The 222543-nt window shown below is 64.6% G+C and carries 228 protein-coding genes, 5 tRNA genes and 1 other RNA gene (1 of these 234 only partly in view); 99 read left to right on the forward strand and 135 right to left on the reverse strand.

Annotation, left to right across the window (positions count from 1 at the left end):
• Together AvAM_RS17420 and ppa are read right to left on the reverse strand one after the other, a co-directional pair.
• Nucleotides 1-1011 (reverse strand): MCP four helix bundle domain-containing protein (locus AvAM_RS17420; protein WP_137748247.1); only part of this gene is annotated, 1011 nt, incomplete at its 3' end.
• A gap of 222 nt (nucleotides 1012-1233) precedes the next feature.
• Nucleotides 1234-1770 (reverse strand): inorganic diphosphatase, encoded by a 537-nt coding sequence (gene ppa, locus AvAM_RS17425; RefSeq protein ID WP_063459579.1) that lies wholly within the window; start codon nucleotides 1768-1770, stop codon nucleotides 1234-1236.
• 285 nt (nucleotides 1771-2055) lie between these two features.
• On the opposite strand from ppa, the gene AvAM_RS17430 reads away from it, so the two are divergent.
• Entirely contained in the window at nucleotides 2056-4137 is a 2082-nt protein-coding gene (locus AvAM_RS17430; protein WP_137748248.1) for a sodium-translocating pyrophosphatase, read from the forward strand.
• A gap of 84 nt (nucleotides 4138-4221) precedes the next feature.
• On the forward strand, nucleotides 4222-6621 hold the full coding sequence (locus AvAM_RS17435; protein WP_137748249.1) for a DUF1631 family protein: 2400 nt from the start codon (nucleotides 4222-4224) through the stop codon (nucleotides 6619-6621).
• Nucleotides 6622-6758: 137 nt separating this feature from the next.
• On the opposite strand, the gene AvAM_RS17440 is transcribed toward AvAM_RS17435, so the two are convergent.
• From AvAM_RS17440 to AvAM_RS17450, 3 genes are read right to left on the reverse strand one after another with little or no spacing between them, the layout of a single operon-like run.
• Nucleotides 6759-8240, reverse strand: coding sequence for a sensor histidine kinase (locus AvAM_RS17440; RefSeq protein ID WP_171012300.1), 1482 nt, complete (start codon nucleotides 8238-8240; stop codon nucleotides 6759-6761).
• Nucleotides 8237-8938 (reverse strand): response regulator transcription factor, encoded by a 702-nt coding sequence (locus AvAM_RS17445; protein WP_137748250.1) that lies wholly within the window; start codon nucleotides 8936-8938, stop codon nucleotides 8237-8239. The genes AvAM_RS17440 and AvAM_RS17445 overlap by 4 nt, the downstream gene beginning before the upstream one ends.
• Before the next feature lie 24 nt (nucleotides 8939-8962).
• Complete coding sequence (locus AvAM_RS17450; protein ID WP_249368208.1) at nucleotides 8963-9349, reverse strand: PepSY domain-containing protein; 387 nt, start codon at nucleotides 9347-9349, stop codon at nucleotides 8963-8965.
• A gap of 113 nt (nucleotides 9350-9462) precedes the next feature.
• Here AvAM_RS17450 and AvAM_RS17455 point away from each other — a divergent pair, with 113 nt between their 5' ends.
• The 6 genes from AvAM_RS17455 to AvAM_RS17480 all read left to right on the forward strand — a co-directional run bounded on the left by AvAM_RS17455 (nucleotide 9463) and on the right by AvAM_RS17480 (nucleotide 14559).
• The gene (locus AvAM_RS17455; protein ID WP_137748251.1) at nucleotides 9463-9867 is read left to right on the forward strand and encodes a DUF1924 domain-containing protein; all 405 of its coding nucleotides are present in this window, start codon (nucleotides 9463-9465) and stop codon (nucleotides 9865-9867) included.
• 10 nt (nucleotides 9868-9877) lie between these two features.
• Complete coding sequence (locus AvAM_RS17460) at nucleotides 9878-10402, forward strand: diheme cytochrome c (RefSeq protein WP_137748252.1); 525 nt, start codon at nucleotides 9878-9880, stop codon at nucleotides 10400-10402.
• A 156-nt stretch (nucleotides 10403-10558) separates the two neighbouring features.
• Nucleotides 10559-11326, forward strand: a complete 768-nt coding sequence (locus AvAM_RS17465) for a cytochrome b/b6 domain-containing protein (RefSeq protein ID WP_137748253.1) — start codon at nucleotides 10559-10561, stop codon at nucleotides 11324-11326.
• A 30-nt stretch (nucleotides 11327-11356) separates the two neighbouring features.
• Nucleotides 11357-11521 carry a rubredoxin gene (locus AvAM_RS17470; protein WP_108625798.1) on the forward strand — a complete coding sequence of 55 codons (165 nt, stop codon included), beginning with the start codon at nucleotides 11357-11359 and terminating at the stop codon, nucleotides 11519-11521.
• Between the two features lie 103 nt (nucleotides 11522-11624).
• Nucleotides 11625-14156, forward strand: coding sequence for a cation-translocating P-type ATPase (locus AvAM_RS17475; RefSeq protein WP_137748254.1), 2532 nt, complete (start codon nucleotides 11625-11627; stop codon nucleotides 14154-14156).
• A gap of 16 nt (nucleotides 14157-14172) precedes the next feature.
• The gene (locus AvAM_RS17480; RefSeq protein WP_137748255.1) at nucleotides 14173-14559 is read left to right on the forward strand and encodes a VOC family protein; all 387 of its coding nucleotides are present in this window, start codon (nucleotides 14173-14175) and stop codon (nucleotides 14557-14559) included.
• Nucleotides 14560-14601: 42 nt separating this feature from the next.
• On the opposite strand, the gene AvAM_RS17485 is transcribed toward AvAM_RS17480, so the two are convergent.
• On the reverse strand, nucleotides 14602-15207 hold the full coding sequence (locus tag AvAM_RS17485; RefSeq protein ID WP_137748256.1) for a TetR/AcrR family transcriptional regulator: 606 nt from the start codon (nucleotides 15205-15207) through the stop codon (nucleotides 14602-14604).
• A gap of 123 nt (nucleotides 15208-15330) precedes the next feature.
• Here AvAM_RS17485 and AvAM_RS17490 point away from each other — a divergent pair, with 123 nt between their 5' ends.
• Genes AvAM_RS17490 through AvAM_RS17510 form a run of 5 tightly spaced genes read left to right on the forward strand, consistent with a single transcriptional unit; the run spans nucleotide 15331 to nucleotide 21000 of the window.
• Complete coding sequence (locus AvAM_RS17490; protein ID WP_137748257.1) at nucleotides 15331-16152, forward strand: metal-dependent hydrolase; 822 nt, start codon at nucleotides 15331-15333, stop codon at nucleotides 16150-16152.
• An 18-nt stretch (nucleotides 16153-16170) separates the two neighbouring features.
• Entirely contained in the window at nucleotides 16171-17604 is a 1434-nt protein-coding gene (locus AvAM_RS17495) for a TolC family protein (protein WP_137748258.1), read from the forward strand.
• 5 nt (nucleotides 17605-17609) lie between these two features.
• Nucleotides 17610-18608, forward strand: coding sequence for an HlyD family secretion protein (locus tag AvAM_RS17500; RefSeq protein WP_137748259.1), 999 nt, complete (start codon nucleotides 17610-17612; stop codon nucleotides 18606-18608).
• 51 nt (nucleotides 18609-18659) lie between these two features.
• On the forward strand, nucleotides 18660-19832 hold the full coding sequence (locus AvAM_RS17505) for an ABC transporter permease (RefSeq protein WP_137748260.1): 1173 nt from the start codon (nucleotides 18660-18662) through the stop codon (nucleotides 19830-19832).
• A 13-nt stretch (nucleotides 19833-19845) separates the two neighbouring features.
• On the forward strand, nucleotides 19846-21000 hold the full coding sequence (locus AvAM_RS17510) for an ABC transporter permease (RefSeq protein ID WP_249368210.1): 1155 nt from the start codon (nucleotides 19846-19848) through the stop codon (nucleotides 20998-21000).
• An 8-nt stretch (nucleotides 21001-21008) separates the two neighbouring features.
• Here AvAM_RS17510 and AvAM_RS17515 read toward each other — a convergent pair whose 3' ends face one another.
• Nucleotides 21009-21887: a bile acid:sodium symporter family protein gene (locus tag AvAM_RS17515; RefSeq protein WP_137748262.1), complete on the reverse strand. Its 879-nt coding sequence runs from the start codon at nucleotides 21885-21887 to the stop codon at nucleotides 21009-21011.
• A 146-nt stretch (nucleotides 21888-22033) separates the two neighbouring features.
• Nucleotides 22034-22558, reverse strand: coding sequence for a DUF962 domain-containing protein (locus AvAM_RS17520; protein ID WP_137748263.1), 525 nt, complete (start codon nucleotides 22556-22558; stop codon nucleotides 22034-22036).
• A gap of 154 nt (nucleotides 22559-22712) precedes the next feature.
• Here AvAM_RS17520 and AvAM_RS17525 point away from each other — a divergent pair, with 154 nt between their 5' ends.
• The 6 genes from AvAM_RS17525 (at nucleotide 22713) to AvAM_RS17550 (ending at nucleotide 28521) form a co-directional block, all read left to right on the forward strand.
• A complete protein-coding gene (locus AvAM_RS17525; protein ID WP_137748264.1) occupies nucleotides 22713-23417 on the forward strand; it encodes a Crp/Fnr family transcriptional regulator in 705 nt (234 codons plus the stop codon).
• 105 nt (nucleotides 23418-23522) lie between these two features.
• On the forward strand, nucleotides 23523-24956 hold the full coding sequence (locus AvAM_RS17530) for an aldehyde dehydrogenase family protein (RefSeq protein WP_137748265.1): 1434 nt from the start codon (nucleotides 23523-23525) through the stop codon (nucleotides 24954-24956).
• A gap of 91 nt (nucleotides 24957-25047) precedes the next feature.
• Nucleotides 25048-25656, forward strand: a complete 609-nt coding sequence (locus AvAM_RS17535) for a DUF2889 domain-containing protein (RefSeq protein WP_137748266.1) — start codon at nucleotides 25048-25050, stop codon at nucleotides 25654-25656.
• 62 nt (nucleotides 25657-25718) lie between these two features.
• Nucleotides 25719-26480 (forward strand): SDR family oxidoreductase, encoded by a 762-nt coding sequence (locus tag AvAM_RS17540; RefSeq protein ID WP_137748267.1) that lies wholly within the window; start codon nucleotides 25719-25721, stop codon nucleotides 26478-26480.
• A gap of 359 nt (nucleotides 26481-26839) precedes the next feature.
• Nucleotides 26840-27841 carry a hypothetical protein gene (locus tag AvAM_RS17545; RefSeq protein ID WP_137748268.1) on the forward strand — a complete coding sequence of 334 codons (1002 nt, stop codon included), beginning with the start codon at nucleotides 26840-26842 and terminating at the stop codon, nucleotides 27839-27841.
• Complete coding sequence (locus tag AvAM_RS17550) at nucleotides 27838-28521, forward strand: hypothetical protein (protein WP_137748269.1); 684 nt, start codon at nucleotides 27838-27840, stop codon at nucleotides 28519-28521. The genes AvAM_RS17545 and AvAM_RS17550 overlap by 4 nt, the downstream gene beginning before the upstream one ends.
• A gap of 30 nt (nucleotides 28522-28551) precedes the next feature.
• Here the strand turns inward: AvAM_RS17550 and AvAM_RS17555 are convergent, their stop codons facing one another.
• Nucleotides 28552-29406 carry a type IV pili methyl-accepting chemotaxis transducer N-terminal domain-containing protein gene (locus AvAM_RS17555; RefSeq protein ID WP_249368212.1) on the reverse strand — a complete coding sequence of 285 codons (855 nt, stop codon included), beginning with the start codon at nucleotides 29404-29406 and terminating at the stop codon, nucleotides 28552-28554.
• Nucleotides 29407-29575: 169 nt separating this feature from the next.
• Between AvAM_RS17555 and moaA the strand changes: the two genes are divergently transcribed.
• From moaA to AvAM_RS17580, 5 genes are all read left to right on the forward strand, one after another.
• A complete protein-coding gene (gene moaA / locus AvAM_RS17560) occupies nucleotides 29576-30712 on the forward strand; it encodes a GTP 3',8-cyclase MoaA (protein ID WP_137748270.1) in 1137 nt (378 codons plus the stop codon).
• A gap of 177 nt (nucleotides 30713-30889) precedes the next feature.
• Complete coding sequence (mobA, locus tag AvAM_RS17565) at nucleotides 30890-31528, forward strand: molybdenum cofactor guanylyltransferase MobA (RefSeq protein WP_137748271.1); 639 nt, start codon at nucleotides 30890-30892, stop codon at nucleotides 31526-31528.
• Nucleotides 31529-31557: 29 nt separating this feature from the next.
• Entirely contained in the window at nucleotides 31558-32157 is a 600-nt protein-coding gene (locus AvAM_RS17570) for a GNAT family N-acetyltransferase (RefSeq protein ID WP_137748272.1), read from the forward strand.
• A 42-nt stretch (nucleotides 32158-32199) separates the two neighbouring features.
• Complete coding sequence (locus tag AvAM_RS17575; protein WP_137748273.1) at nucleotides 32200-33567, forward strand: molybdopterin molybdotransferase MoeA; 1368 nt, start codon at nucleotides 32200-32202, stop codon at nucleotides 33565-33567.
• Between the two features lie 112 nt (nucleotides 33568-33679).
• On the forward strand, nucleotides 33680-34012 hold the full coding sequence (locus AvAM_RS17580; protein WP_137748274.1) for a thioredoxin family protein: 333 nt from the start codon (nucleotides 33680-33682) through the stop codon (nucleotides 34010-34012).
• Between the two features lie 75 nt (nucleotides 34013-34087).
• Here AvAM_RS17580 and AvAM_RS17585 read toward each other — a convergent pair whose 3' ends face one another.
• From AvAM_RS17585 to AvAM_RS17600, 4 genes are all read right to left on the reverse strand, one after another.
• Entirely contained in the window at nucleotides 34088-37249 is a 3162-nt protein-coding gene (locus AvAM_RS17585) for an efflux RND transporter permease subunit (protein WP_137748275.1), read from the reverse strand.
• A 52-nt stretch (nucleotides 37250-37301) separates the two neighbouring features.
• The gene (locus tag AvAM_RS17590; protein ID WP_137748276.1) at nucleotides 37302-38726 is read right to left on the reverse strand and encodes an efflux RND transporter periplasmic adaptor subunit; all 1425 of its coding nucleotides are present in this window, start codon (nucleotides 38724-38726) and stop codon (nucleotides 37302-37304) included.
• Nucleotides 38727-38934: 208 nt separating this feature from the next.
• Nucleotides 38935-39384 (reverse strand): ribonuclease HI, encoded by a 450-nt coding sequence (gene rnhA / locus AvAM_RS17595; protein WP_137748277.1) that lies wholly within the window; start codon nucleotides 39382-39384, stop codon nucleotides 38935-38937.
• Between the two features lie 81 nt (nucleotides 39385-39465).
• A complete protein-coding gene (locus tag AvAM_RS17600) occupies nucleotides 39466-40335 on the reverse strand; it encodes a class I SAM-dependent methyltransferase (RefSeq protein WP_137748278.1) in 870 nt (289 codons plus the stop codon).
• Here AvAM_RS17600 and gloB point away from each other — a divergent pair.
• Nucleotides 40334-41119, forward strand: coding sequence for a hydroxyacylglutathione hydrolase (gloB, locus tag AvAM_RS17605; RefSeq protein ID WP_137748279.1), 786 nt, complete (start codon nucleotides 40334-40336; stop codon nucleotides 41117-41119). The two genes, AvAM_RS17600 and gloB, sit on opposite strands and share 2 nt — an antisense overlap.
• Nucleotides 41116-42630, forward strand: coding sequence for a transglycosylase SLT domain-containing protein (locus tag AvAM_RS17610; protein ID WP_137748280.1), 1515 nt, complete (start codon nucleotides 41116-41118; stop codon nucleotides 42628-42630). The genes gloB and AvAM_RS17610 overlap by 4 nt, the downstream gene beginning before the upstream one ends.
• A 52-nt stretch (nucleotides 42631-42682) precedes the next feature.
• Here AvAM_RS17610 and AvAM_RS17615 read toward each other — a convergent pair whose 3' ends face one another.
• From AvAM_RS17615 to dnaX, 6 genes are all read right to left on the reverse strand, one after another.
• Complete coding sequence (locus tag AvAM_RS17615; RefSeq protein WP_015013605.1) at nucleotides 42683-42835, reverse strand: DUF3096 domain-containing protein; 153 nt, start codon at nucleotides 42833-42835, stop codon at nucleotides 42683-42685.
• Nucleotides 42836-43040: 205 nt separating this feature from the next.
• Nucleotides 43041-44096 carry an ABC transporter substrate-binding protein gene (locus AvAM_RS17620; protein ID WP_137748281.1) on the reverse strand — a complete coding sequence of 352 codons (1056 nt, stop codon included), beginning with the start codon at nucleotides 44094-44096 and terminating at the stop codon, nucleotides 43041-43043.
• A 180-nt stretch (nucleotides 44097-44276) separates the two neighbouring features.
• Nucleotides 44277-44702 (reverse strand): MAPEG family protein, encoded by a 426-nt coding sequence (locus tag AvAM_RS17625; RefSeq protein ID WP_137748282.1) that lies wholly within the window; start codon nucleotides 44700-44702, stop codon nucleotides 44277-44279.
• A 95-nt stretch (nucleotides 44703-44797) separates the two neighbouring features.
• Nucleotides 44798-45388 carry a recombination mediator RecR gene (gene recR / locus AvAM_RS17630; RefSeq protein ID WP_137748283.1) on the reverse strand — a complete coding sequence of 197 codons (591 nt, stop codon included), beginning with the start codon at nucleotides 45386-45388 and terminating at the stop codon, nucleotides 44798-44800.
• Nucleotides 45389-45636: 248 nt separating this feature from the next.
• On the reverse strand, nucleotides 45637-45969 hold the full coding sequence (locus AvAM_RS17635) for a YbaB/EbfC family nucleoid-associated protein (protein WP_055398201.1): 333 nt from the start codon (nucleotides 45967-45969) through the stop codon (nucleotides 45637-45639).
• Nucleotides 45970-46021: 52 nt separating this feature from the next.
• Entirely contained in the window at nucleotides 46022-48088 is a 2067-nt protein-coding gene (gene dnaX, locus AvAM_RS17640) for a DNA polymerase III subunit gamma/tau (RefSeq protein ID WP_137748284.1), read from the reverse strand.
• Nucleotides 48089-48186: 98 nt separating this feature from the next.
• Between dnaX and ffs the strand changes: the two genes are divergently transcribed.
• Nucleotides 48187-48283: signal recognition particle sRNA small type (gene ffs, locus AvAM_RS17645), an RNA gene on the forward strand.
• A gap of 107 nt (nucleotides 48284-48390) precedes the next feature.
• Here the strand turns inward: ffs and AvAM_RS17650 are convergent.
• Genes AvAM_RS17650 through AvAM_RS17660 form a run of 3 tightly spaced genes read right to left on the reverse strand, consistent with a single transcriptional unit; the run spans nucleotide 48391 to nucleotide 55910 of the window.
• Nucleotides 48391-49758 (reverse strand): TIGR03862 family flavoprotein, encoded by a 1368-nt coding sequence (locus tag AvAM_RS17650; protein WP_171012302.1) that lies wholly within the window; start codon nucleotides 49756-49758, stop codon nucleotides 48391-48393.
• Nucleotides 49759-49815: 57 nt separating this feature from the next.
• Nucleotides 49816-53316: an exodeoxyribonuclease V subunit beta gene (locus AvAM_RS17655; protein WP_137748285.1), complete on the reverse strand. Its 3501-nt coding sequence runs from the start codon at nucleotides 53314-53316 to the stop codon at nucleotides 49816-49818.
• Nucleotides 53313-55910: a PD-(D/E)XK nuclease family protein gene (locus AvAM_RS17660; protein ID WP_137748286.1), complete on the reverse strand. Its 2598-nt coding sequence runs from the start codon at nucleotides 55908-55910 to the stop codon at nucleotides 53313-53315. Before AvAM_RS17660 ends, AvAM_RS17655 begins: the two co-directional genes overlap by 4 nt.
• A gap of 110 nt (nucleotides 55911-56020) precedes the next feature.
• On the opposite strand from AvAM_RS17660, the gene trxA reads away from it, so the two are divergent.
• From trxA to AvAM_RS17685, 5 genes are all read left to right on the forward strand, one after another.
• Nucleotides 56021-56353, forward strand: coding sequence for a thioredoxin TrxA (gene trxA, locus AvAM_RS17665; RefSeq protein WP_008906761.1), 333 nt, complete (start codon nucleotides 56021-56023; stop codon nucleotides 56351-56353).
• A 278-nt stretch (nucleotides 56354-56631) separates the two neighbouring features.
• Nucleotides 56632-57894, forward strand: a complete 1263-nt coding sequence (gene rho / locus AvAM_RS17670; protein WP_137748287.1) for a transcription termination factor Rho — start codon at nucleotides 56632-56634, stop codon at nucleotides 57892-57894.
• A gap of 92 nt (nucleotides 57895-57986) precedes the next feature.
• Complete coding sequence (locus tag AvAM_RS17675) at nucleotides 57987-58241, forward strand: type B 50S ribosomal protein L31 (RefSeq protein ID WP_056163725.1); 255 nt, start codon at nucleotides 57987-57989, stop codon at nucleotides 58239-58241.
• Between the two features lie 107 nt (nucleotides 58242-58348).
• Entirely contained in the window at nucleotides 58349-60049 is a 1701-nt protein-coding gene (locus AvAM_RS17680; protein WP_137748288.1) for a glycosyltransferase family 39 protein, read from the forward strand.
• Entirely contained in the window at nucleotides 60049-61416 is a 1368-nt protein-coding gene (locus AvAM_RS17685) for an MATE family efflux transporter (protein WP_137748289.1), read from the forward strand. The genes AvAM_RS17680 and AvAM_RS17685 overlap by 1 nt, the downstream gene beginning before the upstream one ends.
• Here the strand turns inward: AvAM_RS17685 and phoR are convergent.
• The 7 genes from phoR to pstS all read right to left on the reverse strand — a co-directional run bounded on the left by phoR (nucleotide 61370) and on the right by pstS (nucleotide 68093).
• Entirely contained in the window at nucleotides 61370-62713 is a 1344-nt protein-coding gene (gene phoR, locus AvAM_RS17690; RefSeq protein WP_137748290.1) for a phosphate regulon sensor histidine kinase PhoR, read from the reverse strand. The two genes, AvAM_RS17685 and phoR, sit on opposite strands and share 47 nt — an antisense overlap.
• An 87-nt stretch (nucleotides 62714-62800) precedes the next feature.
• The gene (phoB, locus tag AvAM_RS17695; protein WP_137748291.1) at nucleotides 62801-63508 is read right to left on the reverse strand and encodes a phosphate regulon transcriptional regulator PhoB; all 708 of its coding nucleotides are present in this window, start codon (nucleotides 63506-63508) and stop codon (nucleotides 62801-62803) included.
• Nucleotides 63509-63528: 20 nt separating this feature from the next.
• Complete coding sequence (phoU, locus tag AvAM_RS17700; RefSeq protein ID WP_055398209.1) at nucleotides 63529-64230, reverse strand: phosphate signaling complex protein PhoU; 702 nt, start codon at nucleotides 64228-64230, stop codon at nucleotides 63529-63531.
• Between the two features lie 12 nt (nucleotides 64231-64242).
• On the reverse strand, nucleotides 64243-65025 hold the full coding sequence (gene pstB, locus AvAM_RS17705; protein ID WP_137748292.1) for a phosphate ABC transporter ATP-binding protein PstB: 783 nt from the start codon (nucleotides 65023-65025) through the stop codon (nucleotides 64243-64245).
• Between the two features lie 57 nt (nucleotides 65026-65082).
• Nucleotides 65083-65937: a phosphate ABC transporter permease PstA gene (pstA, locus tag AvAM_RS17710; RefSeq protein WP_137748293.1), complete on the reverse strand. Its 855-nt coding sequence runs from the start codon at nucleotides 65935-65937 to the stop codon at nucleotides 65083-65085.
• Between the two features lie 34 nt (nucleotides 65938-65971).
• Entirely contained in the window at nucleotides 65972-66961 is a 990-nt protein-coding gene (pstC, locus tag AvAM_RS17715; RefSeq protein WP_375708162.1) for a phosphate ABC transporter permease subunit PstC, read from the reverse strand.
• Between the two features lie 109 nt (nucleotides 66962-67070).
• Nucleotides 67071-68093 (reverse strand): phosphate ABC transporter substrate-binding protein PstS, encoded by a 1023-nt coding sequence (pstS, locus tag AvAM_RS17720; protein ID WP_137748295.1) that lies wholly within the window; start codon nucleotides 68091-68093, stop codon nucleotides 67071-67073.
• 265 nt (nucleotides 68094-68358) lie between these two features.
• On the opposite strand from pstS, the gene AvAM_RS17725 reads away from it, so the two are divergent.
• Together AvAM_RS17725 and AvAM_RS17730 are read left to right on the forward strand one after the other, a co-directional pair.
• Nucleotides 68359-69837, forward strand: a complete 1479-nt coding sequence (locus AvAM_RS17725) for a Ppx/GppA phosphatase family protein (RefSeq protein WP_137748296.1) — start codon at nucleotides 68359-68361, stop codon at nucleotides 69835-69837.
• 51 nt (nucleotides 69838-69888) lie between these two features.
• The gene (locus AvAM_RS17730; protein ID WP_137748297.1) at nucleotides 69889-70386 is read left to right on the forward strand and encodes a hypothetical protein; all 498 of its coding nucleotides are present in this window, start codon (nucleotides 69889-69891) and stop codon (nucleotides 70384-70386) included.
• A gap of 81 nt (nucleotides 70387-70467) precedes the next feature.
• Here AvAM_RS17730 and sixA read toward each other — a convergent pair whose 3' ends face one another.
• From sixA to AvAM_RS17755, 5 genes are all read right to left on the reverse strand, one after another.
• Nucleotides 70468-70932, reverse strand: coding sequence for a phosphohistidine phosphatase SixA (gene sixA / locus AvAM_RS17735; RefSeq protein WP_137748298.1), 465 nt, complete (start codon nucleotides 70930-70932; stop codon nucleotides 70468-70470).
• Nucleotides 70929-72989: a polyphosphate kinase 1 gene (gene ppk1, locus AvAM_RS17740; RefSeq protein ID WP_137748299.1), complete on the reverse strand. Its 2061-nt coding sequence runs from the start codon at nucleotides 72987-72989 to the stop codon at nucleotides 70929-70931. The genes sixA and ppk1 overlap by 4 nt, the downstream gene beginning before the upstream one ends.
• Before the next feature lie 174 nt (nucleotides 72990-73163).
• Nucleotides 73164-74255: a glycosyltransferase family 1 protein gene (locus AvAM_RS17745; RefSeq protein ID WP_137748300.1), complete on the reverse strand. Its 1092-nt coding sequence runs from the start codon at nucleotides 74253-74255 to the stop codon at nucleotides 73164-73166.
• Nucleotides 74252-75121 carry a UDP-2,3-diacylglucosamine diphosphatase gene (locus AvAM_RS17750; RefSeq protein WP_137748301.1) on the reverse strand — a complete coding sequence of 290 codons (870 nt, stop codon included), beginning with the start codon at nucleotides 75119-75121 and terminating at the stop codon, nucleotides 74252-74254. The genes AvAM_RS17745 and AvAM_RS17750 overlap by 4 nt, the downstream gene beginning before the upstream one ends.
• Nucleotides 75121-75957 carry a GNAT family N-acetyltransferase gene (locus AvAM_RS17755; RefSeq protein WP_137748302.1) on the reverse strand — a complete coding sequence of 279 codons (837 nt, stop codon included), beginning with the start codon at nucleotides 75955-75957 and terminating at the stop codon, nucleotides 75121-75123. Before AvAM_RS17755 ends, AvAM_RS17750 begins: the two co-directional genes overlap by 1 nt.
• A gap of 199 nt (nucleotides 75958-76156) precedes the next feature.
• On the opposite strand from AvAM_RS17755, the gene AvAM_RS17760 reads away from it, so the two are divergent.
• Both AvAM_RS17760 and AvAM_RS17765 read left to right on the forward strand, forming a co-directional pair.
• Nucleotides 76157-79108 (forward strand): EAL domain-containing protein, encoded by a 2952-nt coding sequence (locus AvAM_RS17760; RefSeq protein WP_137748303.1) that lies wholly within the window; start codon nucleotides 76157-76159, stop codon nucleotides 79106-79108.
• A gap of 124 nt (nucleotides 79109-79232) precedes the next feature.
• Nucleotides 79233-81485 carry a bifunctional diguanylate cyclase/phosphodiesterase gene (locus tag AvAM_RS17765; protein WP_137748304.1) on the forward strand — a complete coding sequence of 751 codons (2253 nt, stop codon included), beginning with the start codon at nucleotides 79233-79235 and terminating at the stop codon, nucleotides 81483-81485.
• Between the two features lie 43 nt (nucleotides 81486-81528).
• On the opposite strand, the gene AvAM_RS17770 is transcribed toward AvAM_RS17765, so the two are convergent.
• The 5 genes from AvAM_RS17770 to AvAM_RS17790 form a co-directional block, all read right to left on the reverse strand.
• Nucleotides 81529-82074, reverse strand: a complete 546-nt coding sequence (locus AvAM_RS17770; protein ID WP_249368214.1) for a GNAT family N-acetyltransferase — start codon at nucleotides 82072-82074, stop codon at nucleotides 81529-81531.
• Between the two features lie 70 nt (nucleotides 82075-82144).
• Nucleotides 82145-83479 carry a phosphoglucosamine mutase gene (glmM, locus tag AvAM_RS17775; RefSeq protein WP_137748305.1) on the reverse strand — a complete coding sequence of 445 codons (1335 nt, stop codon included), beginning with the start codon at nucleotides 83477-83479 and terminating at the stop codon, nucleotides 82145-82147.
• Nucleotides 83480-83581: 102 nt separating this feature from the next.
• Complete coding sequence (gene folP, locus AvAM_RS17780) at nucleotides 83582-84412, reverse strand: dihydropteroate synthase (RefSeq protein WP_137748306.1); 831 nt, start codon at nucleotides 84410-84412, stop codon at nucleotides 83582-83584.
• Nucleotides 84413-84555: 143 nt separating this feature from the next.
• Entirely contained in the window at nucleotides 84556-86475 is a 1920-nt protein-coding gene (ftsH, locus tag AvAM_RS17785) for an ATP-dependent zinc metalloprotease FtsH (RefSeq protein WP_137748307.1), read from the reverse strand.
• 173 nt (nucleotides 86476-86648) lie between these two features.
• Complete coding sequence (locus tag AvAM_RS17790; protein ID WP_137748308.1) at nucleotides 86649-87311, reverse strand: RlmE family RNA methyltransferase; 663 nt, start codon at nucleotides 87309-87311, stop codon at nucleotides 86649-86651.
• Nucleotides 87312-87344: 33 nt separating this feature from the next.
• Here AvAM_RS17790 and AvAM_RS17795 point away from each other — a divergent pair, with 33 nt between their 5' ends.
• Complete coding sequence (locus AvAM_RS17795) at nucleotides 87345-87818, forward strand: YhbY family RNA-binding protein (RefSeq protein ID WP_137748309.1); 474 nt, start codon at nucleotides 87345-87347, stop codon at nucleotides 87816-87818.
• Nucleotides 87818-88585 carry a glycosyltransferase gene (locus AvAM_RS17800; RefSeq protein WP_137748310.1) on the forward strand — a complete coding sequence of 256 codons (768 nt, stop codon included), beginning with the start codon at nucleotides 87818-87820 and terminating at the stop codon, nucleotides 88583-88585. Before AvAM_RS17795 ends, AvAM_RS17800 begins: the two co-directional genes overlap by 1 nt.
• 60 nt (nucleotides 88586-88645) lie before the next feature.
• Here the strand turns inward: AvAM_RS17800 and AvAM_RS17805 are convergent, their stop codons facing one another.
• From AvAM_RS17805 to carA, 4 genes are all read right to left on the reverse strand, one after another.
• Nucleotides 88646-89080: a DUF4149 domain-containing protein gene (locus AvAM_RS17805; protein WP_137748640.1), complete on the reverse strand. Its 435-nt coding sequence runs from the start codon at nucleotides 89078-89080 to the stop codon at nucleotides 88646-88648.
• Nucleotides 89081-89100: 20 nt separating this feature from the next.
• A complete protein-coding gene (gene greA / locus AvAM_RS17810; RefSeq protein ID WP_137748311.1) occupies nucleotides 89101-89577 on the reverse strand; it encodes a transcription elongation factor GreA in 477 nt (158 codons plus the stop codon).
• 200 nt (nucleotides 89578-89777) lie between these two features.
• Complete coding sequence (gene carB / locus AvAM_RS17815; RefSeq protein ID WP_137748312.1) at nucleotides 89778-93023, reverse strand: carbamoyl-phosphate synthase large subunit; 3246 nt, start codon at nucleotides 93021-93023, stop codon at nucleotides 89778-89780.
• On the reverse strand, nucleotides 93023-94186 hold the full coding sequence (gene carA, locus AvAM_RS17820; protein WP_108625829.1) for a glutamine-hydrolyzing carbamoyl-phosphate synthase small subunit: 1164 nt from the start codon (nucleotides 94184-94186) through the stop codon (nucleotides 93023-93025). Before carA ends, carB begins: the two co-directional genes overlap by 1 nt.
• 281 nt (nucleotides 94187-94467) lie before the next feature.
• Here carA and AvAM_RS17825 point away from each other — a divergent pair, with 281 nt between their 5' ends.
• The gene (locus AvAM_RS17825; RefSeq protein ID WP_137748313.1) at nucleotides 94468-95283 is read left to right on the forward strand and encodes a hypothetical protein; all 816 of its coding nucleotides are present in this window, start codon (nucleotides 94468-94470) and stop codon (nucleotides 95281-95283) included.
• Between the two features lie 82 nt (nucleotides 95284-95365).
• Here AvAM_RS17825 and AvAM_RS17830 read toward each other — a convergent pair whose 3' ends face one another.
• The 16 genes from AvAM_RS17830 to rpsB form a co-directional block, all read right to left on the reverse strand.
• Nucleotides 95366-96139 carry an RNA methyltransferase gene (locus tag AvAM_RS17830; RefSeq protein WP_137748314.1) on the reverse strand — a complete coding sequence of 258 codons (774 nt, stop codon included), beginning with the start codon at nucleotides 96137-96139 and terminating at the stop codon, nucleotides 95366-95368.
• 21 nt (nucleotides 96140-96160) lie between these two features.
• Nucleotides 96161-96787, reverse strand: a complete 627-nt coding sequence (gene rnhB / locus AvAM_RS17835; protein ID WP_137748315.1) for a ribonuclease HII — start codon at nucleotides 96785-96787, stop codon at nucleotides 96161-96163.
• The gene (gene lpxB / locus AvAM_RS17840) at nucleotides 96753-97916 is read right to left on the reverse strand and encodes a lipid-A-disaccharide synthase (RefSeq protein WP_137748316.1); all 1164 of its coding nucleotides are present in this window, start codon (nucleotides 97914-97916) and stop codon (nucleotides 96753-96755) included. The genes rnhB and lpxB overlap by 35 nt, the downstream gene beginning before the upstream one ends.
• A gap of 9 nt (nucleotides 97917-97925) precedes the next feature.
• Complete coding sequence (lpxA, locus tag AvAM_RS17845; RefSeq protein ID WP_137748317.1) at nucleotides 97926-98714, reverse strand: acyl-ACP--UDP-N-acetylglucosamine O-acyltransferase; 789 nt, start codon at nucleotides 98712-98714, stop codon at nucleotides 97926-97928.
• A gap of 20 nt (nucleotides 98715-98734) precedes the next feature.
• Nucleotides 98735-99175 (reverse strand): 3-hydroxyacyl-ACP dehydratase FabZ, encoded by a 441-nt coding sequence (gene fabZ / locus AvAM_RS17850; protein WP_056163632.1) that lies wholly within the window; start codon nucleotides 99173-99175, stop codon nucleotides 98735-98737.
• 16 nt (nucleotides 99176-99191) lie between these two features.
• Nucleotides 99192-100175 carry a UDP-3-O-(3-hydroxymyristoyl)glucosamine N-acyltransferase gene (gene lpxD / locus AvAM_RS17855; RefSeq protein WP_137748318.1) on the reverse strand — a complete coding sequence of 328 codons (984 nt, stop codon included), beginning with the start codon at nucleotides 100173-100175 and terminating at the stop codon, nucleotides 99192-99194.
• Nucleotides 100176-100199: 24 nt separating this feature from the next.
• On the reverse strand, nucleotides 100200-100721 hold the full coding sequence (locus AvAM_RS17860; protein WP_063459514.1) for an OmpH family outer membrane protein: 522 nt from the start codon (nucleotides 100719-100721) through the stop codon (nucleotides 100200-100202).
• A complete protein-coding gene (gene bamA, locus AvAM_RS17865; RefSeq protein ID WP_137748319.1) occupies nucleotides 100721-103018 on the reverse strand; it encodes an outer membrane protein assembly factor BamA in 2298 nt (765 codons plus the stop codon). Before bamA ends, AvAM_RS17860 begins: the two co-directional genes overlap by 1 nt.
• Nucleotides 103019-103063: 45 nt before the next feature.
• Nucleotides 103064-104428, reverse strand: a complete 1365-nt coding sequence (gene rseP / locus AvAM_RS17870; protein ID WP_137748320.1) for an RIP metalloprotease RseP — start codon at nucleotides 104426-104428, stop codon at nucleotides 103064-103066.
• 26 nt (nucleotides 104429-104454) lie between these two features.
• Nucleotides 104455-105633 (reverse strand): 1-deoxy-D-xylulose-5-phosphate reductoisomerase, encoded by a 1179-nt coding sequence (ispC, locus tag AvAM_RS17875; protein ID WP_137748641.1) that lies wholly within the window; start codon nucleotides 105631-105633, stop codon nucleotides 104455-104457.
• Nucleotides 105633-106487 (reverse strand): phosphatidate cytidylyltransferase, encoded by an 855-nt coding sequence (locus tag AvAM_RS17880; RefSeq protein ID WP_137748321.1) that lies wholly within the window; start codon nucleotides 106485-106487, stop codon nucleotides 105633-105635. Before AvAM_RS17880 ends, ispC begins: the two co-directional genes overlap by 1 nt.
• Before the next feature lie 27 nt (nucleotides 106488-106514).
• Entirely contained in the window at nucleotides 106515-107246 is a 732-nt protein-coding gene (uppS, locus tag AvAM_RS17885; RefSeq protein ID WP_137748322.1) for a polyprenyl diphosphate synthase, read from the reverse strand.
• 23 nt (nucleotides 107247-107269) lie between these two features.
• Complete coding sequence (frr, locus tag AvAM_RS17890) at nucleotides 107270-107830, reverse strand: ribosome recycling factor (protein WP_137748323.1); 561 nt, start codon at nucleotides 107828-107830, stop codon at nucleotides 107270-107272.
• Between the two features lie 50 nt (nucleotides 107831-107880).
• Complete coding sequence (gene pyrH / locus AvAM_RS17895; protein WP_026436856.1) at nucleotides 107881-108603, reverse strand: UMP kinase; 723 nt, start codon at nucleotides 108601-108603, stop codon at nucleotides 107881-107883.
• Nucleotides 108604-108669: 66 nt separating this feature from the next.
• Nucleotides 108670-109599: a translation elongation factor Ts gene (gene tsf / locus AvAM_RS17900; RefSeq protein WP_137748324.1), complete on the reverse strand. Its 930-nt coding sequence runs from the start codon at nucleotides 109597-109599 to the stop codon at nucleotides 108670-108672.
• A 104-nt stretch (nucleotides 109600-109703) separates the two neighbouring features.
• On the reverse strand, nucleotides 109704-110456 hold the full coding sequence (gene rpsB / locus AvAM_RS17905) for a 30S ribosomal protein S2 (RefSeq protein WP_063459507.1): 753 nt from the start codon (nucleotides 110454-110456) through the stop codon (nucleotides 109704-109706).
• 186 nt (nucleotides 110457-110642) lie between these two features.
• On the opposite strand from rpsB, the gene AvAM_RS17910 reads away from it, so the two are divergent.
• The 3 genes from AvAM_RS17910 to AvAM_RS17920 all read left to right on the forward strand — a co-directional run bounded on the left by AvAM_RS17910 (nucleotide 110643) and on the right by AvAM_RS17920 (nucleotide 114899).
• Complete coding sequence (locus tag AvAM_RS17910; RefSeq protein WP_137748325.1) at nucleotides 110643-111998, forward strand: amidase; 1356 nt, start codon at nucleotides 110643-110645, stop codon at nucleotides 111996-111998.
• A gap of 55 nt (nucleotides 111999-112053) precedes the next feature.
• Nucleotides 112054-113286 (forward strand): FAD-dependent oxidoreductase, encoded by a 1233-nt coding sequence (locus tag AvAM_RS17915; RefSeq protein ID WP_137748326.1) that lies wholly within the window; start codon nucleotides 112054-112056, stop codon nucleotides 113284-113286.
• Between the two features lie 83 nt (nucleotides 113287-113369).
• Nucleotides 113370-114899 carry an NAD(P)H-hydrate dehydratase gene (locus tag AvAM_RS17920; RefSeq protein ID WP_137748327.1) on the forward strand — a complete coding sequence of 510 codons (1530 nt, stop codon included), beginning with the start codon at nucleotides 113370-113372 and terminating at the stop codon, nucleotides 114897-114899.
• Between the two features lie 6 nt (nucleotides 114900-114905).
• Here AvAM_RS17920 and AvAM_RS17925 read toward each other — a convergent pair whose 3' ends face one another.
• Complete coding sequence (locus tag AvAM_RS17925; protein WP_137748328.1) at nucleotides 114906-115655, reverse strand: AraC family transcriptional regulator; 750 nt, start codon at nucleotides 115653-115655, stop codon at nucleotides 114906-114908.
• A gap of 104 nt (nucleotides 115656-115759) precedes the next feature.
• On the opposite strand from AvAM_RS17925, the gene AvAM_RS17930 reads away from it, so the two are divergent.
• Nucleotides 115760-116755 carry an alpha/beta fold hydrolase gene (locus tag AvAM_RS17930; RefSeq protein ID WP_137748329.1) on the forward strand — a complete coding sequence of 332 codons (996 nt, stop codon included), beginning with the start codon at nucleotides 115760-115762 and terminating at the stop codon, nucleotides 116753-116755.
• Between the two features lie 93 nt (nucleotides 116756-116848).
• Here AvAM_RS17930 and rnr read toward each other — a convergent pair whose 3' ends face one another.
• Complete coding sequence (rnr, locus tag AvAM_RS17935; protein ID WP_137748330.1) at nucleotides 116849-119182, reverse strand: ribonuclease R; 2334 nt, start codon at nucleotides 119180-119182, stop codon at nucleotides 116849-116851.
• 19 nt (nucleotides 119183-119201) lie between these two features.
• Between rnr and AvAM_RS17940 the strand changes: the two genes are divergently transcribed.
• From AvAM_RS17940 to AvAM_RS17955, 5 genes are all read left to right on the forward strand, one after another.
• Nucleotides 119202-119286 (forward strand) — tRNA-Leu (locus AvAM_RS17940).
• 122 nt (nucleotides 119287-119408) lie between these two features.
• Nucleotides 119409-119552 carry a hypothetical protein gene (locus tag AvAM_RS25725; RefSeq protein ID WP_171012304.1) on the forward strand — a complete coding sequence of 48 codons (144 nt, stop codon included), beginning with the start codon at nucleotides 119409-119411 and terminating at the stop codon, nucleotides 119550-119552.
• A gap of 2 nt (nucleotides 119553-119554) precedes the next feature.
• Nucleotides 119555-119639 (forward strand) — tRNA-Leu (locus AvAM_RS17945).
• A 369-nt stretch (nucleotides 119640-120008) separates the two neighbouring features.
• Entirely contained in the window at nucleotides 120009-120194 is a 186-nt protein-coding gene (locus tag AvAM_RS17950) for a hypothetical protein (protein ID WP_137748331.1), read from the forward strand.
• 153 nt (nucleotides 120195-120347) lie between these two features.
• A complete protein-coding gene (locus AvAM_RS17955; RefSeq protein WP_249368216.1) occupies nucleotides 120348-120725 on the forward strand; it encodes a hypothetical protein in 378 nt (125 codons plus the stop codon).
• Between the two features lie 10 nt (nucleotides 120726-120735).
• Here AvAM_RS17955 and AvAM_RS17960 read toward each other — a convergent pair whose 3' ends face one another.
• From AvAM_RS17960 to AvAM_RS17975, 4 genes are all read right to left on the reverse strand, one after another.
• A complete protein-coding gene (locus AvAM_RS17960) occupies nucleotides 120736-121425 on the reverse strand; it encodes a hypothetical protein (protein ID WP_137748332.1) in 690 nt (229 codons plus the stop codon).
• Complete coding sequence (locus AvAM_RS17965; RefSeq protein WP_137748333.1) at nucleotides 121422-122450, reverse strand: MlaD family protein; 1029 nt, start codon at nucleotides 122448-122450, stop codon at nucleotides 121422-121424. The genes AvAM_RS17960 and AvAM_RS17965 overlap by 4 nt, the downstream gene beginning before the upstream one ends.
• A 39-nt stretch (nucleotides 122451-122489) precedes the next feature.
• On the reverse strand, nucleotides 122490-123290 hold the full coding sequence (locus AvAM_RS17970) for an ABC transporter permease (RefSeq protein ID WP_137748643.1): 801 nt from the start codon (nucleotides 123288-123290) through the stop codon (nucleotides 122490-122492).
• A 146-nt stretch (nucleotides 123291-123436) separates the two neighbouring features.
• Nucleotides 123437-123901 carry a Cd(II)/Pb(II)-responsive transcriptional regulator gene (locus tag AvAM_RS17975; RefSeq protein ID WP_137748334.1) on the reverse strand — a complete coding sequence of 155 codons (465 nt, stop codon included), beginning with the start codon at nucleotides 123899-123901 and terminating at the stop codon, nucleotides 123437-123439.
• Between the two features lie 74 nt (nucleotides 123902-123975).
• Here AvAM_RS17975 and AvAM_RS17980 point away from each other — a divergent pair, with 74 nt between their 5' ends.
• The 3 genes from AvAM_RS17980 to AvAM_RS17990 all read left to right on the forward strand — a co-directional run bounded on the left by AvAM_RS17980 (nucleotide 123976) and on the right by AvAM_RS17990 (nucleotide 126358).
• Nucleotides 123976-124647 (forward strand): cation transporter, encoded by a 672-nt coding sequence (locus tag AvAM_RS17980; protein ID WP_171012306.1) that lies wholly within the window; start codon nucleotides 123976-123978, stop codon nucleotides 124645-124647.
• A gap of 3 nt (nucleotides 124648-124650) precedes the next feature.
• Entirely contained in the window at nucleotides 124651-125562 is a 912-nt protein-coding gene (locus tag AvAM_RS25925; RefSeq protein ID WP_249368218.1) for a DUF3703 domain-containing protein, read from the forward strand.
• A 139-nt stretch (nucleotides 125563-125701) separates the two neighbouring features.
• On the forward strand, nucleotides 125702-126358 hold the full coding sequence (locus AvAM_RS17990; protein WP_171012308.1) for a YitT family protein: 657 nt from the start codon (nucleotides 125702-125704) through the stop codon (nucleotides 126356-126358).
• 26 nt (nucleotides 126359-126384) lie between these two features.
• On the opposite strand, the gene AvAM_RS17995 is transcribed toward AvAM_RS17990, so the two are convergent.
• Entirely contained in the window at nucleotides 126385-129942 is a 3558-nt protein-coding gene (locus tag AvAM_RS17995) for an EAL domain-containing protein (protein WP_249368220.1), read from the reverse strand.
• Between the two features lie 240 nt (nucleotides 129943-130182).
• Here AvAM_RS17995 and AvAM_RS18000 point away from each other — a divergent pair, with 240 nt between their 5' ends.
• The 8 genes from AvAM_RS18000 to AvAM_RS18035 all read left to right on the forward strand — a co-directional run bounded on the left by AvAM_RS18000 (nucleotide 130183) and on the right by AvAM_RS18035 (nucleotide 136601).
• Nucleotides 130183-130704, forward strand: coding sequence for a hypothetical protein (locus AvAM_RS18000; protein WP_171012310.1), 522 nt, complete (start codon nucleotides 130183-130185; stop codon nucleotides 130702-130704).
• Nucleotides 130705-130801: 97 nt separating this feature from the next.
• Entirely contained in the window at nucleotides 130802-131251 is a 450-nt protein-coding gene (locus tag AvAM_RS18005) for a hypothetical protein (protein WP_137748336.1), read from the forward strand.
• Complete coding sequence (locus tag AvAM_RS18010; RefSeq protein WP_137748337.1) at nucleotides 131248-132681, forward strand: TolC family protein; 1434 nt, start codon at nucleotides 131248-131250, stop codon at nucleotides 132679-132681. The genes AvAM_RS18005 and AvAM_RS18010 overlap by 4 nt, the downstream gene beginning before the upstream one ends.
• A 1-nt stretch (nucleotide 132682) precedes the next feature.
• The gene (locus tag AvAM_RS18015; RefSeq protein WP_137748338.1) at nucleotides 132683-134065 is read left to right on the forward strand and encodes a multicopper oxidase family protein; all 1383 of its coding nucleotides are present in this window, start codon (nucleotides 132683-132685) and stop codon (nucleotides 134063-134065) included.
• 14 nt (nucleotides 134066-134079) lie between these two features.
• The gene (locus AvAM_RS18020) at nucleotides 134080-134577 is read left to right on the forward strand and encodes a cupredoxin domain-containing protein (RefSeq protein WP_137748339.1); all 498 of its coding nucleotides are present in this window, start codon (nucleotides 134080-134082) and stop codon (nucleotides 134575-134577) included.
• Nucleotides 134578-134608: 31 nt separating this feature from the next.
• On the forward strand, nucleotides 134609-135148 hold the full coding sequence (locus tag AvAM_RS18025) for a DUF411 domain-containing protein (RefSeq protein ID WP_137748340.1): 540 nt from the start codon (nucleotides 134609-134611) through the stop codon (nucleotides 135146-135148).
• Nucleotides 135145-135516: a copper-binding protein gene (locus AvAM_RS18030; protein ID WP_137748341.1), complete on the forward strand. Its 372-nt coding sequence runs from the start codon at nucleotides 135145-135147 to the stop codon at nucleotides 135514-135516. The genes AvAM_RS18025 and AvAM_RS18030 overlap by 4 nt, the downstream gene beginning before the upstream one ends.
• A 77-nt stretch (nucleotides 135517-135593) precedes the next feature.
• Nucleotides 135594-136601, forward strand: coding sequence for a P1 family peptidase (locus AvAM_RS18035; protein WP_137748342.1), 1008 nt, complete (start codon nucleotides 135594-135596; stop codon nucleotides 136599-136601).
• A gap of 135 nt (nucleotides 136602-136736) precedes the next feature.
• On the opposite strand, the gene AvAM_RS18040 is transcribed toward AvAM_RS18035, so the two are convergent.
• A complete protein-coding gene (locus AvAM_RS18040) occupies nucleotides 136737-137117 on the reverse strand; it encodes a tautomerase family protein (protein ID WP_137748343.1) in 381 nt (126 codons plus the stop codon).
• A gap of 82 nt (nucleotides 137118-137199) precedes the next feature.
• Here AvAM_RS18040 and AvAM_RS18045 point away from each other — a divergent pair, with 82 nt between their 5' ends.
• Entirely contained in the window at nucleotides 137200-138057 is an 858-nt protein-coding gene (locus tag AvAM_RS18045) for a LysR family transcriptional regulator (RefSeq protein WP_137748648.1), read from the forward strand.
• A gap of 300 nt (nucleotides 138058-138357) precedes the next feature.
• Nucleotides 138358-139947, forward strand: coding sequence for a methyl-accepting chemotaxis protein (locus AvAM_RS26055; RefSeq protein WP_171012311.1), 1590 nt, complete (start codon nucleotides 138358-138360; stop codon nucleotides 139945-139947).
• Between the two features lie 52 nt (nucleotides 139948-139999).
• Here AvAM_RS26055 and AvAM_RS18055 read toward each other — a convergent pair whose 3' ends face one another.
• The gene (locus tag AvAM_RS18055) at nucleotides 140000-141568 is read right to left on the reverse strand and encodes an EAL domain-containing protein (protein WP_137748345.1); all 1569 of its coding nucleotides are present in this window, start codon (nucleotides 141566-141568) and stop codon (nucleotides 140000-140002) included.
• A gap of 230 nt (nucleotides 141569-141798) precedes the next feature.
• On the opposite strand from AvAM_RS18055, the gene AvAM_RS18060 reads away from it, so the two are divergent.
• The 3 genes from AvAM_RS18060 (at nucleotide 141799) to AvAM_RS18070 (ending at nucleotide 144827) form a co-directional block, all read left to right on the forward strand.
• Entirely contained in the window at nucleotides 141799-142599 is an 801-nt protein-coding gene (locus AvAM_RS18060; protein ID WP_137748346.1) for a lectin, read from the forward strand.
• 53 nt (nucleotides 142600-142652) lie between these two features.
• Nucleotides 142653-143216, forward strand: coding sequence for an EF-hand domain-containing protein (locus AvAM_RS18065; RefSeq protein WP_171012313.1), 564 nt, complete (start codon nucleotides 142653-142655; stop codon nucleotides 143214-143216).
• Nucleotides 143217-143459: 243 nt separating this feature from the next.
• Nucleotides 143460-144827 (forward strand): TAXI family TRAP transporter solute-binding subunit, encoded by a 1368-nt coding sequence (locus AvAM_RS18070; protein WP_137748347.1) that lies wholly within the window; start codon nucleotides 143460-143462, stop codon nucleotides 144825-144827.
• Between the two features lie 92 nt (nucleotides 144828-144919).
• Here AvAM_RS18070 and AvAM_RS18075 read toward each other — a convergent pair whose 3' ends face one another.
• Nucleotides 144920-147448, reverse strand: a complete 2529-nt coding sequence (locus AvAM_RS18075; RefSeq protein ID WP_137748348.1) for a DUF1631 family protein — start codon at nucleotides 147446-147448, stop codon at nucleotides 144920-144922.
• 89 nt (nucleotides 147449-147537) lie between these two features.
• Entirely contained in the window at nucleotides 147538-149199 is a 1662-nt protein-coding gene (gene ettA, locus AvAM_RS18080; RefSeq protein WP_137748349.1) for an energy-dependent translational throttle protein EttA, read from the reverse strand.
• A gap of 255 nt (nucleotides 149200-149454) precedes the next feature.
• Between ettA and AvAM_RS18085 the strand changes: the two genes are divergently transcribed.
• The 4 genes from AvAM_RS18085 to AvAM_RS18100 all read left to right on the forward strand — a co-directional run bounded on the left by AvAM_RS18085 (nucleotide 149455) and on the right by AvAM_RS18100 (nucleotide 155004).
• Nucleotides 149455-151266 (forward strand): DEAD/DEAH box helicase, encoded by a 1812-nt coding sequence (locus AvAM_RS18085; RefSeq protein ID WP_137748350.1) that lies wholly within the window; start codon nucleotides 149455-149457, stop codon nucleotides 151264-151266.
• Nucleotides 151267-151321: 55 nt separating this feature from the next.
• A complete protein-coding gene (locus tag AvAM_RS18090) occupies nucleotides 151322-151888 on the forward strand; it encodes a nucleoside-diphosphate sugar epimerase (protein ID WP_307722882.1) in 567 nt (188 codons plus the stop codon).
• 34 nt (nucleotides 151889-151922) lie between these two features.
• Nucleotides 151923-152981, forward strand: coding sequence for an endonuclease/exonuclease/phosphatase family protein (locus tag AvAM_RS18095; RefSeq protein WP_137748352.1), 1059 nt, complete (start codon nucleotides 151923-151925; stop codon nucleotides 152979-152981).
• Nucleotides 152982-153111: 130 nt separating this feature from the next.
• Nucleotides 153112-155004 (forward strand): M14 family zinc carboxypeptidase, encoded by a 1893-nt coding sequence (locus tag AvAM_RS18100; RefSeq protein ID WP_137748353.1) that lies wholly within the window; start codon nucleotides 153112-153114, stop codon nucleotides 155002-155004.
• Between the two features lie 163 nt (nucleotides 155005-155167).
• On the opposite strand, the gene ybaL is transcribed toward AvAM_RS18100, so the two are convergent.
• From ybaL to AvAM_RS18365, 53 genes are all read right to left on the reverse strand, one after another.
• Complete coding sequence (ybaL, locus tag AvAM_RS18105) at nucleotides 155168-156907, reverse strand: YbaL family putative K(+) efflux transporter (RefSeq protein WP_137748354.1); 1740 nt, start codon at nucleotides 156905-156907, stop codon at nucleotides 155168-155170.
• A 452-nt stretch (nucleotides 156908-157359) separates the two neighbouring features.
• Nucleotides 157360-157584 carry a hypothetical protein gene (locus AvAM_RS18110; RefSeq protein ID WP_137748355.1) on the reverse strand — a complete coding sequence of 75 codons (225 nt, stop codon included), beginning with the start codon at nucleotides 157582-157584 and terminating at the stop codon, nucleotides 157360-157362.
• A 36-nt stretch (nucleotides 157585-157620) separates the two neighbouring features.
• The gene (locus tag AvAM_RS18115; RefSeq protein WP_137748356.1) at nucleotides 157621-157923 is read right to left on the reverse strand and encodes a hypothetical protein; all 303 of its coding nucleotides are present in this window, start codon (nucleotides 157921-157923) and stop codon (nucleotides 157621-157623) included.
• A gap of 71 nt (nucleotides 157924-157994) precedes the next feature.
• Entirely contained in the window at nucleotides 157995-158360 is a 366-nt protein-coding gene (locus AvAM_RS18120) for a hypothetical protein (RefSeq protein WP_137748357.1), read from the reverse strand.
• Nucleotides 158357-158827 (reverse strand): lysozyme, encoded by a 471-nt coding sequence (locus AvAM_RS18125; protein WP_137748358.1) that lies wholly within the window; start codon nucleotides 158825-158827, stop codon nucleotides 158357-158359. The genes AvAM_RS18120 and AvAM_RS18125 overlap by 4 nt, the downstream gene beginning before the upstream one ends.
• Nucleotides 158824-159144, reverse strand: a complete 321-nt coding sequence (locus AvAM_RS18130) for a hypothetical protein (RefSeq protein WP_137748359.1) — start codon at nucleotides 159142-159144, stop codon at nucleotides 158824-158826. Before AvAM_RS18130 ends, AvAM_RS18125 begins: the two co-directional genes overlap by 4 nt.
• 64 nt (nucleotides 159145-159208) lie before the next feature.
• Nucleotides 159209-159994 (reverse strand): hypothetical protein, encoded by a 786-nt coding sequence (locus tag AvAM_RS18135; RefSeq protein ID WP_137748360.1) that lies wholly within the window; start codon nucleotides 159992-159994, stop codon nucleotides 159209-159211.
• A 5-nt stretch (nucleotides 159995-159999) separates the two neighbouring features.
• Nucleotides 160000-160827 (reverse strand): hypothetical protein, encoded by an 828-nt coding sequence (locus AvAM_RS18140; RefSeq protein ID WP_137748361.1) that lies wholly within the window; start codon nucleotides 160825-160827, stop codon nucleotides 160000-160002.
• Complete coding sequence (locus AvAM_RS18145) at nucleotides 160824-161480, reverse strand: hypothetical protein (RefSeq protein WP_137748362.1); 657 nt, start codon at nucleotides 161478-161480, stop codon at nucleotides 160824-160826. The genes AvAM_RS18140 and AvAM_RS18145 overlap by 4 nt, the downstream gene beginning before the upstream one ends.
• Complete coding sequence (locus tag AvAM_RS18150) at nucleotides 161477-162433, reverse strand: hypothetical protein (protein WP_137748363.1); 957 nt, start codon at nucleotides 162431-162433, stop codon at nucleotides 161477-161479. The genes AvAM_RS18145 and AvAM_RS18150 overlap by 4 nt, the downstream gene beginning before the upstream one ends.
• The gene (locus tag AvAM_RS18155) at nucleotides 162430-167037 is read right to left on the reverse strand and encodes a tape measure protein (RefSeq protein WP_137748364.1); all 4608 of its coding nucleotides are present in this window, start codon (nucleotides 167035-167037) and stop codon (nucleotides 162430-162432) included. The genes AvAM_RS18150 and AvAM_RS18155 overlap by 4 nt, the downstream gene beginning before the upstream one ends.
• A gap of 467 nt (nucleotides 167038-167504) precedes the next feature.
• A complete protein-coding gene (locus tag AvAM_RS18160) occupies nucleotides 167505-168032 on the reverse strand; it encodes a hypothetical protein (RefSeq protein WP_137748365.1) in 528 nt (175 codons plus the stop codon).
• Between the two features lie 36 nt (nucleotides 168033-168068).
• Complete coding sequence (locus AvAM_RS18165; RefSeq protein WP_137748366.1) at nucleotides 168069-168962, reverse strand: hypothetical protein; 894 nt, start codon at nucleotides 168960-168962, stop codon at nucleotides 168069-168071.
• A gap of 52 nt (nucleotides 168963-169014) precedes the next feature.
• Nucleotides 169015-169284, reverse strand: a complete 270-nt coding sequence (locus tag AvAM_RS18170; RefSeq protein WP_137748367.1) for a DUF1799 domain-containing protein — start codon at nucleotides 169282-169284, stop codon at nucleotides 169015-169017.
• A gap of 65 nt (nucleotides 169285-169349) precedes the next feature.
• On the reverse strand, nucleotides 169350-169871 hold the full coding sequence (locus AvAM_RS18175) for a phage tail assembly chaperone (protein WP_137748368.1): 522 nt from the start codon (nucleotides 169869-169871) through the stop codon (nucleotides 169350-169352).
• 115 nt (nucleotides 169872-169986) lie between these two features.
• Nucleotides 169987-170637: a phage tail tube protein gene (locus tag AvAM_RS18180; protein ID WP_137748369.1), complete on the reverse strand. Its 651-nt coding sequence runs from the start codon at nucleotides 170635-170637 to the stop codon at nucleotides 169987-169989.
• Nucleotides 170638-170775: 138 nt separating this feature from the next.
• Nucleotides 170776-171273 carry a Rha family transcriptional regulator gene (locus tag AvAM_RS18185; RefSeq protein WP_137748370.1) on the reverse strand — a complete coding sequence of 166 codons (498 nt, stop codon included), beginning with the start codon at nucleotides 171271-171273 and terminating at the stop codon, nucleotides 170776-170778.
• Nucleotides 171274-171345: 72 nt separating this feature from the next.
• Nucleotides 171346-171753 (reverse strand): phage tail terminator-like protein, encoded by a 408-nt coding sequence (locus tag AvAM_RS18190; protein WP_137748371.1) that lies wholly within the window; start codon nucleotides 171751-171753, stop codon nucleotides 171346-171348.
• Nucleotides 171750-172151, reverse strand: coding sequence for an HK97 gp10 family phage protein (locus AvAM_RS18195; RefSeq protein WP_137748372.1), 402 nt, complete (start codon nucleotides 172149-172151; stop codon nucleotides 171750-171752). Before AvAM_RS18195 ends, AvAM_RS18190 begins: the two co-directional genes overlap by 4 nt.
• Nucleotides 172120-172587: a hypothetical protein gene (locus tag AvAM_RS18200; RefSeq protein ID WP_137748373.1), complete on the reverse strand. Its 468-nt coding sequence runs from the start codon at nucleotides 172585-172587 to the stop codon at nucleotides 172120-172122. Before AvAM_RS18200 ends, AvAM_RS18195 begins: the two co-directional genes overlap by 32 nt.
• Before the next feature lie 427 nt (nucleotides 172588-173014).
• Nucleotides 173015-173374: a hypothetical protein gene (locus AvAM_RS18205; protein ID WP_137748374.1), complete on the reverse strand. Its 360-nt coding sequence runs from the start codon at nucleotides 173372-173374 to the stop codon at nucleotides 173015-173017.
• Entirely contained in the window at nucleotides 173371-173751 is a 381-nt protein-coding gene (locus AvAM_RS18210) for a hypothetical protein (RefSeq protein ID WP_137748375.1), read from the reverse strand. The genes AvAM_RS18205 and AvAM_RS18210 overlap by 4 nt, the downstream gene beginning before the upstream one ends.
• On the reverse strand, nucleotides 173748-173990 hold the full coding sequence (locus tag AvAM_RS18215) for a hypothetical protein (protein WP_137748376.1): 243 nt from the start codon (nucleotides 173988-173990) through the stop codon (nucleotides 173748-173750). The genes AvAM_RS18210 and AvAM_RS18215 overlap by 4 nt, the downstream gene beginning before the upstream one ends.
• The gene (locus tag AvAM_RS18220; protein WP_137748377.1) at nucleotides 173987-174472 is read right to left on the reverse strand and encodes a DnaT-like ssDNA-binding protein; all 486 of its coding nucleotides are present in this window, start codon (nucleotides 174470-174472) and stop codon (nucleotides 173987-173989) included. The genes AvAM_RS18215 and AvAM_RS18220 overlap by 4 nt, the downstream gene beginning before the upstream one ends.
• Nucleotides 174473-174475: 3 nt before the next feature.
• Nucleotides 174476-174796, reverse strand: coding sequence for a HeH/LEM domain-containing protein (locus tag AvAM_RS18225; RefSeq protein WP_137748378.1), 321 nt, complete (start codon nucleotides 174794-174796; stop codon nucleotides 174476-174478).
• A gap of 39 nt (nucleotides 174797-174835) precedes the next feature.
• A complete protein-coding gene (locus AvAM_RS18230; RefSeq protein ID WP_137748379.1) occupies nucleotides 174836-175456 on the reverse strand; it encodes a hypothetical protein in 621 nt (206 codons plus the stop codon).
• Between the two features lie 292 nt (nucleotides 175457-175748).
• A complete protein-coding gene (locus AvAM_RS18235) occupies nucleotides 175749-177053 on the reverse strand; it encodes a P22 phage major capsid protein family protein (RefSeq protein ID WP_137748380.1) in 1305 nt (434 codons plus the stop codon).
• Between the two features lie 65 nt (nucleotides 177054-177118).
• Nucleotides 177119-177898 (reverse strand): DUF6651 domain-containing protein, encoded by a 780-nt coding sequence (locus tag AvAM_RS18240; protein ID WP_137748381.1) that lies wholly within the window; start codon nucleotides 177896-177898, stop codon nucleotides 177119-177121.
• Nucleotides 177899-178052: 154 nt separating this feature from the next.
• On the reverse strand, nucleotides 178053-178307 hold the full coding sequence (locus AvAM_RS18245) for a hypothetical protein (protein WP_137748382.1): 255 nt from the start codon (nucleotides 178305-178307) through the stop codon (nucleotides 178053-178055).
• Between the two features lie 61 nt (nucleotides 178308-178368).
• The gene (locus tag AvAM_RS18250) at nucleotides 178369-178677 is read right to left on the reverse strand and encodes a hypothetical protein (RefSeq protein WP_137748383.1); all 309 of its coding nucleotides are present in this window, start codon (nucleotides 178675-178677) and stop codon (nucleotides 178369-178371) included.
• Between the two features lie 7 nt (nucleotides 178678-178684).
• On the reverse strand, nucleotides 178685-179791 hold the full coding sequence (locus tag AvAM_RS18255) for a phage minor head protein (protein ID WP_137748384.1): 1107 nt from the start codon (nucleotides 179789-179791) through the stop codon (nucleotides 178685-178687).
• Nucleotides 179791-181185 carry a DUF4055 domain-containing protein gene (locus AvAM_RS18260; protein ID WP_137748385.1) on the reverse strand — a complete coding sequence of 465 codons (1395 nt, stop codon included), beginning with the start codon at nucleotides 181183-181185 and terminating at the stop codon, nucleotides 179791-179793. The genes AvAM_RS18255 and AvAM_RS18260 overlap by 1 nt, the downstream gene beginning before the upstream one ends.
• An 8-nt stretch (nucleotides 181186-181193) precedes the next feature.
• A complete protein-coding gene (locus AvAM_RS18265; RefSeq protein ID WP_137748386.1) occupies nucleotides 181194-182480 on the reverse strand; it encodes a terminase large subunit domain-containing protein in 1287 nt (428 codons plus the stop codon).
• Nucleotides 182464-182928 (reverse strand): DUF2280 domain-containing protein, encoded by a 465-nt coding sequence (locus AvAM_RS18270; RefSeq protein ID WP_137748387.1) that lies wholly within the window; start codon nucleotides 182926-182928, stop codon nucleotides 182464-182466. The genes AvAM_RS18265 and AvAM_RS18270 overlap by 17 nt, the downstream gene beginning before the upstream one ends.
• 28 nt (nucleotides 182929-182956) lie before the next feature.
• A complete protein-coding gene (locus AvAM_RS18275) occupies nucleotides 182957-183547 on the reverse strand; it encodes a putative metallopeptidase (protein WP_137748388.1) in 591 nt (196 codons plus the stop codon).
• Nucleotides 183548-183563: 16 nt separating this feature from the next.
• Entirely contained in the window at nucleotides 183564-183785 is a 222-nt protein-coding gene (locus AvAM_RS18280) for a hypothetical protein (RefSeq protein WP_137748389.1), read from the reverse strand.
• A gap of 2 nt (nucleotides 183786-183787) precedes the next feature.
• Nucleotides 183788-184060 (reverse strand): hypothetical protein, encoded by a 273-nt coding sequence (locus AvAM_RS18285; protein WP_137748390.1) that lies wholly within the window; start codon nucleotides 184058-184060, stop codon nucleotides 183788-183790.
• Nucleotides 184061-184062: 2 nt separating this feature from the next.
• Nucleotides 184063-184299, reverse strand: a complete 237-nt coding sequence (locus AvAM_RS18290) for a hypothetical protein (RefSeq protein WP_137748391.1) — start codon at nucleotides 184297-184299, stop codon at nucleotides 184063-184065.
• Between the two features lies 1 nt (nucleotide 184300).
• Nucleotides 184301-184579, reverse strand: coding sequence for a hypothetical protein (locus AvAM_RS18295; protein ID WP_137748392.1), 279 nt, complete (start codon nucleotides 184577-184579; stop codon nucleotides 184301-184303).
• A gap of 224 nt (nucleotides 184580-184803) precedes the next feature.
• The gene (locus AvAM_RS18300; RefSeq protein WP_137748393.1) at nucleotides 184804-184995 is read right to left on the reverse strand and encodes a hypothetical protein; all 192 of its coding nucleotides are present in this window, start codon (nucleotides 184993-184995) and stop codon (nucleotides 184804-184806) included.
• A 388-nt stretch (nucleotides 184996-185383) separates the two neighbouring features.
• Nucleotides 185384-186049 carry a hypothetical protein gene (locus AvAM_RS18305; protein ID WP_137748394.1) on the reverse strand — a complete coding sequence of 222 codons (666 nt, stop codon included), beginning with the start codon at nucleotides 186047-186049 and terminating at the stop codon, nucleotides 185384-185386.
• 10 nt (nucleotides 186050-186059) lie between these two features.
• A complete protein-coding gene (locus AvAM_RS18310) occupies nucleotides 186060-186314 on the reverse strand; it encodes a hypothetical protein (RefSeq protein WP_137748395.1) in 255 nt (84 codons plus the stop codon).
• Nucleotides 186311-186766 (reverse strand): hypothetical protein, encoded by a 456-nt coding sequence (locus tag AvAM_RS18315; RefSeq protein WP_137748396.1) that lies wholly within the window; start codon nucleotides 186764-186766, stop codon nucleotides 186311-186313. Before AvAM_RS18315 ends, AvAM_RS18310 begins: the two co-directional genes overlap by 4 nt.
• Nucleotides 186763-187263: a recombination protein NinB gene (locus AvAM_RS18320; RefSeq protein ID WP_137748397.1), complete on the reverse strand. Its 501-nt coding sequence runs from the start codon at nucleotides 187261-187263 to the stop codon at nucleotides 186763-186765. The genes AvAM_RS18315 and AvAM_RS18320 overlap by 4 nt, the downstream gene beginning before the upstream one ends.
• A complete protein-coding gene (locus AvAM_RS18325) occupies nucleotides 187256-187591 on the reverse strand; it encodes an endonuclease (protein ID WP_212742284.1) in 336 nt (111 codons plus the stop codon). Before AvAM_RS18325 ends, AvAM_RS18320 begins: the two co-directional genes overlap by 8 nt.
• Before the next feature lie 329 nt (nucleotides 187592-187920).
• Entirely contained in the window at nucleotides 187921-188799 is an 879-nt protein-coding gene (locus tag AvAM_RS18330) for a toprim domain-containing protein (protein ID WP_137748398.1), read from the reverse strand.
• Nucleotides 188796-190301 (reverse strand): DEAD/DEAH box helicase, encoded by a 1506-nt coding sequence (locus AvAM_RS18335; RefSeq protein WP_137748399.1) that lies wholly within the window; start codon nucleotides 190299-190301, stop codon nucleotides 188796-188798. Before AvAM_RS18335 ends, AvAM_RS18330 begins: the two co-directional genes overlap by 4 nt.
• A gap of 1 nt (nucleotide 190302) precedes the next feature.
• On the reverse strand, nucleotides 190303-191118 hold the full coding sequence (locus AvAM_RS18340; RefSeq protein ID WP_137748400.1) for a hypothetical protein: 816 nt from the start codon (nucleotides 191116-191118) through the stop codon (nucleotides 190303-190305).
• Between the two features lie 8 nt (nucleotides 191119-191126).
• On the reverse strand, nucleotides 191127-191378 hold the full coding sequence (locus tag AvAM_RS18345) for a hypothetical protein (protein ID WP_137748401.1): 252 nt from the start codon (nucleotides 191376-191378) through the stop codon (nucleotides 191127-191129).
• A 44-nt stretch (nucleotides 191379-191422) separates the two neighbouring features.
• On the reverse strand, nucleotides 191423-191656 hold the full coding sequence (locus tag AvAM_RS18350; RefSeq protein ID WP_137748402.1) for a hypothetical protein: 234 nt from the start codon (nucleotides 191654-191656) through the stop codon (nucleotides 191423-191425).
• Nucleotides 191653-191868: a hypothetical protein gene (locus AvAM_RS18355; RefSeq protein WP_137748403.1), complete on the reverse strand. Its 216-nt coding sequence runs from the start codon at nucleotides 191866-191868 to the stop codon at nucleotides 191653-191655. Before AvAM_RS18355 ends, AvAM_RS18350 begins: the two co-directional genes overlap by 4 nt.
• Before the next feature lie 3 nt (nucleotides 191869-191871).
• Nucleotides 191872-192426: a YdaS family helix-turn-helix protein gene (locus AvAM_RS18360; RefSeq protein WP_249368223.1), complete on the reverse strand. Its 555-nt coding sequence runs from the start codon at nucleotides 192424-192426 to the stop codon at nucleotides 191872-191874.
• Nucleotides 192423-192734: a helix-turn-helix transcriptional regulator gene (locus AvAM_RS18365; RefSeq protein ID WP_249368224.1), complete on the reverse strand. Its 312-nt coding sequence runs from the start codon at nucleotides 192732-192734 to the stop codon at nucleotides 192423-192425. The genes AvAM_RS18360 and AvAM_RS18365 overlap by 4 nt, the downstream gene beginning before the upstream one ends.
• Between AvAM_RS18365 and AvAM_RS18370 the strand changes: the two genes are divergently transcribed.
• Nucleotides 192733-193407, forward strand: coding sequence for a helix-turn-helix transcriptional regulator (locus tag AvAM_RS18370; protein ID WP_171012317.1), 675 nt, complete (start codon nucleotides 192733-192735; stop codon nucleotides 193405-193407). The two genes, AvAM_RS18365 and AvAM_RS18370, sit on opposite strands and share 2 nt — an antisense overlap.
• Before the next feature lie 9 nt (nucleotides 193408-193416).
• Nucleotides 193417-193989 carry a hypothetical protein gene (locus AvAM_RS18375; protein WP_137748406.1) on the forward strand — a complete coding sequence of 191 codons (573 nt, stop codon included), beginning with the start codon at nucleotides 193417-193419 and terminating at the stop codon, nucleotides 193987-193989.
• 4 nt (nucleotides 193990-193993) lie between these two features.
• On the opposite strand, the gene AvAM_RS25730 is transcribed toward AvAM_RS18375, so the two are convergent.
• Complete coding sequence (locus tag AvAM_RS25730) at nucleotides 193994-194422, reverse strand: hypothetical protein (protein ID WP_171012319.1); 429 nt, start codon at nucleotides 194420-194422, stop codon at nucleotides 193994-193996.
• A gap of 155 nt (nucleotides 194423-194577) precedes the next feature.
• On the opposite strand from AvAM_RS25730, the gene AvAM_RS18385 reads away from it, so the two are divergent.
• From AvAM_RS18385 to AvAM_RS18490, 26 genes are all read left to right on the forward strand, one after another.
• Nucleotides 194578-195354 (forward strand): DUF1828 domain-containing protein, encoded by a 777-nt coding sequence (locus AvAM_RS18385; RefSeq protein WP_137748408.1) that lies wholly within the window; start codon nucleotides 194578-194580, stop codon nucleotides 195352-195354.
• Nucleotides 195355-195456: 102 nt separating this feature from the next.
• Nucleotides 195457-195756, forward strand: coding sequence for a hypothetical protein (locus tag AvAM_RS18390; RefSeq protein WP_137748409.1), 300 nt, complete (start codon nucleotides 195457-195459; stop codon nucleotides 195754-195756).
• Nucleotides 195757-195888: 132 nt separating this feature from the next.
• Nucleotides 195889-196155 carry a hypothetical protein gene (locus tag AvAM_RS18395; RefSeq protein WP_137748410.1) on the forward strand — a complete coding sequence of 89 codons (267 nt, stop codon included), beginning with the start codon at nucleotides 195889-195891 and terminating at the stop codon, nucleotides 196153-196155.
• Nucleotides 196156-196726: 571 nt separating this feature from the next.
• A complete protein-coding gene (locus AvAM_RS18400; RefSeq protein WP_137748411.1) occupies nucleotides 196727-197071 on the forward strand; it encodes a hypothetical protein in 345 nt (114 codons plus the stop codon).
• 651 nt (nucleotides 197072-197722) lie between these two features.
• A complete protein-coding gene (locus tag AvAM_RS18405; protein WP_137748412.1) occupies nucleotides 197723-198370 on the forward strand; it encodes a hypothetical protein in 648 nt (215 codons plus the stop codon).
• Nucleotides 198371-198420: 50 nt separating this feature from the next.
• Nucleotides 198421-198612: a hypothetical protein gene (locus tag AvAM_RS18410; RefSeq protein WP_137748413.1), complete on the forward strand. Its 192-nt coding sequence runs from the start codon at nucleotides 198421-198423 to the stop codon at nucleotides 198610-198612.
• Nucleotides 198612-198917: a hypothetical protein gene (locus AvAM_RS18415; RefSeq protein ID WP_137748414.1), complete on the forward strand. Its 306-nt coding sequence runs from the start codon at nucleotides 198612-198614 to the stop codon at nucleotides 198915-198917. Before AvAM_RS18410 ends, AvAM_RS18415 begins: the two co-directional genes overlap by 1 nt.
• Nucleotides 198914-199087 carry a hypothetical protein gene (locus tag AvAM_RS25735; RefSeq protein ID WP_171012320.1) on the forward strand — a complete coding sequence of 58 codons (174 nt, stop codon included), beginning with the start codon at nucleotides 198914-198916 and terminating at the stop codon, nucleotides 199085-199087. Before AvAM_RS18415 ends, AvAM_RS25735 begins: the two co-directional genes overlap by 4 nt.
• Complete coding sequence (locus AvAM_RS18420; RefSeq protein WP_137748415.1) at nucleotides 199084-199617, forward strand: hypothetical protein; 534 nt, start codon at nucleotides 199084-199086, stop codon at nucleotides 199615-199617. Before AvAM_RS25735 ends, AvAM_RS18420 begins: the two co-directional genes overlap by 4 nt.
• Nucleotides 199614-199838, forward strand: a complete 225-nt coding sequence (locus AvAM_RS18425; protein WP_137748416.1) for a fatty acyl-AMP ligase — start codon at nucleotides 199614-199616, stop codon at nucleotides 199836-199838. Before AvAM_RS18420 ends, AvAM_RS18425 begins: the two co-directional genes overlap by 4 nt.
• Nucleotides 199839-199948: 110 nt before the next feature.
• Complete coding sequence (locus tag AvAM_RS26060) at nucleotides 199949-200074, forward strand: hypothetical protein (protein WP_283202043.1); 126 nt, start codon at nucleotides 199949-199951, stop codon at nucleotides 200072-200074.
• A 182-nt stretch (nucleotides 200075-200256) separates the two neighbouring features.
• Entirely contained in the window at nucleotides 200257-201144 is an 888-nt protein-coding gene (gene bet, locus AvAM_RS18430) for a phage recombination protein Bet (RefSeq protein ID WP_137748417.1), read from the forward strand.
• An 8-nt stretch (nucleotides 201145-201152) separates the two neighbouring features.
• A complete protein-coding gene (locus AvAM_RS18435; RefSeq protein WP_137748418.1) occupies nucleotides 201153-202949 on the forward strand; it encodes a YqaJ viral recombinase family protein in 1797 nt (598 codons plus the stop codon).
• 61 nt (nucleotides 202950-203010) lie between these two features.
• Nucleotides 203011-203541 carry a hypothetical protein gene (locus tag AvAM_RS18440; protein WP_137748419.1) on the forward strand — a complete coding sequence of 177 codons (531 nt, stop codon included), beginning with the start codon at nucleotides 203011-203013 and terminating at the stop codon, nucleotides 203539-203541.
• 21 nt (nucleotides 203542-203562) lie between these two features.
• A complete protein-coding gene (locus AvAM_RS18445) occupies nucleotides 203563-203745 on the forward strand; it encodes a hypothetical protein (protein WP_137748420.1) in 183 nt (60 codons plus the stop codon).
• Between the two features lie 80 nt (nucleotides 203746-203825).
• On the forward strand, nucleotides 203826-204275 hold the full coding sequence (locus AvAM_RS18450; RefSeq protein ID WP_137748421.1) for a hypothetical protein: 450 nt from the start codon (nucleotides 203826-203828) through the stop codon (nucleotides 204273-204275).
• A gap of 68 nt (nucleotides 204276-204343) precedes the next feature.
• Nucleotides 204344-204994 carry a hypothetical protein gene (locus tag AvAM_RS18455; RefSeq protein ID WP_137748422.1) on the forward strand — a complete coding sequence of 217 codons (651 nt, stop codon included), beginning with the start codon at nucleotides 204344-204346 and terminating at the stop codon, nucleotides 204992-204994.
• Nucleotides 204995-205005: 11 nt separating this feature from the next.
• The gene (locus tag AvAM_RS18460) at nucleotides 205006-205494 is read left to right on the forward strand and encodes a hypothetical protein (RefSeq protein WP_137748423.1); all 489 of its coding nucleotides are present in this window, start codon (nucleotides 205006-205008) and stop codon (nucleotides 205492-205494) included.
• Nucleotides 205491-206351, forward strand: a complete 861-nt coding sequence (locus AvAM_RS18465; RefSeq protein WP_137748424.1) for a hypothetical protein — start codon at nucleotides 205491-205493, stop codon at nucleotides 206349-206351. Before AvAM_RS18460 ends, AvAM_RS18465 begins: the two co-directional genes overlap by 4 nt.
• Entirely contained in the window at nucleotides 206348-206527 is a 180-nt protein-coding gene (locus AvAM_RS18470; protein ID WP_137748425.1) for a hypothetical protein, read from the forward strand. The genes AvAM_RS18465 and AvAM_RS18470 overlap by 4 nt, the downstream gene beginning before the upstream one ends.
• Nucleotides 206524-207075: a hypothetical protein gene (locus tag AvAM_RS25815; protein ID WP_212742285.1), complete on the forward strand. Its 552-nt coding sequence runs from the start codon at nucleotides 206524-206526 to the stop codon at nucleotides 207073-207075. The genes AvAM_RS18470 and AvAM_RS25815 overlap by 4 nt, the downstream gene beginning before the upstream one ends.
• Nucleotides 207062-207190, forward strand: a complete 129-nt coding sequence (locus AvAM_RS26065) for a hypothetical protein (RefSeq protein ID WP_283202044.1) — start codon at nucleotides 207062-207064, stop codon at nucleotides 207188-207190. The genes AvAM_RS25815 and AvAM_RS26065 overlap by 14 nt, the downstream gene beginning before the upstream one ends.
• Nucleotides 207191-207328, forward strand: a complete 138-nt coding sequence (locus AvAM_RS25740) for a hypothetical protein (RefSeq protein ID WP_171012322.1) — start codon at nucleotides 207191-207193, stop codon at nucleotides 207326-207328.
• Nucleotides 207329-207427: 99 nt separating this feature from the next.
• Nucleotides 207428-207652, forward strand: a complete 225-nt coding sequence (locus tag AvAM_RS18480) for a DUF4224 domain-containing protein (protein ID WP_137748426.1) — start codon at nucleotides 207428-207430, stop codon at nucleotides 207650-207652.
• Between the two features lie 2 nt (nucleotides 207653-207654).
• The gene (locus AvAM_RS18485) at nucleotides 207655-208662 is read left to right on the forward strand and encodes a tyrosine-type recombinase/integrase (RefSeq protein ID WP_137748427.1); all 1008 of its coding nucleotides are present in this window, start codon (nucleotides 207655-207657) and stop codon (nucleotides 208660-208662) included.
• An 88-nt stretch (nucleotides 208663-208750) separates the two neighbouring features.
• A tRNA-Arg gene (locus tag AvAM_RS18490) sits at nucleotides 208751-208827 on the forward strand.
• Nucleotides 208828-209055: 228 nt separating this feature from the next.
• On the opposite strand, the gene AvAM_RS18495 is transcribed toward AvAM_RS18490, so the two are convergent.
• The 11 genes from AvAM_RS18495 to AvAM_RS18545 all read right to left on the reverse strand — a co-directional run bounded on the left by AvAM_RS18495 (nucleotide 209056) and on the right by AvAM_RS18545 (nucleotide 220037).
• Nucleotides 209056-209131: transfer RNA gene (locus tag AvAM_RS18495), tRNA-His, on the reverse strand.
• Nucleotides 209132-209179: 48 nt separating this feature from the next.
• Nucleotides 209180-211108: a SurA N-terminal domain-containing protein gene (locus AvAM_RS18500; protein ID WP_137748428.1), complete on the reverse strand. Its 1929-nt coding sequence runs from the start codon at nucleotides 211106-211108 to the stop codon at nucleotides 209180-209182.
• Nucleotides 211109-211167: 59 nt separating this feature from the next.
• A tRNA-Val gene (locus AvAM_RS18505) sits at nucleotides 211168-211243 on the reverse strand.
• A gap of 16 nt (nucleotides 211244-211259) precedes the next feature.
• Entirely contained in the window at nucleotides 211260-211532 is a 273-nt protein-coding gene (locus AvAM_RS18510) for an HU family DNA-binding protein (protein ID WP_008906675.1), read from the reverse strand.
• 301 nt (nucleotides 211533-211833) lie between these two features.
• Nucleotides 211834-212928, reverse strand: coding sequence for a tartrate dehydrogenase (locus tag AvAM_RS18515; protein ID WP_137748429.1), 1095 nt, complete (start codon nucleotides 212926-212928; stop codon nucleotides 211834-211836).
• Nucleotides 212929-212998: 70 nt separating this feature from the next.
• Nucleotides 212999-213565 carry a CDP-diacylglycerol--glycerol-3-phosphate 3-phosphatidyltransferase gene (gene pgsA, locus AvAM_RS18520; RefSeq protein ID WP_026436902.1) on the reverse strand — a complete coding sequence of 189 codons (567 nt, stop codon included), beginning with the start codon at nucleotides 213563-213565 and terminating at the stop codon, nucleotides 212999-213001.
• 45 nt (nucleotides 213566-213610) lie between these two features.
• Nucleotides 213611-215632 (reverse strand): excinuclease ABC subunit UvrC, encoded by a 2022-nt coding sequence (gene uvrC, locus AvAM_RS18525; protein WP_137748430.1) that lies wholly within the window; start codon nucleotides 215630-215632, stop codon nucleotides 213611-213613.
• A gap of 114 nt (nucleotides 215633-215746) precedes the next feature.
• The gene (locus AvAM_RS18530) at nucleotides 215747-216727 is read right to left on the reverse strand and encodes a tripartite tricarboxylate transporter substrate binding protein (RefSeq protein WP_137748431.1); all 981 of its coding nucleotides are present in this window, start codon (nucleotides 216725-216727) and stop codon (nucleotides 215747-215749) included.
• Nucleotides 216728-216805: 78 nt separating this feature from the next.
• Nucleotides 216806-217786 carry a tripartite tricarboxylate transporter substrate binding protein gene (locus AvAM_RS18535; protein ID WP_137748432.1) on the reverse strand — a complete coding sequence of 327 codons (981 nt, stop codon included), beginning with the start codon at nucleotides 217784-217786 and terminating at the stop codon, nucleotides 216806-216808.
• 44 nt (nucleotides 217787-217830) lie between these two features.
• Complete coding sequence (locus AvAM_RS18540; protein WP_137748433.1) at nucleotides 217831-218811, reverse strand: hydroxymethylglutaryl-CoA lyase; 981 nt, start codon at nucleotides 218809-218811, stop codon at nucleotides 217831-217833.
• Nucleotides 218808-220037 (reverse strand): CaiB/BaiF CoA-transferase family protein, encoded by a 1230-nt coding sequence (locus AvAM_RS18545; RefSeq protein ID WP_137748434.1) that lies wholly within the window; start codon nucleotides 220035-220037, stop codon nucleotides 218808-218810. Before AvAM_RS18545 ends, AvAM_RS18540 begins: the two co-directional genes overlap by 4 nt.
• A 149-nt stretch (nucleotides 220038-220186) precedes the next feature.
• Here AvAM_RS18545 and AvAM_RS18550 point away from each other — a divergent pair, with 149 nt between their 5' ends.
• The 3 genes from AvAM_RS18550 to efp form a co-directional block, all read left to right on the forward strand.
• Complete coding sequence (locus tag AvAM_RS18550; RefSeq protein WP_137748435.1) at nucleotides 220187-221095, forward strand: LysR family transcriptional regulator; 909 nt, start codon at nucleotides 220187-220189, stop codon at nucleotides 221093-221095.
• The gene (earP, locus tag AvAM_RS18555; RefSeq protein WP_137748436.1) at nucleotides 221092-222249 is read left to right on the forward strand and encodes an elongation factor P maturation arginine rhamnosyltransferase EarP; all 1158 of its coding nucleotides are present in this window, start codon (nucleotides 221092-221094) and stop codon (nucleotides 222247-222249) included. Before AvAM_RS18550 ends, earP begins: the two co-directional genes overlap by 4 nt.
• A 162-nt stretch (nucleotides 222250-222411) precedes the next feature.
• Nucleotides 222412-222543, forward strand: partial view of an elongation factor P gene (gene efp / locus AvAM_RS18560; RefSeq protein ID WP_108616691.1) — the 5' portion only. Its footprint extends 423 nt past the window's final position; 132 of the gene's 555 nt are visible here — the first part of the coding sequence; it begins with the start codon at nucleotides 222412-222414; its stop codon lies off the right edge, out of view.

The following is a 222543-nucleotide window of genomic DNA, read 5'->3' on the forward strand; positions in this document are numbered from 1 at the left end:
CACGGCCAGTTGGTTGGCCTGGCGCGCGTTGTCTGCGTTCTGCCGCACGGTGGAGCCCAGTTCTTCCATCGAGGCTGCCGTTTCTTCCAGCGCAGAGGCCTGCTGTTCCGTGCGCGCGCTCAGGTCGTTGTTGCCCGAGGCTATCTGCGAGCTCGCCGAGGCTACGCCTTCGGCGTTGCTGCGAACGCCCGATACCACCCGCGCCAGGTTGGCCCGCATGTCGCCCAATGCGCTGAGCAGCTGGCCCATTTCATCCTTGCCGCCAGAAGGCACCTCTGTCGCCAGATCACCATCGGCAATGGCGCGGGCAGCCAACACCGCATGGTGGGCGGGGCGGGTGACGGCACGGGTGATGGCCACGCCCAGCACGGCGGCCAGTGCCACGCACAGCCCGAGGGTGCCCAGCACCCATGCGCGCGCCACATTGAACACCGTCTTCGCATCCTCGTTGGCCTGCAAGGCCGCGTCCGAGTTGATCTTTTGCAGCTCACCCAGCGTCTCGGCGGTGGTCACAAAGGCCGACTCCGACTCGCCCGCATACAGCATGCTCAAGGCGTCAGCGGTCAGCTCCATGGTCTCGGCCGTGCTGAAGTCCACGCCCTTGGCAATGTCTGCCAGCTTGTCCTGCAAGGCCACATACGCCGCCTTGCGGGTCTTGTAGGCGTTGAACACCTCACGTTCCTTGGGCATATCGATGAGCGACTCGTAGACCGCCTCGACCCGGCTGAGGTCCTTGTGGCGCCCGGCGACCTGCTCGGCAAACGCCTTGACCTCGGCCGCACTGCGCGCCGTGACCATGCCCGCCTCCGCTCGGCGCATGCGGTTGAGCAGCACGCGCAGCTCGCCCGTTTGCGTGACGCTGGGCAGCAGGTTGGTGGCGATCTCCTCGGCATTGGCGTGGATGCGGGACATCTGCACCAGTGAAATGGCGCCGAGCAAGGCGGTGAGCAACACCACCGCCAGGAAACCCGCCGCCAGCTTGACGCCAATGCGCAGATCAGAAATTTTCATGAATCACCTCAAAGTACCTCGAACTACCGGGACAGCCGCAGCCGTGTAACAAAATGCAGTCTATCAGCGCTCCCCGGCGCGCATGGCGCGGCTTTTCCCTACCCTGCCAGAGCGCCGCCCACAAAAAAAACACGCCACCCGGCCGGGTGGCGTGTTTTTATTTTGATAGCAGCCGGCGCATACGGCACCGGCGCCAGGGCGCTGAAAGCGCCCGAAGGGCTATCAGGCCTGCGACTTCTTGTAGCTCTCGATGCCGTCCACGACTTCCTTCTTGGCGGACTCGATGCCTTCCCAGCCCAGCACCTTGACCCACTTGCCCTTTTCCAGGTCCTTGTAGTGCTCGAAGAAGTGGGCGATGGCGTTGCGGCGCATGGCGTTCACGTCGTCGATGTCCTTCCAGTGGTCGTACATGGGCAGGATCTTGGAGGTGGGCACGGCGATGACCTTGCCATCCACGCCCGCTTCGTCTTCCATCATCAGAATGCCCAGGGGGCGGCAGGGCACCACCACGCCGGGGTGCAGCGGGTAGGGGGTGATCACCAGCACGTCCACCGGGTCGCCGTCGCCCGACAGGGTCTGCGGCACATAGCCGTAGTTGGTCGGGTAGTGCATGGCCGTCGTCATGAAACGGTCCACAAAAATCGCGCCGGATTCCTTGTCCACTTCGTACTTGATCGGGTCCGCGTTCATCGGGATCTCGATGACCACGTTGAAGGCTTCAGGAATGTTCTTGCCAGGGGTGACGTTGTTGAGGGACATGTCTTTGAATAGTGGTTTGGATAACGGCAACCCGCGATGCACAGAGCGCTGACGCAACGCAAACAAGCGCCATGAAGCGTCGGGATTAACCCTGATTTTAGGCGCAGGTCCCTTTCTACCCGCTTGCAAACCATGGTTTGGCTGTAAATTGGGCCCGTTGGCCAATCGACTCCCAGCCCTTTTCAAACGGCCCAGGAGCACGAGGAAGCAACGCAGCGGAAGCACCACCGACCTGCGTTGTGATGTTTCCTTCCGTGCAACTGCGAAGATTGAAAGGAGTGACGAATGGCTGGAACTACAGCGCTGACTGCCCCCCTGATACTGGCTCTGGTTTGCGGATTGATTGCGGTGGCCTACGGGATCTGGGCGCGGGGATGGATCCTCGCCAAAGACCCGGGCAATGCCCGCATGCAGGAAATCGCCGCAGCCATTCAGGCCGGTGCCGCTGCCTACCTCGCGCGCCAGTACAAGACCATTGCCATCGTCGGCGTGGTGCTGGCGGTCCTCATCGGTATTTTTCTGGATGGCACCACGGCGGTGGGCTTTGTGGTGGGCGCAGTCCTCTCGGGCGCCTGCGGCTTCATCGGCATGAATGTGTCGGTGCGGGCCAATGTGCGCACGGCGCAGGCCGCCACGCAGGGCATCGGCCCGGCGCTGGATGTGGCGTTTCGCGGCGGGGCCATCACCGGCATGCTGGTGGTGGGGCTGGGGCTGCTGGGCGTCACGGCGTTCTACTGGTTCCTGGCGGGCAACGGCAACCTCACGCCCAACGCCAAGCTGGCCACACTGCTCAACCCGCTGATCGGCTTTGCCTTCGGCTCGTCGCTGATCTCGATTTTTGCGCGCCTCGGTGGCGGCATCTTCACCAAGGGTGCCGACGTGGGCGCCGACCTGGTGGGCAAGGTCGAGGCGGGCATCCCTGAGGACGACCCGCGCAACCCCGCTGTGATCGCCGACAACGTGGGCGACAACGTGGGCGACTGCGCCGGCATGGCGGCCGACCTGTTCGAGACCTATGCCGTGACGCTGATCGCCACCATGGTGCTGGGCGCGCTGCTGGTGACCACCGCACCGGTCAACGCCGTGGTGTACCCGCTGGCGCTGGGGGCCGTGTCGATCATCGCGTCCATCATCGGTTGCTTCTTTGTGAAGGCCTCGCCGGGCATGAAGAACGTGATGCCCGCGCTGTACAAGGGCCTGGCGATTGCGGGTGTGCTGTCGCTCATCGCTTTCTACTTCGTGACGGTGTGGATCATGCCGGACAACGCCGTCACTGCCACGGGCAGCCAGATGCGGTTGTTCGGCGCCTGCGCCACAGGGCTGGTGCTCACCGCCGCGCTGGTGTGGATCACCGAGTTCTACACAGGCACGCAATACTCGCCCGTGCAACACATCGCGCAGGCGTCCACCACGGGCCACGGCACCAACATCATCGCGGGCCTGGGGGTATCGATGCGGTCCACGGCCTGGCCAGTGATCTTCGTCTGCCTTGCCATCCTGGCAGCCTACCAGCTGGCAGGCCTGTTTGGCATTGCCGTGGCGGCCATGTCGATGCTGTCCATGGCGGGCATCGTGGTGGCGCTGGATGCCTACGGCCCCATCACCGACAACGCAGGCGGCATCGCCGAAATGGCCGAGTTGCCCAGCAGCGTGCGCGACATCACCGACCCGCTGGACGCCGTGGGCAACACCACCAAGGCCGTCACCAAGGGCTACGCCATCGGCTCGGCGGGCCTTGCGGCGCTGGTGCTGTTTGCCGACTACACGCACAAGCTGGAAAGCTACGGCAAGGCGATCTCGTTTGATCTGTCGGACCCGCTGGTCATCATCGGGCTCTTCATCGGCGGCCTCATCCCCTACCTGTTCGGCGCCATGGCCATGGAGGCCGTGGGCCGCGCTGCGGGCGCCGTGGTGGTGGAAGTGCGCCGCCAGTTCAACACCATCCCCGGCATCATGGACGGCAGCGGCAAACCTGAATATGGCAAGGCCGTGGACATGCTCACCAGCGCCGCCATCAAGGAAATGGTGGTGCCAAGCCTGCTGCCCGTGGTCGTGCCCGTCGTGGTGGGCCTGGCCCTGGGGCCCAAGGCGCTGGGCGGTTTGCTGATGGGCACCATCGTCACCGGCCTCTTTGTAGCGATCAGCATGTGCACCGGCGGCGGCGCCTGGGACAACGCCAAGAAGTACATCGAGGACGGCCACCACGGCGGCAAGGGCAGCGAGGCGCACAAGGCGGCCGTGACCGGCGACACCGTGGGCGACCCCTACAAGGACACGGCGGGCCCGGCCATCAACCCGCTGATCAAGATCATCAACATCGTGGCGCTGCTCATCGTGCCGCTGGTGGTCAAGTTCCACGGCGGGTAAACCCGTTCTCACCACCATCAAAAAGGGGCTTCGGCCCCTTTTTTGCGGCTTACCATCCGGGGCAACGGTTTTTCTCCAGAAAAGATGGCTTTGAAACACACCGCACCGTCTGCTGCCCCCGCTCCCTCCGCGCCCCCCGCCCCGCTGTACGAGCACATCGTCGAGGACGTGATCGCTGGGGCCCGCCCGCTGATGGAGCGCATTGCCGAAGCCACGCGCATGTCCCTGCAGCAGCGCCTGGACCAGGCACGCACGCCGGGCGAGCACCACGCCATGCTCGAAGCCCGCCAGCAGCTCATGCGGCTGACCCCGGTGATGTGCGAGCGCTACCCCGAGGCACTGCGCAAGGCACTCAGTCAGCAATCTGCGCACAAGGAAGAAAAGGCCACGCGCTCGCTGTTCAGCGTGCACTTCGACGAACTGGAGCTGATGGACGAGACCCAGATCAGCGACAGCGTGGAACGCGCCCGCGCCCGCCAGGTGCTGGCCTCGGCCGTGGAGGGGCCGCTGGCCGACCTCGACGCCCTGGTGTGCGCGGCACTGGGCCTGCCGCAGGTGCGGCCCGAGCACAACCCGCTGCGCCCCGACGCGTTTCTGCAGGCGCTGCAGGCCGTGGTGTCGCAGATGCAGGTCACCGAGCAGGTGCGGCACGATTGGATGGGGCAGATGGCCCAGGCGCTGGGCAAGGAGTTGCGCGCGCTGTATGTCGCGCAGACCGAGCGGCTCCAGCAAAGTGGCGTGCAGCCCGTGGGCTACGCCATGCGCCAGGCCAACGGCCAGTACGTGTATGTGGCGCCCACCGAGGGCGGCGCGTCGCCCGGCTTTGGCTTTGAGTCAGGCCCTGCCCACGATGTGGGCCCCATCGACCCCATCAACCATACCGCCCCGGCCACCGCCGACCCCCTGCTCACGCTGGGCCGCCTGCGCCGCCTGCTGCTGGGCGAGCTGGATGAGCCCGCCGCCCCCGAGCAGCACCCGGCGGCCCCCGAGACTTTTGCGGAGCGCTTCTCCCGCGAATTCGAGCACCCGGACCAACTCCCCCACATCGACCCGCCCGCCACCGACTTCGCCATGACCGTGCCCGCCGCCTTCGAGGCGCTGCAGGAGATGAACCAGGTCGGCCAGATGATGGAGCGCCTGGGCAGCCAGCGAGCGCAGGCCACTGGCACCCCCACCGGGGATGTCCCCGCCAACCTGCCCCGCCAGCACAGTGGCGGGCTGGCGCAGGCTCTGAGCACCGAGGTGGTCGCGCTGATGGTGGACAACATCGCACGCGACAACCGGCTGCTGTGGCCCGTGCAGCAGTTCATCCGCGCTCTGGAACCCGCGCTGATGCAGCTGGCGCTGACCGACACGCGCTTCTTCAGCCACAAGGAACACGCGGCGCGGTGCCTGCTGCAGGACATCACTGACCGCAGCCTGGCGTTTGACAGCACCGAGGCCCCGGGCTTTCAGAGCTTCATGCGCTCGCTCATGAACATCGCCGGGCCGCTGTCCACCGCCACCATCGAGGGGCCGGAGGATTTCGAGCAGGTGCTGCAGCAGCTGCACGCCAAGTGGGAGCAAAAGGAGCAGGCCCGCAAGCAAGAGCGCCAGCGCGCCATCGAGGCGCTGGAACATGCCGAGCGGCGCCACCTGCTGGCAGCGCAGATCTCGCGTGAGATTTGGCTGTTGCCCGACATTGGCAAGGTGCCCGACGCCGTCTCCCGCTTTTTGCTCGGCCCCTGGGCCCAGGTGATGGCCGAGGCGCGCCTGGCCGACACCACCCACAGCACCGACCCCGGCCGCTACCACGAGCTGGTGGAGGCCCTGATCTGGAGCACCCAGCCCGAGCTGACCCGCAAGAACACCGGCCAGCTCGCGCGCCTGCTGCCCAAACTGCTGGCCAAGCTGCGCGAGGGCCTGGCCTCCATCGACTACCCCGCAGAGCGGACCGACGCGGTTTTCGAGCTGCTGATGCAGCTGCACCAGCAGGCCTTCAAACCCGGCCCGCGCCCGGCTACCCCGGCAGCGCCCACCGCAGCCCCCCGCGCCGCCGCACCCCGCACCGGGCCGCTAGCCCCTGCCGTGCCGCAGCCAGCCCCCCTGGACGATGACGACCCCTGGGTCGCGCCCTCCGAGGCCAAGGAGTCGGGCTACATGGACTCCTCCCAGGCCCCCGAGTCCGAGAGCCCGGAACCCGCGCACGCGCACCCCACCCCGGGGGAGGCCCACGCCCTGCCCCCGCTGGCCATTGGCAGCTGGGTCAACCTGCTGGTGGCCGGCCGGTGGGAGCGCACCCAGCTGTCCTGGATCGGATCACACGGCAACCTCTTCCTCTTCACCAGCGCATCGGGCCGCACCCAGTCGATGACGCTGCGTCTGGTGGACCGCCTGATCCAGCAAGGCGCTCTGCACGTGATCGCCCAGCAAACCGTGGTGGACGGCGCCCTGGACGCCGTGGCCGAGGCCGCCATGCGCAACAGCGTGGACAGCCGGATGTAGATTGCTATTTTATTGATAGCTATAAACTGAATACAGTCGCGCGCAAACGGCCATTTTTTTCTTCAATCTTGTGCCAGACCTGCGTGGTCTGCGTCTCGGGAGCAAGCATGTAGGTACGCAGGCAGGCAGCCTCGTCGTCATCGCGGCGGGGCTTGCAGGGCAGCAGGCAACGTGAGTGCGGCCCGCAGCCCCCCCAGTTCCGAAGATTGCAGGTCCAGGCTCCCTGCGTACAGGGCCGCCAGGTCCTGCACGATGGCCAAGCCCAGCCCCGTGCCCGGCACCGTTTCGTCCAGCCGCACGCCACGCCCCAGGGCAAGCGCGCGCTGCGCAGCGCCGATGCCCGGGCCATCGTCTTCCACCGTGATCACCAGCTGGGGCGGCAGCCCGTCGGCCCGCTCCATGGGCCCCTGCGCCGCCAGCCCCACGGTGGACCGGGCCCATTTGCAGGCGTTGTCCAGCAGGTTGCCCAGCATCTCCTGCAAGTCCTGCGCCTCGCCCACAAAAAACAGCGGTGTCTCGGGCAGCACAACGGCGATCTCCACACCCCGCTCGGCATGCACCTTGTTCATGACCCGCACCAGCCCCGCCGCCACCGGCGCCAAGTCGGTGCGCTGGCCGGGCAGATGCGCCGTCGCTGCGGCGCGCGAGCGGGCCAGGTGCCAGTCGATGTGCCGGCGCGCCACCTGAACCTGATCGCGCACCAGATCGGCCAGCGCAGCGCCACTATCGGAGGATGCGGGGAAGGCAGGGGGGGCGGGCGCATGGGCCGCGTTCTCCAGCACAGCCAGCGGCGTTTTCAAGGCATGGGCCAGGTTGCCTGCTTGGGTGCGCGCGCGCTCCACCACCTCGGCATTGCGGGCCAGCACGGCGTTGAAGTCATCCACCAGCGGCTGCACCTCGGCAGGAAACGCGCCTTGCAACCGGGTGGTGCGTGCCTGCTGCACATCCTGCAAGCCCCGCTGCAGCGCCTGCAAGGGTTTCAGCCCCACCGCCACCTGGGCCCAGGCGGCCGCAGTCAACAGCACCAGCAGCACCAACAGCGACAAGCCCAGCACGCGCGTGAACTGCGCAGTGGCCGCCTGCGTGGCCTGCAGATCGGCCGCCACGATCAGGCGCCAGCGCGCCGCATCCACGCCCTCGGCACGCACGGTGCGCTCCAGCACCAGCAAGGGCGCGCCCTGCGGGCCCACCACTTCGTGCACATGCACCGCCCCATCGGTCAGCGCATCCGCCTGCAAGGCCAGGCTGGTGTCCCACAAGGAGCGCGAGCGCAACGCCCCGACCCGGCTGCGCCCGTCGGGCGCCATGGCGTCCACCTGCCAGTACAGGCCCGAGTACGGCTTAAGCCAGCGCGGGTCCGACAGCGCCTGGGCTGCCACCACCGGCTGGCCCTGGGCATCAAACTCCAGCCGCGCCGTGACCTGGTCCAGCTGCTGCAACAGGGCGGCCTCGAACTGCCGCTGCACATGCTCGCGGAACAGCCCGCTCAGCACAAAACCCGCCAGCACCACAGCCACAGCCAGGCCCGCTACCGTCACGGCCAGCAGCCGCACCCGCAACGACCGGGACCAGCGCACGGGTGCGGCAGGTGGCACGCCTTGCACGCCTGGCGCACTCATGACAGCACCAGGCGGTAGCCCATGCCACGCACGGTTTCGATGCGGGCCGAAGCCGCCGGGGACGCCGACGAAGCCGAAGAGTCGGCAGAGGGCGACATCTTCTTGCGCAGGCGCCCCACAAACACCTCGATGGTGTTCGAGTCCCGGTCAAAGTCCTGCGCATAGATGTGTTCGGTCAGCTCCGCACGCGACACCAGCACGCCGGGCCGGTGCATCAGGTAGTCGAGCACCTTGTATTCGTGCGCCGTCAGCGTCACCGGCTGGCCCGCGCAGGTCACGCGGCCGCTGCGGGTGTCCAGCGACCAGTCTCCGCACTGCAGCACGGCCGACGCCTGCCCGCTGGCGCGTCGGATGAGTGCGCGAAGGCGCGCCAGCAGTTCTTCGAGGTGAAAGGGCTTGGTCAGGTAGTCATCGGCACCGGCGTCGATGCCCGCGACCTTTTCATGCCAGTTGTCGCGCGCGGTGAGGATCAGCACCGGCATGTTGCGCCCCGCGGCCCGCCAGCGCTTGAGCACCGTGAGCCCGTCCACCACCGGCAGGCCCAGATCCAGCACCACCGCATCCACCGCCTCGGTCTCACCCAGAAACTGCGCATCGCGGCCGTTGTCGGCCTCGTCCACGGTGTAGCCCGCGCCTTGCAGCGCCGTGCGCAGCTGGGCGCGCAGCAGGGTGTCGTCTTCTACCAGCAGGATGCGCATGGAAGTGTCGTGGTGGGAAAGGTGTCAGCGAGTGTCCCGGCTTCTCGGCTGATCTTCGCGCGATTCTCGTGACCGCACACGCAGCACCTCGGCCGTGCGCGCATCGAGCTTGACCTTGGTCAACTGCCCGGCAGGCGTCAGCAGCTTGATCTCGTAAATCCAGCGCTCGCGCTCCTGCTCCAACTCCACTTCCAGCACCTGGCCGGGCACTTCGCGCTGCAGGCGCTCCAGCACCGTGGGCAGCGGCAGTACCTGGCCCGCCTGCACAGCCTGCCGGGCGCGGTCATGGTCGTCCTTGCCGCTGGCCACGGCGGGTGGCATGGCCAGTGCGGCAGCGCACAACACACAAGCCGCCAGGCGCCACCGCTTCACGGGGCTGTGCGCAGACGCAGGTTGGAGAGAGAAAAACATGGGGGCATTGTCCCGTGCGAAATCTGAACAGCCGATGAACAGGCCTTTCACGCGCCGTTCAGGCAGGGATTTCAACAATGGCCCCACAAGACAAAACTCACGAGGACCCTGGCATGACTTCCCTTCGCACACTGACCTTTGCCGCGCTCTGCGCACTGGCAGCCGCTGGCACGAGCCAAGCCGCCGACACCACAGCCGCCCAACAGCTTGCCCACTGGAGCGCGCAGACCGGCAGCCCCGGCAACGCCGACAAGGGCAAAGTGTTCTTCACCACGCGCCATGGCGGCGAGTGGTCTTGCGCGTCCTGCCACGGCACACCGCCCACCGCGCAAGGCAAACATGCCAGCACCGGCAAGCCGATTGCGCCCCTGGCCCCAGCCTTCAACCCCAAGGCCTTTACCGACACCACCAAGGTGGACAAGTGGTTCCGCCGCAACTGCAACGACGTGCTGAGCCGTGAATGCACTGCGGAGGAAAAGGCCGATGTGCTGGCCTACCTCAATGCCCTCAAGCCCTGAGACCGACACCATGAAAAAACCTGCCCCCCTGCGACCTGCAGCCCTGGCCGCCGCTGCGTGCGCGCTGACGCTGCTGTCCCTCTCTAGCGCTAACGCGGACAGCGGGCGTGCCATGCCCCGCAATGTGCCCAACGCCTACACGCAGGAATGCGCCGCCTGCCACACCGCCTACCCGCCCGGCCTGCTGCCCGCAGCGTCGTGGAACCGCGTGATGACGGGCCTCGACAAGCACTACGGCACCGACGCATCGCTGGACGCGGCCACCGTGCGCCAGCTCAACCAGTGGTTGCAGGCCCACGCCGGCACCTACAAGCGCGTGAACGAAGAGCCCCCCGAGGACCGCATCACTCGCTCGGCCTGGTTTGAACGCAAGCACCGAAAGATCGAACCCGCCACCTGGAAGCTCGCCAGCGTGAAAAGCGCTGCCAACTGTGCGGCCTGCCATACGGGCGCAGACCAGGGGCAATTCGACGACCACGACCTGCGCATGCCAGCGGGGCTGGATGCCCGCTCCCGCCGCGCCTGGAACGACTGAGAGCGGTGAACAGAACTCTTCTGGCGTCGTTGCTGTGTCTTGTCGTACTGACCTACTGCCTGCGACACAGCGCCTCGCCAGAACCGCTTCGCTGAGCCCTGTTCTCCGCTCTCGATCTGCATTGAATCTGACCTGTATCCGATCAAGGAAAACATGATGAACAACACCCCCACCCTCCATCCCGCCGATGCCACGGCGCAGCCCGCCCCCGCGAAGGCCCCCAGCCGCCGGGTGACCGATGCGCCCACGCGCATGTTCCACTGGCTGTTTGCACTGTGCTTTGCCGGGGCCTACGCCACGGCCGATGGCGAGCACTGGCGGCTGCTGCACGTCACGCTGGGCTACACCATGGCGGGGCTGCTGGGCTTTCGCCTGCTGTACGGCATCTTCGGGCCCCACACCTCGGGCCTCGGCCTGCTGTGGCGCAAGCTGGCGGGGGCACCCGCATGGCTGCGCGCCCTGCCCCAGGCCTCTTCCGTCACGCAAATCAACTGGCGCCAGGGCCAGAACCTGCTGATGGCGCTGGCCATCGTGCTGCTGCTGGCGCTGGTGGTGCCCCTCACGCTCAGTGGCTACGCCACGTACAACGACTGGGGTGCTGCGCTCGGTGGTAACTGGATGGGAGAAGCGATGGAAGAAGTGCACGAGTTCTTCGGCAACGCCCTGCTGTTGGTGGTGCTGGCCCACATTGCACTGATTGCGGGCTTGAGCGTGCTGCGCCGCAAGAACCAGGCATTGCCCATGCTCACCGGCCGGGTGGAGGGCAAGGGGCCCGACCTGGTCCCCAAGAACCGCACCTGGCTCGCCGCGCTGCTGCTGATCGCCACACTGGCCTTTGGCGCCTGGCAGTGGCAGCAGTCGCCCAGCGGCTGGGTGGCCAACGGCACATCCACCGAACGCCAGCGGCACCACGATGACGACTGACGCACAGCCACACACCGAAGGAACCACCCCATGAAAATCTACATGTGTGCCGTTTGCGGCTGGATCTACGACGAGGCTGCCGGCCTGCCCGACCATGGGATCGCGCCTGGCACCCTCTGGGCCCACGTGCCCGACGACTGGCGCTGCCCCGAATGCAATGTTGGCAAGGCTGACTTTGTGATGTGCGAGGTGTGAAGGAGAGGTACCGGGTGCGGCGCACTGCGCTGCGTCAGGGCTGAAGACATCGGCGCGCGGTATAACGGTTGCGTCGTCTGAGCAACGCAGCCTCACGCCCCACATGCCACCTACCGACTCCCCCACCGGGCTCGACCCGGCCCTGGCCGCCCAGCGCCTGCGCGACGAGGGCCCCAACGAACTGGGCATCAGCCAGCGCCGCACGCTGCGCGACATGGCCTGGGACGTGGTCACCGAGCCCATGTTCCTGCTGTTGCTGGGTGCGGGTGCCATCTACCTCGCCATGGGCGATGCGCACGAGGCGCTGATCCTGCTGGGCTTTGTGGTCATCATCATGGCGATCACGGTGCTGCAGGAGCGGCGCACCGACAACGCGCTGAACGCCCTGCGCGACCTCTCCAGCCCCCGCGCGCTGGCGTTGCGCGGCGGCACCCTGGTGCGCATTGCAGGCCGCGACGTGGTACGCGAAGACCTGCTGATGATTGCCGAGGGCGACCGCATCCCGGCAGACGGCACGCTGCTGCAGGCGCACGAGCTGGCCGCCAACGAGTCGATGCTGACCGGCGAGTCCGAGCCAGTGGCCAAGCAACCCGCCGACAAGGTGTTTGCAGGCACGCTGGTGGTCAGCGGCCAGGGCCTGCTGCAGGTGACCGCCGTGGGCCGCCACACCGAGCTGGGCCGCATTGGCCAGTCGCTCGACACCATCGCCCTGCAGGCCTCGCCGCTGCGCGAGGAAATGGCGCGGCTCACCCGCAAGCTGGTGGTCATAGGCCTGTCGCTGTGCGGACTGCTGGTGGCCTTGTTCTGGGCGCTGCGGGGCGACTGGCTGCAGGCCGTGCTGGCGGGCATCACGCTGGCCATGGGGGTGCTGCCGCAAGAGTTGCCCGTGATCATGATCATCTTCCTGGCCCTGGCCGCAAGGCGGCTGGCGGCGCAGCAGGTGCTCACGCGGCGGCTCAACGCCATCGAGACGCTGGGCCAGACCACCGTGCTGTGCGTGGACAAGACCGGCACCCTCACCCAAAACCGCATGGCAGTGGCGGCGCTCTGCATTGCGGGCCAGGAGCTGGATGTGCAAAACCTGCCCGCCGCAACGGATGGCCGCGCGCTGCCCGAGGCCTTCCACGAGCTGCTCGAATACGCCGTGCTGGCCAGCGAGATCGAACCGCACGACCCCATGGAGCAGGCCTTTCACCGCATGGCGGCGGACCACCTGGTGGACACCGAGCACCTGCACCCCGCATGGTCGCTGGCACGCGAGTACGAGCTGTCGCCCCAGCTGCTGGCCATGAGCCACCTGTGGCGCAACGGCACCTCGGCACACGACACGGTGGCCACCAAGGGCGCGCCCGAAGCCGTGGCCGACCTCTGCCACCTGCCCGACGCCGAGCGCGCCGCCGTCAGCGCCCAGGCCGCACGCCTGGCCGACCGGGGCCTGCGGGTGCTGGGCGTGGCCAAGGCACGGCACCGCACGCAAGACACCTGGCCCGACGCCCAGCACGACTTTGACTTTGAATGGCTGGGCCTGGTGGCCCTGGCCGACCCGCTGCGCCCCGAGGTGCCCCAGGCCGTTGCACAGTGCCGCCAGGCGGGCATCCGCGTGGTGATGATCACGGGCGATCACCCCCGCACCGCGCGCGCCATTGCCGCCCAGGCAGGCATCGCCAACGACCGCGTGATCACCGGCGACGAGCTGACCCACATGCCGCCCCAGGTGCTGGCCGACCAGGTCCGGCAGGTCAGCGTGTTTGCCCGCATCAAGCCGCACCAGAAGCTGGCACTGGTCGAAGCCCTCAAGGCCCAGGGCGAGGTGGTGGCCATGACCGGTGACGGCGTGAACGACGCCCCGGCCCTCAAGGCCGCACACATCGGCATCGCCATGGGCCAGCGTGGCACCGACGTGGCGCGCGAGGCTGCGGCCCTGGTGCTGCTGCACGACGACTTCGCGGCCATCGTGCTGGCGATTCACCGGGGGCGGCAGACCTTTGCCAACCTGCGCCAGGCCATGGTCTACACCCTGGCGGTGCACGTGCCCGTCATTGGGTTGGCGCTGCTGCCGGTGCTGTTCGGGCTGCCGTTGGTGCTGGCGCCGCTGCACATCGCGTTTCTGGAACTGGTCATCGACCCGGCCTGCTCCATCGTGTTCGAGGCGGAAAAAGGCGCTGCAGACCTCATGCAGCAGCCGCCACGCAGGGCCGACGAGCCGCTGCTGTCCGCCCGCCACCTCCTGCTGAGCGTGCTGCAGGGCAGCGTGGTGACGGCCGCCGTGGTGGGCCTTTATGCCTGGCTGCTGAGCCAGCCCGCACATGCCGCCACCGCCAGCACGGCCGCGTTTGTGGTGCTGGTGGCCGCCAATGCCGCACTCATCCTGCCCAGCCGCAGCAGCCAGACAAGCTGGCGCAGCCTGTGGGCAGGCCTCACCCCGGTCAGCCTGTGGGTGGCGGGCGGCACGCTGGCCGCGCTGGCGGCCATCACCACCGTGCCGTGGCTGGCCAATGCTTTCCGGTTTGTGCCGCTGTCGCCCCTGCACTGGTTCATGGCCTTGCTGGCCGGGCTGCTGCTCACGGTGGTGTTTGCCGCCAACAAGTGGTGGCTGCAGCCCACAGTACCGGCGCTCCATCCTTCACCCGCCTGACCCTCTGCCCCACGCCATGCCCATCGTTCTGGACTCCATCGACCACGTCGTGCTGACCGTTGCCAGCATCGACAAAACCATTGCGTTTTATGAGCGTGTGCTGGGCATGACCGCGCGGGAGTTCAAGCCCCAGCGGTACGCGCTGCACTTCGGCGCGCAAAAGATCAACCTGCACGCTGTGGGCACGGTGGTGGACCCCAATGTGCGCCATGCGACGGCGGGCTCGGGCGACCTGTGCTTTCTCACCCAGATGCCGCTGGACGACGTCATCGCCCACCTGCAGGCCGAGGGCGTCGCCATCGTGCAGGGCCCGGTGGGCGCAACGGGCGCACGCCACCGACTGCGCTCGGTCTATATCTACGACCCGGACGACAACCTGATCGAGATTGCCAACGAGGTGTGAACGGCCCGCCGCGCGGCGGCGGCAGGTGTGCCCACAACAGGATCAGAACTCCGCCGAGATCGCCGCCCGCAGCAATGTGGAAGCGGGCTCCACCAGCTCCAGCAACTGCCCGGCCCGGTCATGCTCAATGGCCTGCAGCACCATTTCGTTGATGCCCCCCACCACCGCCATCGCCATGGTGGGCTGCAGCGGCGTCTTGCGCAGGCGTTCGCCGGGGCGGTTGTTGACCACGTCCAGCATCAGGTCGGCCAGCTGCTGGTTGGCGCGCCTGCGCGCTGCTAGGCCCGGCGCGCCCAGGCCCAGGATGTCGATGAACAAGGTGCGCAGCAGCACCGGGTTGCGCGCCAGAACGCCAAAGTAGGCGCCCATGGCCTGCTCCACCTGGGCCTGCCAGTCGCTGTGCGGGTCGATGGCGCCGCGCAACACGGCAATGGCGTTGCCGCTGGCCACTTCGTACAGCGCAATCAGGCATTCGGCCTTGTCGGCAAAGTTTTCATAAAAGGTGCGGCGCGACACGCTGGCCTCGCGCACGATGTCGGCAATCGTGGTGTCGGCATAGCCCTTGGCGGCCACGGCGCGGGCCATGCCTTCGAGCAGACGGGCGCGGTGTTCATTGCCTGGGGTGGGGGTGTCGGCAGCGGCAGTCATGGCAAAAAAATCCCTCGAAATCGGGTTAGGTACTTGACAGTACCACAGTTGACCTGCATCATACAAACCACTCGGTACTACAACGTACCAATTTTTCCCTCCTGCCCCTGACGGAGATCGCCCATGACCGAACTTGTGGTTCGCCGCCTGCTGATTGACCTGGAAACGCCGTTTGCGCGCCAATGGTGCGGCGGTGATGCGTTTCGCTCGGCGCTGTTCAACGCGCTGTCGATGAGTTTCCCCGTGGGCGAGCAGTTTTTCATCGACGCAGTGCGGGACGGCCACAAGGCCCTGCCCCCCGACAAACAGGCGCAGTTTGCCGACGAGGTGCGCGGCTTCATTGGGCAGGAGGCCACCCACCGCCGCATCCACGCGCTGTTCAACGGCCACCTCGAAAAGCAGGGCCTGGTCAACGACTGGGCCCCGCGCGCGGCAGAGCGCATGAAGCTGTTTGCCGGTGCTGACCCGCGCCACCCCCTGGCCGTGACGGCTGCAAACGAGCATTTCACCGCCCTGCTGGCCGAATGGCTGCTGGCCCACCCCGAGGTACTGCAAGGCGCCGAGCCCCGCCTGGCCACGATGTGGCAATGGCACTGCGCCGAAGAGGCCGAACACAAGAACACCGCGTTCGACCTGTACCAGGCGCTGGGCGGCAACCAGGAATGGCGCATCACCTGGTTCCGCCGCATCACCTGGGTGTTTCTGGGCGATGTGCTGCGCCAGACCGTGAACAACCTGCGCCAGGACGGCACCTTGTGGAAGTGGAGCACCTGGGCCAGCGCCGCGCGCACGCTGTTCGGCCAAGGTGGCCTGGTGCGCGAAAGCTGGAAGCCCTGGCGCCAATACCTGAAGCGCGACTTCCACCCCAACCAGCACGGCAGCGACCTCTCGGAGCGCTGGCTGGCAGAACACAGCAACGCCTACACCCCCGTGGGCGCGCGCTGACAACGACGACCTGACACCATGACGACGAACCCCACGCCCCGGCGCACCGGCCGGGCAGGCGAAGCTTTGCTGCGCCTGATTGCCTCTGCGCCGCTGGCGCTCTGCGCCCTTCCCGCCCAGGCAGAACCCCTGGCCTTTGACGCCGCGCAGCAGCAGTTGCTGCAGCGCTCGGACCAGCTCGCCGCATCACGCCACGCGGTGGAAAGCGCCCAGCTGCGCCGCGACGCGCTGCAGCGCCTGGGCGGCCCGGTGGTCCACCTCAGCGGCGCGGCCTATGCCTACAACGCCAACCTGGACGTGGACCTGAACCCGCTGAACCGCGCTCTGCCCGGCGTTTTGTCGCAACTGCCGCCGCAGCTGGCAGCGCCGCTGGCGCAGATGCCGCACCTGCCGTCCAGCTACACGCTCAACCGCAGCAAAAGCGACACGACCTCGTCCGTCTCGGCGGTGTGGCCCATCTACATGGGCGGCGCCAGCAAAGCAGCGCGCGGCCTGATGGACGCGCAGACCCAGGAGGCCCAGGCCGACGCCGCCAAGACCGGCAACGAAGCCACCACGCTGCTGGTGCAGCGCTACTTTGGCGCCCAGCTGGCCCAGCGCGCCGCCGCCTTGCGCGAGGCCGCCCTGGCCACCATCGAGCAGCACGATGCCGCTGCCCAGAAGATGCTGGATGCCGGCGTGATCGCCCGCGTCGAGCGCCTGCAGGCCCGCTCGGCCCTGGAAGAAGCCCGCCGCAACGCCCGCAAGGCCCGCGACGATGCCGAGCTGGCCACCACCGCGCTCACCCGCACGCTCAAGGCCACCGAGCAGGTCACGCCCACCAGCCCGCTGTTTGTGCTGAGCGAGCCGGTGGAACCCCTGCCCCATTTCATCGACACCGCGCTGGCCCGCCACCCCGGGCTGGACAAGGTGGCCGCCAAAAAGGAACAGGCCACCCAGCTGCACGCCGCGCAGGAGGCGCTGCGCAAGCCCCAGGTGTTCGCCTTCGGCCAGCGCCAGCTCAAGACCGGCAAGGAGGCCGACTGGGTGGCCGGTGTGGGTGTGCGCTGGACGCTGTGGGACTCCATCGACCGCAACACCCTCGCCGAGTCGTCCCTGCGCCAGATCGCGCAGGCCGAGCGCACCGGCGCCCAGGCGCAGAACGACATTGCCCTGCTGGTGGAAAAACGCTGGCTGGCCCTGGACCAGGCGCGCCGCGCCTACCTGGCGCTGCAGCCCGGCCTGGAACTGGCCGACGAAGTGCTGCGCCTGCGCACAGCGGGCCTGAAGGCGGGCACCAGCACCACGCTGGACCTGATCGACGCACAGGTGAACCAGGCCAAGGCCCAGACCGAACGTGCCCAGGCTGCACACGACTACGTGAAAGCACTGGCCGAGCTGCTGGAGAGCTGCGGCCTTTCGGAAGACTTTGGCAAATACATGGCGCGCGCCGACGCGCTGAAAGTGGAGTGAACTCGATGAGCAAGAACAACAGCAATAAGGCGGCCGTGATCGGCACCGTGGCCTTCGTGGCCGTGGCAGGCTTTGTGGGCTTTGGCCTGTGGAAGGCATCCCAGCCCGCGCCCGAGGTCTTCCAGGGCCAGATGGAAGCACAGGAAGCCGACATCGCCCCCAAGGTCACGGCCCGCATCGCGCAGATCCTGGTGAAGGAAGGCGACCAGATCGCCGTGGGCGCACCCCTGATCCGCATGGACAGCCCCGAGGTGCAGGCCAAGCTGGCCCAGGCCACCGCCGCCCAGGAGGCCGCGCAGGCCGTGGCCGCCAAGGCCGAACATGGCGCCCGCCCGCAAGAGGTGGAGATGGCCCGCCTGAACTGGCAGCGTGCCGTGGCTGCGGCCGACCTGGCCGAAAGCTCCTTCAAGCGCGTGGATGGCCTGGCGCGCGAGGGCCTGGTGGCTGCGCAGAAACGCGATGAGGCCGAAGCCAACTTCAAGGCATCCCGCGACCAGGCGCTGGCCGCCAAGGCGCAGTACGAGCTGGCCCGCGCCGGTGCCCGCACCGAAGACCGCTCAGCCGCCAGCGCCCAGGCGCGCCAGGTGGCAGGCGTCGTGGCCGAGGTGCAGGCAGCGCAGGCCGAAACCGAACTCAAGAGCCCCGTGGCAGGCGAAGTGGCCAAGGTGCTGGCCCGCACCGGCGAGCTGTCGCCCCAGGGCGTGGCCGTGGTCACGGTGGTGGACCTGAAGGACCAGTGGGTGGTGCTGAACGTGCGCGAAGACCGCCTGCAACGCTTTGCCATCGGCAATGAATTTGAAGCCACCTTGCCCGCCCTTCACGGAAAGGACGGCAACAAGGCGGTGAAGTTCAAGGTCTACCACACGGGGGCCCTGCCCGACTTCGCCACCTGGCGCGCCACGCGTGCGGGCCAGGGCTTTGATGCACGCACCTTCGAAGTACGCGCCCGCCCGGCGGCCCCCATCGAGGGTGCGCGCCCCGGCATGACGGTGCTGGTGCGCTGAAATTTTGAATAAAAAGTGCCTTCTGCGCGCGACCATAAAGCGCAAGTAGCTATGAATTCAATAGTAAACAGCTTCCGCCGCGAAGTGCGCCGCCTGCGGGCCGACCCCTGGGACCTGGCCATGGTCACCTGGGTGCCGCTGCTGGGCGTGGCGCTGTTGTGGTGGATCTTCTCGGCCGGGTTGCCGCGCCACCTGGCCGTGGGCGTGGTCGATGAAGACCACTCCAGCCTGTCGCGCCGGCTGGTGCGCATGCTGGACGCCACACCCGGCGTGCAGATCACGCAGCACTACGCCAACACCGCCGAGGCCGAGCATGCCTTGCGCACCGTGCAGGTCTACGCGGTGGTCACCATTCCCCGCGACTTTGCGCACACTGTGAAGCAGGGCCGCGCCGCCCAGGTCACGCTGCTGCACAACGCGCAACTGGGCACCCATTCGGGTCTGCTGCAGCGCGACGTGCGCACCGCCGTGGGCACGCTGTCAGCGGGTATCGAGATGGCCGCACGCAACAAGCGCGGCGAAAGTGCGCAGGCCGTGCATGTGAGCATGGAGCCCATCCACTCGCAGATGGTGGCGCTGTTCAATGTGTCCAGCAACTACGAGCAGTTCCTGGGCGCGGCGCTCATCCCCGCGCTGCTGCACATCCTGGCCATGACGGCGGGCGCCTGGACGGTGGGCCGCGAGCTGCGCGACCGCACACTGGGCGAGTGGCTGGGCGCGGGGGAGCTGCTGCGCACTGCGGGTTCGCTCATCGGCAAGCTCGCGTTGCCCTGGGCCACGCTCACCCTGGTGGGCCTGCTGGCGCTGGTGGGCATCACCTGGGGCCGGGGCTGGCACCCGCCGGGCAATCTGGCGTGGGTGGCCGGTGCGCTGGCGCTGCTGATGGCCGTGTCGCTGGCAGCGGGCGCGGCCCTGGCGGCGCTCACACGCTCGCTGCGCACCGCACTCTCGGGCGCGGGCTTTTTCGCGGCGCCCGCGTTTGCCTTCAGCGGCGTGGCGTTTCCGCTGGCAGGCATGCCCGCCAGCGCCCGCGCCTGGGCCGAGGCCATGCCCTTCACGCACTACATCCGCCTGCAGATCGAGCAATTGCAGATGGGTGCGCCGCTGGCCACCAGCGTGCCCACCATGGTGGGCCTGCTGGCGGCCACCGGCATGCTCTGGCTGGTGGCGGCCGTGGGCCTGCACCTGGCCGCCCGCCAACCTGCCACCTGGGGAAGCCGCTGATATGGACACCCACATGAAACCGGCTCCCCGCGGCCTGCTGCACGCCTGGCTGCTCGCTCTCGCCACCGTCGCCCGCGACAAGGGGGTGCTGCTGCTGTTGGTCGGCGCCCCCGTGCTTTACGGCTTCTTCTACCCATGGTTCTATGCCGACGAGGTGCTCACCCGCGTGCCTGTGGCCGTGGTGGACATGGACCGCACCAGCCTCTCGCGCCAGATCACGCGCTTTGCCGACGCCGACCCGCGCATCGAGGTGCGCCTGGTCACGGGCAGCGAACGCGAGGCGCAGCAGGCACTGTGGCGCGGCGAGATCGAGGGCTATGCGGTGATCCCCGCGAACCTCAAACGCAACGTGGTGCGCGGCGAAAACGCCGTGGTCAGCATCGAGGCCAACGGCGCCTATGCGCTGCTCAACAAGGCGGTTCAGTTCGGCTTTGCCGAGGCGGTGGGCACCGTGTCCGCCGGGGTCGAGATCAGGAAGCTGCAGGCCAGTGGCCAAAGCGCGCAGCAAGCCCACGCGAGGCGTGCCCCGGTGCAGTTGCAGATGGTGGCACTGTTCAACCCCATCGAGGGCTATGGAAGCTTTGTGGTGCCCGCCGTGGCACTCCTGATCCTGCAGCAGACACTACTCATGGGCGCAGCCCTGCTTGCGGGCACCTGGGTGGAGGCCGGGCAGCACCGCGCCAGTGCCACCACCTGGCTGGGCCGCCTGCTGGCACTGAGCACGCTGGGCTGGGCAAGCGGCCTGTTCTACTTCGGCTGGATTTTTGTGCTGCACGACTACCCGCGCGGCGGCAACCCACTGGGCGCGCTGGCCCTGCTGGCCTGCTACGTGCCCGCCATTGCCGCACTGGGCTCGCTGCTGGGCCTGTGGTTCGGCAACCGCGAACGCGCGCTGCAGGTGCTGCTGTTCACCACGCTGCCCATTGCTTTCGTCGCTGGTTTCTCCTGGCCCGTAGAGGCCCTGCCCGAGCCCCTGCAGTGGCTGCGCTGGCTGCTGCCCAGCACCTCGGGCGTGCAAGCGTCGCTGCGGCTCAACCAGCTGGGGGCACCACTGCAGGCTGCACTGCCGTATCTGTGTGCACTGGTGGCTTTGGGTGCGGTGTGCACGGCGGCGGTGCTGTACAAGGCGCGGCCCTGGCCAATACCCACAGCGGCCAGGACGGATTGATCACGGCATCACACTGATGGGGCCACTGCCACGCCAACACGCCGCAGCACCAGCGTGCCAAACAAGGTGGCCATCAGGTACATGCTGACCGAGTAGATGGCAGCAGGCAGCGCGAGCTGGAAGTTGTCCAGCACCGACAGCGCGATGAAGATGGCCAGCGTGGAGTTGTGGATGCCGATCTCGAAGCTGATGGCCGTAGCCATGGATTTGTCCAGCCCCGCCGCACGCGCAAGGTAGTAGCCCGACGCGAGGCTGATCACGTTGAACAGCAACACGGCGGGGCCGATGCCCGCGAAGGACTCGACCAGGGCCGACCATTCCTTGGCGATGGCGATCAGCGCAAAAGCGGCCAACACGACCGCGCTGAAGATCTTCATGGGCTTTTCCATGCGCGCGCTGAACGCTGGCACGCGGCGGTGCACCACCATGCCCAGCACCACGGGCACCAGCACGATGACGATCACCTCCACCACCTTGCCGAACTGCAGCGGCACCACCTGGCCCGTGTGCGCAAAGGTGTTGATCGCCCAGTTGGTGATGAGCGGCAGGCTCACGATGGAGAGCACGGTGTTGATGGCCGTGAGCGAGATGTTCATCGCCACATTGCCGCCAAACAGGTGGCTGAACAGATTGGCCGACACCCCGCCGGGCGAGGCCGCCAGCAGCATCAGCCCCACGGCATACAGCGGCGCCACACCCAGCAGCACGATGAGCGCATAGCAGGCCGCGGGCAGCACCAGCACCTGCAGCACCAGGGCCAGCACCACAGCGCGCGGGTGCTGCAGCAGGCGTGTGAAATCACCCACCGTGAGCGACAGGCCCAGGCCAAACATGACAAGGCCCAGTGCGATGAACAGCAGCGTGGGCAGGATGGACACAAAACTCATGGGACAACACACGCGGCCACGGCGGCCGCGCTCCATTCAATGGGGTAAGGACGGCGGAGCCAAGGGCTGCTGCGCGGAGAGGGACCAGGCGGCGCAGATCCGCCCCAGCGACAAGGGCAGAAAGAAGGGTGTAAGGCCCTGAGCGCTCAGGCAGCAGCCTGCCCCGTGCGCAGGCGCACCGGGCCGCTGCGCGCTTCGATGGCGACCTGCACCTCCTTGCGCAGGCCCAACGCAAACGCCCACTCGGCCACCACAAACAGCGGGCCGACGATAAGGCCCACCAGGTCGTCCACAAACGCGGGCTTGCGGCCTTCGTAGTAGTGGCCCACAAACTGGATCACCCAGCCCACGGCAAACAGGCCGATGCCCGTGGCCAGCCATACGGCCAGGGTCTGTGCGGCCACCCATTGCCCGCCCACCAGCATGGCGGCCAACAGCGCCGCCATGGCCAGGCCAAAACGCGTGTCCAGCCGGAAGTAGAAAACGCTGGCGGCCAGCGCGGCCAGCAGCGCCGGGCTCAGCGGCAGCTCGCCCACCATCCAGGTCGGGCGCGACAGCAGAATGACCACCGCAAACATGATCATCGGCACGCCCACAAAATGGGTGTGGATGTTGCGTGGATCGCGGTGGTAGTCGGCGTACTGCGCCAGATGGTCGATCAGGGTTTTCATGGGTGTCTCCGGCTATTGTTTTGAGCAGCATCAATACTCGCCCCGGGGCCCTGCCAGCGTCTGTCGTGCAGACGACAAAAAGACACACTCCCGCCTGCACGCCCGGGTGCTTCGCCCCCACGCTCGACACTTCACCTGCGCCGCTCCCCACCGCATGACCGCCCCCACTGCCTACCTGCCCGTCCTCCAATCCGGCCGCTGGTTTGCCCACCTGCCGCCCGACTTTGCCCAGCCGCTGATCGCCATGGCCCACCTGCGCCAGTTGCAGGCGGGTGAAGTGCTTTTTTTGCGCGGCGATGCGCCCTGCGGGCTGTATGCAGTGGTGCGCGGGGCGATCAGCATCTCGGGCACAGGCGGGCGGGCCCACGAGGCGCGCTCGGCACTGCTCACGCGGCTGGAGCCGCCGCACTGGTTTGGCGAGATCTCGGTGTTTGACGGCTCAGCCCGCACGCACGATGCCCATGCGGCGGAGGCCAGCACGCTGGTGCAGGTGCCCCACGAGCGGCTGCAGGCCTGGCTGCAGGCGCACCCGACACACTGGCACGCGCTGGCGCTGCTGTTGACCGACAAGCTGCGCACCGCCTTCGTGGCCATTGAGGAGCTGGCCCTGCTGCCCGCGCCGCAGCGCCTGGCGCGCCGCCTGGTGATGATGGCCGAGGGCTATGGCCAGTGGAATGCCGAAGGCCAGTCGCGGCGGGTGATCGGCATCTCGCAGGAACAGCTGTCGCTGATGCTGGCCATTTCGCGCCAGACCACCAACCAGATCCTCAAAGACCTGGAGGCGCGCCACCTGGTGCGGGTGCAGCGCGGCGAGGTCGAAATCCTGGACCTGGCGGCCCTGCGCGCGTCCTGCTACTGAAATCACTATCAAAACAATAGCTATATTCGCTTTATGGTCGCGCGGAAAAGGCACTTTTCATCCAAATACTAAGCACACATTCCATTTCCGGGCACAATCACGACCATGCAACTAAACTACATCGCCAACGCCTCGGTGCCGTCCTCTTCTGGCCGCACGATCCCCGTGATCGATCCGTCGGACGGCCAACCCTTCGACGAGATCCAGCGCAGCAACGCCGACGACATCGACGCGGCGGTGCATGCAGCCCGCCAGTGCTACAACGCGGTGTGGCAGAAGCTGGCCCCGGTGGAGCGCGGCCGCCTGCTGCAAAAGCTCTCGGCCAAGATCCTGGAGCATGCGGACGAGTTGACAGCGCTGGAGCAGCGCGACTGCGGCAAGCCCACCAAGCAGGCGCGGGCCGACGCGATCGCGCTGGCGCGCTACTTCGAGTTCTACGCCGGTGCGTGCGACAAGTTCCACGGCGAGACCATCCCCTACCCCGACGGCTACAGCGTGCTGACCTGGCGCGAGCCCCATGGCGTCACAGGCCACGTGATCCCCTGGAACTACCCCATGCAGATCTTTGGCCGCAGCGTGGGCGGCGCGCTGGCGGCGGGCAACGTCTGCGTGGTCAAACCGGCCGAAGACGCCTGCCTCTCGCTGATCCGCGTGGCGCAGCTGGCAGCCGAAGTGGGCTTCCCGTCCGGTGCGCTGAACATCGTCACCGGCTACGGCCACGAGGTGGGCGACGCGCTGGCACGCCACCCCGGCATTGACCACATCAGCTTCACCGGCAGCCCCAAAATCGGCACGCTGATCCAGCAAGTGGCCGCCGAGCGCCACTGCCCCGTGACGCTGGAACTGGGCGGCAAGAGCCCGCAGATCATCTTTGCCGACGCCGACCTGGACGCCGCCATCCCCGTGGTCATCAACGCCATCGTGCAGAACGCGGGGCAGACCTGCTCGGCCGGCTCGCGCGTGCTGATCGATTCGCTGATTTACGAACCGCTGCTGGAGCGCCTGGGCAAGGCGTTTGAAAAACTGCGTGTCGGCCCCGCCGCCATGGACTTGGATGTGGGCCCGCTGATCCGCCAGACGCAGCAGCAGCGCGTGTGGGACTTCCTCTCCGACGCACAAGTCGCTGGCATCCCCATGGTGGCCCAAGGCGTGGTGGTGGACGAAGCACCCGAGACCGGCTATTACCAGGCCCCCACACTGCTGCGCGATGTGCCTGTGCAGCACCGGCTTGCGCAGGAAGAAGTCTTTGGCCCCGTGCTGTCGGCCATGGCCTTCCAGGACGAAGACCACGCGGTGGAGCTGGCCAACGCCACGCAGTTCGGCCTGGTCGCGGGCATCTGGACGCGCGACGGCGCGCGCCAGTTCCGCATGGCCAAGCGCGTGCACAGTGGGCAGGTGTTCATCAACAACTACGGCGCGGCCGGTGGTGTGGAGCTGCCGTTTGGCGGCGTCAAGTCGAGCGGCTATGGGCGCGAAAAGGGCTTTGAGGCGCTGTACGGCTTCACCACCTTGAAGACGGTGGCCATCAAGTACGGCTGAAGAAGCATTGCAGGGTGTCTCGCCCGCGCGCGACGGCGCGGGCGGCCCCCGCTAACCTTGGCTGCTTCTGCACGACGATTTTTCTTTTGCCATGCCCCTGAGTCCCCCCGCCCCCCGCACCCTCAAACATGTCCGCCGGGTCAACTACCAGGGCTTTGAACGCGACGACGGCCTGTGGGACATCGAAGGCGAACTGCATGACAGCAAGGCCTACGACGCCACCTCCTTTGGCGACCCCAGCAAGCAGCGTCTGGCAGGCGAGGCCATCCACCACATGTGGCTGCGCGTGACCGTGAACCGCCAGCTGGTGGTGCAGGCGGTGGACGTGTCCATGGACTCGCACCCGCTCAAAGGCTGCACCGAGGCCCAGGCCGCGCTGCAGCACATGGTGGGCTGCAGCATGGCGCGCGGCTGGCGCCAGGCCATCCAGAAGCACCTGGGCGGGGTGGCCAGTTGCACCCATTTGCGCGAGCTGCTGTTCAACCTGGCGACAGCGGCCTTCCAGTCGGTGCCTGCAGTGTTTTCGTCTACCAACCCGGATGAGCCGCCGCGCCACCTGGGCCAGTGCACGGGCTGGGACTTCAACGGCAACGGCGTGAAGGAATACTTTCCGCAGTTTTATGGCCGGGAGCCCAAAGCCCCCACCCCACCGCCGGCGGCCGCTGCTGAAAATTCAGCCCCATTGGGCTCTGGCGCCTGATAGACAAGCGCTAGCAGCTATCATTTTTGACAAATCTCACCCCAACCTATCGGAGACCCCTCATGCGCGTGCAGAACAAATCCATCATCGTCACCGGCGCAGGCAACGGCATCGGCGAGGGCATTGCCAAGCGCCTGGCGGCCGAGGGCGGCCAGGTCATCGTGAACGACATCAACGAAGCCGGTGGCCAGCGCGTGGTGGCCGAGATCACCGCCGCTGGCGGCAAAGCCGCGTTCTTCAAGGCCGACGTGACGAACTCCGCCCAGGTCAAGGCGATGGTGGAAGAGGCCGTGCGCCTGTACGGCCGTCTGGACGTGGTGGTGAACAACGCGGGCTGGACGCACCGCAACCGCCCCATGCTCGAAGTGAGCGAGGAAGAGTTCGACAAGGTCTATGCCATCAACATGAAGAGCATCTACCTGAGCGCCATGCACGCCGTGCCTGCACTGCGGCAGGCGGGCGGCGGCAGCATCATCAACATCGCCTCCACCGCCGGACTGCGCCCCCGCCCGGGCCTCACCTGGTACAACGGCTCCAAGGGCGCCGTCATCATCACCAGCAAGTCCATGGCGGCCGAGCTGGGCCCCGACAACATCCGCGTGAACTGCATCAACCCCGTGTTCAACCCTGACACGGGCTTGGCTGCCGAGTTTGCAGGCGGCCCAGTGGACGATGCGCGCCGCGCCAAGTTCCTGGCCACCATTCCGCTGGGCCGCTTCTCCACCGCGCTCGACGTGGCCAACGCGGCGCTGTACCTGGCGAGCGACGAGGCATCGTTCATCAGCGGCGTATGCATCGAGGTGGATGGCGGGCGCTGCGTGTAAGTAAGCGCCCCGGCGCGCTGGCAAGCCACCACCACATCTCGTGGCGCCCCACCAATCCGCACCAGGGCAGTGCGGATTGATTTGACGGTCTTGGCCCTGCTGCATATAGTGCCGCCGATGTTTGCGAGCCAGCCCCACACCACAGCCGCCAGCGCCACCGCGCTGCTGCGCCGTGCCGCGCGCTCGCAGGCCACGCTCCAGGCCGGTGACCGCGCTCTCTGCACCCTCGCTGCAGATTCCTGAGCCCGGCGACACCCCTCCCCTCCGCATTCTTTTCGCGCACCTCCTGTCGCCGGGCCCCACTCCCAGCGCCAGCTTGCGCCTTGGTAACAGCCGGGGCGCGGACTTCAGGAGTGTCCATGCCCCCGTTCCCTTCGGGCGAGATTTCGCTCGCCCCGTGCGCGCCCGCGCACCCACTTGCTGCCCCTGCGCTCGCGCGAGAGGGTTCTGTCGATCAGGCCGTGGCCCAAGCAGCCGCCACCGCCGACATCACCCGGCAATTCATCCGTGCCAAGCAGCCCTGCGCCGACGGCTACCGCTGGTACCTGCGCCGCCAGGAGGGCGCCAGCAACTACCAGGCGCTGCTCGACGACCTGGTGCGCGAGGGCCGCGTGGAAGACGCGTGCTGGATGCTGGACCAGTTCGGCCCCACCAACGATGTGCTGGAGGTGGACCACCTGGAGGCCGACGCACTGGTGTTTGCCGGTAGCGTGCACTGCCGGGGCCATGCCGACGTAGAGGGTGTGCTGCGCACGGGCCGCAGCCTGAGCGTGCTGGGCGGCCTGCGGGTGGGCGGTGCGCTGCGCGTGGGCGAAGACCTGCGCGTGGCGGGCGCGGTGCGCTGCGAGGGCAGCGCGCGGCTGCAGGGCGATGCACGCGTGGGCTGGTCGCTGACCGTGGCGCAGCGGCTGCAATGCACGGGCAGCCTGCGCGTGGGCGGAGAGCTGGACTGCGGCGCCGCCGCCCAGATCGGCGGCCACTGCCGGGTGGCCCAGGATCTGCGGGTGGTGGGCGACCTGGGCTGCGAAGGCGGCATCAAGGTAGGCGGCCACCTGCAAGCAGACGCTGCCCTGCAGGCGGCCCGGGGCCTGTGGGTGATGGGCGATGTGGACTGCAAGGGCCACCTGCAGGTGGGCTGGGGGGTGCGGGCCGGTGGGCACATCCACGCCGGTGGCGCCATCCGAGCGGGCGAGAGCCTGTGGGCGGGCGACACGATTGCAGCGGGCGAGGCCTACGGCGTGTATGCGGGCCTGGATGTGCCCTTGCCCGACTGGCCCCACAGCGCCCAGGTCTGCGCCCGCGAACAACCCGCGCGCCTATTGAGCGGCTGCTGGGCTGGCGGCCCGGGGAACACGCCATGACGGCCAGCACCTTCTGCCTGCACCTGCCGGGCCATGCCACCGCCACCACCAAGGCAGAGGCCAGCCCAGGCCTGCTGGGCCGCTGGGCCCAGTGGCTGACCGAGCTGCGCATCGACGTGGACCTGTCAGGCCGCGACATCCAGCGCGAGTTCGATGCACTGCACGACCGCATCCGCACCAACCACCGCACGCGCGACGCCATGCAGCCGCTGCCCTTGCATCTGCACGGGCTGGTGTTTCGCCTGCGCGAGGCCGATGGCGAATATTTTGTGTACGCGATCGACCCGCAACGCAACCGCATCGTGGCCTACACCGTGTTCAACCGGCTGGTGGAGGTGGACCGGCGCACCGACCGGCACCTGCGCGCGCCCCACACCAAGGTGGCGCACGGCTACCGGCGCATGGGCATCGCGTCGGCCATCTACCGCTGGTGGCTGGACTCAGGCCATTGCCTCATGACCGGGGCGCGCCAGTCTGCCGGTGCCCACGGCCTGTGGATGGCCCTGGCGCGCGACTACGAGCTGGCCGCGGTGCGCATCGACGCACACAAGCGTGTGCAGCGCTTGCAACTGCCGCCACCGCCGGGATTTTTTGACGCGCTGGACACGCGGCTGGTGCTGGTGGGGCGCGACTGCCGTCTGGCGGACTTCACGCAGCCCGCTGGCTGCAGTGGCCACTGACCGGGAGCGAGCCCAGCCGTCCAGAGCCGCTCAGCCCAGCACCTCGCGCAGGGCGACTTCGTACAGGTTGGTGAGCTTGTCCATCACACCCAGCAGGCGCTCGCTGGTCGTTGCCACCGCGTTGAGCCCGGCGTCATCGGCCGGGCGGCGCAGGGCCGAGTCAAAAAACAGCCACTGCGAGTCGGCCAGCTCCAGCTCGCTGCGGATGGCGGGCGTGGACACGGGCGCGGCCTTGAGCGTCTGCAGCGCCTGGCGAAAATCGGCGGCGTCCGAGGCCAGCTGCGCCTGCACCACCTTGGAATCCACCTTGGCCGCGCTCAAGAAGTAGTTTTTGGCCAGGCGCTGCGACAGCATGCGCTGGCGGCCCGCCAGATTCACCAGCCGGGCGCTGGGCGCCTGCGCCAGTTTCTCGATCGATTCGGTCACGGTCTGGGCGATCAGCAGGGTGCGGTCGGCCTGGTCGGAGGCGGCCACCACCAGCGCGGTCTGGGTGGGCGGTGTGGCCGTCAGCTGGTTGAGCAAGGCAAACTGCTTTTGCACTTCTTCCAGCTGGCGCCCCACATCGGCGGGCCAGCGCCCGGTCTGCATGCCCCGGGCGAGTTCGCTGTTGCCGGTCAGCACCATCTTGCGCGCCAGCCCCAGCACGTCCACCGCCGCGCCGGGCAGCACCTGCAGGTACTGCTGGCAATAGGCCTTGGCCATGCGCTGCGACAGCGCCCGGAACCAGCCCGCGTAGTTGATGGCGCCCGACAGCCCCATCTGCGCCTGGGCCCCGGTCGCCCATGTGGCCCAGGTGGGCAACAACACCCCTGCCGCCACCCACTGAACCACCGCCCGGCGCTGGCATGGCATGGCTTCGGCAACACATTCGCGCGTCAACAGCATGGAAGTCCCCTTGAAATCGGATAGGCGAATTGTTGCAACGCAACATCCAGAACGCCCTGCGCCATGTCAAAGGTGTGCCACACCGCCGCCCCGGCAAAACTTGACCGCGATCAACTCCACGCGCAGGGGCTTGCCCCCCGTTCCGGGGCCCATGCGGCAAAATCACGCCATGGCCGAACGTGTGATTCCTCTGGTGGACCAACGCATCGCCGCTCTGGCGGCGCGGGTGCCCGCACACCCCATGGCCCCCACGGGCCAGCTCACCGACACTCGGGGCCGCCCGCTGCGCGACCTGCGCATCAGCGTGACGGACCGCTGCAACTTCCGCTGCAACTACTGCATGCCCAAGGAAGTGTTCGACAAGGACTACCCTTACCTGCCCCATGGCGCGCTCTTGAGCTTTGAGGAAATCACCCGGCTGGCCCGGCTGTTTCTGGCGCATGGGGTGCGCAAGATCCGCCTCACGGGCGGCGAGCCCCTGCTGCGCAAGAACCTGGAAGACCTGGTGGCGCAACTGGCCCAGCTGCGCACGGTGGACGGCCTGGCGCCCGACCTCACCCTGACCACCAACGGATCGCTGCTGGCGCGCAAGGCCCAGGCCCTGAAGGACGCGGGCCTGAACCGCGTGACCGTGAGCCTGGACGGCCTGGATGACGCCGTGTTCCGCCGCATGAACGATGTGGATTTTCCGGTGGCCGATGTGCTTGCGGGCATCGAGGCCGCGCACGCTGCCGGGCTGTCGCAGATCAAGGTGAACATGGTGGTCAAGCGCGGCACCAACGAACACGAAATTTTGCCCATGGCCCGCCACTTTCGCGGCACGGGCACCACGCTGCGCTTCATCGAATACATGGACGTGGGCGCCACCAACGGCTGGCGCATGGACGAGGTGCTGCCCTCGGCCGAACTGATTGAACGCCTGCGCGCCGAACTGCCGCTGGTGCAGCTCAGCCCCAGCAGCCCCGGCGAGACCGCTGAGCGCTGGGGCTACGCCAACGCAGCAGGCCAGCACGACCCCAGCCTGGGCGAGGTCGGCGTGATCAGCAGCGTGACCCAGGCCTTCTGCCACGACTGCAACCGCGCGCGGCTCTCTACCGAAGGCAAGCTCTACCTGTGCCTGTTTGCGTCCGAAGGCTACGACCTGCGCACGCTGCTGCGCGGCGGCGCCAGCGATGAGGCCATTGCCTCGGCCATCGCCCCCATCTGGCAGCAGCGCACGGATCGCTATTCCGAGCTGCGCAGCAGCCTGCCTGCGGACACGGGCCAAGGCGGACGGCGGGTGGAGATGAGCTATATCGGTGGATGAAGTGAAGTACTCCCTGAGTCACCTGCGGTGCCTTCAACCTCTCTCGCCACGCGGGAAGGCAACGCACCCGGTGGCCTGGCAAAGCCAGTTCCATGGGTGCACTCACCCAGTGCTGCACCGGTTCCGAGGCAGCAGCAAGCATGCGCCACAGCCACAGATACCCCTCGAAGCTATTACATGATTGATACCCAAGACATCACCGGCCTGGTCCTCGCCGGTGGCCGGGGCTCCCGCATGGGCGGGGTCGATAAAGGCCTGCAGAACTTTCGCGGCCTGCCGCTGGCGTTGCACACGCTGATGCGGCTGCAGATGCAGACCGGCAATGTGATGGTCAACGCCAACCGCAACCTGGCCGCCTACGAAGCCTTTGGCGCCCCCGTGTGGCCCGATGTGCTGGCCGACTACGCAGGCCCGCTGGCGGGCTTTCTGACGGGACTGGAACGCTGCGAGACACCGTGGCTACTGACGGTGCCCTGCGACACACCCCTCTTCCCGCTGGACCTGGCCCAGCGCCTGGCCGCCGCAGCCGATGCGCAAGGCGCCGACATCGCCATGGCCGCCGCCCCCGAGGACGATGGCCAGGGCCACATCCAGGTGCGCCCCCAGCCCGTGTTCTGCCTGCTGCGCGTGGACCTGCTCGAAAGCCTGGTCGCCTTCACCCAGGCCGGGGGCCGCAAGATCGACGCCTGGACGGGCCAGCACCGGTGCGCCATCGTGTCGTTTGACCAGCCGGGCGATGACCCGCAGGCCTTCTTCAACGCCAACACGCTGGCCGAACTGCATGCGCTGGAAAGCGCCAGCCCACCCCAGCCCTGAAGGCAAACCCAGGCCAGCCACACCCCTTCATGACCAACCCTCTGCCGCCCGCCACCGCCTTTGCAGCCGCTGCAGCCGCCGCCAACGCCATCCATATCCGCCCCCTGGTGGCCGCCGACGCCGTGGCCTACAAGGCCCTGCGGGATGAAGCGCTGCGCACCGCACCGGACGCCTTCACATCCGACTACGCCGCGTCGGTGGGCCGCCCGGCCAAGGAGTACGCGGTGCGTTTTGGCTCGCTGGAGTCGGGCGTGTTCTTTCTGGGCGCCTTCAATGCGGCAGGCCAGTTGCTGGGGTGCGTGGGCTGCGAGCGCGAGCAGCGCACCAAGCAGCGCCACTGCGCCACCGTGGTGGGGATGATGGTGGCGCCCACCGCGCAGCGCCGGGGCGTCGGCCAGCAGCTGGTGGCCGCCTGCGTGCAAGCCGCGCGCAATGTGCCGGGGCTCACGCAGCTGGTGCTCACGGTCACGGCCTCCAACACCCATGTGGTGCGGCTATATGAGCAGGCGGGCTTTACCGCCTGGGGCCTGCTGCCGCGCGCCGTGGTGGTGGACAACGTGGCCTACGACAAGCTGCACATGCTGCTGTTGCTCACCCCCGACCCTTTTCCTGCCTGCCGCTCCAAGTGACGCGCCACTGGCCGCGCGGCAACCCTGAATGTTGTTGACCCCATGAAAACCATTGCCCAGATCGCCGCTGAACTGCAGGGCTATGACCCCCAGGCCCTGAAAGCCGCGGATGTCAACGCCTTCCTGGACCGCCTGGTCACGCCCGTAGCCGAGACCGAGGATCTGCCTCTTTTCAGCGCCCTGGGCCGGGTGCTGGCGCAGGACGTGATCTCGCCCATTAGCGTGCCGCCACACGACAACTCGGCCATGGACGGCTATGCATTTGCGGGCGCCCAGCTGGCCCAGGGCCAGCCCCTCACGCTGCGCGTGGTGGGCACGGCGCTGGCGGGCAAGGCCTGGGCTGGCACCGTGGCAGCGGGCGAGTGCGTGAAGATCATGACCGGCGCGATCATGCCTGCGGGCCTGGACACCGTCGTGCCGCAGGAGTTCACCACCTCGACCACCTCGGATGGCGCCGAACACATCACCATCGCGGCCGACGTGCTGCAACTGGGCGACAACCGCCGCTTCAAGGGCGAAGACCTGATGGAAGGCGGCGTGGCCCTGGCGCGTGGCGAGCCGCTCACGCCCGCCGCGCTGGGCTTGGTGGCCAGCCTGGGCCTGCCCACGGTCACCGTGGTGCGCCGCCTGCGCGTGGCGTATTTCTCGACCGGCGACGAGATCCTGAGCCTGGGCGAGCCCCCCCGCGAGGGCGCCGTGTACGACAGCAACCGCTACACCGTGTTCGGCCTGCTCACACGCCTGGGCGTGGAGGTGATCGACCTGGGCGTGGTGCGCGACGAACCTGCACTGCTCGAAGCCGCCTTTCGCCAGGCGGCCCGGCAGGCTGACGCCATCATCACCAGCGGCGGCGTGAGCGTGGGCGAGGCCGACCACACCCGCACCATGATGAAAAAGCTGGGCGACGTCGCCTTCTGGCGCATCGCCATGCGCCCGGGCCGCCCCATGGCCGTGGGGCGCATTGCCGCTGCTGGATTTGAAGAAAAAACAGCCTCTCCCGCGCAACCATCAAGCGCAGATAGCTATCAAAATGGTAGCAAACCACATTCTGGCCCTGGTGCCGTGCTTTTTGGCCTGCCCGGCAACCCGGTGGCGGTGATGGTGACCTTTCTGGCCTTTGTGCGCCCGGCCCTGCTGCGCATGATGGGCAGCACCCGCACAGCGCCCCCGCTGCTGCGCGCCACCTGCACCGAGCCCCTGCGCAAAAAACCCGGCCGCACCGAATACCAGCGCGGCCTGGTCACCACCGCCGCAGACGGCACGCTGCAAGTGCGCACCACCGGCAACCAGGGCTCGGGCGTGCTCAGCTCGATGGTGCAGGCCAATGGGCTGATTGTTCTGCACCACGGGCAAGGCAATGTGGCGGTCGGTGATCTGGTTGATGTCATGGTCTTTGACGGCGTGATCTGATACAGGACCGCAATGAGCGGCTGGTCGGTGCACAGGCCAGAGCACGTAGCACCTGCCGCTGGGATCGCCTGCAACCCACTTGCTGAACCAGCTGGCCACAAACTACCCCCATATGCCCTACGCCGCCCAGCACCTAGCCCAACCCCCATCCCGTGACGATGTAGACCGCCTGACAGGCGCCACCGTGGTGGAATTCGGCACCCCCTGGTGTGGCCACTGCCAACGCGCCCAGCCGCTGATCGAGCAGGCCCTGAAAGAGCAGGCAGACTTTTCGCACATCAAGGTGGAAGACGGCCCGGGCAAGCGCCTGGGCCGCACGTTTGGCGTGAAGCTCTGGCCCACGCTGGTGTTCTTGAAAGACGGCAAGGAAGTGGCCCGGCTGGTGCGGCCCCAGGCGCTGCAGGAGATTTCAGACGCCGTGCAGGCCACTGTGGCGCAGCCCTGAGACACCAAAAAAAGGCGGCCCGGCGGGGCTTCTTTTTATTGGCACTGCCCAGGGCCCTGCGCACCAGGCCCGGGGCTACTTCGCCACATAGTCGTGCGGGTGCAGCGGATGCTCAGGCTCTTCGGCCGCCACCGCCGTGTTGGCACCCGGCACGGCCTTGCGCGCGAACAGGGTGTACATGGTGGGCACCACAAAAATCGTGAGCAAGGTGCCCAGCGACATGCCGCCCACAATCACCCAGCCGATCTGCATGCGCGTCTCGGCCCCGGCGCCCTTGGCCAGGGCCAGGGGGATGGCGCCCAGCACCATGGCGCCTGTAGTCATCAGGATGGGGCGCAGGCGCTGGGCCGAGGCCTTGACCAGCGCATCCACCATCTCCATGCCCTCTTCGCGCAGTTGGTTGGTGAACTCCACGATCAGGATCCCGTGTTTGGTGATCAGGCCCACCAGCGTAATCAGCCCGATCTGCGAATACACGTTGAGCGAACCTCCGCTCCACTTGAGTGCCAGCAGCGCGCCAATCATCGACAGCGGCACCGACACCATGATGACCAGCGGGTCGATGAAGCTCTCGAACTGCGCGGCCAGCACCAGGAAGATGAACACCAGCGCCAGCACAAACACCACGCCCAGCGCACCCTGCGAGTTCTTGAACTCGCGCGAGGTGTCGTTCAGGTCGGTGGTGTAGCCGGGCTTGAGCACCTTGGCGGCCGTCTCGTTCATGAAGGTGAGGGCCTGGCCCAGCGAATAGTCGGACGACAGGTTGGCCGTGATGGTGGCCGAGCGGCGCTGCCCGAAGTGGTTCAGCTCGCGCGGGCTCACGCTTTCGCGCACGTTGACCAGGCTGGACAGCGGGATCATCGCGTCATTGCGGCCACGCACATAGATGGTGTCGATGTTCTCGGGCGTGGTGCGGCCCCGGGCCTCGGTCTGCACGATGACGTCGTACTGCTCGGCATCGCGCTTGTAGCGCGTCACGGTGCGGCCGCCCAGCATGGTTTCGATGGCCTTGGCCACCACTTCCACGCTCACGCCCAGGTCAGCAGCACGCTCGCGGTTGACCTCGATGCGCAGCTCGGGTTTGTTCAGGCGCAGGTCCACGTCGGGGCCCACGATGCCGGGGTTCTGCGCAATCTCGGCCATGAAGGCGGCCACCACCTTGCTCAGGTTCTCGTAGCTGTCCGAGGTCTGGATCACGTAGGTGAGCGGGCGCGAACGGAAGCCCTGGCCCAGCGAGGGCGGCGTGATCAAAAAGGCGTTCACGCCCGGCAGGCCTGCCACCTTGGGCTGCAGTTCCTTGGCCAGGTCGAGCGTGGTGCGGTTGCGGCTTTCCCAGTCCACCGTGCGGTAGATGACGCTGCCCTGCGCCACCGTGGGGTTGCCGATGTTGGCAAACACGCGGTCAAACTCGGGGTAGGTGGTGCCGATCTTTTCCAGCTCCAGGGCATAGCGGTTGGTGTAGTCCAGCGTGGCACCGTCGGGTGCCGTCACGCTGGCCAGAATGGTGCCCCGGTCTTCCAGCGGCGACAGCTCCTGCCGCATGGTGGGGAACACCAGCGCCAGCGCCAGCCCGCTCAGGGCCATGACACCGATCACAATCCAGCGGGCCTGGAAGATGGCGCCACGCACGCCACCGCCCTTTGCAGCACCCTCGCCGCCGCCCCAGCGCGCCGTAACGATCCAGCGCAGCAGGCGGCCGTAGGCGTCCGACAGCGCGGTGAGCCAGCGCTCCATCGAGCGGTCGAACCAGTTGGGTTTGGGGTTGTGCTTGAGCAGCAGCGAACACATCATGGGCGAGAGCGTGAGTGCCACAAAACCCGACACCACCACCGCCCCGGCCAGCGCCAGCGCGAACTCCACAAACAAACGCCCTGTGCGCCCCGGAGTGAAGGCCAGCGGCGCATACACCGCAACGAGCGTGAGCGTCATGGCGACGATGGCAAAGCCGATTTCGCGCGCGCCCTTGATGGCGGCAGAAAACGGGTCGAGCCCCTCTTCGATGTGGCGGTAGATGTTCTCCAGCATCACGATGGCGTCATCCACCACGAGGCCGATGGCCAGCACCAGCGCCAGCAGCGTGAGCGTGTTGATGGAAAAGCCCGCCAGCGACATCAGCGCAAAACTGCCCACCAGGCTCACCGGAATGGTGACGATGGGGATGATGGAGGCGCGCAGCGTGCGCAGGAACACGAAGATGACCAGCGCCACCAGAACCACCGCTTCGATGATGGTGGAGTACACGCTCTTGATGGAGCGGTCGATGAACAGCGAGTTGTCGTTGGCCACATCGATGCCGATGTCGGCGGGAAGGTCGGCCTTGAGCAAAGGCATCATGGCGCGCACGCCCTTGGCCAGCTCCAGCGGGTTGGCGGTGGCCTGGCGGATCACGCCCACCGAGATCGCATCGCGGCCGTTCAGACGCACACGGCTGCGGTCGCTGGCGGCAGCCTCCTCCACCCGCGCCACGTCGAGGATGCGCACGGGAAAGCCGTTGACCGTGCGAATCACGATGTTGGAGAACTGCGCGGGGGTCTTCAGGTCGGTCTGCGAGGTCACGCTGAACTCGCGCTGCTGCGACTCGATGCGGCCGGCGGGCAGCTCCAGGTTGTTGCGGCGAATCGCGTCTTCCACGTCCTGCGTGGTCAGGCGGTAGCCTGCCATGCGCTCCGGGTCCAGCCACACGCGCATGGCGTATTTGCGCTCACCGTAGATGGGCACATCGGCCACGCCGGTCACGGTCTGCAGGCGGGGCTTGACGATGCGGTTGACCAGGTCGTTGATCTCCAGCGGGCTGCGCGTGTCGCTGCTGAAGGCCAGCCACATCACGGGCGAGGCGTCGGCCTCTACCTTGGCGATCACGGGTTCGTCCACGGCCGTGGGCAGGCGGTTGCGCACGCGTGCGGTGCGGTCACGCACCTCGGCGGCGGCGTTGTCGGCGTCTTTCTCCAGCCGGAATCGCACGCTGATCTGGCTTTGCTCGGCGCGGCTGATGGAGGTGATCACATCGACTGCATCGATCCCGGCAATCGAGTCTTCAAGGGGCTTGGTGACCTGCGATTCAATCACCTCGGCCGAGGCGCCCGCATAGCGCACGCTGACGGTGACCACGGGTTCGTCGATCTTGGGATATTCGCGCACCGACAGGCGCGTGAAGCTCACCGCACCAATCAGCAGCACCAGCAGCGACAGCACGGTGGCAAACACCGGCCGGCGGATGGAGATTTCAGCGAGTTGCATGGCAGTCCAGGGGCGTCAGAAAGGGGCTTTAACCAGGCAGCAGAACCCGCCCTCAGGCGGGAGACCGCTTGCTGGGAGATGTTGGCTGGCCAGGGTTGGCCGCCATCTGGCAGGGGTTGGGGCCTGGCAGCGGGGCCGCCAGTGCGCTCGCAGGGGTTGTCACGGCAACCGCTGCGGGTACAGCAGGGGCAGGTGGAGCCACCGGGGCCACGGCCACAGCAGCCGCGCCCGATGCGTTGAGCGCTGGCGCATCGGCCACACCCGCAGCATTGCCCCCCCGTGGGCCCGATGCAGGGCGTGCGGAGGAAGGCGCAGCACCCGAGCCCGGCTTGCCCAACTCGACCACACGCACCTCGGTACCGTCCTTGCGGATGCGCTGCTGGCCGGCCGTGACCACCAGGTCCCCGGCGTTCAACCCCTCCACCACCTCTACCAGGCCGGGCGCACGGGCACCCAGTTGCACGGGAACGCGGCGCGTCACACGGGTGCCGGGCTCCTTGCCCTCCACAATCTTGAGCACATAGGGGCTGTTGCCATCCGGCACGATGGCTTCTTCGGGCACCACACGCGCATCGCTGCGCTCTGCAAACACGGCGGTCACGCGCGCGAACATGCCGGGGCGCAGTTGCAGGCGGCGGTTGTCGATGCAGCCACGCACTGCAATGGCCCGGCCATCGGCATCAATCTGCGGGCTGATGGCCTGCACCACGGCGGCGTAGCGCACGCCCGGCAGCGCATCAAACGCCACCTGGGCCGTCTGCCCGGTGCGTGCCTTGCTCTGCAGCCGCTCTGGCAGGCGGAAGTCCACGTACACGGCGTCCAGGTCTTCGATGTTGACGATGTCGGCGCCGTCCTTGAGGTAGTCGCCCACGTTCACCCCCCGGATGCCCGCAATGCCATCGAAGGGCGCCACGATCTTGAGCCGCTGGGCCGTGGCCTGCGCCAGGGCCAGCTTGGCCTGCGCGACCTCCAGGTTGGCGGCACTTTCATCCACCGAACGCTGGCTGATGAAGCCCTGGGCCACCAGTTCCTGGTTGCGCTTGTGGTTGGCCTGGGCAATGGAAAGCTCCGCCTGGCTTTGCTGGATCTGCGCGCGGGGCAGCTGGTCATCAAACTGCACCAGCACCTGCCCGCGCCGCACGCGCTGGCCGTCGCTGAAGTTGAGCTGGGTGATGCGCCCGCCCACCTCGGGGCGGAGCATCACGCTCTGGCGCGAGCGCAGGCTGCCAACGGCCTCGGCATCGTCGCGCAGCGCCATCTGCCGCACGGCCACGGCCTCCACCGCCACGGGGCGGCCCGCGCCCCCTGGCGCACTGGCACCCCGCGCGGGCCCGCCCGCAGGCACGCCCCCACTGCCTCCGGCTGCAGACACATCCGTGCGCGCGGACTGCGCGGGTTTCTGGAGCCACCAGGCGGCACCCGAGGCGGCGGCAATGCCGATGACAGCGAATACGATGTATTTGTTCTTGGACGCCATGGGTCAGTGAAACCAGGTGATGTGGGGAATGCAATCAAACAATGTATCAGTGCGTGTCTTGTGCTGCAGCAAACTTTGGCAAAACCCCAAGGGCAATTGCGCCGGTTTTACGCAGGCTTTACACGCCCCAAAACAAAAAAAGCCCCCGAAGGGGCCGGTGCCAGCGTCCGCGCACGCTGTCGGTGCCAGGGCATGCGCCTGCAAGCGGTCAGTTGCGCCCCAGGGCCTTGTCCACGCCCCGGTTGGCCAGCGCATCGGCGCGCTCGTTGCCGGGGTCGCCCGAATGCCCCTTCACCCAGCGCCACTCGATGCGGTGGCCGCCAGTGCTGACCAAGGCATCCAGCCGCTGCCACAGCTCGACGTTCTTGACGGGCTGCTTGGACGCGGTGCGCCAGCCCTTGGCCTTCCAGCCGTGGATCCATTCGGTGATCCCCTTGCGCACATATTCGCTGTCCAGGAACAGTGTCACGGCGCAGGGGCGCTTGAGGGCCGACAGCGCCTCGATCACGGCCAGCAGCTCCATGCGGTTGTTGGTGGTGCCCAGCTCGCCGCCGAACAGCTCCTTCTCGACCTGCCCGGCGCGCAGCAGCACACCCCATCCGCCGGGGCCCGGGTTGCCCTTGCAGGCGCCATCTGTGTATATCTCTACCTGATTCAAACTGTGTTCCTGCTCTGGTGATTCATAGATGGCCGCCCTGGCCCGGGCAAGGGCGCTGTGGCGGCCGATGGGATGGATTGTCTACGCCGGTTCGCGCTGTGCCGGGGTGGCATGGGCCGTGGGCACCCTGGCGCCCGCGCGGTTGGCCACGGGCACGGTGGCGGCAGACCGCTGGCGCTGGTTGCGCCAGGCGGGCTCCAGCAGGCGCATGCCATGCACCCGCTTGACCGCCACCAGGAAGTAGGCCGCGCCCAGAATGGGCCACCAGCGTTCTCCCAGGGGGTCCATCCAGCCAAAGCGGTCCAGCCACTGGGCACCGCGCACCGCCGGACGATAACAGCCAAACCGAGCCGATTCGACCTCGAAGCTTAAAAGCCGCAGCCAGTCCCGCAGGCGCCGGTAGCCAATGAACTCGCCCACATCGGGCAGATACAGGGTGCCCCGCCCCAGACGCTGGTACAGCCGCGCGCGCCGCTGGCGCAGGCCCCACAGGCTGGTGGGGTTCAGCCCGCTGATGACCACGCGGCCCTCCGGCACCAGCACCCGCTCGACCTCGCGCAGCGTGGCGTGGGGGTCGATGCTCAGCTCCAGAGTGTGGGGCAGCACGATAAGGTCCAGGCTCGCATCGGCGAACGGCAGGGCCACGGACTCGGCGAGCAGGTCCACAGTGTGTGCCCGCGAGGGAATGTCGCTCCCGTCACCTCCGCCTCCCCCATCGTCCGCTTGCCCGTACGCCATGGGCCCCAGCACCGCCTCCTGCCCCAGCGCCAGCCATTGGTGCGGCATGCGGTTGGCACGCAGGCCATCGAGCAGGGGCATGCCCAGCTGCAGACTGTGGTAGCCAAAGATGTCGGCCACGGCCTCGTCGAAGCGCGCCTGCTCCCACGCCAGCAGGTACCGGCCCGGCGGGGAATCGAACCAGTGGTGCAAACCTATAATTTGATCGCTCATGAACTTGCTGCCGCTGCCCGCCTTTACCGACAACTACATCTGGATGCTGCACGACGGCCGCCAGGCGATCGTTGTGGACCCGGGCGACGCCGCACCCGTGGTGCAGGCCCTGGACGACCTCGGCCTGGGTTTGCAGGCCATTCTAGTCACGCACCACCATGCCGATCATGTCGGCGGGGTGGACGCCTTGCGCGAGGCCACCGGCGCCAGGGTCTTTGGCCCGGCGCGCGAGCGCATTCCCGAGCCCCTGGTGCGCCTGGCGCAGGGCGATGTGGTGGACGGGGCCGATGTGCTGGGCCTGCGCTTCACGGTGATTGATGTGCCCGGCCACACGGCGGGCCACATCGCCTACTACTGTGCAGACATGGACGGCGAACCGTTGCTGTTCTGCGGCGACACCCTGTTCTCGGGCGGCTGCGGCCGCCTGTTTGAAGGCACACCCGCGCAGATGCTGGACTCGCTGGACCAGCTGGCCGCCCTGCCCGGCAACACCCGCGTGTGCTGCACCCACGAGTACACCCTCTCCAACCTGAAATTTGCGCGTGCCGTGGAACCTGGCAACGCCGCCTTGCTCCACTACAGCAGCCAATGCGAGGCCCTGCGGGCGCAGCAGCGACCCACGCTGCCGTCCCGCATGGACCTGGAGCGAGACATCAACCCTTTCCTGCGCGTCAGGCATCCTGCGGTGGCTCAGGCCGCCCGGGGCCACGACGCACAGGTGCCCGAAGACGACGCCGTGGCGGTGCTGGCCGCGCTGCGTCAATGGAAGAACGAATTCCGATGAAAATTCTGCACATCGCTTGCCTGGCGGGCCTGCTCTGGCTCACGGGCTGCGCCACCACCGGGCCCACGTCCACCGACCAGGCGGCCCCAGGCGGCAAACCATCCCCCGGCACTGCCACCTCTTCCACCCACACCCCCCTCATCCCCAATGGGCCGCTCAAGCCCATCACCGCCGCCCAGGCCAGCAGTGGCGAAGTGGCCTCGCTGTCGGCCCCGGCCGACCTGTGGGACCGCATCCGGCGTGGCTTTGCCATGCCCGACCTGCAGCACGAACTGGTGCAGGACCGCGAGCAGTGGTACGCCACGCGCCCCGACTACATGCAGCGCATGACCGAGCGATCCAGCAAATACCTGTTCCACATTGTTGAAGAGCTGGAGCGGCGCGGCATGCCCACCGAGCTGGCCCTGCTGCCCTACATCGAGAGCGCGTTCAACCCCCAGGCCGTGTCCAGCGCCAAGGCCGCTGGCATGTGGCAGTTCATGCCTGCCACGGGCAACTACTTCGACCTCAAGCAAAACGCTTTCCGCGACGACCGCCGCGATGTGCTCGCGTCCACCCGTGCCGCGCTCGACTACCTGCAAAAGCTGTACGGCATGTTCGGTGACTGGCACCTGGCCCTGGCCGCCTACAACTGGGGCGAAGGCAGTGTGGGCCGGGCCATTGCCCGCAACCAGAAGCAGGGCCTGGGCACCAGCTACACCGACCTCAACATGCCGGCCGAGACCCGCATGTATGTGCCCAAGCTGCAGGCCGTGAAGAACATCGTGGCCAACCCCGATGCCTTCCGCACCGAGCTGCCGCTCATCGAGAACCACCCGTACTTCCAGACGGTGGACATCACACACGACATCGACGTGGCCCTGGTGGCCCAGCTCGCAGGCATCCGCGAAGAAGACTTCCGCGCGCTGAACCCTTCCTACAAGCGCCCCGTGATCCTGGCCGCAGGCACACCCCAGATCCTGCTGCCTTGGGACAACGCCAAGGTCTTCCTGCGCAACCTGGAGGCCCGCCGCGAGGGCCAGTACGCCAGCTGGACCGTGTGGTCTGTGCCCAGCACCATGAGCGTGGCCGAGGCCGCGCAGCGCGCGGGCATGAGCGAAGCCGATCTGCGCAGCATGAACAACATCCCGCCCCGCATGCTGATCAAGGCGGGCTCGGCCCTGATGGTGCCGCGCTCCGCCACCACGCGCCAGGATGTGTCCTCCCACCTGGCCGACAACGGACAGGTGGCACTGGCCCCCGAGATCGTCACCCGCCGCACCACGGTGCGCGCAGGCAAAGGCGAGACCGTGGCCAGCATTGCACGGCGCTACAAACTCACCGCCGCCAACGTGGCCGACTGGAACGACGTGCGCGCCAACGCCGTCTTCAAGGTGGGGCAGCAGGTGGTGGTGTACCTGCCCGTGCGGCAGGCCCAGGCCAATGCCCGGGCAGGCAGCAGCAACAACAAGCGCGCGGCCGCCCCCCCGGCCCGCAAGGGTGGCACACCCTCCAAGGTCAAGCGCCGCTGATGCCCCAGGCGGTCCCGGACGGCATGGGCCGCCGCCCCCTGGCAAAAAAAGATCAGAACCGGAGCGTGTGCATCCCCAGCAACCCCAGGATGCCCATGATGATGAGGTACAGCGCCACGATGGTGCTGAGCAGACGCGGCATCACCAGAATAAGGATGCCGGCAATCAGGGAAACAAGCGGGCCGATGCTGAGGCTCAGCGACATGGGAAAGTCCTTGGAAAAATCAAACACGGGGTAAGGGGCCGCAGCCTGCGGATGCGCCCCGGCACATTGGGCAGAAGGCCTGCACGAAAGGCAGGCGCGCCCCGCACTGTAGTCCAAACCAGCCCCTGCGCCAGACTGGCGCTCCCGGTAAAAGCCCCCACGCCACGCACCATGCCACAGTGATGCAGAGCGCAAGCCCCAGGGGTCAGACGCTGTACTTCTGGCGCGCCTTGCGCACCAGGTCGTTGGTAAAGGTGCGCGCCAGCTCCACCTTGGTCTCTGCCAATTCTGGTTGCACCCGGGCCAGCACCCGCAGCGCCGTGGCCGGGCCGTCGTCCGGCATCAGGCCATTGGGCGAAAAGGTCTCGCGCACACGGCCAAAGGCCGTGAGATACAGGCCCCGGTCGCCCATCAAGTACGCAGCAGGCACGGCCTTGACGAGGTCGGCCGGTCCGGCGGTCTGCAGCCACTTGAGTGCATGCACAACACCATTGACCAGCGCCTGGGCCTGGGCCTGCTGTTTCTGCACAAAGGCCTGCGGTGCATACAGGCTGCCAGCGGGCCAGGTGCCGCTACCCACCACTTCCTGGGCCGCCTTGAGCGAACGCAGGTCGCCCACGATGCGCGTATCGGCCTTCTGCTCCAGCAGCGTCATGATCGGGTCGGCATGGCACAGCGCATGCACCTGGCCCGAGCGCAGCGCGTTCATCGCGTTGGTGCCCGAGCCCACCCCCACAAACGCCACATCGCGGGGCGACACCCCCGCGCGCACCAGCATCAGACTGGCCGCCAGGTGGGTGGAAGAGCCGACGGATGAGACACCAACGCGCCGCCCCGCCAGATCGCCCAGGTCCTTGTAGGCTGGAAGCGAGCGCAACGACACCCCCAAAGCCAGCTGGGGCGCTCGCCCCTGCAGCACAAGCGAGCGGTAGGCCTGGCCCCGCACCTGCGCGCGCAGCACATGTTCAAACGCGCCCGAACAGACATCGGCCGTCCCCTCCTGCACGGCCTGCTGCGCCAACGCACCCGCAGCAAAGTCACGCACCACCACCTCCAGGCCTTCAGCCCGGAAGTAGCCCAAGGCATCCGCCAGCGCCAGCGGCAGGTGGTAAAGCACCCCCTGCCCGCCCACCGCCACGGTCACACGCCCCAGCATGGCTCCATCGGTTTGCGCCCGCACCAGTGCAGGCGCACACACCGCAGCCGCCGACAGGGCGGACACGGTGCCAAAGGCACGGCGGGTGAGCAAAGACAGGGGCATGGGGTCAGGAAACAAAACAATGTTGCATTGCAACAATCGTGCCCCAGAGGGGGACAGACCGCATCAGGGAGATTCCCTGCGGGTTTCTACGTAAGCACAAGGTGAGGTGGCGGGACCGCTTGCACGCGATGCACCCCATGGGTACATCGGCCTGCGGTAGCCCGCCCCGGGGCTATGCCTTTAACGGTAGCCGATGAAAAGAATCGCCACGTTGACCAGGAAACCCGCCGCCCACACAGCGCTGCGGGCCGTGGGCATATCGGAGACATACATCATCACGTAGAAGATGCGCAGCAGAACAAACAGCAGCGCCAGCATGTCGAGCACCGTCTGCCCGGCACCCAGCAGGTGCGCAATGATCACCGCACCGATAAAGAACGGCAGCGCCTCGAAGCTGTTGGCCTGCGCCGCATTGGCCCGCGCACGCCAGTCGGTCTGCCGGGCCATCCAGGCGCGCGGATCGTGGTTGTCAAAGCCGCCGTCCTTGCGCGACTTGCCCAGGTTGCCGCTCTTGGCCAGCCAGGCGCAACCCATGGGCAGCAGTGCGGCGATCAGCACGCACCAGTAGGCCACGGTAAACCGGGCAACATGCATGGTGGTATTCATAGTTTTCGACCTTTTTTGGCCGCCAGCGCCTGATGGATAAGCCCGAGCAGCTATTAAATTGTGAGTATTTTAACGGCCACGCAGGGGTGGTGCCGTCACCTGCGGTCCACCAGCGCATGCGCTATGGTGCCCAGGTCCACATATTCCAGCTCGCTGCCAACGGGCACCCCGCGCGCGAGGCGCGTCACATGCACGCCCCGGCTCTTGAGGGCCTCGCTGATCACATGGGCCGTGGCCTCGCCCTCGGCGTTGAAATTGGTGGCCAGGATCACCTCCTGCACCTCGCCGCTGGTGGCCCGCTCCATGAGCTTCTGCAGCCCGATTTCCTTGGGCCCCACCCCGTCCAGCGGGCTGAGCCGCCCCATGAGCACAAAGTACAGCCCCTTGAAGGCCCCGGTGCGCTCCATCGCCGACTGGTCCGCAGGCGTTTCAACCACACACAGCCGCGTGGCATCCCGCTCCGGGTCCAGGCAGGTGCTGCACACCTCGGCCTCGGTGAACGTATGGCAACGCGCACAGTGGTGCACCGTGCTCACCGCCTCCGAGAGCGCCCGTGAAAGTGCCAGCGCCCCTTCCCGGTCATGCTGCAGCAGATGAAACGCCATGCGCTGCGCAGACTTCACCCCCACCCCCGGCAGCCGGCGCAGCGCCTGAATCAGGACGTCGAGAGAATTGGTGGTGGACATGGACAGGCTGGAGGTAAGGCGCGTGGGTTGGTAAGGCTTGGATGAGTAAGGCGCAAACAGGGCCAACTCGAACGGATGTGAGGAAAAGCAAAGGGGATGTGCCCCCTGCCTTCACACCCCAACCTCAAGGGCGTAGCGAGCGGGATCAGCTGCTAGGCGGACGGAGCGCAGGAACCGGAACGTACTTGAAGTACGTGAGGATTCCGAGCACCGCCCAACGACGCAGATGGCCCGCTCGGTAGCCAGTATCAGAAAGGGAATTTCATGCCGCCGGGGAGGCCTGGCATGCCTTGCGTCAGCTTGCCCATCTTCTCCGACGAAGTCTCCTCGGCCTTGCGTACCGCCGCATTGAACGCTGCCGCCACCAGGTCTTCCAGCATGTCCTTGTCCTCGGCCAGCAGGCTGGGGTCGATGGTGATGCGCTTGACGTCGTGCTTGCAGGTCATGACCACCTTCACCAGGCCCGCGCCCGATTCGCCTTCCACTTCAATGAAGGCCAGTTCGTCCTGGGCCTTCTTGAGGTTGTCCTGCATGGCCTGGGCTTGCTTCATCAGGCCGGCGAGTTGTCCTTTGTTGAACATGGTGTGGTTTCCTTTTCGGTTTCTATTGAAATGAGTGAATAGTGGTCGTCGGTCACGCGGGTTTGATGCTGCCCGGCACGATTCTCGCGCCGTAGTCCCGCATCAGCGATTGCACGAAGGGGTCGTTGTGCACAATTTCCTCGGCGCGGCGCTGGCGTTCGGCAGCGGCAGCGGCGTTGCGGCGGGCGGGGCTGTCGATGACCACGCCCACCTCGACGCTGATCTGGGTGGCGTGGCCCGCAGCCTCCAGCGCCGCGCGCAGGCGCTCGCGCGCCGTGGGCTGGTTGAGTGACTCGCGCTCCACGCGCAGCAGCCAGTGGCCACCGTCACGCGCCACCAGTTGCGACTGCAGGGCCAGCTCCCGCACCAGGGCGTTGATGGCTTCAGCCGCGACCATCTGCTGCACCGTGGTGTGCCAGACATCGCCTTCTTCGGTGGGCGTGTAGCGTGCGGATGCAGGCACAGGCGCGGAATGGGGAGCCGGTTGCAAACGCACGCCGGGCTCGGGGGCTACGCGCACCGGGATTGCTACAAATTCAGGAGCTGCTTGCGCTTGATCAGCGCGCGCAGGGCTGCGATTTTGATCAAATCCTTGCACCTCGCGCACGGGCAGCGCCGTGACGGCTGCAGGCGCCACTGGCGCCGCATGTGCACCGCCTGCGGTGCCAGCATCGTCCTCCGACCCGGGCCAAGGCGGCGGCTCTGACAAAGAAGCGTCATCGCCTCCTGATGAAGGGGCATCTTCCAGCGCTGTTATGGCAGCTGCCGGGGCCGACGCTGGAGCCGACACGGCAGCTGCCACCACAGAGGCCGCAACAGGCGGCACGGGCACCGCTGGTGCGGGCTGTGGCACCGGCGCAGCCATGGCCGAAGACGCCGCAGGACGCGCCGGAGCCAACGCCGGTGGCGATGTCAGAGCTGCCGACGCAGCCGCCGAAGCCCCTGCGGGCGCGGTTTCAGCCCGCGTCAGAGTTTTTTTTTCAGCCGGTTCGCCAGAGCCCCCTGCACCGCCGGCGGGCTTGAAGGCCAGCAGGCGCAGCAGCACCATGGTGAGCGCTGCGTATTCATCGGGCGCCAGGCCCAGCTCGCCGCGCCCATGCAGGCACAGGCTGTAGAGCAATTGCGTTTCGTCGGCGGGCATCAGCGCAGACAGGCGGGCGGTTTCGGCGGCCTCGGGGTCGTCGGCATCCACCGCACCGGCCATTTGCGGCACAGCCTGGAACACGGCCATGCGCTGCAGCACGGCACTCATTTCTTCGAGCGTGGAGGCGGCCGACAGGCCGTTCATGCGCAGCGCGTCCGAGGTTTCGACCACGGTCTTGCCGTCGCCTTGGGCCAGCGCGTCAATGAGGCGGAACACATAGGAGCGGTCCACGGCACCCAGCATCTGGCGCACACCGGCTTCCTGCAACTGACCGCTGCCAAACGCGATGGCCTGGTCGGTGAGCGAGAGCGCATCGCGCATGGAGCCCCGCGCAGCGCGCGAGAGCAGACGCAAGGCCTGTGGCTCGGCGGGCACGTTCTCGGTCGCCAGCACCTGCGTGAGGTGCGAGAGCACGGTCTCAGGCGCCATGGGGCGCAGGTTGAACTGCAGGCACCGGCTCAGCACCGTGACCGGCACCTTCTGCGGGTCAGTCGTGGCGAGCACAAACTTGAGGTATTCGGGCGGCTCTTCGAGCGTCTTGAGCATGGCGTTGAACGCCGTGTTCGTGAGCATGTGCACTTCGTCGATCATGAAGACCTTGAAGCGCCCTTGGACCGGCTTGTAGACGGCCTGCTCCAGCAGGCTTTGCACCTCGTCCACACCCCGGTTGGAGGCCGCGTCCAGCTCGGTGTAGTCCACAAAGCGGCCGCTGTCGATGTCGGTACACGCCTGGCACACGCCGCAGGGCGTGGCAGTGATGCCGCCGTTGCCGTCTGCGCCCTGGCAATTGAGCGACTTGGCCAGGATGCGCGACACCGTGGTCTTGCCCACACCGCGCGTGCCGGTGAACAGGTAGGCGTGGTGCAGGCGCTGCTGGGTCAACGCGTTCGACAAGGCCTGAACCACATGCTCCTGCCCCACCATCTCGGTGAAATTGCGGGGGCGGTACTTGCGGGCGAGCACGAGGTAGGACATGCGGGCGATTCTACGGGCTGGGCCGGGCAGACCTGCAGGCATCCGGACAATGCAGCGTGTCGAAAAGTGCACCCCACATCCAGCGTACAATCGGCGGTGACGGGCCTCCTCGCATGGTGAAGCGGCCAACCGGGTCAGGTGGGGAACCAAGCAGCCCTAACTGTGGAGTCAGTGCCGGGGGTAAGGCTCGTCAACTTCTTCTTTCTTTGCGCGCTCGCGCAAAAACTCCCCACCCCAGTATTTCGGTAGCGCGCAAAGGCAAGCCTGCCAGGCTCGCCCAAAACCCTGCCCGCAGCGCCTTCTCAAGCCCCTGCGGACTCCCCCAGCCAGCGCAGCGCCCCCTCGCCTGCCACACGGCCACTGGCCATGCTGGCGGTAAGCAGATAGCCGCCGGTGGGCGCCTCCCAGTCCAGCATCTCCCCTGCGCAGAACACGCCCGGCAACGCCGAGGCCATGAGTTGCGCGTCCAGCCCCTCAAAAGCTACGCCACCCGCCGTGCTGATGGCTTCGTCCAGCGGGCGCGCAGCCACCACGGTGATGGGCAGGGCCTTGATGGCGTGGGCCAGGGCCACGGGGTCGTTCATGCCGTCCTTGCCCAGATGTTCATACAAGATGCCCGCCTTGATGCCGTCCAGGCCCAGGCGGCTCTTGAGGTGGCTGGACAGCGAGCGCGAGCCGCGCGGGTGGCGCACCTCCACCAGCACACGCTCCGGGCTGTGGTCGGGCAACAGATCGAGGTGGAACGTGGCGTGGCCGTGGGCTTGCACCTCGTCGCGCAGCAGGTGCGAAGCGGCGTAGACCAGGCTGCCCTCCACCCCCGTGGCCGTGACCACAAACTCGCCCCGGCGGCTGAAGCTGCGGCCCTGGCTGTCGGTGAAGCTGAGCGCCACGGTCTTGAAGGGCTGGCCCACAAACTTCTCTGAAAAATGTGGCGTCCAGCCCACCGTGGGCGCGGGCGTGCGGCCCAGCAGTTCTTGCAGAAAGGCACGGCGCGTCTCGCCCACCGGGGCATCGGCGCGCAGCACATCAAAGCCGCAGTTGGAGGGGCGCAACGGCTCCACAGCCACGCCGCGCTGCGCCAGCAACGGCACCCAGGCACCGTCCGACCCCAGGCGCGCCCAGCTGCCGCCGCCCAGCGCGAGCACCACGGCCTTGGCAGCCACACGCACTTCACCTGCCGGTGCGTCAAAACGCAGTGCCCCCTCCTCGGCCCAGTCCAGCCAGCGGTGGCGCATGTGGAACAGCACCCCCTGCCCACGCAGACGCTGCAGCCACGCGCGCAGCAGCGGTGCGGCCTTCATGTCGGTGGGGAACACGCGGCCTGATGTGCCCACGAAGGTCTCCACGCCCAGCCCCAGCGCCCAGGCACGCAGTTCAGGACCGCCAAAGGCGCGGACCAGCGGCTCGATCCGCTGCTCGCGCCCGGCATAACGTCCCACAAAGGGCTCGTGCGGTTCGGAGTGCGTGAGGTTGAGCCCGCCCTTGCCCGCCAGCAGAAACTTGCGCCCCACCGACGGCATGGCATCAAACACGTGCACGGCCACGCCCGCCTGGGCCAGCACCTCGGCGGCCATCAGGCCCGCCGGGCCGCCGCCGATGACGGCCACATCGCACTGCAAGGTCTCCGCAGACAGGGTGGGTGTATCGGAAGGAGAAAGGGTGTGGGACACGGAAGGGCCTTGCTAAAAGATGGGGGCGTAGCGCTGCGTTGGGGCCGGAAGGACCGGTCAGAACAAAGAGCCTTGCGGTGAATCCGCAGGCCCCGGCGCGGCGCGCCCGGGCTTTGCCGGGGCGACCGGCGCAGCGGGGGCGAGAGTATGCCCGACCCCAGTCGGTTTGGCGGTAGACGCCCTTGCGCCGCCCGGTGCGTCCCCCACCATCACCAACCGCCCATCGCCCGTGAGGAAGGCGGCATGCACGGCCTCGCCCGGCATCAGTGCCGACACGGCTTCGCGGTAGCGCTCCAACTGCGCCACCAGCGCCTGCTGGCGCTGGGGCTGGGTGGCGCTTTTGTAGTCCAGTACCCACCATCCTGCAGCAGCATCCTCGGCCTGCGCTGCGCGGCGCAACACCAGCCGGTCGATGCGCAGGCTCTGGCCCTGGTAGTGCAGCGGGGCTTCGTTGATGGCGGTTTGAATCAACGTTGGCTCCCACGCCCATGCGCCCTCGCCGGCCAGGATGCCCTGCGCCATACGGGCGGCCTGCTCGGCGGCGGCGGGAGTGATGTCGTGGTCGGCAGCCAGGCGGGCCAGGCGCGCGGCAGACCAACCGTGGGCGCGCAGGTCGGCCAGCGGGGCACCGGCCACACCGGCCTGCTCCAGCAGTTGATGCATGGCGTCGCCCTGGCGCGACAGAGGCGTAGAGTCGCCATCGCCGGGCATGGCCACGGGCGTGGGGCCGCTGGGGTCGGTGGTGGTCACCGCCCCCGGTTTGTTGCGGGCGCTTTGCAGGGCCTCGGGCAGTGGCAACAACGCGGCGATGGTGAATGTGCCGGAAGAGGCGTGCACGCCAGCAGCGGGTGCGGGTGCTATGCCCACATCGACCTCACTGACCAGTGGCGCCAGCCGGTTCCACCAACTGCCCGGTGCGGAATTGCTGGGCAATACGGACGACAGCGCCAGGCAGTGCTTGGCGCGTGTCATGGCCACGTAGAGCATGTTCAGCTCTTCGCGGCTGCGGGCCTGCTGCTCGGCAGCCAGCGCGTCCACCGCACTGGGCGGCGGGTTCGATTCGCTGGCCAAAAAGACGAAGGCCGAGGGCACAGCCTGCTCGCCCGGCCAATCCACCAGCACGCCCATGGTCTCGGCTTTTTGCGGGCGGGTGTCGGTGTCGAGCAGCAGCACACAATCGGCCTCCAGCCCCTTGGCGCCGTGCACCGTCAGCAGGCGGATGGCCTGCGCATCGGCCCGGCCGGGGGCGCGCACGCCCCCCTTTTTCATGGCCCGCACAAACGCGTAGGGGGTGAGGTAGCGCCCCCCATCGTGCTGCAACGCTGCCGACAGCAGCGCACGCAGGTTGGCCTGCACAGTCTGGCGCTGGGTGACGGGTGCGGCGGCGGCAAAGCGGGCCAGCACATCGCCGTGTTCGTAGATGGCGTGCAGCGCATCGTGTGGCGGCAGGCTGCCCACCCAGGCCTGGTATTGGGTCAAAATAGCCCCTACCGCCTGATGGTCATGCCCTGATAGCTCATTTTTTGATAGCAAATCAAACCAGCTGCTGCCTGCATGTTCGGGCTGGCGGCGCAACACGGCCAGCGCCACCAGGGCGTCATCGCCCAGACCAAACAGGGGCGACTTGAGCGCACGCGCCAGCGAGAGGTCGTGCGTGGGCGAGACCAGCACATCCAGCAGCGCCACCATGTCCTGCACCTCGGGCGCGTCGAACAGGTCGGCTTTTTCGGGCTGCACACAGGGCAGGTGCAGGGCGCGCAAAGCGTCTTGCATGCTGGCCAGGCGGTCGCGCTTGCGGGCCAGCACCAGCACCTCCTTGGGCGGGGTGCCGCTGGCGATCTGCGCGGCCACCCAGGCGGCGGCCTGGGTGCATTCGCGCATGCGCTGGGTTTCTTCGGCCTCGTGGCGGGGTTCGGTCAGGCTGTCGCGCCAGGCCAGGGGATCGCGCGCGGCGCCTGGGCTGTCGTCATCCGCATCAATGATGGCGGGCAGGCGCAGCAGCTGGCCCGTGTGTTTGGATTCGGTGGTGTGGTCGCGAAAGCCGCTGGTCTCTTGCTGCGCCTGGGCCTGGCCCATGACGGCGTTGACGGCGGCGATCACGCCCTGCGCATTGCGGCGCGTGTGGTCGCAGCTGAGTAGGTCGCCGCCCAGCCCGTCGCGCACAAAGGCCTGAGCGGCAATGAAGACTTGCGGCTCCGCCCGGCGAAAACGGTAGATGCTCTGCTTGGGGTCGCCCACGATGAACACGCTGGGCGCGGCCGAGCCGCCGCCCGAGCCCGCATAGCCTGCCAGCCAGGCATGCAGCGCCTGCCACTGCAGCGGGTTGGTGTCCTGGAACTCATCGACCAGCAGGTGGCGGATGCGGGCGTCCAGCCGCTCCTGCACCCAGCCACTGAGCACCGGGTCGGCCAGCATGACCAGCGCCGTGCGCTCCACATCGTTCATGTCCACCCAGCCGTGCTGCTGCTTGACCGCCACGAATTGCGCAATCAGGCAGCGCGCCAGCCGGGCCATGCGCTGCTGGTGTTGCCAGGCCTCGTGCTGGCGGCGGGCCACCAGCAGGCGCTGCAGTTCGGGCTCGGCCTCTTGCGCGGCGGGGAACTTCTCCAGGTTCTTCGACAGGCGGTCTTCTTTGGCCACGAACATGGCTTTGCGCAGCATGTCCAGGCGCTGGTTCAGGTCAGTGCAGGCCAGCGCGTCGATGATGGCGTCGGCCGCCTTTTGCGGGGTCTTGTTGGACTCGGCGCCCAGGGCGCTGGCGCGGTTGCGCCAACGCTGCAGGGCAGATTCGGTCTGCAGGGCCTCGGCAGGCTCCATCAGCGCAGCCAGTTCGGGGTACGCCTGCTGGAACGGCGGCACCGAGGCATCGACCACGCCCACCGCGTCGGCCAGGTCAAACTCCACGCGCTTGGCCAGGGCTGCCGCCAGCGCCTTGTGCGTTTGCGATCGGCCATGGCGGGCTACGACGGCTTCGTAATCGGAGCGCAGGCTGGCGCTGTCGGCCACGGTCTGCAAAAACGGGGGCCAGACCTCGCGCACGGCCTCGGCATCGTCTTCCAGCAGTTCAAAGTGCGCGGGCAGGCCTTGCTGCTGCAACAGCGCCAGCGGGGCCGTGCCCAGCAGCGCGGCAAACCAGCTGTGGAAGGTGCGGATCTGCACGGGGCGGCCAGCTTCGAGCAGCTGGCGGTATAAATTTTGCAGCGCCTCGCGCTTTTCCAGTGCGCCCTGGGGGCTGATTCCGCGTGCAATCAGCTCTGCCATCAGCTCCTCCAGCGGCTTGTGGCTGAACTGCTCCAGCCATTCCTGCAGGCGCTGGCGCATTTCGCCTGCGGCCTTTTTGGTGAAGGTGATGGCCAGGATTTCGTGCGGCGCACAGCCGTCCAGCAGCGCCCGCAGCATGCGCGAGACCAGCATCCAGGTCTTGCCCGCGCCCGCGCAGGCCTCCACCGCCACGCTGCGGGCGGGGTCGCAGGCGATGGCGTAGAAGGCCTCGCGCGAAACGGGGCGGCCGTTGTGTTCGTAGGCGGCCTGGGTGGCGGGGGAAATACTGGCGGTCATGGCGTCTCTGGCGCGGGCAGTGCCTGTTCGGCATCTGCCCAATAGTCTTTGCGGCACAGGCCGCGCACGGCGCAGAACTCGCACACCGAGCCCTCGCCAAGCGCAGGCAGCGGCGCACCAGCGGCGATGCGGGCCATATCGTGCTGGATGCCTTCAATCAGCACATCGCGCAGGTGCACCACCTCATCCTGTTCGTGCAGTTGCGTCTCGCCGCGCTCGCCCACGTTGACGTAGGCGGCGCGCAGCGTGTCGTGGTGCAGCAGGGCGGCGTAGAACGGCAACTGGGTGTCTTCCGCGCCGCTCTTGATGCGCTGGCGGGTGACGCTGTCGCTTTCGGTTTTGTAGTCGATCACCAGCACCGTGGGCTCGCCCGTGCTGGAGACGCCGTCGATGCGGTCGATGGTGCCGATCAGCTCCAGGTCGCCCAGGGGCTGGCGGGCCTTGACCTCGGCCTCGCGGAACATCGCGCCTTGCTGTTCGTGTCCCGCCAGCCAGTGCAGGTAGCCGTCGCGCAGCTGCGTCCAGCCTGCGGCAAAGGGCAGAAAGTCGCCTTCTTGCAGGCGCTGCTGGCGCGTGACGGCTTCGGCGGCGGCGTCCATGCGGGCGCTGCGCTCGCCCGCGTCGTCGGTGGGCTGATCGCGCAGGTCTTCATGAAAGCGCTGGAGCACCGCATGCAGCCAGTTGCCAAAGTCGCGCTTGTCTACTTCAGCGTCCAGCTCGTCGGCCTCGCGCAGGCCCAGTTGGCGCTGGGCGAAGAAGCGGTAGGGGCAGTGCCGCAGGTCCGAATACGCAGTGGACGAGAGCTGCTGCACGGGCAGGGTCTGGCCCACGGGCTGGGGACGCTGCGTGGGGGTGGCGAGCACTTCGCGTGCGGCGCGGTCGTCGGCGCCAGGTGAGGCTGCGCCATCCAACTGCAGTGCCAGCACCAGGGCACTGGCCAGCAGGGGCTCTCCGCCCTCGTCGCCCGTGCGCCACAGCACATCCACCACGGGCGTGCGCAGTGCGTGGGTCCAGGCGGCGCGCTGCGCGGCCTCCAGTGACTGGCGTGTGGGCAAACCCCAGGCCTCGCGCTGGGACTGGGACCAATCGCCTGAAGGCTCGGGGGCGGCTTGCATGCGCTTTTCGTCGCAACCCGGCAGCACAGCCGCAGCAAAGGGTCGGGCCAGCAACTGCGGCAGGGGTAGCACGACCACAGGCGCATCGGCGGCCTGCGCGGCCACGTAACGCCCGGCTTCCAGCACGTCTTTCACCCAGCGGGTGAACTCGGCCAGTGCCATGCGGCGGCCTGCGCTATCGCCCCAGGTTTCCAGCTCGCTCTGCTGGCCGTCTTGCAGGCGCAGGGCAGCCAGCACGCGCATGCCTGCGGGGTCGGCCTGCAGGCCCTGCCATTGCCCCGCTTGCTCCAGGACGGCGCGCAGAGCGGGCAGCCACTGCGCCAGAGGACGCGCAGCGCGCAAGGTGTCGCGCCAGGTCTCCACCGTGGCCACGGTGCGGGCCAGGTGGGACTGCGCGCTCAGATCACGCGCCGTGGCGGCGCCCCAGTGCTGCACCACGCCTTTGCGCAGCCATTGCTCCAGGCGGTTGACCTCTCCTGGCATCAGCGCGGGCGCGTGTTTGATCCAGTCCAGCACGTCGTTGGACGACGCATTCCAGGCCGCTGCCTGCAGCGCGGCCATGACCCGTGAGGCGGCGCGTGTGGTCGAAAGAATCCAGCCACTTTCATCACGCACCAGCACGCCACTGCTACCCAGGTGGGCGAGCACGCGGCGGATCAAGGCCCGGTCGGTGGCGGCCAGTGCCACGGGCACGCGACCATCGCGAACATGGGCCAGCACGCAGGCAGCAGCGCGTTGGGCTTCGTCTTCGGCATCGGTGGCGGCATGCAAAGCGCGCTGGGGTGGCGCGGGACTTTCATCAACCAACGAAGGCAGCGCAACGCAAATGCCTTGCTCACCCCAATGCGTCACCAGGGCCGGGGTCAGTGCATCGGATTGAAAGCCTTCGAGCACCACCAAAGCGTCCACCGATGCGCGCACTCCGGGCTCGAACAACACGTCGGTGGCGTGGCGCGAGGCCAGCACCCATTCCAGCGCCAAGCGCGCCACCAGGGCTTCATAGTGCAGGCTACTGCCCTCATCGGCGGTGGCCAGCAGTTGCCGGGCCTCGTCGCCCCAGGCGGCGCGCTGCGCCGGGGGCACGGCTGCTACGGCGGGTGCCAGTTGGGCGGCGGCTTCTTGCAATGGCGTGGCCAGCATCTCGCGCTGGGCGCCCTGCCCCACACGCTCCAGCAAGGCCCGGGCCGTGAGGGTGTCGCGCGCCACGTCGCCCGCAAAGTCGTCGGCCGATGGCTCAAAACCCTGCAGCTGGCGCGCCCAGTTGCGGGTGGTTTCAAAGCGGGGTGCAAAACCCTGCGGAAACTGCAGCGCCCAGTGGCGCTGGGCCCAGGGCATGAGCTGGGCGTAGGGCACCAGCACCACGGTACGCGCCAAATGGGCGCCATGGGCCCTCGCATGCGCGGCCACCTGGGCCAGCGCGGCCCTCCACAGAGCGGTGCCCAAGCCGGTGCCCTGATCGCTTTTCGCTATGACAGTCATAGCGTCGCAAGCCCCGGCCATACCGGTGAATGGGGGATTGGTTTCTGTCACAATGCCCTGACTTTAAACGTACACCGGTCGCAACCCGCCCAAAATCAAGGAATTCCGCCATGGCCAGCGAACTCATCAAACATGTCTCTGACGCCAGCTTCGAAGCCGACGTGCTCCAACCCGGCTCCGCCGTGCTGGTGGACTACTGGGCCGAGTGGTGCGGCCCCTGCAAGATGATTGCCCCCATCTTGGACGAAGTTGCAGGCACCTACCAGGGCAAACTGCAAATCGCGAAGATGAATGTGGACGAAAACCGCGAGATCCCCGCCAAGTTCGGCATCCGCGGTATCCCCACCCTGATGCTGTTCAAGGACGGCCAGCTGGCCGCTACCAAGGTGGGCGCGATGAGCAAGGCGCAACTGACCGCCTTCATCGACCAGCAACTGGCCTGATTGGTCCCCCGAAAGCCCCGCCGGTGTTCTGCCTGCGGGGCGTTTTTTTAGGATGCTGCGGCGCGTGCCGTGCGCCAGGGGGCAGATGCAGTGATCCCCTCCTTTGCGCGCCCCTGAAGCACCTGCTTTTTTTCCTGTCATAATTCCTCTCGATCACCGGTCTGCACGCATTGGCAGCCGGACCAAGATCCCCGGCGAGCCGGGCCTGCAAACAGCAGCCCATCCGGCATCAGCCCCCTCCCCCAAGATTCTTACCAGCTCCGCCAAGGAGTCATTCCATGCACTTAAACGAACTCAAGGCACTGCACGTGTCTGAAGTCCTGAAGCAGGCCGAAGAACTCGAAATCGAAAATACGGGCCGGATGCGCAAACAGGAATTGATGTTTGCCATCATCAAGAAGCGCGCCAAGGCGGGCGAACAGGTGTTTGCGGATGGCGTGCTGGAAATCCTGCCTGACGGCTTCGGCTTTCTGCGCAGCCCCGACACGAGCTTCACCGCCAGCACCGACGACATCTACATCAGCCCCAGCCAGGTGCGCCGCTTCAACCTGCACACCGGCGACATGATCGAAGGCGAAGTGCGCACGCCCAAGGACGGCGAACGCTACTTTGCCCTCACCAAACTGGACTCGGTCAACGGCGGTCCACCGGAGCAGAACAAGCACAAGGTGATGTTCGAAAACCTGACGCCACTGTTCCCCAAGGAACAGATGCGCCTGGAACGCGACCTCAAAGGTGACGAGAACATCACCGGCCGCATCATCGACATCATCGCCCCCATTGGCCGCGGCCAGCGCGCGCTGATCGTCGCACCGCCCAAGAGCGGCAAGACGGTGATGATGCAGCACATCGCCCACGCCATCACGGCCAACAACCCTGATGTGCACCTGATGGTGCTGCTGGTGGACGAGCGCCCTGAAGAAGTGACCGAAATGCAGCGCACGGTGAAGGGCGACATCATCGCCTCCACCTTCGACGAGCCTGCCGCCCGCCACGTGCATGTGGCCGAAATGGTGATCGAACGCGCCAAGCGCCTGGTCGAACTGAAAAAGGACGTGGTGATCCTGCTGGACTCCATCACCCGCCTGGCCCGCGCCTACAACAACGTCGTGCCCTCCAGCGGCAAGGTGCTGTCCGGCGGCGTGGATGCCGCTGCACTGCAGCGCCCCAAGCGCTTCTTTGGCGCTGCGCGCAAAGTTGAGGAAGGTGGCTCGCTCACCATCATCGCCACGGCGCTGGTCGATACCGGCAGCCGCATGGACGAAGTGATCTTTGAAGAATTCAAGGGCACAGGCAACTGTGAAATCCACCTGAACCGCCGCCTGTACGAAAAGCGCGTGTTCCCCGCCATCGAGCTCAACAAGAGCGGCACGCGCCGCGAAGAGCTGCTCCTGGCGCCCGAGATCCTGCAGAAGACCCGCATCCTGCGCCAGTTCATGTACAACATGGACGAGATCGAGTCCATGGAGCTGATGATCAAGAACATGAAGGCCACCAAGACCAATGTGGACTTCTTTGACATGATGAGGCGCGGGGGCTGATTCTCAGCCTGTGCCATAATAGAGAGCTTTTTCTTGCGGAAAGTACATCGGACTGGCCGGTGCGGCTCCCGCAGTTGACTCAAAGGAAGATCATGAAAGAAGGCATTCACCCCAACTACCGCGAAGTTCTGTTCTCGGACCTGTCCAACGGCTTCAAGTTCGTGACCCGTTCGTGCGTGAACACCAAGGAAACCGAAACCTTCGAAGGCAAGGAATACCCGCTGTTCAAGCTGGACACCTCCTCTGAATCGCACCCCTTCTACACCGGCACGCAAAAGTCCGTGGACAACATGGGTGGCCGCGTGGAGCGCTTCCGCAACCGTTTCGGCAAGACCGCAGCGAAGTAATTCGCCCCTGCGTTCTCGCAAAAAAGGCAGCCCGGGCAACCGTGCTGCCTTTTTCTTTGTTTTTGCCTTTATTCTCGGTGGCTCTTCGCCCTGCTGCCCACTGACGCGTGACCCCACCCACCCCCGCCATCGTTACCCAGAATGCCGTGAGCCCGCTTCCGCGCTGGGCACTGCTGTTGTTGTGCATTGCCTATGTGGTGCCGGGCTTTGTCGGGCGTGACCCCTGGAAGAATGCCGATGTCACGGCCTTTGGCTACATGCTGGAGCTGGCCCAGGGCCGCACTCCGTGGCTGAGACCCTTGCTGGGTGGCATGCCGCCCGAGACAGAAGGCTTGCTGCCCTACTGGCTGGGTGCCTGGGCCATGCAGATTGCGCCCTCCTGGTTGTCAGCCGAAATGGCTGTGCGCATTCCGTTTGCAGGGCTGCTGGCCCTCACGCTCGTTGCCACCTGGTACGGCGTGTACTACCTGGCCCGCAGCCCCGGCGCACAGCCGGTGGCGTTTGCGTTTGGTGGCGAAGCACCTCCACTCGACTATGCCCGCGCTATCGCCGATGGTGCCTTGCTGGCCTTGATTGCGTGCCTGGGACTGGCCCAGTTGTCGCACGAGACCACCAGTTATCTGGTGCAGCTCAGCTGCACGGCGCTGCTCTTCTTTGCCGTGGCCGCAATGCCCCACCGCACTGTTGCGCCAGCCGTGGCCTTGGTGGCGGGCCTGCTCGGGCTGACGCTGGCAGGGGCCCCCGCCCTGGCTGCGATGCTGGGCGTGGGCAGCATGGTGCTGGTGGTGCTGGCCCCCGGCAGCAGCGCCGACCGCCGCTGGCATTGGGCACTGGGTCTGCTGGCAGTCACGCTGCTGGCCGCATGGGCTGCCTGGACGCTGGATCTGTGGCGCTGGCGCATTGTGGGCGGCAACACAGGTGGCAAGGAATGGCAGAGCCTGGTGCGGCTGCTCATCTGGTTTGGCTGGCCCGCCTGGCCTTTGGCACTGTGGACTTTGTGGCGCTGGCGTAAGCAGATCGTGAGCCGCCGGGGCCACCGGCACCTGCTGCTGCCGCTGTGGTTCTCGGTGGTGTCCGTTGCCGCCACCCTCACCACCCAGCCCGCCGACCGAGCTTTGCTGCTGGGTCTGCCCGCCATGGCCGCGCTGGCCGCATTTGCATTGCCGACCCTGCGCCGCAGCGTGGGGGCACTGATCGACTGGTTCACGCTGCTGTTCTTCACGGTGTCCGCGCTGGCGATCTGGGTGATCTGGATTGCCATGCAGACCGGCGTTCCCGCCAAGCCCGCCGCCAACGTGGCCAAGCTGGCGCCGGGGTTCGTGCCGCAGTTTTCGGCGCTGGCGCTGGTGGTGGCCCTGGCCGCCACAGTGGGCTGGTGTGGCCTGGTCTGGTGGCGCGCCTCCCGCAACCGCGCCCCCATCTGGAAGAGCCTGGTACTGCCCGCTGGCGGCGCAGCCCTGGGCTGGGTGCTGCTGATGACGCTGTGGCTGCCGCTGCTGGACTATGCACGCAGCTACACCCCGCAGGTGCGCAGCGTGTTGGCAGCCATGGGACCCGAGCCCGGGTGCATCCAGACGGTGGGGCTGAGCCGCGCCCAGGTGGCCGCGCTGCAATACCACGGCCAGCTCTCGCTGCAGCGGGCCGGTTTGCAGGACGAGTGCCAGTGGCTGCTGGCAGACATTGCCTCGTGGCCCGCGTCCGAACGCATGGTCAACGCCGCCCTGTGGGAGCCCAAGGCCACCCTGCCCCGCCCCACCGACAAGAACGATCACCTTCTGCTGATGCGCCGCAAGGGTCCGGCGCGCTGATGTCCGAGCGATCCACCATCACCCGGCACGCGCTCACGGTGCTGGCGGGTCAACTGGCTGTCATGGCGTTTGGCGTGACGGACACCATCGTGGCTGGCCGATACAGCGAATCGTCGCTCGCCGCGCTGTCCGTGGGCTCAGCCATTTTCATCAGCGTCTATGTGGCACTGATTGGTGTGTTGCAGGCGCTGCTGCCCGTGTGGGCGGAGCAGCGCGGTGCGCGCGAAACCGAGGGGGTGGGCCGCTCGCTGCGCCAGGCCCTGTACCTGTGCGGTGCGGCCTCGCTGGCGGGCATGGCCATCCTGCTCTCCCCCGGGCCCATCCTGCGCTGGACCGATGTGCCCGCCGCCCTGCAGCACGACGTGGAAAACTACCTGGCCGTGCTGGCACTGGCGCTGCCCCCGGCCCTGCTGTTCCGCATCTACAGCACGCTGAACCAGGCCCTGGGCCGGCCCCAGCTGGTCACCTGGCTGCAGGTGGGCTCGCTGTTCATCAAGCTGCCGCTGTCGGTGTGGTTCACGTTTGGTGGTGTGGGCCTGCCCGCGCAGGGCGTGGTGGGCTGCGCCTGGGCCACGCTGGTCGTCAACTGCAGCATGCTGGCTGTGGCCATCTGGCTGCTGCGCACCCAGGACCTCTACGAACCCCTGGGCCTGTGGCGGTGCATGGAGCCACCCCACTGGCCCACCATCGCGGGCTTTGCGCGGTTGGGTATTCCGGCGGGTCTGGCCGTGATGGTCGAGGTGACCTCGTTCACGCTGATGGCACTGTTCATCGCGCGCCAGGGCACCACGGCATCTGCAGCCCATCAGATTGCTGCCAATCTGGCGGCCGTGCTCTACATGGTGCCGCTGTCGCTGGCCATTGCCACCAGTGCACGGGTCAGCTACTGGCTGGGTGCAGGCAACCCCGCGCAGGCCCGCAAGGTTGTTTTTATAGGTTTTATGCTCTCCGCGCCTGCTGGTATTGTCTTTGCAGCTATTTTATTGATAGCAAAAGATCATATTGGCAGCGTGTACTCTGCCAACGCCAGCGTGGTGGCCATGACCGGGAGCGTGCTGGTGTGGGTGGCCGCCTACCACGCAGCCGATGCACTGCAGACGTTGTGCGTGTTTGTGCTGCGCTGCTACCGCATCACCCTGGCTCCCCTGGCCGTGTACTGCACCTTGCTCTGGGGTGCTGGCCTGGGTGGGGGCTACTGGCTGGCCTACGCGGGCAGCGGGCCCTGGGCCCAGAGCCCGTCACCCACCCCGTTCTGGGCCGCCAGTGCCATCGCCCTGGCGGCCACAGCCGCGCTGTTTGTGGCCATGCTCTGGCGGGCCATCAGCCCTGCAGGGCAAAACCGCGCAGCCGGTTCGCCGGGAAGGTGACCGAAAACACCGAGCCCTTGCCCAGGGTGCTGGAGATGTCCAGCGTGGCGCCGTGGCGCTGCAGCACATGCTTGACGATGGCCAGGCCCAGGCCCGTGCCGCCTGTCTCGCGCGACCGGCTGCGGTCCACGCGGTAGAACCGCTCCGTCAGGCGCGGAATGTGTTCGGGGGCAATGCCGGGGCCGGTGTCCTGTACTGAAAAAACAGCACCGCCATCTTCCTTGCGCTCCCACACGACCGCAATGGAGCCACCTGCAGGCGTGTAGCGCACGGCATTGTTGACCAGGTTGGACAAGGCGCTTTGCAGCTCGGCAGGCACCCCTGCGATGTCCCCCTCGCTGCGCAAAACCTCGGCCGACGGGAAGCGGATCTCGTGCGTGCGCGGCTGGTTCTGCGTGAGCAGTGCCGACAAGGCGCGGCCCTCCTCCTCGCAGCGCTGCATCAGCGACTGCACGGGAGTCCATTCGGCCATGCCGGGCAGCGGGCTGCCCTCCAGGCGCGACAGCGTGAGCAAGTCCTGCACCACGCTTTGCATGCGCTGGGCCTGCTGCGCCATCATGCCCAGGTAGCGGGCGCGTTCGTCGGCACTCAGCGGCAGGGTCTGCAGGGTTTCGACAAACCCCGTCAGCACGGTGAGCGGTGTGCGGATCTCGTGCGACACATTGGCCACAAAGTCGCGGCGCATGGCATCGGCCTGTTCCAGCGCCGTGACATCGCGCGAAAGCAGCAAGGTGCGCCCATCGCCATAGGGGTGCAGGTGCACCGAGATGCGCACCGGCCGTGACGGCGTGCTCAAGCGCCCTTCCAGCACCACGTCGCTGGAGAAATCCTTGGCGGCAAAGTAGGCCGTGAACTCGGGGTTGCGCAGCAGGTTGCCAATGGACTGCATCACATCGCGCTGGGCATCAAAACCAAACTGGCTCGCCGCCATCTGGTTACACCACTCTATGCGGCCCTGCGCATCGAGCAGCACCACGCCATTGGGAGATGCCTGCAGCGCCGCCAGAATCTCTTGCAGCCGGTCCTGGCTGTCACGGACCAGCGCCTCCTGCTTGCGCAGCAGGCGCCGGGCACGGTCTGCCGCCTCGCCCCAGATGCCACGCATCGCGGGCACATCGGCCAGATCGCCGGTGCGCAACCAGCGCAGCACGCGCACGCCGCGCAGCAGGTCCCAGACAAACCAGGCCCAGCCCGCCAGCGCTGCCCCCAAGGCAGCACCCCAGGGGCCTGCCTCCCACCAGCCCAGTCCTCCGCCTGCAATTTGCCAGACCAGGAAATACGTTATTCGCCACAGCATGCGCTCAGCAAAGCCTTCTCAAAAAGCCAGGGGCGCAACGCGTGCGCCCCATTCAATACCCAAACACCGGGCTGGTAAGCCCTGCCCTCAAGCCTGGAGTTGCACCTGCGGCTGCGCCGTGAGCCGGTAGCCCGCACCGCGCACGGTTTCCACCATCACAGAGGCCGCCCCCAGCGCCTCGCGCAGGCGCTTGACATGCACGTCCACCGTGCGCTCCTCGATGAAGACATGGTCACCCCACACCTTGTCGAGCAGCTGCGAGCGGCTGTGCACGCGCTCGGCATGCTTCATCAAAAAGTGCAGCAGCTTGAATTCGGTCGGGCCCACCTTGAGGGGCTGTGCCTGGAACGACACACGGTAGGTCGCGGCATCCAGCACCAGCTCGCCAATGGTCACGCTGTCGCTCACCTGCTCGGGTGCGCGGCGGCGCAACACGGCCCGGATACGGGCCAGCAGCTCTTGCGTGGAAAACGGCTTGGTGATGTAGTCGTCAGCGCCCGCATCCAGGCCCGCCACCTTGTCCGGCTCGTCGCCCCGGGCGGTGAGCATGAGGATGGGGATGGGTTTGGTGCGGCTGTCCGCACGCCATTTGCGGGCCAGCGACAGGCCGCTCTGGCCAGGCAGCATCCAGTCGAGCAGGATGACATCCGGCAGCACGGCGTCCAGCTCACGCTGGGCGGAGTCGCCGTCTTCCGCCCAGAAAGGCTGGAAACCGTTGTGGCGCAGATTGACGGCAATCAGCTCGGCAATCGCGGGTTCGTCCTCCACGATGAGGACGCGTGGGAGCTTTCTCATAGGTGTGCCAAAGCCCTTTCTTACAGCACGGCCGACTCGATCTCGTCGAGGGCAGTGTGGCGCACATCCTTGCCCTTGACCAGATAGATGATCAGCTCGGCCACGTTCTTGGAATGGTCTCCGATGCGCTCGATCGCCTTGGCCAGGAACAAGAGGTCCAGGCTGGGCGAGATGGTGCGGGGGTCTTCCATCATGTAGGTGATTAGCTTGCGCACGAAGCCGTCGAACTCCTTGTCGATGAGGTCGTCTTCCTTGAGGATTGCGACGGCGGCCTTCACGTCCAGGCGCGCAAACGCGTCCAGCGTCTTGCGCAGCAGGCCCGATGCCAGCTCGGCCGCGGTGCGCAGGTCGCTAGACGGCAGCGAGCGCGGTGCGCCGCTCTCGATGATGGAGCGCACCATGCGGGCCATCTTGTTGGCCTCGTCGCCCATGCGCTCCAGGTTGGCCGTGGCCTTGGAGAAGGCCAGCAGCAGGCGCAGGTCGCGCGCGGTAGGCTGGCGGCGGGCAATGATGGAAGACAGCTCCTGGTCGATCTCGACCTCCATCGCATTGATGCGGGTCTCCATCGAGGCGACTGTCTCCACCGCCTCCAGGCTGAACTGGGACAGGGCGTAGACCGCCTGGCGGATCTGCGACTCCACGAGGCCGCCCATCTCCATGACGCGGGCGGAGACGCTGTTGAGTTCGCTGTCGAACTGCGAGGAAAGATGTTTATCGGGCATCTCGTTGTCTCCTTAGCCGAAACGGCCGGTGATGTAGTCTTCGGTTTCCTTGCGCTCGGGCTTGAAGAAGATCTGCTCGGTGGCACCGAACTCGATCATCTCCCCGAGGTACATGTAGGCGGTGTAGTCGCTGCAGCGTGCAGCCTGCTGCATGTTGTGGGTCACGATGGCAATGGTGTAGTCGTGCTTGAGCTCGTCGATCAGCTCTTCGATCTTGGCGGTAGACAATGGGTCCAGCGCCGAGGTGGGCTCGTCGAGCAGCAGCACCGAAGGCTTCACGGCCACGCTGCGGGCAATGCACAGGCGCTGCTGCTGGCCGCCGGACAGCGACAGGCCGCTCTGGTGCAGCTTGTCCTTCACCTCGGTCCAGAGCGCGGCCTTGGACAACGCCCATTCCACGCGGTCGTCCATTTCGCTCTTGCTCAGCGACTCGTAGAGCTTCACACCGAAGGCGATGTTGTCGTAGATGGACATGGGGAATGGCGTGGGCTTCTGGAACACCATGCCGATGCGGGCGCGCAGCAGGTTGATGTCCTGCTTGGCGTCCAGGATGTCCTGGCCATAGAAGTTGATGGAGCCCTCGGCACGCTGGCCGGGGTAGAGGCTGTACATGCGGTTGAGCGTGCGCAGCAGCGTGGACTTGCCGCAGCCAGAAGGGCCGATGAAGGCCGTGACCTTGTGCTCGGCGATGTCGAGGCTCACGTTGCGCAGGCCTTGGAACTTGCCGTAGAAAAAACTCAGGTTGCGCAGTTCCAGCGCGTTCTTGCTGGCAGTGGCGGTAGCAGTGGCGTTCATTGTCAAATCCTGAAAATGGAGACTGTCTGGTTGTGTCTGCGTACGTTGGCGGCCCGGTCAGGCACGGCTCTTTTCGCGCAGGAAGACCCGCGCCACGACGTTGAGAATCAGCACCGAGAGTGTGATGAGCAGTGCGCCGCCCCAGGCGAGACGCACCCAGTTTTCATAGGGGCTCAGCGCAAACTGGAAGATCACCACGGGCAGGTTGGCCATGGGCGCATTCATGTTGGTGCTGAAGAACTGGTTGTTGAGCGCCGTGAACAGCAAGGGCGCGGTCTCGCCGCTGATGCGGGCCACAGCCAGCAGCAGACCGGTCATCACGCCGCTGCGGGCCGCGCGCAGGGTGACCATGGTGGACACCTTCCAGCGCGGCGCGCCCAGGGCAAAGGCCGCTTCGCGCAGGCTGCCGGGCACCAGGCGCAGCATGTTCTCGGTGGTGCGCACGACCACGGGCACGGCGATCAGCGACAGCGCCAAGCTGCCGGCCCAGCCGGAGAAGTTGCCCACCGTGGCCACGGCGATCGCATAGACGAACAGCCCCAGCACGATGGACGGCGCCGACAGCATGATGTCGGTCACGAAGCGGGTCAGCTCTGCGGTCTTGCTCTGGCCGCTGTATTCGGCCAGGTACACACCCGCCAGCACGCCGATGGGTGTGGACACCAGCACGGTGAAACCCACCATCATCAGGCTGCCCACGATGGCGTTGGCCAGGCCACCGCCCTCGGAGCCGGGGGCCGGCGTGGACTGGGTGAACATGTTCCAGTCCAGTGCGGCGAAGCCGTTGGACAGCAGCACGCTCAGGATCCAGAGCAGCACAAACAGACCCAGCACCATGGCGCCCAGCGACAGGGTCAGACCGATGGCGTTGGAGCGCTGGCGCTTCTTGTAGAGTTGTTGATTGAATTCCATGGAGCTTGTCTCGTTGGAGGGTTTCATGGCGGGCTCAGAGGCCCTTGGCCTTCTCGGCGCGCAGCAGCATGATCTTGGCCGCCGACAGCACCACGAAGGTGATCACGAAGAGCAGGAAGCCCAGGGCGAACAGCGTGGACAAATGGAAGTCGGCAGCCTCGCCGAATTCGTTGGCCAGCGTGGAGGCGATGGACGTGCCTGGCGAGAACAGCGAGGTGGGCATGCGGTTGGCATTGCCGATCACGAACGTCACCGCCATGGTCTCGCCCAAAGCGCGCCCCAGGCCCAGCATGACGCCACCGATCACGCCCTTTTGTGTGTAGGGCAGCACCACGCGGCGCACCACTTCCCACGTCGTGCAGCCCAGCCCATAGGCCGACTCACGCAGGATGGGCGGCACGATCTCGAACACATCGCGCATCACGGCGGCCACAAAAGGCAACACCATGAAGGCCAGCACGATGCCCGCCGCCAGGATGCCAAAGCCGTTGGTGCTGCCACCGAACAGGAAGCCCACCAGCGGCATGGAGCCCAGCAGCTTTTGCACCGGCATCTGGAAGTAGTCTGCAAACAGCGGCGCGAAAACGAACAGGCCGAACATGCCGTAGATGATGGACGGCACCGCCGCCAGCAGCTCCACAGCGGTGCCGAGCGGGCGCCGCAGCCACACGGGGCAGGTTTCGGTCAGGAACAGCGCGATACCGAAGGCAAGCGGCACGGCGATCAGCAGCGCGATGCCTGCGCTGGCCAGGGTGCCCACGATGGCGATGGCTGCACCGAATTCTTCGTTGACGATGTCCCACTCCACGCGCCAGATGAACTGGGCGCCAAACTTGTGAAAAGCGGGCCAGGCGTAGATGAAAAGCGAGACGATGATGCCGAGCAACGCGGCCAGCACCAACAGGGACAGACTCTGGGTCAGCCGATGGAAAAATATGTCCTGAAGTCGCTGCCGCTTGGCAATCGACACCATCGACTTAGTGGGGGCGCCCGTCACTTTGACAGACGCGGGTTGTGAACTCATGGTGGTTCCCACGCTCATGTTGACTCCCATCTGGCTTCTGGAGGCCCCACAAACCAGCGCCCATCGGCCAGCCAGGCCGACCGATGGGCGCTATTTTGGAGCAGACTGCTTACTTCTTGATTTGCGACCACGCCTTGGAACGGATCTCAGCGGTCAGGCTGTCGGGCAGGGGCACATAGTCCAGTTCTGCGGCCATGCCCTTGCCGTTCTTGAATGCCCAGTCAAAGAACTTCAGAACTTCAGCCGATTGCGCCTTGTCGGCAGGGTCCTTGTACATGAGGATGAAAGAGGCGGTGCTGACCGGCCAGCTGTTGGCACCCTTGGCGTTCACCATCGAGATACCCATGCCAGGCACGCTGAACCAGTCGGCGCTGGCAGCAGCGGCGGCAAACGTGGCGTCATCAGGGCTCACATACTTGCCATCGGCGTTCTGCAGTTGCAGGAACGTCATGTTGTTCTTCTTGACGTAGGCGTATTCAACATAACCAACAGCGCCCTTTACGCGGGTCACGTTGGCGGCCACGCCTTCGTTGCCCTTGCCACCCACCGAAGAGGCTGCGGGCCACTTCACGGCCGCGCCCTTGCCCACTGAATCCGCCCATTCTTTACTGACAGCGGACAGGTAGTCGGTCCAGTTGAAGGTGGTGCCGGAACCATCTGCGCGGTGGACCACGGTGATGTTCTGGTCAGGCAGGGTCTTGCCGGGGTTCAGCGCGGAGAGCTTGGCATCATTCCACTTGGAAATCTTGCCGAGGAAGATTTCTGCCAGCACCGGGCCCGTTACACGCAGTTCGCCGGGCTTGAAACCGTCCAGGTTGATCACAGGCACCGTGCCACCAATGATGGCGGGAAACTGAACCATACCGTCCTTGTCCAAGTCAGCGCCGGACACTGGAGCGTCCGTGGCACCAAAAACAACGGTCTTGGCACGGATCTGGCGGATGCCGCCGGAAGATCCGATGGACTGATAGTTGAGCCCCGTGCCCGTTTCCTTCTTGTAAGCTTCTGCCCACTTGGCGTACATGGGGAACGGAAAGGTTGCGCCCGCACCGGTGATATCCGCTGCGAAGGCACTGCCGACGGCCAACGAGGCCAAGGCTACAGCAACGGTTTTGAGAAATGCGCGTTTCATTATTCAGTACCTTTTGGCTAGGGTTAACAGGAACAGGCTGAACTCTAGGCGCGCAAGATGACAATTCAGTGACACAAATACCCTTCCTGCGCTCACTGCCATACATGTGAACGCATGCCCCCAAAAGAAGTCACCCATTCGTCACAAACAGGGAACATACTTCTGAGGTTTTACGAGCCCCTCCTCCGACTGGCAGAGGGGTTGCAGCCCCAGCACCTCTGAAAGCTCGCGGTACGATGCCGCACGACGCTTTCACCAGAATCACATGCAGAACGGCACACGCCTCGCCGCGGTAGACCTCGGCTCCAACAGCTTTCGCCTGGAAATCGGGCGCTACGAGTTCGGTCACGTACAACGGGTGGAATACCTCAAGGAGACCGTGCGCCAGGGCAACGGGCTGGACGAAGATCGAAACCTGACACGGGACGCCATGGAGCGCGGCTGGGCCTGTCTGGCACGGTTTGGCGAACGGTTGGCAGGTTTCCCACGCGCCCAGGTTCGGGCAGTGGCCACCCAAACCCTGCGAGAAGCCCGCAACCGCGAAGAATTTCTGTCACGCGGCAGCGAAGTGCTGGGCTACCCCATCGACGTGGTGTCCGGCCCCGAAGAAGCCCGCCTGATCTACCAGGGCGTGGCTCGGCTTCTGCCGCAATCAGATGAAAGGCGGCTGGTCGTTGATATCGGGGGGCGCTCCACCGAGTTCATCCTGGGTCAGCAATTCACCCCACACGCGGTCGCGTCGTTTCGCGTCGGCAGCGTGGCGTGGTCACAGCGCTACTTTGCCCGCGGCGAATTCACCGCCCAGGCCTTCCTGGCAGCAGAAATTGCGGCCAAAGCGGTGCTGGACGAGGCGCTGACGACCTTCCGCCCCGATGCATGGGAGGTCGCCTATGGCTCTTCGGGCACAGCAGGCGCAGTGGGGGATGTCCTTGCAGCCGCAGGCGGCCCAGAAGGCCTCATCACGCGCGATGGCCTGAGCTGGCTCCATGACCGCATTCTGCGTGCACAAAATGCAGACCGCTTGCGCCTGGAAGGGCTCAAAGAAGAGCGACGCGCGGTCATTGGCGGCGGAATCAGTGTGTTGCGCGCCATTTTTGATTTGCTGGAAATCAACGAAATGCAGGTGGCGCAAGGCGCCCTGCGCCAAGGCGCGCTCTACGACCTGCTGGACCGCGAGCAGCCCCAAACCGATCTTCGCACCACCACCGTAAACGGGCTCATGCAGCGCTTTGGCGTAGACATGGAGCATGCGGAACGGGTGGCACGCACAGCCTGCACGCTGTTTGACCAAGCAGCCCCCCTGGACAGCGAGCGGGCATCGCGCAAACTGGACTGGGCGGCCCGACTGCACGAGATAGGCTGCCTCATTTCGCACAGCGACTCTCACCGCCACGGCGCCTACATCCTTGACAACACCGATGCCGCTGGCTTTGCCGTGCCTGAACTGCACCGGCTCGGCGTGCTGGTGCAAGGGCAACGGGGCAAGGTCCGCAAGCTGGGCGTTGAGCTGGACGACTCTACTTTTGTGCTTCAACTACTGAGCTTGCGGCTTGCCGTAGCCCTGTGCCACGCGCGCCGCGACCCAGACACAGCAGGACTGGCATTGCATCGCGATGGACAACGCTTTCACGTCCGTACGCGGTCCGGCTGGGCCACCGCCTACCCGCAGTCAGCACATCTGCTGCGCGAGGAAACACAAGCCTGGCAGAAAACGCCGTGGGAGCTGGCCCTTGACCTGCCATGAACATCAGCAATAAACTATATAAACTGTTTATACCGTTTAATTTTTATTGCCATGACCAACGCTTCCGCCGCGCCCAGCACCCCCGCCTCCCCGACGGCATCCACACCGACACCGGCCGCACCGGCAGCAAAAGCTGCCAAACCCGCAGCAACCACGGCATCCAAGCCTGCAAAAAAGATCGCAGCAAAGAAGCCAGCTGCAGCCAAAAAGCCTGCTACGCCCAAGACTGCAGCGCCAGCAGCCCCCAAGCCGGCCAAGGACGTCAAAGTCAAGAAACCCAAACTGGTGCGCGACAGCTTCACCATCCCCAAGGATGAGTACGCAGTAATCGAAACGCTCAAGCAGCGCGCAGCCACCTTGGCCCAGCCGGTCAAGAAAAGCGAGTTGCTGCGCGCAGGCCTCAAGGTACTGGCGGGCCTGTCTGACAGCGCACTGCGCAGTGCTTTGCAGGCCGTGCCCTCCATCAAGACTGGGCGTCCCAAAGCAGAGGCCGTAGTGGCTCCCACTGCGGCACCGGCAGCAAAGGCCGGCTCGAAATCACGCAAATAAGGCAAAGCCGCTAGCGGAACCGGGCGATGGAGGGCGAAGGCATGCCACCCCGCCTGCGCTCAGTTTTCCGCACCAATTGCACTACAGGAACTCCGGCGACTGCACGGTCAGCAGCACAGTCTGGCTTTGGTCCAACCTCTGGCGCTGGCGCAGCCACCACACAGCGCCCTTGCGAACGGCACATTCCGTCGCCTGAAGCTCCAGCAACTGAGCAATGGTCTGGCCCAGCACAGGCTGGTGCCCAACGATCAGCACGGCACCCTTGGAGCGGGGCCACTGGGCCAGCTCCAACAGATCCTCAACGTTCCCGCCCGGAAGCAGTTCTGCCCGCATCTTGAACTTGCGCCCCAGGGCATTGGCCGTCTGCTCGGTTCGCCGCGCCGGGCTGGCCAACACGCGCAAGCCTTCGGGCAACTGGCGGTCCAGCCATGCGGCCATGCGAGCGGCCTGCTTTTCCCCCCGTGAAGTCAGCGCCCGCGCCAGATCATCGCTGCCGTCCGCAGCCTCTTCAGCTTCCGCATGACGCCACAGGATCAGGTCCATCATGCCGTCCTTTGCTCGATCCGGGAAATGGCCGCAGCGGGCCCATAGCGCACCATCAAGGCATCCTGCGCACCCAATCCAACACCCGGTCGAGGCGCACGGTCGTAGGCGCCCCGCGCGTTCAATGTCCAGGCATCCCTGTCATCGTGCAGGTAGGCCACCAGGCATTCATCCACGATCTGCTGGCGCAGGCCAGGGTCCGTCACGGGCCAGGCCAGCTCAACGCGACGCATCATGTTTCGGTTCATCCAGTCGGCACTGGAGAGGTACAAGTCCTCCTCCCCATCCGCCCGAAAGTAGAAAACGCGTGTGTGCTCCAGAAAACGGCCGATCACCGAGCGAACACGGATGTTGTCCGTGACGCCCGGCACCTGCGCCGCCAGCATGCAGGCTCCGCGTACGATGAGGTCAATGCGCGCACCGCGCTGCCCCGCCAGAATGAGAGCGCGAATCAGCGTCTCATCGGTGAGGGCATTCATCTTGGCAACGATCCGCGCATCCTCGCCACGGCCCGCCGCCAGCCCAACCTGCTCAATCTTCTCGACCATGCGGCGGTGCAGGTGGAAGGGCGCCAGCATGAGCTTGCGCAGTTTGGGCGGGCGGTTCTGGCTGGCCAGGTGGTTGAACACGCCATCCATGTCCGCCGTGGTTTCCTCATCGGCGGTCAGGTAGCTCAGATCGGTATACAGACGGGCTGTGCGCACGTTGTAGTTGCCTGTGGAGAGATGCCCGTAGCGCCGCAACTGTCGCCCTTCCCTGCGCGTGACCAGCAGCATCTTGGCGTGCGTCTTGAGACCCACCACGCCATACACCACCTGCGCGCCAATCGACTCCAGCGCCTCAGCCCAGTTGATGTTGGCCTCTTCATCAAAACGCGCCTTGAGTTCCACAACCGCCATCACCTCTTTACCCCGACGCACGGCCTCGGACAGCAGGTCCATCAGCTCGGAGTCAGCGCCAGTGCGGTAGATGGTCTGCTTGATAACCAACACCTGAGGATCGTTCACAGCTTCGCGCAAGAAGGCCAGCAGGCCATCGAAACTCTCAAAGGGCTGATGAATCAGCACATCCCGCTGGCGCAACTGGTCCATGATGGACGCACCCGGCTGCAACTGGCGGGGCCACGATGAACTCCAAGCCGGGAACAACAATGCAGGGTCGTTGACCAGGTCCACCAGCTGCGTCAGCCGTACCAGATTCACCGGGCCGTGCACACGGTACAAGGCCGCAGCCGGAAGGCCAAACTGCTCCAGAAGGAAGTCAGACAGGAACTTCGAGCAACCAGCCGACACCTCCAACCGTACCGCTTGACCGTAGTGGCGGTGCTGCAGTCCTTGACGCAGGGCGGTGCGCAGGTTGCGCACGTCTTCCTCATCCAGTGCCAGATCAGAGTGGCGCGTGACGCGAAATTGCGAGAACTCAGTCACCTCACGGCCCGGAAAGAGGTCCTCAAGGTGCGCGCGGATGATGCTCGACAGACTGACGAAAAGCGCCTCCTTGGGTGCTACCTTGGCTGGCATGCGGATCAAACGTGGCAGCGCGCGAGGCACTTTAACGATAGCGATTTCATTCTCACGGCCAAAAGCGTCCCGCCCTTTAAGACGAACGATAAAGTTCAATGACTTGTTGGCAACCTGCGGGAACGGGTGCGCCGGATCCAGCCCCACAGGAATCAGCAAGGGACGGACTTCGCGCACAAAGTAGTCGTGCACCCAGCGCTTTTGCTCAGACGACCGATCACCATGGCCAACGATGCGGATGCCATGCTGGGCAAATGCGGGCACCAGGTCGTCGTTGTACAGGCTGTACTGGCGCTCCACCAGATCGTGGACCTTGGCAGACAGCGCCTCAAATGAGCCCACGGTATAGAGCCCCTTGGTCTCACCTTTCTTGGCCGCCGTGATGTGGGGCGCTGCGCGCACTTCGAAGAACTCGTCCAGGTTGGACGAAACGATACACAGATAACGCAGACGCTCCAGCAGGGGAACGTCCGTGCGTACCGCCCAATCGAAGACCCGTTCGTTGAAAGCCAAAATGCTGTGATCGCGGTCCAGAAACACGGATGGAGACGCACCGTGACCGACCGCCTCCGGGACATGCCCCGAATCAGGAAATGATGCCGGGGACGTGTCAACCACAGAGTCTGAACGCTCGCGCTGCACAGACACAGCGGCATTGGGAAGCAAAGGCAACATGGATACGCAGACGCGGCAAATACAGGATGCCCCCAGTATTTAACGACCAGATGTCAATGATGTGACAGACTTTGTGACAACCGAAGAACCCGTCACACCCGCACGGCGGACTGGCACAAGGTATTGCTGAAACAGTTGTGCCGCATGGGTCCAGGTGAAATCCAGCGCGCGGCTGCGCGCCTCGGAGCGCGGGATCGCCAGTGCCTGCTGACTGGCTGTCAGCAAGTTGTCGTCCAGCACACCACCACGGGCAACGCCACGCTGGTGAGCGCCAAGCACCTCCATGGGGCCGTCCACAGGAAAAGCCGCTACCGGGGTCCCGCAAGCCATCGCCTCCAGCATCACCAGTCCAAACGTTTCCGAACAACTGGGGAATACAAAAACATCAGCAGCCGCGTACACCTGCGCAAGAGCTGCGCGGTCCAGAATGCCGAGCCAACGTACCTGCGGATATTTCGCCTTGAGCCGGGCTTCCAGCGGCCCGACACCGCACACCACCTTGGTGCCGGGCATGTCCAATTGCAGGAACGCCTCGATGTTCTTTTCGTAAGAAATCCGACCGACATACAAAGATACGGGGTGAGCCAAAGCACCCGTCAGCGGGCTTGGGCAAGCCACACCATGGAAAGGAAAAGCTTGTGTGTCCACACCGTGGGTCCACTGGCGCAGGTTGCGAAAACCTCGCTGCTCCAGCATCTGCAGAACCCCATGCGTAGGCACCATCACCCCAGACGACGGCCGGTGGAAATGCTTGAACAACGCGTAACCCCACGACAAGGGGACACGCAGGGCCGCGTGGAGGATTTCTGGAAACTTAGTGTGAAAGGCTGTCGTGAAGGCCAACCTGCGCTGCAGGCAATAGCGCCGCCCCGCCCAGCCCAAAGGCCCCTCGGTGGCCAGATGAATGGCATCGGGCTGCAGGGCATCCAGCATCTTGGCCACCAATCGGCCTGGACGCACAGCCAGATCAATGCCGGCATAGCCCGGGCAGGGTCGGGTGGCGAAGTGTCCTGGATGCACCACTGTCACCTCGTGCCCCATGCCCTCCAGCTCCCGCACCAGCTCCAGCAACGTAGTGACCACCCCATTGACCTGAGGCAACCAGGCGTCTGTCAGCAAGGCGATCTTCATGCGGGCACTCCGGCTTTGACGGGGGAAGCCTGGGGTACAGGCACAGCAGGCCACTGCAGAAGCTCCAGACGGCCGTCCAGATGCTCTACCAGCGCTGTGTGGCTTTCCACCCAATCGCCGTCATTGCAATAAAGCGTGCCGCCAATTTCGCGCATCTCGGCCCGATGAATATGGCCGCACACCACCCCATCGTGGCCACGGCGGCGCGCTTCAGTAGCCACAGCTACCTCGAAATCGGTCACATAGTTGAGGGCCTTCTTCACTTTGCCTTTGAGGTAAGCCGACAACGACCAGTAAGGCAAGCCCATGCGAGCGCGCAGGGTGTTGAGGTGGCGATTGAGCTTAAGCGTGAACTCGTACAGGTTGTCCCCCAGGTATGCGAGCCACTTGGCGCACTCGATGACACCATCAAAGTGATCTCCGTGTGTCACCCAGAGGCTGCGGCCATCGGCCGTGGTGTGCACTGCATCCGCCACGACTTCGATCCCTCCAAACGAGTGGCCCACAAAGGCCCGCGCAAATTCGTCATGGTTGCCAGGTACGAACACCACCCGGCATCCCTTGCGCGCGCGGCGCAACAGCTTTTGCACCACATCGTTGTGGGCCTGCGGCCAGAACCATTTGCGCCGCAACTGCCAGCCATCCACGATGTCCCCGACAAGATAAAGATGATCGCTGGGGTGGTGCTTGAGAAAATCCAGCAAGGCAATGGCCTGGCAACCGGGTGTACCCAGGTGCAGATCAGAGATAAAGACCGCCCGGTACCGGCGCGGCCCGCCTGCGTGCATGTGGGCGTCGGGCTCGGCGTCATCAGGCCCCAGGGGCTCGTGCAGCCAGGGGCCCAATGCGTCGAACGCGGCACGCATCAAGCCCCCAGGAAGTGCTTGCGATAGCGGGGATGCAGGTCTGCCAGGCGCATCAGCATGGGGAGGTCTGCTGTGTTGAAATCAGGGTCCCAAGCCGGGGCTCCCAATACCCGCGCGCCCAAACGGAGATAGCCTTTGATCAAGGCAGGAGGCTCCACGGCGATAGAGCCATCCAGATGCTCCACGGGGAGGGGCAAGCGCGGCAACACGTGGTATTCAATGGCAGCAAGATGGGTCTTGCGCACTTGCTGCCAGATGCTGGCCGCAGCGTCACCGCTGACCACCCCGTTGTGGAGCATGGGAATGCTGGCGCAGCCGATCATGGTATCGAGCAGGTTGCGCACCATAAAGTCCGCCAGTGCACTCCACAGCGCCATGATCACACCGCCATGGCGGTGTTCGGGATGCACGCAGCTACGGCCCAGTTCCACCATGCGGGGGCGCAAAGTGCGCAGCCTCGTCAGATCGAATTCCGTATCACTGTAGGTACCACCCACCCGTTTGGCCTGCGCAGGCGTAAGCACCCGATAAGTCCCAATGACTTGCTGGCTCTGGGCATCGCGCACCAGCAGGTGCTCGCAGTAGTCGTCAAACAGGTCCACATCGTGGCCGACAATGGGGGTCGTCAATCGAGCGCCCATTTCAGCAGCGAAAACGTCGAACCGGAGACGCTGTGCCTCACGAACCTCATCCTGATGTCGTGCCCACGCCACCTGAATGGCGCCACGTTCCTGGGCTGGTTTTTCTGCGCCAGGCACAACAACCTGCCGATGTGAAGCGCCTGCGCCAACAGCATCAACAGCGGGGGACAAGGTCAGGCGGGACAAATCATTCATGGTGCAGCGTCTCTTTCTTTGAGGACGGGACCGACTGAAAGCGCCGGCCGCTCAGGGAATCCGTTTCCCTGGCCGGGAGTGTGGAATTGGTGCGTGACGCCAACGTGTCTGTGACATGTCATCGCCATGACAAACGAGCTCTTTGGAACCAGCTCCACGCGGCCTTTGGGCCTGCATAATTGGTTCAGGAAACCGCACTGTGTCCGCACTGCCCCCGCCCCCTTCCCGTCGCTCCCTGACTGCTTTTGTGGCCGTTTTTGCACTGGCGGCAGTCTGTGCGGGAACCTTGATCTGGACCATCGAGCGCCAGGAACAGGCCCAACAACGCACCCAGGCGGCAGACATTGCGGGGGATCATGTTCAGGCACTGCAAAGGGCCATAGAACTGGCGCTTTCGGCCAACAACGCACTCGTAGCGCTGGTGCGGCAAGGGCAAGGCAATGTCACCCAGTTTGAAGAGGTGGGCACGCAAATGCTGCCGTTCTATCCCGGCATCGCCGCCATGGGCCTCTCTCCCGATGGGGTTGTGCGGCAGGTCGTCCCCCGGCAAGGTAACGAAAACCTCATAGGGTTTGACCAACTCAAAGACCCCCGGCAAAGCGCCGAGTCGATCCGGGCCCGAGACACTGGCTTGCTCACGCTGGCCGGTCCGATCGAACTTGTGCAGGGGGGACTCGGGGTGGTGGGTCGCCAGCCGGTGTACCTGGACGATGACCAGGGGCGCCGCCGCTTCTGGGGATTCACTTACGTCACGATCCGTCTGCCCGATGTGTTGGCCGCTACCCGGCTGCTCCAGCTCACAGAACGCGGCTATCACTATCGCTTGTGGCGTGTACGGCCTGACACGGGAGAGGAGCAGATCATCACGGCCTCAGCGCCGCCGCCGGGAAGCGATGCAGAGGGCCGCTCGTTGACTCTCCCCAACGGGCAATGGACGCTGAGCCTTGCGCCTGCCAATGGCTGGGGTTCACCAGCTGTACTGGCACTGCGTTGCGCACTAGGTCTCCTGTTTGCGCTGCTCATGGCATACCTGGCACGCCTGCTTGTGGTGCTGAAAGCGCACGAACGCGGGCTGGCCTTCCAGGTAGCCCAGCGCACCTCCGAAATCCAGGCCACCCAGCAGCACCTGCAGGCCACCATCGACGCCATTCCCGATCCCTTGTTCGAGCTTGACCTGGATGGCCGCTATTGCAGCGTGCACAGCCAGCGTGCTGAGCTGCTGGCAGCCCCTGCTGAGCAGTTGATAGGGCGCAGCGTGACTGAGGTTTTGCCCGCATTGGCGGCGCTGTCGGTGATGGACATATTGAAGGAAGCCCAGACCCAGGGCTGGTCCACCGGACGGCAAATTGTGCTGGACCTGCAGGGTCTCGGCATCACTTGGTTCGAACTCTCGGCCGCCCGCAAACCGGGCTCGCCGGGCGCCACGCCCCACTTCATACTGCTGTCGCGGGACATCACTGAACGCAAACGGTCTCAGGAACAGCTGCAGTTGACGGCCCAAGTGTTCGACCAGAGCAGTGAAGCCATCGTGATTGCGGACGCATCCCACACCATCGTGCGCATCAACCGTGCCTTCACACGGATCACGGGTTACTCAGAATCCGAGGCCGTAGGCCAGTCCGTGCGCCTGCTCACTTCGGCCCAATCTGCCCAGGACTTCAACGCCGATGCCGTCTATGCCCGCCTCACCCAGGCGGGGCACTGGGAAGGCGAAGCATGGGGCCGCCGCAAGGACGGCTCCACCTATCCGCAATGGCTGTCCGTGAGCGGCGTACGCGATGGCAACGGCTGCATGACACATTCGATCACGCTGTTTCGAGACATCACCGTACAGCGCGAGGCGCAAGACCGCATCCAGCGCCTCGCACATTTCGACCCCTTGACCGACCTGCCCAACCGGGCCCTGTTGGCCGAACGGGCCCGGCGCCACATTGCCGACCTGCAAGCCCAGGGGGGCACGCTGGCAATGCTGTTCCTGGATCTGGATCACTTCAAGAATGTGAATGATTCGTTGGGCCATCGCGTAGGCGACATCCTGCTTGTGGCCGTAGCCCGCCGCCTGCAGTCATTGCTAGGCCCCCAGGACACCGTCTCACGCCTGGGGGGCGATGAGTTTCTGCTGTTGCTGCCCTCGGCCTCTGCAGCCCACGCGGCCGAAGTAGCCACCCGGTTGCTAACGGCGGTAGCACAACCTTTTCAGATTGACCCCTACGAACTCACCACCACCTTGTCCGTGGGCATCGCCATGTATCCGGCCGATGGCGATTCGTTTGACACGCTTTACCAGCGTGCGGATGCCGCCATGTACCGCGCCAAACAAAGTGGGCGCAACCGGTACGGTTTCTTCACTGCCGATTTGGAGGCAAGAACGGCCCGCGCGCTGCAGATCGAAAATGCGCTGCGCCGCGCCCTGGAGCGCAACCAGTTCGAACTGCACTACCAGCCCCAGGTGTCACTCACCACGCGCCAGGTGGTCGGCGCCGAAGCGTTGCTGCGCTGGCGCCACCCAGAACTGGGCATGGTGTCACCAGCAGAATTCATTCCTGTAGCCGAGAGCAGCGGCATGATCGTGGCCATTGGCGAGTGGGTGCTTCACACAGCCGTGCACGATGCCAAACGTTGGCTGGACATGCAATTGCCGTTACGGGCGCTCTCGGTCAATTTATCAGCGGTGCAGTTCCGCCACCCACAACTGCCAGAAATGGTGACACGCTGCCTGCAACAGGCCGGGTTGCCCGCACGCCGACTTGAGCTGGAACTGACGGAAGGCGCTGCGGTGGACGACCCTGCCGCCGCCCTGGCCATGATGGACCAGCTGCACGACCGCGGCGTGCGCCTGTCGATGGACGACTTTGGCACTGGCTATTCCTCCCTGAGCTATCTCAAACGCTTCCAGATCTACAAACTGAAGATCGACCAGTCATTTGTGCGTGACCTTGATGACGATGCCAATGACCGTGCCATCGTCAGCGCCATCATCCGCATGGCTCAGGCACTTGGCATGCAGACCACGGCCGAGGGCGTGGAGACCGATGGCCAACTCGAATTCCTGCGGGCCCAAGGCTGCGACGAAGGCCAGGGCTATCTCTTCAGCCGCCCTCTGCCCGCAGACGAGTTCGAAGCCTACCTGCGCCAGCATCTGGGCGGCTGACTACACCGGTCAGCGCACCCTTGCCCCTGCGGCATACCCGCAGTAGGGTTGTAAGCTGGCGCTGCTACACTTTGGCACAATTTTTTTGAGGCCATGTCTGGCCCTGCCGCCCGCACTGGTCTTTATGTCCCCGCTGTACAGCACTCCGGAATTGCAGCGTCCTGGAGTTGCCACCGATCCCCCACTGCATCGCACACTGCGTGAACAACAGATCCTGCTCGACAGCGCGGGAGTGGGTATTGTTTTCCTGCGCCAACGCAGCGTGGTCCGCTGCAATCAGCGGTATGCAGAGATTTTTGGCTATGCCAGCTCCGCACGCTTGGTAGGGATCAACACAGAGGCTTTCTACCCAGACCGGGACGCGTTCCGGGAGCTGGGGCGCATGGCCTACCCAGTGCTGGCCCAGGGGCAATCTTTTCGGGTAGAGCGTCAGCTGCGCCGCCGTGATGGCACCCTTTTCTGGGGCAGTCTCACGGGCAGGCTTATCAATCCGCACGACACTACCGAGGGGTCTATCTGGATCCTGGACGACATTGATGAGCAAAAACGTGCCCAGGCCGCACTGAGCGCTGCGGAGCGCGAGAAACAGTTGCTGTTCGACAGCGCCATGGTGGGCATTGTTTTTCTGCGTGACCGGCACCTGACCCGTTGCAACGATCACTTCGAGCAGATGTTGGGCTTTCAACCTGGCGAACTCATGGGCAGTTCCTCACGCCGCTGGTATGCCAGCGACGAGGCCTGGGAAGAAGTGGGCCACCGCTGCTATCCCTTCCTGGCCTCCGGTCAGTCCTACGAAGGCGAGGTGGAGCTTTGCCGCAAGGATGGCACCCCCGTGATCTGCGAAGTTCGCAGCAAGTCCATCGACCCGGCCGACCCATCGCAAGGATCCATCTGGATCACGATGGACATCACCGAACGCAAGCAGGCCCAGGCCGCACTGTCCCGTGCGCATGAAGAACTGGAACAGCAGGTCCAGGACCGCACACGCGAGTTGCGCGAAACGGTGGACAACCTGCACCGTGAGATCAGCGACCGCAAGGCTGACCAGGAACGCATCTACTGGCTGGCCCACTACGACGCCCTCACCGGCCTGCCCAATCGCGCGCTGCTGGCCGAGCGGGCGCAGCGGGCCATCCAGGTGGCCCAGGAGAAGGGCACGCCGCTGGCCGTGATTTTCCTGGACCTGGACCATTTCAAGCATGTGAACGATTCGCTGGGACACCGCGTGGGCGATGCCCTGCTGGTCGAAATCGCCAAAAGATTGCGGGCCGTGGTGCGTGACAAGGACACCGTGGCGCGCCTGGGCGGGGATGAGTTCATTTTGCTGCTGCCGGGCGCCAATGCCCATGGCGCAGCCCGGGTGGCAAGCAAGCTGCAAGAAGCATCACGCCAGCATTACCAAATTGATCACCACGAACTGACCATGGCCCCATCCATGGGCGTGGCATTGTTCCCGCAAGATGGCAGCGACTTCGACACGCTGACCCAGTCAGCCGACGTGGCCATGTACCGCGCCAAGCTTGACGGCCGCAACACCTTCCGCTTCTTCACCCCTGAAATGCAGGCCCAGTCGGTGCGCGCATTGCAGCTGGAAAATGCCCTGCGCCGCGCCTTGGAGCGCGACCAGTTCCGATTGCACTACCAGCCCCAGATGAGCCTGGCGACGGGCAATGTCCGCAGTGTGGAGGCCTTGCTGCGCTGGCAGCACCCACAACTGGGGCAGGTCTCGCCCGCAGAGTTCATCCCCATCGCCGAAGACAGCGGGCAAATCCTGCAGATTGGGGAGTGGGTGCTGCGCACGGCACTGGCACAACTCAAGGCTTGGCGCTCTTGCGGCTTCCCTGGGCTCACGATGGCGGTGAATCTCTCCGCCATCCAGTTCCGTCAGCCCCAGTTGCCCGAACTGGTCAGCCGCATGCTGACGGAATTCGACCTCCCACCCGACTCGCTGGAGCTGGAATTGACCGAAGGTGTGGCCGTGGATGACCCGCATGCTGCTGTGGCCACCATGGACCAGTTGCATGCCAGAGGTGTGCGCATGTCCATGGATGACTTTGGCACTGGCTACTCGTCACTGAGCCAGCTCAAGCGGTTCCAGATTTTCAAGCTCAAGATCGACCAGTCGTTCGTGCGCGATCTGGGCAACGACAGCAACGACCGCGCCATCGTGAGCGCCATTATCCGCATGGCCCAAGCGCTGGGCATCCGCACCACGGCCGAGGGGGTCGAGACGGAATGCCAGCTGGAGTTTCTGCATGAGCAAGGGTGCGATGAAGCCCAGGGCTACCACTTCAGCACGCCGCTGCCCGCCGCAGACCTGGAGGTGTTCATGCGCCAGCACCTGCACCGGGACTCCCCTGCGGACGCTCTGGCCTGAGTCCCCGGCCTCTTGCGGGCTGGGCGATGGCCCCGTCCCCCTGTCAGTCCAGCAACAGCTTCTGAAAAAACTGCGCCGACCCCATCTGGGGGGCCAGCACGTAGGCAGCAAACCCTTCGCGCTCATAGGCCTGGATTGCCGCCCGATTGCCAGACAGGACCTCCAGCGTGAGCTTGCAGGCACCGCGCTCCCGAGCCAGGGTTTCGACCTTCTGCAGCATCCGCTGCGCAATCCGGTGGCCGCGCCAAACGGGTGCCACCACCACATCGTGCACATTGACCAAGGGCTTGCAGGCAAAAGTGGAGAACCCTTCGAAGCAGTTGACCAACCCCACGGCCACCCCGGCATTGAGCGAAGAGTGCTGCCCCTCCTCTTCCATCCAGGCCATGACACTGAACGCCTGGGGTTGCCGTTGGCGCAGCGCCTGGACCAGCCCCTGCTTGACCTCAGCCTCCAGTGGCTTGCCACCGCCCGCCACGTCCCGAGCGTAGCCGTCCATCAAATCCACCAGCGCGGCGGCTTCTCGGGGATTGGCATAGTCCACCATGCGCACGGAGATGGGGAGCATGGAGTCGGTGACCGGTGTCATGAACTACTCCTGCGAATTGAAGCGGTAGAAGATCCTCTCCCGCAGAAGGCTGCATAGAGGCGCCAGAGGCTCAGCCCGCGCGGGCCGCATCGGCCAGCCGCTGAGCGCAGGAACTGGCCATTTGTGCGTCCTGGGCCTCCACCATCACGCGCAGCAAAGGCTCCGTGCCACTGGCGCGGATAAGCACGCGGCCCGAAGCACCCAGATCGCGCTCCACTGCCTGTGTCGTCTCCGCCAGCAGGCGGTTGGACTTCCAGTCCTGGCCTGGGGCCAGACGCACATTGAGCAACACTTGGGGATAGAGAGTGACGTCGCCGAGCAATTGGGCCAGGGTCTGCCCACTGCGCACGCAGGCTTGAAGCACCTGCAAAGCGCTCACCAGGCCATCGCCCGTGGTGTGGCGGTCCAATGCCAACAAGTGTCCAGAGCCTTCCCCGCCAAGCACCCAATGGTGGCGCGCCAATTCCTCAAGGACATAGCGGTCACCCACCTTGGCCCGCACAAACTTCACCCCCCGGGACTGCAGCGCCACCTCCACCGCCATGTTGGTCATCAAGGTGCCCACAACACCGGGCACATGCTCGTCACGCCCCATGCGGTCGGAAGCCATCAGGTACAGCAGCTCATCGCCGTTGTACAGGCGCCCCGTGGCATCCACGATCTGCAAGCGGTCGGCATCGCCATCCAGCGCAATGCCGTAGTCGGCCCGGTTGGCGCGCACCGCGCGTACCAGGGCATCCGGGTGGGTGGCACCCACCTCGTGGTTGATGTTCAAGCCATCAGGAGCGCACCCGATAGACAAGACCTCAGCCCCCAGTTCATGGAACACCTTGGGAGCCACCTGGTAGGCAGCGCCATGGGCAGCGTCCACCACGATCTTCAGCCCCTTCAGGGTCAGGTCCTGCGGAAAGGTGCTCTTGCAGAATTCGATATAGCGCCCCGCAGCATCGTCCAGTCGCCGCGCCTTGCCCAGGCTGGCCGAGTCGGCCCACACTGGGGGTTGAGCCAAAGCCTCCTCCACAGCGAGTTCCCAGGCGTCAGACAGCTTGGTGCCTTGCGCACTGAAAAATTTGATGCCGTTGTCAGGGTAGGGATTGTGGCTCGCACTGATGACCACTCCCAGGCTGGCCCGCTGCGCGCGGGTCAGGTAGGCCACACCGGGCGTCGGCAGCGGCCCGAGCAGCACCACATCCACGCCTGCCGAATTGAAGCCAGACTCCAACGCGCTCTCCAGCATGTAGCCAGAAATACGGGTGTCCTTGCCGATCAGAACTGTGGGACGCTCTTCTGTCCGGCGCAACACCCGACCCACAGCATGCGCCAGGCGCAGTACAAAATCCGGCGTGATAGGCGGCTGCCCCACCGTGCCACGAATGCCATCGGTTCCAAAATACTGGCGCGTCATGTGCTGCATCTCCTCGTATTGATCTCTGTATTGGCGGGATGGTTTTCCATCCCACTCTTTCTCTTAACTACCCCTAGGCCGGATACCTAACGCTGACCACTGTCAGCCTTCGCAGCGCATGGCCGACCACACGGCCAGTGCAGCAACCGTCTCCCTCACATCATGCACACGCACCACCGAAGCGCCCCGGTCCACCGCCAACACAGCAGCGGCCACACTGGGCACCATGCGCTGGTCCACCTCCAGACCGGTCACTACGCCCAAGGACGACTTGCGCGACCAGCCTGCCAGCAATGGGTAACCTGCCATCAACAGTACATCCTGCCGGGCCAGCAAGGCAAAGTTCTGCTCCAAGGTTTTACCAAAGCCAATGCCCGGGTCCAACAGAATTTGCTCTTTTTTGGCCCCTTGGGCGAGCAGGTCCTGCGCTTGATGCTCCAAAAACGATAGCACTTGTGGTACTACATCCTCCGCCATGGGCGCCACCTGCATGGTCTGCGGATCACGGTGCATGTGCATCAGACACACGCCACACTGGGGATGAGAGGCCACCACCGTCAAGGCCCCCGGCTGCCGCAAAGCCCATATGTCATTGACGATATCTGCCCCCAGGTCCAGCACAGCCTGCATCACGGCAGGCTTGTAGGTATCTACCGAGATCGGGACCCCCAGCGCCACCGCCTCACGCACCAACGGCACCACACGGGCCAGTTCCTCGTCCAGAGGCACTGCCGGGCTGCCCGGGCGGGTGGACTCACCTCCTATGTCCAGAATGTCGGCGCCATCCCTGAGCAATCGCTCGCAGTGCCGCAACGCTGCCAGCGTGGAAGCATGGCGCCCGCCATCGGAGAACGAATCAGGGGTCACATTGACGATACCCATGACTTTGGGTTGCTCCAAGTCAATGCGAAAACGAGAGGTTTGCCAAAACATGATTCGCTAAGAAGAACCCGGCGCAACAGAGGCCACGGAAATTGAAATGCCGGCGGCGGTCACACCTGCAGGAGGATCGCGCAGCAAACAACCAATATGAAAAACGGGGCACAAGGCCCCGTTGCTGGAACAGCAGTGAACGCTCAAGCTACCGTCGGTGCGGTTCCCGCAGCAACTGCTGGTGTGCCACCGCTGGAGCTGTCCCCCCCAGAAGGAGGCGTACGTGGCGTCCAGTCCTTGGGAGGACGCGGCTCCTTGCCCGCCATGATGTCGTCCAGTTGCTCCGCATCAATGGTTTCCCATTCCAGCAGCGCCTTGGCCATGGCATGCATCTTGTCGCTGTTTTCTTCGATCAGGCGACGTGCCAGGTTGTATTGCTCATCGATGATGCGACGCACTTCGCTATCGACCTTCTCCATGGTCTGTTCGCTCATGTTCGTCGTCTTGGTGACCGAACGGCCCAGAAAGACTTCACCTTCATTCTCGGCATAGACCATCGGTCCCAGGGCCGTGGTCATGCCATACCGGGTCACCATGTCCCGCGCGATGTGCGTGGCACGCTCAAAGTCGTTGCTGGCGCCAGTGGTCATCTGGTTCATGAACACTTCTTCAGCAATCCGGCCGCCGAACAGCATGCTGATTTGGTTGAGCATGTACTCGCGGTCGTAGCTGTAGCGGTCCTGCTCGGGCAGGCTCATGGTCACGCCCAGGGCACGGCCGCGGGGGATGATGGTGACCTTGTGCACCGGATCGCACTTGGGCAGCAGCTTGCCAATCAGGGCGTGGCCGGCCTCGTGATACGCCGTGTTGCGGCGCTCTTCCTCGGGCATGACCATGCTCTTGCGCTCGGGGCCCATAAGGATCTTGTCCTTGGCCTTCTCGAAGTCCTGCATCTCCACGGTGCGAGCATTGCGGCGCGCAGCCATCAGGGCGGCTTCGTTGCACAGGTTGGCCAGGTCGGCACCGCTCATGCCGGGCGTGCCGCGCGCGATGATCGCGGGGGCCACGTCCTGGCCGATCGGGATCTTGCGCATGTGCACGTTCAGGATTTGCTCACGGCCACGGATGTCGGGCAGCGTCACATAGACTTGGCGGTCGAAACGGCCGGGGCGCAGCAGGGCAGCGTCCAGAATGTCGGGGCGGTTGGTGGCAGCCACCACGATCACACCCAGGTTGGTCTCGAAACCGTCCATCTCGACCAACATCTGGTTCAGGGTCTGCTCGCGCTCGTCGTTGCCACCGCCCAGGCCGGCGCCGCGCTGGCGGCCCACGGCGTCAATTTCATCGATGAAGATGATGCAGGGGGCGTTCTTCTTGGCGTTGTCGAACATGTCGCGCACACGGGCCGCGCCCACGCCGACAAACATTTCCACGAAGTCCGAGCCCGAGATGCTGAAGAACGGAACCTTGGCTTCGCCAGCAATGGACTTGGCCAGCAGGGTCTTGCCGGTGCCGGGTGGGCCGACCAGCAACAGGCCACGCGGGATACGACCGCCGAGCTTCTGGAATTTCTGCGGGTCCTTCAGGAAGTCCACGACTTCCTTGACTTCTTCCTTGGCCTCGTCGCAGCCTGCCACATCAGCGAAGGTGACCTGGTTGTTGTTCTCGTCGAGCATGCGCGCCTTGCTTTTGCCGAAGCTGAAGGCGCCGCCCTTGCCACCGCCCTGCATCTGGCGCATGAAGTACACCCACACACCGATGAGCAGCAGCATGGGGCCCCAGCTGACCAGCAGGGTCATGAGCAAGGAACCTTCCTCGCGGGGCTTCACGTCGAACTTGACGTTGTGGTTGAGCAAATCACCCACCAAACCCCGGTCCAGCACAGAGGCGTTGGTGCGGATCTTGCGGTCATCGGTGGTGATCGCCACGATTTCACCGCCACTCAAGCCCTCGGGGATGGTCGCGCTCTTGATGCGGTTGTTCCGGACTTCGTCAAGAAATTCGGAATAGCCGATGTGCCCGGCACTGGCGCCAGTGCGGGTGTCAAACTGTTTGAACACCGTGAACAGCACCATGGCGATAACCAGCCATACGGCAATTTTTGAAAACCACTGATTGTTCAAGCGGGGCTCCAGTTGCAGGGAACAGAAAACGGACACACTGCCGTCACGGCGTATGTGTGGCCCATTTTAGGTCTTTCAAGCCGCGGGACCACTCTTATTCCCACTCACGGCCATGGAATCAGCGCGGGCTTTACTGCCATATTTCAAGCATTCTTGACCAGAGGCAAGCTCTCTCAGGCCGCCTTCCTGAGCCCCATGCCCACCAGAAAGGTTTCAGACGACTTGTCGCGCGAAGCCTTGGGTTTGAGCGGTTTGACCACCTTGAAAGTCTGCTTGAAAAGGGTCACCAGGTCACTGTAGCCACTGCCATGGAACAGCTTGACGACCAGTGCTCCTTCTGGTTTCAAATGGTTGCAAGCAAAATCCACAGCCAACTCAACCAGGTGGGCAATGCGGGCGGCATCGGCTGACTCGATGCCCGACAGATTGGGCGCCATATCAGACACCACCACATCCACCACGCGACCGTCGAGCGCCTGCTCCAGGCGTTCGAGTACCTCGGCCTCGCGAAAATCGCCGTTGAGGTAAGTTACGCCCTCAATGGGCTCCATGGGCAGGATGTCGAGTGCGATGATCGCGCCGTTGAGTTGCCCCGCCGCCGCCCCAGAGGGTGACAGGCGTCGGCGCAGGTATTGGCTCCAGGCACCCGGGGTCGAGCCCAGGTCTACCACGGTGTACCCCGGTTTGATGAGGCCCAGCTGCTCGTCAATCTCCTTGAGTTTGTAGGCTGCACGTGCGCGGTATCCCTCTTTTTGGGCCAATTTGACGTAGGTGTCGTTGACGTGGTCGTTCAACCACGCCTTGTTGACCTTCTTGCTCTGAGTTTTGACTTTCATTACTTTTTTCTTTCAGCCTCGATAATACGGCCCATGCCCCAAATTCAACTGACTCCCGCCGAGCGCCGGGAACAACGCGCCAATGCCCACCACCTGGACCCCGTGGTCCTGATCGGCGGCGATGGCCTAACTCCTGCCGTGAAGAAAGAGGTGGATGCCGCCCTCAATGCCCACGGGCTCATCAAGGTCCGCGTCTTTGGCGATGACCGCGCCGCCCGCGAGTTGATGTACCAGGAACTCGCAGCCGAACTCAATGCAGCCCCCGTGCAGCACATTGGCAAACTGCTGGTGCTCTGGCGCCCCATGCCTGCCAAAGCCAAAACCGTGGATGAAGACCGCATGCCGGGCCCACGCGATGTCAAGGTGCTCAAGTTCAGCAAACAGGGCGGCCAACGCCCAGAAATCAAGCAATTGCGCGTGCTGGGCAACCAGCGCCTGACCTCAGGGGGCCAGATCAAACGCGCCAAGCCCAAGCAGAAATCCATCAAGAAGCGCCAGGCAGACTGATGAATCCAGCGGCAGCATCTGCAGCCCCGGTCGGCTCGGCGCCTGTCCGCCACATTCTCTGCATGAAATGGGGCACGAAGTATGGCCCCGAGTACGTCAACCGGCTTTACGCCATGGTGCGGCGACATCTGAGCGGCGACTTCCGCTTTGTCTGCCTGACGGACGACGACAAAGGCATCCGCAGTGAGGTGCAATGCCTGCCCATCCCGCCGCTGGATCTGCCACCCGGCATTCCCGAGCGGGGCTGGACCAAGCTGGCGACCTTCAGCAGGGACCTGCACGGCTTGCGTGGCACGGCGCTGTTTCTCGACGTGGACGTGGTGATCACCGGATCGCTGGATGATTTTTTCACCCAGCCCGGCGAATTCCTGATCATCCATGACTACAAGCGCCCCTGGCGCATCACGGGCAACTCATCGGTGTATCGGTTCGAATTGAGCGCACACCCCGAAGTGCTGGAGCACTTTCGCGGGCATTTCGCCGAAATTCGCACGCAGTTCCGCAACGAACAAGCCTACCTGTCAGATTTTCTGCACCGGCAGGGCAAGTTGCAGTACTGGCCTGCCGCTTGGTGCCCGAGCTTCAAATACCACGGCATCCCGCCCTGGCCCACCAACTACTGGCGTGCGCCCTTTGTACCGCCTGGTGCGCGCATTGTGATTTTTCACGGGGAATGCAACCCCCCTGACGCGCTGGCCGGACGACGCAACCGCCGTTTCCGCTACATCCGACCCGCCGCCTGGGTGGCAGAGCACTGGCACGAGTAAGCGACACGCAGCCGCCCACCGGCATACGGGACTCAGCGCCAATCCCTGAATACAGCCCTCTCAGCCATCCGACTTGGGGACGGCTCCATCCGGGCGCAAGGTGTGCCACAGCACCGTCAGCGCGCAACCCCATTGCAGCAGGTACAGCAACGACCCCACGCTGTGCCACAAACGCAAATCCTGGCGGGCCACGATGCGGGGCGCGACACCATACTGGTTGAGCAAAGCCAGCAGCAGGCCTCCCAGTATGAAAAGCATAGCAGCCTGTGCCCATGGATATTGCGACACAGCGTTTTTTGGTCTGGAAATCAGCAGCAATACCAAGCAGCACGCCACTGCCACCCAGGTCTGGGCAGCAAAAAGCCGGGCTGCCATGTTGCCAGCCACAGAGGGGGACGGCAGATACGCGAACAACAGAGGCACCACCAGAAAGCCGATCGTGGTCAGGCTCCCCCACCAGAGGGCGGCCACCAAGGCGGGAAGACGGCGATGCATGCGTTGTGCGGCCTTGATGCTCACAGGTAGCTGACGGCTACCACTTCATAGCGGCGGATGCCACCAGGGGCCTGAACCTCTGCGGTATCACCCTCTTCCTTGCCGATCAACGCGCGCGCGATGGGGCTGGAGATATTGATCAGGCCTTGCTTTAGATCGGCCTCGTCCTCACCCACGATCTGGTACTTCACGGAGTCACCGGAATCCTCGTCTTCCAGCTCCACCGTGGCACCAAACACCACCTTGCCGCCGCCGTCCACAGCGCTCGGGTCGATGACCTGGGCCACGGACAGCTTGCCTTCAATCTCCTGAATGCGGCCTTCAATAAAGCCCTGGCGGTCCTTGGCCGCGTCGTAGTCGGCGTTTTCGCTCAGATCGCCCTGAGCGCGCGCTTCAGCGATGGCCGTGATCACGGCGGGCCGTTCCACAGTCTTGAGGCGGTGCAGCTCTTCCTTGAGCTTTTCAGCGCCGCGCTTGGTAATCGGAATAGTGGCCATTTTGTTGAGACTCCACAAATCAAAACGGTGAAAGCGCAAAGCACTTCCACCGGTCAGCCGCCATGCCACACCCTGGGCAAGCCAGGCCATGTGAAAAGGCAATCTACAAAAGGAAACCGCCGCACGTTGCCGCGCGGCGGTGTTGGTTCAGTTGCGATTATGCCGTGTTTGCGGCGGCAAAAGCCACCACAAAAACCCGGTCAGGCCGCCAGCTGGGCGTGCAGTTCCTGCACCGAATACACATCCAGCTTGTCCAGGTACTTCATGCCTTCCACGGCCGCCTCGGCACCGAAGATGGTGGTAAAGGTGGTCACCCGGGCCAGCAGCGACGAGGTACGGATGGCACGCGAATCAGCGATCGCATTGCGACGTTCTTCCACCGTGTTGATGACCATGACAATCTCGTTGTTCTTGATCATGTCCACGATGTGCGGACGGCCTTCCGTGACCTTGTTGACCACCACCACCGGGACACCTGCCTCGGCGATGGCTGCAGCGGTGCCCTTGGTCGCTACCAGGTCGAAGCCCAGCGCCACCAGCTGGCGGGCAATGTCCACCGCGCGGGGCTTGTCGTTGTTCTTCACGGTGAGGAACACCTTGCCAGAAGTGGGTAGCTTCGTGCCCGCGCCCAGTTGGCTCTTCACGAAGGCTTCGCCGAAGGTCTTGCCCACGCCCATCACTTCGCCGGTGGACTTCATCTCGGGGCCGAGGATGGTGTCCACGCCGGGGAACTTGACGAAGGGGAACACGGCTTCCTTCACGCTGAAGTAAGGCGGTGTGACTTCCTTCGTGATGCCCTGCGAAGCCAGCGTCTGGCCCGCCATGCAGCGAGCCGCGACCTTGGCCAGCTGAATGCCGGTGGCCTTGGAGACGAACGGCACCGTACGCGAGGCACGGGGGTTCACTTCCAGCACATAGATCACGTCCTTGCCATCCACTTCCTGGATAGCGAACTGCACGTTCATCAGACCCACCACGTTCAGGCCTTCGGCCATGGCAGCCGACTGGCGCTTGAGCTCGTCCACCGTAGCTTGCTTGAGGTAGTACGGCGGCAGCGAGCAGGCCGAGTCACCCGAGTGCACGCCGGCTTGCTCGATGTGCTCCATCACACCACCGATGAAGGTCTTGCCTTCAGGATCGCGCAAGCAGTCCACATCGCACTCGATGGCGTCGTTCAGGAAGCGGTCCAGCAGCACGGGCGAGTCGTTGCTCACCTTCACGGCCTCGCGCATGTAGCGCTCCAGGTCGCGCTGCTCGTGGACGATTTCCATCGCACGGCCGCCCAGCACGTAGCTGGGGCGCACCACCAGGGGGTAACCCAGCGTGGCCGCCTTTTCCAGGGCCTCGGCTTCGGTACGTGCAGTGGCGTTGGGCGGCTGGCGCAGGCCCAGGTCGCCCAGCAGCTTCTGGAATCGCTCGCGGTCTTCGGCCGCGTCGATCATGTCGGGGCTGGTGCCAATGATCGGCACGCCTTCGGCTTCGAGGCCCAGTGCGAGCTTCAAAGGCGTCTGGCCGCCGTACTGCACGATCACGCCGTGTGGCTTTTCCTTGTCCACGATCTCGAGCACGTCTTCCAGCGTCAGCGGCTCGAAGTACAGGCGGTCCGACGTGTCGTAGTCGGTAGAAACCGTCTCAGGGTTGCAGTTGACCATGATGGTTTCGTAGCCATCCTCGCGCATGGCGAGTGCGGCATGCACGCAGCAGTAGTCGAACTCGATGCCTTGGCCGATGCGGTTCGGGCCACCGCCCAGCACCATGATCTTCTTCTTGTCCGTGGGCGCGGCTTCGCACTCTTCCTCGTAGGTGGAGTACATGTAGGCCGTGTTGGTGGCGAACTCGGCAGCGCAGGTGTCCACGCGCTTGTAGACCGGGCGCACGTTGAGGGCCCAGCGTGCTTCGCGCACCGACTTCTCGGTGGTCTTGAGCAGCTTGGCCAGTCGGCGGTCCGAGAAGCCCTTCTTCTTGAGTGTGCGCAGCGTGTCAGCGTCCAGCGATGCCAATGCAGCGTCGCCCTTCTCTGCAGCGATCTTGTCCAGCTCCAGCTCGATCTTCACGATCTCTTCGATCTGCACCAGGAACCACTTGTCGATCTTGGTGAGGTCATACACCTCGTCCACCGACAGGCCCATGGCAAACGCGTCGCCCACGTACCAGATGCGCTCGGGACCGGGCTCGCCCAGTTCTTTTTCGAGCACTTCGCGGTCCTGGGTTTTCTCGTTCATGCCGTCCACGCCCACTTCCAGGCCGCGCAGGGCTTTCTGGAAGCTTTCCTGGAAGGTGCGGCCCATGGCCATGACCTCGCCCACGGACTTCATCTGCGTGGTAAGGCGGCTGTCGGCCGTGGGGAATTTCTCAAACGCAAAACGAGGGATCTTGGTGACCACGTAGTCGATCGAAGGCTCGAAAGAGGCAGGCGTGGCGCCGCCCGTGATTTCGTTCTTCAGCTCATCGAGCGTGTAGCCCACGGCCAGCTTGGCCGCAACCTTGGCAATCGGGAAGCCCGTGGCCTTGGAAGCGAGCGCCGACGAACGCGACACGCGCGGGTTCATCTCGATGACGATCATGCGACCGTCCTTCGGATTCACAGAGAACTGCACGTTGGAGCCACCCGTGTCCACGCCGATCTCGCGCAGCACCGCCAAAGAGGCGTTGCGCATGATCTGGTATTCCTTGTCGGTCAGCGTCTGGGCCGGGGCCACAGTGATCGAGTCGCCCGTGTGCACGCCCATCGGGTCCAGGTTCTCGATGGAGCAGATGATGATGCAGTTGTCCGCCTTGTCGCGGACCACTTCCATCTCGTATTCCTTCCAGCCGAGCAGCGATTCTTCGATCAGCAGCTCGTTGGTGGGAGAGGCTTCCAGGCCGCGCTTGCAGATGGTTTCGAACTCTTCGGGGTTGTAGGCAATGCCACCGCCCGTGCCGCCCAGCGTGAAGCTGGGGCGGATCACAGTAGGGAAGCCCACGCTCTTTTGGACCGCCCAGGCTTCGTCCATGCTGTGGGCAATGCCCGAGCGCGCGGAGCCCAGACCGATCTTGGTCATGGCGTCCTTGAACTTCAGGCGGTCTTCGGCCTTGTCGATGGCTTCGGGTGTGGCGCCGATCAGCTCGACCTTGTACTTGTCGAGCACGCCGTTGCGCCACAGATCCAGCGCGCAGTTCAGCGCCGTCTGGCCGCCCATGGTGGGCAGGATGGCATCGGGGCGCTCCTTGGCGATGATCTTCTCGACCGTCTGCCAGGTGATGGGCTCGATGTAGGTGACGTCGGCCGTGGCCGGGTCGGTCATGATCGTCGCAGGGTTGCTGTTGATCAGGATGACCTTGTAGCCTTCTTCGCGCAGGGCCTTGCAGGCCTGCACGCCGGAGTAGTCGAACTCGCAGGCCTGGCCGATGATGATCGGACCGGCGCCAATGATGAGGATCGATTTGAGGTCTGTGCGCTTTGGCATTATTTCTTCTCCATCAGCGCGGTGAAGCGGTCAAACAGGTAGGCGATGTCGTGCGGGCCGGGCGATGCCTCGGGGTGGCCCTGGAAGCAGAACGCAGGCTTGTCGGTGCGCTCCAGGCCTTGCAGCGTGCCGTCGAACAGGCTGATGTGCGTGGGGCGCAGCGTGGCGGGCAGCGAGGCCATGTCCACGGCAAAACCGTGGTTCTGGCTGGTGATGCTCACGCGGCCGTTGTCGAGATCTTTCACCGGGTGGTTGGCACCATGGTGACTGTTGTCCATCTTGAAGGTCTTGGCGCCGCTGGCCAAGGCCATGATCTGGTGGCCCAGGCAGATGCCGAAGGTGGGCACGCCCGCTTCAACGATCTGGCGGGTGGCTTCGATGGCGTAGTCGCAGGGCTCTGGGTCGCCAGGGCCATTGGACAGGAACACGCCGTCCGGCTTCATGGCCAGCACGTCGGCTGCAGGCGTCTTGGCAGGCACCACGGTGAGCTTGCAGCCACGCTCGGCCAGCATGCGCAGGATGTTCTTCTTGACGCCAAAGTCATACGCCACCACATGGAAACGCGGCGCAGCCTGTGTGCCATAGCCTTCACCCAGCTTCCACTCGGTCTGGTCCCAGGTGTAGGTCGCAGGGGTGGTCACCACCTGGGCCAGGTCCAGGCCCTTCATGCTGGGCGCAGCCTTGGCAGCCGCCAGAGCTTCGTCAATGCGGGCCTGCGTCACAGCTTCACCAGCTGCCAGGCCCAGGATGGCGCCGTTCTGCGCACCTTTGTCACGCAGCAGGCGGGTGAGCTTGCGGGTGTCGATGTTGGCAATGGCCACCGTCTTTTCGCGCACGAGGTACTGCGAAAGCGTTTCGGTGGATCGGAAGTTGCTGGCCAGAAGGGGCAGGTCTTTGATGATCAGGCCTGCAGCATGGACCTTGTCGGCCTCGATGTCTTCCGCATTGACGCCGTAATTGCCGATGTGCGGATACGTCAGGGTGACGATCTGCTGGCAGTAGCTGGGGTCGGTGAGGATTTCCTGGTAGCCGGTGATGGCGGTGTTGAACACCACTTCGCCGACCGTGGTGCCAGTGGCACCGATCGAGTTACCGATAAAGACCGTGCCGTCTGCGAGCGCCAGGATGGCGGGCGGGAAGTTTCCCTTGAGAGACAAAAGCACTGGGTTCTCCGGATGGTTACGGTCGCCCGGCGCCTGCAGACCATTCGCACACTCGAAGTGCGATGGTGCCAATGGCTGCTCTCAGATGGGTTGTTGCTTTGGGTGCGGTCGGGCGACGCTGTTGCGAGAAAAGCTCCCGATTATACCCTTGGCCCCGGCCTTCACATCAAATGCACGTCTTGCATAACCTTGTTACGTAAGCAAACGTTCCCAGTGTTGCGGGCGGTGCCACCCCACCTAGACTGCGCCGCTGATCTTCACCCAACCAAGGACACGCATCCATGCGCCCCTTCGCCCGCCTTCTGCCTGTTGCCCTTGCCTGCAGCTTTGCTGCCATGGCAGCCCACGCCATCGAATTGGCCAAGTACCCCCAGGTTTTTGTAGCTCCACAGGGGGTGGAAGTGGTGCTGGCCCCCACGGCCGATGGCAAGCAGGCGTTGGTGCGCGTGAGCGGCATCAATGACCCCATCGATCAGGTGGTGTTCTTGAGCACCCGCGAATCCCAGGGCTCGACGCGCGAGGTCTACACCACCCGCATCGACGGCCGCAGCTATGGCTTGCTGCACAAACAAAACCACGCGTACCGTGGTGGCGACCAGTATGTGGTGTATCTGCCCGGCCAGCGGGATGGGGTTTCGCTGGCTTTCAGCGACGACAAAAGCAAGGCATTCAAACTGGCCGACCTGCAAGCCAGCTACGAGCGCCAGCAAAAACAGGGGGTGCAGGAGAAGCTGGGCCGCTTTGACCGCAACAAGCGACTGGCAGGCGCCCAGACAGAACTCGCCAAGATGGATCAGGCGGCCAGCGCTTCTTGTGGCACCCCCGTGAAGACCACGGTGGACTGGACCGGCATCGATGACGAAAAGCTGCAGACCCTCAGCATCCCCAGCTTCTGCGGCGTGGTGGCCTCCGAGATCGACAGCGCCTGCCGCAACAGCCCCCAGTTCAAGCCAATGGCTGCAGGCCTGGGCCAGATCCAGTGCCACTTTGGCCCCCGGCTCAAGATCCGGGTGGAAAGCCAGCAAGTGGTCTTCAGCACCGAAAAGGACGCGCCCAACCAGGAAGAATTCGTGCGCCAGTTCCTGCGCAACCAATAACGAACGCCTGCTTCACACCAAGGCCTTTGCCTAGCGCCCGGCGGACACCCTTGAGTGGTCCGCCTGAGCGGCCGTGCAAGGCTCAGCGGCCAGCGCCGCTGGCGTGCAGGCAGATGGCCGCCGCCGCCGCCACGTTCAGCGACTCCTCACCCCCCGGCTGGGCGATGCGGATGCGCTGGGCGGCCCTCTCCTCCAAAGCGGACGAAACACCCTGCCCTTCATGCCCCATGACCCAGGCGCAGGGCCAAGGCAAAGCAGCGCGGTGCAAATAGTCGCCAGCGTGCGAGCTGGTCACCAAGAGGGGCACCTTGAGCGCCTGGACATCCTCCAGCCCCACGCCCTCGATCAAATCCAGCGCAAAGTGCGCGCCCATGCCAGCACGCAAGACCTTGGGTGACCACAGGGCCGCACTGCCCTTGATGGCCACCACCTGCCGAAACCCGAACGCCGAGGCGCTGCGCAGGATGGAACCCACATTGCCCGCGTCCTGCACCCGGTCAAGCACCACGGTCGCCGCATCAGGCCGCAACGCGGCAGAGGCTGGCAAGTCCAGAATGAAACCCATGCGCGCCGGGGACTCCAGCCCGCTGATGTCCGCAAACAGTGCGTCGGCCAATACTATTGTTTTGATAGCACTTTGGGCATACTCATCGCGCGCAAGAGGCCAAAAAGACTCTGAAAAAACTGCCACCGAGGCACGCAGCCCCCGCGCCAGCGCGGCGCGGCAGAGGTGGTCCCCCTCCAGCCACACGCGGCCCTGCTTGCGGTAGGCCGTAGTGTCCTGGGCCAGGCGGCGCAAGTCCTTGACGAAGGTGTTGTCCCGGGAGTGGATGGCAATCGCAGACGAAGAAGTCATCGGTAGTCTCTTGCAGGCCGCTCAGGACGGCAGGCTCTGGGCCACCGGTGCAAACGAGCGCCGGTGGTGAATGCAAGCGCCATGCTCGCGCAAGGCCGCCAGGTGCACGGCGGTGCCGTAGCCCTTGTGCCCCGCAAAGCCATATTGGGGAAACTCGTCATGCACCTGCACACACCAGCGGTCCCGGTGCACCTTGGCCAGAATGGACGCTGCCGAGATCGCGGGGACCAGCGCATCGCCTTTGACGATGGCTTCTGCAGGCACATCCAGCACGGGCAGCCGGTTGCCATCCACCAGCACCATCACAGGCTTGAGGCGCAAGCCCATCACGGCGCGCCGCATGGCCAGCAACGTGGCCTGCAGGATGTTGAGCCGGTCAATCTCTTCGACACTGGCTTCGGCAATACAAAAACAAAGTGCCTTGGCACGGATTTCGTCGTACAGCTTCTCGCGCCGCGCTGGCGTGAGCTTCTTGGAATCGGCCAGGCCCGCAATGGGATGCAGGTCGTCCAGGATGACAGCGGCAGCCACCACCGGCCCCGCCAGGGGGCCCCGGCCCGCTTCGTCCACACCGGCCACCAGACCAGGAGGGTGCCACGGCAGGCAAGCCTGCTCAGGCTGCGGGAGAGAGGATTTTCTGGATCGCATCGGCAGCCAGTTGGGGGGTATTGCGCTGCAGGCTTTCGTGCAACGCCACAAAGCGCTGCTCCAGCAGCGCTATTTTTTCGGGGTTGTTACGCCGCGCGTCCAGCCACTCCATCGAGGCAGCGCACAGTGCTTGTGGTGTGGCGGCATCCTGGATCAGTTCGGGCACCACAAACTCGCGGCACAGGATGTTGGGCAAGCCGACCCAGGGCTGCAGCTGCTTGCGGCGCATGAGCCACCAGCTCAGCGGGTGCATGTGGTAACCGATAACCATGGGGCGCTTGAACAGCGCGGCTTCGAGCGTGGCGGTGCCACTGGCAATCAGCGTGGCATCGCAGGCAGCCAGCACCGCGTGGGACTGCCCCGTGATGATCTGCAGAACATCGCCCACGCCACAGGCCTGGGCGATCTGCTCGATGCGGCCGCGCAGCGCCGGGACGGCGGGCACTATCAATTTAATAGCTGGCCGGGCTTGCCGAATCAGCGCAGCAGCCTCAAAAAAGGGGCGGGCGATGTACTGAATCTCCGACGACCGGCTGCCAGGCAGGATGGCCAGCACCTCGTCACCATCCTGCAGGCCCAGCTGCGCGCGGGCCGCTGCACGGTCGGGCACCATGGGGATCACCCCCGCCAGGGGATGGCCCACATAGGTGGCGGCAATGCCGTGCTGCGCGAGCAACTCCGGCTCGAAGGGGAAGATACACAGCACATGGTCTGCACTGCGGCGGATTTTTTCGACCCGATCAGCGCGCCAGGCCCAGATGGAAGGGCATACGAAGTGCACCGTCTTGACGCCAGCGGCACGCAGATCGGCCTCCAGCCCCAGGTTGAAGTCGGGGGCGTCCACGCCGATGAACACATCGGGGCGGTCCTTGAGCAGACGCTCGCGCAGCTGCTTGCGGATGCCCAGCAGTTCGCGCAGACGGCGCAGCACTTCCATGCTGTAGCCGTGCACGGCCAGTTTGTCGCTGGGCCACCAGGCAGTGAAGCCCCGGCGCACCATCTGCGGGCCACCAATCCCGCAGGACTGCAACCCTGGCCAATGGGCCTGCATGCCATCGATCAGCAGACCCGCGAGCAAATCGCCCGACGTCTCGCCCGCCACCATGGCGATGCGGGGGGAAACACTCATCACCGCCCCTCAGCGCGCAATGCCGCGCGTGGAGGCGTCGAGGAACGCCAGCACCAGTGCGACATCGGAAGCCGCCTCGGGGTGAGAGGCTGGCAAGTCGGCCATGGCAGCGCGCGCAGCCTCCAGCGTCAGCCCCTGGCGGTACAGCGCACGGTGCACCTGCTTGATGCCCGCCACACGTTCGGCCGAGAAACCCCGGCGGCGCAGCCCTTCCAGGTTCAGCCCCCGCACGGAGAGCGGGTTGCCATCGACCATCATGAACGGCGGCACATCCTGCGAGACCGCGCTGGAGAACCCGATCATGGCGTGCGCCCCCACCTTCACGAACTGGTGAATGCCTGTGAGCCCGCCCACCGTGACCCAATCTCCGATCAGCACATGACCGGCCAGTGTGGTGTTGTTGGCCATGGTCGTGTGATTGCCCACATGGCAGTCGTGTGCGATGTGGGTGTAGGCCATGATCCAGTTGTCGTCGCCGATGCTGGTCTTGCCGCCTGCGCCCGGAACGCCCCGGTTGAAAGTACAGAACTCGCGCACCGTGTTGCGGTCGCCGATGACAAGCTCGGTGTCTTCGCCCCTGTACTTCTTGTCCTGCGGATCCGCCCCCAGAGAGGCAAACTGGAAAATCCGGTTGTCCTTGCCGATGGTGGTCCGGCCCTGGATCACGCAATGAGGGCCCACGGAACTGCCAGGGCCGATCACGACCTGCGCACCGATCACCGCATAGGGCCCCACCGTGACAGAGGGGTCGATGCGGGCACCCGCCTCAACAATGGCAGTGGGATGAATGTTGCTCACGATCCGATGGTCTGAGTCGGTCAGCCCACGCTGCGCATGGTGCACATGAGTTCGGCCTCGCAGGCCACCTCGTCACCCACGCTGGCCACACCCTTGAACTTCCAGATGCCGCCGCGAACGCGGTCGATGGTGATGGTCAGGATCAGCTGGTCACCCGGCTCCACCGGGCGCTTGAAGCGTGCGCCATCGATGCCAACAAAGTAGTAGATGTTGTTTTCATCGGGCACTTTGCCCATGGCATCAAAAGCCAACAACCCGGCCGCCTGGGCCAGCGCTTCGAGGATCAGCACGCCGGGCATCACGGGGCGCCCTGGGAAATGCCCGCCGAAATAAGGCTCGTTGAAGGTGACGTTCTTGATCGCCTTGATGCGGGTGTTGCTCTCAAGCTCAATCACCTTGTCCACCAGCAGGAAGGGGTAGCGGTGCGGCAGTTGCTTGAGAATTGCGTGGATATCCATCATCGAGTTGTTCTTCCGTTCATGCTGCTTTCAATGCCTGCTCCAGCGCCTTGATGCGCTCGCGCAGACTGTGCAATTGTTTGAGTGTCGCAGCGTTCTTTTCCCAGCGCGCATTGTCGTCGATGGGAAACATGCCCGTGTACTGGCCGGGCTGGGTCAGGGAGCGGGTGACGACCGTGGCCGCCGAGATATGCACGTTGTCGGCTAGCTCCAGGTGCCCCAGCACAATCGCGCCTCCGCCCACAGTGCAATGCGCTCCGATGGTGGCGCTGCCGGCAATGCCCACACACCCGGCCATCGCAGCATGTTTGCCGATGTGCACGTTGTGCCCCACCTGGATCAGGTTGTCGAGCTTCACGCCGTCTTCGATCACGGTGTCCTGCAGCGCGCCGCGGTCGATACAGGTGTTGGCGCCGATTTCAACATCATCACCAATGCGCACCGCGCCCAGTTGCTCGATCTTGACCCATTGCCCGTTTTCGGGCGCGAAGCCAAACCCATCGGCGCCAATCACCACGCCAGAATGCACGATGCAACGCGCGCCCACGTGGCAGTCCTCGCCCACGGTGACCCGCGACTTGAGCACAGTGCCCGCCCCCACATGCGCACCGCGCTCGACCACGCACAGCGGGCCGATGCTCGCTGTGGGATGCACCTGGGCCGTGGGGTCCACCACCGCACTGGGGTGTATGCCAGCTGGCCGCGCAGGCGCATTGCGCTGCCGCCACAGCTGGGTGGCACGCGCAAAATAGACATAGGGGTTGTCTGCAACGATGCAGGCACCCCGCGCCAATGCCGCCTCACGCAGGGCAGGCGCCACAATGACACAGGCCGCCCGGGAGGCGGCCAGTTGCTGTTGGTAGCGCGGGTTGCTCAGGAAACTGAGGTCCCCCGGGCCTGCAACCTCCAGTGGCGCGATGCGGGCAATGGCGGTGTCACGCGCCCCTCCCTCCAGCGAACCACCGAGCGCATCAACAATGTGCCCGAGAAGCAAGCTGCTCACGCGCCACCTGTCCAGCGCTGCGGCTTACTTGGCGCCAGCAGCGGCATTCAGCGCCTTGATCACCTTGTCGGTGATGTCATGCTTGGGGTTGATGTAGACGGCCTCTTGCAGGATCACGTCGTACTTCTCGGCTTCTGCCACTTGCTTGACCACCTTGTTGGCACGTTCCAGCACCTGGGACAGCTCTTCGTTCTTGCGGGCGCTCAGGTCTTCCTGGAACTCGCGGCGCTTGCGCTGGAAGTCTCGGTCTTGGTCCACCAGCTGGCGCTGGCGCGTCGTGCGCTGGCTCTCGGCCATGGTGGGGGCTTCGCGTTCGAACTTGTCGGTGGCGGTCTTCAGGGTGTTGCCCAAATCAACGAGTTCTTTCTCGCGGCGGGAGAACTCCTGCTCCAGCTTGGCCTGTGCAGCCTTGGCAGTGCTGGCTTCGCGGAAGATGCGATCGGTGTTGACAAAACCGGCTTTGAATTCCTGCGCCTGCGCAGGGGCTGCGACGGCAACAACGCCAAGCAGCAGGGCCACAGAAAGATGGCGAGAAAAGGATTTCATTAGAAAGACGTTCCGATCTGGAATTGCAATTTTTGGATTTTATCGCCAGCAAACTTGCGCACCGGCTGCGCAAACGCTAAACGCAGCGGGCCGAGCGGGGAAATCCAGCTCAAACCCAGGCCCACGGAGGCACGCATGTCACTGAAGGTGACTTTCTCGTTTTCTCCGTACACATTACCCACGTCCACAAAAGTAAAGACGCGCAGGGTCCGGTCGTTACCTGCACCTGGGAAGGGAGCAATCAGCTCCGCATTCAGGGTCACTTTTTTCGGGCCACCCAGCGAAGCGCCCGTCACATCGCGCGGGCCCAGTGTGCCTTGGTCAAAGCCACGCACGGAGCCCAGGCCACCCGAGTAGAAGTTCTTGAACACGGGGAAGGGGCGGCCATTCATGCCCTTGCCAATGCCCGCTTCGCCGTTGAAGGCCACGGTAAAGCGCTTGTTGAGCGGGATGTACTGCTGGTACTGGTAATTGGCCCGCACATAACGCGCATCCCCGGCCACCGACCACTCGGAGTTCAGGCGCTGGTAGCGACCCGAATTGGGCGCCAGGGCGCTGTCCCGGTCGTCGCGCGACCAACCCACCGTCAGGGGAATGGAAGTGCTGGTGTAGCCAAACTTGTCGGCGTAGTACAGGTAGGTGGCGGGAATGTTGGTGCCCGGCTTGATCTGGGTTTGCTCCAGACCACCACCAAAAAACACCGTATCTGTTTCACTGAACGGCACGCCGAAACGCACCGAGGTCCCCGTCGTGACCAGCTGGTAGTTGCCGCCCTGGTCTTCATAGGGCTTGTCGGTACGGTAGTACACGTCCAGCGTGCGCGAGATGCCGTCGGCAGTGAAGTAGGGATTGGTCGTGCTGAACACCAGCGTGCGGCGGTACTTGCTGGTGTTGACATCAATCCCCAGGTAATTGCCGGAGCCGAAAATGTTTTCCTGCTTGATACCAAACGACAGCGATGCCTTTTCAGCGCTGGAAAAGCCCACACCCATCTGCAGCGAGCCAGTGGGCTTCTCGGCCACATTGATCACCAGATCCACCTGGTCCGGCGCGCCCGGCACTTCCTGGGTTTCGACATTCACTTCCGTGAAGAAGCCCAGGCGGTCCACGCGGTCGCGCGACAGGCGAATCTTGTCGCCGTCGTACCACGAGGCTTCGTACTGACGGAACTCACGGCGGATCACTTCGTCCCGCGTGCGGTTGTTGCCGCTCACGTTGATGCGACGCACATATGCTCGGCGCGATGGCTCGGCCTGCACCACCAGAAGGGCGCGGTTGTTTTCGCGATCGATTTCCGGCACGGCCTCGACCCGGGCGAATGCAAAACCGAAACGCGCAAAGTACTCGGAGAATGCCTTGGTGGTCTCGGTCACCTGATCGGCGTTGTAGGGCTCGCCAGGGCGGATGGTCACCAGGGACTTGAACTCGTCCTCGCGGTCCAGATAGTTGCCTTCCAGCTTCACCCCCGACACCACAAACCGCTCGCCCTCGGTGATGTTGACGGTGATGGAAATATCCTGCTTGTCGGGCGAGATCGCCACCTGCGTGGAATCCACACGGAATTCCAAGTAGCCGCGCTGCAGGTAGTACGAGCGCAGTGTTTCAAGGTCGGCATTGAGCTTGGCGCGCGAATAGCGGTCCGACTTGGTGTACCAGCTGAGCCAGCCGCCCGTGTCCTGGTCAAACAGCCCCTTGAGCGTGGATTCGCTGAAGGCCTTGTTGCCTACCAGGCGCACTTCCTTGATGCGCGCGGGCTCGCCCTCAACCACCGTGAAGGTCAGGTTCACACGGTTGCGCTCGATGGGCGTCACTGTCGTCACCACTTCGGCACCGTACAGGCTCTTATTGATGTACTGGCGCTTGAGTTCCTGCTCGGCCCGATCGGCCAGGGCCTTGTCATAAGGGCGGCCCTCTGCCAGGCCTACATCGCGCATGGCCTTCTTGAGCGCATCCTTGTCAAACTCGCGGGCCCCCGCAAAGTCCACATCGGCAATGGTGGGGCGTTCTTCGACCACCACCACCAGCACGTTGCCGTTGGCCTCCAGGCGAACGTCCTTGAACAGGCCCAGACCAAAAAGAGCACGAATGGCCGCAGCGCCCTTTTCATCGTTGTAGTCATCACCCACCCGCAGGGGCATGGAGGCAAACACCGTGCCGGGCTCCACACGCTGCAGACCTTCCACTCGGATGTCCTGCACCTTGAAAGGCTCCAGAGCCCATGCCGCATTGGCGGCAAAAACCATGGCTGCAACGGCCGATGCGGTACGCACGCCCAGGCGATTGATGTGTTTTTTCATGAATGAAGCTGGAGCCGCGATTGCAGAACAATCTGCGGCAAAAGGTTAGCCAAAGAGCCGGGTGATATCGTTGAACAGGGCTATGGACATCATGAGAAGCAGGACCGCAACGCCTCCACGTTGCAGACGCTCCATCCATGCGTCCGACACTCCCCTGCCCGTGACACCCTCCCAAAGATAATACATCAGGTGCCCACCGTCCAAGACAGGCAGCGGCAGCAGGTTCAACACCCCCAGACTCACGCTGATCAGGGCAAGAAACACCAGGTACTGGGTCAGTCCCATGCTGGCCGAACGTCCTGCGTAATCGGCAATCGTCAAGGGGCCGCTCAGATTCTTGAGAGATGCCTCTCCGATGACCATGCGCCCCATCATGCGCAAGGTCAGCACCGACACATCCCAGGTCTTGACCGCCCCAGCCCAGGCGCCTTCGAACAGACCGTATTCCACAGTCACAAACTCGGGGGGCGTGCCCACAAAGGCACCAATGCGCCCCACCGTGGCGCCCTGCTCCTGCTTGGCTTCGGGCAGCACATCCAGTGTGAGCAGCTGCCCCGCACGGTCAATGCGCCAGGCCTGCGACAGGGGCTCGTTGCCGCGCAAGGACTGGCGGATCAACTCGCGCAGTTGCTGCCCGTCCACCACATCGGCCGCCCCCAGCTTGAGCACCACATCGCCCTGGCGCAGGCCAGCGCGGGCTGCAGCGCCATCGGGCATGACCTCACCCAGTACCGGGCGTGTCCACGGGCCCAGAATCCCGATCTTGCGGAACAGCTGGGCATCGGCCTCGCGGCTGTCGATGCCCGACATGTCCAGCAGGATCTCCCGGTGTGCAGCGCCTGCTTGCGGCTTCACATCCACGCGCACGTTCTGCCCTTCGAGCGCACCACGCGTTAGCAGCCAGCGCAGGTCCTCGAACGAACGGACGGGCTCCATCTCCTCCGCACCCAGCGCCGCACGCTCCACCAGCTCGCCCCCCAGCAGGCCCGCCTTGTGCGCGACCGATCCGGCCACCGGGCTGGCCAGCAGGGCGCGAGGCTCCTCCACGCCATTCCAGTTCACGATGGAGTACAGCAGCACGGCGAGCAGCAGGTTGGCCACAGGTCCCGCCGCCACGATGGCGGCACGGGAGCGCAAAGGCTGGGTGTTGAAGGCCAGGTGGCGCTCTTCGGCGGGCACCGGCGCCTCACGCTCGTCCAGCATGCGCACATAGCCGCCCAGCGGGAATGCACCCACCACAAACTCTGTGGGAGACCCCTTGGGTTGCCAGCGCAGCAGGGGCTGGCCAAAGCCCACCGAGAAACGCAACACCTTCACACCGCACGCCACGGCCACCCGGTAGTGCCCGTACTCATGCACCGCAATCAGAAGACCGAGGGCCACGATGAAAGCAACAATGGTCAGCAGCATGGCGAAGATTCCGTAGGTCGGGGTGCTCAGGCCGCCAGTCGGCCTGCAGCATGCTCAGCGGCGCTGCGGGCCTGGGCGTCCAGATCCAGCAGGGCTTCGAGCGAATCCGGCTTGGAGGGCATCACGGCCTCCAAAGTTGCAAGGTTGACAGCATGGATATGGTCAAACCGCAAACGCCCGGACAAAAAGGCTCCCACGGCCACCTCATTCGCGGCATTCAGCACGGCGGTCGTGCCCTCGGCCGCCTTCAGCGCCTGCCAGGACAGGTGCAGGCCGGGGAAGCGGATGGGATCCGCCTCCTCGAATGCCAGCGCGCTCAATGTCGAAAAGTCCAGCTTGCTGGCGCCGCTGGCAATGCGTTCGGGCCAGGCCAGGCCACAGGCGATAGGCACACGCATGTCCGGCGTGCCCAACTGGGCAAGGATGGATGCATCCCTGAACTGCACCATGGAGTGGATGATCTGCTGCGGGTGGATCACCACCTTGATCTGGTCCGGATGCAGGTCGAACAACCAGCGCGCCTCGATCACCTCCAGCGCCTTGTTCATCATGGTGGCCGAATCGACCGATATCTTGCGGCCCATCGAGAAGTTGGGGTGGGCACAGGCCTGGGCCGGAGTAATTTCTGCCAGGGTCGCAGGATCGCGCTGGCGGAATGGGCCCCCGGATGCCGTGAGCAGGATGCTGTCCACCCGGTCGGGCCAGGTGGAAGCGTCTTCAGGCAGGCACTGGAAGATCGCGGAATGCTCGCTGTCAATGGGCAACAGCGTGGCGCCCCCCTGGTGCACCGTCTGCATGAACAAGCCGCCCCCCACCACCAGCGCCTCTTTGTTGGCCAGCAAAAGCCGCTTGCCCGCCCGGGCAGCGGCCAAGCACGGTGCCAGGCCCGCAGCCCCCACGATGGCGGCCATCACGGCATCGACATCGGGATGCGATGCTATATTTTCAATAGCATCATTCTCAATCAGGACAAGCGTAGGCAGGTTATTTTCTTTGATTTTTTCAGCCAACTGATGCGCATGGGGCGTGCTGGCCATCACCGCATAGTGGGGCCGGAACTGCGCGCACTGGGCCAGCAGCAAATCCACCTGGGTGGCCGCGCTCAGGGCAAACACCTCGAAACGATCCGGGTGGCGGGCCACCACATCGAGGGTGCTGGTGCCGATGGAGCCGGTGGAGCCGAGAACGGTGATTTTTTGTTTCATCATGGGGTCGTGAGGCGCGTGAGCATCATGGCCAGGGGCAAGGTGGGCAGCAGGGCGTCCACGCGGTCGAGCACGCCGCCGTGCCCGGGCAGCAATCCGCTGCTGTCCTTGACCCCTGCGCTGCGCTTGATGAGCGACTCCACAAGGTCGCCGGACACGCTCATGGCGACCATGAACAGCGCCGCGACCACCAGCAGCCACCAGCCCTGCTGCGCCATGCGGCTGTAGAAGCTGGGCACGGCCGCTTGCCAGTGGGCATCGGCCGCCACCCAGACAAACGCCATCACGACCACGCCTGCCAGCCCGCCCCACACGCCTTCCCAGCTCTTGCCCGGACTGATGGAAGGGGCCAGCTTGCCCTTGGTAAAGCGCAGACCAAAAGCACGGCCCGCAAAGTAGGCAAAGATGTCTGCCACCCATACCAGCAGCAGCACCGACAGCAAAAAGTTAATGCCCACATTGCGCGCCTGCACCACAGCCAGCCACGCCAGCCACAAGGCCAGCACCCCGGCGACCAGGCGCACCATTGCCGGAATACGGGGCCAGCCCGGCACCCCGGCCTGAAGCAGCCAGGCAGCAGCCAGCACCCAGAGCCCGCCGCCCACCACCCACAGCGCCGTCAGCGGGCGATCCACCCAGCCCAGCGCCCAGGAGCCTGCACACAATGCCGTGCAGACAGCCCCCACAGCCACGGCACCCGCCTGGCCCAGGCCGCTCAGGCGGCCCCACTCCCACGCGCCTGCGGCCATGAGCACAAGCACTACCAGGGTGAACGGCACGGTGGAGGGGTAAAAAAGCGCTGGCAGCAGGATGGCCAGCAGAACCAGGGCGGTGATGACACGCTGTTTGAGCATGGGGCCTTTCAGAACTTGCTGGGGTTCTCAGCCCGGCATCGGATCAGGGTGCGCGGACAGGATTTGTTCGGAGGTTTTGCCAAAGCGGCGCTCGCGGCTGCTGAAGGCGGCAATCGCCTCATCCAGTGCCGACTCATCAAAATCCGGCCACAGCCGGTCGCTGAAGACAAATTCTGCATATGCAGACTGCCACAGCAAAAAGTTGCTGATCCGCATTTCGCCACCAGTGCGGATCACCAGGTCCGGGTCGGGCACATGGGACATGCCCATCGCGCCATGCAGACTGGCTTCGGTGATGGCTTCGCCGCGCGCGGCAAGCGACGCTGCCGCCTGGGCAATGTCCCAGCGGCCGCCGTAGTTGAAACACACGTTGAGCACCAGGCGCGTGTTGTCCGCCGTGGCCGCCTCTGCATGGGCCAGGCCGTCACGCACCTTCTGAGAAAGGCCGGCGCGCTCGCCCACGAAATACAGACGGACGCCGTCTTTCTTGAGCTGCGGCACTTCGCGCCCCAGCGCCAACGCCAGCAGCTCCATGAGGCCGGACACCTCGTCCGCAGGGCGGTTCCAGTTTTCGGAAGAGAACGCAAAGACGGTCAGCACCGCCACGCCACGCTCGGCGCAGGCGCGCACACAGCGGCGCAGCGAATCCACCCCTTGCTTATGGCCTGCCAGGCGCGGCAGGAAGCGGCGCTTGGCCCAACGGCCATTGCCATCCATGACGATGGCGATGTGGTGTGGCACCACCGGAGTTACAGACATGGGAACGATCAAGCCCTGGGGGCTTAAACCGCCATGATTTCCTGCTCTTTGCCTGCCACCAGCGCATCGATCTCGGCGATGTGCTTGTCGGTGAACTTTTGCACGTCGGTTTCGGCGCGCTTCTGGTCGTCTTCGGAAGCGAGCTTGTCCTTGACCAGCTTCTTGACGGATTCGTTGGCATCACGGCGCAGGTTGCGCACGGCGATCTTGGCGCTTTCGCCCTCGTTGCGAGCGAGCTTGGTCATTTCCTTGCGGCGCTCTTCGCTCATGGGGGGCATGGGCACGCGGATCAGGTCGCCCATGGAAGCCGGGTTCAGGCCCAGATCGCTTTCGCGGATGGCCTTTTCGATCTTGGCGCCCATGCCCTTTTCCCAGGGTTGCACGCTGATGGTGCGCGAATCGATGAGGGCCACGTTGGCCACCTGGCTCAGAGGCACGAGGGAGCCGTAGTACTCGACCTGCACCGTGTCGAGCAGCGCGGGGTTGGCGCGGCCGGTGCGGATCTTCTGCAGGTTGTTCTTGAAGGCCGTGATGGACTGGTCCATCTTGGTCTCTGTGGTTTTCTTGATGTCGGCAATCGTCATGTTTTCTCCTCGGGACCGGCCTGCATCCGGTGCAGGCCCATCCATCGTCGTCAAGCGTAAACCAGCGTACCTTCGTCTTCCCCCATCACCACGCGCTTCAGGGCGCCGTGCTTGATGATGGAGAACACCTTCACCGGCAGCTTCTGATCGCGGCACAAGGCAAACGCGGTCGCATCCATGATGCCCAGATTGCGGGACATGGCCTCGTCAAAACTCAGCTTGGTGTAGCGCGTGGCTGTGGGGTCCTTCTGGGGGTCGGCAGTATAAACGCCGTCCACCTTGGTGGCCTTGAGCACCAGCTCGGCCCCGATCTCTGCACCGCGCAACGCTGCGGCGGTGTCAGTGGTGAAGAAAGGATTGCCCGTGCCAGCGGCAAACACAACGACCTTGCCCTCTTCGAGGTACTGCAAGGCCTTGGGGCGCACATAGGGCTCAACCACCTGCTCGATGGCGATGGCGGACATCACGCGGGCCACGAGGCCCTGCTTGTCCATGGCATCGGCCAGGGCCAGCGCGTTCATCACGGTGGCCAGCATGCCCATGTAGTCGGCGGTGGCGCGGTCCATACCGACCGAGCCGCCCGCGACACCACGGAAAATATTGCCCCCACCGATTACCACCGCCACCTGCACACCCAGGCGGGTGACTTCGGCAATCTCTTCCACCATGCGGACGATGGTGGCACGGTTGATGCCAAAGGCGTCATCCCCCATCAGCGCCTCACCAGACAGCTTGAGCAGGATGCGCTTGTGGGCTGGTGCAGCGTGGGACATGGGTGATTTCTCCAAAGGCAGGTACGGCGGTAAAAAATGTGGGTGACGTGGCTGCAGTGCAGCCGATCAGGCTGCAGCGGCCTTGGCAGCAGCCACTTGGGCAGCCACTTCGGCAGCGAAGTCGTCAGCCTTCTTCTCAATGCCTTCGCCCACAACGTACAAGGTGAAACCCTTCACGTTGGTGTTGGCAGCCTTGAGCATCTGGGCCACGGTTTGCTTGCCGTCGGCAGCCTTCACGAAGACCTGGTCGGCCAGCGAGACTTCCTTCAGGTACTTCTGCACGGCGCCGTCGATGCGCTTGGCCGTGATTTCGGCGCTTTGTGCAGGCTTGCCAGCAGCGACGAGTTCCTTGTTGGCTTCGTCAGCCTTGCCTTCTGCCACCGAGCGCTCTTTGGCGATCAGGTCGGCAGGCACGTCGGCGCTGGTCAGGGCCACGGGCTTCATGGCGGCCACGTGCATGGCGACATCCTTGGCAGCGGCTGCATCACCGTCGAACTCGACGACCACACCGATGCGCGAACCGTGCAGGTAGGCAGCCAGGTTGGAACCGCTGAAGCGCTTGAAGCGGCGGAACGACATGTTCTCGCCGATCTTGCCGATCAGGCCCTTGCGCACGTCTTCCAGCGTGGGGCCGAAGCTGTCTTGCTCGTAGGCCAGGGCACCCAGGGCTTCGATATCGACAGGATTATGCTCGGCCACCAGCTTGGCAGCGGCGCTGGCCATGGCGATGAAGCTGTCGTTCTTGGAGACGAAATCGGTTTCGCTGTTCACTTCGATCAAGGCACCCACGTTGCCGTTGATGAAGCTGGCGACCACGCCTTCAGCCGTCACGCGCGAGGCGGCCTTGCCAGCCTTGGTGCCCAGCTTGACGCGCAGCAGTTCTTCCGCCTTGGCCATGTCGCCGTCGGCTTCCGTCAGCGCCTTCTTGCATTCCATCATGGGGGCATCGGTCTTGCCACGCAGTTCAGCGACCATGCTTGCGGTAATTGCAGCCATCTTTATTCCTTCAGTGTTCAGTTCAATCGATTGGATTCAGCCTAAAAAAAAGGGGGCTCACCAGGGGCCCCGCTTTTCTTCGCGACGTATCGCGCAGCCGGGTATCAGGCGGCGGCTTCTTGCACTTCCACGAACTCGTCCGAGCTTTCGGACGCAGCGGCCTTGACCACTTCGTTCACGGCGTTGGCGCGGCCTTCGATGATCGCGTCAGCGATGCCACGGGCGTACAGCGTCACGGCCTTGGCCGAGTCGTCGTTGCCGGGGATCACGTAGTCGATGCCTTCGGGCGAGTGGTTGGTATCCACCACACCGATCAGCGGAATGCCCAGCTTCTTGGCTTCAGCCACGGCGATCTTGTGGAAGCCCACGTCGATGATGAAGATGGCGTCGGGCAGAGCAGCCATGTCCTGGATGCCGCCGATGTCCTTTTCGAGCTTCTCGATTTCGCGGGAGAACGTCAGTTGCTCCTTCTTGCTCAGGCTGTCCAGACCAGCTTCTTGCTGGGCCTTCATGTCCTTCAGGCGCTTGATCGAGGTCTTCACGGTCTTGAAGTTCGTCAGCATGCCGCCCAGCCAGCGCTGGTCCACGAAGGGCACGCCAGCGCGCAGGGCTTCGGTGGACAGGATTTCACGGGCTTGGCGCTTCGTGCCGACCATCAGGATCGTGCCGCGGTTGGCTGCCAGTTGCTTGGCGAACTTTTGGGCTTCCTGGAACAGTGGCAGCGACTTTTCCAGGTTGATGATGTGAATCTTGTTGCGATGGCCGAAGATGTAGGGGGCCATCTTGGGGTTCCAGAAGCGGGTTTGGTGACCGAAGTGGACACCGGCTTCCAGCATTTCGCGCATGGTAACGGACATAAAAATACTCCAAAGGTTAGGTCTAAAATCAGCCCCAATATTTGCGATGCCGTGATCCTCACGAACACCGCAACACCTTGACAGGGCTGCTTTGCGATTGATCTTGCCGCAGCGGCCACGCCGGTTGTGCAAACCTTGCACTACTGCGCTACTGCTCCCAGCAAAACCCAAAGATTCTAGCACACCATGCTTCCTGATCTGATCGCCACCCGCGAGCAACTGCGGGACGGCGCCACCACCGCGCCCGCCGAACTGGAGCGCTGCATCTCCGCCGTCCAGGCCCCCGCCAACACCCACAGCTTTGTCCGGACCCTGTTCGACACAGCGCGCACCACAGTGGTGCAATCCGATGCGGGCCGTTTGCCCCTGGCGGGGCTGGCGGTGTCGGTCAAAGACCTGTTCGACATTGCGGGTCAGGCCACGCCCGCAGGTTCCACCGTGCTGACCGACGCACCCGCCGCTGCCCAGGACTGCCCTGCGGTCGCGCGCTTGCGGGCCGCCGGGGCCAGCCTGATTGGCCGCACGAACATGGTGGAGTTCGCCTTTTCGGGCGTGGGCGTGAACCCGCACCACGGCACACCCGCAGCCTGGGATGCCCGGTTTGGCGCCCTGCCAGGTGCACCGCGCGTGCCCGGCGGCTCATCCTCCGGCGCCGGGGTGTCGGTGGCCACCGGCGCGGCGTTCATCGGGCTGGGGTCGGACACCGGTGGCTCCATCCGCATTCCTGCGGCGCTCAACGGCATTGTGGGTTTCAAGAACACGGCCCGGCTGGTGCCCACTGCCGGCGCCGTCCCGCTGTCCACCACCCTGGACACCGCCTGCGCCATGACGCGTACCGTGCGCGACGCCATCGTGGCGCACGAGGTACTGGCCGCTCGGCGCGTGACGCGCAGCCTGGCGCCGCTGTCGCAATACCGGCTGGCCGTGCCATCCACCCTCTTCCTCGACGGACTGGACACCACCGTAGCCCGCGCCTTTGAGCGCAGCGTGGAGGCCTTGCGCCAGGCAGGCGCCCACATCGACACCATCGCCCTGCCCGCCGTGCTGGAGCAACCCGCCTACGGCTTTGCCGCCCCCGAGGCCTACGCCTGGCACCGTGAGCTGCTGCAACGCACAGGCGACCGCTACGACCCTCGGGTGCGCATGCGCATTGAAAAAGGCGCCACGCTGATGGCCTGGGAATACATCGACCTGCTGCAGGCACGCCAGCAATGGATTGCGCGCATGCTCGCCGACATGGAGCCCTACGACGCCTTGTTGTCCCCCACCGTGCCCATCGTGGCACCATTTGTGGCCGATGTCGCGCCCGCAGACGGTGCGGACAAGGCGCGGGACGCCGTCCGTGACGCAGAATTCTTCCGCGTGAACAACCTGCTGCTGCGCAACACCAGCGTGGTCAATCTGCTGGACGGCTGTGCGCTGTCGCTGCCCTGCCATGTGCAGGGGGAACTCCCGGTGGGCCTGATGGTCTGGCACGGGGCCTTGCGCGATGACGCGGTGCTCAACATCAGCCTGCAGATCGAACAAACACTGCAAAAATAATAGCTACTTGCGCTTTACCAACGCGCGCAAGAGGCCAAAAAAACATCCAAATTTCATGAAGATTGCCATCGTGGGCGCCGGCATTGTCGGCGTCACCACTGCGTATGAACTGGCCCGTGACGGCCACGAGGTCACCGTGTATGACCAGCGCAGCGCCGCCGCCGAAGAGGCCAGCTTTGCCACGGCGGGCCTGCTGGCGCCCCTGCTGCTCAGCCCCTGGGCGCTGCCGGGCTTTGGGCAGACGCTGCGCCTGCTCGGCACCCAAGCCACCCTGCGCCTGGCCGGGGGCATCAACCAGAGCAACCTGGCCTGGCTGTGGCGCTGGCGCGCTGCGGGCCAAACCCACAGCGCACCGGCCGCAGCCCTGGAGCGGCTGGCGCAATACAGCCAGGCGCGAGTGCAGGCCATCGCCAGCCAGCACGACCTGGACTACGAAGCCAGCGAAGGCCGGCTGGTGCTGCTGCGCACCGAACAAGAGCGCGCCGCCCTGCAGCCCGCGCTGCAGGTGCTGAGGGACCTGGGCATGGCGGCGCACGAGATCGATGCCGACGCAGCCCGCAAGATCGAGCCCGGCCTGTCCCCCGAGGCGCCGCTGGCGGGCGCCATCCACCTGCCCGGCGCCAGTGCGGGAAACTGCCGCCTTTTTGCGCAGCTGCTGCGCCAGGGCACCCAGGGTGCGGGCGTGCACTTTGCGTTCAACACCCGCATCGACCGCATCCACAGCAGCCCCCTGGGCGTGCAAGTCCAGGGCGAGCCAGAGCCCCGCCGCTGCGATGCCGTGGTGCTGTGCGCGGGCATGGCGTCGGCTGCACTGCTGCCCGCACTGGGGCTGCGCCTGCCAATGACGGCGGTGCATGGCTACTCGGTCAGCGCGCCGCTGCGCGAAGCCACCCATGCACCGCGCGCCAGCGTGGTGGACATGGGCCAGCAGATCTCCATCACCCGCCTGGGCCAGCGCGTGCGCATTGCGGGCGGTGCCGAGCTGGCAGGCGCCAGCGCGGAGCACCATGCGCCCACGCTGCAGCGCCTGTACCGCACGCTGAACGACTGGTTCCCCGGTGGCGCCCAGCTGTCATCCAACCTGCAGATCTGGCGCGGCGCCCGCACCATGCTGCCCGATGGGGCCCCGGTGCTGGGCGCCAGCGGCGTGCCAGGCCTGTGGCTCAACACCGGCCACGGCGCAGGCGGCTGGGCCCTGGCCTGCGGCAGTGCGCGGGCGCTGGCCGACCTGATTGCGCAGCGCACACCCGAGGTGCCACTGGACGGACTGGGCATGCGCCGGTTCTAACCCGCCACACGCTTTCGCGGACACGGACGGCGACGCACAATGGCAGGCGCACGGCATGGCGCCGTGCAGCACCTGCCACCACCATGCACCGCATCACTGCCCACCAGCCCCACCCGCTGTTTCACACCGCCGCCACCCGCCGCATCGAGCAGGCAGCGGCCACCACCCTGCCTCCGCACACGCTGATGCAGCGCGCGGGCCTGGCCGTGGCACAACTGGCCCAGGCCCTGGCGCCCCACGCGCGCACGGTGTGGATCGCCTGCGGCCCAGGCAACAACGGCGGCGACGGGCTGGAGGCCGCCATGCACCTGCGGCGCCAAGGCCGCAATGTGGTGGTGACCTGGCTGGGTCACCCCGACAAAGCCCCACCGGACGCCAAGGCATCGTGGCAGCGCGCCCAGGCTGCGGGCGTGGCATGGGCCGACGCGCCCCCCGCCGACCTGGGCCCGCAAGACCTGTGCATTGACGCACTGCTGGGCATTGGCGCTTCCTCGTCGCCCCAGAGCCCCATCCGTGTGCCCGATGCACGGCTGGTGGCCTGCCTGCACGCCCTGCAGCACAGCCCGGCACCCGTGCTGGCGGTGGACCTGCCCAGCGGGCTGGATGCCGACACAGGCCAGTTCGCGGCAGGTTTTGCGCCCCCGGCCGCGCCGCACCACCATCCCCACATGCCAAGCCCTGCGCGCCACACGCTGAGCCTGCTGACCCTCAAGCCCGGCCTGTTTACCGCCGCCGGGCGCGATGCCGCAGGCCAGGTGTGGTGGAACGACCTGGGCACCGACCCCGGGCATGAGGCGCCCACGGCCTGGCTCTGTGGCCCACCGCTGCCCGCCCACCGCACCCACGCCAGCCACAAGGGCAGCTATGGCGACGTGGCCGTGGTGGGTGGCGAGGGCCTGGCAGCACGCGGCATGGGCATGGCAGGGGCTGCGCTGCTGGCTGCGTCGGCCGCCCTGCACGGCGGTGCGGGGCGGGTGCTGGTGGCCCTGCTCGACAACGGCCAGCAGCAGCTCGACCTGCAGCAGCCCGAGCTGATGTTCCGCCGGTTTGACGCCCTCGCACTCGAACAGCTCACCGTGGTCTGCGGCTGTGGCGGCGGCCAGGCCATCGCTCGCGTGCTGCCCGATGTCATCACCCGCGCAGCCCGCCTGGTGCTGGATGCCGATGCACTCAACACCATCGCCACCCAGGCCGCATTGCACGCGCTGGTGGTGGCGCGCGGCCAGCATGGGCAGCCCACGGTCATCACCCCCCACCCTCTGGAAGCCGCGCGCCTGCTGGGCCTCACCACCGCCGAAGTCCAGGCCGACCGGCTGGGCGCTGCCCAGCAGTTGGCAGCCCAGTTCAACTGCGTGGCCGTACTCAAGGGCTCGGGCACGGTGGTGGCGGCGCCCGACCGTGTGCCCGCCATCAACCCCACAGGCAACGCACGGCTGGCCACGGCGGGCACCGGCGATGTGCTGGCGGGCATGGTGGGCGCGCACCTGGCCGCTGGTGCCAGCGCATTGCGTGCAGCGAGCGAAGCGGTGTACCAGCACGGACAAGCTGCCGATGCGTGGCCAGCAGGCCAGGCCCTGACCGCCAGTGCGCTCGCTCGGCGTGTGGGCGCGTGATGCGCCTTATGCAATCAGCGTGACCTGCTTGAGCGGCTTGAGCACACTCGACGGCGTCATGCCAAAGGTCTGGCGAAACATGCGGCTGAAATGCGCCGAGTCCGCAAAGTCGCCGTGCAGCGCCGCATCCGTCAGGCGCGGGCTGACCGCCAACCCGGCCATGGCCAGCCGCACCTGCGACCACACGCGGTAGCTGCGCAGGCTCACGCCCATTTCGGCGCGGAACAAATGGTTGAAGCGCGAGGCCGACAGCTGCACCTCGGACGCCAGCCCCGCCCGCGCCAGGCGCCCCTGCTCCAGCTGCGGGCGGCGCAGGGCGTGCAGACTGCGGGCCACGCGCAGGTCCAACGGGGGCGCCGCCTGCAGCAGGTGGCGCTGAAGCAGGGTCGGTAGATCAAAGGCGCGCAGATGGCCCTCCATGGCCGCACGCGCCCCCACCGGCGCCGCCACATCCAGCAACACGCCACCCTGCTGCAGGAACACACTGCGCAGGCTGCGCGCCTCCGGCGAGTCGGGCTCCAGGTACACCAGCGCCACCACTTCACCGCAGGGGTCGAACAGATGCTCCACCCCGGCATCCACCAGCGCGCTGTGGCAGGTCTCCATCAGCCCTTCGCCCCAGTGCAGCGCAAACCGGCCCGAGAGCCCCATCAGCAGCACGGGCGACGCGTGGCAATGCCAGCCCGTGGCCGGGATTTCGCCCACGTACAGCGCGCGGTCAATGCCCAGCGTCAGGGTGTTCGTGCGCTGCGGCATAGCCCAAACCTACAAGTCTTGCGGCACGGTTCTCGGTAGCCTTGCCCGGCCCCGGCGCGCCCTCGCAGCGCCCCGCATCCCATCGTTCTTTTGGAGACTGATTCTTGAAACGCATTGCCTTCTATTCTGTTGCCGCCGCTGTGGCCCTGGGCTGCGTAGGCCTCTACTGCGGCGCTCCTTCGCTGCTGAAGGAGCCCCTGCTCCACCTCAACCGCAGCCTCTCGGGCATGGAAGAAAAAACCACCACCGCCGCGCTGCACACCATCCACTACCTGGACAGCGGTGCGCCATCCCAACCGGCGCCCGGTAACCCAGGCGCCACGCCCCTGGTGCTGCTGCACGGCATATTTGCGGAGAAGGACCATTGGGTGGATTTTGCGCGCCCCCTCACCGGCCAGTACCGGGTGATTGCCCCAGACTTCCCCGGCTTTGGCGAGAGCACCCGGCTGGAAGACCAGCCCTATGACTACGCCGCCCACACCCAGCGCCTGGGCACGCTGCTGGACGTGCTGGGCATTGAGAAGGCCCACCTCGCGGGCAACTCCATGGGCGGCACCATTGCCGCGCTGTTTGCACTGCAACACCCCGAGCGCGTGGCCAGCGTGGCTTTCATCGGCGCGCCCCATGGCATCCGCTCACCACAGCCCAGCACGATGGACCGCCTTATCGATGCCGGGCAGCGCCCGCTGGTGGCCCACGACGCCGCAGCCTTCGGCGCGATGATGGATCTTGTATTTGAGAAGCGTCCGTTCCTGCCGTATCCCATCCTGCACGCCACGGAGCAGGCAGCACTGCGCAATGCCCAATCCAACGCCCGCCTGTGGGATGCGCAGTTGAAAGACCGCTACCTGCTGGAGCAACGACTGGGCGGCCTGCAAAAGCCCCCCGTGCTCGTGTTGTGGGGCGACAAAGACCGCGTGTTTGACCGTTCGGGCCTACAGCCTTTGCAGAAGCTATTGCCCCAGGCGCAGCTGGAAGCCCTGCCCGGCATCGGCCATCTGCTCATGATGGAAGCGCCCGCCGACACGGCGCAGCGGTATGCGCGTTTTCTGGAGGGCCTTGCCCCGTCCAGCGCGCTGGCACCCCCGAAAATTCAATAAAAATAGCCGCCACCGCCCGTCCATCAAGCGGTAGCAGCTATCAATTAGTGAGCATCCTGATTCAGCAATCAGCGCCCGGGGGTTCGCAGCCGATCAGCCCCGGCGTGGTTTGCGCGCCTTGCCCTTGCTGGACTTGCCCGCCACCGCCTTCTTGACCGACGCCTTCAGCGACTGGATGGGCGAACGCGCCGCGCGCTCGCGGGTCAGGCCCGCCTTTTCCGTGGCCGACATCGCAGCACCCTTGTCTGCCTTGCGGCCACCCGCACGGCCACCAGCCTTGCGCGCACCGCCACCCGACCCGTCAGCGCCCACACCCTTGTCCTTGAGCGCACGGCCCAGCAGCTCTTCGCCTTCGCGCACCAGGCGGAAGTCGATCTTGCGGCCATCCAGGTCCACACGGCTCACCTGCACACGCACGCGGGCACCGATGGCGTAGCGGATGCCGGTGCGCTCGCCACGCAGCTCCTGGCGTGCCTCGTCGAACTTGAAGTATTCGCCGCCCAGCTCGGTGATGTGCACCAGGCCTTCGACGTACATCGCATCCAGCGTAACGAAGATGCCGAAGCTCGTCGCGGCGCTCACCACACCGCTGTATTCCTCGCCCAGGTGCTCGCGCATGTACTTGCACTTGAGCCAGGCTTCCACATCGCGGCTCGCCTCGTCGGCGCGGCGCTCGTTGGCGCTGCAGTGCAGGCCTGCGGCCTCCCAGGCCTGCGTATCGCGGCTGGGCGGCTTCACATCCTTGCGCGGTTTGGTGCCAGGTGCGGCCACACGCGCAGCCAGGCGCTTGGCCAGCTTGGCATGGGCCTCGCCCGGGGTGGGCAGCGCGGGCAGCTTGTACTGCGTCTTGTTCAGGATGGCCTTGATGACCCGGTGCACCAGCAGGTCGGGGTAGCGACGAATGGGGCTGGTGAAGTGGGTGTAGGCATCAAAGGCCAGCCCGAAGTGGCCGCTGTTGATGGGCGTGTAGATGGCCTGCTGCATGGAGCGCAGCAGCATGGTGTGGATCTGCTGCGCGTCGGGCCGCTCTTTGGTCGCTTCGGCAATCGCCTGGAAGTCACCCGGCTTGGGGTCGTCGCCAATCGTCATGCCCACGGCCATGGCCTTGAGGTAGTTACGCAGGATCTCCTGCTTCTCGGGCGTGGGGCCTTCGTGCACGCGGAACAGGCCGGGTTGGCCGCCCTGGGCAATGAAGTCGGCGCTGCACACGTTGGCGGCCAGCATGGCCTCTTCGATGAGCTTGTGGGCGTCGTTGCGGGTGCGGGGCACGATCTTCTCGATGCGGCCGTTCTCGTCGCAGACGATCTGCGTCTCGGTTGTCTCGAAGTCCACCGCGCCGCGTGCCTGCCGTGCAATCAGCAGCGCACGGTACACGTCGTGCAGGTTGAGCAGGTCCTTCACGCGGTCCTTGCGCTTGCTGGCCTCGGGGCCGCGCGTATTGGCCAGGATCGCCGCCACCTCGGTGTAGGTGAAGCGTGCGTGGCTGTGCATCACGGCCGGGTAGAACTGGTACGCGTGCACTTCACCCTTGGCCGTGACCAGCATGTCGCAGACCATGCACAGGCGCTCGACATCGGGGTTGAGCGAGCACAGGCCGTTGCTGAGCTTCTCGGGCAGCATGGGGATCACGCGGCGCGGGAAATAAACGCTGGTAGCGCGGTCATAGGCGTCGATGTCGATGGCGCTGCCGGTCTCCACATAGTGGCTCACGTCGGCAATCGCCACCAGCAGGCGCCAGCCCTTGCTGCGGCCGACCTTGGCGGGCTCACAGTACACGGCATCGTCGAAGTCGCGCGCATCTTCGCCGTCAATGGTGACCAGGGGCACGTCGGTCAGGTCCACGCGGCGCTTCTTGTCCTGGGCGCGCACCTTGTCGGGCAGCTCCTTGGCCTGGGCCAGGCAATCGGCCGAGAACTCGTGGGGCACGCCGTACTTGCGCACCGCGATCTCGATCTCCATGCCGGGGTCGTCCACTTCACCGAGCACCTCGGTGATGCGGCCCACGGGCTGGCCGAACAGTGCGGGCGGCTCGGTCAATTCGACAACGACCACCTGGCCCGGCTTGGCCGCGCCGGTGGCGCCCTTGGGGATCAATACGTCCTGGCCATAGCGCTTGTCTTCCGGCGCCACGAGCCACACACCGCTTTCCTGCAGCAGTCGGCCAATGATGGGTTGCGGCGGGCGTTCGATGATCTCAACCACGCGGCCCTCGGGACGGCCACGGCGGTCCTGGCGCACGATGCGCACGCGCACGCGGTCCTTGTGCAGCACGGCGCGCATTTCGTTGGGGGGAATAAAGATGTCGCCTTCGCCATCGTCGCGGATGACAAAACCGTGTCCATCACGGTGCCCCTGCACGCTGCCTTCGATCTCCTGAGACAAATGCGCAACGGGTTGCGCGCCGGGGGTGGTTTTTTTGTTATACAATCTGAGTCTTTCCTGAAATGCCCAGGTGGCGGAATTGGTAGACGCACTAGTTTCAGGTACTAGCGAGTAACATCGTGGAGGTTCGAGTCCTCTCCTGGGCACCAAGTTTAACGAGAACCGGCGACGGTTTTCGAAATATCAAAGCCGCTGTACACACAGCGGCTTTTTTATTTTCCAAGCGTCCCTGCGTTGGCAAGCAGAACGCGAGTCGCTGGCGGACCATGCCATGACAACCCATCGCAGCCTTTTGCATCTTGGACAACCAACCACTTTGCCGCAGGCACAAAAACGCTCTGCACACAATTTTCAAAAAAATGAGCAACTCGGCCAGAGCCCTCAAAAAACGCTCTATAATTCAAAGCTGATCTGAAAGCCCAGGTGGCGGAATTGGTAGACGCACTAGTTTCAGGTACTAGCGAGTAACATCGTGGAGGTTCGAGTCCTCTCCTGGGCACCAAATACGAAGCCTGCAAGTTGCAAAACTTGCAGGCTTTTTCTTTGCCCGTCGCGCCGCAGAAGGCACGGATGAGCCTCGGCATCGGCTAGCTCAACTCGCAAGGCACCGATCACGCAGGATCGCCGGCTCTTGAGCCATCCCGGTGACAGCCACATTGCCTGCTCCGCCCCACGGTCTCCGCCAGTCATGTCGGTTTCGCAAAGATGGCAACCAGCCGTAACAGGCTCCCTATGGACACCCAATATCGCCCTTGTCTTACAGACGGAACTGCGGCACCTTGCTGAAATCCTACGGAGTAGCCATTGAGGCTGCCTGGGCGGTCATTGCGACGCCCACCCTTTTTTGTCTCTTGATGACGAGGATCTCATCATGAAACGCCATTTCCTCCCTCCTGGAGCACGCGCTGTAGCAGCTTTTCTGGGCACCGTGGTGCTGGCATTGTTGGCGGCTGTGACCGTGCTGATGCCGGACGTGGCCGTGCAGTCGGTGGATTCGATGCTGCACCTGCCTGCCGGGCTGGACGAGATTTTGTCCAGCGGCTTTGTGAGCCACTGAGCCCGCCGAGGGCTTGATTAGCCTGGGTATCGCGCCCGACGCGCGGGCGCGTGGGTCAAAACAGCAACACCGTAGCAAAAACCATAGCATCAGAGTACCATTCGGCGCTGCACACCTTGATTTTTGGGTGGCATTCAGGAATGGAGGACGATCGTGACCCCACGTTTTCGAATCCCTGCAGACATTCTTCGCTCACTCTTCACTCCCCATGCTTGGGCAGCCCTGGCGCTGCTAGGGGGGCTGCTGGGTTGCTCCAGCCCCCGCGATGGCGCCCTGGAAGAGTTCTCGCGATGGCATGACAACGCGCATGCCCAGGCCCAGGCGGGCGCGCTCAGCTGGAGCGAGTTGTACAAACAAAGCTTTGACCGGCTCACGGCCCTGCCACCATCGCTGCAACAAGACACGCGGCTGGAAAACACGGTGCTGCTGCTGTCCATGGCGCGCAAGTTTGAAGCCAATGAGATCAGCGCCCAGCAATTTGCCGCAGAGCGCACTGACATCGAAAGCCAGCTCCAGGCGCGCCTGCGCTGAGGCGCACCGCTTACTTCACCGGGGCCGCGCCCTGCTCCACAATGCCCACGCGGCGGCGCAGTGCGGCCGCGGCTTCAGCATCCCCTGCTGCCTCGGCCCGCTGCGCCTGCAGTAGCAACCAGGCCAGCAGTGGCCTGCGCCAGCCTTGGGCGGATGCCGTGTCTGTTGCGGCGGCCATCACAGCGGGGCTGGCGCGCCCAGCCTGAAACAACACCCCGGCAGCCACCAGGCGCGAGAGCGGATCTTCGATGGCCGCCAGCGTGGCGGCGTCACCCGACGCAGCAACCTTGCGCTGTGCCTCGGGCAGCAAAGGCAGCTGTTGTGGCGACACCCGGCCTGCCAGGTAGTCGGCATACGCCCGCTCGGGCGCAGCGGCATCCGGGCGCAGCGCCTCAAACCGTTCACAGGGGCCCACCTCCAGGCTGGCCACCTGCGCTGCACAGCGCATCAGTTCCAGCCGTGCCAGCAGATCAGCACGACCGGTGCGGGCCACTTCGGCGCGGGCCCGCTCCCATTCCAGTTGCTCGACACGCGCCTTGCCAGACAGATAGGCCTCGGTAGCCTTGGTGGCGGCCGCCTGGGCATTCATCTGCCAATCAGGCACAGGGGGCTTGCTGGAGCAGGCCGCCAGCAGCAAGGCGCAACCCATGGCGGCGAGCCGCTCTGGCGCCCACAGACGAGGAAAGGCATATCGCTTCATGGCAGTTTCAGCTCCGTGTCGCGTGCAAAAGGCCATTTGCGGTTGATCTCGTTGACCAGGCTCTCCACCTTGCGCAGGTTGCTCTCCACCTCAGCGCGCAGGGCCCCTAGGTCGTTGGTGGCCTCGCGGGCGTTAGCGCCAACGGCCTGGGCTTCGACCAGCACGGCGTCCACCTTCTTGACGCTGGCACGGGTGTCGGCCAGCAGGCCGTTGAGCTGCGCCACGGTAGCGCGCACTTCGGGCACCAGCGCATCCTTGTTGCCCTCACTGCCCAGCACCTGCCGGTCGGCCCGCGCGGCCATGCCGTCCAGACGTGCCAGCAGCGTGTTGGTGCGCTCCAGCGTGGTGATGATTCTCTTAGCATCAGCCTCGTTGCCCATCAACACGCCCAGCGCGCCCCCGGGGCCATTGAGGCGGTCGGTGAGGGTTTTCACATTGGCCAGGCTGTTGCCCAGTGCAGCATCCGGGGCGGTCAGGGCATTGAGGTTGGTGAGCAGCTCGCGCGCCGTGGCCATGAGCTGCGGGATCTCTGCCGTGGCATCGCCACGCAGCACGGGGCGCACAGCGCCATCGGGCAGCGGGTCGTCGGTGAGGATGCCGGAATACGCCCGGATGTTGGTGCCGCCCACCAGCCCCCGCACCAGCGTGAACACGCTGGACGCACGCAGCCAGTGCGCGTCCTTGCGTGGCACATCGACCAGGATGCGGGCATTGCCACTGTCGGCCAGTTCGATGCGGCGCACCCGGCCGATGGGAAAGCCCGAGAAGGTCATGTCCATCCCCACCACCACGCCTTCCGAATCATCGGCCGTGAGGATCAGCGTCTGCGTGGGCTCGAACGCGCCACGTGCGTACAGCAGGTACAGGCCCGAGCCCACGATGAGCGCCAGCGTGAACAGCAGCAGCGCGGCAGCCTTCAGCTCCAGGTGGGCCACCGGGCGCAGGGTTTCGACCGGGGGGCCATCGGCCCCAGCGGGGGATACAGGCGGCGTGCCATGCGGTGGTTTGGGAGGGGTGTCGTTCATGTCGTTGGGGTGCACAGGTGGGGCGACCGGCGCGGGCCGTCAGTAGTAGTTGCCCATGAGTGAGGCCACTTCGATCAGCAGCAGCACCGCAAACATGCGGGCGAGGCCACCCAGTTCCGAGTCGGGCTGGGTGCGCTCACCGCCGTCGTACAGGCCTGCGGCCATGGGAATCAGCGCCACGGCCAGGCTGAAGAACAGGGTCTTGAGCACAAACACCATGGTCACACTGGGCGAGAACACCTGGCCAAACATGCGCGTGTAGCCGGCCAGCCCGGCCATGTTGAAACCATACACGCCCAGGTAGGCCAGCACCAGCGCCACCACGCAGGAAAGTGCGGCCAGGGTCACGCAGGCAAACACGCCCGCAATCACACGCGGCAGCAGCTCGATGCGCACGGGATCGGAGCCCTGGCTGCGCAGCGCGTCAAAGCGGCCTGTTTGCCGAAGGCGCGCCAGTTGCGAGCCGTTGGGGATGGTGCAGCGCATGGCCACAAACAGGGCCGCAGTGAGCGGGATCAGCTCCAGCACCAGCACACGGATCACCATCTCCAGCGCATAGCGCGACAGCCCATAGCTCAGCGCCGTGACCACCACGATGCGCGTGAGCACCAGACTGATGAGCGCCGCCAGCACCGTGAAGCCCAGCAGCACGGGCGCCGTGTCCAGATACAGATGGCGGGCCAGGGCCCGGCGCGTGCCCTTGCCGTAGCTGGACGGCGACAACACCAGCACCAGCACCACCGCCCCCAGGTACAGGATGCGCCACCAGGCCACCGCCCAGCGCCGCGCCGTGTTCCACACACGTTCGGGCAGGGAGAGGCCGGGCAGGCGCGAGATCATGGCCGGATCATAGCGGCGGCCTGCAGGCAGGCGCATGGCACGACTGCAGGTACAGGGATACAAGCTTTTTGGGGCTCTCCCGCCTGATGGATATGCCTTTAAAGCTATCAAAAATATAGCAATTCATACCCACAGGAAACATGCCCTCACACATGGCGCTTGCCCAGGCCTGCCGGGGTGGGCAGGGCCGCCTGCTGCGCATCAGCGCGCTCGTGCAGGGCTTCGATGATGTGGCAGGTGGCGTCCGAGCCATCGCAGCGGCTGCGCAGCGCGAGCAGATCGGATTCCAGCGCCTGCAGCTCGGCCAGGCGGGTGCGCACATGCTGCAGGTGGGCATCCAGCGTGTCGCGCGCGGCGTCGCAGTCGGCCTTGCGGCCCCAGTCCAGCGCCAGCAGGGTGCGCACCTCGTCCAGCGACATGTCCATGGCCCGGCACAGGCGGATAAAGCGCAGCTGGTGCACGTCGGCGCCGCTGTACAGGCGGTAGCTGTTGCCCTCGCGCGCACCGGGCGGCAGCAGGCCCTCTTTTTCGTAGTAGCGGATGTTGGCGGCCGACACCCCGGACTGCTGGGCGGCCTCGCCGATGCGGAACTGCGCGGCATGTTGACTCATGGGCTTGACCTTCAAGTGACTTCAAGGTTTCCAATCATGCCATCGACCTCGAAAACTGCCAGGAGAAGAAACCCATGTCTGCCCATTGCAATCACGACCACCATGATCACGGCGCCCCCGGCCACAGCCACGGCGCTCCCGCCGGGGCCGACCCGCGCTACCGCCGCATCCTGTGGATTGCGCTCCTCGTCAACGCCGCGATGTTTGTGCTGGAGCTGGGCGCGGGCGTCCGGTCGGGCTCGGCATCTCTGCTGGCCGATGCCATCGATTTTCTGGGCGATGCGGCCAACTACGGCCTGTCGCTGTGGGTGCTGGCCATGGCGCTGACCTGGCGCGCCCGTGCCGCCCTGGTCAAGGGCGCCAGCATGCTGGCCTTTGGCGTGTTTGTGATCGGCCGCGTGGCCTGGGGCGCATGGCAAGGCATCCCTCCCGAGCCCTTCACCATGGGCAGCGTGGGCCTGCTGGCGCTGGCCGCCAACCTGGGCGTGGCCGCGCTGCTGTATGCCTACCGCGAGGGCGACGCCAACATGCGCGGCGTGTGGCTGTGCACCCGCAACGATGCGTTGGGCAACCTGGCCGTGATGGGCGCGGCACTGGGCGTGCTGGGCACGGGCACCGTGTGGCCAGACCTCGTGGTGGCCGCCATCATGGCGGGCCTGGCCATCAGCGGGGGCTGGAGCGTGATACGCCACGCCCGGCAGGAGCTGGCCAGCACTGCCGCAGGTGCACAACTGCAGGGGCAATGAACCATGCGCGTGCACCTGTCCACCCCCTTGAATGCGCCGCCCGACTGGGTGGCAGCGCAGCTGCAAAGCACCGCCGTGTTCCGCCACATCACGGCGCCGCTGGTGCGCTTCAAGCGCCCCGGCGGCGCGCCCTGGCCCACCCACTGGTCCCCCGGCAACCTGCGCGTGCAGATGTGGCTGCTGGGCCTGCTGCCCATGGGCCCACAAACCGTACGCATTTCCATCGAGGCGCCTGCACAGGCCGGCGGCTGGCCCACGCTGCGCGACAACGGCGAAGGCATGCTGATGCGGCGCTGGGACCACCGCATCACCCTGCAGGCGCTGCCCGATGGCCGCACGCTGTACACCGACGACATCGAGGTCGTGGCCCGCCACCTGCCCTGGCTGATGACACCGCTCAGCGCAGCCTTTGCCTGGGTGTTCTACCGGCACCGCCAAAGGCGCTGGCGCCAGTTGGCAGCACAGCGGGGCACCGACGCCGCAGTGCAGCCCTGGCGCAAGCAGCTGGCGTTTGACCACCTGCTCGCCGCCTTCGCCCGCGACGCGGGTGCCCCACCGGCCACACGTTGGCACTGGTTGGAGGCGGCCCATGTGCTGGGGCAGACCACGCTGTCACTGCACTGGCGATCGCACACCGCCATGCTGCGCTATGCCCTGCAGCTGCGCGACCAGCGCGAGGCGGCGGGCCAGCTGCTGCGGCTGGCGCTGGTGCCGCTGGGGCATGCGCTGGCGCGGCTGCCCATGGGTAACATCGGCCGCGCGCATGTCAGCGCCTTTGCGCCCATGGCACCCCGGCCGGAGATCACCCAGCTGATCGACGAAGCGCTGGCCGCCACGGCGGGCCCTGAAACTTTGAATGGAAAATGGCCTTTGCGCCCGACCAGCATGCCCAAGCCGCTATCAAATGATGAGTAAACGCATGCCACAACACGGCCTCTATCCCACGCCAGCCAGCGCCCGGCACAGCGCCAGAACTTGACGCGCGACAAGCCAGGCATGGGGCTTGCGTGCTCCAATTCGGCGCACGCCCTCCCCCAGCCTTCCTTCGCCGAACATGTCCAGCTCCCCCGCAGCCCCTGCCCCGTCCACCCACAGCACGGCAACCGCCACGCCAGTGGTGGTGCCCCACAGCCTCACGGAAGACGCCGTGGCCATCTTCACCGGGGTGTTGCTGATTTCGGTGGGGGTGGCGTTTTTCACGAGCGCCGGGCTGCTCACCGGGGGTACGGCAGGGCTGGCGTTTTTGCTGCACTACGCCACGGGCATCGGCTTCGGCAAGATCTTCTTTGTGCTCAACCTGCCGTTTTACTGGCTGGCGCTGCGCAAGCTGGGACGGGCGTTCACCGTCAAGACCTTCATTGCGGTGCTGCTGCTGTCACTGCTGACCGAGCTGCAGTCGCAGTTCCTGCAGTTTGCGCAGTTGCAGCCGCTGTATGCGGCCATTGCGGGCGGGCTGATCACGGGAACTGGCTTCCTCGTGCTGTTCCGCCACCGCTGCAGCCTGGGCGGCGTGGGCATTGCCGCGCTGTACCTGCAAGACCGCTACGGCTGGCGCGCGGGCAAGGTGCAGATGGCTGTGGACTGCGGCATCGTGCTGCTGGCGCTGTGGACGGTGGAGCCCCTGCGCGTGGCCTGGTCCGTTGCGGGCGCGGTGGCGCTCAACCTGGTGCTGGCCATGAACCACCGGCCTGGGCGCTACATGGCGGTATGAAGCGCTACATGGCGGTGTAGCCCGAACTACGACGACACCTGCCAACCCAGCCCGCTGTGCAGCCGGTGCTCCAGCGCCTCGATGGGCACCGGGCGGCTGAACAGGTAGCCCTGCCACAGCGTGCAGCCGTGGCGCTCCAGAAATGCACGCTGCGCCTCGGTCTCCACCCCTTCGGCAATCACGTCGATGCCCAGGCTCTGCGCCATGCCGATGATGGTCTGCACGATGAGTGCGTCGGTGTGCTGGATGCCGATGTTGCGCACAAAACTCTGGTCGATCTTGAGCTGGTCCAGCGGCAGCCGCGTGAGGTACGACAGCGACGACTGGCCCGTGCCAAAGTCGTCCATCGAAAAGCGCAGGCCCAGCGCGCGCAGTGCGTTCATCTTGGCGATGGTGTCGTCCACGTTGTCCAGTGCCAGGCTCTCGGTCAGCTCCAGCTTCAGGCGGTCGGGCCGCGCCCCGGTCTGGCGCAGCACCGCCACCACCTGCTCCATGAAGTCGGCCTGGCGGAACTGGCGCGCGCTCACGTTCACCGCCAGTTGCAGGTGGGCCGTGGCCGGGTCATCCTGCCAGCGGCGCAGCTGGGTGCAGGCAGTCTGCAGCACCCACAGGCCAATGGGCAGGATCAGCCCGGTCTCTTCGGCCAGCGGGATGAACTCGAACGGCGGCACCATGCCGCGCGCCGGGTGGTTCCAGCGGATCAGCACCTCGGCCCCCACCACATGCTTGCCGCAACCCACTTGCACCTGGTAGTGCAGCGTGAACTGGCCTTGCTCCAGGGCCATGCGCAGGTCATTCTCCAGGGCTGCGCGGGCCGTCACAGCGGCCTGCATGCGGGGGTCAAAAAAGCGGATGCCGTTGCGCCCGGCGGTCTTGGCGGCATACATGGCCAGGTCGGCGTGCTTGACCACATCCTCCACCGTCTGCCCCTGGCCGCTGAACAGCACGGCGCCCACACTGGTGGTGCTGTGCACATGGTGCGACGCCAGCTGGTAAGGCTGGTTGAGCGCGGCCAGAATCTTTTCGCCCACCGTCTGCGCCTGCTCGGCCGCGTCGGTGGCCTGGGCACCCAGGTCCTCCAGCAGCACCAGAAACTCGTCGCCGCCCAGGCGTGCCACGGTGTCGCCTTCACGCACACAACGGATCAGGCGCTCGGCCACCTGCTGCAGCAGCACGTCACCCATGTCGTGGCCCAGGGTGTCGTTCAGGGTCTTGAAGTGGTCCAGGTCCAGGCACAGCAGCGCCCCTTGCAGCCCGGCGCGCGCGCTGGTGGCAAACGCCTGTTGCAGGCGGTCCATCATCAGGCGGCGGTTGGGCAGGTGGGTGAGCGGGTCGTAGAACGCAAGGTGCTCGATCTCGCGCGCTGCGGCTGCACGCTGGGTGATGTCGCTGAGCGTGGCCACGTAGTGGGTGAGCGCGCCCCGGTGGTCCGTCACGGCGGTGATGGCCATGAAATGCAGGTTCACCTCGCCGCTTTTGCAGCGGTTCCACAGCTCGCCCTTCCACTCGCCCGCACTGGCCAGACTGGCCCACATCGCATCAAAAAACGCCTTGTCATGGTGGCCCGAGGCCAGCAGGCGGGTGGGCTGGCCCACCACCTCATCGGCGCTGTAGCCGGTGATGCGGCTGAAGGCCCGGTTGGTGCGCAGGATGCGGGTGTCGGCATCGGTGACGATCATGCCCTCTTGCGACTCGAAGGCAATGGCGGCAATCCGCAGCTCGTTTTCGTCGCGCTTGCGGGCAGAGATGTCCTTGCCCACGCCCCGGTAGCCACAGAACACGCCGTCCGCGTCAAACACCGGCGTGCCGCTGATGGACACCCAGTACGAACAGCCCTGCCGGTCGTGGCGCTCGAACTCGAAGTCGCGGAACTCCTGGTGGCTCTCCAGCAGCGCGCGGTGCTCTTCCCAAAGCGCATCGCTCATGCCCGGCGCAGCCAGCTCCCAGCGCGTCTTGCCCATGTGCAGCGCGGCCTCCTGCACCAGCCGGTCATCGGCGCGGCCCTCAACATGCGTGAGGCGAAACTGCGCATCCTGCTCCCAGTACCAGTCGGACGACAGCGCCGTGAGGGTGCGAAAACGCGCCTCGTTGTCTTCCAGCTTGCGGCGCACGCGGTAGGACTCGCTCACGTCGCTGAACACCAGCACCACGCCCACGATCTGGCCCTGGGGGTTGCGGATGGGGGCGGCACTGTCGGCGATCTGGTACTCGGCCCCATGGCGTGCCAGCAAGGTGGTGTGGTTGCTCAGCGCCACCACCTGGCCCTTGTCCATCACCTGCTGCACCGGGTCCACTTGCGGTTCGCGCGTGCCGGCGTTGACGATGCGGAACACCTCGGCAAGTGGCTGGCCCAGGGCCTGCGCCAGCGGCCAACCGGTCAGGCGCTCGGCCACCGCATTCATGCGGGTGATGCGGCCCTGCGCGTCGGTAGCCACCACGGCGTCGCCGATGGAGTGCAGGGTGATGGCCAGGTTTTCTTCGCTCTGGCGCAGCTCGGCCTCGGCATTCTGGCGGGTCAGCGCCATGCGGTCGAAGCGGCGGCCCAGCTCGGTCAGCTCCTGCAGCCCCGAGGCGGGAACGCGCGACACATAGCGCCCCTCGGCCAGCTCGTCGGTGGCGTGCAGCAGGCGCTGCAGGGGGCGCATCACACCGCGCCGCACCCCCACCTGGGCCACCACCACCGACACCACCAGCCCCGCCAGCAGGAAGGCCATCTCGGTCCACATGCGCTGGTTGGCGGCGGCATACAGGCTCTCCAGCGGCACCGTCAGACTCATGGTGGCCACGGGTTTGCCGCCCGCCTCGATGAGTGGCTGGAACACCACCAGCTCGGGGGCGCCATCCGCGCGCGTGCGCAGGCGCTGGCCCTGCGGGGTCTGCAGCACCATGGCGCGGAACTCGCCATCGGCAAAAGGTGCACCCAGTTCGCTGGCCTCGGGTGGGTAGCGGGCCAGCACGCGCCCCTCGGGGTCGGACACCCGGGCCACCGCGCCATCCGGCAGGCCGAGGTCGGTGAGCCGCCGGCTCCACCATTCCAGCGACACCACGGCCACGGCCGCGCCCACCACCTCTTGCGTGCCCGCCGGGATCACCGGGTAGGCAAAGTTGACGCTGGCCACCTGGGCGGCTCGGTCCACCTGAAAACTGCCCACGGCAAAGTCCCGGCCGGTGATCGTCTGCTGGAAGTAGGGACGGTTGGCCACGTTGACGGGCGCCTTCAGCGGCCGGGCATTGCACAGCAACTCCCCATCGGCCCGGGGCACGCCGATGTTCACGTAGGTGGCGTTGAGAGACAGCACCTCGGCCAGGTAGCGGCCACACTCGGGCGCGGAAGGGTCGCGCACCTGCGGCATGGCCGCCAGTTGCTGCAGAAACTGCCGCGTGTTCTGGATCAGGCGCTGCTGGGTGCCCGCCACCGAGCGCAGTGCCTGCAGCGCGCGCTCCTCGGCGGCCGCAATCGCATCGGCGCGGTGGGCCCGGGCCTGGTAGACCACCAGCAGCACTGCGGGCAACGTGGCGCACAACACCAGCCAGCGGATCCGCGCGGGCAAGGTACTCCACATTCCTGCAACCCAGGGGGGCATACCGGCCTTTCTGTGCAAGACAAAGAAAGAAGGCTTGTGTGCATGCCCGCCACTGGCCGCAACCCGCAGGCCACCACCCACCGCAGACATGTTGGCTTGCATGTTAGCGCCCCCTGCCCCAACAGTCGCCCCTTGTTTGCGCGGGGCGCCTGCAGCCCCGGACCAGTGGAGCCGCCGCTTGGGAAGGCGAAAAACCGCTGGACAAGGGAACCATCCGTTCGCGCGCCGTATCATTGACGGATGCGTCGCGGCCTTTCTCTTTTGCTGATGGTGGTGCTGGTCCTGCGGGGCCTCACCGGCACTGCCATGGCCGCCGGGGTGCTGCCCCCGCTGCAGCCCGCAGCCGCCGCGCACAGCCACATCCAGGCCGATACTGCCCATGCAGCGCCCCACACCTCGGCTGAGGCCCACCAGACGCCCGCCACCACATCCGGCGCACAGCCCAGTGGCCCCCAGCTCCCCGAGAGCACGGCCGCAGAGCCCGAAACCGATCACGATCACCACGATCACGACCATGACCACGCCTCGGCAGCGCCTGCGGGTGTGGATGTGGCCACGTGCGATGGCAGCAGCACCGGCTGCGCCGCCCACGATCACCATGCCAGTGCCTGCTCGGCCTGCGAAATCTGCCATTCGGCCATGCTGGATGTGCCCACTGCGCTGACACCGGCGCACCAGCCCCCCGGCCCCCTGCGCGCCCTGAGCGCCGCGCCATTCGACAGTGCCCCGGCGGCACTGGCCATCAAACCACCCATCGCCTGATCTCCGACGCCCGAAGTGCGTCTGCATTGCTGGCCGCCCTCTTCCGGGGCGCGCCAGTTGCAGCGCATTGCCTGTTTTTCGCTGTCTGGAGATCGCCATGCGCGCCCCTTTTTCCCATCCCCCGGCTTCCCGCCTGGTGCAGACACGCACCCGGCTCGCCTGCCTTGCACTGCTCACACTGCTGATTGCGGTGCCCCCCGCCCTCGCCCAGAGCCCCCACACCCACTACACGGCCGATGCGGCCGAGCCCGGTGCGGCCACGGCCCCGCTGATCCATCCCGCCCCTCCGGCGCCCACGGCTTTGGTCGAGCTGCCCACGGGGCATGGCTGGCAGGACGCCCACCACGCGGTCGGCCAGTTCCCACGCGGCCATGCCGACATCGTGGCGTGGGAGAAGCAGCAGGGCGCTGCGCCCACTCCGCCCCCGCCTTCGTCACACACACACGGTGGCGGTGACAAGGCGGCTGCCGGCGTTGCGCCCAAGCACATGCACCAGCACCACCGTGGCCACCACGGCCACCACCCCATGCCCGGGAGCAAGCCATGAAGCACCGGCCCCACCTTTCCCGCCTTTCAGCACTCGCCACCGCCCTCGTCCTCGCGGGCTGCGCCAGCGTATCGCCCGATGGCCTGCGCGGCGATGTGGCGGCGCTCACCCAGGACCGCACCGGGGGCACCACCGCCGCCCTGCTCGCCGCTGACCCTACTGCGCGCGCCGCAGCGCAGCAATCCATCGAGGGCTGGCTGGCCCAGCCCCTGACGCAAGACGCGGCCGTGCGCATCGCCCTGCTCAACAACCCCGGCCTGCAAGCCCGCCTGGCCGCGCTGGGCGTGGCCGATGCCGAACGGGTGCAAGCCATCTCGCTGCCCAACCCGCACCTGACCCTGGGGCGCTTCACCAACAGCCAGGAACGCGAGATCGAGCGCACCCTGGCCTTTGGCCTGATGGACCTCATCACCCTGCCCTGGCGCACCCAGCGCCAGGCCGAGCGCCTGCAGATCGCCACGCTGCAAACCGCACAGGACGTGGTGCTGCTGGCCGCAGACACACGCCGCGCGTGGCTGCGCGCCGTGGCCGCCGAGCAGGTGGCAGCCACGCAGGGGCGCATGGTCGAAGCCGCCGAGGCCGGGGCCGAGCTGGCCCGCCGCATGGTGCAGGTGGGCAACTGGAGCCGCCTGCAGCAGGCCCGCGAGCAGGCCACGCTGCTAGAGGCCACGCGCCAGCACGCGCGCGCCCGGCTGGCTGCGGCCACCGCACGCGAAGAACTCCACCGCCGCATGGGCCTGTGGGGCGTGCAAACGCAGTACCAGCTGGCCGCCCAGTTGCCCCCCTTGCCCGCCAGCGCCCTGCCTGCAGACGGCATCGAAGCCACCGCCCTGCGCGAACGGCTGGACGTGCAGGCTGCCCGCCGCCAGCTCGACACCCAGGCCGTGCGCCAAGGCTGGAGCCGCGCGGGCGCGGTGTTTGGCGACATTGGCCTGGCCTACAGCCGGAACACAGCCACCGAGCGCGACACGGGGCACACCGATGTGAAACGCGGCTGGGAGCTGGAGCTGCCCCTGCCCCTGTTCGACTGGGGCGACGCCGCCCGCACCCGCGCGCAGGCCGAGGTAGAGCAAAGCGCTGCCCAGCTGCAGGACACCGCCGTGCGCGCCCGCAGCGAGGTGCGCGCCGCCTGGCTCACCTACCGCACCGCGCTCGACCTGGCGCGCCAGCAGCACAGCGAGGTGGTGCCGCTGCGCCAGTTCATCGCGGGCGAAACCACGCTGCGCTACAACGGCATGCTGGCCAGCGTGTGGGACCTGCTGGCCGAAGCGCGCAACAGCACGCAGGCCGTGGCCAACGCCATCGAAGCGCAGCGCGACTTCTGGCTGGCCGAGACCGACCTGCAACTTGCTTTGACGGGTACCTCGCCAGGTGCCCTGCAGGGCCTCACCTCCGGCGCTGCAGCCTCCACCACCCCACAAGGCCATTGACATGAACCGCCGCAACTTCTTCTCCGGCGCAGCCACGGCCGTGGCTGCAGCCTCCGTCAGCCGCGTGGCCCTGGCAGCACTGCCCGAGCCCGCCACGCAGTCCAGCGCCGACACAGCTCCGCCGCTGCACCCGCCCACGGGTCGGCCCTATAACCCCGTGGTTACCCTGAACGGCTGGACCGCCCCCTGGCGCATGAACGCAGGCGTCAAGGAGTTCCACCTGGTGGCCGAGCCCGTGGTGCGCGAGGTGGCACCCGGCTTCATGGTCAACCTGTGGGGCTACAACGGCCAGAGCCCCGGGCCCACCATCGAGGTGGTCGAAGGCGACCGCGTGCGCATCTTCGTCACCAACCGACTGCCCGAGCACACCACCATCCACTGGCACGGCCAGCGCCTGCCCAATGGCATGGACGGCGTGGGCGGCCTCAACCAGCCCGCGATCCCGCCCGGCAAGACCTTTGTGTACGAGTTCGTGGCGCGCAGGCCTGGCACTTTCATGTACCACCCGCATGCGGACGAGATGGTGCAGATGGCCATGGGCATGATGGGCCTGTGGATCACCCACCCCCGGGCCACACACCCGCACATCGCGCCGGTTCAGCGCGACTACGCGTTTTTGCTCAACGCCTTCGACGTGGAACCCGGCAGCATGACCCCCAAGGTCAACACCATGCTGGACCACAACATCTGGTGCTGGAACAGCCGCGTGTTTCCGGCCATCAGCCCCCTGGTGGCGCGCCAGGGCGAGCGCGTGCGCATCCGCGTGGGCAACCTCACCATGACCAACCACCCCATCCACATCCACGGGCACGAGTTCGAGGTGACCGGCACCGATGGCGGGCCCGTGCCCAAGAGCGCGCGCTGGCCCGAGGTGACCACCGATGTGGCCGTGGGCCAGATGCGCCAGGTGGAGTTCATCGCCGACGAGCCTGGGGACTGGGCCTTCCACTGCCACAAGAGCCACCACACCATGGGCGCCATGGGGCACGACGTGCCCACCATGATCGGCGTGGATCACCGGGGCCTGGTGGGCAAGATTCAGAAGATCGTGCCCGACTACATGGTGATGGGCGAGCGCGGCATGGCCGACATGGGCGCCATGGAGATGCCGCTGCCCGACAACACCTTCCCCATGATGACCGGCACCGGCCCCTATGGCCCGCTGGAGATGGGCGGCATGTTCACCACCTTCAAGGTGCGCGCCAACCAGGCGGCAGGAGACTACCGCGACCCCGGCGACTACACCCAGCCACCGGGCACGCAGGCCTACGAATGGCAGGGCGCACCGGCCAGCACACCCCGCCCCGCACGCACCGACACCCCAGGTATCGCCCCTGGCGCCGCGAACGCCCGCAAACCGGCCGCCAGCGGCCACCAGCACTGAGACAGGACCTCCCCATGAAAACTATCAAATTCATAGCTACCCTCGCTTTACTGGCGGGCGGTAACGCCTCTTTTGGGCATGAAAACATGCCCCACCACAACCGCAATGCACCGGTGGCGAAGGAACAAAAGCCCTGGGGGATTGCAGGCGACGCCCAGGCGGCGGCCCGCACCATCACCATCCGCATGACCGACGACATGCGCTTCACGCCCCGCCACATCGAAGTGCGCGAGGGCGAGACTGTGCGGCTGCGCGCCGAGAACAAAGGCCAGGTGCTGCACGAGATCGTGATCGGCACCAAGGCCGAGCTGGACGCGCACGCCGAAATGATGGCCAAACACCCCGGCATGGAACACGACGAGCCCTACATGGCCCATGTGGCCGCAGGCAAGAAAGGCGACATCGTGTGGCAGTTCAACCGCGCAGGCCAGTTCGACTTTGCCTGCCTCATCGCGGGCCACTACCAGGCAGGCATGACCGGGACCATCACCGTGCTGCCGCGCAAGCCATGAGCCGCACTCCGCCTTTTGGAGCCACAACACCATGAACACACCCCTCACACCCCGTACATCCCGCGCCCAGCCCACGCGCCGCCAATGGCTGGCCGCCGCCCTGCCCGTGGCGGGCGCAGGCCTGGCCATCGCCCTGCTGCCCACCGCCGCGCGCGCCACCCCGCACACGGCAACCGCCACGCCCCTGGAGGTCTGGAAAGACCCGAACTGCGGCTGCTGCCAGGACTGGGTGGACCACATGCAGGACCACGGCTTTGCCGTGAAGGTGCACGCCACCGGCAACAACGCCGTGCGCGCGCGCCTGGGCCTGCCGCAAAAGCTGGGCTCATGCCACACCGCGCTGGTGGGCGGCTATGTGGTCGAAGGCCATGTGCCCGCCAGCGACGTGCGCAAGCTGCTGCAGCAAAAACCCAAGGCCCTGGGCCTGGCGGTGCCCGGCATGCCCGTGGGCTCGCCGGGCATGGACGGCGCCGTGTATGGCGACCGGCGCGACCCGTACGACGTGCTGCTGGTGGCGCACGACGGCAGCACGCGCGTGTTCAACAGCTACAACAAAAAGGCATCGACATGAAAAAGCACCCCTTCTCCATCCCGCTGGCTGCCAGCCTGCTCGTCCTGGTTGTTGGGCCTGCCTTGGCGCAAGCCCCGGCCGGGGCTGCCGCAGACAACCACAGCAGCCACCACCCCACGGCCACCGCATCGCCCGCACCCCAGGCAGAACTGAGCGAAGGCGAAATCACCCGCTGGGACCCGCGCACCTTGCGCCTTACCCTCAAACACGGCGAGATCAAGAACCTGGAGATGCCCCCCATGACCATGGTGTTCCGCGTGGCGGACGCCGGCGTGGTGGGCGATCTGAAACCGGGCGACAAGGTGCGCTTTCGGGCCGAGCAGACCAACGGTGCCTACCACGTCCAGCGGATCGAGAAAGCGCCCTGAAGCAACTCCACGCGCAGCGCCAGGGCCCTGACGCTGCGCAACTGCCACACGGCCCCTGGGCACCATAATCACCGGCCATGAGTTCTCACCACGCAATGGCTGGCGACGCTGGCAGCATCACCCGCGTGGCCGGCATCGAGGTCGGCCACTTCACCGAAACCCGCCGCCCCACGGGCTGCACCGTCATCATCACCCGCGAGGGCGCTGTGGCCGGAGTGGATGTACGGGGTGCCGCGCCCGGCACACGCGAGACAGACTTGCTCCACCCCTCCAACCTGGTGGACAAGGTGCACGCCATCATGCTCGCGGGCGGCAGCGCCTGGGGACTGGACGCCGCCACGGGCGCCGTTCGCTGGCTCGAAGAACGCGGCGTGGGGTTTGACGTGGCCGTGGGCCGCCTGCCCATCGTGCCTGCTGCGGTGCTGTTCGACCTGCTGGTGGGCGACATGCGCGTGCGCCCCGACGCTGCGGCGGGCTACGCCGCGTGCGAGGCCGCCTCCACCGCCGACCCGGCCGAAGGCAATGTGGGCGCAGGCACCGGTGCAGCCCTGGGCAAGATTTTTGGTATCCAACGTGCAATGAAGGGCGGCATCGGCACCGCCTCCGTCACCGTGGACGGCGTGACGGTGGGGGCCCTCATCGCCTGCAATGCCCTGGGCGACGTGATCGACCCCGACACTGCGCAGGTCATCGCCGGGGCTCGCACCGACGACGGCCTGGCGCTGCGCGACACGCGCCGCGCCCTGCTGCGCGGCGACCCGCCCCAGCCCCTGCTGGCGGGCACCAACACCACCATCGGCGTGGTCGCCACCGATGCGGTCATCACCAAAGTGCAGGCCCACCGCCTGGCCGTGGCGGCGCACGACGGGCTGGCGCGCAGCATCAACCCGGTGCACACCATGTCGGACGGCGACACCCTCTTCAGCCTGGGCACGGGCCGCAGCGGCAAGAGCCTGGGCATGATGGTGCTGGCCACCATGGCGGCCGAGGCCACGGCCATCGCCACGGCGCGGGCCGCACGGGCTGCGCGTGCCATCACGACGGCCGAAGGGCTGTACCTGCCCTCGGCCGCCGAGCTGGGCTGAAGCGCACAACCTGCCAGCCCCACCCTAATGGAGCATGGCCCCGGTGCAGCGACAGGTGTGGTGCCTGGTCGCTGCGCGGTTTCTGCAAAAGAACCCGCTGAGCCCGCCGCATGTGGAGGCCCTGCCCTCCCGCCCTCAGGCGTATTGCGCCAAGCCGTGGCCGAAGGACCAGTTCTCCTTGGCCACTTCGACAATGTTCACGAACACGTCTTCAGGCCGCAGGCCCGGGCTTTCACCCAGCAGCTGGGCAATGCGCTGGAACAACGCCTTTTTCTGCTCCAGTGTGCGCGTGTTGTTGGCCGTGATCTGGATGAACACCACATCGTCACTGCGCGCCACCCCCAGGTAGGACGGGCTGTAGCGGAAGTTCGCAGCGTCGTGCTCGGTGATGGTCATGAACTGATCGTCCTCGGGCACATTGAAGGTTTCGCGCATGGCCCGGTACAGGGTGTCGAAAATCGCCTGCTTGTAGGCAGCAGGCTTGCCAGCACGCATGGCGATGTGGATGAGCGGCATGAAGGGTCCTTTGTGGAATGCTGGCGCCATCCTATCCATATCGTTATGCTATTGACATTTATATCAACAATAACAATTGAATATCATGGAGCGCCCTCTCGATCTGGACGCTGTCGAAGCCTTTGTCCGTGTGGCCGAACTGGGCAGCTTTACCCGCGCAGCAGAGGCCATGCAGACCACGCAGGCCGCTGTGAGCCTCAAGCTCAAGCGGCTGGAAGACCGGCTCGGCTGTCGGCTGCTGGAGCGCACGCCCCGGTATGTGGAGCTGTCGGCACAGGGCGCCGCCTTCCAGGAGCATGCCCGGGCGCTGCTGGCGGCGCATGAGCGTGCCCTGGCCGCGCTGGGCGAAGCACCGCAGCGCCTGACCATCGGCATCAGCGACCATGTGGCGGGGCCCGAACTGCCCGCGCTGATTGCACGCATGAATGCCCAAGACCCCCAGTTGTTGATCGACATCCGGATCGGCTCGTCGGGCGACCTGTTGCAAGGCTTTGACCGGCGCGAACTCGACGCCGCCGTTGTCCGCATGCACGCAGGGCGCAGCGACGGCGATGTGCTGGCAGAGGAGCGTTTTGGCTGGTTCGCCGCCCCCCACTGGCAACACCGCGCTGGCGACCCACTGCCACTGGCCACCCTGGCAGAGCCCTGCGGCGTGCGCGCGATGGCCGGGCAACTGCTGGACACAGCGGGCATGCCCTGGCGCGAGGTGTTTGTGGGCGGTGGCGTGGCAGCGGTGTCCGCAGCTGTGGTGGCGGGACTGGGAGTGGCGGCGCTGGCACCCCGCATGCTGCCCTGGGGCGCCGTGGACGTGGGTGCACGGCTGGGGCTACCCGAACTGCCGCGCCTGCCCGTGGTGCTCCACAGCCGGGCCCGGGATGGCCGTCCGCGCGATGCCATTGCAGCACTGTCTGCGGCCTTTAAAAGCGCGGTGCGCGGCTAGAGCGGGCGGTGCCTGCCCTACTGCCCGCTCCATGGCTCCCCGGCAGCCAAGATTTCGCAGGCCCGGCCCTGGATGGTCAAAAAATTCTTGACGCTGGCAGCCCGCTCCTGAAGATCGGGGTTCTGGCTCATCCTGCGCCCTATGCTGCGGCAGAGCACACCAACAGGGACACACCATGGGATGGGCCGCGCCAGCAAGACGCCGCGCTCAATGTTGCAAAAGGTTAACGGCGGTTTCCGACTGCACCTGAAAGGTCTGGAAAGGCGCATCATCTTTGTTACCAGCTGGAGGGCCCATCGCATGAATGTCCTGCAAAACCTGAGCATCAAGACACGTCTTGGTTTTGGTTATGTCGTTCTCACCTGTGCGTTGATCGTGGTGGCCATCATGGGCCTGCACGGAGAGGCGCAAACACAGGAGAGCCTGGACAATCAGGTCAGCCACTTGAACGTGGTCAAAAGCCTGGGCAACCAGGTGCTGGATGCCGCCAACGCACGCGCCATCGCAGCCCGCAACCTGATGATCGCCGGGTCGAAGGAAGATGCCGCAGCCGAACTCCGGCTCATCGGGGCAGCACACGACAGCATGGGGCGGGCCCTCAAGAGCGTGGAGGACGCGCTGCAGGCCGCCCCGCCCGAGACAGCCCCGCTGCGCAGCCTGCTGGCCCAGATCAAGGAAACAGAAGCCGCCTATGGGCCGGTTGCGCTGGAGATCACGCGGCTGGGCAGCCAGGGCGAAAAGGAGATGGCGATCCAGAAGATCAACACCGAATGCCGCCCCCTGCTGACCAAGCTGGTGGCCAACATAGGCACCTTCCTGGCCGAGAGCGACGCCATCAGCAAACGGGCCAGTGCGCAGTCGATGCGCCAGTTTGAATCGCTGCGCCTGCAACTGATCGCGCTGAGTGTGGCGGTGGTGGTGTTTGCCTGCGTGCTGGGCATAGCGACCACCCGCTCCATCGTGAGGCCGCTGAGCGAGGCCAGCCAGGCCACGCAGGCGTTTGCGCAGGGCAACCTGGCCACCCCGCTGGTGGCGCGGGGCAAGGATGAAATTGCCACAGTGGTGGCCTCGATGGAGGCCATGCGCCAAAGCCTGTCCAGCCTGGTAGCCGGAGTGCGGCAGGGGTCCGAGAGCGTCTCTACCGCCAGCGCCGAGATCGCCCAGGGCAACCACAACCTGTCGATGCGCACGGAGCAGCAGGCGAGCGCGCTGCAACAAACGGCCGCATCCATGGAGCAACTGGGCTCCACCGTGAAGCAGAACGCGGACAACGCGGTCAATGCCAACCGGCTGGCGCACTCGGCATCGGAGATCGCCCAGCAGGGCGGCGATGTGGTGGCTCTGGTGGTGGCCACCATGAAGGACATCAACGACTCCAGCCGCAAGATCAACGACATCATCAGCGTGATTGACGGGATTGCCTTCCAGACCAACATCCTCGCGCTGAATGCCGCTGTGGAGGCCGCCCGCGCCGGAGAGCAGGGCCGGGGCTTTGCCGTGGTGGCCAGCGAGGTGCGCAACCTGGCCCAGCGCAGCGCAGCGGCGGCCAAGGAAATCAAGCAGCTGATCACCGAAAGCGTAGGCCGCGTGGAGCATGGCACTGCCCTCGTGGACAAGGCGGGCCACACCATGACCGAGGTGGTGGCCAGCATCCGCAGCGTGACCCACCTCATGGGTGAGATCAGCGCAGCAAGCTCTGAACAAAGCTCGGGGGTCACGCAAGTGGGCGAGGCCGTCACACTGATGGACCAGGCCACCCAGCAGAATGCAGCGCTGGTGGAAGAGATGGCAGCCGCAGCGTCAAGCCTGCGTGGGCAGGCCGATGACCTGGTGAATGCCGTAGCGGTGTTCCGTATCCACGGAGGGGGATCGGCGCTGCTGCTCAAGTGAACGAACAGGCACGCTGAGAGGCGCTGTGCAGGCCTGGTCGATGCGGGCTGGGTTACCGCTGGCTGGAGACTTGTGTTGAGCGCAGCCCGGCCAGCAGTTCAACCACGGGCATGGCACGGGCGAACTTCCAGCCCTGGGCCTCGCGCACGCCCCGCGCAATCAGGAAGTCCACCTGGTCCTGCGTCTCGACGCCCTCTGCAATCAGCGCCAGCTTGAGCGTATGGGCCATCTCGATGATGTGGGTGGTCACCGGGCTGATGGCGGCCTGCGCACCGATGCTGGCGATAAAGATGCGGTCGATCTTGAGGGTGTCGATGTCGATGGACTCCAGCATCGACAGGCTGGAGTAGCCCGTGCCAAAGTCATCCAGCGCAATCGACGCCCCGATCTGCCGGGCCGCCTGCAGCGCGGGCCGCGCGGCCTCAATGTCCACCAGCCCGCGCTCAGTGACCTCCAGCATGAGGGCGCCCGCAGGAAGTTCCATGGCACTGAAGCGCCGCTGCAAATACTGCACGGGCCCGTCGGCCACCAGGTCCTGGGGCGAGAGGTTCAGGCTCACATGAAAACCCGGGCGGGCCTTCAGCAGCTCGGGCAGGTCAGCCAGCACCATGTCGATCACATACCGAGTGATGAAAGCGATGACCCCGGCCTTTTCAGCTTCGGCAATGAACTCGTCCGGCGGCACCAGGGTACCGTTGCGACGGCGCCAGCGCAGCAGAGCCTCGGCCCCCACCCACTGGCCTGTTTCCAGGTCCACGATGGGCTGGTAGAGGATGAAGAACTCACGCCGACGCAAGGCCGTCCGCAGCCGTACGCGCGGCGAGAGTTGCCACCGGGTGAGCACGGCCACCCCCAGCGCAAAGAGGGCACTGGCCACCAGCCCCAGCGGTGCCAGGATCAGTGCCTGGGCCTGGAGCCCGCCATAGACCAGGGCCTTGGGCGCAGCGGCAATGGCCGCAATGTTGTTGTCCTTCGATGCCCGGAAGACGATGTAATGGGTGTCGTTTTGGGCCTGGCTGCTGGCATGGGGGGTGTACAAACCCAGCCATTGGGCATCGAGCGGGCCCTTGGAACGTATCAGCGCCTGCGGCGTGCTGATCAGCAGCCCCAGCGAGACATCGGCATGAAGCACTGGCATGTCGATCACGATGCCAGGATGGATGATCACCGCATGGCCATTGCGGGCGTAGATGTTGAAGGGCTGATCGGGGGCAAAGGGCAGGCGGGCGCCGATCCAGCTGGAAATCCCCGTGGAAGTGACCATGTGGTTGCCAGTGAGCGGCACCAGATCGCTGCCCTGGGTGAGTGTGCTGCAGACCAGCGTGCCATCCATCACCGAGCCCATGCCCTGCAGGTAGAACGAGGTACCCACCAGCTGCTGCATGCGTGTGAGACTGGCCTGGCTGCAGGGTGGGTGCGGATCCTTGTCCAGTTCATTGAGCGCAGCCACCAGTTGCTGGCGCGAGGCCACGCCACGCCGCAGAACCTCGTCCGCCAGCGAGGTCAGGTAGGTGATCTGGTCATCCTTGGCCTTGCGGTGGGCCACCCACAACGACGCGGCAATGGGAATCAGCGCCGCCAGCAGCAGTGGGATGGAGACAACGACATAGAAGCGTTTCATCGGGCACGGCAGTGGTTGGGGTGACACAGGCAGACACAGGCCTGCCCCGACGCGGTGCCATCATGCACGAACAGGCACTGCCCGGCCAACGGGATTTCAACCAATGCCGAGGCTACCTGGCCTGCGCAAGCAGGACCGACCACCCTATGATGCAGACAAAAAGGTGGCGCCTATGCCCATGGACCTGTAGAACACGTGCAATATCTTTTCGCAGCGAGGAGAAAGAACCCATGAAAAACCCGGCCTCTCGCCAAAAACACGCGTGGCTGCTGTGCCTGCCATTGCTCATGAGCGTCCAGGCGGCGCAAGCGCAGGAACAGCTGGTGGACTTGCAATCCAACGGGGGCTATACCTCCTACCGCCTCGCGGACGATGTGACCCAGGTGGACCTGCAGGAGCAGACACAGGGCGCCTGCCGCTTCAACCGCACCTGGGGCTATGACCTTACCAACCGGGAGCTGTGGACCAATGGCGGCTGCGGCGGGCGCTTCAAGGTCACGCGCAGCTACGCCCCGGGTAACAACAGTGGTAGCAGCTCCAACGCCGGTGCAGCCGTGGCCGCAGTGGCCGCCATCGCTGGCATCGCGCTGCTGGCCAACCACAACCGCCACGACGACGACCGCCGCCCCGAGTACCCCGACTATGGCTATGGCGACCGGGGCGGTGAGATTCGTGCGGGTGGCGGCCTGTGCCTGGATGTGCGGGGCGGCAAGTTCCAGCCCGGCACCACGCTGCAGGTGTATGAGTGCAATGGCACGGCGTCGCAGCGTTTCAGCGTGGGGCGCGGTGGCGAGATCCGCGTGCGCGACCTGTGCGTGGATGTGGACCGAGGCGACCCGCGCGATGGCGCCCGGGTGGTGCTGTGGTCTTGTTCAGGCTCGCGCAGCCAGAGCTGGAGCACCCGGGGCGGGCAAATCGTGAGCCAGCTCAACGGCAAGTGCCTGGACGTGGAAGAAGGCCGCCTGCGCCAGGGTGCCCACACCATGCTCTGGTCCTGCAACCGCGGCCCCAGCCAGCGCTGGTGGTGGTAACTGGCCTGGAGGCCTGCAGCATGTCCCACCAACCCTTGTTCATGAGGACGACGATGAAGACCACCACCCCCACCCACCCGACACAACGCGCCTTCCGCCAGATCGGCCTGGCAGCCAGCGCCCTGGTGCTGCCCTTGGTCTTGGGGGTGACCGCGGCCCACGCTGCCGATGCCCCCGTGGCCTCGCCCGCCGTGCCACCCCGCCCTGCCGCCGCCACAGCCACGGGCCGTGCGCACGGGCATGGTGCTCGGCCCGCAGGGCAGCGGCTGCAGGCGATCTGCTCTGCCGCCGACCTGAACCACGACGGTGCCGTGTCGCTGGACGAGTTCCACCAGGACATAGTGCAAAGCTGGCACAGCCTGGGCCCCGATGCCACGGGCCATGTCTCGCTTGCCGACCTGGCCCAGGTGCCGCGCATGGGCAAGGGCCGCATGAAGCGGCTGGCGGCCAGTGACAAGGACGGTGATGGCAAGCTCTCCTTCAAGGAGGTGGTCGAAACCCGCATGGCCTACTTCGAGGCGGCCGACACGGACCAGAACGACCAGCTCTCCATCGATGAGTGTGTGGCCTACGAGCGGCAGCGGCGCGCCCAGAACGGTAAGGCCGCAGGCAAGTAAGCCAGCGCCTGGCGGTCATGCGAGCCGATGGAGGGGCCCCACGGGCCTGCTGCATCCGCAGATGGGTTGTGCACACCAGCCCGCAGGCCGTCCCTTGCTGAAGCACAGATAATCGACGGGCCGCGCTTAGCCGGGCCCTGAACAAGCCTCACAGCGCACAGCCAGGCCTTCTTTTGTGCCAGCCCGGCATCTGATCTCGCCAGCGTTCCCCTTGCCCCTACAGCTACCCGTTTCACGCTCGCCATGCCCCAGGCTTTTCGCAATACCTTTCTCACCCTGCGCGACCTGATCGTTTCAGCCGGTCCGCTCGCTTTCCTGGCCGTGGGCCTGCTGGTGCTGGCGTACTGGTGGCTCAACCCCAACCCACCCAAAAAGGTCACGCTGGCCACAGGCCCGGCACAAAGCGCTTATGAGGAGTTTGGCAAGCGCTACCAGAAAGCGCTGGCCGTGGATGGCATCGAGGTGGTGCTGCGGCCCAGCGACGGTTCATCGCACAACCTGCAGCTGCTGCGCGACGGCGAGGCCGATGTGGCCTTCGTGCAGGGCGGCACGGCCGAGTTGCTGCCGGACGACGCAGACAACCTGATCTCGCTGGGCAGCCTGTTCGTAGAACCCGTGTGGCTTTTCTACCGTACCGACGCCGCCGAGCGCGCCTACAACGTGTCCCGACTCGATGGCCTGCGTCAGTTGCGCGGCTGGCGCGTGAACGTGGGTTCGGAGGGCAGCGGCGTGCCCAAGCTCATGGAGCGGCTGCTGGAGGCCAACAAGGTCGAGCCCGGCGCCGTGAAGATGTCGCGCCTGGAGCAGACCCCTGCCACGGTGGACTTCCTCGCTGGCAAACTGGATGCGCTGGTGTTCGCCTCGGCGCCCGAGTCGCTGATGGTGCAGATGTTGCTGCAGACGCCGGGCGTGCAGTTGCTGGACTTTGCACAGCACGAGGCCTATGCACGACGCTTCCCCTTCCTCACCCCCGTGACCCTGCCACGCGGCGTGGTGGACCTGGCGGCCAACGTGCCCACGCGCGATGTGCGCCTGGTGGCCTCCACCACCTCGCTGCTGGCGCGCGATGGCACGCACCCTGCCCTGCTCACGCTCTTCGCGCAGAACGCGCAGAAGCTGCATGGTGGGTCGGGCTGGTTCAATCGCGCACGCGAATTCCCCAACTCCCGTGCGAGCGAGCTGCCGATTGCCAAGGAAGGCGACCGCGCCATGAACGAGCCGGTGCCCGTGCTGCAGCGCTACCTGCCCTTCTGGATTGCCAACCTGATCGAGCGCATGTGGCTGGTGCTGGGGATTCTGCTGGCGGTGATGCTGCCGCTGTCACGCATCGTGCCGCCGCTTTACCAGTTCCGCGTGCGCTCACGCGTTTTCCGCTGGTATGGCCGCCTGCGCGAGGTCGAAAACGACCTGGAAGCCGGGAAAACCGACTCGGCCGAGTTGCTGAAAGCCTTGAGCGCCCTGGAGGCACAGGCCGAAAAGGTGAGTGTGCCCTTGTCCTATGCCGATGAGCTGTACGCCCTGCGCAACCATATTCATCTGGTGCGCAAGAAGCTCCTTAGGGCTTCTGAGGGCGCAGAGTCCAGACCCACGCCCGACACAAACCACCCCTGAAGGGTGGCGACGCGGGCGCTGCAGCAAGAAAATCGCCAAGAGGCCAACAACCGCAGGGCGACAGGCCCAGCGCTTGAGACCTCATCCGTCCATCAGCGGCTTTTGGAAGATTTGGAACCGGACGAGGACGACAGCGGCGCCGACTTGGACAGTGGGGCCATCTTGGAGCTGGACGATGATCGCGCACCGGACGCCCGGGCGTCGGTAGATTTGCGCTCTGTGCCCAAGGCAACCGAAGCACCAGAAGCATCTGCAGCCGCTCGCCCCGCTTTGGCCTGGTGTGCGGGCACCACACGCAAGGCCCCCTCCTGCGCCAGCTTGTCCCGCATGCGCCGCGTCATGGACTGTGTGCTGGCATCGGGTGCAGTGAACAGAAACAGCGTGCCATGGGGGCTGGCCCATGTCAGCTGCGTACGGACCACACGCCCGTTGGTCACCAGCTCCACCCACGCACCGATCACAAAGTCTGCATAGGGATCAGGCACCTCCACGGCCGGCGTGCTGCTGACCTCGGCCTCTTCGGGTGCTGGAGGCGACACCTCGGCAGCATCGGGGGCGGCTTCAACCACCACGGGCTCTGCCACTGCCACGGGTGCCGGCTTTTCGAAGGCTTCTTGGTGCAAGCCCACCAAGCGTTGCAGCAGGGCACTGGTCTGGACAGCCGGGTAGTTAACGGTCTTGAGGCCCTTGCGCAGTTTGGCCAGCAAGCCGGGAATGGCCTGGTTAAGCCGGTCGGGCTCTTGCCGGGTCAAAGCTGGCTGGGCACTCCAGAGCAACACGGGCACCAGGGCCAGGTAGCCCCCCGGATCATCTTTGCCACCATCGCTGTTCATGACCTGTGCCAGCGCAATCACATCGGCCCAGGGGCCTGCGGCGAAATCAAGAATGTCGGCGGGCACCTGCTCCAGGTCAGGCAGCTTGCGGATGTCGGCGGCCACTTTTTCGGCCAGCAGTTCCCGTTGCTCGGCATGCAGGCGGGCTTTTTCCTCGGCCTCCTGCGCTGCCTTGATTTTTTGCTCCTGCTTGTCCCAGGCCGACTGCAGCGCCTTGAGCACGGTATCGAAAGGGCCTGCGTCTTTGATCTCGTTGGTGGACAAATGCTCGACGGCCCCTGTCACCAGACGCATGAAGCTGCTGAACCCCTGGTCCGTCTCGGCAGTAAAGGCCAGGCTGCGCTGAGTCAGCTCATCCAGCAGCCGGCGTGCGGGATGGGTACCATCCGTGAAAAAGCGACCATCGTGGTGCACCAGTTGCTTGAGCGCAGGCTCCAGGCTCTTGATCGCCAATTGCACAGGGGGCAGCAAACGCGCATCCTGCGTAATGTTGGCCATCATTCGGCCCACCACCTCCACCGCCATGGCGGTGGACTGCGTCGCGGCCTCCATGGGCATGGCGGCATACACCACAGGAGCCACCCCGGGCCCCCGCCGCCCCGATAGCGGCACAGGCAAGGATCCAGCCTGGCTCGCACTGACGCCCCCGGCCAGTCGCCCAACCAACCGCTCCAGTTGGGCCATGTCTTCAATGGCCTCTGCAGCCGCCCCGGATGGGAAATACGCTCCGGAAAGTGAAGATTGCGCACTGGCCGTGCCCGCGCGGGGATCCACCCAGCCAGGTTGTCCTGCAACGGGTTGCGGCACCATGGGCTGCACCGCCACTGCGCCATAGCCAGGCGGCGCAAACGGATCGCCACCGGCCAGCATCTGGCGCAGGATGCCCACGGTCAGCAATGCCTCTTCAGCCGCATCGACCGCTGCCGACATGGGGGCCTGCTGAGAGTCGCCGCTCCAACCGGTGGATGGCCCCATGCCCCGGCCGTAGCCGGTGTTGCCATAGTCGCCCATGGGGGCATTCATCGAATGGCCGTAGCCGGAATACCCGGTGCCATAGCCGGTTCCGGGGCCGCCGTAGCCTTGCCCGTAACCTGTGCCCGGGCCACTGTTGCGCCCGCCGCCGCCCGAGGGAGTGCCCAGCACGGCGTAGCCCACGGGCTGAACCCCATGCTCGCGCAGGCTCTTGGCGGTGTTTTTGTATTCCTCTACGAGGAGCTTGCCCAGCAAGTCCCGCATGTGCTGCATCCAGAGCTGCCGGACTTCGGGCGACACCCCCGTGTCGCCCACCACCTGCTGCAGCGCCCGGATGTAGCTTTCGGGGCGCAGCGGGTTGCGCTCAGGCTGCACGCTGCGCAGGCCTTGGGCGGCGCTGACCAACGTGTTGAGTTCGGCCAACACGGCATCGGTGGCATGCAAGGCCGCCTGCTGGGCCTTGGAGAGTTCCACCTGAGCCAGCATCTCGTTTTCGTCCATGAGCGACAGCTCACCGAAATCCATGCCAGTGTCGTCGGCCGAGCTGCGCCCCTTGGCAGGAGCAGGCCCCTCCGCAAAGATCTCCAGCAGGGCCATGGGGTAGCCCTTGACCAGTGCTGCCTCATGCTGGTTGAGGTAGCGCAGGCTGTCACTGATCAGATTGCGCTGCTGGATCCCGACGCTGCCCGTCTCTTCCTCCGCCAAGGCCCCTTGCGTGACCTTGACCAGCTGCTGCATCAATGCCTCGCCCCCGCGCACGGCGTTGACGACACAAGCACGAAACACGGTTCTCGTACGAGACGCAGGCTGGGACATGGTGGGGAGGAATCGGCGGACAGGTTTCCAGTTGCAATCCTACTTGACCTGAGGTCTTGTTTCAGGTCTTCGAACCGCCTCCTGGTGGCTTATTTCAGTGCTTTGTAACGCATCCGCTTGGGTTTGGCGCCCTCTTCACCCAGGCGCTTCTTCTTGTCAGCCTCGTACTCCTGGTAATTGCCGTCAAAGAACGTCCACTGGCTGTCACCTTCGGCGGCCAGGATGTGGGTGGCGATGCGGTCCAGGAACCAGCGATCGTGGCTGATTACCAACACTGTGCCGGCGTACTCCAGCAGAGCGTCTTCGAGGGCACGCAGGGTTTCCACATCCAAGTCGTTCGACGGCTCATCCAGCAGCAGCACGTTGCCACCGGCGATGAGGGTCTTGGCCAGGTGCAAGCGGCCACGCTCACCACCGGAGAGCATGCCCACCTTCTTCTGCTGGTCGCCGCCGTTGAAGTTGAAGCGGCCACAATAGGCGCGGCTGGCCATCTGGAACTTGCCAATGTTGATCATGTCCAGCCCGCCGGACACGTCTTCCCACACGGTCTTGTCGTCTGACAGGGCATCGCGGTGCTGGTCCACAAACGCCATCTTCACCGTGGCGCCAATCACCACCTCGCCGCTGTCGGGCTGCTCTCGGCCGGCGATCAACTTGAACAGCGTGGACTTGCCGGCCCCGTTCGGGCCGATGATGCCGACGATGGCGCCGGCCGGGATGGTCATGGACAGGTTGTCGATGAGCACGCGGTCGCCAAAAGACTTGGTGACGTTGTGGAACTCGATGACTTGGGTGCCCAGACGGTCGGCCACAGGAATGAAAATTTCCTGCGTTTCGTTGCGCTTTTGGTATTCGAAGTCGCTCAGTTCCTCAAAGCGGGCGATACGCGCCTTGCTCTTGGCCTGGCGGCCCTTGGCGTTCTGGCGCACCCACTCCAGTTCCTTCTTCAGGGCCTTGGCGCGGGCTTCCTCGCCCTTGTTCTCGGACTCCAGGCGGGCCTGCTTCTGGTCCAGCCAGGTGCTGTAGTTGCCCTTGTAGGGGTGGCCGTAGCCGCGGTCGAGTTCCAAAATCCACTCGGCCGCGTTGTCCAGGAAGTAGCGATCGTGGGTGATGGCCACCACGGTGCCGGGGAAACGGTGCAGGAACTGCTCGAGCCAGTCCACGGACTCGGCGTCCAAGTGGTTGGTGGGTTCGTCGAGCAGCAGCATGTCGGGCTTGGAGAGCAGCAGGCGGCACAGCGCGATACGGCGCTTTTCACCGCCGGACAGCAGGCCGACCTTGGCTTCCCAGGGGGGCAGGCGCAGCGCGTCGGCGGCGATTTCGAGTTGGTGCTCCGAATCCGTGCCGGCTGTGGCAATCACGGCCTCCAGGCGCGCCTGCTCGGCGGCCAGCGCGTCGAAGTCGGCATCGGGCTCGGCGTAAGCTGCGTACACCTCTTCCAGCTTGGCCTTGGCGGCAAACACTTCGCCCATGGCCTCTTCCACACTCTCGCGCACCGTGTGCTCCGGGTTGAGCTGGGGTTCCTGGGGCAGGTAGCCGATCTTGATCCCCGGCATGGGGATGGCTTCGCCTTCGATTTCCTTGTCCACACCCGCCATGATCTTGAGCAGGGTGGATTTGCCCGAGCCGTTCAGGCCCAGCACGCCGATCTTGGCGCCGGGGAAGAAGCTCAGGGAGATGTCTTTCAAGATCTGCCGCTTGGGCGGCACGGTCTTGGAGACGCGGTTCATCGAATAAACGTATTGGGCCATTGGGATCTTCGGGGTTCTAACCTGGGAAATGGAGCAGAAGAATTTCTGCGTTCAGATGCCGATTATCGGGCCATGCGACAATATGCCTCGCGACGGGCTCCAGTTGCCCGCTGCATCAGCACACTGCTGGGGACGAAAGAAGCACCCTGCTTCCGGGCTCCCAATCCTGAACCTCATCGGCTTGAGACTGGCTCGGCAACCCCCGGTTGCACGACAGGCCGATACCCAGCGCCCCGGACGGGCGCATCCAAAGACATGACATTTGACGAACTGAACCTGGCTCCTGCCATCCTGAAGGCCGTGCACGAAACGGGCTACGAGACCCCGACGCCCATTCAGGCCCAGGCCATTCCCGCCGTTCTGGAAGGCCATGACCTTCTGGCCGGCGCCCAGACTGGCACCGGCAAGACCGCCGCGTTCACCCTGCCGATGCTGCACCGCCTCTCGCAAGGCACGGCACCCAAGAACAAGTTCGGCGGCAAGGGCATTCGCGCCCTGGTGCTGACCCCCACCCGTGAACTCGCAGCCCAGGTCGAAGAATCTGTGCGCGAGTACGGCAAGTACCTGGACATCAACTCCACCGTCGTCTTCGGCGGCGTGGGCATGAACCCGCAGATCGACCGCATCAAGCGCGGCGTGGACATTCTGGTGGCCACCCCGGGCCGCCTGCTGGACCTGCAGCAACAGGGCTTCCTGGACCTGACCACCGTAGAAGTGCTAGTGCTCGACGAAGCCGACCGCATGCTGGACATGGGCTTCATCCACGACGTGAAGAAGGTGCTGGCACTGGTGCCCAAGGACAAGCAGAGCCTGCTGTTCTCGGCCACCTTCAGCGATGAAATCCGCGACCTGGCCAACACCCTGCTCAAGAACCCACAGAGCATCCAGGTCACCCCCCGCAACACCACGGTGCAGCGCATCACCCAGGTGATTCACCCCGTGGGCCGTGGCAAGAAAAAGCAGGTGCTCCTGCACATCATCCAGCAACACAACTGGAGCCAGGTGCTGGTGTTCACACGCACCAAGTTCGGCGCCAACAACGTAGCCGAGTTCTTGACCAAGAACGGCGTACAGGCCATGGCCCTGCACGGCAACAAGAGCCAGAGCGCCCGCACGCAGGCTTTGGCCGGCTTCAAGAGTGGCGACATCCGCGCCCTGGTGGCTACCGACATCGCTGCGCGCGGCATCGACATCGATGACCTGCCGCACGTCGTGAACTACGAAATCCCCAACGTCTCCGAAGACTACGTGCACCGCATCGGCCGCACGGGCCGCGCGGGCGCCACGGGCGAAGCCGTGAGCCTGGTCTGCATGGACGAAGAAGGCTTCATGATGGAGATCGAGCGCTTCACCAAGCAGCAGATCCCCGTGCAGGTCATTGAAGGCTTTGGCCCCGATGCAGGTGAAAAGGCCGAGCCCATCGCCATGGGCCGCCAGACCATCTGGGGCGGCGCAGGCAAGCCCCCGAGCCGTGACGTGATGCAGGCAGCCGCCAAAGCCGCCCGCAGCGAAATGATGGAACGCATCCGCACCAACAAGGCCGGCCAGGGCGCTGGCAACGGCGGCGGCGAGCGTGCCCCCCGCCCCGCCGGTGGTGGCAATGGCGGCGGTGGCCGTGGCGGGCGCGCCGGTGGCGGTGCATCAGCGAACGGCGGCGGCAATGGCCCGCGTGGCGGCCGTGCCGGTGGCGGAGGCCAGGGCGGCGGCGCACGTGCTGGCGGCCAGGCTCCTGCACGCGGTCGCTCCGGCGGCGGTGGTTACGAGGGCGGCGGTGGCGGCAATCGCTATGACGACTCGCAACCTCCGCGTGCCAACGCCCACCTGGGTACACACTCGGGCCACAGCACCCCCGGCAACCGCCACTCGGGCCATTCTGCCGGTGGACAGCCTGACCCCATGCGCACCAGCGTAGACAGCATGGGCGGCGGTGGTCGCCGCGGTGGTGGCGGTGGTTATCGCAACTCTGGAGGTGGCGGCTATGGTGGTGGATCAGGCGCGGGTGGCGGTGGTGGCCGGGGCAACGGGCCTCGTGGGTCGGGCGGTCCTCGCGGCTCTTTTAACCGCTGACACCAGGACTTCGGGGGGCAGCGGTGCCACAGCGGCTACCGCGTGCCCTGCCACAGTGCATGTTCTGCACGCGCGGGACCGCCGGGCGCCCGCGCTGAACCACCCCCGCCTGCAACTGCACGCGGTGGACTTCACCGCGCTCCCGGCCCTGCCGCCGGTAGACGATGTCTACATCACCCTGGGCACTACCATCGCTGCAGCAGGCAGCCAGAGCGCATTCCGGGCCGTGGACCATGACGCCGTGCTGGCCACAGCCCGCGCAGCCCGTGCAGCGGGCGCCACGCGCTGCGGCGTGGTCACGGCCATGGGCGCCAATGCGCAATCCCACATCTTCTACAACCGCGTCAAGGGCGAAGTCGAACGCGACCTGCAAGAACTGGGCTTTGCCACGCTGGTGATTGCGCGCCCCTCCCTCATGATCGGTGAGCGCCAAGCATTGCAGCAGGCTGCACGCCCAGCCGAATCACTTTCCATCCGACTCTTCCAATGGCTGGACGCGGTCATTCCCGCCAACTACCGCGCCCGCCCCGGTGCAGATGTGGGGCTGACACTGGTCCAGGCCGTACAGTCGGCCCCTGACGGACTGCACGTGCTATCAGGCCACGCATTGCAGCCCGGCTGACACGCCGTACCAGCAGATCCTTGCCAGAGCTCCCATGCGCCCAACCGATTTGCCCCAACCCCTGGCCACCCTGATGGTGGCCACCTGCAACGTGCTGAATCTGGCCAACCCAGGGCGCATGTTCTACGACAACCAGGACCCGTACAGCGCCGCAGAATTCGAGCGCAAGATCACCTGGCTGGGGGAACGCTTTCGCATGCTCAACGCCGACGTGCTGGCCGTGCAGGAGGTCTGGGATGAAGCCGCCTTCAAGGGCGCGCTGGGCCGTGGCAGCCTGCGCTACGACTTTGTGGCCGTCCCGGGGGCAGAGAATGACGCAGCGCGCCACGGTGCCCAAGGGACGCCCCGCGTGGGCATTGCCACGCGGCTCAAGGTAGAGGCCTTGCAGTCGTTTCCCGACTTCCCCCCAGGTTTCCAGGTGGAGGTGCCCGGCATGGGCCCGCACACCCGCTTCGAGCGCCCGCCCCTGGTGGCCACGCTGCGCATGAAACATGGGCAGACGCTCAATGTGCTGACCGCGCACCTCAAATCCAAACGCCCCAAGTTCCTGCAGGACGCGCAAGGCAACCCCACCGAGGACCGGGACGACCGCAAGGCGATGGCACTGGCATCGCTGCGCTCGCTGGTCATGCGGGGCGCCGAGGCAACGGCCCTGCGCTGCCTGGTCATCGACCTGCTGCACCGCACCAATATCCCGCTGGTGGTGCTGGGCGACTTCAACGACACGCCCGACAGCGTGACCACCCAGCTCATCTGCGCCACCACCGAAATCGCCTACGACCGATCGGCCAGGGATGTAGCGCTGTTCAACGCCTACGACCTACAGGGCGAAGCCGCATTGAAAAAAGACGTCGCGTATTCGCACATTCACCAGGGATCCCCCTCCGTGCTTGACCAGATCCTGGTGAGCGAAGAGTTCATGGCCAACGGGCGCAACAGTGTGGGCGACGTGCGCAGGGTGGACTACTTCAACGACCACCTGCACGAAGGCCGCGACCGCACCCGGTCAGACCACGGCTTTGTGCGCGCCTTGCTGCGGCTCAGGATGCCGCCCGCAATGCCGTCGCCATCACCGCAAGCCAATTCGGCATGAGGTGCAGCCCCCTCGCCATGTCAATCAGCGCTTTGCAACGGGATGTACGCCGACACAGCCCGACACAACTGCGCAGGTAACATCCACGGCACAGACGCCCCCCAGCGAGGCATCCATTGGCAGAACCCACATGACCATGCACTCTTTTCTTCGCCGCGCGACCCGCGCAGACTCAGACACGGCCCGCCCTGCCGCTGCTTCTTTGGGGGCCATGCGCTGGACGGCTTCAGCTACCTTGGCCGCCCTGCTGCTGACGGCCTGTGGCAGCACACCGCTGCCCCCCTGGCCCTCCACACCAGCAGCCCAAAGGGCCAATGCCCCCGCTCCCCTGCCGCGCGCGCAGCAAGGTACCGTGGTGCCCGCTCCGCTGGGCCAGCAGCACCAGCAACCATCGCTGCAGCCACCGCAGCGGGCGGCCGTGGTGTCCACCCCCCTGCCCCCGACTGCGCCCTTGGTGGTGCAAAACGAAGGCCCCATGGCGCCGCCCTACGGCGCCGCTGTGGCTGCACGTTTCCCGAACCCGCCGATTTCGTACAACACCCCGGGGCTGGCGCAGGATCGCCGCGCCTTCACCACCAACGCCGAGCTGGGCCAGTGGCTGCGGTCCCTAACGGATGCCGTACCCCGAGGAACCACCCGCACCAAGCTGCTGAACCTCGGGACATCACAACGTGGTGAACCCATCCAGGGCCTGCTGCTCACCCGCGCTGCGGGCACAGACCCCGCCAGCCTGGATACCAGCGGCCGCCCCACCGTGGTGCTGATAGGCCAGCAGCACGGCGACGAGCCCGCAGGCAGCGAAGCCCTGCTGGTTATCAGCAGTGAACTGGCCCAGGGGCTCCTGGAGCCTTTGCTGGACCGCATCAATGTGGTCGTGGTGCCCCGCGCCAACCCCGACGGTGCCGAAGTCGGTACACGCGTCACGGCCAATGGCGTGGACATGAACCGCGATCACCTGCTGCTCAACACCCCCGAGGCCCGCGCACTGGCCCAGGTCATTAACGACTACCGCCCCATCCTGGTCGTGGACGCCCACGAATACACCGTGGTGGGCCGCTATCTGCAGAAATTCAACGCCGTCCAGCGCTACGACGCCCTGCTGCAGTACGCCACCACCGCCAACTACCCCGAGTTCCTGACCAAGGCCTCGCAGGAGTGGTACCACCAGCCCATGGTCACCGCCCTCAAGGCCCAGGGCATCACCAGCGACTGGTACTACACCACCTCGACCAATCTGCAAGACAAGCGCATCTCCATGGGCGGCACGCAGCCCGACACGGGCCGCAACGTCAATGGCCTCAAGAACACCGTCAGCCTGCTTATCGAGACACGCGGCGTGGGCATTGGCCGCATGCACATCCAGCGCCGCGTGCACTCGCAGGTCACGGCCATCAGCAGCGCCCTGCGCACCACGGCAGAGCGTGCCGCCAACCTGGAGCAGGTGCGCTCCTTCGTGGCCCGGGACGTGAGCGCCCAGGCTTGCCGTGATCAGGTGGTCATCGAGGCTGCCGCCACCCCTACCCAGCGCGACCTGGACTTTCTGGACCCCGAGACCGGCGCAGACCGTTCCATCCGCGTGGACTGGAACTCGTCGCTGACCCTGCGGGCCGTCAAATCCCGCGCCCGCCCCTGCGGATACTGGCTGGCGGCGGGGTCTACTGCGGCCGTGGAGCGTCTGCGCCTGCTGGGCTTGCAAGTGATGCGGGTGGCCGAGCCCGGCGCCATGCTGGCCGAAACCTACCGCGAAACGGCGCGCGAAGCGGGCGACCGGCAGGACGTCATCGGCACCATCGCCGGTGGCACAGGCATCGTGCGCGTCGAGGTGTCCACCGTGCGCAGCGCTGTGGATGCCCCCGCTGGCAGCTTCTATGTCCCGCTGAACCAGCCCCGCGCCAACCTGGCCATAGCCGCCCTGGAGCCCGACACGCAGAACAGCTACTTCGCCAACCGTTTGATCGACGACCTGGGCCAGATGGCCCGTGTCATGGCCACGCCCGCTCTGGTATTTGAGGAAACCGACTAGGCAAAAAAAGGCAAGCCATCGGCCGGCTGCACCGGCCACGGCGGCGCAGCGCGGGCCGAAGACGGCCCCATCCGCAGGAGAACAGCTCGCGAACCACACTTGCTATTAAATATATAGCAAACAATCCTTTATGGTTGCGCGCAAAGGCCGAATATTTCTTGAATTACACCGGGCCATGAAGCGGCGCAGGCCCGGTCTGCCGCACATGGCGCGCCCGGGACCGCTCCAGTACATGACGCGACATCAGCTCGGCCAGCGCATCCTCCGCAAGGAAAACGACCGTGCCCTCACACTCCTGCACCAGCCTGCGCGCTTCGTCGTCGCTGTGGCTACGCACCACGGTTTCGATGGCGGGGTTCAACGTCATTGCCGTGCTGATGATCTGCCGCACGTTGAGGGAATCCGGGGTGGCAATCACCAGCATAGCCGCGCGGGCGATGTGGGCCTGGATCAGCACGGCGGGCTCCACTGCATCCCCGAACACGGCTGCAATACCCTCCGCCCGAAGCGACTCCACCAGTTCCCGGTTCTGTTCAGCCACCACAAAAGGAATGTCCTGGGCAGCCAAGGCACTTGCCACGCGCCGCCCAACCCGGCCATAGCCCACCAGCACCACCTGGCGGGCCAGGTAGCGCGAATCCGTGCTCATCGGCAGCTCGGCCAGAGGATCGTCACGCTGCTCCAGCTGCCGCGCCCAGGCAGAGCGCGCACGCAGCCAGTCCTGCAACGGCGCAATCGCGTGGAAGAGCAAGGGATTGAGCGCCATCGAAATCAGTGCCCCTGCCAGGACCAGGCTAGCCCCTTCCGGCGGCAAGAGCCCCAGCGATGAACCCAGGGCCACCAGGATGAACGAGAACTCGCCAATCTGCGCAAGACTTGCCGACACCGTAAGTGCCGTGTTGAGCGGATACCGAAATGCCAGCACCAGCCCTGCAGCGGCCAGCGTTTTGCCCACCATGATGATCGCCACTACGGCCAGCACCTGCAACGGCCGCTCCCACAACACGGCGGGGTTGAACAACATGCCGACCGACACAAAAAACAGCACGGCGAAAGCATCGCGCAGTGGCAAAGACTCATGTGCCGCGCGGTGGCTGAACTCCGATTCCCGCATCACCATGCCGGCAAAAAAAGCACCGAGGGCAAACGACACACCAAACAACGCAGCCGAGCCGAACGCGATCCCCACTGCGGCGGCCACCACACACAGCGTGAACAACTCCCGCGAGCCCGTGCGCGCCACCTGCCACAGCACCCAGGGGAACAAACGGCGCCCCACCAACAGCATCAGGGCCACAAAGCCCCCGACCTGAAGCAGTGTCCAGCCCAGGGCGCGCCCCAGTTCTGCGGCATCCAACTCCGTACCGGCGCCATCCCCCAGCCACCCTGCCAGCGGAGGCAAAAGCACCAGCACCAACACCATGGCCAGGTCTTCCACCACCAGCCAGCCCACCGCAATGCGGCCGGTGTAACTGTCCAGAATGCCAAGTGTCTCCAGCGCCCGCAGCAGCACCACCGTGCTCGCGACCGACAGCGCAAGGCCAAACACCAGCGCACCACCCAAACTCCACCCCCACCAGGTGGCCAGCCCCATCCCCAGCGCCGTGGCCACCATCATCTGCACCACAGCCCCGGGGACGGCAATCTTGCGCACTGCCAGCAGGTCACCAAAAGAAAAGTGCAGGCCCACACCAAACATCAGCAGCATCACGCCAATCTCGGCCAACTGGCTGGCCATGGCCGCATCTGCCACAAAACCCGGAGTGAACGGCCCGATGACCACCCCCGCCAACAAGTAACCCACCAGCGCCGGCAGGCGCAGGCGTGTGGCCAGAAAACCCAGCGCCAACGCCAGCCCGAGGGCTGCGGCAATGGTGTGGATAAGGGTCACGCTGTGCGGCATGGAGAGATGTGAAGGAAGAAGATGAAAGTGCCCTGTGCACCCTGCACATGATCTCGTTATAACCGCATCCACCCCTGTGCTGCAAAATCAGAGGGCTTCTTCCAGGAGAAGACGCCGTGGCGGGTATGATCCAGCCTCTGCATCAACGCAGTGGCGGACACACCGCCCAGCGAGTAGGCATTGCCGCTGAAAGCCTCTTTTCTGCCCGTAGCTCAACTGGATAGAGCAATAGCCTTCTAAGTTGTTCGGCAAAGCCAGCATTCATGCGGTCCGCAGACCGTTTCTTGATACGCAAAGCTGTACGTTCAATCAGCTATTTAGGCCGCATTCTTTCGTTCCCGCCATGCCCATTGCGTATCAGTTTGGCGCCTTCTCTGGCGCAGCATCGACAGGCGCCGTGCACGCAGCCAGCGCAGTGCGTAGCAGCAGAAATGGTGAGACTATGGCTTAACCTACTTCGGGCCAATCCAAACGCCAACCTCGTTCTCGGTAGGTGCGTACGATGGGCGGTCTTCCGTGTAGTAGCTTTTGTCTTCTGAGTCGGCGACTACCACCCAACCGCCTCTCGCAAGCCAGATATGCTGGACTTCCCCTCTGGCGGCGCCATCCCACATGGAACGCACCTCCGCATCCGGCGGCATTTGTTGCAGGGCTTCAATGAGTTGTTGGACCTTCATGGCTCAATTGTCCAATCGCCACTAGTCCGCGTCTACCTATTTCGGCCACGCCGAGCGCAGCCCAAGGGGCTGTTGAGGCGCTGGCTCGATGGGCCGCGTACAGATGGCCAGGGCCGCAACCAGCTGAACCTCATAGCCCTTGCGGCGCTCGATCTCGGCTTGGGCCGCCTGGGTGAACTGGTCCACCGTGGCGCCCGGCCGCAGGGCCTCGGTGGGCATCACCGGGCGCTCGGGCTCTTTCTCCTGGCAGGCCACGGGCACGGCCACGTTCACGCGCTGGATCTCCACGCGCGGCGGCGTTGTATTGCAGCCTGTCAGCGCCACGGCAGCCAGCAACATGCAACCTTGCAGAAACCGCGATTTGTCAACCAACCAACCTTGCGGATTCCGGCTTTTGTCAACCAGAGTCTTCATGGCTTCGCCCTCCCCTTGAGCCATTCGTCCACCCGAGCCTGCGCGCTGGCGCAGACATCGCCCGGCACCGGAGCTGGCGTGGACAAAATCACATCTGCGCGCTGGTTGTGCCCCTGCGCAGCGCTGGCTGCTGCTGCGCGCGCTGGTGCGGCTACGACATAGCGGCGCTCTGCCAGCTTGCGCAGGTCATCGACCGATGCGGAGCACTCGCTAGCCGCCTGGCGTATGCCGTCGCGCTGGCCCTCCATGTCGCGCAGTGCGGTCTGCGCCTCGGTGGTGTCGTCGCGCTGGCCCAGGTAGGCCCAGCCCAGCAGGCCGTTGGCGGCAACGCTGATGGCAAGGGCGATCAGGATGGGGTTCATGGTGTTTTCCCTTCGCACATTGCACGCTCAGCGGCGCGGCGCCGCACCAGGCCGGGCAGTTCCTTGCCGCCCGCCAGGGTCCAGCGCGACAACTCGGCGCAGGCCCCGGGCATGTCACCGGCGTTGGCCTTGCGCACCAGCGTGGACTTGCAGAAGTTGCCGTTGCCCACGTTGAAGGCGAACGACAGGAATGCGGCCTTTTGACCATCGGTCAGCGGGTGCTTCAAGCAGTCGATGGCCTCGGTGTGCTTGAGCAGGTCGCCCATCAGTTGCGCATCGCATTCCTCCTTGGTGAAGGTCTGCCCCATGCGCAACTCTGGTCCAGTGTGCCCGGTGCAACTGGTGAGGATGCCGATGGGATCGCGGTAGGTGCGGTACACCGTGCCCTCAAAGTGCGCCACCAGAGGGAGCGCGAGCGCGAGCGCGCCGCCGCCGACCTTGGCGGCCAGTCTTTGGCGCGGCGTCATTTCGGACTCACTCCGCCCTTGAGGGCCGCCCAGAATGCAGCCATGGACGCCCCAAGGCCGACCAGATAGCCCAGAGGCTTGGCCGCCTTTCCAATCCACGTCAGCACCTTCATGGCGCCCTTCCAGCTCTCGAACACATCCAGCATTTCCGCCGTGTTGGCCTCGATGCGTTTCGTGGCGTTGGTGTTCTCGGCCAGCTCCACGCGGAACTGGGCCTGCTCCAATTTGATCGCCGTCACTTCATCCGTCAGGGAGTTCATTCGCTTGTCCCCTTCCGCGAGTTCGTTGTGGATCTGCTGCAGGTTTTCTTCGTTCATCTAGCGCCCCTCCCAGGCAAAGAAAAACCCGCCGAAGCGGGTTGTGTTTGGATGCGGGCGCGGTTCACTTCCACCCGGCCTGGATGTCGAAAAACCGCGCGATGAACGGCCCCGGGCACCCTGCATCACACAGCACAGCAAGCCCCAGTGATGTACCGGACAGGGAAACGTGGTCGTAGCCCTCGGCCCACACGCCCACGGCGTTTCGCCCTGTCTCCGTGCTGAACAGGTTGTATGCAGTGTGGGTTGGACTGCTTTCCATTTGCCAATGGAAAACGGCGTCAGAGGCCGTCACAGCGTGCGGCGCGTAGAAGACGCCAGGAACGCAACTACCACCGTTGAACCACGATGCACACTGCAGCACGTTGCTCGCGTTGATGGCGTCGTTCCTGTGGAACCGCTCGCCAGCAACGCCGAAGTCGCGGTGCAATATCACGCCCCTGGCGATGTACTGCGGGATTGCCATGTTGAAAGTGCCCCGCGTCAGGGCCGCAAGATGGTTGCCGTTTGCCGGTAGGCCGTGCGCAGGCTCAAAGAAGCCCTCGCCCCACGTCTTGAAGTGAAACCACTGCGTACCGTATCCATGGCATGGAAGGACAGCCGCCATGGCATCCGCACCACTCGCTTGCAGAACGTATGGGCTTGCGCTTGTGGCCTTGTGGTACTGCTGCACATCGCCAGCCCATCCGCGCGTTACAACGACTTCATACGGGACCGCACAAGGACTTCCTGCATCAGCGCCGCCGCATCCGACCAGGAATGCGACAGCCATAAAAAAACCCGCCAGAAGCGGGTTTGTCAGCTTGGTTTGGCGGCTCTTTCGCCACCATGGCAGGGTTGTTTGGAGCATGCCGTTCACTCCGAGAAAACTACGTACGCGAGTGCTGCGCCGCCTGCGTTGTTGATGCTAGCCGCTACGCGCACGCCACCACCTCCCCCGCCGCCTTGGCCGCCCGTCGTGCCCGCCCCTGTGCCTTGATTGCCGAAGCCTCCCGCGAACAACCCGACGACACCGCTACCGTCCCCGCCAACTCCCGGATGCCCAACCGTAGTTGAGAAAAACAGCATCGGGATGCTTTGGTGAATAAGCCCCATCAGGGGCGTTGTAGCAGGCGTGTTTGACCGCGCGCCTACGCTTCTCCCCGCCTGCTGGGGTGTCATAGTCAATTCTGACGACAATAGATTAAAAATGTTTGAGGCGGCGCCGCCGCTAGCGCTGTTATTGGCCTGCCACGCTGGAAGCCCTGGAACCCAGAAATCCGCTCCGGTTACAGTGGCGGCAGGTGTGGCCGGGTTCACCAACCCGGATGCGGCATAGATGCCGCCCTCGCCGCCTTGCAGCGTCATCACGGTAAGGCCGTCATAGACCAGCGTAGAAGAACTTCCCTGATTCCCGTTGTTGTTCGCGGCAGGCTGCACCCCTCCGGCACCGAGATTGACGGTGAGTGTTTTACCGGCCTCTACGTCAATGGTTACTTGACCCCAAGGCCCAGAATTACCACCCGTCGCTGACGCCGTAGAAGCTGTGTTCGCCCACGCGCCACTACCCCCGGATGCATGAAAAGGAACGGTGACTTTTGTGGCCCACGCGGGGACCGTGAAACTGCGTGTAACGAGCACCAGAGTCGTAAGACGCTTTGCCGATGCGGCCCCTGCGCCGCCGAAGGCTTGATCGTAGTTCATGCGAGTGTCACTCCGTCATACTTGAGTCGGAAGCCGCGAAACGGCGGGATGGCCATCGGTGAATCAGGCGTCTGCCCCTTCACCGTGTGGCCGTTGAAGTCCATGTATGAGCGCTGCGAAGTGGCATTCATGAATTCCAGCACGTCGCCGGGGAGCAGTGTTGCGGGGGCCAACATTACGATCCCCGATGCTGTTCCTGTGTATGCAACCCCCGCCGACATGGTTGTGTTCACGGCCACGCGCTGCGTCACTACCCCACCGTCACCGGTCGTCCAATCTGCGGACACACCCGGCTCTGACAGAGTGATGTTTGCAATGGCAACCACTGAGCGCCAGATTCGGTTGTTGTGCTTTACAGAGACGCCCTTGGCGGCCGGACCCGTCTGGTCTTCCCAGAAACCCAAAAAGTTCACGGAAGCCGAGGCTTCCTCGGCCGCCGTTACCGCCAGGTCTTTGGCCTGCAGTGCAGTTACCGCGTTGTCGTGGCTTATCTGCGTGTTGGTTGCGGCGTTCTCGGCAATCTCTCCGACCCGCGTGATTGCGCCCGGAACTGTTGTCCACGTCGCATAAGCGTCTTCATTGAATGTCGGACTCCCAAGCGCCGGGTACGGCGATGGGATGATCACATCCGGGGGTGTGACTGGTACGGTCATACGTTTCCTTTGATCTGCAGGTCCACCTGGGCGGTGGGCCAATTCACGGACCGGACAGAGCCGGTGATCTTTCCAACGGTGGCGAGGTGGCTGTACTTGGGCAGGCCGCTTACCTCGATGGCAACGGCCTTGCCCAGGATTTGTTCCAGCAACAGCTTTGCGGCGGGGGCCTGGTTCGCGTCGATGACGCAGGACAGGTTGATGTCGGTGGCTTTGCGGCCATCCGCATCGATGTAGGTCCCATCCTTGTATTCCTCGGGGTACGAGTAATCATGGGTAGCCGCCTCGACGCCGTACTGCACCCCGCTGGCCTGCGTGAGGGGCGCAAGCAGGGTCTTCCAGGTGCCAACGCTGATAAAGCCGATGGCCGCTTCCACCCCGGGGTCGTTGCGCGTCACCGTGATGGTTAGCTCCAGATTCGGGTGGATCGGCAAGTCTTTGAGGGTGATGTAGGTTCCACGCTGCAGGTCGCCAAACAGGTATTCCCATTCGCCGAATGCCTGCTGCCACAAATCGCGGTCAACGATGGGCGGGATCAGGTTCGCGCCGCCGGTCCCAGCCTTCGCGGAAATGCTTACCTTGTCGCCCTCAATGCCGTAGATCGCCACTCCAGTGGCAAACCCAGGATTGAGCACGATGGTCACATTCCCATTGCGGCGGGCCTTGGTGAACAAGTATTTGTCGAACGGCGCCATGCGGTTCGTGGGGGCGCCTTCATCCTTCTTCCACCAGCCTTGCGCGTTCGTGCTGTCTGGCTCGTAAGTGTTGGCTGGAGCGCCGGAGATTGCCTGAACACACTCATAGGTGTAGCCCTTCCACACCCTGCGCGCGCCGACAGCGAACGTGCCTCCAGTGGCCCAAATTGTCTCGCCGACACTGGAGTCCACTTCCGGGATGTTGGTAGCAGCGCCAAACATGGCGGCCGTGATGGTCTTGGGAATCAATATGTTCATGCGACCGCCTTGCTGCGCAGCACGGTGCCGCCGTTGGTTACATCGTTGAACTGCCGCCCCATCTGCGGCATCAGCTTCGTGTTGTTCTCGATGGCTTCCAGGCGCGCGGCCAAGATGGCGTTTTGCTCTGCCAGCCGGTTCACCGCTTCGGCCAGATCGGCGTTTGATCCGCCACCCGCCCCGGGGTTGGCGGCCGGGTTGTATGCCTTTGGCACAACGGCCTCACCTTCATGGATGTAGGCCAGCATGTCGCGCGGGACGTAGTTGGTGCCGATGTCAAAACGCGGGATTCCAGCGCCAGCGAAAAGCCTGTCCACATCTTCTTTGGGGATGTCGTATAGACGCGCGATGTCGGCATTCGTGGCGCCAGAGCCGTAGAGCGCCGCGTTGATAGACGCGAGCACCGCCGGGTCATTGAACGCGAGGCCCTTTTCTTCGCCGAAGCGCAGCTGCTGGTCAATGCGCGCCTTGAGCAGCGCGTCCTGGTCAACCGGCGTTCCCATGACTCCGCCACCACCGCCTCCAACACCCGCGAACGCGCCACCAGGTTGCGCGCCCTGTCCTTGTTCAGGATCGGCGGGTTTGAGGATCGCCAGGAGCTGGTCGAAGTAGCTCTGTACCGTGCCGGTCAGCGTGGTGGTGCCGTTCACCAGTTCCTCTGCACGCTTGTCGAGCGTGTTGAGGTACTCCAGCTGCTCATTCACGGCGCGCAACTGGCGCTCTTCAAACGACAGCTGCAGCTCTCCGCTATCGGCCAACTGAGACAACTGGCCGGCCAAAACCAGCGCATCGCGCTCGCGCTCAAACTGGGTCGCATACCGGCCACCGTCGATACCACTGCGCGCGGCGCTGATGGCGTCAGAAAGGCCGGAGTAGTCTGCAACCGAACCGCCAGCACGCACACCAGCAAGGGCCTGCTCGATGTAGACCATGCCTTGGGCTGCAAGCATGTTGCGCGTGCCGTCCACGGTCTGGTACAGGTCACGGGCGTTGCTGCGCAATGTGTCCACCGCGTCGGCAATGCCGCTGATGGTGTCCTGCAGGGCGGATGCTTGGCTGTTGAGCCCGTCACGGTCGCGGCCAAGAGCGCGCTGGAACTGGCTGTAGACGGCGTCCTGCTGCTTCTTGACGGCCTCTGCGGCGCCGTCCGCAGCATCCGTGATGGACGCGAAGGCGCCAGACAGGGCCAGCAGGGTGGCGTATGTCTTGCGGCCCGCCTCGCTCTTGTCCTTCTCGGCGGCCGACACCAGGGCGCGGAACTGGTCGCGCGCGTTGCTGGCGTTGATGTCGGGCAGCTGCAGGCCCAGGCCGGACAGCTGCTGCGCCAGCGAGCGCTGCAGGTTGGCTCGCTGCTCTTCGCCGCTAAAGAAGTTCGTGTAGTAGGTCTGCAGGTTGCCCAGCAGCTTGTCGAACCCGCCGGATACCTCAGCCAGGCCTGCGGCCGCGTCAAAGCTCAGCGCGGCCAGCGTGTCCAGGCCCATGCCTTTCAGCGCGTCCTTGAACTGGTTCACGCCCACGATCTGGGCGTTGATCGTCTCCAGCAGCTTGTTGGCGGCGTCTTCGGTCAGGCCTTCGGCGTCCACCTGGGCCAGCAGCTTCTTGACGGTTTCGGGGATGTCCGACACGGTCTGCAGCGCCTGGATGGTGGATTGCTTCAGGTCGAGGGTGAAGTTCTCCAGCGCGGTCTTGAAGTCTGGGCTGTTGGTGCTGAACGACTCGAACAGCGTCCCGGCGTAGTTGTCGCCCTTGCCGGATTCGCCGAAGCCCTGGCCGGTGGACAGCAGGCCACCCGCGAACACGCCGCCACGGCCCTTGCCAGAGGTTTCCAGGCCAGCAGAGAACCCTGTGAGGGTTGCGGCGCTGCCAAGGGCCTTGAGGAAGCCGTTGATGCCGCTGGCCGTGCCCGCCACCGCCTCGCGGATGGCCGACTCTTGCGCCACGGGGTCGCCTTCCAGGCGGTAGGCAATGCCATCCTTCAGCGCGGTCTGCAGGCCGTTCGTGAAGTCGCGGTCGAACTGCTGGCCCTCGATGGTGTAAGTCTGGCCCCGGCGCTGGTTGGTAACGCTACCGTCGAAGGCCACGCCAAACTGGCCGCCCGTGCGGGTTTCGCCCTTGGTCTTTCCGATGATGGCCGTGAGTGCGCCGATGCCCAGGGCGATGGGGCCCAGCACCCCAGCAATGGTGCCCAGGCCGCCAGCCGTGGCGCCAGAGCCGATCAGGCCACCACCAAGCTCAAGCCCCCCCAGGATGTTGCCGCCCATCAGTTGGGAGAAGCCGGTGGAGATGCCGGCGCCAAAGTTGCCAGCAAGAGCGCCAACACCACTCAGGATGCCGCCAGCGCTGCTCAAAGCACCTGCGCCGCTTGCAGCTGCAGCGGCCGGGGCCGCCAGCCCCAGGGCGCCAGTCAGCGCCCCGGCGACGGGCGAGACGACAGCGCTCACGATTGGCCGCAGCACCAGCGTGCTGAACATGTTCTTGATGGTGTCGCGCAGGTTCTGGGCGAAGTCCTTGCCGCTCTCGAAGCCGCGCAGCAGGGCGTCGGTCAGGCTGCGGTTGATGTCGTCGGCCGTGCGCTGCCAATCCTCTGCCGCCTTTCTGGCCGCTTCTTCGTTGGTCTTCTCGATCTCCAGCGCCGTTTCCTTGGCCGCGCCCACGCGCTTGGCCGCAGCCAGGTCGCGGTACAGCTTGGCCTGCTCTTTCAGCGAGTCGTAGGTCTGCTGGTCGAGGTTGCGGTCCAGCGCCTTGATGGCCTGCAGTTCCGTATCGGTGGCCAGCATTTCCAGCTTGGCCGCGTCCAGGTCTGCTACGGCCTGCTTGGACAGCCCCATGCGCGCGGTGGCGTCTTCCTGGGCTGTGATATCGGCGCGGATTTTCTCGATGCCGGATTGCAGAGAAGCGAGGTACTTTTCGCGGGTCTGGGCGGCTTCGATGTTGGCTTTTGCCAGCGCTTTCTCAGCATCACCAGCCTGTTCGCTTGCGATCTTTCTCTCGAAGAGCGCGGCTACGGTAGCTCGTTGCTGCCCAGTAAAAGACGCCCACAGCGGGCTACCGGCCAGCGCCAGAAACTCTGTCTGCGCCTTGTTGTAGCCCATCTGCGCGGCTTCGGCTTCGGCGGCAGCCCTGGGGATTTCTTGGCCCAACTTCTGAATCAGCTTGTCGTATTCCGACAGATCGGCCTTCTTTGGCTTGCCGGTGACTTCACTGCCGGCGCTCGGCTTACTACCTCCGCGGTCCATGCGCGAGAAGTCTCCAGCCGTAGAAGCGGCGGCAGAGCGGTTGAATTCCTCTTGCGCCTTGCGCGCTCCCATGATGCGGCGCTCTGTCGCATCAATCGCCGCGCGCGCAGCCTCCCAGTCCTCCTTCATCTGGATGCCAATCGCGCGATTCCCGGCTAGGTCGCCACGCGCTATCGCGGCAACCTTGGCTGCGAATCCGCCCAACGTGACACCGGTCTGGGTGAGGACGTAGTTGACGTTTGCCCCCAATACCGCGACGGTTTCGAATACCGTTGCCAGCCCGTTTTGGGCCGATCCGAAAGCCCCTGAAGCGCGCTCGCCTTCGTCGTACGCCCCTGTCAGGGCCTTGATGATCGTGGTGGCATCTTCAATCGCTCCGTTCGCCAGCTTCACACTGTCATAGATCAGTGTCCCGGCGTTGCGCTCATTGATCGTGCGGAAAAGCCCATCCCAGGTGTCACCAAGCTCTGCGATGGCGCCATCAAGCGTCTTCGCGCGCTGCGCCATGGCGCCGCCGAATTGGTTGTTGCCGATGTCTTCCAGGTACTTGGTGATCTGCTGGGCGCTGTTGCCAATCGTGGTCGTTACACCTTGGAAGGTGAGGGAAACGCTATCCCCTTCCTTCTTGGCCTTGATGCCGAATTCCTTCAGGCGCTCAAACTCTCCCGTCGATGCGTCGGCCACGGCCTCGATCATCTGGTTGAGGTCTTTCCCCATGGCAGATGCTGTGTTGCCGAAGCTAGTGAGTGATGCCCGCGTTGGGTCGAGTCCCAGCGCCTTCATCTTCACGAAACCCTGCGTTGCCTGTGCCAAGCCAAACGGGGTTTCTTTCGCGAATTTCTCAATCCATTCGAACTCGCGGGCTGCAATCTCGGCACTGCCGGAGACTGTGATCAAGCTGGAGTTCAGGACATCAAACTCGCGCTGAACTGCCACCAGCTTCCCAACACCGCCGAGAAAGGACGCGCCAGCAAAGAGGCCTGCTGCCAACCTGGTTGCTGATTCCAGTGACTGCGCCATTTCAGCGTACCCGCGTGCTGCCGAACGGGCGTCTCCAGAAGACGAACGCAAGGCAGCATTCAGGCTGCTCACATCCTTCTGCGAGCGGTCAGCTGCCTTCCCGAGTCTGTCAATGCCATCGGCGGCGCTTGATCCTGCCTTGCCGAAACCTTCAATCCCACCTTTGGCGGTGCTGCTGCCGAGGTTCTCCAGTGTCTTGCCAGTCTTCTTGGCAGCGCCTTCTACTTGGCCCATGGCCTTTTCAACAGCAGGGCCCTTGCTCGCAAGTGTGTCGAGGGCGCGAATGCCCTTCTCCACACCATCGGTTTCGAGCGCAATGCCAATCGCTGCGATGTCTTCTGTGCTCATGGGCGGCCCAAATGAAAAAGGCCCGCCAAATGGCGAGCCCAGAAAAGAAAAAACCCGCCGAAGCGGGTTTTGAAGAACGAAAGAAATTAGCGCTTTAAGCGCCCGACTAAACGGCCTAAGGCCCTACCTGCGCTCACAGCGCCAGCAGAGGGCTTGATGACCTCAGCGGTATACCCGGCGCCCTCAGCAAGCGTTCTCCCTGCGGGGGTATGCACCGGCAACAGCTTTTCACTGCCACAAGCCCGACATGCGTCATGCTTGGAGCCAAGTCTCCATATCGAATAGATCAGCCCAGGGACTATGAATAGAAGCCAAAGAACGATTTCGACGGCCATAGAGCCGCGCGCCACAGTTTTTGGCTCGTCCACCGTCCCGCAGTCTTTGCACACAAGTTTCATGGCCACTCCTACAGATGCGTCATGCTATCCGAAGATGCTTGGCCATTTCAGGGGCGATTCAGTGGCCGATCAGGCAATGAAATCAACCTCAGTCAGCGACAGTCCATCAAAGTAGCACTTTGCGACGCCCCTGCTTCCAGGTGCTGGGCCGCTTAGCGTCTTGAACTCTACTGATACGACCGTACGGCCAGCGACGGCTCTGTAGGCTGTTGAATCGCCAAAATGGCAATCGCTCTGCAGTCTTGCCTTGATTTCCTCTTGGGCGATTTCCAGCAACTGTTGGTCACCAAGCCATTTGGACTTGTCGTTCTGTGAAACAACTTGACGCTTCGCAGCAACATCACTCTCAGTGATGAAGAAGCGTCTGCCATTCTTGCAGTCGGCGAAAAACACGATGTTGTCTGGCGGCGAACTTCGGACGTTGCTAAGTTCAAGCAACTCCAAACGATCACATCCAGGTGATGAGGCGACTATCTCAGCCGCAGGCTGCATCAAGGCATTGATGCGCTCTACGCCAAGCGCGCCCCAGGCTGCATACGTTTTTGGGTAGTTCTTCTCCGTGATCGGTATGACCGCGTACTCTGCTATGTCTCCCATAGGCCCTCCAAAGAAGGCCTCATGGTAGCGGAGGTATCAAAGCCAACCAAAGCCTTTGGCCATGACTCCCATAACGGCCGCAAGCGCAGCGCCGCCAGCGACATACATTTGCGCGTTCGTTGGCATATGGCTGACCCGCTCCTCGACTCTAGCCAGGCTCTCCTTCGTGGCCAAGGGCACTAGCTTCTCTTCCACTCTCGCGATGTCAGCTTTCATTGCCGAGTGCTTCAGCAACTCCTCCATTCGCACCAAAGTTGACTTGATGCCAGAAATGTCATCCGCAATCTTGTCCACCTTCGTCTCCAGAATGCCGACTCGGCGAGGCAAATCACTGCCTGAATCGCCGCCGCCAGCAGGAGTTGGGTTCCTAGGCGGAGGTTGCTTTGGATCAGCACCACCCGTGATTCCAAGATCACGCATCTGCTGAACAATCCCCATGACCGACTGGATAAATGATGGGGCAATGAGGCTTGCTGCATCAGGGCTTTTGACAAGCTGATCGAATGCGACACGGCTCACCTTGATGCGACCGGCCAGCTCCTTGATTGGCTGGATCGCATCTGGAGCTTCAGCCATATCCACGATCCTCTGCGCAGCGTCCGAACTAAAGTCAACCTCGGATGCGATCTTGAGTGCGATCTTGACAAGTACCCTACGATAAATCTCCAGCGTTTCGCCGACCGCTTCTGGTGGAACACCTAGCTCCCGCGCCCTTGTGCCGGCCGCTCTGATTCGAGAGGTGATGATCTCCTGCAATGCGGAGACTTCATTCAGTAGAACAAATGCACGCTGACTTGCAAACGACCCGCCATCAACTTCCTTCTCCCACCTCAGCAGCATGGACCGGAAATTGGAGACATTCTGGGCGAATGATTCCGTATTGATTTGAGCAAGTGATTCTGCTGAAACGTACTCTTCCGCCGATGCCATAGGCCCTCCAAAGTGCTTTCAGAGGACTCTAGCACCGCGCAACCTGAAGCGATCACCGCCTTTTCGCCATCTCTTCCAGCGCAGCCCCTTCCATGACCTCCAGGTCAAATCTCAGGGCATCCCAGGCCTCACAATCAAGGCCAATCCTGTCCATCAGCGGGTAGATGGCCTCCCACCGCAGGCCGAGAACGCCACCCATGCTTCCGTATATCCAGCGGCTGCCCAGCGAGGCAAAAAAATGCGCCGAGTTAGCGTTCTCCCGCCACAGCACAACGTCCTGCTCGACCTGTGGCGGCGGAGCAAAGATATCCAGGCCGACCATGCGCAGGGGCCGCGCCGCTCCTCTGTCCTTTGATTTGTCCCGGTGCAGGAAGCGCGCGACCTCCTTCAGTTTCCCTGGCGACGACCTTCCAGCTTGTCGTTGTATGCGGCAAAGATGGCGGCCTGCGCACCTTGATACTTGTTGCACATCTTCTCCAGCACTGGGGCGGTGAATTTGTCGTCGAGGTCCCAGCCGGTGGCGATCTTCTGGATCATCAACGCGGCGTTCTGCGCAACCAGGCGCTGGATTACGCTTTGCTTCACTGGCTTCATGAGCGCCATGATCGCGGCCTCTTTGGCTGCTTCTAATTCTTCAGCCGTCGGTGCGGCGCCATCGGCCGACTTGGCGGGCTTCTTGACCTTCTTCTGCGCGGCGGCGTACTCCGCTTCAGCATCGGCGCGCGCGGCGTCAAAAAGAGCCTTGATATCAGCGTTCACCTTGTCCGTGTTTTCTTCACGGAGCTCTGCCCACTCCGTGCCAGTGAGGTGCTTCGCGGTGAATTCGATGGATGCTGGCCCGGTGGGCGTCTGAATTTCGACGGACAGAGGGAACGTGCTCGGCGCATCGCCAATGATGAGTTTTGCCATGGTGGATTTCTTTCTTCGCAGGGTTGAATAGGCCCGTGCCAAGCGCCGCCGTCCCTGCGAAGGAACGAACGGCGCCTGGTCGGTGCTCGGTGAATGGGCTTGCGCCCGGTGTGAATCAGCTTGCGTAGCCCACGAACAGGCCGAGGAAGTTGACCGTCAGGCCTACGCTGATCGCGGAGCCCTTGGCGATGCTGGGCATCTGGGCGAGCTGCGCGGTGCCGTAGCCGTAGCCGGTCTGGCCGCCAGCGAGCAGGAACTTGAACGCGATGCGCTTGCTCAAGTTGCGGCTGATCTTGTTCAGCGCAATCTGCGAAGCGGTGGATGGGTCGTAGCCCAGAGTGAGGTTGATGCTCGAAGCGTTGAAGCCTGCGGGCATGTTGATGGCATTGCGGCGCGACAGTGGCTCGATGGTCACATTGCGGGCATCGCCACCATTGGGCTGCACATCGAGCACCTGGCCGATTTCCAGCCAGTTGGTGACCTTGCGCAGGGTGCCGGTGCCAGCACCAGCGGGATACCACTGGGTATCAGTTGCGTCCAGACCCTTGAGGCTCAGAGTGTCTGCAGTCAGCTGGTCAGCCTTCCAGACCGCATCCGTTGCGTCCTCCCAGCCGGAGGTGAATAGAACCTCATCGTTGTCCACAAGACCATGGCTGGTTGCGGATAGAACGGTGGGATCGGCATTCGTGGCCGCCGTCACAGTGATGGCGGAGCCGAAGGTTTCAGAGAAGAGGAACTTCGAGCCCTCTGCGAGGAAATATGCCATGGTGGGCCTTTCTTTGGACGAAAAAAAACCGCATTGCTGCGGCTGGTTGCGCCCACGCGGGGCAGTGAAATGCCCTTTCGGGCGGGGAAATAAAAAAGCCCGCCGAAGCGGGCAACCACGAAAGGACCGTGGAGGTATTTAGTGCAGAGGCAGCGCCGGTTGGATTTCGGACTCCAGGCGCTCAAAGCGCTCGCGCAGCGCGGGGATCTCCTTCTTCCGCTCCAGCATCAGGTGTGAGCCAAACGAGGCGCGCACCTTGGATTCGACTTCCTTCGCAATCAGCGCGTGCATCTGCTGCCAGAGGTTGTCGTCGCGCTGGCGTAGCGCATCACGCATACGGTAAAACTCATTGATCAGCGCGACCTTGAACTCCACAACGGCGTCTGTATTCCGCATGAGCGAAATCAGGAAGGCGGCCTGGCGCTCATTGAGCATCGCAACCTCGCGCGCCTGTGTGCCACCACGGGTTGCGAAGGGTGCAACCTCAAATTGCACCCTGCCCATGGTTGCCAGCTGATCCGCATACCGGCGCAATAGCTGGACGACCGAGCGGTGCTTTTGACTCATTCCTTGCGCAATGACGGCGGTTGACGTGAGAGGCTCGCCGTTGATGACTGAAACGATCTGTGTGTGCATGTTGTGTCCTTTCGTGATGCACAAATGAAAAAACCGCCTCAAGGGCGGTTTGCTCAGGCCGGTCTTCGCCGGTTACGGGGTCTGAAAAGACCTCCAATAAATGGACACCGGCACCATGTAGCGGTCCCCGTCGGGGAACCCGCTGCCGATGCTTGGCGTCTTCAGGATCTCGACCTTCCCTGTTCCCTTCGTGAGCGTCAGGGGAGGTTTGAACTGGTCGCGGATCAACTGGGCCCGCGTCTTCGCAGGAACCCGCCCCTTGTCCAGTGGGTAGAACAGCGACACCTGCAGGATTCCCCTGTCTTCGGTCACGTCCAGCGTGACGGCGTGATCCACCGGGGTGTTCGTCAGGTGGTTGATGCGCTGGTACTCCGTGCCAGCCACGGGCGTGAAGGTCTTGTTCTCGAACGCAGTGGCGATGGCGGGGTTGATGGCCAGCAGGCGCTCTTCCAGCGCGGCTTCGATTTCGGCGAGGGTCACTTGATGCTCTCCACGGCGCGTTTGATCGCCTCGCCATAGTTTTGGACAGCCAAGCGCACCATGCCGCTAGGAGCTTGATCGGACCAGCCGTTCTCTAATCGCTTTGCGTACGGCAATGAATTGGTGAGCCAAATTGTTTGCCCTGGCTTCCAACCAGACAGTACCGTCTCTGTTCTCGATAGCGCCCCATCACCAGACTTTTCTGGGGGGCTGGTCGTAGTCGTGTTGACCAATCCGAGTCCACACTGGAAATTCCCTTTGAACCTCCCCGTGTCAACCGGAGCGCGTTCAATCATCTGGCTCTGTAGGGCAAGCGCCGTCTGGCGCACAACCATCTCGGCTCGCGCGCCCGCCCGCTCGCACAACTTATTCAGGTTCTCTGCGAACTGATTCGACATGGCGCCCCTTTGCAAGCGTGATCGCCTCTTCATCGGTGTACCGGCCTTTTCGAACACGCTGCTTGAGCGCCGAAATTGACACAGCACATCGGTCATCTCTGGCCCATTCGGCCATGGTCTTGGTTTCACCGAAGGCCGTGAGCGTTCGATGATTACCCCTGTTGTTCGCATTCACCACGGGAGTCACCCAGCGACAGTTGCCCGGCTCATAGTCGCCATCGTTGTCACGGCGATCAATCTGCAGGCCTTGTTTGTAGCCAGCCGCCAGTGCCCAGTCACGGAACTTGACATAGCTGTCTGACCATTCTTGGCACACTGATATCCCCCGCCCGCCGTAGCGCTCATATGGCCCAGCGCTCGGGATCTGGCATCTGGCTTTCATGCTATGCCAGACCACGTACAGCGGCGTACCCTCTTCTCCGTGGGTCAGGCTCATGGCCCGCGCGTTCTCGATAACGATGCACCCACATGAATTCGTGACGCCGTTCGCCAACTCCCAAACACCCACCAGCTTTTCAACACCGCATGAGCAGCGACACAACACCTTGCGGTTTCCGCTGTCTCTGTTCGGGGTGTCGTCAATCACCGTAAGTCGCCCAAACTTAGAGCCCTTCGGCGCCTGGTGCTTCTGCTTCACGCACCCACACGACACTGTTACCCCGCTTATGACGTGCGCCAGTCGAATGGCCTTCTCGGTCCCGCAGTCGCACCGAAATGTGGCTTTCTGGGCCATCTTTGGCACACCGTCTGCGAACCGCAGCACCGTCAAATTCCCGAATCGATCCCCAGCAGCTACAGGCATAGAACCTCCGCACAACAAGATGCGATTGATTCTGCCAGTTTTCCTTAATTCGTGCTATTTATTATCTTCTCACGATCAGTTCCACCAGCACCGAAGTGCCGGCCGGGGCCAGGTTCTTCGCGCGGATGACGGTGAACGCCACGCCGCCCAGCGTCAGGATGTGCGTCGGCTCGGGGATGCTCAGGCCGACAGCCGACAGGTACGCCTGTTCGTCGGTGGCCAGCACCGTTGTGCCGTCCACCAGCTTTTGGTCAACGGGGAACACTGCGGCGGTGCAAGCCTGCGTCACCTCGACCTCTGGGTAGTCGCCCAGGTCTGGGTCGTATTCACCGCTGCGGGTCTTGTATGTGACCGTGCCAGCGGCGCCGAACTCGCGCAGGATCTCGTCGGCCACCTGGGCCATTTCGGCGTAGAAGGTCATGCGATCCTCCGGGCGTACTCTTCCAGCAGCGTCTGGGCGATCCCCTGAATGCCGTAGGCCTCCTGCTCTGAACCGCAGCGGCGCTCGCCGATGTTGGCGCAGTGCTCCTGCCAGACGTGCACCGCCTCATGGACCAGCAGGCCCGCGATCTCGATGCTGGAGCGGCCCAATGTGTCGCCCAGAGCCACGATGGCAACCGACGCGCCCTTGCTGTTGGTCAACAGGTGCGTTGTGGCGTCGGCGCGTGGTGATGCAAGGTAAGGCGTCGCGGGCAGCTTGCAGGCCTTCATGGCGGCGTCGCACTCTTCCTGGCTCAGCACCAGGCAGAGGAACGGCCCGGGGGCGGCCACGCGGCGGTCAAGCCATTTGGTCTTCATGCTTCCACCGTCAGCGCCACAGGCGGCATGGTGCTGCCCACAACCCACAGGGCGACTGGTCGGCCAGCGTTCAGAGCAGCCAGTTCCTCAGCCGTTGGCGTCCAATAGCTCACCACCGCCGGTATGCCATCGCATTCGGTGCGAGTGATGGGCAGCGCGCCGCATGGCAGTTCGCTCTGGTCCCAGCCCTTGGGCGCGCCCAGGACCGCGTTGTTCGATGGGTGCTGCGTCTTCTTCATGCCCGCACTACCCTCACCTGCCCAGCGCTGCCAGCCAGATACGGAGCCAGCAGGGTTTCGGCGGACTGATACCGCGTAGCCTGCCGTGTGCCGGGCGCATAGGTGGTCTCAATCGGCCCAACCTTCACGCTCTGCTTCTGCGGGCCCAGGTCGGGGGCGATGTCGCCAGCCGATGCCTTCAGCGCCAGCAGCGCGCAGGCGTTGGCGATGGCAGCCGGGACTGTTTCCCAGTTGATCTCGTAGCCGTCCACCACCACGCCAGCGCGGGGCCAGTCCAGCACCTGCCCAGCGTTCAAGCGCTCCCCTTTCCAGCGGCCAGAGTAGCGGCCCATGTAGTCGGTGGCCTTACGCAGGGCTTGCTCCTTGGCCTCGGTGGAAAGGGGCGCCCAGGCGGCATTGCCACGGGCTGCGTGGAAGGCGTCGGCGTTGGCGACGGAGATATAGGACTCCGCGCCAGCGGTGGGGGCGACGATCAGGGCCATGGTTTACTGAGCGACGCGCGCAGCGCGGTCTTCGTCTGCCAGGTTGTTCCAGTCGGCACCGGACAGGCCGGAGCGCTCAAAGGCGGTCAGCAGAGCCACCAGGTCAGCCTTCTTGGCGCCGTCGGGCACCGTAACGCCAGCGGCGGCCAGGGAGTCGCGCAGATCGGCCACGCTGGCCTTCTTGGCGCCGTCGGGCTCGTTGTCGGCTGGCTCCTGGCGGGCACATTTCACCCAACCAAGGGCTTCATGCTGCGAGAGGGCCACGGGGTGCACTTCGAGGTACTCGCCGTGCTTGGTCACAGGGATCAGTTCGTTGTCGGTCATGGTGTTCTCCAAAGAAAAAAGGCCCCGAAGGCCCTTGTTTCACTGTTTGATGGCGCGCTCTACCGGCCATCCACGCTCTATCAATCTTTTCCGCAGCAGTTTCTCCGTGATGTCAGTTCGCACGGACAGCTCCTTGATGGTCAACATCACGCCATCAACCGGGAATCGTTTCAGCGGCGGCCGTGGCGTCGGCGCGGCCTTGTTGATATGCCCGGCCCAGCGTGTTTCGTGCGCCTTGGCCATGCGCTCATGCGATGTCAGCGGTGCAGTTGTCAGGGCCTTCGCGTCATCCCATCCCAAAATGGAGATACGCTCCCACAGCGTTCCTGCGTTGATTCCGGTCTCTTCCGACCATCTCTTCAATGACTGTGTTCGGCCATCGTAAGTTAAGGCCCTGGCGCTTCTTCGGTTGTCAGCATTCTGGCTTCGGTTTGCCCACCGCACATTTCCGGGCTCATAGTCGCCGTCGTTGTCTATACGGTCGATTTCAAGCCATGGCTTATATCCATCCGGCAGACCCCCAATGAAATTCGCAACGTCATGCCACTCTGGGCAAACTTTAATTCCACGCCCCCCGTAATTCGGATATGCGGGGCACGATTCCATGTAGCACCGGTCCATCATGTGGCGCCACCGGTGGTAGTGAGCAGATTTACTCATGTGATGCGTTGATGTCTTTTCCAACCTCAAGCATCCGCAAGATGAAATCCCCCCGCTTTTCAAAGAGTCGAAGCGAACTGCCTTGGCCTCACTGCCACACTCGCATTCGCAAATCGCCTTGTATCTGTATGTGCCGGGGATTTGGCCCGTCGCGACGACTCGCAACCTGCCAAACACATCCCCCGGCAACACAGCCCGCGATTTGGTTGGAATCAATCCGAATCTTTGCAGCATATCGCTCCCTTTCAATGGAAGCGCTATTTTAGCCTAGATCACTGGATTGATTGCCGTGCTACCCCAAAAGGGTAGCAATATGTTCGCTCTTAGTCACGCCAGTGCCCCAGGCCATGCAGATCTCGAACTTGACCTGGCGGTACTGGCGGTACACGCGCACCTCGAAGGTGAGGCCGGTCACGGGGTCTGTGATCATCATGGAGTCGTCGGCCGAATCGCCGCCTTCTGGCACCGCAGGAGCACGGCAGGCCAGCACCAGGGCGTTGCGGCTGAACGCGAAGTTGCCGGTGTAGCTGTTGCCCACGGTCAGCGCGTTGCTGGTCGGGATGGTCATCAGCGCGCCAGGCCGGTTCAGGCTGATCGTGCCTGGTGCGGCCACGCCGGTGCCGACCACGTACTTGTTGGCCGAGTCGGCGGCGAAGGTCACCACATCACCGGCCAGCACCGTGCCGGTGCCGGTGATCAGCGCGATGTCGCGTACACCTGCAGCGGTGCTGCCGGAGGTCACGTAGCTGGCGCCGGTGCCCTTGACGTGCTGCTGGATGCCTGCCGAGTAGCGCACAGCCATGTTCTGCAGCAGGTCGGTCATGCCAGTGCGCAGCATGTCGCTGGAACCGGCTTCGTTGACCTTGAAAAGCACCGACTGCTTGCCGCGCAGGTTGGCGATGGAGGCCGAGTTCAGCACCAGCTGACGGCTGACCACAGGGGCGCCGTTGTCGTCCAGGATGCGAGCCACACCAGCCAGGTCGGACAGATCGCCAGCAGTGCCCAGGGGCGTGGTGCCAGCGGTGCCGTAGGCACGGGATGCGCCGTTCTTCGCAGACACAGCCAGGTCGATTTCCATGGCGTTCACGATCTTGCGCATGCCGTCGGCGAACTGATCGGCCAGGATCTGGTTGTAGGTGCCGGTGGAACCCACAGCCTTCTGCTCTTCGCCGTTCCAGCGGATGGGCGCAGCCTTGGACTTGCTGATCGTGATGTCGGCAAAGCCCACGGTGGTGTCGCCGCTGTTGGCAGGCGTCGCGCCGGGCGTGATGTCTTCCAGCGCGCCGGATTCACCCAGCGGGATGCGAACGGTCTGGCCCACGGCCGCGCGCTCGGCGTTGCTGTCACGACGGACGGCCGGGATGAAACCCACCATTTCGCGGGATACCACATTCAGAGCCTCGTACAGCGTGGGAATCAGACCGGTGAGCGTGTTGGCGCCCAGGGCGAAGTCCTGCTTCTTCTGGGTGACCCAGGAGTGCGTGAGCTCGAACACGCGGGCCGCAGCAGCGGCGACGGTGGCCATGGGCAGGATGGCCGCGACGACCGCGACCAGAGCGAGTGCGACGAAGCGCAGTTTGGAGAGAGTGGCTTTCATGATGGCCTTTCGGAAATGAAAAAGGCCGCACATGGCGGCCCGATTTGGGGATGGTTGAAACGTGGTCAGTCGGTGATCTGCACGGCATCCTTGCCGGTGACCGCTGCGGCCTTGGCCGTCGGGTCGAGAGCATCGAACTGCGCGCGGGTCATGGTCTTCTTCCCGCCAGCACCTTGATTGCCGCCATGGGCGCCGCCACCAGAGGCGCCCGTGCCCTTCAGGATCTGGTCCTTGTAGGGGTACTGGTCCACCAGGGTTTCCAGGGCTTCTTCGAAGTCGGCCAGCTCACCAGGGCGAGCGCGGCTGAAAATCTTGTTGCCTTGGGGGTCGTAGGCGACGGTCTTGCCTTCTTCGATCTTGAAAGCGTTGCCGAAACGGGCTTGCACCAGATCCGCCGGAATGGCGAACTTGTCAGCGATGACTTTGGAGCGCGCGAACGCACCGCCAATCTTTTCGCCGTACAGGGCTTGCTCCAGCTCGGTCGCTTTCTTCACCACTGGGGCGTACTTGTCCTCCACGGCCTTGATGGCTTCGGCCTTCACCTTTTCGACTTCGCCGGCATCCACCAGCTTCTTGTCGTCCAGGTTCTTGATGGTGCTCAGGGCCTTCGCGGCTGCCACGGGGTCTTCAATCCCTGCATCCTTGAATGGTTTCAGAGCACCTTCAGCGGCTTCTGCGCGCTCGCGGTGGCTCTTGGCCTCCCCGTTGAGGCGGGAAATGGTCTGGATGGTGCTGTCACCATCGAAGGCCGTTTCCTTGCCGTCGGCGTGGACGAACACGGGCAGCTTCTGGCCGTTGACTTCTTGGAGAACGATTGCGCCGTTGGCGTCGAATTTGAATGGCATGGTTTGAGTGCTTTCTTCACAGGCATCCACCTGTGGACGGGTGAGCCATCCGGCCCGATGCGCCCTCAGCCATCCGGCGTCTGGGCAATGAAAAACCCGCCGAGACTTGCGCCTGGGCGGGTTGTTTGGAAACTCTCTGAAATCAGTAACTTTTCTAGAAAATAGTGCCGTCTATATCAGCAAGATTGCTTGATGCAATCGGATCAGTTACAAAATATCCCTCAATTTCAATTCCTTCGCCAGTGCTAAGAAATCGAACATCTTCGATCTGCGCGGCGATTAGCTCTTTATCCAGTTCGCCAGCGATCGGAAATCTCATACCTATAAACCCAAGAGCTTGAATCGCCTCGTGGAGTAATGGCTTTGATTGATTATTAACAACAGCAGTAAAAGAACCAGCCGCACGCATATGCCACTCATTAATTGACAGCCCGCAAATAGAAAGGGGATAAAGCGCGAGGACTCTCATATTAATTGGCGGACTTCAATTTCGTCCGTCTTGGCTTCGGCTCCTGCACAAGCTTCGGCGGGTCTTGCACCATGAAGCTGAGAATGCCCCGCTTGTCGCAGTGGTAGCAGACCTTGTCTGCCGTCACCGTGCCGCGCTTGATCTTTCCGTCCTGGCCGATGTAGGAGCCAGTGACCACCGTCATGGTGTCCCTGCCGCCGCACTTCGAGCACTGCAGCATGCCCGGCGCGCGCTTCATGGCCTTGACGCGCTCGATGGCGGCCTGCTTGGCGTCGGGTGCTGTGGGTGGGACTATGCGGAGTTCTGGCACCCGCGCATCATATTCCGGCCCGCTTGAAAGCCTCCGCGTCCTTCTCCCTGAGCTGGTCCAGCGTCAGATACCGTCCGTTCTGCGAGTACATCCGCTCCAACGGCAGGTTTCCTTCGCTCATCAGCCGCGCCCGCGTGGGGCCCAGCACTTCAATCTGCCGCGCCGACGACTGCTTTTTCAGCCACTCGGCGTAGGTCGTCTCTGCCGGCACCTGACCGTCCATGCTCGCCCGGGTCTTGCCCACCACCACAACCTCGGGCACGTCAATGCCCAGCTCGCGGTGGCTTTTCAGCACGTAGGTCGCATGACTGCGGCAACGCCAATGCAGCGCCCCAGGTCCGCCCAGCCAAGGCAGCGCGTGCCCGATGGGCTTGTGCGCCGTCGTGTACTGCTTGCCGTCACGGGCCCGGCACGGTGGCGATGTCCGCAGGTCGATGGTCGATGACCACACCAGCGCCTTGATCAGGTCCGTGTTGGCCTCTACCGTCATGTCCTGGGCGAACCGTGCCATGTGGCCCAGCGCCGTGCGGGTCACCGCTTCGGCATCCCTGCGCGTCACTTCGATCAGGCCGTCTGCAAACCCCTTCGCCCGGGTGCCTCGCAGCTCCCGGATGATCTGATCCGTGGTCTTGCCTTCCACAAAGCCGCTGGCGATGGCCTGGCGCACTTGGCGCATCTTCTTGGCGTCCAGCTCTTTCCATACCTCGCGCAGCATCACGCCTTGGAACGGGCGGGACATTGCCGCCGCGTACACAGCCTCGGGCGCCACGCTGGCCACCTGCACCACAGCGGGCACATGGGCCACCAGCACCTGGTTCTGGTAGGCCGCCTCGTAGGCCACGAAGTCCCGCAGCTCCTGCGTCAGATCGCGCTCCACCTCGGCGAACGCCTGGGTGTTCATGCTCCGCACGCTGGTGAGCATGGATTCCAGCCGCTCGATGGAAAAGCTGGTCGCGTCCATGCGCTCCAGCCGGTCGGCCAGTTCCGCGAAGATGCGCTTGTCGCTGCGGTTGAGCACGGAAATTATCCGCGCAACCACGTTGTTGCTCAGCCCCTGCAGCGCCACCTGATGGCGGATCGCCTCGGACTGCAGCAGGTCGTTAACCGAATCCATCAGGCCGCCCCGACAGTTCCCAGGGCTGGGCCTTCCTCCTGCACGGCTTCTATCTCATCCGCCGGGTCCAAGTCTGGAGAGAGTGTTCCGCGCCGCTGGTACTCTTTCAGCGCCGTGGCCTTCGTGATCAGGCCGCCCTGCTGCAGCGACAACACCAGTTGGGCGCTCGCGTCGGTGAGGTTGGCGCTGGCGAAGTCCTTGAACAGGCTGGCATGGCCGCCCTGCGGCTCCTTGACCCAGGCGGCCATGAACTGCAGGGCCTGGTCGAGCGAGTCCTCGAACCCCTCGGTGATCCGCTGCAGCTCCGACTTGTTGGCCTCTGCGTCGTTTGCCGCCTCCGTGGCGCTGCGCTGTCCGGGCTTCTGCACCAGCAGCTCAGCGCCGGTCTGGATCATCTGGTCTTCCAGCGCTTCCAGCGACTTGGCCCCGGCCTCGATGGCGGCGCCCGTGTGCTCCACGAACTTGAGGTCGCCGTCCTTCGGCAGGCGCACGGCAGCGGATGCGCCGACGGTGAGCTGCGTGCCACCCGTGCCGTCTACTCCAGGGTCATCACCACCGATGAGCGCCAGGATGGGCACGCGGGCCACATGCAAGATAGTGTCCTGGTCGCTCTGGCTCTGCCAGTGCTTGACGTTCAGGTAGGCCAGATCCAGCAGCGGGGACACGCCATCCATGAAACCGCGCTTGCGGCCGTAGACCGGCGCGAACGGGATGGCCTGCAGCGTTGTGGTGCCCTGCTCTTCCAGCACCCAGTCATCTTCAGCCTTCGCCCCGGGCATGTAGACGGCCCACGCGCCCGGCGTCAGCACGCGCACACGCGGCTCATGCTTGATGCCGAATTCTCCGTCGTCCTCTTCCTTGGTCTCGGCCAACCGCAGCTGCGTGAGCACCGTGGCGCCGTTGCTGCGCTGGGCTTTCCAGCCCAGGATTTGACTGTGCCGGACCGCAACCATGTACGGGCGGGCGCCAATGGCTCGCTCGTCGGCCAGGGTGCGGGCACCCGATACACGGGGGTAGTCCACCAGGATGCCAGCCAGGCCGAAGCCCAGAGCCTCATCCATCATCATCGCGGCGAAGGTGTGCAGGCTGTTGCCCTGCAGGTCCACGTCTTCGCACCAGGTCTTGATCTTTTCCGGGGTGTCTTCGCCCAGCGTGACCTGCTTGCTGAACGGTTTTCCGGACATCACACCCAGCGTGCGGCCAAAGGCGGGGAACAGCGTGGCCGTGGCCAGGCGGGCTTCGTAGCTCTCCTTTTCTTCGCCGGGCCACTTTGGCAGGAACGTGGTTCCCGCCTTGCGCATGGCCGCAGTTCCGCCCAGCAGGGCTTCGGCGATGGGCCAGTTTTGGGCCAGTGCCTGCACTTCGCTGGATTGGTTCTGTACTTTTTGGGCCATGTCTTCTTTCACACGCGCAGAGGCGCCACCGAAACCGTCCGCTTCACAATCGGCCAGCGCTTCACCAGGAAGTAGCCGACCGCATCATTCGGGTGGTCATGCCCCGTTGTTTTGTCGGGCTCACCGTTAGCGCCCCATGCCTGCTGTTCCAGCGCCTCGGTGAGCGCTGGGCAGGCGTCCGTGTTGATCTTCCAGCGCCGCGCGCCGTCGGCGTTCAGCGTCATCGCATCCACTGCGTTCACCCGGTCCTTCACTGCAGGATTCGAGGCGTTTACGCTGATCTGCAGCCCCGCCTGCTTAAGGATCGTCAGGTCCGACTCGCTGGCGTTCTTGCTGCTGGTGTTACCGCCGCTGGCATCGGGGTAGACCACCACCGGGTGGCCCTTGTCCACGTACCGCTCTTTCAACATGCGCGCCATGGTCGGCGTGTCCCGCACCTTGGTAAGTTCTTCCAGTGACAGCGGCAGGTCGGCACGGATCACGCTGACCACCGCCGTCATGTTCAGCACGTTGAAGTCCAGGCCGATGTGAAGAGCCTCTTTGTCCTTGATCTTCTCCGGCGTGTGGTTCAGCTTCCGGTCGAAGTTGGGGTACACGTTGCCGCTGGCCAAGTTCACGAACTGGCCGCGCAGGTATGCGCTGATCAGCTGCGGCGGGTAGCTCGCCAGCAGACTGCTGATGTAGTCCTCTGGCAGGTTGTCTTCGTTGTCGTACGTGCTGGCCTGCACCATGCCGTACATCGAGGCAAGCTCCGGCTTGTCCCGAATTGCCTTGACCCACTGCTGGTAGACGAACTTGAAGCCCTCGGGCGTCGTCGTCACATCCAGGCCGTTGAGCCCGTCGAACCTCAACCGCAGCCGCGCGATGGCCTTGCGCCAGGCCAACTCGGCCTTGGGCAACTTCATCACGTCCAGCTCGTCCATCAAGCCGCGCGCGATCTTGAAGCCGATGATGGTTTCCGGCTTCTCCAGGGACCGGCAGATGATCGTTCCGCGATACACCCGCCCGCTGTAGACGTGGATCTCGTGGTTGCTCTGGTTGATCTCTGCCCGCTGCCCCCAGTCGAAGGCGACCTCTTCAAAGGTCGGGTAGTAGATGTCCCGGATCTGCGCGTAGGTTGGCGCGAAGTAGCCCAGATGAGCCTTCGGGTGCTCCCAAAAGTGCTTGCACTGGCTGGCGCCGCCAACCCACGTTTTCCCGCTGCCGAAGCCAGCCACAAAAGCCCGGAACTTGTGCGGCAGCGTGAGGAATTGCGACTGCGGGACGTTCAGCGATGGGTTAACCGTCGCTGACATGCTTGCGCGCGTCCTTCACTGTGATGACTACCTGCGTCGGCTGGGGGGTGTCGCCGCCCTCCTTGCCGTCCGTCTTCTGGCGGTTCACGTAGGCGTCGCCTACTTCCTTGGCCGCCTGCTCCAGCACCTGCAGCGTCAGAGCCATGTTCCGCATTCCCTCGGCCTTGGTGGCGATCCGCTGCAGAGCTCGGAGCCGAAAGGCGCGCTGGGCAATCGGGATATCGCTGACTTCGTCCTTGAACTTGGCCCGTGTCGCCTCGAAAACCGCCCGCCATTTCTTGGACAGGTTCCGCCCGGTGTGCTTCGTGGGGTCGTATGTGGCCACCTGCTGGCGCACCACCACGATCCCAAATTCCTCTTTTACCGCCTCAGCTACCTGCGAAGGGGTGTCGTAGCACGCCAGCGCCTGTACGACGAAGCGCTTCACGTCGTCGGAGAGTGCTGCCATGCGAAACCACCTGTAAACCGCCAGTCAATCAGGCTGCGCGCAACAGACACGTCCCACATGCTCCTGCGATGTTTGCCTTGCTGACCTCTGGTTGTGCGCCCGCAGCCCGGGCCAGCTTTCCAATCGCGCCGCCCGGGTCTCCTACCCCATAGCGCCTGACAACCCCAACGAACTCTTCCACGTCATGACCCCGAATGCAGAGCTTCGGCTTGCCGTCGCGGGTGAACTTGGGCGCCCCGAAGTCGTCCAGAGCGTGGGCTACGTGGTACAGCTCATGCTCTACCAGCGCACACCAGTCGGCGTCGCTGCAGGTCGCGCAGTAGCTGGCATCCAGGGTGATGATGTAGCCCGGCACTCGGCCGAACCACTCGAACAACTGCTGCTCCTGGCGGGCCTTCTGCCAGCCTCCGGCGCGGATCATTACCTCTTCCGCCTGACCGATGACCGTGCGCATCTGCTTGGTGAAGCCCATCGGGGCCCAGAGGAACACCAGGTTGGAGTCGATCAGGTGGGCATGCTCCGGGTTGTGGATGCGCCCGTCTTCGGCCAGGATGTTGGCTTGTACCCACTCGGCTACGCCATCCGCAGGCCGGAACCTGTCCAGGTCGGCGGGCGGCATTGGCCTTGAGCCAGGGCTACCCGAACTCAAAGCCTGTCGTGCCGTCATCGCGGGGCACCATGCGGGCCGCCTTGGCCAGGCGCTGCAGGGAGGATTCGAATTCCTCTTCGTACAGCCGGGAGTAGTAGGCCTCTGCCTTTTCTGGAACGGCGATGCACTTGTTCTTCCAGTCCCCGTAGCCAGTGGCGATCCGGGTTTCGACCTGATCGCCGATGCACTGGGAAGAGGCGGTTTCCATGGTCAGCCTTCCACCAGCGCGCGCAGCGCATCGGCCGACTCTGGCAGATCCACAAACTGGCGCTGGTCGTAGTCGTATTCGTTGCGCGCGATCTCGACATCCACGCCCACCTGAATCTGCACATCCACCCCGGCGACATGCTCACCGCCGCAGCCGGAGCAGTGGAAGCGCTGGCCCTTGTAGACCAGGCGCTCGTCGTGCAGGTCGAAGTCGAAGCTGTGCGGGCAGTCGTAGGACATCCACACTTCGCGCTTCGGGTAGGTGGTGGATGCCATGGTCAAGCCTTCAGCAGCGCCACCAAATCGGGCGCGGCAGAGATCACTTGGAGCTTGCCAGCCGATGGAGCGAACAATTCATTGAAAGCCCCGAGGAAGCCGCCTTGAACACCGCGCGCCACGATCATCTTGCGGCCCTGGTCGTCCTTCCATTCCTCCATGCCGTTCCACTTGGAAACGCAGGTGAAGCGGATGCCCTTCACTTCGAAGGACTCGACGCGGGTGTATTCCAGTTCCATTTCATGCCTCGCGCAGCCGCTTGTACTCTTCGCCGCTGACAGTGCGCTGGATGATCTGCTTGGCGTGGAGCGTCAGCACGACTTGGGGCGCAATCTCGCAATCCTTGCGCGGGAATTGGATATCAATCACCCCATTCACGCGGCGCCCGTCGATGAACAGCAGGCCGCCAATACCGGTCGTGACGAACTCCACTACCGGAGCTTCCTTCGTCTCAGGCGCTTTCTCATGGAAAACGCGCTCCACATCCTCACCGGCGAGCTTCACACGAATTTCAGACATCACTTTCCCCAGTTAAGAGCCCTTCGGACAACCCACATGGGCAGGGCTTGCCGGCGCGCCTCTGCTGGTGACGGCTGGGCAGCCGCAGGAGTTCAGCGCCTGGTCAGGGCGCTCCCGTCCAGCTTCCGGGGTGGTTGTGGGTTGCGAATGCAGGCCAGGCTGGGCGAACCACTTGGCCGCGACCGATCACCTATGGCGTCGGGGCGGGCCCTGCCAGCAATCGTTCAGGATGCTGAGGCGCTGGCCTTGGTGCCCAACGGCACTTCGGTGACTTTGATTTCGTTGCCGCTGTGCACCCAGATTTCCATTTCGTCACCGGGCTCCAGTACCGCAGGGGCGGCACCGCCGGTCTGCTCGACCTTGGCCTCGTAGGGGCCGGAGTTCTTTGGAACTTGGATGCGTACTTTGAGAGTCATGGGATTCCTTCAGGTTGTGGGTTGCTCAGCGCAGGACGATCCAGGGCGTTCAAGGATGTGTCTGGCGGGGCCTGGCTGAGCGAACGGGGTTGCCGCGCTGGGATTCGAACCCAGGTAGGAGCATGTATCGGCTGCGCGCGCCACACGTCCCTGTTGCTTGCAGCAGGCTTCCGGCCTGCCTTGGCGCATCACCTTTAGGCCACTCGGGCACGCGGTGGAAACGAAAAAGCCCGCAGGGCAAACCGTGCGGGCTTCAAAAATTCAGGGCGAGTTGTGCCATCAGCATCTACCGCAGTCGCTACAGGCGATGGCCAGGCTGTGGCTGCGGGCATCCGGCAGAACTTCGAGGCGCGAGAGAATCAGCATTCTCTGCGGCCCTCTACCGCAATCATACACGGTCAGCAGTTGGGTGCAAGCGTTTCTTGATAGACTGGCGCGCGCGGTGGACGCAATCGTCCATAAAATTTGCCAGCCTGCGCCCAGCCTCCCCGTGCGGAATCCGTAACTTTCCCGTCGCACTGCAGGGCTTGCACTGCTTGCTAGACAGGCGGCCTGTGTCCGGGATGACCTCGAACTTGCGGCCGTGGCAGGCGTGGCAGTTGGGCGCTAGCCACCAGCGCAGCAGAGCGCCAGCCACCTGCTCGGCGTCTTCCACCTTCCACTTCAGGAGCTGCAGGGTCAGCTGCTCGCGCACGGCGGGCATGGACTTCAGGTGCGACATCAGCAGCTTGGCCTGCTGGTGATTGAACTCGGCGGCCAGCTTGTCAGCCACAGCGCGGGCCATCGATGGCGTCTGCGTGAGGGCGACAGGCTGGCGCGCGCGGGCCGCCTGGGCGAAGTCGGCGCCTGTGGTCGGCCGAAGGTGCTCGGCTCTATCCCATTCCGTGTGCAGGCGCAGCAGAGCGGCCCCGATGCGGCTGGGAGACCAGCCAGCGGCGATCAGCAGGTCCGTGTCGGAGCGTGGCGCGCCCTCGCGTGTGTCGCAGCGCAGGTCGGAGCTGGCCGTGGCCGATGCGTAGCTTTCCTCAATGGTGCGGCGTTCGTCTTGGTACATGTTCTCCCTTTCAGTTCATCCAAATCGTGTGCAGCGCTGGCCGCAGGCGGATCGCCCGGGCCACGGTTGTCTCAATGGGCGCCACCTCAACGGGCGTGACCATGGGCTGCTGCTCGTCCTTGACTGGCAGCCCTTCATAGGCCGTGAATCGGTGAAGGTTTGCGCACTCGATACGGCGGGCGACGGCACCGGTATGGCGGCGGCGGGTTTCCAGGACTTCGGTCCAGGCGCCGCAGATTTCGCAGGGTGGCGGCTGGTAGCTCATTCGGCCGCTCCTGCCGCCTTGGGCCAGACGCCCATGGCTTGAATTCGACGCTGGGTGTCGGCCACCCATGCGGGTTCAATGAGGCGGCGGGCCTCCTTGCTGAACAGCGCGCCCTGGTCGAAAAGGGAATGGCACCCGCGCTGCCCTGGGCGGTCGGCACACAGCGGGAAGGTCTGCAGGTCGCAGGCCTTGAGGGCCATGCCCTTCCCAGTGTTGGCGTGCGCTGCCTGGCTGTGGCCCCAGATGCCGCAGTGCTTGCAGGGCAGCTGGGCAACCAGGCGCAGGTAAGCCTTGCAGCGGATGGGCTCCTCCTTCGGCACAGGGGCTGGGGCGGTGGCCACCGGCTGCGGCGCGCGGAACGCCCCGGGTGTAACGGTGGGCATGCTGCGCACGCGGTCTGGGTCGCGCTGCTCGCGGCGGGGCGCGCGGGGGCGGAAGCCGGTGCGCTTCATGGCTGCACCCCACCGATGATTTCCCCCGTGTCAGGGTCCACCTGCATGCCCTCCCACTGCTGGTAGGTGGCCGGGAACGTCACCCCCAACTCGGTCGCGGCGAAGGCGCTCACCCGGTCGATCAGCTGGCTGTATCCCTTCACACCCAGGTCTTCGGTGCTCACGCGCTGGCGGCGGCGCACTTTCTTGCCCGTGAGTGGGTTCTTGGTGGTCACGGTCTTGTGGCCCAGGTACTCGGCGCGGAAGTGTTCCTTCCACACCGCCAGTGGGTACTGCTGGCCGTTGGGCCGGGCCTGGTCCGCGATGGCCTTGAGCACCACGCCGTGGTAGTACCGGCGCTGGCGGTCGGTCTTGGCGTCTTCGTGGAGCCGGACCTCGACGTGCAGCCGGTGGCCTGCGGCCCACATGGACTTGCACCAGGGCGCGAGCACGTTCTTGAAGTGCTGGCCAGCCTGCACGGGTTCGTTCCAGGCGGCGGAGATTGCAAGGTCAGCCATGACGCACCTCCACCCGGACCATGCCGCCCACCTCATCCGCCTTGGCGATGGCTAGGGACCAGTGCTTGTCATCCACACCCAGCACGTCGGCCAGCCCATCCAGGCCGGACTTCATGCGGGCGAGCAGGTTGTCCAGGTCGTAGGCCCGGCGCGTTGGCGGCACGAACACCAGGGAGACATGCAGCTTCTTGGCCTCGGTGCGGGCCGCGCCCTGTTGGCGGGCGGTGATGTAGCAGGCGTGGCGGTAGGCCTTCTTGGCGCGCGAGAGTGCGGACCAGTGCTGGCGCGCGTTTGGGCTCAGCTCCTTGGGAGGCCATGGCAGGGTCAAAATCAGTGCGTCGTGTCTCACAGCTACCTCTAAAAAACTGAGTCATTCACCCAGTGGCCCCCTACCCCACAGAGTGGGGATCGGAGGGTGTTCCACCGGGCGGCATTCACCACCTTGCGGTCAGCAACCAGATCCAGCGCGGGTGTTTCGTTCATTCGCTGCATCCCTCAGGTGTTGCTTCAATAGGCCCCTGCCGGATTCGTCGGGAGTTGCACCCTTGCCTTGCGGCTTACCGGTAACGTTTTCTGCCGGGGATCGCTGCCCCTGTGTTTTCTTCCGCGCAGCCCATGCAGGCTCTTGGTTTTTGGCCCGGAGTGCCGTGGTGTTCTTCACGTCACGTAGCGCGCCTTCGCCTGTATCTGCCGCTCAATGCGGCGATGGGCTGATACCCCCCACTCGGCAAGCGCATCGGCCCAATCCGTGCCTTCAATGCCCTCTGGCCATGCCACACCAGCGCCAATCAATTCGGCGGCGTTGGTGGCCTTTTCTCGGCCTGGGTTGAACCCTCTGCGCGCTTCGGTGCCGTGGTCGTCATCCGCGCAGATAACCACGCTCCCGGATGGGCGCATGGTGTCCACGACCGGAGACAGATTCCCAGCATCAAAAGCCACGATCACGCGGGCGTTGCGCACTGACTGGAAGATGGCAAGCCCAGTGGCCAAACCCTCACAAACTGCAGTCAGAGCAGCGCGTGGGCGGTCCAGCACCAAGGCCCCGCCCTTCACGGGTGCACCAGGCCAAAAGCGCTTCTGACCATCTGGCGTGATGCTCTGCAGGCTGATGATTCGGCCCTTCCACAGCACTGGCACCACCAGGGCATCGCCCCATATGCGCAGGGCCTGTGTGCCTACTGCTGATAAACCCTTGCGCTCCAGATAGGGATGCAGGCCATGTGCTGGTGCGCAGCGCGCCCAATGCGCACGCGCTCCCTCAATGGCGCGCAGGCGCTGAGCCCGCTCCTGCTGACGGCGGCGCTCAATGGCCGCCAGATCCACCGGGGACGAATGCGTAACGCTTTTGTCCGCCCAAGAATTGATGTCGGAGTCTGTTGCCCAGTTGCGCCAGTAACCGCGCCCATCGGCGTGAAGCACGTAGGCGCCGTTGCGCTTCTTAGGCTTGTCCAGCGTTGGGCAGCGACGCCATTTGCCATCAGCAACGATGGCGCGCGGCAACAGGCCAGACGCTTGCAAGGCTTGTTCAAACGTCATGCCGATGCTCCCATTTGCGCACCGCCAGCAGAGGGCCGGCGGTTGGCAAACCGGATTTGCTCAGAGCGGATGCGGCTGCGCACCTCGCTGCATGGCGGGATAGCCTTAGCTGGATCAAAGTCCCCCATAGGCCATGCGCCTGTCATGTTCTTGTAGATGGCAAGGGCCTGCTTGCGGGCAGCCTCGCCTTCTCGGCGCTCCAGCACATAGCCGCAAACCTGCGGCCACAGAGATGCAGATAGCTCCTTGCGGTGTCCGCCTGCGATCAACTCCTTGAGCGTGCCGGGAACGTGCTGAACCGATACACGGGCCGGGTATTCATGCCCACAGCATGGGCACGATGGTTGGGGCTTGTGCAGAGCGCGGCACTCAGGGCACTTCACCGGCTCCAGCTCTTTTTTCTCTTTCTTCTTAGGCTTCTCGCGCTTCTTGCCGTCGTCCAATTCACCCGCGCCGAAGTCAAAGAACGACTCGCATTCCTCGAAAAACCGGGCGCAGTTGCCAGAGTGGTCCAGCACGATGCAGTTTTGCTTTCCAGTCTCCGGGCTGATGCGCAGGCCGCGCCCGAACAACTGGATGTGCTCGGCCAGGCTCTTGCGCAGAGGCCGGGCCATGATGACGCATGACACATCGGGAATATCGAACCCGCGCGAAGCGGCAGTGACCGTAATCAGCCCACGGATTGCGCTGTCGGGTTTCTTGAATTCATTGGTCGTGTCGGCGCGGTCGTCTTCGCTGTCCTTGTATGTGTAGGTTGCGACATTGATACCAGCAGAGAGGAACTGACGCTGCAATTCCTCAACGTGGGCGGTATCTACTGCGGAGCAGATGAACTTGCGGTTTTCCCCGTGTTTCAGGTACTCAGCCACCACATCACCCACCACCTCCAGCGCCTTTCCGCTGGCCTCGCGTTCGTCCCATTCGCCCGTGCTCTTGACCGTTACGCCCGACATATCCGGCTCCGCGCAAGAAAAGATGCGATAGGGCGAAAGCCATCCGTCATCAATCAGGGCGCGGGTGGTTGTCACGTTGATTACCACATCAAACCACTTGCCCAGGCCCTTCGTGAACGGGGTAGCAGTCAGGCCGATGACGATGGATGCTTTTTCTTCCATGCGCTTTTTGTGCGTCGTGTGCAGAACGTGCGCCTCGTCAAACACATCCACGGATGTATCCGGCCAGCGGCGGCGGCCAAGCGTTTGCACGCTGCAAATTTGCAGCGGCAATGCGGGGCGCCAGCGCTCATGCCCGCCCTGAATCACCCCATGGTCCAAGCCGTATCGGTCGAACGTGTCGCTGGTCTGCTGGATCAGGCTCAGGCGGTCAACCACGAACGATGCACGATTGCCCTTCTCCTTGACCATTTCCATAAGCGCCGATGCAAGAACCGTCTTGCCGCCACCCGTAGGAGCGCAGATCAGGATGCGGCGGGCGCCATTGCGCACAGCGTCACGGGCCTTGTCGAAGGCCGCCTGTTGGTAATCGCGCAGAGTGACCTTCATGTCAGGCCGCCTTCCTGTACTGACGAATGAACGCCTCCACAGCGGCGGCGATCTTGTCCGGGTCTTCTTCCCCCACGGCTTTGCCACAGCGCATCAACTGGCGCTTTGCCCACTTCTCACGGTCTTGACTCTTGTGCGCCTTGTCCATGGCCTCGGACTGCTGGCGGATGGCGTGGTCACGCTGGAGCAGTGCCTTGCGAAGTTCGGCCTTGGTGTCGTCGGCTTCCATCGCCTTGAGCTGGGCGTGAAGCTGCTCGTTCTCTTTCTGGATTTCCGCAATCAGCTCGTCAATCGACTGGCCGGTGTCGGCATCGTTGGCAGGCTCTGGCTGGCGCTGCTTCTTGGCCTTCGCCAATTCGCGTTCGCCAGCCTTTTCCAGACGGGCAGTGACGCGGGCGCCCTCTTTCTGGTCGCGTTCGCGCTTGGCGGCAAGCTCTGCCTCAAACTCGGCTTCTGGCACTGCGGCCAGCTTTTGGGCGCGGCTGGAGAGGTCTTTGCTGATACCGGCGTCTGCCAGTTTTGGTGCGGTCGTGACAGACGACCGCACCTCTGCTGGCGTATGCTGGTTGACGCCAGCGCCAGCAGCACCCTTGCTCAAGCCGCCATCAGCCTTCTGTGCGGCCAGCATCTCACCCAAACGGCGCTCTGCACGAATGCGGATTTCAGCGGCATCAACTTCCAGCGTCTTGTCCTTTGCCATCCGGCCATACGCCTGCATGGCGGCGGCTTTGTCCGCCCAGGTCTTCACCTCATCGACCGACTTGCATTCGGCCAGTGCGCGGCAGGCCGCTTCATACTTAATCAGTTGCGTGCTCATGCTTATCCTCACGAACGTGGCACCTGCCAGCCGAACTTGTGGCAGCGGTGGAACATGGTTTTTGGAAGTGCTGCTTGTTTTGCTGCACAAGTACCGCTGGCCTGCAAGTGCTTGCACTCGACACAAGCGCGGCGGTCATCAATTTCCCGGTCGCGCAACATGCAGCTATCAGCCAGCGCCTCGGCTTGCAGCAATTCCAGCCCGCGCCGTTGAAACATCCCAATGCGCAGAGCCATACGGTTGATCTCGGCGGTATTCATCGCGTTGCTGTGCGGCCAGCAATGTGCGTCTGCGGATTGGTCGCTCACTTCGCCCCCCTGATCCGCTGATTGCGTGCCAGCGAAGCCGCCGACTGCTCGCGCGATTCGATGGTGATCCCGCTGGGGCGGCGCTCCAGGCTCACCGTCTGGCGGCCATTGCTGTCCAGCAGCAGATGCACATTGCCCTCAATGGGTGCGCGGCTGAGGTTGGTCTTGCGCGGTGCCTTGGAGGGCGCGGTGTCTTTCCCGCGCGGGCGGGCCATCTGGAAAGCATTCATGGGGTCACTCCCGTGCTATCCGACAGCAGCGGATTGCCTTGCAGGCAGCGGGCGACGACCATTGCTTCATGGCCCACTTTCACTACCTCTGCCGTCAGCACAGCTTCGATGTATGCATGGCGCTCCAAGCCCTTTGCCATGGCGATGGCGTCAAGGGCTTGGAGCAGGTGGTTGGGGGCGAGCTGGCGCAGCTCGGACTTGTCTGCGGCCATGGGTTACGCGGCCTCGGTGGTGGGCTGCGCGGTGAGGTCGGGCCAGATCAGGTGGAAGTCGTCTGGGCGCAGATCGCGGCGGGTGACAGCACCTTCTGTGGCGCGTTCAATGGCAACCGCATTGATGTAACCAACCCCACGCGATCCATGAACCATCTGGTTAATAAAGGAGGGGGCAACACCAATAGCCCGCGCCAAAACAGCTTGTCCACCAACAATTGCGCACGCCCGTTCTACTTGCCCTGCAGAACCTTCACGCTCGGTTTCTTGTGTAGCTTGCCCTGCCTCAATGCGCGCCCACTCGCAAACAGCCTCAAAATCCAATCCAGAGAACCATTCGTTCTTGTGCTTTTGAGCACATGCGTCAATGCACCGCTGTATCAACATCGCCTCGGCAGAGCATTGATATTCAGTGACGAATATGGCCCGATCAACGAGTTCGATACCCACGCATGCCACACGATCAGCATGGGATGCAATACGGGATTCTGGGTCGATACTTCGGCCAACTTTTATGTGTCCATTGCTGAACAGGCAGACGTAAAGGAAGCCTTTCATTGCGTCTCCTTAGCTTCGCTGCGTGGCGTTGGTTTGATGATTTCTGGAGTACGCACGCCATGAGCACGACCAACACGAAGCAGGGCAAGGGCCAGAGAACCTCTGGGCTCACTGGCTTTCCCGGACGCGAGATCGGACACCGTGGACTGCACACAACCGGCCTCTTTGGCGATTTGCGCCTGCGTCATCCCCTTGGAGGAGAGAGCTGTGATGAATTCATTCCATTGCATGATTCTCGAAGGATATCGTTCAACCGATATTTGCGCAAGAGGTTTCCCGCTATCGGTATCCCGTAAGGTCATGCTCATGACCACCGACTTCGGAAAACGTCTGAAAGAAGCCAGAAAAGCAGCAAAGCTGACGCAGGTTCAGCTGGCTAAGGCTGCGGGCATCGGACAGTCAACATTGGCGGAGCTGGAAAAAACCGGCTACGGGTCGGCGCGTGTTGCAAATTTGGCGGAGGCTTGCGGTGTGTCGGTGATGTGGCTGTCTGACGGAACGGGCTCAATGCACCCGACAACCGCCCTAAGCCCCTCTCCAGCGCCAGGTGTGCCCGTGGTCCACGTCCCCCTGCTTGCCAATGCAGGCAGCATGGGCCCAGGCACGGACATCCAGCACGACGACATCCTGGTCGGGCAGATCGCCCTTTCTGAGCAGTGGGTGTCAAGGCGTCTGCAGCCGACGAACCTGAACGCCCTCCGGTTCATCCACGCCTACGGCGACAGCATGAGCCCTACCTTTGAGGATGGCGACATCCTCCTGGTGGACACAGGGATCAGAGACCCAAAGATCATCGATGGCGTCTACGTCATGGCCGCCAACGACCGCGTTTACATCAAGCGCGTGCGCCAACGCATGGACGGGGTAGTGGAGATCAGCAGCGACAACGCCACGGTGAAAACGGTGGACGTGCTCAACGGAGATCACCGAATCGACATACTGGGCCGCGTGGTGTGGTGCTGGAATGGGCGCAAGCTCTAGGAGACGAATGTGAAGAGAATTTTTGCGGTGTTGGCGATCGCCATGCCCTTTGCCGCCAGCGCCCAGGCCTGGAAGCAGGAGCCAGATTCAGTGCTGGGAATCGCACTGGGCCAGCCGTTGAGCAACGATGCCATCAAGTCCTGCGGGGGCGTGCAGGTACAGCAGGATGCCGACCCCATTCAGGCCTGCGCCACAAAGAAACCGCAGTTTGGAGACGGGGCGATCTTGCTCGGTGGAATCCCTATCGAGGCATTCACGTACGGGGCGGTAGTTCGTGAAATCGGCGTCGTCTCGCAGATTGGGCTGATGGGCCCCAACGACCGGTACGAAGAAGTGAAGCGGATCTTGGTGGAGCGCTACGGGAAGCCGGCAAAGATTGGCAAGATCACAGTGCAAAACAAACTCGGCGCCAGCTTCGATTCTGAGCAATTGAGCTGGCGCGGGAAGACAGTTTCTCTAGTACTGGATCAACGCGCTGGCACTGTTGAAGAGTTTGCTGCCGTGTTCACGCATCTGCCTACTGCGGCGAAAGCAGGTGGTGCCACCGACACCAAAGCCAAGCGCGACGCCCAAAAGCTCTGATTGCTCATTGGGCTACGCAATTGCTGATGGATGAGTAGCTTGATGATCCAACAGGGAAGGCTGATAAAGGGGGAGGCGATTGACCGATCAAGACGTGAAGGATCTCATCGAACGGCCTGGAAAGATGGTGGTTCTGCCATTTGCTTGGATTGTCCAAGAGGGTGGCTATGTGCCCAGAGTCCACGTTTTCGAAAGCGGCGTGCAAGTAGGCCGAGAGGTGTTGGAGAGGGTTGCTGTCCGGGCCCGCTATCGCGGGGAAAAAATAATCCGCCGAGGAGATGCGGAGATCATTCAGCCGGAGAGTTTCAGCTGCGCACTCTTTCTTGGAGACGCACGCGTAGCGGCCCTTGATACCAATCCCGGCCAGCTTCACACGAACAAAGTAGGGCATGGACTGCCACACTTTGGTCAGACCATTGACGCGTTCACTCATCGTCATATTTGGACAGGGGCCTACGGCTATGCAGAACCTGTCAACCCTCCAGTTTTAGATGTTGTTCGCCTATTGGAGATCTTCGCGCAAGAGTGTAGGCTTGACTTCTGCGGCCAATTGATGCACCCCCGAAAGGGGGAGCAAGGACGCCTTTTATGAACTGCCAACAACTTGCTACTTACACGAACTGGGATTGCGCTCCGGCGGGGCTCAACTCAATGCTCGTGCACGCCCCTTTGACTCTTGGTGAGGATGGGCAGCATGTCAGTTTCTACGTCATGCAGGATGCCCCTGGGCGGTTTTTTCTGACGGATGCGCACAATACGATTGCTCATGCGTTGGACCATGGCGCCAGAGCTACTGTGGCGCGGCTCAAGGCCATCTCAGAAACACCGGGCGCGCAGCGAGCAAAACTGAGCCAGGATGGAGAAATCACTGCGGAAGGTGACGCGTCTGATCTGAAACTTGCATTGTGGGACGCCCTTCGACTTGCGGTCGCAATATCGAACAACGAAGTGGCATGGCTGCCGAAAACTCGCCAGGAGCGGTTTGCAACACTGGTGGCCAAGACTCTGCGTGCTCGTCTGCCATCCGGCTCCGTCGTGACAAAGCCAAAAATGCTTGGAATCAGTGGCCACCAGATTGAATTTCCTATCGGCGTTCTTCTTCCTGGCGGCGGCATCCGCGCTGTGCAACCTATTGGCGCATCAGAGGATCACAAAGTTGACTGGGGCTACGTGTACCAGAGCTATGGCAAGCTGTCGGACCTGAAAAAAGCCAGTGCAGAAGGACACAGCAACCGTGTTGTTGTCATGGAACGCGGGGCTTCCAACGATGAGTTCGGCAAGGCTGCGACGGTTCTTTCGGAGGCTGCGCGCGTTGTCCTCTATGAGGACGACATGGCGTTTGCTGGTGAGTTGATAGCCGCATAGCGCGTCGAACAAACCGCCTCCGGGCGGTTTTTTCATGCCCACTCGCCCAACTCGGGCGTTACCCCTGGCGGGCATGATGTACTGTAAATTCATACAGCCATCATGTCGCCCATCAGCATCTCTTCCCCCGTCAAGGCAACCATCCTGACCCTGTACGCAGGCGGCAGCCGGCGGCCGTTCGCCAGCAAGATGCACCAAGACACGGGCGAGCTGACGGTGGTGCGCCTGGAGGGTCGGTTCGGCACGGTCCCTGCCCTGCACCTAGCCAGCTTTCACCCTCACCGTCTGTTCGAGCCGCGCATCGTGGATATGGTGGCCGGTGAGCTGGAAATCCACGGCATGGAGCGCCTGAAGGATGGCAGCTGGGTCGCCCAGGCCTGGCGGTTGCGGCTCAGCGGCTGATCTTCATCCCAACACTTCGCAGTGCCCTTTGCCCGCCTCGCGCGGGCTTTTTTGCGTCTGCGCAGGGCCAGTCAAAAAAAGCCCCCTCGGGCTACGATGGGAGTTCCTCAACAACCATCCCGAGAGGGCCTCATGGCAAAGTTCCTCGTCACCTACGACCCGATCAAGCGCAAAGACTATCCAGAGCTAATCGGCGTGCTACAAAAGTTCAACTACTGGCACTGCCTTGGATCGGTATGGATTATTCCGTGGGATGGAACCGCTGAGGAGCTGGCCAAGTTTCTATACCCCCACATTGACGCAGACGACAAGTTGCTGGTTGTGGAGTGCGGCCCGGATCGCGCGTGGACTCGCTCGTTTCCAGAGGATTGCAAGGAATGGCTTCGCAAGAATTTCTGACCCCGGCAATACCTTCAAGGAGGTAACGCAAATGCTCCTGCTCCGTGCTGGTCTCTGGCTCCACGAGCCAGCCTTGCGGCACCTTCTGTAGCTTCATATCACCCCTTCCAACCGCCCTTGAGGCGGTTTTTTGTTGCCCGCCCGGATTGGGCGTGAGGTCAGTGTAGCGAAATTTCTCAAAATATCGGCAAACCGCTTGACATGATTTATCGGCAATCCGATACTTCACCCATCGCAGCAAAACGCAGCGACAGGGTGAGCGGATCGGCGGTCACCTGGAGTTCTTTCAAAACACGCACGCCGATGTTGCTGGCCCCACCTGCGGGGCCTTCGTCCGGCGAAAGAGCACTTCGGGCATGGGCCGAAGGTATGCGCCGCCACGATCCGAGGCGGTTCCCAGTCCGCCGAAGCGCGGTAAACGGGACGGGAACCCCGCAAGGGGCTGGCACCACGGAGACGGTGCTGCATGTTGATGCAGCGAAACGGCTACCAGATGCCGCCCGCCATTCAACCGAATGGCAAAACCTGAGCCGCGTGACAGGCGGTTGAGGTTTTCAACAGGAGAGACAGCATGGACGAACAACTCGAAATCCCCGGCGCGCGACCGATGAAGTGCAAGGTTCCGCAGAAACGTGCGCACAAACTGCTGCTGGACACCGGCGCCACTTTGGCGCTCGAACGCGCGCTGACAGAGCTGGAAGATATGCGCAAACAGCACCCAGGCGTTGCTGGCCTCACGCTCGCCATCGCCGTGGTTGCGCGCCACGCCGCCGAGCGGCAAATGGAGTCGTCGCGGCAAGTGCTGATGCATGCGGCCCAGGTCGGTATGCCCATTGAGCAGCACGCCATTGCCTTGTCTTTCGACGATGACGGCCTGTATCTGCAGGCAACAGCCGGGAAGTTTGAGGGCGAGTAACCCACCGTCCCGGCCAAGCGCCGGGGCCATACAAGAGCACGAGCGAAACGTTGAGCGCGTCGAAGTGAAAGCAAGCCCGCAGGCGCCCATGGCGGGGATTCGTAGAAGTACGCAACGTGACACCTCGGAGAGACGAGGACCATCATTGAAGCGGACGCGGCGAAACCTTTTGGTAACGGGGCCGCACACAGCCGAAACGCGAGGGATGACGACCTCGGGAAGACAGTCAGTTCGTGATGACCGGGCGGCGCGGAAGCGCAGGCGCACGACTTCTGGGGCGCGTGAACACAGTGCTATAGCCGGGACTGGCCGTCCGGCCCGCTTCAATGATGGTGAATGCCCAGTGGTGATGGGCTCATGTGCGGGAAAACACCTCTGATGTAGTTCAGGGATCGTAGGCGCAAGCCTTGTCTATCGGCAACGGTAGAGCGGTCAGACCCGTTTGATGCTGGCGAATTGACGCCCCCGGGTGCAAGCAATTGCAGGGTCGTGAAACATAGGCTGGTTTGAGTCCAGTCAAGCCGGAGATACCACCGGCCATCATCTTCAATCCCTCCCCTCCTGCCATGCGCAGGGGTTTGCCCCGCACGTCGGGGCGTTTTTATTCCCCACCAGCCCACCACCGAGTGGGCTTTTTCTTTGGAGCACACCATGCCGAACTGGGTCACCAACAAAATCAGCGCTTCGCCCGCCGTCATCACGGCCATGTTGAACAGCGATGGCCGCATCGACTTCAACACAATGGCGCCCTTTCCGGGCGATGACAACTGGGATGGCATTTCTATGGCCGCAGAGGAAGCTGCCCAGATAGTCATCGGGGCGCCACTCAGTGACCACCCTTTGCTGGCCAGCCTTGAAGCCAGTAACCGCAGCAAGTTCGATATCAAGAAGCTGTCGGAAGAATGCTTCGAGCAGTTCGTTGGCATGCTGCGGAACCATCGCAAATGCGGATACCTGCACAGCATGGACTTCGCCAGAAAAGTGTGGGGCACAAAGTGGAATGCATGCGAGCCGTCCCACGATGTTGACCAGGGAACGGCCACCTTTGACACCGCATGGTCTTGTCCCGAAGGTGTTCTCGTGGAGTTGTCGAAGCGCTTCCCCGATGAGTCAATCGCCGTCGAATTTGCCGATGAAGACATTGGCAGCAACTGCGGCAGCTTCACCCTCAAGAACGGCGTCACGATCACCTCCGACATCGCACCTGCATGGCGGAACCAGACCGAAGAAATGCGAGCGAAATGGAAAGCCTTCGCTCACGCGGTCAATGGCACCGATCCAGCCGACTACGAAGACTGAAACCAGAGCCCTCCCAGTGAGGGCTTTTTCTTTCCCGCCCAGGAGGCGCAATGCAAAACGTACACGAACACATGCAACAGCGGCTGCGTTCTCACAGCGCACCGCCGCCGATTTCCACCGAAGAGTTCGAAGCCCTGCGGGTCCGCGCAGACCTGGAGTTCCAGCAGCACCGGGAGGCCAGCCGCGTGCACCGGGCCGCGCAGGACGAGGTTCAGCACAACGCTCACATGGGGGTGCAGTGATGTCCGACCGTGAACTGCTGGAACTGGCGGCAAAGGCGGCCGGGCAAGAACGCAGCGCCGCAGGCGATCTGTGGAGCAACGCGCGCGGCCTGCCGTGGGACCCGTTGAACGACGACGGCGACGCACTACGGCTGGCAGTGAAGTTGAAGCTGCACCTCGGGCTTGAAAGCCACACGGTGAGCGCATGGCAGTCTGACAAGTTCGGGAACTTCCAGACCGAGGTGCTGAGCCATCGCGGCGACGAAGCCGCCACCCGCCGCGCCATCGTCCGCGCAGCCGCTGAGATTGGGAAGGCCATGCCATGACCGACCCCATCCAAGACCACACAGCCCGCGTCCTGGCCTTGGCCGCCTGCAAAGCAGCCCAGGCAGAAACCAAGCGCCACAACGAAGCAGCCGCCCAGCGCCAGAGAGAGGCTGCGGCCATTGGCGCGCACCTGGACCCGGACGCACTTGAACAAGGAGACCCGACATGAGTAGGAGCGGCTACACCGACGACTACGGCGACGACGATCCCCTGGCCATGGGCCGCTGGCGGGCCGCCGTCAACAGCGCGCTCAACGGCAAACGCGGGCAAGCAGCGTTGCGCGAAGTTCTGGCTGCGCTTGATGCCATGCCCGAGAAGGCGCTGATTGGTGAGTCCCTGGTGACTGCGGATGGCGACTACTGCACGTTGGGTGTGCTGGGCGCAAAGCGCGGCCTGGACATGACCACCGTTGACCCTGAGGACTGGGATGCAGTGGCAAACCTGTTCGGCATCGCTCCCGCGATGGTGCGCGAAATCGTCTGGGAGAACGACGAGGGCACCAGCACTCACGAATACGTGGACGTGGTGATCTGCGGTCCCATGCCGCCGCGCCATTTCCGACCGCCCTACTGCGAAGAACGGCACAACCGAACCGTGCGCATAGAAATCGACCCCGCCATCGTTGCCCAGCGCCGCTGGCAGCGCATGCGCAATTGGGTTGCTTCACACATCAAGCAGCCCGCAGGAGACACCCCATGAACTACTCCATCACCCTGATCGCGCTAGTAGCCGCCCTTGGCTGGGCTGCGGTGCCAGCCCACGAGCCCGACCCGACACCAGCAGCCGAGAAGCTGCGCGCCGCCCGTGACTCGCGCGCCTGGGCGCTCCAGCAGTTCCAGCGCAACGAGTGCCGCCCTGGCGAAACCGCCATTTGGGTTGCTGACAAAGAGGCTGATTGCCTGCGTGAGGTGCGGCCGTGAGTCGCAACACCTACCCGCGAATCGGCGCGCAGCGCAGCTACCCACTGCGAAACGGCAAGCGCCAAAAGGGACCGCCATGCATCGTGTGCGGAGTTGAGTCCTGGTGCAAGGTGATTCTCGAAACCAGTCACATGCGCGGCGATGACGAAGTGGTGCATGCCTGCGTAGGCCACAAGGACGACGCCAGCGCGCTGTGGGCTGCGTTTGAGCAGCGGCAGAAAGAGCGGCAGCCATGACCACCTTCGAACTCCGCACCACAGAGATAGCCCTCTGCGTGCTCATCGGCCTGGCCTTCGGGCTCTGCATCGGGATCAACCTGTGAGAGCCGCAATCGCCTTCGCCGCGTGGCTCCTGACCACATCCGCAGCCCTGGCCATGTGCTTCGCCTGGCTGCATCAACCATTCATCTGAGGACAACATGAGCACAGCTCTCACCACACTGACGCGCACCCTGGCAACCAAGTTGGACATGGGCGACGGCGCCGACCTGATCGACACCCTCAAGGCCACGGCCTTCAAGGGGCAGGTATCCGACGCGCAGATGACCGCACTGCTGGTTGTCGCCAACCAGTACATGCTGAACCCTTGGACCAAGGAAATCTACGCCTTCCCGGACAAGAACAATGGCATCGTTCCGGTGGTCGGCGTGGACGGCTGGAGCCGCATCATCAACACGCACCAGCAGTTCGACGGGATTGAGTTCGAGCAGAACGACGAATCATGCACCTGCATCATCTACCGCAAGGACCGAACGCGGCCCATCAAGGTGACCGAGTGGATGGCTGAATGCCGACGCGGCACCGGCCCCTGGCAGACCCACCCGAAGCGCATGCTGCGCCACAAGGCGATGATCCAGTGCGCCCGTCTGGCCTTCGGCTATGGCGGCATCTACGACCAGGATGAAGCCGAGCGCATCGTGGAGTCTCAGCCAGCCACGAAGCAGATGGGCATGGTGGAGGTTGTGGAGCCCACCGCGCCACCGACATGGCCCGAGGACTCGTTCAAAGCTCGCCTGCCCAAGTGGCAGGCCGCAGTCAACAGCGGCTCCGATGTCGAAGAGATCGTGAAGTTCGCCCGCAGCAAGGGCGCGCTGACCGCCGAGCAGGAGGCAGAAATTCGCGCTCTCAAGCCGCAGGAACAACAGCAGGGCCCGACTTTCGACCAAGTTGCGCACCAGCTGCGCAGCGCAGGGGACGCCGACGCTCTCAACGTAGCCGCCGACCTGATCGGCTCCATCACCGACCCGGCCCAGCAGGCCGAACTGAACGCCATCTACGAAACCCGTATGGACGAAATGTCCGCTTGAGGAACAACATGACCATGATCGTTCACGACGTGCAGCAAGGCACGAACCAATGGCACTCGCTGCGCGCCGAGCACTTCACGGCCAGTGAGGCCCCGGCCATGATGGGCGTGTCGCCCTACCTGTCCCGCGACGAACTGCTCAAGCAGAAGGCGCTGCGGCTGGTGGATGCCGAGATCGACAGCCACAAGGCGGCCTTGTTCCAGGCCGGGCACGATGCCGAGGCGGGCTACCGACCCATTGCAGAGGCGCAGATCGATGACGACCTCTACAACATCACCGGCACCCGCGATGTGGATGGCCTGCCCCTGCTGGCGAGCTTTGACGGCCTGACCATGGACCGCTCCATCGGGTTCGAGCACAAGCTGTGGTCCAAAAAGGTTGCCGCCCAGCTCGCCGATACAGGAGAGCCAGCGCCGCACCACTACTGGCAGCTGGAGCAGCAGCTCCTGGTGTCTGGTGCGAAGCGCATCATGTTCGCCACCAGCGACGGCACCGACACGCACAGTGCCTGGGTTTGGTACGAGTCCAAGCCAGAGCGCCGGGCCCAACTGATCGCCGGGTGGAAGCAGTTCGCCGCTGATCTGGCCGCCTACGTTCCACCTGAGGCCAAGCCCGCCCCCGTGATGGGCAAGACCCCTGACAACCTGCCCGCGCTGCTGATCCAAGTGACCGGCGCCGTGACGGCCAGCAACCTGCCCGAGTACAAAGCCCATGCGCTGGAGGTATTCAAGGGCATCAACCGCACGCTCTCCACTGATCAGGACTTTGCTACCGCAGAGAGCACTGTGAAGTGGTGTGCCGATGTGGAAAGCCGCTTGGCCGCCGCCAAAGAGCATGCACTGAGCCAGACGGCCACCATCGATGAGCTGTTCCGCACCATCGACGACATCAGCGCCGAAGCCCGCCGCACTCGCCTGGAGCTGGACAAACTGGTGAAGGCCCGCAAAGAAGAAATCCGGGGCGAGATCGTGGCCGGTGGCATAGCCGCCCTGCGCGAACACATCGCCCAGCTCAATGCGGCAATGCCAGTGAACTACATGCCCCAGGTTCCCGCCGACTTCGCAGGTGCCATCAAGGGCAAGCGAACGGTGGACAGCCTGCGCAGCGCCGTGAACGACGAGCTGGCCCGCGCCAAGATCGCTGCCAGCGAGATCGCCAACCGCATCCACGCCAACGTCAAGACGCTGCAGGCCAGCGGGCTGGTGGTGCACGACACCGCAGCCCTGGTGCTCAAGGCGCCAGACGACCTGGCCGCGATCATCGCCAACCGCGTGACGGCCGAGCAGCAGCGCCAGGAAGCCGATCGCGAGCGCATCCGCAAGGAAGAAGCAGACCGCGCCGACCGTGAGGCCCGGGAGAAGCTGGCGGCCGAGGAACGTGCAGCACAGGCGGCCATCACGCAGGCGGCGAAGGCGGAAACGCTGCACCCTGCTGTGGCGGCCGACCTGGGAACCCTGGCGCGCGAGCAGCACGCTGAGGCGGTGGCCACACTGGACGCCCAGCAGGTGATCGGAACCGCGCAGCGCATGGCCGCCGCTCCGGCTGCAGCGCCAGCAGCTGCAGCAGCACCCGCCGAGCGCACCAGCCCGCCCACCCTGAACATCGGGACCATCAAGGAGCGCTTGGCCCACATGACCGTGACGGCGGAAAACCTGCGCGCCCTGGGCTTTGAGCCCGCCGGCCGCGAGCGCGCAGCACCGCTGTACCACGACGACGACTTTCCGGCCATCTGCGATGCGATTGCCAAGCAGGCGACGGCAGCCAAGGTCGCGTTTCTTGAATCACGGATTGGCGTCGCCGCCTGACCCATCCAGCAACCCAACCCCCAAGCCCGCCCAGCGCGGGCTTTTTCATGGAGTGCAGCAGATGCGCTATTTCAAGATCACAAAGCCTGAGTCGTTGGCTGCATGGGAGCAGTCTCGCCGCGACGCTGAGGCTATGACAAAGGCTGGACGCGAGTTTGCTGAGCGTATCGCCGCTGGCCGCGCAAAGGCTTGGTACACAACTGGCCCAACGCGCAGGGTTGCTGGTTTCTCATTCTCTCCACCGATGACCGGACCTGAGTGGACCAAGCCAGAGCGGCAGCACGGGATTCAACGGCCAAGAACGAAGGTGCCAACTGATGCCAAGCAGGCGCTGGCCGACCTTCAAGCGATCTGGAACGACTACCCGAAGCAATCGGTAGACATGGATCAGGTTTTGAAGACCTGCGGGTTTTCGTGGGGGTTCATTTACGGCTACAGCATGTTCGCCCACTGTGGCGCTTTGTATTTCTCTACCAGCGATCCGCACCAGCAGATTGAAGGCACAGAAATTCTAGGAAGTGAGTTCTCATCCGCCGAAGCCGAACACAGCGCCAGCGCGAACGCCAACCCAACACACCAGCCCTCCAAGTGAGGGCTTTTTTCTGGAGTGCCCATGACCACACCAAAGAAACCCGCAGGCTTCGCCCTGTCTAACCCAGTACCCCTCACCAAGTGGGAGGCCCAGCGTGCATCCGAGCGCATCACCCTGCAAGACCACCGCGCCATCCCAATCCTGAACAGCACGATGGGTGGTCGGTACGAGGGCAAGGAGCTGCAGTACAGGGGGCGGCAGTGAACCGCCAGCTGCGCCGACTTGCCGCGAAGGGCAAGCAACCGGAGTGGATGAAGTTCCTATCTGACACACCAGAGTCCCCGGTGAACATCGCTCTTCGGAATGCAACCAAGCTCACGGCGCCGGAGATTGACCACTACATCGTGCCCAGCCGCAGGGCGGTGGAGGCATTCCGAGTGGGCAGGGGCAACTTCAAGGACTGGCTTCGCCTGTGCACCCTGGTAAACGTGGGCATGGCCATCGAGGACGGTGGCGTAGTGAAGGGGTTTCGCAACGACCTGCAAGCAGCGCTCCAAGCTCTGGAGGAAATCGGCACACGCCAGGATTCCCCCAAAGGATGGAAACCCGGAGCGCTGCACGCCTCTGAGCTGGAGGCCATACGCATGCTGGTGGTTGCCCACGACTTCCAGCTGCGCCAGCTTTCCTACGGAGAGCACCAGGAGGCATATCGCCTGGCCACGGCCCGCGTGAAGTGCGACGGCGGAGAAGTCATCAACCTGAAAAACATCCAGACGATTGAACAGATCGCCTAAGCAGCACCCCACCCCACAGAGCCCGCCACCCAGCGGGCTCGCTTGTTTCTGCACCCCAAGGAGGCCGTATGGCTGAGAACACGAATACTGAGCGCGACTACCCAGAGTTGCCCCAAGGCTGGCCCGCGCGGTTCAGATGCGATTCCTGCGACGGGAATGGCGAGGTAGGCGACCCAATCAGCATGGGCTATTTCCAACCACCAGAACGCGAACGCTGCCCAAATTGCGAAGGCAAGGGATGGTGCAGCGAGGAAGACGCATTCAGCGCAGAACACATGCGCGCCTATGTCGATGCAGACCGCAAAGCCCGCGCATCCCTGTCACTGCCTGCTGCGGGACAAGAGCCGGCGCCGCCGCCGATGGATGGAGAGATTGCGTTGATCGAGAAGGCGCTGGAGCGCGCGGGCATTTCCAGCCTGTTAAACCATGGCGCCGCATCGTGCGTGTTCACAGAGGGTTGCTGTGGCGTCAGCCAAGATCAAATCCTTGCGTACACCCGCGAAATCGCATTGCACTGCGCGGTTGCACTGGGAGCCGCCCCACAGCCTGCAGTAGCAGCGGGGTGGATCGCATCTGCAGAACAAATGCCGCCGCCCGGTGAGCGTGTTTTCTGGATGGACAAGGACAGCCGCATGGTCGGCTACGACACATGGATGGGCGAGGATTTCCTTTGGGCTGCAAGCCACTGGATGCGTATCCCCCCCTGCTCCATCTACTGAGGGAGAGAGCAATGGGCGACCCAATCGTAGCGGTCAATGGCCGCACCGTGACAGTGACCTTTGAATTGCCGTTTGTCGTTGGCGACGCCTGCGTTACGCCGTATCAAGCTGAGCGAACCACCGTAAGCCGCATTCCAGACATTTGCATTTCACTGGATGACAACCTGCAAAAGGTCCGTGTAAGACAAGGGGGCGCGTGGTATTCGGCAAGCCATAGCCAGATGCATGGCGTTGGACAGTACCTACCCGACATGGATGCATTTCTAGCGTATTGGCTTGAACGCGGCGATGAGCATGCATTTGCGGATCGTATGCAGTGGCTGGAAGGCGTTTTTGCAGGCAATACCGATGCAGTTAATGCTTTGCGCCGTCGCCTCATCCAAGGCGTGGAAAACGCCCTGCAATCAGCCACGTATGTCATGACCACAGAAGCGCGGGCCAGCGCTGCCAAAGTCGCCGAACTTGAAGCCAAGCTGAAAAAGTTGAAGGAACTCCAATGACAACCCCCGCCCCCATAGCGGCAGAACTGCCGACCGCCGAAATCATCGAAGGGCTGCGTGCTGTGCAGTCAGGCATAGGCCCACGCCAGCCCGCCAAAGACGACCAGCCGGACAGGGCGCGCTGGGATGCCATTGACGCAGCTTGTTCGGCCCTCACAGCACATGCCAGTGCAGCAGAGCGGGCGGTGCCAACTTGGGAAGCGCTACACCATGCTTGGAAAAAGGTCGGGGCCGATATTGCTGGACTGAATTGGGGCGCTTTTACACATGCCGTGCACTACGCACCATCAGGTGCAACCGCCGCCCCCGTGCAGCAAGCAGCCCCAGCACAGCCCGCCCCTGCGCAGGAGGGGGAGCGCGACTATCCGCCGTTGCCTGAATGCGATGCAACAACGGTTGGCCTTGGCGAAGTATGGAACCGCCACAGCATGCGCGCCTACGTTGACACCGACCGCGCCTCCCGTGCTGCTGCACCGGTAGCGCCAGCGATGCGTGAAGCCGTGGCAAAGGCTATCTATGACCAGTGGTCTTATCAGGACGGGTGGGTGAAGTGGGTTGAAAGAGGTAATTCGCTGCGGCAAGACGATGCCCGCGATCTGGCGGATGTAGCGCTCGCCACCGCACCCCAGCCAACGGCACCAGCGGCCACGGTAGATGCGCTGGATGCAGCGCGGTGGCGCTGGCTCGGTGAGCACATAACTGTGGCATGGGACGAAGGCAAGTTCACATCGCTTGTGCGCATCGTCAGCGAGAAAAACCGCAATGCGCTCAACGCCGCAATCGACCAAATGATGGCTGGTGTTTGGAGCGATTCGGATGCCGCCCAGCGCGCCACCCATCAAGGAGACGACAAGTGACGACACCAACAAAACACATTGAGCCTGTTGTCTCGCTCAAGTGGGATGTCGAAGCCGATGGCACCTTCATTGCGCAGATGACAGTTAGTGGACTACGCACAGAGCAACAAGCAAAAGCTGCAGTTGAGCACATGCAGCGTCTTTTCTGCGGACAAGAACAGGAGCCAATCCAATGACAACACCAACAGATGCGGAGATCATGCGGGAAGCCGCCATGGTGGGCGGGCTATTCGACGACTTGGCAATCGGCTACCAAAGCGAAGACATTCTCAAGTTTGCCCGCGCAGTGCTCGCCAAGTGGGGCCAACCGCAGGCCGTGGCGGGCGGGGATCCGGTGGCGCGCGTCCTGCTGGACTGTTCCGGTCAGCCGATGGTCAATCCTGAGTTGCTAGCCGCAAAGGAGCTGGCAGACCCAGTAGCGTTCGACACGATGTACCCACATCGTGCACCGCACCGCGTGGCGATGCTGTATCCGGACGCCCCACCCCCGCAAGCCGTGCGGGAGCCGCAGTGCTGGTGCCTGACATGCCGCCCGATGCGGCTGGATGACCCGCACAGCATCCGCATGGCCCTGTGTCCAACCTGCGGAAACAAGCGCTGTCCAAAAGCGAACGACCACCGCAACGCCTGTACGCACAGCAACGAGCCGGGACAGCCTGGCAGCGCGTACCCAGACGGCATCACCGCCAACAGCGGGAAAGGGGATGGAAATGCTGACACCTGAACGAATCCGGGAAATTGAGCGACTCCATGTCTACAGCCAGACAGCAACGCTGGTCGACTTCGCCAGGAAGATCGAGGCCGAAGTCCGCAAGCAGGACGAGGCGCTGATACGGTAGATGCTGGATGCAGCCATCGCAATCTATCCACATCTCAATGGTCTCGCGGTCGCAAGTGATCAAGCATTGGTTTTGCTTCAGCAGCAGATTGCCGTCATCACCGCCGCCCGCGACCGCCTACAGGAGAAAGCACCATGAGCCGCAGAGCCCGCGAGCGCCGCGACAAGCGAGCGCCCATCCCTGATTTTGATGAACCACAGCCCCGCCACTGAGCGGGGTTCTTTTTTGGAGAGCGAGATGAGCACTTTCCTGAATGCCAAGGAACTTGCCGAGCTCACTGGAGTGCGCATCGGTAAGGATGGCAAGACGCGCGAGCACCTGCAGGCGGCCGAGCTCAAGCGTATGAAAATCCCGCACTACGTGAACGCGCGCGGCCACCCGGTGGTGGCCCGGGCGGTTATCGAAGGCGGGGCCCAACAACCCACACCACAACAAAAAGGCTGGGAACCGGCCTTAGCCTGACCATGCAGTATTTCCGATCCAGAACCCATCGCTCCGGCACCACGTATTACTACTTCGACAAGGGCGGCAAGCCCCGCAAGGAAATCCCCCTGGGGAAAGACTACGTGCTGGCCGTGCGCAAGTGGTCCGAGCTGATCGCCGCCGAAGAAAAGAAGGCCGTGGCCAACTTCAAGGAGCTGGCGGACAAGTATGAGCGCGAGGTGGTGCCGCTCAAGGCCAAAAGCACTCAGACCCTGCAGGCGTCGGACATCAAGCTCCTGCGTGAATTCTTCTGCACACCCTCCCCCGCCCCGCTGGACGAGATAAAGCCAAGCCACATCCACGCCCTGCTGCAATGGAAGAAGCACCAGGCGCCAACGGCGAACCGGCTCAAGCGCACCTTCTCCCACATGTTCAACATGGCCCGGGCCTGGGGCTACACGGAAAAGCCGAACCCGTGCATGGGCATCAAAGGCTTGCCAGAGAAGAAGCGCGAGCAGTACATCACCGACGAGGTGTACCGCGCGGTGTGGAACGTCGCGGCGTGGCCGCTTCGGGATGCCATGGATCTGGCCTATCTCACCGGCCAGCGGCCCGCCGACACCGTGGGCATAACGGATGGCGACATTGAAGACGGCCGCTTGAAGGTCACACAAGGCAAGACCGGGGCGAAGCTGCGCATTCGAATCGAGGGGGAACTGGCTGTGCTGCTGGACCGCATCAAGGCCCGCAAGGAAGCCTGCAAGATGTGGAGTTCCGCGCTGGTGGTGAATCAGGCCGGCGAGGCGCTTTCCCAGAAGGCGTTGGCCGAGGTCTACAAGCGCGCCCGGACGAAGGCGGCCAAGCTGAACCCGAAGCTGGCCGACCAGATCAAAGCCATGCGGTTCTACGACCTGCGGGCCAAGGCTGCGGATGACGTGTCGGAGGTGCGCGGCGAAGCGGCTGCCGCTGAGTTGCTGGGCCACGACAGCGTGACCACCACCCAGCGCCACTACCTGCGAAAAGGCCGGGTGGTTGGGCCGACCAAGTAGGCGCAGCAGGTATGATTCGGCACCTGCATAAGGTGAATTTGCGTAGCAATACGCAAAAAGTTAGTAGGCGCTACCGCCGAAAACACTACTGCCCGTAGCTCAACTGGATAGAGCAATAGCCTTCTAAGCTATAGGTCGGGGGTTCGAGTCCCTCCGGGCAGGCCAGCCATCTTCTGGCCGCTTCTTTCCCGCCCCCTCACCACTTTGCCGCTTCGATGGCGTGCCTCGTGGACAGCAACACAACCGGGCCACACGCCAGCCAGGGACTGCCACCTCCCGCACCCGCTCAAGCACATGTCAAATTGATCAACACGCCGCATTGCCCGAATGCGGCTTTTTGGCAGCCCCAAAGCAAAAAGCGCTGCAACGTTTCCGTTGCAGCGCTTTGCATTTTGGGGTGGCTGATGGGGCTCGAACCCACGACAACAGGAATCACAATCCTGGACTCTACCAACTGAGCTACAGCCACCGTAGCTTTGTATTATAGCCTGGGTTTTCACCCCGAAGGCCAAATTGCTTAATTTTCTGCAGTTCCTTGGGCCACGGTCTCCGGACGGGGCGCTTTTATCTGCACCTTGAAGCGCTGCTTGAGCAACTCGTAATAGGCCAGGCCTTCGGCCGTCGTCAGCCACTGCTCGTACTGCTGGCGTTCTTGCTGTGCACGCTGGGCATCAGGCGCCTGGCGAGGCACCACGCGGTTGACTTTGACCACCACGTAGCCCGCAGCGCCCAGGTCCACACCCGCCCAGCCAGGCAGGGCATCGGCAGGGGCGCGCAGGGCGGCATCGATCACCGGGCGCGGCAGGTTCTGGGTTTGCTCACGCGACACTTCGGTGGCGGCCGACAGGCCTGTGGCCGAAGCGGGCGTCGCTTTCCACGCAGCCAACTTGGCCTCGCCTTCCTTGCGGGCCAGCTCTGCCGACTTTTCTGCCACGTAAAGCGTACGAACCCGGGCACGCACTTCGTCCAGAGGCAGGGTGCGGGCGGGGGTATAGGTTGTCACACGGCCTGCGGCCATCTGGCTGGGTCCCACTTCAACCGCTTCGGTGTTGCGCTTGTTTTGCACGGAGTCCGATGCGAAAAGCGCTTCCAGGAACTTGGCATTGGCGAGTGGCCCCTTGGCGCCCGGCGCTGCAGTGCGCGTGACCCCAGTGGCCGTTTGCACCTTGAGCTTGAGCTTCTCTGCCACCGGCTGCAGGCTGTCGGCCTGCTCGTACACGCCATTCGTGAAGGACTCAGCCACTTCGGCAAACTTGCGCTGGGCTTGTTGCTGCTTGAGTTCAGCCTCCATCGAAGGACGCAGTTCCTCGAACGAGGGTTGGCGGGGTGTCTTGATGTCGGTCAACTGGATGATGTGAAAACCGAAGTCGCTTTCCACCACATCGCTGATCTCGCCCTTCTTCAGTGCGAAGGCTGCATCCTCAAAGGGCTTGACCATGGCACCACGGGCGAAGAAATTGAGGTCCCCACCCACCACGGCAGAGCCTTTGTCGTCGGAGGATTTTTTAGCCACCTCAGCAAAACTCGCGGGCGCCTTGCGCACCTGGGCCAGCAGTTCGGCGGCCCGGGCCTTGGCCTTTTCACGGTCTGCGGCCGGTGCGTCCTTGGCGGCGTTGACGAGAATGTGGCTTGCGCGACGCTCTTCCTTGGCAGTCATCCGCGCCACGTTCTCCTTGTAGTAGGTGCGCAGATCATCTTCGCTCAGCGAGATGGTGGCGCGCACGCTGTCGAGGTCCAGCACCACATACTCCACAGCCGCCTGCTCCAGCTGCTGGAACTGTGCGGGGTGTGCCTTGTAGTAGGTTTCGAGGTCCGCATCCGTGGGCGCGACCTTGCTGGCGAAATCGGAGGCATTGAAACGTGCCACCTGAATGTCGCGTCGCTCGTACAAGGCATTCAACGCCAGCTTGACCTGGACATCCGTGCCAAAGGCAGAGCTCATCACCCCCCCCATAACCTGATTGATGGAGATGTCCCGGCGCACATTGGCCTCAAAGCCCGCAGGCGTGAGGCCTTGGCCGGCCACCAGCGTGCGGTAGGCTTCGGCGTCCAGTGTTCCATCCGCGCGCTTCAGCCCTGCAATCGCCGGGATTTCCTGCAGGCTGCGCGCCAGGCGCGCATCGCTGGTGACGAGGTGCATTTTTTGTGCAGCAGCTGCCAGCACGCGGTCACGCACCAGACGTTCCAGCGTGGCGTAACGGGCGCTGGGCGAGTCCAGCAACTTGGGATCGACCGTGGGAGACTGCGCACGAATGCGATCTGTCTCCATGCGGTGGGCATTGTCCCAGTCTGTCTGCTTGATGTTGTCTCCATCGACACGCGCCACCACTGGGCTCTTTTCAGAGAAGTAGTTGCTGTCAATGCCCACCAGCACAAACGAAGGAATGATCAGCAAGAACAAGAAGATCATCACGATCTTGGAGTGCTTGCGGATGGATTCAAACATGGTCGATCTTTCAGAGGCAAAAAACAAAAGGCGAACTTGCGTTCGCCTTTGTTCGGTGATGGTGGGTCCTGACGGTCTCGAACCGCCGACCTACTCCGTGTAAAGGAGCCGCTCTACCAACTGAGCTAAGGACCCCACCTAAACTTGATCCTCAGTTCAAGGCATCTTTCAATGCCTTGCCAGGACGGAACTTTGGAACTTTAGCAGCTTTGATTTTAATCGTAGCGCCAGTACGGGGATTGCGACCCGTGCGGGCAGCGCGCTTGCCCACAGCAAAAGTGCCAAAACCGACGAGCGACACCGTGCCGCCCTTCTTCAGAGTCTTCTTGACCGCTTCGATCGTGGATTCCAGGGCGCGCGCAGCAGCGGCCTTGGAGATGTCGGCGTTGGTAGCAATGTGCTCGATCAGTTCGGTTTTGTTCACAAGAAGCCTCTCGGAAAAGAGTTGATGGAATGTCTCGCGGATATCTGGTCTTCACACGTCTGACGGCACAGCCGAGGGCTGATGGAGAGCAGGCGGGGGAATGACTGGCATACACAGCAGTGGCTGCTGCATCAGATTAAAGCCATCGAGTTTCAGAGTGTCAATACAGCACGCCGTTTTGACGCAGCGCTGCGATGAATTCTAGTCGTATTTCACGCTGCGACAGGGCTTGCAGGCCGGTTTTGTCTCAAACACGCCGTATGGGCAGCATCCCGTATTGACACCCCAATCCCTGCGCCACTCAAACGGCCGACAGGGCTTCGGCAATGGCCTTGCCAACGTCCTGCGTGCTCGACTTTCCCCCCAGATCCGGGGTGCGTGGTCCGCCACTTTGGGGGTCGAGAACGGCTTCAATGGCAGCCAGCACTGCATCATGTGCGGCGCGATACCCCAGGAAGTCCAGCATCATCGCGCCGCACCAGATCTGCCCGATGGGGTTGGCAATACCCTGCCCTGCAATGTCGGGCGCCGAGCCATGCACGGGCTCGAACAGCGACGGCATGGTGCGCGTGGGGTTGAGGTTGGCACTGGGCGCAATGCCGATGGTGCCAGTGCAGGCAGGCCCCAGGTCCGAAAGGATGTCGCCAAACAGGTTGCTGGCCACCACCACATCAAAGAAGTCCGGCCGCTGCACAAAGTGGGCCGTGAGGATGTCGATGTGGAACTTGTCCACCTTCACATCGGGACAGGACTTGGCCATCTCGGCCACGCGCTCGTCCCAATACGGCATGGTGATCGCGATGCCATTGGACTTGGTGGCGCTGGTCAAATGCTTCTTGGGGCGCGACTGGGCCAGCTCAAACGCAAACTTGAGCACGCGGTCCACGCCGTGGCGCGACATCACCGTCTCCTGCATCACGATCTCGCGCGGCGTGCCTTCGTACATGCGGCCACCGATGCTGGAGTATTCGCCCTCGGTATTCTCGCGCACGATCAGCATGTCGATCTCGCCGGGCAGGCGCGGACTGCCGTCGCGGCGCACCACGGGCGCAATCACGCCGGGCATGAGGCGCGCGGGGCGCAAGTTGATGTACTGGTCGAACTCGCGGCGGAACAGCAGCAGCGAACCCCAGAGCGAGACATGGTCGGCAATCTTCTCCGGCCAGCCCACGGCGCCGAAGTAGATCGCCTCGTGGCCGCCGATCTGGTCCTTCCAGTTGTCGGGCAGCATCTTGCCGTGCTTCTCGTAGTAGTCCCAGCTCGAAAAGTCGAAGTGGTCGAAGTGCAGGTCGATGCCAAACTTGCGCGCGGCCACGTCGAGCACACGCAGGCCCTCGGGCATGACCTCTTTGCCAATGCCGTCACCGGCCACCACGGCAATGCGATGTTTCGCCATGCAAATGCTCCTGAAAATATAGCTACCAGCGCTTATCCAGCGCGCGCAAGCAGCCTAAAACGCCTGGAATTTACTTGACGCGGGCCCGGATTTCGGGGAGCGCCTTCTGCAGGTAATACACCATCGACCAGACCGTGAGCACGGCCGAGGCCCAGATGAGCCAGGTGCCCCACACGCCTGTGTCGATCACGCCGAACAGGCGCCCGTCGTACAGCAGGAAGGGGATGGCCAGCATCTGCACCGTGGTCTTCACCTTGCCAATCATGTGCACGGCCACGCTCTTGCTCGCACCAATCTGCGCCATCCATTCGCGCAGCGCCGAGATCGCGATCTCGCGGCCGATGATGATGAGCGCCACGAACACATCGGCGCGCTGCAGATGCACCAGCACCAGCAGCGATGCGCACACCAGGAATTTGTCGGCCACCGGGTCGAGGAAGGCGCCGAACGACGAGGTCTGGTTGAGCTTGCGGGCCAGGTAGCCGTCCAGCCAGTCGGTAGCTGCAAACACCACGAACATCACGGTGGCAATCAGGTTGCGCGTGGCAGGGTCCAGCGGTGCGTAGAACACCCCCACGATCAAAGGTATCGCGACGATGCGCGTCCAGGTCATCAAGGTGGGGATAGTCCAGAACATGGCGGCGATTGTGTCACGGCACAGCCGGGGCACTGTCCATAAGGCTTATCTCAGCGCCCTATAAATTTCTTCGGCCAGCTCACGCGAAATGCCATCCACCGTGGCCAGGTCTTCCACACTGGCCGCCGCCACGCCACGCACGCCGCCAAACCGCTGCAGCAGCCGCGCGCGCTTCTTGGGCCCCACACCCGCAATCTCTTCCAGTTGCCCGCCGCCCACACGCACCTTGGCCCTCGCCGCGCGCATGCCCGTGATGGCAAAGCGGTGCGCCTCGTCGCGGATCTGTGCCACCAGCATCAGCGCGGCCGAGTCCTTGCCCAGGTACACCTTTTCGCGCCCATCGGCAAACACCAGCTCTTCCAGCCCCACCTTGCGGCCTTCGCCCTTCTCCACGCCCACGATCCGCGTCAGGTCCAGCCCCAGCGCGGTGAACACCTCGCGCGCCACACCCACCTGGCCCTTGCCACCGTCGATGAGCACCAGGTCGGGCAAACGCGCCTGGCCCTTGGGCCGGGCCGCTGCTTGCGCCTCAGAGGACTTTGCATAGTCAATACCGCCCTCCTCGCGCTGCGCCTCCACCACCTTGCTGTAGCGGCGCGTGAGCACCTGGCGCATGGCGGCGTAGTCGTCTCCACCGGTGATGCCTTCGATCTTGTAGCGGCGGTATTCGCTGCTCTGCATCTTGTGGTGGTGGAACACCACACACGATGCCTGCGTGGATTCGCCCGCCGTGTGCGAGATGTCGAAGCACTCGATGGTGAGCTGGTCCAGGTCTTCGGGCGGCAAGTCCAGCGCCTCGGCCAGCGCCCGCGTGCGGGCCTGTTGAGAGCCTTCTTCGGCCAGCAGGCGAGCGAGCTGCAGGTCCGCATTCTTCTGCGCCATGTCCAGCCAGGCACGGCGCTGTTCGCGGGGCTGATGGATGGCGTTCACACGCAGGCCACTTTGTTCGGTCAGCGCATCCAGCAAGGTTTTGTCCACCGGCACGCTGGTCACCAGCATCGGCGGCACCGGCACGCCGATGTAGTGCTGGGCGATGAAGGCTTCAAGCACCAGCACCTCCACGGGCCGTGCAGGCGGCACAGGTGCGGCGCTTTCCCCTTCAACGCCCTCGGCGGCGTCAGCCCCCTCTCCGTCCTCCTCCGCATACACCGCCGCTGCGTCTTCGACATGCACCGGAAAGTACGGCCGGTCGCCCAAGTGACGGCCGCCGCGCACCATGGCCAGGTTCACGCAGGCGCGGCCGCCTTGCACACGCACGGCGAGGATGTCCACATCCTTGTCATCCACCGTCTCGATGGACTGCTGGTGCAGCACGCGCGACAGCGCCTGGATCTGGTTGCGCACCTCGGCCGCCTGCTCAAATTCGAGCTTGTCCGAATGCGCCATCATGCGCACCTCCAGCGCCTGCAGCAGCTCCTGCGTTTCACCACGCAGCAGCGCCTCGGCGTGCGACACATCAGCCGCATACGCCTCGGGCGAAATCAGGTCCACACAGGGCCCCGTGCAGCGCTTGATCTGGTACAGCAGGCAGGGCCGCGTGCGGTTGGCAAACACCGTGTCTTCGCAGGTGCGCAGCCGGAAGACTTTTTGCAGCAGCTGGATGGTTTCCTTGACAGCCCACGCGCTGGGGTAAGGGCCAAAGTAGCGGTGTTTTTTATCGACCGCGCCCCGGTAGTACGCCATGCGCGGAAACACCTGCCCCGGCGCGTCGCCCCGCGTGTGGGCGCCCGGCGTGCCGGTGATCTTGAGGTAGGGGTAGCTCTTGTCGTCGCGGAACAGGATGTTGAACTTGGGGTTCAACGTCTTGATGAGGTTGTTCTCTAGCAGCAGCGCCTCGGCCTCCGAGCGCACCACCGTGGTCTCCATGCGCACGATCTTGCTGACCATGTGGCCGATGCGTGTGCCGCCATGGTTCTTCTGGAAGTAGCTGGACACCCGGCGCTTGAGATTGAGCGCCTTGCCCACGTACAGCAGCGCATCCTGCGCGTCGAAATAGCGGTACACGCCCGGCAGCGCGGGCAGCGCAGCCACCTGCGCCAGGAGTTCTTCGGAATGCACATCAAACATGGCGCGTATTGTGGCCCCGCGCACAGCCTAGCCCATTCACTATCAAATAAATAGCTACCAGCGCTTATTCAAGCAGCGCTTGCAGCCATTTTTATCAAAAAAGCTGCCCCTCGGTCACTCCGCCTCGATCTTCGAGGTCTTCACCACCTGCGCCCAGTTGGCCAGATCCGCCTTCACCTTGTCACCCAACTGCGCCGGGGTCTGGTAGTCGGCCGTGGCGCCCTGCTCTTGCGCCTTCTGCTGGAAGGCCGCGTTCTGCACCACGGTGCGGATATCGGCCGTGAGCTTGTCCACCACGGCCTTGGGCACGGCGGCCGGGGCAAACACCGCAAACCACGAGGTGGCATCGACCTTGGGGTAGCCCGCCTCGGCGGTGGTGGGCACATCGGGCAGGCTGGGCAGACGCTGCTTGCCCGTCACGGCCAGCACGCGCAGCTTGCCGCTCGCGATGTGCGGCATGAAAGGCGGTGCCGTCCCAAAGGTCAGGTCCACCTGGCCGCCCAGCAGGTCCTGCAGCGCAGGGCCTGTGCCCTTGTAGGGCACGTGGACCATCTTGATGCCGCCCTGCTGCTCCAGCATGGCACCGGTCACATGCTGCAGCGAACCGTTGCCCGACGAGGCGTAGTTGAGCTTGCCGGGGTTGGCCTTGGCGTAGGCGATCAGCTCGGGCAGCGTCTTCACCGGCAGGTCGGCCCGCACCACGATGATCTGCGGGGCCGAGATCACATTGGCCACGGGCTGGAAGTCGCTCTGCTCCCACTGCTTCTGTTTGGTAATGTGGGGCGAGATGACGTGGTAGCCGGAGTACTGCATCAGCAGCGTGTAGCCATCGGCCTCGGCCCGCTTGACAGCACTGGCGGCAATGTTTCCGTTGCCCCCGCCCTTGTTGTCCACGATGACCGACTGGCCCAGCACCGGCGCCAGGGCCTGCGCCAGCATGCGGGCCGACAGGTCGGTGGTGCCGCCTGCGGCGGTGGGCACCACCAGGGTGACGTTCTTCGACGGGTAGGCGCCCTGCGCCGCTGCGTGGCCGATGAAGCCCGTAGCCAGTGCGGCGATGGCGAGGGTGGTGAACTGCTTGCGGGTGGTTTTCATGAAAGCGATGTCTCCGTTGTCATTGTTGTCAAAAATCTGAGAAGCGAGGAACCGTTGGTCGCCAAGAAAAATGCGCGGTCAATCGACCGTGGCGCCCGTGTCCTTGACCACGCGGCTCCACTTGGGCAGGTCGGACTGCACCAGGGCCGCCAGTTGCGCCGCCGTGCCCTTGAAGGGCTCGCAGCCCACGGTGGCCAGTTTGTCCACCACATCCTTGTGTTCCAGCGCACGCGCCACTTCGGCCTGCAGTTGCGCCACGATGGGCGCAGGTGTGCCGGCCGGTGCAAACAGCGCATACCAGGGCGCCTGGCCAAAGCCCTTGATGGTTTCGCCAATCGTGGGCGCATCGGACAGCGCGGCCACGCGCTTTTCGTTGACCACACCCAGCACCTTGAGCTTGCCCGCCTTGATGAACGCGATGGCCGAAGGCAGGCTTTGCACCGACAGCGGCACCTGCCCGCCCACCACGTCGGTGGCGGCAGCGGCGGAGCCCTTGTAGGGGATGTGCTGCAGCTGGATGCCGGCGGCCTTTTGCAGCATCTCGCCAATCAGATGGTTCAGCGTGCCGTTGCCCGCCGAGGCAATCGAATACTTGCCAGGGTTGGCCTTGGCCAATGCCACCATTTCGGCCACAGTGTTGGCTGGGAAGGATGGGTGTGCCACCAGCACATAGCCCGCAGTCGCCACGGGTGCCACAGGGGCAAAGTCCTTCACGGGATCAAAGCCGGGGTTCTTGTAGAGCGCGGGACCAATCACGTGGGCGCTGTCGGCCGTGAGTAGCAGCGTGTAACCGTCGTTGCGCGCCCGGGCTGTGGCGCCCGTGGCCAGCGTGCCGCCTGCGCCAGGGCGGTTCTCCACGATCACGCTCTGGCCCAGTTGCTCACCCAGCTTTTGCGCCACCACGCGCGCAATGGCGTCGTTGGCACCGCCCGCAGCCTGGGGCACGACCACGGTGATGGGTTTGGAGGGGTATTTGTCCTGCGCGCCCGCCGCAAAGGCGGCGGAGCACAACACGGCGGCCGTGAAGAGGCGGCGGGACAGTGGGGTGGGGAAGCTCATGGTTTTGTCTCCTGTGGTGATGGGGGATGCAGGCGCGCCCGCATTCAGCGGGACAGCGCTCTTTCGCGGATGGCATCGAAATCGGCAGGCACCGGGTGAAGCGCCAGGCGCGGGCCCGCCTTGGCGATCTGGCTCGGAATGTCGTGGCCGATCAACGCAGGCAGTTGCTGCGCAGCGGCCACCAGTTGTGCCAGATCCACCCCGGTGTCATAGCTCATCAGCGCCAGCGCATGCACGATCTCTTCGCTGCACACATTGCCGCTGGCCCCCGGCGCGTAGGGGCAACCGCCAAGGCCACCCAGCGAGGCGTCGAACCGGTCAGCACCCGCGTCGATGGCCGCGAGCACATTGGCCAGGCCCATGCCGCGCGTGTTGTGGAAATGCAGGGTGAACTCCACCCCCGGCCAGCGCGCACGGGCCGCTGCCGTGAGCTGGTGCACCTGCGTGGGGTAGGCCATGCCCGTGGTGTCGCACAGCGTGATGCCGCACACGCCCACATCCACAAAACGCTGCACCCAGCCAAACACATCGACCTCGGGCACATCGCCTTCCATGGGGCAGCCAAACACGCACGACAGCGACACATTCACCGCCACGTTGGCGCCCTGCGCCAGGGCCACCACCTGAGCCAGTGCCGCGAACGACTGTTCCTGCGTCATGCGCAGATTGGCCAGGTTGTGGGTGGCGCTGACGGACATCACCAGGTTCAGTTCGTCCGTGCGCGACTCGATGGCGCGCTCTGCTCCGCGCAGATTGGGCACCAGCGCCGTGTAGACCGTGCCCGGGCGGCGTGTGATCTCGCGCATCACGATCTCGGCGTCTTTGAGCGCGGGGATGGCGGTGGGCGATGTGAACGAAGTCACCTCGATCTTGGACAGGCCTGCGGCCGACAGAGCATTGCACAACGCAATCTTGTCGGCTGTGGGTACGAAGGCCTTTTCCATCTGCAGGCCGTCGCGCAATCCAACTTCCTGCATGTGGATGCGGCGGCCTATGCCTTGCCAAGCGGTACTGGGTGCATTCATTGCACGACTCCTTTGCTGCGCAGCAATGCAATCTGCTCGGCAGTGAGCCCCATTTCTGTCAGCACCGCATCGGTGTCATCGCCCAGGTGCGGCGCACTGCTGCGGATGGTGCCCGGCGTGGCAGAGAGCTTGGGCACGATGCCCGGCACCTCCACGCTGTAGCCGTCACGCGTCTCTTGTGTCAAAAGCATGTCGCGGGCGCGGTAGTGGGGGTCTTCGGCGATGTCCTTGGCGGTGTAGACCTTGCCGGCAGGCACACGCGCCGCGCCCAGGGCGTCCAGCACCTGCTGCACGGTGCGCTGCGCGCTCCACGCGCCGATGGCGGCGTCGATCTCCTCAACACGGGCCACGCGGCCGGTGTTGTTGGCCAGGTCGGGCGCGGCGCCCAGGTCGGGCCTGCCAATCGCGTCCATCAGCCGCTTGAAGATGCTGTCACCGTTGCCCGCCACCAGCACCCATCCGTCGGTGCAGGGGTAGGCGTTGCTAGGGGCAATGCCTGGCAACGCGCTGCCTGCGGCTTCGCGCACAGCGCCAAAGGCGCTGTATTCGGGGATCAGGCTTTCCATCACGTTGAACACCGCTTCGTGCAGCGCCACATCGATGACCTGACCTTTGCCGCCATTGACCTTGCGGTGGTACAGCGCGGTGAGCACGCCGATGGTGCCGTGCAGCGCTGCCAGCGTGTCGCCAATCGACACCCCCACACGCACCGGCACGCGGCCGGGCTCGCCCGTCAGGTGGCGCAGGCCGCCCATGGCCTCGCCGATGGCGCCAAAGCCTGGCAGGTCGCGGTACGGCCCGGTCTGGCCGTAGCCGGAGATGCGCAGCATCACCAGGCCCGGGTTGAGCTGGTGCAGCTCTTCGGGCGACATGCCCCAGCCTTCGAGCGTGCCGGGGCGGAAGTTCTCGACCAGCACATCGGCCTCTGCAATCAATTGGCGGGCGATGTCCTGGCCTTCTTTTTGACGCAGGTCCAGCGCCACCGAGCGCTTGTTGCGTGACTGCACCTGCCACCAGACGGAGGTGCCTTCCTTGATCAGGCGCCAGTTCCGCAGGGGGTCGCCGCCCGACGCACCGGGTCGGATCGGGTCTGCGGGCGCTTCGATCTTGATCACGTCAGCGCCAAACTCGCCCAGCGTCTTGCCGCAGAACGGCCCGGCAATGAGCTGGCCCATTTCGATGACGCGCACGCCTTGCAAGGCGGCGGGGGAAGCAATGGAATCCATGGGTGGGGTTGTCTCCTGCGGCCAGCCCCACGCTGGGACGGCTCGGGGCGAATGATGCGCAGGGCGCGCGGGGCCGTAAATCGCTCAAGCAACAAGATGCCATCGCAAACCGGCATGGCAGTGGCTGCGCTTGTTACCATCAGGCCCCCATGAAACTCGACCCCGTCTCCCTGCGCCTGTTTGTGGCCGTGATGGAAGAAAGCACCATCGCCGCCGCTGCTGCGCGCGAGCACATTGCCGCATCGGCCGTGAGCCGCCGCCTGGCCGACCTGGAAGACGCGCTGCACGTGGCGCTGTTCACCCGCAGCAACAAGGGCACCGAGCCCACGGCTGCAGCCTATGCGCTGCTGAACCTGGCGCGTGGCGTGCTCAATGATTTGGACGGCATCGCCAGCCAGATGCGCGACTACGGCGCGGGCGTGCGCGGCCATGTGCGGGTGGTGGCCAACATCTCGGCCATCACGCAGTTCTTGCCGGCGCAGCTGCAGAGTTTCATGGCGCTGCACCCGCAGGTGGACGTGCGGCTGCAGGAGCAGATCAGCACAGCCATCGCCCAGTCCGTGGCCGAGAACGCGGCTGATGTGGGCATCCTCAACGAGGGCCAGTACGGCGACCGCGTGGTACAGCTGCCCTACCGCACCGACGAGCTGGTGCTGGTGGTGCCCACGGGCCATGCGCTGGCGCGCCGCAAGTCGGCCCGGCTGGCCGACGCCCTGCCCTACGACTTTGTGGGCGCGCACCCGGGCAGCGCCATCAACAACCAGCTGACCCGCGCGGCCTCCGAAGCCGGCCTGCCGCTGCGCCTGCGCATGCAGGTCACCAGCTACGACGCACTGTGCCTGATGGTGGCGGCTGGCCTCGGCGTGGGCGTGATGCCGCGTGGCAGCGCCGCGCTGTACAAGGGCTCGCAGCCCATCCGCGTGGTCACGCTGAACGAGCCCTGGGCGCACCGGCAGCTGGTGCTGTGCGTACGCTCGGAAGAATCCCTCTCCAGCGTGGCGCGGCTGCTGGTGGACCATTTGCGCGCTGGCGCAGCACCTGAGGACAACAGGGTATGACAGCCAAGCCCCCCGTGAAGCCCGCGCTCCCCGCCCTGCAATGGGACGTGTTCTGCCGCGTGATCGACAACTTTGGCGACATCGGCGTGTGCTGGCGGCTGGTGGCGCAACTGGCCACCCTGGGGCACCACGTGCGCCTGTGGGTGGACGATGCCTCGGCCCTCAGGTGGATGGCGCCTGCAGGCTGCCCGGGCGTGGAGCTGCGCGCCTGGGGGTCGCCCCCGCCCGGCGCCCACGAACGGACGCCCGATGTGATGGTGGAAGCGTTCGGCTGCGAGATTGCTCCTGAATTCATAGCTTATAGCGCATACCAGTCGCGCGCAGGCAGCCAAAAACCTGTGTGGATCAATCTGGAGTACCTGTCGGCGGAGCGTTATGTGGAGCGCACCCACCGGCTGCCGTCACCCCTCCTGTCAGGGCCCGCTGCGGGCTGGACACGCTGGTTTTTCTACCCTGGCTTTACGCCCGCCACGGGCGGACTGCTGCGCGAGCCCGACCTGATGGTGCGGCGCCAGGCATTTGACAGCACCGCGTGGCGCAGTGCGCACGCCAAGGAATTCGGCCTGGGCGAGGCCGCCCCCGGGCAGCGCTGGGTGTCCTTGTTCTGCTACGAGCCCGCCGCCCTGCCCGAACTGCTGCAGCACAGCCAGGCTAGGCCCACGCAGCTGCTCGTCACGCCGGGCCGCCCCAAGGCTGCGGTGCAGGCCGCACTGGGCGCCACCGAAGTACATAGTCAAAACACCCTCCCTGGCGCATCTGGCAAGCGCGGACAGCTATGCATTTCATACCTGCCAGCACGCCCCCAAACGGCGTTTGACGACATGCTGTGGGCCTGCGACCTCAACCTGGTGCGCGGCGAAGACTCGCTGGTGCGGGCGCTGTGGGCCGGGCAGGCACTGGTCTGGCACATCTACCCCCAGGATGACAACGCGCACCATGACAAGCTCTGGGCGTTTCTGGACTGGTTGCAGGCCCCACAATCGCTGCGGCAGTTCCACGCCACCTGGAATGGGCTCAACACTGAGCCCCTGCAGTGGCCCGGCGACGACACCCTGGCAGAGTGGACCGCCTGCATTGCAGCCGCCCGTGCCCGCCTGCTGACGCAGGACAACCTCGTGGCACAACTTTTGGGCTTTGTCGCCGAAAAACGGTAAAATCCGAGGCTTTGCGCAAATCAGGTGCGGCACACCGGTGTCCAGCCCTCGCGCATTCCCGCCGCGGAACATGCATCGGCACGGCGCGCCTTCTGCCCTCCCAAGAGACCACAGAAAGCCACCGGCCCGCGCGTTGAGCGGCCCCAACCCAAGCAACTCGCTATGAAAATCGCTCAAGAAATCCGCGCCGGCAACGTGATCATGCACGGCAAGGACCCCATGGTTGTCCTGAAGACCGAATACGCCCGTGGCGGCCGCGGCGCAGCCACCGTGCGCATGAAGCTCAAGAGCCTG

The sequence above is a fragment of the Acidovorax sp. NB1 genome, assembly GCF_005405905.1.
GTDB lineage: Bacteria > Pseudomonadota > Gammaproteobacteria > Burkholderiales > Burkholderiaceae_C > Acidovorax.

Excerpts from the sequence above, each read along its gene's own strand:
- AvAM_RS18395 (WP_137748410.1), top strand. The coding sequence starts at position 195,889 with ATGGCAAAGTTCCTCGTCACCTACGACCCGATCAAGCGCAAAGACTAT.
- glmM (WP_137748305.1), bottom strand. The coding sequence starts at position 83,479 with ATGACGCGCCAGTATTTTGGAACCGATGGCATTCGTGGCACGGTGGGG.
- AvAM_RS18335 (WP_137748399.1), bottom strand. The coding sequence starts at position 190,301 with ATGAAGGTCACTCTGCGCGATTACCAACAGGCGGCCTTCGACAAGGCC.
- rnhB (WP_137748315.1), bottom strand. The coding sequence starts at position 96,787 with ATGCGATCCAGAAAATCCTCTCTCCCGCAGCCTGAGCAGGCTTGCCTG.
- AvAM_RS17465 (WP_137748253.1), top strand. The coding sequence starts at position 10,559 with ATGAACAACACCCCCACCCTCCATCCCGCCGATGCCACGGCGCAGCCC.
- AvAM_RS17590 (WP_137748276.1), bottom strand. The coding sequence starts at position 38,726 with ATGGCGTCCAAGAACAAATACATCGTATTCGCTGTCATCGGCATTGCC.
- recR (WP_137748283.1), bottom strand. The coding sequence starts at position 45,388 with ATGTCCACCACCAATTCTCTCGACGTCCTGATTCAGGCGCTGCGCCGG.
- AvAM_RS17795 (WP_137748309.1), top strand. The coding sequence starts at position 87,345 with ATGCCCCAAATTCAACTGACTCCCGCCGAGCGCCGGGAACAACGCGCC.
- phoU (WP_055398209.1), bottom strand. The coding sequence starts at position 64,230 with ATGCCCGATAAACATCTTTCCTCGCAGTTCGACAGCGAACTCAACAGC.
- AvAM_RS17805 (WP_137748640.1), bottom strand. The coding sequence starts at position 89,080 with ATGCATCGCCGTCTTCCCGCCTTGGTGGCCGCCCTCTGGTGGGGGAGC.
- AvAM_RS18170 (WP_137748367.1), bottom strand. The coding sequence starts at position 169,284 with ATGGTCGGCCTGGATATCTTTGCTCCGCCGCCACAGGTCGAGCAGGAC.
- AvAM_RS18400 (WP_137748411.1), top strand. The coding sequence starts at position 196,727 with ATGGACGAACAACTCGAAATCCCCGGCGCGCGACCGATGAAGTGCAAG.
- AvAM_RS18285 (WP_137748390.1), bottom strand. The coding sequence starts at position 184,060 with ATGGCATCCACCACCTACCCGAAGCGCGAAGTGTGGATGTCCTACGAC.
- phoR (WP_137748290.1), bottom strand. The coding sequence starts at position 62,713 with ATGCTGTGGCGAATAACGTATTTCCTGGTCTGGCAAATTGCAGGCGGA.
- AvAM_RS18155 (WP_137748364.1), bottom strand. The coding sequence starts at position 167,037 with ATGAGCACAGAAGACATCGCAGCGATTGGCATTGCGCTCGAAACCGAT.
- AvAM_RS18165 (WP_137748366.1), bottom strand. The coding sequence starts at position 168,962 with ATGGCATCGGCGGAAGAGTACGTTTCAGCAGAATCACTTGCTCAAATC.
- earP (WP_137748436.1), top strand. The coding sequence starts at position 221,092 with ATGACAGCCAAGCCCCCCGTGAAGCCCGCGCTCCCCGCCCTGCAATGG.
- AvAM_RS18275 (WP_137748388.1), bottom strand. The coding sequence starts at position 183,547 with ATGCCGCCCGCCGACCTGGACAGGTTCCGGCCTGCGGATGGCGTAGCC.
- AvAM_RS17440 (WP_171012300.1), bottom strand. The coding sequence starts at position 8,240 with ATGAGTGCGCCAGGCGTGCAAGGCGTGCCACCTGCCGCACCCGTGCGC.
- AvAM_RS17920 (WP_137748327.1), top strand. The coding sequence starts at position 113,370 with ATGCACCGCATCACTGCCCACCAGCCCCACCCGCTGTTTCACACCGCC.
- AvAM_RS17485 (WP_137748256.1), bottom strand. The coding sequence starts at position 15,207 with ATGACTGCCGCTGCCGACACCCCCACCCCAGGCAATGAACACCGCGCC.
- AvAM_RS18245 (WP_137748382.1), bottom strand. The coding sequence starts at position 178,307 with ATGCGTGCGGCTGGTTCTTTTACTGCTGTTGTTAATAATCAATCAAAG.
- AvAM_RS17745 (WP_137748300.1), bottom strand. The coding sequence starts at position 74,255 with ATGAAGATCGCCTTGCTGACAGACGCCTGGTTGCCTCAGGTCAATGGG.
- pstS (WP_137748295.1), bottom strand. The coding sequence starts at position 68,093 with ATGAAACGCGCATTTCTCAAAACCGTTGCTGTAGCCTTGGCCTCGTTG.
- AvAM_RS17545 (WP_137748268.1), top strand. The coding sequence starts at position 26,840 with ATGCCCCCGTTCCCTTCGGGCGAGATTTCGCTCGCCCCGTGCGCGCCC.
- uvrC (WP_137748430.1), bottom strand. The coding sequence starts at position 215,632 with ATGTTTGATGTGCATTCCGAAGAACTCCTGGCGCAGGTGGCTGCGCTG.
- AvAM_RS18270 (WP_137748387.1), bottom strand. The coding sequence starts at position 182,928 with ATGGCAGCACTCTCCGACGACGTGAAGCGCTTCGTCGTACAGGCGCTG.
- AvAM_RS17540 (WP_137748267.1), top strand. The coding sequence starts at position 25,719 with ATGCGCGTGCAGAACAAATCCATCATCGTCACCGGCGCAGGCAACGGC.
- AvAM_RS18085 (WP_137748350.1), top strand. The coding sequence starts at position 149,455 with ATGACATTTGACGAACTGAACCTGGCTCCTGCCATCCTGAAGGCCGTG.
- AvAM_RS17490 (WP_137748257.1), top strand. The coding sequence starts at position 15,331 with ATGACCGAACTTGTGGTTCGCCGCCTGCTGATTGACCTGGAAACGCCG.
- folP (WP_137748306.1), bottom strand. The coding sequence starts at position 84,412 with ATGTTTTGGCAAACCTCTCGTTTTCGCATTGACTTGGAGCAACCCAAA.
- AvAM_RS18130 (WP_137748359.1), bottom strand. The coding sequence starts at position 159,144 with ATGAACGAAGAAAACCTGCAGCAGATCCACAACGAACTCGCGGAAGGG.
- AvAM_RS18225 (WP_137748378.1), bottom strand. The coding sequence starts at position 174,796 with ATGACCGACAACGAACTGATCCCTGTGACCAAGCACGGCGAGTACCTC.
- AvAM_RS18295 (WP_137748392.1), bottom strand. The coding sequence starts at position 184,579 with ATGTCTGAAATTCGTGTGAAGCTCGCCGGTGAGGATGTGGAGCGCGTT.
- AvAM_RS17755 (WP_137748302.1), bottom strand. The coding sequence starts at position 75,957 with ATGAATGATTTGTCCCGCCTGACCTTGTCCCCCGCTGTTGATGCTGTT.
- AvAM_RS18115 (WP_137748356.1), bottom strand. The coding sequence starts at position 157,923 with ATGTTGCTGGCTGCCGTGGCGCTGACAGGCTGCAATACAACGCCGCCG.
- AvAM_RS17470 (WP_108625798.1), top strand. The coding sequence starts at position 11,357 with ATGAAAATCTACATGTGTGCCGTTTGCGGCTGGATCTACGACGAGGCT.
- AvAM_RS25735 (WP_171012320.1), top strand. The coding sequence starts at position 198,914 with ATGACCGACCCCATCCAAGACCACACAGCCCGCGTCCTGGCCTTGGCC.
- AvAM_RS18280 (WP_137748389.1), bottom strand. The coding sequence starts at position 183,785 with ATGGAAACCGCCTCTTCCCAGTGCATCGGCGATCAGGTCGAAACCCGG.
- AvAM_RS18390 (WP_137748409.1), top strand. The coding sequence starts at position 195,457 with ATGTCGCCCATCAGCATCTCTTCCCCCGTCAAGGCAACCATCCTGACC.
- AvAM_RS18150 (WP_137748363.1), bottom strand. The coding sequence starts at position 162,433 with ATGAACATATTGATTCCCAAGACCATCACGGCCGCCATGTTTGGCGCT.
- AvAM_RS18095 (WP_137748352.1), top strand. The coding sequence starts at position 151,923 with ATGCGCCCAACCGATTTGCCCCAACCCCTGGCCACCCTGATGGTGGCC.
- ispC (WP_137748641.1), bottom strand. The coding sequence starts at position 105,633 with ATGAAACAAAAAATCACCGTTCTCGGCTCCACCGGCTCCATCGGCACC.
- bet (WP_137748417.1), top strand. The coding sequence starts at position 200,257 with ATGAGCACAGCTCTCACCACACTGACGCGCACCCTGGCAACCAAGTTG.
- AvAM_RS17825 (WP_137748313.1), top strand. The coding sequence starts at position 94,468 with ATGCGCCCCTTCGCCCGCCTTCTGCCTGTTGCCCTTGCCTGCAGCTTT.
- AvAM_RS18365 (WP_249368224.1), bottom strand. The coding sequence starts at position 192,734 with ATGAGCATGACCTTACGGGATACCGATAGCGGGAAACCTCTTGCGCAA.
- rpsB (WP_063459507.1), bottom strand. The coding sequence starts at position 110,456 with ATGTCCGTTACCATGCGCGAAATGCTGGAAGCCGGTGTCCACTTCGGT.
- pyrH (WP_026436856.1), bottom strand. The coding sequence starts at position 108,603 with ATGTCCCACGCTGCACCAGCCCACAAGCGCATCCTGCTCAAGCTGTCT.
- AvAM_RS17455 (WP_137748251.1), top strand. The coding sequence starts at position 9,463 with ATGACTTCCCTTCGCACACTGACCTTTGCCGCGCTCTGCGCACTGGCA.
- AvAM_RS18465 (WP_137748424.1), top strand. The coding sequence starts at position 205,491 with ATGACAACCCCCGCCCCCATAGCGGCAGAACTGCCGACCGCCGAAATC.
- AvAM_RS18140 (WP_137748361.1), bottom strand. The coding sequence starts at position 160,827 with ATGAACTACGATCAAGCCTTCGGCGGCGCAGGGGCCGCATCGGCAAAG.
- AvAM_RS17615 (WP_015013605.1), bottom strand. The coding sequence starts at position 42,835 with ATGTCGCTGAGCCTCAGCATCGGCCCGCTTGTTTCCCTGATTGCCGGC.
- AvAM_RS18005 (WP_137748336.1), top strand. The coding sequence starts at position 130,802 with ATGCGCGCCCCTTTTTCCCATCCCCCGGCTTCCCGCCTGGTGCAGACA.
- AvAM_RS17660 (WP_137748286.1), bottom strand. The coding sequence starts at position 55,910 with ATGACTGTCATAGCGAAAAGCGATCAGGGCACCGGCTTGGGCACCGCT.
- AvAM_RS17880 (WP_137748321.1), bottom strand. The coding sequence starts at position 106,487 with ATGCTCAAACAGCGTGTCATCACCGCCCTGGTTCTGCTGGCCATCCTG.
- AvAM_RS18060 (WP_137748346.1), top strand. The coding sequence starts at position 141,799 with ATGAAAAACCCGGCCTCTCGCCAAAAACACGCGTGGCTGCTGTGCCTG.
- AvAM_RS17830 (WP_137748314.1), bottom strand. The coding sequence starts at position 96,139 with ATGACTTCTTCGTCTGCGATTGCCATCCACTCCCGGGACAACACCTTC.
- phoB (WP_137748291.1), bottom strand. The coding sequence starts at position 63,508 with ATGAGAAAGCTCCCACGCGTCCTCATCGTGGAGGACGAACCCGCGATT.
- rho (WP_137748287.1), top strand. The coding sequence starts at position 56,632 with ATGCACTTAAACGAACTCAAGGCACTGCACGTGTCTGAAGTCCTGAAG.
- AvAM_RS18035 (WP_137748342.1), top strand. The coding sequence starts at position 135,594 with ATGAGTTCTCACCACGCAATGGCTGGCGACGCTGGCAGCATCACCCGC.
- AvAM_RS17510 (WP_249368210.1), top strand. The coding sequence starts at position 19,846 with ATGAAACCGGCTCCCCGCGGCCTGCTGCACGCCTGGCTGCTCGCTCTC.
- AvAM_RS18480 (WP_137748426.1), top strand. The coding sequence starts at position 207,428 with ATGAGCACTTTCCTGAATGCCAAGGAACTTGCCGAGCTCACTGGAGTG.
- AvAM_RS18025 (WP_137748340.1), top strand. The coding sequence starts at position 134,609 with ATGAACACACCCCTCACACCCCGTACATCCCGCGCCCAGCCCACGCGC.
- AvAM_RS18235 (WP_137748380.1), bottom strand. The coding sequence starts at position 177,053 with ATGAAAGCCACTCTCTCCAAACTGCGCTTCGTCGCACTCGCTCTGGTC.
- AvAM_RS18485 (WP_137748427.1), top strand. The coding sequence starts at position 207,655 with ATGCAGTATTTCCGATCCAGAACCCATCGCTCCGGCACCACGTATTAC.
- AvAM_RS17910 (WP_137748325.1), top strand. The coding sequence starts at position 110,643 with ATGCTTCCTGATCTGATCGCCACCCGCGAGCAACTGCGGGACGGCGCC.
- AvAM_RS18360 (WP_249368223.1), bottom strand. The coding sequence starts at position 192,426 with ATGAAAGGCTTCCTTTACGTCTGCCTGTTCAGCAATGGACACATAAAA.
- AvAM_RS26055 (WP_171012311.1), top strand. The coding sequence starts at position 138,358 with ATGAATGTCCTGCAAAACCTGAGCATCAAGACACGTCTTGGTTTTGGT.
- AvAM_RS17925 (WP_137748328.1), bottom strand. The coding sequence starts at position 115,655 with ATGCCGCAGCGCACGAACACCCTGACGCTGGGCATTGACCGCGCGCTG.
- AvAM_RS18220 (WP_137748377.1), bottom strand. The coding sequence starts at position 174,472 with ATGGCCCTGATCGTCGCCCCCACCGCTGGCGCGGAGTCCTATATCTCC.
- AvAM_RS17500 (WP_137748259.1), top strand. The coding sequence starts at position 17,610 with ATGAGCAAGAACAACAGCAATAAGGCGGCCGTGATCGGCACCGTGGCC.
- AvAM_RS17495 (WP_137748258.1), top strand. The coding sequence starts at position 16,171 with ATGACGACGAACCCCACGCCCCGGCGCACCGGCCGGGCAGGCGAAGCT.
- AvAM_RS18315 (WP_137748396.1), bottom strand. The coding sequence starts at position 186,766 with ATGAAGCGCACCGGCTTCCGCCCCCGCGCGCCCCGCCGCGAGCAGCGC.
- AvAM_RS17600 (WP_137748278.1), bottom strand. The coding sequence starts at position 40,335 with ATGAGCGATCAAATTATAGGTTTGCACCACTGGTTCGATTCCCCGCCG.
- AvAM_RS18340 (WP_137748400.1), bottom strand. The coding sequence starts at position 191,118 with ATGAGCACGCAACTGATTAAGTATGAAGCGGCCTGCCGCGCACTGGCC.
- AvAM_RS17970 (WP_137748643.1), bottom strand. The coding sequence starts at position 123,290 with ATGATCTCGCGCCTGCCCGGCCTCTCCCTGCCCGAACGTGTGTGGAAC.
- AvAM_RS26065 (WP_283202044.1), top strand. The coding sequence starts at position 207,062 with ATGCTGACACCTGAACGAATCCGGGAAATTGAGCGACTCCATGTCTAC.
- AvAM_RS17995 (WP_249368220.1), bottom strand. The coding sequence starts at position 129,942 with ATGCCCCCCTGGGTTGCAGGAATGTGGAGTACCTTGCCCGCGCGGATC.
- AvAM_RS18015 (WP_137748338.1), top strand. The coding sequence starts at position 132,683 with ATGAACCGCCGCAACTTCTTCTCCGGCGCAGCCACGGCCGTGGCTGCA.
- AvAM_RS17655 (WP_137748285.1), bottom strand. The coding sequence starts at position 53,316 with ATGACCGCCAGTATTTCCCCCGCCACCCAGGCCGCCTACGAACACAAC.
- AvAM_RS17610 (WP_137748280.1), top strand. The coding sequence starts at position 41,116 with ATGAAAATTCTGCACATCGCTTGCCTGGCGGGCCTGCTCTGGCTCACG.
- AvAM_RS17975 (WP_137748334.1), bottom strand. The coding sequence starts at position 123,901 with ATGAGTCAACATGCCGCGCAGTTCCGCATCGGCGAGGCCGCCCAGCAG.
- AvAM_RS17535 (WP_137748266.1), top strand. The coding sequence starts at position 25,048 with ATGCCCCTGAGTCCCCCCGCCCCCCGCACCCTCAAACATGTCCGCCGG.
- AvAM_RS17530 (WP_137748265.1), top strand. The coding sequence starts at position 23,523 with ATGCAACTAAACTACATCGCCAACGCCTCGGTGCCGTCCTCTTCTGGC.
- AvAM_RS17950 (WP_137748331.1), top strand. The coding sequence starts at position 120,009 with ATGAAACGCCATTTCCTCCCTCCTGGAGCACGCGCTGTAGCAGCTTTT.
- AvAM_RS18415 (WP_137748414.1), top strand. The coding sequence starts at position 198,612 with ATGTCCGACCGTGAACTGCTGGAACTGGCGGCAAAGGCGGCCGGGCAA.
- AvAM_RS18310 (WP_137748395.1), bottom strand. The coding sequence starts at position 186,314 with ATGAGCTACCAGCCGCCACCCTGCGAAATCTGCGGCGCCTGGACCGAA.
- AvAM_RS18260 (WP_137748385.1), bottom strand. The coding sequence starts at position 181,185 with ATGGCCCAAAAAGTACAGAACCAATCCAGCGAAGTGCAGGCACTGGCC.
- AvAM_RS18455 (WP_137748422.1), top strand. The coding sequence starts at position 204,344 with ATGGCTGAGAACACGAATACTGAGCGCGACTACCCAGAGTTGCCCCAA.
- AvAM_RS17860 (WP_063459514.1), bottom strand. The coding sequence starts at position 100,721 with ATGAAATCCTTTTCTCGCCATCTTTCTGTGGCCCTGCTGCTTGGCGTT.
- AvAM_RS18355 (WP_137748403.1), bottom strand. The coding sequence starts at position 191,868 with ATGGCCGCAGACAAGTCCGAGCTGCGCCAGCTCGCCCCCAACCACCTG.
- AvAM_RS18070 (WP_137748347.1), top strand. The coding sequence starts at position 143,460 with ATGCCCCAGGCTTTTCGCAATACCTTTCTCACCCTGCGCGACCTGATC.
- AvAM_RS17960 (WP_137748332.1), bottom strand. The coding sequence starts at position 121,425 with ATGAAGCGATATGCCTTTCCTCGTCTGTGGGCGCCAGAGCGGCTCGCC.
- AvAM_RS17635 (WP_055398201.1), bottom strand. The coding sequence starts at position 45,969 with ATGTTCAACAAAGGACAACTCGCCGGCCTGATGAAGCAAGCCCAGGCC.
- AvAM_RS17980 (WP_171012306.1), top strand. The coding sequence starts at position 123,976 with ATGTCTGCCCATTGCAATCACGACCACCATGATCACGGCGCCCCCGGC.
- AvAM_RS18200 (WP_137748373.1), bottom strand. The coding sequence starts at position 172,587 with ATGAGCCTGACCCACGGAGAAGAGGGTACGCCGCTGTACGTGGTCTGG.
- AvAM_RS18420 (WP_137748415.1), top strand. The coding sequence starts at position 199,084 with ATGAGTAGGAGCGGCTACACCGACGACTACGGCGACGACGATCCCCTG.
- AvAM_RS17585 (WP_137748275.1), bottom strand. The coding sequence starts at position 37,249 with ATGCAACTCGCTGAAATCTCCATCCGCCGGCCGGTGTTTGCCACCGTG.
- AvAM_RS18125 (WP_137748358.1), bottom strand. The coding sequence starts at position 158,827 with ATGACGCCGCGCCAAAGACTGGCCGCCAAGGTCGGCGGCGGCGCGCTC.
- AvAM_RS17675 (WP_056163725.1), top strand. The coding sequence starts at position 57,987 with ATGAAAGAAGGCATTCACCCCAACTACCGCGAAGTTCTGTTCTCGGAC.
- AvAM_RS18410 (WP_137748413.1), top strand. The coding sequence starts at position 198,421 with ATGCAAAACGTACACGAACACATGCAACAGCGGCTGCGTTCTCACAGC.
- AvAM_RS18040 (WP_137748343.1), bottom strand. The coding sequence starts at position 137,117 with ATGCCGCTCATCCACATCGCCATGCGTGCTGGCAAGCCTGCTGCCTAC.
- lpxB (WP_137748316.1), bottom strand. The coding sequence starts at position 97,916 with ATGAGTGTTTCCCCCCGCATCGCCATGGTGGCGGGCGAGACGTCGGGC.
- AvAM_RS18515 (WP_137748429.1), bottom strand. The coding sequence starts at position 212,928 with ATGGCGAAACATCGCATTGCCGTGGTGGCCGGTGACGGCATTGGCAAA.
- AvAM_RS17570 (WP_137748272.1), top strand. The coding sequence starts at position 31,558 with ATGACCAACCCTCTGCCGCCCGCCACCGCCTTTGCAGCCGCTGCAGCC.
- AvAM_RS17580 (WP_137748274.1), top strand. The coding sequence starts at position 33,680 with ATGCCCTACGCCGCCCAGCACCTAGCCCAACCCCCATCCCGTGACGAT.
- AvAM_RS18175 (WP_137748368.1), bottom strand. The coding sequence starts at position 169,871 with ATGGCAAAACTCATCATTGGCGATGCGCCGAGCACGTTCCCTCTGTCC.
- AvAM_RS17990 (WP_171012308.1), top strand. The coding sequence starts at position 125,702 with ATGTCCAGCTCCCCCGCAGCCCCTGCCCCGTCCACCCACAGCACGGCA.
- AvAM_RS18460 (WP_137748423.1), top strand. The coding sequence starts at position 205,006 with ATGGGCGACCCAATCGTAGCGGTCAATGGCCGCACCGTGACAGTGACC.
- AvAM_RS17915 (WP_137748326.1), top strand. The coding sequence starts at position 112,054 with ATGAAGATTGCCATCGTGGGCGCCGGCATTGTCGGCGTCACCACTGCG.
- AvAM_RS18385 (WP_137748408.1), top strand. The coding sequence starts at position 194,578 with ATGAACTGCCAACAACTTGCTACTTACACGAACTGGGATTGCGCTCCG.
- AvAM_RS18330 (WP_137748398.1), bottom strand. The coding sequence starts at position 188,799 with ATGACGTTTGAACAAGCCTTGCAAGCGTCTGGCCTGTTGCCGCGCGCC.
- ppa (WP_063459579.1), bottom strand. The coding sequence starts at position 1,770 with ATGTCCCTCAACAACGTCACCCCTGGCAAGAACATTCCTGAAGCCTTC.
- AvAM_RS18075 (WP_137748348.1), bottom strand. The coding sequence starts at position 147,448 with ATGTCCCAGCCTGCGTCTCGTACGAGAACCGTGTTTCGTGCTTGTGTC.
- pgsA (WP_026436902.1), bottom strand. The coding sequence starts at position 213,565 with ATGTTCTGGACTATCCCCACCTTGATGACCTGGACGCGCATCGTCGCG.
- AvAM_RS17965 (WP_137748333.1), bottom strand. The coding sequence starts at position 122,450 with ATGAACGACACCCCTCCCAAACCACCGCATGGCACGCCGCCTGTATCC.
- ettA (WP_137748349.1), bottom strand. The coding sequence starts at position 149,199 with ATGGCCCAATACGTTTATTCGATGAACCGCGTCTCCAAGACCGTGCCG.
- AvAM_RS18255 (WP_137748384.1), bottom strand. The coding sequence starts at position 179,791 with ATGGATTCGGTTAACGACCTGCTGCAGTCCGAGGCGATCCGCCATCAG.
- fabZ (WP_056163632.1), bottom strand. The coding sequence starts at position 99,175 with ATGATGGATATCCACGCAATTCTCAAGCAACTGCCGCACCGCTACCCC.
- AvAM_RS17430 (WP_137748248.1), top strand. The coding sequence starts at position 2,056 with ATGGCTGGAACTACAGCGCTGACTGCCCCCCTGATACTGGCTCTGGTT.
- carB (WP_137748312.1), bottom strand. The coding sequence starts at position 93,023 with ATGCCAAAGCGCACAGACCTCAAATCGATCCTCATCATTGGCGCCGGT.
- AvAM_RS17685 (WP_137748289.1), top strand. The coding sequence starts at position 60,049 with ATGTCCGAGCGATCCACCATCACCCGGCACGCGCTCACGGTGCTGGCG.
- greA (WP_137748311.1), bottom strand. The coding sequence starts at position 89,577 with ATGGCCACTATTCCGATTACCAAGCGCGGCGCTGAAAAGCTCAAGGAA.
- AvAM_RS18305 (WP_137748394.1), bottom strand. The coding sequence starts at position 186,049 with ATGTACCAAGACGAACGCCGCACCATTGAGGAAAGCTACGCATCGGCC.
- AvAM_RS17620 (WP_137748281.1), bottom strand. The coding sequence starts at position 44,096 with ATGCCCCTGTCTTTGCTCACCCGCCGTGCCTTTGGCACCGTGTCCGCC.
- AvAM_RS17790 (WP_137748308.1), bottom strand. The coding sequence starts at position 87,311 with ATGAAAGTCAAAACTCAGAGCAAGAAGGTCAACAAGGCGTGGTTGAAC.
- pstC (WP_375708162.1), bottom strand. The coding sequence starts at position 66,961 with ATGAGTTCACAACCCGCGTCTGTCAAAGTGACGGGCGCCCCCACTAAG.
- sixA (WP_137748298.1), bottom strand. The coding sequence starts at position 70,932 with ATGATGGACCTGATCCTGTGGCGTCATGCGGAAGCTGAAGAGGCTGCG.
- AvAM_RS18055 (WP_137748345.1), bottom strand. The coding sequence starts at position 141,568 with ATGAAACGCTTCTATGTCGTTGTCTCCATCCCACTGCTGCTGGCGGCG.
- AvAM_RS25730 (WP_171012319.1), bottom strand. The coding sequence starts at position 194,422 with ATGAGTGAACGCGTCAATGGTCTGACCAAAGTGTGGCAGTCCATGCCC.
- moaA (WP_137748270.1), top strand. The coding sequence starts at position 29,576 with ATGGCCGAACGTGTGATTCCTCTGGTGGACCAACGCATCGCCGCTCTG.
- AvAM_RS18030 (WP_137748341.1), top strand. The coding sequence starts at position 135,145 with ATGAAAAAGCACCCCTTCTCCATCCCGCTGGCTGCCAGCCTGCTCGTC.
- AvAM_RS25925 (WP_249368218.1), top strand. The coding sequence starts at position 124,651 with ATGCGCGTGCACCTGTCCACCCCCTTGAATGCGCCGCCCGACTGGGTG.
- AvAM_RS17450 (WP_249368208.1), bottom strand. The coding sequence starts at position 9,349 with ATGTTTTTCTCTCTCCAACCTGCGTCTGCGCACAGCCCCGTGAAGCGG.
- AvAM_RS18350 (WP_137748402.1), bottom strand. The coding sequence starts at position 191,656 with ATGAATGCTTTCCAGATGGCCCGCCCGCGCGGGAAAGACACCGCGCCC.
- AvAM_RS18185 (WP_137748370.1), bottom strand. The coding sequence starts at position 171,273 with ATGCACACACAGATCGTTTCAGTCATCAACGGCGAGCCTCTCACGTCA.
- mobA (WP_137748271.1), top strand. The coding sequence starts at position 30,890 with ATGATTGATACCCAAGACATCACCGGCCTGGTCCTCGCCGGTGGCCGG.
- AvAM_RS18160 (WP_137748365.1), bottom strand. The coding sequence starts at position 168,032 with ATGGGAGACATAGCAGAGTACGCGGTCATACCGATCACGGAGAAGAAC.
- AvAM_RS18535 (WP_137748432.1), bottom strand. The coding sequence starts at position 217,786 with ATGAGCTTCCCCACCCCACTGTCCCGCCGCCTCTTCACGGCCGCCGTG.
- AvAM_RS17800 (WP_137748310.1), top strand. The coding sequence starts at position 87,818 with ATGAATCCAGCGGCAGCATCTGCAGCCCCGGTCGGCTCGGCGCCTGTC.
- AvAM_RS17505 (WP_137748260.1), top strand. The coding sequence starts at position 18,660 with ATGAATTCAATAGTAAACAGCTTCCGCCGCGAAGTGCGCCGCCTGCGG.
- frr (WP_137748323.1), bottom strand. The coding sequence starts at position 107,830 with ATGACGATTGCCGACATCAAGAAAACCACAGAGACCAAGATGGACCAG.
- ybaL (WP_137748354.1), bottom strand. The coding sequence starts at position 156,907 with ATGCCGCACAGCGTGACCCTTATCCACACCATTGCCGCAGCCCTCGGG.
- AvAM_RS17770 (WP_249368214.1), bottom strand. The coding sequence starts at position 82,074 with ATGACACCGGTCACCGACTCCATGCTCCCCATCTCCGTGCGCATGGTG.
- AvAM_RS18550 (WP_137748435.1), top strand. The coding sequence starts at position 220,187 with ATGAAACTCGACCCCGTCTCCCTGCGCCTGTTTGTGGCCGTGATGGAA.
- AvAM_RS18500 (WP_137748428.1), bottom strand. The coding sequence starts at position 211,108 with ATGTTTGAATCCATCCGCAAGCACTCCAAGATCGTGATGATCTTCTTG.
- AvAM_RS18435 (WP_137748418.1), top strand. The coding sequence starts at position 201,153 with ATGACCATGATCGTTCACGACGTGCAGCAAGGCACGAACCAATGGCAC.
- AvAM_RS17435 (WP_137748249.1), top strand. The coding sequence starts at position 4,222 with ATGGCTTTGAAACACACCGCACCGTCTGCTGCCCCCGCTCCCTCCGCG.
- pstB (WP_137748292.1), bottom strand. The coding sequence starts at position 65,025 with ATGAACGCCACTGCTACCGCCACTGCCAGCAAGAACGCGCTGGAACTG.
- AvAM_RS18265 (WP_137748386.1), bottom strand. The coding sequence starts at position 182,480 with ATGTCAGCGACGGTTAACCCATCGCTGAACGTCCCGCAGTCGCAATTC.
- AvAM_RS25740 (WP_171012322.1), top strand. The coding sequence starts at position 207,191 with ATGCTGGATGCAGCCATCGCAATCTATCCACATCTCAATGGTCTCGCG.
- AvAM_RS18180 (WP_137748369.1), bottom strand. The coding sequence starts at position 170,637 with ATGGCATATTTCCTCGCAGAGGGCTCGAAGTTCCTCTTCTCTGAAACC.
- AvAM_RS25815 (WP_212742285.1), top strand. The coding sequence starts at position 206,524 with ATGACAACACCAACAGATGCGGAGATCATGCGGGAAGCCGCCATGGTG.
- AvAM_RS18345 (WP_137748401.1), bottom strand. The coding sequence starts at position 191,378 with ATGAATACCGCCGAGATCAACCGTATGGCTCTGCGCATTGGGATGTTT.
- uppS (WP_137748322.1), bottom strand. The coding sequence starts at position 107,246 with ATGTCTGTAACTCCGGTGGTGCCACACCACATCGCCATCGTCATGGAT.
- AvAM_RS18100 (WP_137748353.1), top strand. The coding sequence starts at position 153,112 with ATGACCATGCACTCTTTTCTTCGCCGCGCGACCCGCGCAGACTCAGAC.
- AvAM_RS18210 (WP_137748375.1), bottom strand. The coding sequence starts at position 173,751 with ATGAAGACCAAATGGCTTGACCGCCGCGTGGCCGCCCCCGGGCCGTTC.
- AvAM_RS18205 (WP_137748374.1), bottom strand. The coding sequence starts at position 173,374 with ATGACCTTCTACGCCGAAATGGCCCAGGTGGCCGACGAGATCCTGCGC.
- trxA (WP_008906761.1), top strand. The coding sequence starts at position 56,021 with ATGGCCAGCGAACTCATCAAACATGTCTCTGACGCCAGCTTCGAAGCC.
- AvAM_RS25725 (WP_171012304.1), top strand. The coding sequence starts at position 119,409 with ATGACAACCCATCGCAGCCTTTTGCATCTTGGACAACCAACCACTTTG.
- AvAM_RS17550 (WP_137748269.1), top strand. The coding sequence starts at position 27,838 with ATGACGGCCAGCACCTTCTGCCTGCACCTGCCGGGCCATGCCACCGCC.
- AvAM_RS17750 (WP_137748301.1), bottom strand. The coding sequence starts at position 75,121 with ATGCGTGCCGCGTTCGACGCATTGGGCCCCTGGCTGCACGAGCCCCTG.
- gloB (WP_137748279.1), top strand. The coding sequence starts at position 40,334 with ATGAACTTGCTGCCGCTGCCCGCCTTTACCGACAACTACATCTGGATG.
- AvAM_RS18300 (WP_137748393.1), bottom strand. The coding sequence starts at position 184,995 with ATGACTCTCAAAGTACGCATCCAAGTTCCAAAGAACTCCGGCCCCTAC.
- AvAM_RS17480 (WP_137748255.1), top strand. The coding sequence starts at position 14,173 with ATGCCCATCGTTCTGGACTCCATCGACCACGTCGTGCTGACCGTTGCC.
- AvAM_RS18445 (WP_137748420.1), top strand. The coding sequence starts at position 203,563 with ATGACCACACCAAAGAAACCCGCAGGCTTCGCCCTGTCTAACCCAGTA.
- tsf (WP_137748324.1), bottom strand. The coding sequence starts at position 109,599 with ATGGCTGCAATTACCGCAAGCATGGTCGCTGAACTGCGTGGCAAGACC.
- AvAM_RS18440 (WP_137748419.1), top strand. The coding sequence starts at position 203,011 with ATGCGCTATTTCAAGATCACAAAGCCTGAGTCGTTGGCTGCATGGGAG.
- AvAM_RS17515 (WP_137748262.1), bottom strand. The coding sequence starts at position 21,887 with ATGAGTTTTGTGTCCATCCTGCCCACGCTGCTGTTCATCGCACTGGGC.
- AvAM_RS18425 (WP_137748416.1), top strand. The coding sequence starts at position 199,614 with ATGAACTACTCCATCACCCTGATCGCGCTAGTAGCCGCCCTTGGCTGG.
- AvAM_RS18290 (WP_137748391.1), bottom strand. The coding sequence starts at position 184,299 with ATGGAACTGGAATACACCCGCGTCGAGTCCTTCGAAGTGAAGGGCATC.
- AvAM_RS18065 (WP_171012313.1), top strand. The coding sequence starts at position 142,653 with ATGAAGACCACCACCCCCACCCACCCGACACAACGCGCCTTCCGCCAG.
- AvAM_RS17725 (WP_137748296.1), top strand. The coding sequence starts at position 68,359 with ATGCAGAACGGCACACGCCTCGCCGCGGTAGACCTCGGCTCCAACAGC.
- AvAM_RS18020 (WP_137748339.1), top strand. The coding sequence starts at position 134,080 with ATGAAAACTATCAAATTCATAGCTACCCTCGCTTTACTGGCGGGCGGT.
- AvAM_RS18320 (WP_137748397.1), bottom strand. The coding sequence starts at position 187,263 with ATGGCTGACCTTGCAATCTCCGCCGCCTGGAACGAACCCGTGCAGGCT.
- AvAM_RS18215 (WP_137748376.1), bottom strand. The coding sequence starts at position 173,990 with ATGAAGAAGACGCAGCACCCATCGAACAACGCGGTCCTGGGCGCGCCC.
- AvAM_RS17575 (WP_137748273.1), top strand. The coding sequence starts at position 32,200 with ATGAAAACCATTGCCCAGATCGCCGCTGAACTGCAGGGCTATGACCCC.
- AvAM_RS17625 (WP_137748282.1), bottom strand. The coding sequence starts at position 44,702 with ATGAATACCACCATGCATGTTGCCCGGTTTACCGTGGCCTACTGGTGC.
- AvAM_RS18540 (WP_137748433.1), bottom strand. The coding sequence starts at position 218,811 with ATGAATGCACCCAGTACCGCTTGGCAAGGCATAGGCCGCCGCATCCAC.
- AvAM_RS17730 (WP_137748297.1), top strand. The coding sequence starts at position 69,889 with ATGACCAACGCTTCCGCCGCGCCCAGCACCCCCGCCTCCCCGACGGCA.
- AvAM_RS18110 (WP_137748355.1), bottom strand. The coding sequence starts at position 157,584 with ATGAAGGTCCAACAACTCATTGAAGCCCTGCAACAAATGCCGCCGGAT.
- bamA (WP_137748319.1), bottom strand. The coding sequence starts at position 103,018 with ATGAAAAAACACATCAATCGCCTGGGCGTGCGTACCGCATCGGCCGTT.
- AvAM_RS17765 (WP_137748304.1), top strand. The coding sequence starts at position 79,233 with ATGTCCCCGCTGTACAGCACTCCGGAATTGCAGCGTCCTGGAGTTGCC.
- AvAM_RS18240 (WP_137748381.1), bottom strand. The coding sequence starts at position 177,898 with ATGCCATTCAAATTCGACGCCAACGGCGCAATCGTTCTCCAAGAAGTC.
- AvAM_RS17525 (WP_137748264.1), top strand. The coding sequence starts at position 22,713 with ATGACCGCCCCCACTGCCTACCTGCCCGTCCTCCAATCCGGCCGCTGG.
- AvAM_RS17445 (WP_137748250.1), bottom strand. The coding sequence starts at position 8,938 with ATGCGCATCCTGCTGGTAGAAGACGACACCCTGCTGCGCGCCCAGCTG.
- AvAM_RS17460 (WP_137748252.1), top strand. The coding sequence starts at position 9,878 with ATGAAAAAACCTGCCCCCCTGCGACCTGCAGCCCTGGCCGCCGCTGCG.
- AvAM_RS18370 (WP_171012317.1), top strand. The coding sequence starts at position 192,733 with ATGACCACCGACTTCGGAAAACGTCTGAAAGAAGCCAGAAAAGCAGCA.
- AvAM_RS17520 (WP_137748263.1), bottom strand. The coding sequence starts at position 22,558 with ATGAAAACCCTGATCGACCATCTGGCGCAGTACGCCGACTACCACCGC.
- AvAM_RS18195 (WP_137748372.1), bottom strand. The coding sequence starts at position 172,151 with ATGTCGAATCAGTTCGCAGAGAACCTGAATAAGTTGTGCGAGCGGGCG.
- AvAM_RS18405 (WP_137748412.1), top strand. The coding sequence starts at position 197,723 with ATGCCGAACTGGGTCACCAACAAAATCAGCGCTTCGCCCGCCGTCATC.
- pstA (WP_137748293.1), bottom strand. The coding sequence starts at position 65,937 with ATGGAATTCAATCAACAACTCTACAAGAAGCGCCAGCGCTCCAACGCC.
- rseP (WP_137748320.1), bottom strand. The coding sequence starts at position 104,428 with ATGCTGCTGACCATTGTTGCTTTCATCGTGGCCCTCGGTCTTCTGATT.
- AvAM_RS18000 (WP_171012310.1), top strand. The coding sequence starts at position 130,183 with ATGCGTCGCGGCCTTTCTCTTTTGCTGATGGTGGTGCTGGTCCTGCGG.
- dnaX (WP_137748284.1), bottom strand. The coding sequence starts at position 48,088 with ATGTCCTACCTCGTGCTCGCCCGCAAGTACCGCCCCCGCAATTTCACC.
- AvAM_RS18145 (WP_137748362.1), bottom strand. The coding sequence starts at position 161,480 with ATGACCGTACCAGTCACACCCCCGGATGTGATCATCCCATCGCCGTAC.
- AvAM_RS18135 (WP_137748360.1), bottom strand. The coding sequence starts at position 159,994 with ATGCTCCAAACAACCCTGCCATGGTGGCGAAAGAGCCGCCAAACCAAG.
- AvAM_RS18120 (WP_137748357.1), bottom strand. The coding sequence starts at position 158,360 with ATGAACCCCATCCTGATCGCCCTTGCCATCAGCGTTGCCGCCAACGGC.
- AvAM_RS18545 (WP_137748434.1), bottom strand. The coding sequence starts at position 220,037 with ATGGATTCCATTGCTTCCCCCGCCGCCTTGCAAGGCGTGCGCGTCATC.
- AvAM_RS18230 (WP_137748379.1), bottom strand. The coding sequence starts at position 175,456 with ATGAGTAAATCTGCTCACTACCACCGGTGGCGCCACATGATGGACCGG.
- AvAM_RS17475 (WP_137748254.1), top strand. The coding sequence starts at position 11,625 with ATGCCACCTACCGACTCCCCCACCGGGCTCGACCCGGCCCTGGCCGCC.
- AvAM_RS18530 (WP_137748431.1), bottom strand. The coding sequence starts at position 216,727 with ATGAAAACCACCCGCAAGCAGTTCACCACCCTCGCCATCGCCGCACTG.
- AvAM_RS17555 (WP_249368212.1), bottom strand. The coding sequence starts at position 29,406 with ATGCTGTTGACGCGCGAATGTGTTGCCGAAGCCATGCCATGCCAGCGC.
- AvAM_RS18010 (WP_137748337.1), top strand. The coding sequence starts at position 131,248 with ATGAAGCACCGGCCCCACCTTTCCCGCCTTTCAGCACTCGCCACCGCC.